Genomic DNA, 215,328 nt, shown 5'->3' on the forward strand with positions numbered 1-215,328 from the left:
TAAATCGGCAAGCATGTTTTTAATAGCAACATTCATTAATTCGCCAGGGTTGGTTTCATCAACGTAGTTTTGGTTAACAGTTTTAAACATACCTGTAAAAATTTCGATTTGCTTGGCAATTTCGAAAAAGTCGTTTTTAAAACTTACCCCAATATATAAAAACGCAATAGCAAATGCTGTAAAAACGAATCGTTTTTTAAAGATTTTCTTCATTTTTTAATTTTCTTTTTTTCCATTTTCTTCTTAAAAAGAAGAATAGAATTGCTAAAATAAGAATAAATGGCCAAATGTATAGAATTCCTAAAAAGAAATTGGATATTCCATTAAAACCAGATTTTATAGCATTCCACATTTTGGTTCCATACGATACGGTTGTTCCTGTTCCGTGTTCTACTTCGGTGTACATTTCAATAGAAACAGTGCTCATAGACACTCTGTTTTGCAGATAATTTAAGCGTCCTTGTTGTGCTTCTATTTCTTCGCGAATGCTAGAAAGTTCTTTTTCGATTTCTAGAATTTCAGTTATTTTAGTTGCTTTTTTTAGAAGTTCTAAATAACGGTTTTCTAATGTTTTTTTTGCGAGTAATCGGGCTTCTACATCTACAAATTCTTCGGTAACATCTTGTGCGATTATTTCTTTTCGATCGAAATAGGTAACGCCTTTACTTATTTCGGCAATAAAACTATCGAACGATTGGCTGGGTACTCTAATGGTAATATTTCTGTAAATTGAGTTATAATCTTTACCCGAAATATCGTTTTGAATACTTGCTTTGTATTGGTTTACAACTTTTTGAATACTTGCGAAACTTTCGTTTAAACTAGTTGTTGCAAAACGCAAATTGGCCGTTTTAATAATTTTTGCTTGTGTATTAGCATTATCAATACTAATATTGTTTTGTGGTTCTTCGGCTACTGCCATATCAGCAAAAGAAGAAACGGCCTCGGTAGCTTCAGATTTTTCATAGAAAACACTTTCGCTTTTTTCTTGGCAACTTACCATAAAAAAAAGCATTATAATTAGACCAATTTTTTTCATAATTTTTTTATTAAAAGATAAATATAAAATACTTATTAACAAAAACTTAGCCAAAAACTAATTTTTTATTACAGTTAAAAACTTTTCAAATAATAAAATTGTTTTTTCCTGTATTTCTGTAAAAGTTAATTTTTCTTTTGTTTGATATAACAACATAAAAGCGTAGGGTTTATCGATACCATTACATAATGAATGTTTGTTTAGCCTATAACATTCGCGAAGCAAGCGTTTGTAGCGGTTTCTATCTACGGCTTTTTTAAAATATTTCTTTGAAACCGAAACGCCAATTTGAAGTTTTTCTTCGGCAGTAGGATTTTCAACATATACTAAACGCAACGGATATTTTGACACCGATTTTCCTTCACTAAATAGTAAACTAATAGTGTTGTGGCTTTTTAGTTTTTCGTTTTTTGGATAGTTGAATTTCATTTGTACAAAGGTATAAAAAAAGCGAACTTTTAAGTTCGCTTAATAGTTATTACTTTGGTTTAAATTATTTTTTCTCCCAACTATTGTTGTTTAAATCAACATCGGCCATTAAACCACTAGGGTCTATTTGTATAGCTTTTATAGCCTTTTTTTCAATATCGAAGGTAAATGTAGGAAAAGCCCAATCCCAAGCTTTTAAAACCGTTCTTTTAATTGAATACGGATTTGGTTTTTCCCAGCGCATTAACGTATTTGGAATATAAAAAGTTTCTTGCGTTCCGTCTTCATAAACCACTAAAACATCAAGAGGCATTGGCATACGACCGATTCTTTCTAATGTAATTTCAGTAGTGTTTTTATTTTCATTAACCGTTTTAATACCATAATCAATAGTATTGGTTGTTTGTGTCCAATCTACTAAATACCAATCTAAATTTGCACCCGAAACTTTTTCGGCAGTACGTTTAATATCGTTAGGTGTTGGGTGTGTAAATTTATAGTCGTTATAATAGCGTTTTAATGTTTTCATTAAATTGTCTGTTCCAATAACGTAACCCAATTGCGATAAGAAAATTTCGCCTTTACTATATGCACCAATACCATAAGCCATATTGTAATCGTATCTGTCGGCATGTGTAGAAAGCGGTTGTTCTTTACCCGATTTTACCAAATAGCGATAGCCGTTGTAGGAACCACTAAACGGATTGTCTTCTTTACCCGATTTTGGCGGTAAAATTTCATTCATAGCCACATCAGAAATAAATGTAGTAAACCCTTCGTCCATCCATTCGTGTTTACTTTCATTAGTAGCTAAAATGTGTTGGAACCAAGAATGTGCGAATTCGTGTGCCGTAACGCCAACTAAACTACCAAAACTTCTATTTCCTGTAATTAAAGTACACATGGCATATTCCATACCACCATCGCCACCTTGTATTACTGAATATTGTTTGTACGGATATTCGCCAATATTTTTATTGAAAAAAGCTAATAATTCTGCTGTTTTAGGCTGTAGCTTTTTCCAATTTTCTATAATTTCTGGATTGTTCTTATAAAAAAAATGCAATTCTACGTTGTTTGGTCCCAAAATTTTATCGTGAATATAGTTGTTATCGGCGCCCCAAGCAAAATCGTGAACATTTGGCGCAATAAAATGCCAAGTTAATGTTTTGGTTTTCTTAGCATGCTTTACTTCAACACCATTGTCTTGGTAACCATGACCAATTTCATTTTTGTTTTGAAGATAACCTGTGCCGCCAATGGTATATTCTTTATCTATTGTAATTTTCACATCGAAATTGCCCCAAACACCGTGAAATTCTCTACCAATGTAAGGGTCGGCATGCCAACCTTCAAAATCATATTCTGCCATTTTAGGATACCACTGCGTCATTGAAAGCGCAATACCTTCATCAGAATTTCTACCCGAACGGCGCACTTGTAACGGCACTTGTCCTTCGAAAGTTAAAGAAAATGTTGTAGTACTTCTAGGTAATAAAGGTTCGTTCAGGATAACTTCTAATATTGTACCTTCAACTTTAGTGTTTGCTGGTTTTCCTTTTTGTTTAAAGTCAGAAATTTTTAAATAGCCAATTTCTTCTGGCTTTAAAGCACTAATTCTACTTTCTGTAATTTCTTTATTATCTTTTGTAAACGATTTTACCATGCGTTTATCAGGATCTGCTATTGTTTGCAAGCGCGCATCCATTGCGCTTCCAGGTTGAAAAGCGTTAGGATACAAGTGATAAAACACTTTTTTAAGTGTATCGGGCGAATTATTGGTGTAAATCAATTCTTGACTTCCTTTGTATTGATAATTTTCTACGTTCATATCGACATTCATTTTGTAATCGACATGTTGTTGCCAATAGCCAGCGTTTGGATTGTTTTGTGCAAGCGAAACTAAGGTAAATAAAGAAAATAAAATTAGTTTTTTCATAGATAATAAAATTAAAAACCACAAAATCGACTATTATAAAATAACGATTTTGTGGTTAGTTTATTTCAAAATAAAATTATTTAGACATTTGCTCTGCCATAATAAGTGCGTTATAAGCATTTACTATACGGCCAGTTTTAGAAACTTCTGCAAAGTTAGCTTTGTGTTGATCGTCGCCTACTTTAACATCGTTTTTAAGTGCTAATCCGCTGTTTAAAATAATTTGTTTTACTTGAGCTGCTGTTAATTTTGGATAATACGAACGAATTAAAGCGGCTACACCTGCTACATTTGGCGATGCCATTGATGTGCCTTGTAAATACTCATACGTTTGGTTAGGCGTTGTGGCATAAATTTTCATACCAGGAGCAAAAACATCTACATTTTTTTTACCGTAGTTAGAAAAAGGTGCCACCATGTTTGAACCGTATTCTGGACCAATAGCACCTACAATAATTACATTGTTTGAAATTTCTGGAGCACCATCGTAAGAATCGCTTGGGTATTTATTTACAACGTCTAAATCTTTAGAATCGTTACCTGCTGCAAAAATTACTAAAACATCTTTAGAAGCGGCATATTTTAAAGCGTCTTGTACCCATTCTTTATGTGGAGAAAAATATTTACCAAAAGAACCGTTGATAACTTTTGCACCATTATCTACAGCATAACGAATACCTAAAGCAATGTCTTTATCATACTCATCGCCATTTGGTACGGCTCTTACCGCCATAATTTTTACATCTTTAGCCACACCATCGCCGCCTTTTCCGTTACCACGAACTTGTGCTACAATACCAGCAACGTGTGTTCCGTGTTTAGCATCTTCTGGATCTGGACCTATTACATTATTGTTTCCGTATTTTGTGTCGGTTAAATCGTCAATGTTATCGCCAACTACTTTACGACCATCAAAATTTACATTTAAATTATAGTTTAATTGATCGTACACATAATCTACACCACTTTGAATGCGTTTATCAAAATCTTCTTTCGATTGACGCGCTAATATTTGTGTAAACATTGCTTTATACTGCGATAAAGTTGGGTCTTCTGTTTGCATAGCCTTAACATCTTCTAAAGTAAAGTTATCTTTCTTTAGGTAATTTTTAATAGCTTTGTCTGCGCCAACAATCATATCGATTTGTTGTTTGGTTTGCATTACATCGGCAATATCAGCATCTAATTCTGCTTTTGCTTTCTCATAATCTGGTGTTCCAGGTCCTTTTGCTACGATACGCGTTTTTTCTAATTGTTCGTCGTTGCTATCGCCTAGGAAATTCCACCCATTAATATCATCTATATAGCCATTGTTGTCATCGTCTTTTCCGTTATTCGCAATTTCTTTAGGGTTTACCCAAATTTGACCTTGTAAATCTTCGTGACGAATATCTACACCAGAATCTACAATTCCAACAATTACAGTGGTAGATTTTTTTCCTTTTAGTAATTCTGCATAAGCTTTGTCAACACTCATACCAGGAATGGTGTCTTTAACTAGATCTAAATCACTCCATCTTTTTAAATCATTTTCAGCTATTGGCGTTGTTTTTAAAGGTTGGTTGTCAATGTTTTCAATAGGTGTAGAAATCATTTTAGACGAACCACAGCTTGAAAGTACCAAAGCAACAATTGCAGCTGACAAAATAGGTTTTAATGTTCTCATTTATATAGTTTTATGTTTATTAATCGTTATTATTTGACAAATATGCTTTTATTTTGTTACAAAGAAATTACTATTTAACACTAATTTAGGATTTCATTACAAGTAAACACATCTTTTAATCGCACTCCTTTTTCTGTATTTTGAACAGTGATAATTTGATTATGAGCATCGTGTTCTAGCCATAAATAATAATTATTTTCAGCTGCCATTTTTAAAAAGATTTCCTTTTCAGACATAGACATTAAAGGTCTTGTGTCGTATCCTGTTACATAGGGTATAGGAACATGTCCTGCAGTTGGTAGCATGTCGGCACAAAAAACAATGGTTTTTCCTTTGTAATTTATATGTGGAAGCATTTGTTTTTCGGTATGCCCATCGGCAAAGAAAATGCCAAAATCGAGCTCAGAAGTTTCAGAAAAACCACTTACAGGTCTTGATATAAAATGTAAATGGCCGCTTTCTTGCATGGGCATAATATTTTCTTTTAAAAAAGAAGCTTTTTCACGGGCGTTGGGTTGGGTTGCCCATTGCCAATGATTTTCATTTGTCCAATAACGGGCATTTTTAAAAGCCACTTCATAACCCGTTTTATCTTTATTCCAATTTACGCTTCCGCCACAATGATCAAAATGCAAATGCGTCATAAACACATCGGTAATATCATTTGGTTGAAAGCCTTTTTCTTTTAATGATTTTTCCAATGAATAATCGCCCCATAGCGAATAATAACCAAAAAATTTATCCGACTGCTTGTTACCCATTCCTGTATCAATCAAAATTAAACGGTTACCATCTTCTATCAGCATACATCGAGCGGCAATATCAATTAAATTATTATTGTCGGCTGGGTTGGTTTTGCTCCAAATCGTTTTTGGTACTACGCCAAACATTGCACCACCATCTAATTTAAAATTACCTGCTTCAATAGTAAAAAAATTAAAAAATTAAAAAAATAATTTTTATATTATATAAAATATAAAATTTGTATTTAATTTATTTGTTAATTTAAAAATCAAAATAAGATATTAAAGTCAGATGGAAAAAACATAGTAGAGAAATGGATTTGACAACGAAAGTATTAAAATGGTGGATGATGAGATAAAAAATGATGATACAAACAATAAAGATTAAAATTAAAAAATTTGTAAATTTTCATTTGAAATAAATTTTCTGCAAGTTACAAATTTTAGTCAAAACCATAAGTTCTTTTTATTTTGAAATAAAGTATTAATATGTAATCGGTATTGTTATTCCTAAATTATCAATTATCTTTGCAATTAATTTAGACAAAATCAAAATAAGATGATAAAAGTGTCGGATTCAGCTAAAAAGAAAGCTGTGGAACTGATGACCGAAGACGGATTTGATGCTACAAATGATTTTATTCGCGTAGGCGTAAAAAGCGGCGGATGCAGTGGCTTGTCGTATGAATTGAAGTTTGACAATAAACAAAATGATGATGATAAGCTAATTGAAGATAATGGCGTAAAAATATTGGTTGATAAAAAAAGCTTTTTGTATTTAATTGGAACTACTTTAGATTATTCTGGCGGATTAAACGGGAAAGGATTTGTATTCAATAACCCAAATGCTAATAGAACATGTGGTTGTGGGGAGTCGTTTTCGTTATAGATAATTATAAAATAACGAATTAAAGACATCAAAAGAAGATTTTGAAAAACTAAAAAATTAAATGATATTTCAAAATTGATAAGTGGATTTTATAGTATCTAAATAGAACTTTATAACATTCAACTTTTCAACATTAAAACAATATGTCAAAATATACTGAAGAACATTTAAAGGAAGAGCTAGCATCTAAAGAATACGAATACGGATTTTATACCAACATAGAATCGGAAACATTTCCTGCGGGCTTAAACGAAGATATTGTTCGTGCAATTTCTAAAAAGAAAAACGAACCCGAATGGATGACCGAATGGCGATTAGATGCGTATCGTATTTGGACAGAAATGACAGAACCCAATTGGGCAAACGTGCATTATGAAAACCCCGATTTTCAAGCAGTTTCCTATTATTCGGCTCCCAAAAAGAAAGATAAATATGAAAGTCTTGATGAGGTTGATCCGGAACTTTTAGAAACCTTCAATAAATTAGGAATTTCTATCGACGAGCAAAAACATTTAGCAGGTGTCGCAGTTGATATTGTAATGGATTCGGTTTCGGTAGCCACTACGTTTAAAAAGACTTTGGCTGAAAAAGGAATTATCTTCTGTTCGATATCAGAAGCGATTCAAAATCATCCGGAGTTGGTTCAAAAATATATTGGCTCAGTGGTTCCTAAAACAGATAACTTTTATGCCGCTTTAAATTCGGCGGTGTTTTCTGATGGCAGTTTTTGTTATATTCCAAAAGGCGTTCGTTGTCCTATGGAATTATCAACTTATTTCCGTATCAATCAAGGTGGAACAGGTCAGTTTGAAAGAACTTTAGTTATCGCTGATGAAAGCAGTTATGTGTCGTATTTAGAAGGCTGTACAGCGCCAAGCCGCGATGAAAATCAATTACATGCGGCGGTTGTTGAGCTTATAGCTTTAGATAATGCCGAAATCAAATATTCGACCGTTCAAAACTGGTATCCAGGAAATAAAGAAGGAAAAGGTGGTGTTTATAATTTTGTAACTAAGAGAGGTTTGTGCGAAAAAAGTGCTAAAATATCATGGACACAAGTAGAAACCGGAAGTGCTGTTACATGGAAATATCCAAGTTGTGTATTAAAAGGCGATAATTCTATAGGCGAATTTTACTCGATTGCCGTAACCAATAATTTTCAACAAGCCGATACAGGAACCAAGATGATTCATTTGGGTAAAAACACCAAATCAACCATTATTTCCAAAGGAATTTCGGCAGGAAAATCACAAAATAGTTACCGTGGACTGGTTCAAATTGCATCTAGAGCTGAAAATGCCAGAAATTTTTCACAATGTGATTCATTGTTAATGGGAAATGAATGTGGTGCACATACGTTTCCTTATATAGAAAGTAAAAATGCGTCGGCACAAATTGAACACGAAGCAACGACTTCAAAAATTGGAGAAGATCAAGTGTTTTATTGCAATCAACGTGGCATTCCAACCGAAAAAGCCATTGCATTAATTGTAAATGGTTTTAGCAAAGAAGTATTGAATAAATTACCAATGGAGTTTGCCGTTGAAGCACAAAAACTATTGGAAATTTCATTAGAAGGTTCGGTAGGATAATTTGAAAATGTACTAATTTGATAATTTGAAAATGGAAGAAAAAGAAAATGTAATTATAAAATTAACTTTCCAGTTTGCACTAGATATCATTAAATATTGTGAAAATTTACAGGAAAATAAACAATTTGTAATTGCTAATCAACTTTTAAAATCCGGAACATCAATTGGCGCAAATATAAGAGAAGCTCAAAATGCTGAAAGTAAAGCTGATTTTATACACAAATTTAAAATTGCTGCAAAAGAAGTTGAAGAAACAATATATTGGTTAGAACTATGTAGATTTTCTAAAAATTACCCAAATGTTGATCATTTAATAGAACAAATTAATAATATAGCTAGAATAGTAAACAAAATAATAATTTCATCAAAACAAAAGTAATTTTGGAATTTCCAAATTTCCAAATTATCAAATTTCCAAATAATTATGTTATCGATAAAAAACTTACACGCTTCGGTAGAAGATAAAGAAATATTAAAAGGAATTAATCTTGAAGTAAAAGCTGGAGAGGTTCATGCGATTATGGGACCAAATGGTGCTGGAAAATCAACGCTTTCTTCTATTATAGCCGGAAATGAAAATTACGAAGTAACCGAAGGTAAAATCATCTTAGATGGCGAAGATATATCAGAATTGGCACCTGAAGAACGCGCACATGCAGGTGTATTCTTGTCTTTTCAATACCCTGTTGAAATTCCGGGTGTTTCGGTAACTAATTTTATTAAAACGGCTATCAACGAAAGTAGAAAAGCAAAAGGATTAGAAGAAATGCCAGCTAATGAAATGTTGAAAAAAATTCGAGAAAAATCGGAATTATTAGAAATGGATAAAAAATTCCTTTCACGTTCGTTAAACGAAGGTTTTTCGGGCGGTGAAAAAAAGCGTAATGAAATTTTCCAAATGGCGATGCTCGAACCTAAAGTTGCCATATTAGACGAAACCGATTCGGGTTTAGATATCGATGCACTTCGAATTGTTGCCAACGGCGTAAATAAATTAAAAAACAACGAAAATGCAGTAGTAGTAATTACGCATTATCAACGTTTGTTAGATTATATCGTTCCTGATTTTGTTCATGTTTTAATGGATGGAAAAATTGTAAAATCGGGCACAAAAGAATTAGCATTAGAATTGGAAGAAAAAGGCTACGATTGGATTAAAGCAGAAATTCAGTAAGCAGTCGCAGTATTCAGTTCGAAAGTAACTGTAAACTGTAAACTGTAAACTGTAAAATTGAAATAAATGGATTTAAAAGAAAAATTACTATCATCATACTTAGCTTTCGAAGAAAAATACTACGAAAACACTAGTTTGCATGATGTTCGAAATACAGCAATAAAAAATTTTCAAGCAAAAGGATTTCCTACCAAAAAAGAAGAAGCCTGGAAATACACTTCGCTAAATTCAGTATTAAAAAATGATTTTTCAGTATTTCCAAAAACTGAAAATGCTATTGAGTTTGCTACTGTAAAAAAATACTTTTTGCACGAAATCGACACCTACAAATTGGTTTTATCGACGGAAAATTCAGTTCGTTTTGAAATCACAAAACTACACATGATGGTATCGATGTATGCTTACTTTCTTCTGTATTGAATAAACCAAAATATAAATTAGTTTTGGATACTCATTTTCCAATCAAATTGTAAAGTAAAGATGAATCGTTAACATCATTAAATACGGCATTTGCAAAAGAAGGCGCATTTGTAAATATTCCTAAAGGGAAAATTGCTGATAAACCTATTGAAATTATTCATTTTTCAACAGGAAATGAAACCGCTTTAATGACGCAACCCCGTAATTTGATTATTGTTGGCGAAAATGCGCATGTTCAAATTATTGAACGTCATCAAAGTTTGAATGAAAACCCTGTGTTAACCAATAGTGTTACTGAGGTTTTTGCTCAAAAAAGAGCTATTTGCGATTATTATAAAATTCAAAATGACATACAAACTGCTTCTTTAATTGACAACACGTATATTGCTCAAAAACAAGAAAGTAGAGTAGCAGTGCATACGTTTTCATTCGGTGGAAATATTACTAGAAACAACTTGAATTTTTACCATCAAGGCGAACGAATAGATTCTACTTTAAAAGGAATTACAATTATTGGTGACAAGCAACACGTTGATCATTATACTTTAGTGCATCATGCGCAACCCAATTGTGAAAGTCACCAAAACTATAAAGGAATTTATGGCGATAGTAGTACAGGTGTTTTCAACGGAAAAATTTATGTAGAAAAAGAAGCACAAAAAACAGATGCTTTTCAGCAAAACAACAATATTTTAGTAAGTGAAAAAGCAACCATTAATGCCAAACCACAACTAGAAATTTTTGCTGATGATGTAAAATGTTCACACGGTTGCACTATTGGTCAGCTAGACGAAAGCGCTATGTTTTACATGCAACAACGAGGCATTCCTAAAAAAGAAGCACGTGCTTTGTTGATGTATGCGTTTACTGATGAGGTTATGGAAAGTGTAAAAATTCCGGAATTGAAACAACGCATTACGAAGATTATAGCCAACAAATTAGGAGTAAACTTAGGATTTGATTTATAGTTAAAAATCTACAAAATTCTAATTTCAAAAAATATAAATTTGTGTAAAATAGTTCTACAAATGAAAAAAGTAATTACGTATTTAACAGTTCTTATAGTTGTGGTAGCTTGTAGTGTTTCTAGCGAACCTGAATTTATTAAAATGGAAAACATTTTCCCAAAAAAAGTATCAATGTTAAAAGTACAAATAGTTTCCGATGCTGTATTTTACAATCCTAATGATGTAGGTTGCGAACTAGTAGCTACCGATATTACGGTTTTAGCAAACGGAAATGAAGTAGGTAAAGCAACTCAAACCAAAAATGTAGAAGTTTCAAGCAAAGGCGAGTTTACAATTCCGCTTGAAGTTTCTTTTTCGCCAATAAAACTGCTTGAAGATAGAGAAACACTTGCAACAAGTTCATTGCCAAATTTATTGAATAAAAAAGTAGAAGTTGCTTACAAAGGAACAGTAACCCTTAAAAAAGCAGGTGTTTCGTTTGATGTTCCTGTCGAAAAAACAGATGAAATTTTATTGCAAAAAAAATAGTTTAGCATAAAATAAGGTTTATTTATTCTTATTATAAACAATCAAATTGTAACTTTGCAAGATGATTGCTATACAAAAAATTAGAGCCGATTTTCCCATACTTTCTCAACAAGTAAACGGAAAACCATTGGTATATTTCGATAATGGAGCTACAGCACAAAAACCTCAAGTAGTAATTGATGTTATAAATCAATATTATTCAACAATAAATGCAAATATTCATCGTGGTGTACACACTTTAAGCCAATTAGCAACCGATGCGTATGAAAATTCTCGAAATACTATTCAAAAGCACCTAAATGCCAAATATAATCACGAAATTATATTTACTTCAGGTACAACCTTCGGTATTAATTTAGTGGCCAATGGTTTTACAACGCTTTTACAAGCAGGAGATGAAGTAATGGTATCGCAATTAGAACACCATAGCAACATAGTTCCTTGGCAATTTTTATGCGAAAAAACAGGTGCTAAGTTAGTCGTAATTCCAATGAACGAAAAAGGTGAGTTGGTAATGTCGGAATTCGACCAATTACTTTCTAACAAAACAAAAATTGTAGCGGTTAATCACATTTCAAACGCATTGGGAACCATTAACCCTATAAAAGAAATAATAGATAAAGCACATAATGTTGGCGCAGCTGTTTTAATAGATGGCGCACAAGCAACACCACATTTAAAACCAGATGTTCAAGCTTTAGACTGCGATTTTTATGTTTTTTCTGGTCATAAGGTTTGTGGGCCAACAGGCGTGGGAATTTTATATGGAAAAGAAGAATGGCTAAAGAAATTGCCACCATACCAAGGTGGTGGCGAAATGATTGCTGAGGTAACTTTCGAAAAAACAACTTTTGCCGATTTGCCACATAAATTTGAAGCAGGAACACCTAATATTGCAGGAGGAATTGCTTTAGGAACAGCCATAGATTATTTAAATGAAATCGGTTTCAAAAACATTGCATCTTACGAACAAGAATTATTAGATTACGCTACCGAAAAACTACTTCAAATAGAAGGTTTACGAATTTATGGTACTAGCCAAAATAAAGCAGCTGTAATTTCATTTAACATAGAGGGTATTCATCCGTACGATATTGGCACAATTATAGATAAATTAGGAATAGCAGTACGAACCGGACATCATTGTGCACAACCTATTATGCAATTTTACAACATTCCAGGTACGGTAAGAGCAAGCTTTGCTTTTACAATACTAAAGAAGAAATAGATAGTTTTAGTAGCAGCTGTAAAAAGCACAAATAATGTTGTCTTAAAAAATAGAGCATGAAAAATAGTTTTATTAGTAGTCTTATTTGCCTTTACAGCGTTTAATTGCAGTAAGCAAATTACTCAAAGCAAAAGTGTTATAACAACACAAAAATAACAGTACTCAATAGAAATTATTTATGAAGAAACATCAAGAGGTTTTTCAAAAATTACGGTAAAAGAAGGCAATTTGTATAGTATAAAAAACGAAAATTGCGAGCAAATGAAATTGCTGAACTAAAACAACTTTCAAATGAGCAATTACAAGTTTTGGCACAACCTTTTCATCACAAATTAGATTTTGATGAAATGAAAACTATAAAGCGCTCTCTCTGAAAAACGTTTTTACGACGGTGCACCTGCCGGCAAGTTTAATCATTATTAAAAATAATAATACATACACATCAACTTCTTTGATGGCGGTAATCCACCAATCGAATTAAAAGAAATAATAGAAAATATTACAACAATGCAGCAACAAAATAATATTATGACAATACCTTGTAAATACAAAAAATGAAATAGTTGACGAATTTTCAATGTTCGACGATTGGATGCAACGCTACGAAATATATTATTGAATTAGGAAAATCATTGCCATTAATTGACGAACAATACAAAACAGAAAACAACATCATTAAAGGCTGTCATCGTGGAAAGTATGGGTTCATGCCGAAGAACAAAACGGAAATATCGTTTTACAGCCGATAGCGATGCTACTTTAACCAAAGGAATTATTGCTATTTTAATTCGATATTTTCAAACCATTCACCACAAGAACAATAAGTGCAAATACTGATTTTATTACGTTGATGAAATTGGTTTGAAAGAACACTTATCACCAACTAGAGCAAACGGATTGGTCTCAATGATAAAACAATTAAATTATACGCATTAGCGTTTCAAAATAAATAAGTGAAATTGCGAACTGAAAACTGAATAAAATGGAAGAATTTAACGATACAATAAACCTTGGCGAAAACGTAGTAAAAGTATTAAACCATCTACGACCCCGAAATTCCAGTTGATATATACGAATTAGGTTTAATTCACGATGATTAACGAAAGTAACGATGTAAAAGTTTTAATGACGTTAACATCACCAAAACTGCCCTGTTGCCGAAACATTACCACAAGAAGTAGAAGAAAAAAATAAGAGCTAAATAGACGAGGTAAAAAGCTGCGAAATTGAATTCAATATTTGACCCACCGACAAAAGATTTAATGAGTGAAGAAGCCAAATTAGAACTAGAATGCTTTAATTAGTTTTTAGTCGTAGTAATTAACGTAATTTACACGCCTAAAACTGAAAGGAACACTAAAAAAAATGGATGAAATTGTAAATAAAGTAGCACAGAGTTCGCTTGAAGTATTCGATTTAGAAAACTATTTTCCAGATAATACTATTGTAGAACTCGATATTTCGGTAATGGTTATACGAAGGTGTTTTGTTAAAAGAAAAAGATTTTCGCGAACAACTAAAAAAACTTTCGATTGGACTGTTTTTAAAAAACAAATATGTTGGCATAACCCTGTAGTACAAATGCTATTTTTCCAGCATGGGCTTTGTTTATTGCCACTTATTTGTTTCCGTATGCGTTAAAAACTATTCAAGGAAATAAACAAAACATTACCATTGCTTGGTATAATGATGTTTTATCTAAAATTGACTATACGGTTTATAAAATAAACCCATCATTTTAAAAAGGTTGTTCTAAAAAAGCCGTTCCAATAAGAGGTTTATACAATAGCCATTCAAAAATTATTACCCAGTTATATAGCATAATATTTTTGGCAGCCTGTTCCGCAGTTATGCCACTTACAAGAAAAAAGAAAATAAGAGATTTTTTTCTATAAACAATTATATGTAAGCAGAATTTAATTACCTTTTTTGTAACCTTAATTTTTAAAACAATAAATGAAAATTTTTACTAGTATTTTGTTTGGCGTAAAATATAAAGCATTTTTGCTCAAGAAACAGAAAAAGAAAATTTAAAGAAAAACAGAAGAAGCCTTTAGCAAAAGCAAGGATGATAAAAGAAGGATGGACAAGAGGTGGTGTAATTACAGCATTAGCAAAACAATTCGTCTTTTAATTTGGATAAAGTGGGTGGTCAAAACAACTTTGCGTTGGGAAATTTTAGCGTTAATTACGATTTTAATTACAAAAAGCAGCTCCTGAACTGGGGATAACAAGTTTTTAGCTTCTTATGGTGTAACTAAAATTAAAGGGCAAGACCAACAAAAAACAGACGACCGCTTAGAGCTAAACTCACTTTTAGGAAGAAAAGCAAACTTTGGAGAAAACTGGTATTACTCTGGTTTTTTCAGTTTTAAAACGCAAATGGATACAGGTTTAGACCCAGATACACAAACGGTAAAAATTTCGCACTTTTTCTCGCCAGCTTATTTTCAAGCAGGTCCGGGTTTGTTATGGAAAAAAAGCGATAATTTAAAAGTGAATATTGCGCCAGCAACTTCAAAATTAATTGTTGTTCACGATCATTTTACCGAGTTTGGTGAGTCTTTTGGTGTTGAGCAAGGGAAAACTACACGCTACGAATTAGGTGCGGCTCTTAACGCATATTACAAGTTTAATATTATGGAAAATGTTTCTGTAGAGAACATTTTAAACTTATATTCTAATTATTTAGAAGATCCGCAAAATGTTGATATCGATTATCAATTAAATATTGCTATGAAAATAAACAAGTATTTAACAACAAACTTTGCTTTTCAAGCAATTTATGATGATAATGCTTTTAGAGGTTTTCAAACGCGCCAAGTTATTGGTGTAGGAGCAACAGTTAACTTCTAATATAAAACAGCTAAAAAACAATAAAAACGACCTCATTTGAGGTCGTTTTTTTATGGTTTTACTCTTGATCTGTTGCTTCTTTATATTCTGGATATAAAAAATTGTTGTAGGGAAAGCGTGTAATATGAATTTCCCGAACGGCTTCATATACTTTTTCCCGAAATTCTTCAAAGTTTATTTTATTTGTAGCCGAAATAAAAAGCGCATTGTTTTTACCCATTTTACTCATCCAAGTGTGTTTCCATTCGTCTAAAGTAAAATGTTTCGATTCTTTTTCTATTGCTAAATTATCGGTATCAAAATAAGCTGGTTTATACGCATCAATTTTATTAAAAACCATAATTGTTGGCTTATCATCGCTTTTAATTTCTTTTAAAATATCGTTTACAGAAGCAATATGATCTTCAAAATCGGGGTGCGATATATCTACTACATGTAACAATAAATCGGCTTCGCGAACCTCATCTAATGTGCTTTTAAACGATTCTACTAATTGCGTAGGTAATTTTCGTATAAAACCTACAGTATCACTCAATAAAAACGGAAGGTTTTTAATAACTACTTTTCGCACCGTTGTGTCTAGCGTTGCAAAAAGTTTATTTTCGACAAAAACTTCGCTTTTTCCTATAGCATTCATTAAAGTAGATTTGCCCACATTTGTATAACCAACTAAGGCAACCCTTACCAATGCACCACGATTGCCACGCTGAATAGCCATTTGCTTATCAATTGTTTTTATTTTTTCCTTTAAAAGCGCAATTCTATCGCGCACAATACGGCGGTCGGTTTCAATTTCGGTTTCACCAGGGCCACGCATACCAATTCCACCACGCTGGCGTTCGAGGTGCGTCCACATACCTGTTAATCTAGGAAGTAAATATTGATATTGTGCTAATTCAACCTGCGTTCGTGCATACGAAGTTTGAGCACGTTGTGCAAAAATATCGAGAATTAGATTAGTACGGTCTAAAACTTTACATTCGTCGCCAAGTTCTCGATTAATATTTTTTTGTTGCGATGGCGAAAGTTCATCGTCAAAAATTACGGTTGAAATATCGTTTTCTTTTACAAAGGTCTTAATTTCTTCTAGTTTTCCGCTTCCTACAAAAGTTTTAGGATTAGGTTTATCCATTTTTTGAGAAAAGCGTTTAAACACTTCGCCACCTGCGGTAAACGTTAAAAATTCTAGTTCATCGAGATATTCGTTGAGTTTTTCTTCGTCTTGATTTTGGGTAATAATACCTACTATAGCGGTTTTTTCAAATACGTGATTGTCTTTTTCTAACATAATTGTTCTTTATCATTACAAAAATACAATTATTTGGAATAAAAAAACGCCCCGTTTTTGCGAGACGTTTTTACTTTATTCAAATTGATTTTAATTAAAAACCAGTAACTCGTACATTATCTACTTCCCAAGTAGAAGAAGCAGAACTTGTTGAGGTATATCGGAAAGCGACATAAAGATTTCCACCAACGTAAGAAGTAACATCAATGTTTCCAGAACCTATCCAATTCCAGCTACCAGTTGACAAGTTTCCTGTTACTTGTGTCCAAGTAGCAGTACTTGGCGCACTAGAACCATCATAATTGCTAGAAACATAAATTTCTAAATCGTTACCTGTATAGTTTTTAGCGGTATCAAAAGATAAAGCGGCTTCTGTAGCAGTGCTTAAATCAACGGCTGGAGAAATTAACCAATCGTCGTTTACATTATTTCCTCCAGAGTATCCAGACATTTTAGCATAATTATCAGGGTTGCCATAGCCATTTGTACCCCAAGTCCATTCTTGAGCACCGGTAACACTATATTTTGTCCAAATTGTCCAATCATTTTCAAAACCATCTTCGAAGAAAGTTTGAGGAATATAACGGTCATTTGTTAGTTGTACATCGTTTACGGTTCTAATCATAAATTGATAGTCGTTATTATACTTAGTCATTACACCTCTTACTTTTCCGTTTCCACCTGGAATTTTTTCAGAAACAAAGTTTGAAAAAGCACTTACTCTTACGATAAGGGTGTTACCATCTCTATCGGTAAGCAGGTTATTGGTTCCAGAACCAGCAGTATTTGATGGGTCATAGTATGTTTTACCGACAAAAGCATCGGCAAATTGAACTTCGTCGAATTCTATTAACTTATTTAAATATTCATTACTTTTTGCGTCAGCAAAAGAAACATTTGTATGTAATAACTCTTCTTCTGTTTTAGATTCGCAAGAACGTAATAAAAAGTTAGGGAATTCGTTAATAGAAATTCTACCTACTTGAGTTCCGTTTAATCCACCAACTAAAACACCATTAAAGTTTCCAGAAATAATGCTTTCGCCATAATATAAACCGTTTAGCTTTACATAAACTTTTCTTCCTGGCTCGTACATGGTGTAAAGGTTGTATTGATCAACAGGAACACTAAATCCGTATTCATCTCCGTTACTATCGAAAGCAACCATTGAAATACTTTTGTAAAAGTTTCCACCTTCGTCGCTAGAGGTTACATAAGCTTCTAAAATATCTTCTGCACCAGTTGCAGAGTCTGTCCACAATGTAGCATTTTGTCCTACTAAAGAAGCAGGTGTAACAACACCAGTTAATATATCTACATTAGCTGTTTTAGAATGGCATTCCGTAGTTAAATCGGGTGTGCCATAATCATCACCATTAGTACAACCAAAAAAGGCTGTAGCTAATGCTAGTGTTAAAATTAATTTTCCTTTTTTCATAGCTTAATTTTTAATAATTTTAATATTATCAATTTGACAGGTAGTAGTGATGCCACTTTTACTTCCAGTATATTCAAAAGCTAAATAAACTGTATTGTTTGCAAAACTATTAAGGTCAATAGCGCCACTTTCGGTAACAACATCGTCTTCAGATGGTAGTGTAAATTCTAACTCTGTCCAGTCTGCAGTTGTAATAGATGCAGGATTTCCGTCAAAATTTGTTGAGATAAAAACCTTTACAGGGTCGCCATTTGAATATCTGTATTTTGTAGTAAATGATAAAAATTCATTAGAAGATAATGAAATAGCAGGAGTAATTAACCAAGCGTTATCTGTTGTTCCGGTATTTGAATAATAAGAACTAAACTCAGCATAATTATCGTTACTATAGCTTCTACCGTGCCATACTCTGGCAGGATTATCAAAGTTTACATTTGTCCAACCATCTATAGCTATAGCCACTTCATTTGAGCCAGAACCTATTTCAATGCTAGAAAAAGACTCGTTAAAAGTATAGTTATACACGGTAGGAATTGCAAAATCGTCATCATTAACACACGAAGTGGTAATACTTAAAATTACTGCAAATGCGGCTATTGTTTTTAAAACTTTTTTCATAGTGCAATTTTTTAAAAGTTAATATATAAATTAACAAAATACGTTCTTCCGTAACCGTAAAAATATTTTGTTCCAAAAGAAGGTGTGTTATAAGCTTGGTCAGCTACTACATCTGGGTAAGTAGCTTTTCTTGATTGTTCAAAACCTCCTGTTTTATAACGAACATCAAACACGTTGTTTACCATAGCAAAAACACCAAATGTGTTACGGTTCTTTTTACTTATTCTCCACGATTTTCCTCCCATAAGGTTAATTAGTGTGAAAGGATCTAGTTTTTCTTGTTTTAATTTATCACGAACACTTGCTTCTGTAACACCAGAATAATTATCGTTAGTTATTGGGTCTATCGAAAAGTTATCTGTTCTTAAAATACTTGATGGGTCAACATAAATATCTGATAAATAGTTGGCATTAGCACTTATCCACCAGAAATGAGGATCGCGGTATTCTAAACCAAATGAGTAAGCTTGCTGTGCCACACCTGGTTGGTGGTAATTTTTTAAATAAGTTGTTCCAAAATCTCTCAGCGCATTGTTTCCTAATGCAGCTCTACCATCGTCGTTAGTTACTAAGTGTGCGTTATCAGAATATGTATATTGTCCGTAAGAAGCGGCACCTATTGCTTTAATAGTTGGCGTTAATTGGTACTCTATACCTAATTCTCCACCCATTGAAACTTTGTTTAAACCAGTAACAATTTCACTTACAAAAGCATCGGTATCGCCTCCTGCTTCGCCAATACTTTCGGCATAGTAAAACGAAATGTCGGTACTGTTGTTTATTCTATTAAAGAAACCTGTTACACGTGCTTTTAATTTAGGTGCTTGTATAATATAACTTGCATCGGCAGCCATAATGTTTTCTTGTTCTAAATTTGGTGTAACTAAGTTATTTAAACGAGCATTAGAAAACACATTACGCATAATAGGTGCTTTTGTCATATAAACACCGTTAAAATCTAACATATGACGTCCGTTAATTTTGTACATTAAACCTCCTTTAAAACCAAAATTTTCATAAGTAAGTTTCTCGCTTTTTCCATAAGAATTGTCAGCATAAATACCATTTCTATATAAGCCTTCTCTTTGGTATTGTGTTCTTGAGAAAGTTTGTGCTAAATAGAAGTTGAATTTTCTGTAATCGAACTTAAATTGTGTAAATCCATTAAATACAGTAGCAAATAAGTTGTAGTTGTATCCGTAAGTATCGCCTTCGCGAATTTGTCTGTTAGGATTGTTCAAATCAGATTGCGAAGCACCTTCAATAAAGAAAGCGCCAGCGCCGTTATTAGCATCTGGGTTGTAACCAGCAACAAAAGGATCAATATCTAAAAAGTATTGTCCGCCCATTAAATCTAATAAGTTTTGGAAATTGTGCGATTTTAAATGTTTAAAAGTAGCGCCTGCGTTTAATGAAATATGATCAGATAAAGTAGCGTTTAAAATAGAATTAGCTGTCCATTGTGTATCATCTGTTCTGTCTTCGTATAAGGCATAAACACTTCGTCCACCAGCATTTTGATTGGCAACATACATAGCATTCCAATTAATTTGAGAGTTTGCTAAAAAGCTAGCTCTTGCATTTCTTGCAGGAATGTTTTCTAATTTAGGAGTACCGTCTTCGTTAAAAACTGGATTACCATTTTCTACAACTTGTGTCCATAAATCGGGCTGATTGTTGAAATAACTTGGTAAGTTTTTATAATAAGTAGGGTCTGGGTTATTACCTAACTGGTTGTCAATTCTAGAGTTACCAATAGAACCTGTTTGATAAGCAACATTTGTAGTTAGCAATGTTTTTTCGCTAATTTTCCAATAGTGCGATAACATATTAATAGGTTCAGCAATATCTTTAACTCTAGAGTTTCGTTTTTTACCATCTTGCCAACCCCAATAAGAGTTGTAGTTTTCTCCTTTTAAATCAATTACTTCTTGTGTGTTTGGTGACGATTTGCCTCTTGCGTTTTTTGCATATATTGAAGTAAAGTTAATACTATGCTTGTCGTTAAATTTCTTTTCAACAGAAGCAAAAAGAGAAGTAGCATCATAATCTGTTCCTTCAAAATGTCCTTCTTTTGCCCATCTTCTAGAACCCGAAACAACAAAAGCCCAACCTTTACTGTTAAAGCCAGAAGCGTGGGTTGCCATTGTTCTCCAGTTATAATTAGTGTTTGTTCCCGAAAAAGTTACACGAGTTCCGGTTCTGTAATGCGAAGCTCTTGTGTTTATTTCTTGCGTACCTAATATACTACCAAAAGTATAATCTGAAGGAGCAGAACCCATTGTAAATTCTTGGTTTCTAGTAGCATCATTTAAACCACCCCAGTTACTCCATTGCGGTCTTCCGTCGTAAATTTTGTTCATTTCAACACCATTAATCATGGTAGTACCGTATTGGTTGTCTAAACCACGAACTCTAAAACGAGCTTGCCCCCAGTTAAAAGCAGCAGCTTGTTGATAAGTGTCGCGAGAGGCTTGTAATAAACCTGAAGTACTTTCAGAACCCGTATTTTCATCGCCTAAATCGTTTTCTGTAATGGTTACTAAACTTAATTGTAATTCAGAAGTAATATCTTCCTCTAAAGCAATTGTTCCCAAATCTAAAACAGTGTTTTCTGCGCTAGGTTCAATAATTAACGATTGCTTTTTGTAGCCAGGATAGGTAACTAGTAATACCGATTGTGTATTTGGTATTACGGCAAATTTAAATGTACCATCTACTGCTGTAATTTCAGATAAACTTGTGCTTTCAATTGTTAAAGTAACATTTCGTAAAGGGTTAAGTGTTTTAGAATCGATTACCGTACCTTTTAACGAAGGGTTTTGTTGAGCAAACGAAAGTAAGCTCACCATACTTAGAAAAGCACTCAAAACAAGTTTTTTCATAAATAAGATTAAAGTTAAAATTAATTTAAAGTTAAGAGTTTCAACTTAACAGTGTACAAATGTACAACTTTTGTCATTATTATGTACCTTTGGCATCGGTTTTGTATAAAAATTGATATTAACATAACATTTGCACTATGCGTTTAAAGTTTATTTATTATTGTTTTGTAGCGGTTTTCGCACTAAACACTCAGGCTCAAAGTAAAAAAGTTAAAGTTCACACGGTTGCTTTTTATAACTTTGAAAACCTTTTCGATACTAAAAAAGACCCTGTAAAGTATGATGAAGAATATACTCCTGCTAAAGGTTGGACAGAAGAAAACTATAAAAAGAAATTAGACAATTTAGCAAAAGTAATTTCAGAATTAGGAGTAAGCGATGTACAAAAAAATACACCAGTAGTTATTGGAACTTGCGAAGTTGAAAACAGAGGTGTTTTAGAAGATTTAGTTAGACACCCTAAAATAATAGATTTAGGATACAGCATTATACATTTTGATTCGCCCGATAAGCGAGGAATTGATGTAGCGCTTTTATACCAAGGAAAATATTTTACACCTACAAGCTATACAAACATACCTTTATATATTTATGAAGATATGTTAAAAGGAAAAAAGGAAGAAACAACAGCCGAAGACGCCGAAGATAGTAACGATACAGAAAACCATTCTAAAAGAGTATATACTCGCGATCAATTATTAGTAACAGGTTTATTAGATGGCGAAGAAATTAGTTTTATTGTAAACCACTGGCCATCGCGTTCTGGAGGTGAAAAAAGAAGCAGTCCTTACAGAGAAGAAGCAGGAAAATTAAACAGAAAAATAATTGACTCGCTTTACAAAATTAATCCAGATGCAAAAATTATTACAATGGGCGACTTAAATGACGACCCAACGAATAAAAGCGTAAAAAAAGGAATTGAAACCGTAGGAAAACGAGAAGATATTCAAAAATATGGTATGTACAACCCAATGGAAAAAATGTACAAAAACGGAGAAGGAACATTAGGTTACCGCGATGCTTGGAATTTATTCGATCAAATTATTGTTTCAGAGCCTCTTGTAAGAAAAGATTACAGCACGTGGACCTATTGGAAAGTTTCACGCTTTATAAAACCTTATCTTATACAAAACGAAGGAAGATGGAAAGGTTACCCAAAACGAAACTCAAATGGCGTACCAGGCTATAGCGACCACTTTCCTGTTTACATTTATTTGGTTAAGGAAGCAAAATAAAAAAATAAAGGTTAGCAATTTGCTAACCTTTATTTTTTGTATTTTTATAAAAAACTATAAAATGGCAATAAAAAAACCTTTTAATTTAAACCAATGGATAGAAGAAAACAAGCACCTTCTACAACCACCAGTTGCTAATAAAAATCTTTACACTGCATCTGAAGATTATATTGTAATGATTGTTGGCGGACCTAACGCCCGAAAAGATTACCACTACAACGAAACCGAAGAACTATTTTATCAATTACAAGGCGAAATTACCGTTTACATTCAAGAAAACGGCAAAAAGAAAGCAATACATTTAAAAGCCGGCGATATGTTTTTGTTGCCACCAAAAATACCCCATTCGCCTAATAGAACCGAAAACTCAGTAGGTTTAGTTGTAGAACGAAAGCGCGCAGGAAAAGGATTTACAGATGGCTTGCTTTGGTTTTGCGATAATTGCAATGAAAAACTTTATGAAGTTTATTTTGAACTTCATAATATTGAAAACGATTTTCTTTCTCATTTTAAAGAATTTTATACCTCTAAAGCACATAGAACTTGTAAAAACTGTGGACATATTATGGAAACCGATAAACGTTTTGTAAAATAATGTAGTGGATTTATTCAATCAAAATACCGATAAAAATACAAATTGGTTACCGTATGAAGGAGTTGTTAACTATTATGGCGTAATTGTACCTAAAGGAGAAGCTAACCATTATTACCAGAAGTTGCTTAATTCAATTCAGTGGAAAAATGACGAAGCTATTATTTTTGGTAAAAAAATTCAAACCAAAAGAAAAGTTGCATGGTATGGTAACAACCCGTATAGTTATACGTATTCTAATGTTACAAAGTATGCCTTACCATGGACAAAAGAATTATTAGAACTTAAAACTTTAGCCGAGCAAAAAACCAATGAAACCTACAATTCTTGCTTATTAAACCTATACCATAATGGAAACGAAAGTATGGCTTGGCATAGCGATGGCGAAAAAGATTTAAAGAAAGAAGGAGCAATAGCGTCTTTTAGTTTTGGCGCCGAACGAAAGTTTGCATTTAAACACAAGCAAACCTACGAGAAAGTAGCTATAGTACTACAACACGGTAGTTTATTGGTTATGAAAGGAAGTACACAAGAACACTGGTTACATCGTTTGCCACCAACTACACTAATAAAAACACCAAGAATAAACCTTACTTTTAGAACTATTGTAAAAGAATAGGAAAGACTCTAAAATAATCCTTAAATTTGCAACACTAATAAAAATAATACTTTATATGTCAACAATAACGCAAAAATCAGTTGCCGAAAAATTTGGAATGAAAGAAGCCTTACAAGTTTTAGGCATTAAAGAAATAAACGAAGGAACATCAACAGGAAGCGAGTGGTTTTCAAACGGAGAAATTATCGAAAGTTATTCGCCTGTAGATGGTCAATTAATAGGAAAAGTTAAAGCAACTACTGCTGAAGATTACGAAAGAGTGATGCAAAGTGCAACGGCAGCTTTTAAAACTTTTAGAGCTATGCCAGCGCCGCAACGTGGCGAAATTGTACGTCAATTTGGAAATAAATTAAGAGAACTAAAAGAACCTCTAGGTAAATTGGTTTCTTACGAAATGGGAAAATCGTTACAAGAAGGTTACGGAGAAGTTCAAGAAATGATCGACATCTGCGATTTTGCTGTAGGTTTATCGCGCCAGTTAAACGGACAAGTAATTCCTTCAGAACGTCCGGGTCACGTAATGCGTGAGCAATGGCATCCTATAGGTGTAGTAGGAATTATTTCTGCATTTAACTTCCCAGTTGCCGTTTGGTCTTGGAACACAGCTTTAGCATGGATTTGTGGTGATGTTTGTGTGTGGAAAGCATCGGAAAAAGCACCGTTATGTTCAGTTGCTTGTCAAAATATTATAGCCGAAATTTTGAAAGAAAACGGTTTACCCGAAGGTATTTCGTGCATCGTAAACGGCGATTATAAAGTAGGTGAAATGATTACTTCCGATGCTCGTATTCCTTTGGTTTCGGCTACAGGTTCTACACGTATGGGTAGAATTGTAGGCGCTAAGGTTGCAGAACGTTTTGGAAAATCATTATTAGAATTAGGCGGAAACAACGCTATTATTATTACGCCTACTGCCGATTTAAAAGTAGTGGTTCCAGGTGCTGTTTTTGGAGCAGTAGGAACTTGTGGACAACGTTGTACTTCTACGCGTCGTTTAATTATTCACGAATCGGTTTATGATACGGTTCGCGATGCAATTGTAGGTGCGTACAAACAAATTAAATTAGGAAACCCTTTAGATGAGAAAAACCATGTAGGTCCACTTATCGATAAAGATGCAGTAAATACGTATTTAGCAGCGATTGAAAAAGCAAAAGCTGAAGGCGGAAAAGTATTAGTTGAAGGCGGCGTTTTAGAAGGCGAAGGTTACGAAAGTGGTTGTTATGTAAAACCAGCTATTATTGAAGCCGAAAATCATTTTGAAATTGTTCAACACGAAACGTTTGCTCCTATTTTATATCTAATGAAATATAGCGGCGAAGTTGAAAACGCTATCGAAATACAAAATGGTGTTGCACAAGGTTTATCGTCTTCAATTATGACCAATAGTATGAAAGAAGCTGAAAAATTCTTATCGTTTGCGGGTTCCGATTGTGGAATTGCGAATGTAAACATTGGAACATCTGGTGCTGAAATTGGCGGTGCATTTGGTGGCGAAAAAGAAACTGGTGGTGGGCGTGAGTCTGGTTCAGATGCTTGGAAAGTATATATGAGAAGACAAACAAACACCGTTAACTATTCTGACCAATTGCCTTTAGCACAAGGAATTAAGTTTGATTTGTAGGGTTTATTTTAGAAAACAGAATAAAGAATATAGAGAATAGACAAAAATCCCGCTTTTGGCGGGATTTTTTGTTTTCATTATTTCTAAGAAAAGTAATATTTCGTTTCATTAGTTCGAGTAGCGAAACGTATCGAGAACTTTTTTTCATGATTTTTCGATACAATTTTTTTAAAATTTACTCGAAGTGGCTCATTTTCAAATTATGAAATCAACAAAACGTTACTTCGTTTTCTTTACATATTGTGTTAAAATAACAATATGTTGTCCTTCTACACGCCCTTCAATTTGTTCGGCGTTGTCCCAAACTACTTTAATATTATGAACCGCAGCTCCACGTTTAGCCGTAAAATTAGCGCCTTTCACATCTAAATCTTTTATTAAAACAACCGAATCGCCATCTTGTAAAATATTTCCATTAGAATCTTTGTGTATAATTTTACCGTCGCCTTCATCGCCTTCGCCAGTTGCTTTTGCCCATTCTAAAGCTTCTTCATCAAGATACATCATATCTAATAAATCGTGCTTTTTTAAACGCGTTAGCATACGCCAAGCTACAATTTGAACGGGAAGATTTTCATTCCACATACTATCGTTTAAACAGTGCCAATGTGTAGCATCGGTTTCTTCTGGGTTTTCAATTTGGTTTACACAATTTTTGCACGCTAAAATACTATTTTCTAAACTTTCATGCTCGTGTGGTGGAATTACATATACTTGTAAATCGTGTTCGTAACCACATAGTTCACACTTCGAATTGCTACGGTCTTTTAATTTCTTTTCAATTACACTCATTACAGGTTAAAACTTGCTCCAATTGAAAAATTGAATTGGTTATTATATTTTTCCCATCCTACAACATCACTATCGTAAGAAGCAATAGGAAATTGTGCTTCAGCGAAAACTCCAAAGCCTTCGGTAAAAAAGTAACGTGTTCCTATATGTCCGCCAAAGTTTTTTAAACTTAAACTTAAACCAGGATACACATCAAATTTGTCTTCTATTCCAAAAACATCGGCAATATTAGCATTAAAGCGGGCTTTTAAATCGTAACGGTCTATAAAATCGGGTTTTTCTCCTGCTACTTTTTCAATTCCTAAAAGATAACCCGTTACTACACCTACCGAAAAATTAGTACCCAAACCGTAATCGTAAGTAAGTACAACACCAGTTCCGTGATCTTGTAAGTTAGCACCAACTTGAAATTTTTGATCTCCTTTGCCCGTAAAAATTTGGGCATTTACAACAGCGCTAAAAAAAAGCACTACTAAAACTATTTTTTTCATTTTGAATTAATTTTAAGCAAATATATAAATATCCTTTAATTTCTGCCTTTTTCATTAGGATATAGTTTAGGTAAGGCTTCGCTTTGCCAATACATTTTACTATCAATATCCATTATACTTAGTTTGCCTTTAAATGCAGCACCCGTATCAATATTCCAAATATTTGCGGCTTGTACAGGAATTTCTTTTTCTATTCGGGTAACTGGAGTGTGCCCAATGTAAATTTCTTTATAATGTTTTAATCGGCTTGGATATAAAATATCATTTTCATTGAGGTTTGGGTTTAGCGCAATTGCCATTTCCCAAAGCGAACGATCCCAATAAAACATAGGTTTAAAATATTCGTAAGCAACACCTTTACTATTGGTAAAACCAGCATGAATAAACAATCGGTTTTCTTCATCGAGATAATAGTTTTGTAAATTTTCTAAAAACGAAATATGGTGTTGTTTTTTTTCTTCCGATACGTTTTGGTAAGCAGCAAGCGTTGCTTCGCCACCGTGTAAAAACCATTCTTCTTTGTAAGTATTTGTTTTTAAGTATTGTAATAGTAAATCGTCGTGGTTTCCTCTTAAAAAAATACAGTTTTGCGCGGTTTGTAAATCAATTAAAAAATCGAGCACTTGTGGCGATTCACTCCAGCCATCTACATAATCGCCAAGAAAAATAATAGTGTCATCGCTTGTTACACTTGCTTTTTCAAGTATTTGAACTAATGCTTTTAAGCCACCATGAATATCGCCAACAACAAATTTTTTCATATAAAATTTTAACATTTTTTACAGAAAATCTGTAATGCCATTATAAAAAACCTTTTTATTTTTGAAAAATTATCTGCAATACAGCTGATTATGAGCTATATTGCGGGTTCAAATTTATTAATAACATTTTTAAAAAACACTATCATGAAAAAAACTATTTTATTTTTAAGCGTATTATCTTTTGGTTTAGTAACAGTTTCTTGCTCAACAGACGAGTACGATTTACAAGAAAAAAGCATTGAAATGGAAAGAACACAAACATTAAAAGGTGTAAACCAACTAAATGTAATTACGGCAGAACAAATAGAATATACCGCTACTACAGCAGTGCCAACAAATGATGCAACTCAAGGAAACCCTGTAAGCCCAGGAACTAAAAAAGATTAATTACAACACACTAATAATTAAAATATAGCAAGATGAAAAACACAGCCATATCATTCGGAATAGTATTTATATACTTAATGCTTTTTTTGTTTAAAATAGCAAAACCAGCACAAACAACAACACAAATAGATTTGAATAAAAACTATAGCGTTCAGTCTGAAAAAACGGTAATAGTATCGGAACGATTACCTATTGTAATGACTAAAAAGGACTAAAATTGTATTTTTACGTTTTTAAAATTATAAAAAAACGCATTTGAAAAACGTAGTTTTAGTTTTTGTAGCATTTCTTGTACTGGCTTCTTGTAACAAAGAAAAAACAGTTAACCACAATACGAATAAGTTAGAATTTTATTTTAACGAAGTCTATAATGTGGATTTGTCGCCACAAGAAAAATTACAAAAACTCGATTCGGCAGTTGTTCTAGTTAATCAAATTAGCGATAGCGATTCGTTAAAAATTAAAAACTTATTTAAAGTTTCAAACCGTTATTTTCAACTTTTTAAGTTTGAAAATTACAAACAAACCACACAACAAATTTTGCGCTTAGCTACACAACAAAATGATAGTGTGGCGCTGGCAAAAGCCAATTATTATTTGGGCGATTACTACTTTTCGAAAACCCAAAATGATAGTGCTTACTATTATTATTTAAATTCAGATAAAATTTATCAAAAACTTGGCATTAAAGATTTTAATTCGGGCAATGCTGTTTTACACAAAGCCTATGTATTGCTTTACGAAAAAGACTATATAGGCAGCGAAAACGAGGCAATAAACGCACTTAATATAGCACGAGAAATAGAAGACAACGAATTAATTTATGAATGTTACTCGCATTTGGCGCTAACATTAACAGAATCAAAAGATTATAGCAAAGGATTAGAATATAACTTTAAAGCTTTGTACCAAATAGATAAAGTTGATCTTAAAAATTATATATCAATATATAAAGCGCATACTAATAATAGTATTGGTAACATTTATTTAAAAACAAATAATTTTGAAGAGGCAAAAAAATATTTTTCAAATGGTTTAAAAATAAAAAAAATTAGAACTTTACAGCCTGTTGTTTTCGCATCGCTTCTCGATTATTATGCCTATGCCAATTTTAAAACCAACCAACCTTGTATAAACGACTTTAAAGAAGCCTTAGCGGTTAGAGATAGCATTAACGATGTTAATGGTAAAATAAATAGTCGCATACACATTGCCGAGTATTTTTTAGAAAACAAAGACACGGCACAAGCGTTTAAATACAACAACGAAGCTTATACATTAGCCAAAAAAGCAAATTACAACCAAGACGTATTAACTACCTTAAATTTATTTACAGAAATAGCGCCTAAAGAAGGTTTACAATACGCAAAAGAATACATAAAATTAACCGATAGTTTACAAGAGCAAGAACGAAATTCTAGAAATAAATTTGCCAGAATAGAGTATGAAACCGACGAAATAATTGGTGAAAAAAAAGCACTTTCAGAAGAAAAAACCAGAATACTTTTAGGTTCAGTAGGTACTATATTTATTGTTATTTTATTATATGTTGTGCTATACCAGCAAAGCAAACAAAAAGAAATAAAATTGGTTAACGAACAACAACGAATAAATGAAAACATTTATCAATTAATGCTTAATCAGCAAACAAAACTAGAAGAAGTAAGAACTTTAGAGAAAAAACGAATAGCGCGAGAACTTCACGATGGTATAATGAATAAACTAAGCAGTATTCGGTTTAATTTATTCGCCTTAAGTAGAAATCCAGACCAAGTTACTATAGAAAAAAGTCTTCGGCATATAGAAGAACTCCATAATGTAGAAAAAGAAATACGAATTATATCGCACGATTTATCCAACGATGTTTTCGATACCAACAAAAACTTTCGTTTTGTTTTAGAAGAATTATTAAGACAACAACAAAAAGCATATAAAACAGATTGTAATTACTATATAAGCGAGGAAATTCCGTGGGAAAGCATAGCCACAAAAGTAAAATTAAACCTATACAGAATTTTACAAGAATCGTTAAACAATATTAACAAGCACGCAAACGCTACAAAAATTACAATTGACATTTCAATTTTTAATACTAAATTAGCGGTTACAATTATAGACAACGGAAAAGGGTTTGATACGCACAAAGTTAAAAAAGGAATTGGTATTCAAAACATGAATGAAAGAGCCAAAGATTGTAACGTAGAACTAATTATTAACTCTGAAATAGGAAAAGGCACTACTATAAAATTATTATTTGAAATAGTAAATAATGAGTAAAACACTAAAAATATTAATGATTGATGATCACCCAATGATTATAGAAGGGTATAAAAGTATATTATCATTCAATAGTTTAGGGTATCAAATAGAAACTACTGATGCTCTAAACTGTAAAGACGCATACAACATTATTTCAGAAATAAAATCGCCAGAAGATTTCGATTTGGTTTTTCTCGATTTAAGTTTGCCGCCTTACGAAGAAAAAGGAATTCATTCAGGAGAAGATTTAGCGTTGTTATTACGAAAAAAATGTAGAGAACTAAAAATAATAATACTTACCTCGCACGCCGAAGGGTTTCTTTTATACAACTTAAAGAAAAAAGTGAATCCAGAAGGATTACTCGTAAAAAGCGATTTTTCGGCAGAAGATTTACTAGTCGCTTTTGAAAAAATTATTGAAGGTGAAATTTACGAAACAAAAACCGTTACCGAAGCAATAGAGGAAATAGCAAACTCAGGTAAAAATACACTTTTAGACGAAATAAACCGCGAAATAATAGTGCTGCTTTCAAAAGGAGTGCTCACAAAAAGCCTTCCAGCACATTTTAATTTAAGCATTAGCACTATCGATAAACGCAAAGCACAAATACGCGAATACTTTTTATTAGAAAAAGGAACAGACGAAGACATTGTTAACGAAGCCAGAAAACACGGATTTATCTAAAAAAAATTCACAAAAACTTTAACATTTTTTACAGATTTTCTGTAAACACGCAACAGCAATTGTGCTGTAAATTTACATAATCAAATTAACCGTTATTTAGTAACAAAAAAAAGGAGATTATGAAACAGTTTGCATTAACAATTGGGACTCTACTATCGTTAACCTTAATTTGGATAGCTATTGTATTAAACACAGCCTATTATTTTGATGGCGTTATGGATAAACTGGTTTTAATAAACCCTACCTTGCAGTTTAGAACAATTTATGTATTAGGCGTTGTTTTAATTGTGTCATACACGTATATTTTGGTATCAAAGAAAACAAGTGCATACCTTTAGTTGTATTTCATTTTACGCAAAACCCGCATAACATCTTTAAACGACTGATAAACCAAGCTGTTTTCAAAAGATTTTAACTGTGGTTTTGCCTCAATAAGTTTTTGTTTCGAATCCTCAAATCCATTTAAATAACAAATCATTAAAGCCGAAGGTAGTTGTTCTATCTCGGCTTTTTCTCTTTCCGTTAAATACTGATTGGTTTCTAGTTTTTTCAACAAACTCAAATTAGCATTGTAAATATGATGCAATAGTTTTCGATTATATTGCGGCGGATTAAACAGCATTTCACTTTCTATTTTATAATAGCCATTATCAAAAAAGGTAATAACTACTTTTTCTAAAGGATAATAAGTCGTTTTATCGTTAATACCAAGAGCCACATACTCGGTTATCGTAAACGAATTTTCATCAAAGTAAATAACGACATCATCTTGAGCCGAATAAAATAGTTTTACCTGTTCGTTTATTAGCTCAATATCAACTCGAGAATAATACGTAATTCCTTTAACTTTTTTTGTAATTCCTGCCCAGCAAACCACAAACAATTCTTTAAAAACCTCATAGTTATAATCTAAGTTTTGATGTCTGTTTTGAATAAAATCTAAAACGCCCTCAAGGGTGTGTTTTATGCTGTTTCGCGAGTTGTTTTCAATACTAATTACTGTTTCTGTATTTAGTTTAGAATATTGTATTTTACCTGCAACAGGAGTAGAATTACTACCAATTCTTACAAACCCAGTGTTTGCCGAAATGGTATGTATTCCTTTTCTAAAAAAAGAGGCTTTACTCTTGGGTTTTATAGTTACCAAACCCACCACTTTCGATTTTTCTAAATTCGGAAACGGAATGTTCTCATACTGAATTTTAGGCGGATTTTCTAAGTAAGCGTTTACTAAGTTTTGTATGCGACTATCATCAAAAAAATCATCGCCCACAATTTCGTTGGTTTCATCTTCAACACCCACTAAAATATACGCATTATTCGCAGGATTAGAGTTAGACAAAGCGCAAATATGTTTTAAAAACTTTGCTTTTCCTTCTTTTGTATGAAGGTTTAGTTGCCGTTTTTTATCATAAAACGAATTTTCATCATGATGAGCCAATAAATTTTTTATAAGTAAACGTTTATTAATCATGCTTTTAAATGCTTTTGCTAATTTAAGGCACTTTATGTCCCATACTTGTTGTCCAAATTTTAAACCAATCGTCTAATTCTAAAGTAAATTTTTCTAATTTTTGTAACAATTTTATTCGGTTTTCATCTGTTGTTCCCACAACAGGAAGCACACCAGAAGGATGTTGTTGAATCCATTTTAAAAGCAACAAATCTGCTGAAACTTCATATTTTATAAACAAATCGGCTAATAGCAACTTTAGGCGATTGGTTTGTTCGGTTTCTTCTTTAAAAATTGAACCTAACGGATTCCACGCCATTGGTAAAATAGTATGGGCTTGCATATAATCGAGTTGCCCATCTGTTAAGGGTTTGTAATGTGTTGCCGAAAATTGAATTTGATTAATTTCTATTTCAACATATTTTTGTAAAACATCAATTTGTTGAGGTAAAAAATTAGAAACGCCAAAATGTTTTATCTTTCTTTTTTCCTTTAAAATTGATACTGCTTCGGCAACTTCCTCGGTATTTAAAAGTGGACTTGGGCGATGTAATAAAAGCGCATCTAAATAATCGGTTTGTAAATTTTTTAAACTTTCATCTACACTCCATAGAATATAATCTTTAGAATAATCATAATGTTTTATAGAATAATTTCGTTTTTTACACGGATACTTAATGCCGCACTTCGAAATTAATTGAATATTTTCTCGCTTAATAGAAGTTTGTAGCAATGCTTTTCCAAAATGTTCTTCTGTAGTATAGCCGCCATAAATATCGGCATGATCAAAAGTTGTAATATTGTTTTCAAGAAACAAATGAAGGCGTTTTTGCATTTCCAAAGAGTTGAGGTTTTTACCGCCAACACCCCAGTTCATAACTCCCGCAATAATAGAAGAAAAGATCATATAGATTGTTTGGTTTTATAAAAATTTCTTAAAATTATAAAAAGAAAATCACAAATGTTGTAAGATATTGTACGAACCTTCTATTTTTAACGCTATATTAACACCATAGTCGCAAATAAATTTTCAATTTTGAAATGTTAAAATAATTTTCAATTTTTGACAAACAAAAACAACAAAATGGAAGAAAATACAACTACAATAGACATTAGAGCTATTAATGAAAAAATAGAACGCGAAAGTGCATTTGTAGATTTGCTTACAATGGAAATGAACAAAGTTATTGTAGGGCAAAAGCAAATGATTGAACGTTTGTTGATTGGTCTTTTAGGGCAAGGTCATATTTTGTTAGAAGGCGTGCCTGGTTTAGCAAAAACCTTGGCAATTAACACATTATCGCAAGCAGTGCACGGGTCGTTTAGTCGTATTCAATTTACGCCCGATTTATTGCCTGCCGATGTTGTAGGAACGATGATTTACAACATTAAAGCGAATGATTTTTCGATAAAGAAAGGGCCAATTTTTGCCAATTTCGTTTTAGCCGATGAAATTAACCGTGCGCCAGCAAAAGTGCAATCGGCGTTGCTCGAAGCCATGCAAGAAAAACAAGTAACCATTGGCGATGAAACGTTTAGGCTAGACAAACCTTTTTTGGTAATGGCAACACAAAATCCTGTAGAACAAGAAGGAACATACCCATTACCAGAAGCGCAAGTCGATCGTTTTATGTTGAAAGTAGTTATTGATTACCCTAAAATGGAAGACGAACGTTTGGTAATTCGTCAAAATTTACAAGGTGCTTTCGAAAAAGTAAACCAAGTGGTTTCTTTAGAGCAAATTTTAAGAGCACAACAAGCCGTTCGTGAAGTTTATATGGACGAAAAAATTGAAAAATACATTTTAGATATTATTTTCGCTACGCGTTATCCAGAAAAATATAATCTTGAAAACTTAAAAGGATTAATCAGTTTTGGAGCATCTCCTCGTGGTAGTATTAACTTGGCAACAGCAGCAAAATGCTATGCGTTTATTAAGCGTAGAGGTTATGTAATTCCAGAAGACGTTCGTGCTGTAGTGCACGATGTACTACGCCATAGAATTGGTATTACTTACGAAGCCGAAGCCGAAAATATCACTTCAGAAGAAATCATCAACAAAATTGTTAATCAAGTTGAAGTGCCATAATAAAGTCTAAAGCCAAATGTCAAAAGTCAAAAGAATTAATTTCAAACGACTTTTTACTTTCGACTTTTTACTTTAAGACTAAAAAAAATGGATACTAAAGAAATTTTAAAGAAAGTACGAAAAATCGAAATAAAAACCCGAAGATTAAGTGATCATATCTTTTCGGGCGAATACCATACATCGTTTAAAGGACGTGGTATGACGTTTTCTGAAGTACGCCAATACCAATATGGCGACGACGTTCGGGCAATCGATTGGAACGTAACAGCGCGTTATAACGAACCGTATATAAAAGTATTCGAAGAAGAACGGGAGCTAACGATGATGTTGCTAGTCGATTGTAGTGGTTCGGAAAGTTTTGGCACGCAAAATCAGCTAAAAAGTGAAGTAATTACCGAAATTGCGGCTACTTTAGCTTTTTCTTCTACACAAAACAACGATAAAGTAGGATTAATTCTTTTTTCCGATGAAATAGAGTTGTTTATTCCGCCTAAAAAAGGAAAATCGCACGTATTGCGAATTATTCGCGAGTTAATAGAATTTCAACCGAAAAGTAAAAAAACCGATATTGCACAAGCATTAAAATTTTTATCGAGTGTTATGAAGAAAAAAGCAATTGTGTTTTTAATTTCTGATTTTATGTCGAAAGATTATGAGCACACCTTAAAAATTGCTTCCAAAAAACACGATGTAACAGGAATTAGGGTTTTTGATAAACGCGAAGAAAGCCTGCCAAACATTGGTTTAGTAAACATGCTCGATTCTGAAACTGGAAATACAATGCTAGTAAATACGTCATCAAAATCGGTAAGAAGAAATTACGAAGAACATTACCATAACAATGTAAAATATTTTAGTTATGTTTTTTCAAAATGTGGTGCAGGCACTATAAGTTCTAGGGTTGATGAAAGTTACGTAACCAAACTATTAGGATACTTTAAAGCTAGAAATTAATTTAGAGAAATTAGAAAAAAGATAAAAGGAGAAAGGCAATGAAACTAAATAAAGATTTCAAAAGTATTATTCTAATTAACACAACTTTGTTCCATCGAGAGAAGTCGAGATGTCTAATAATTTTATTCTTCTTAATAAATACATTTTCATTTTCACAATCGATAACATCTTCAATCGATTCAACAGCAATTAAAATTGGTTCACAATTTAATTTAACGATAAAAGCCAATGTAAAACCAACCGATAGAGTTTCCTTTCCCGAAGGACAAATGTTTGGTGCTTTAGAAGTATTAGAATCAAACCCAATTGACACGATAAAAAGCGAAGGAAAATTTGAATTGATAAAAAAATACGGATTAACACAATTCGATTCTGGTCGTTATACCATTCCGCCACTAAGTGTAATCATTAATGAAAAAGCAATAAAAACCGATTCGTTTGCTATTGTTGTTAATAATATTGTGGTCGATACTACAAAACAACAAATGTACGATATAAAACCTATTGTTTCGGTTGAGAAACCTACAAATTACTGGTGGTTGTGGATATTGTTGGTTTTTTTAGTCGCTTGTATTTTAGGCTACGGGCTATATTATTTTATAAAGAAAAACCAAAAAAAACAAAACGAAAAAGAAGCCATTTTATATGCTTCTCCCATTGAAAAAGCATTAACACAACTACAAGAATTAGAACAAAAACAATTGTGGCAAAAAGGAGAAACAAAAGCCTATTATTCGGAACTTACCGATATTACTAGAACCTATATTGAAGAAGAAGTAGAAGTGCCAGCCATGGAAAGTACATCTTCAGAATTATACGATGCTTTAGTTGTAGCAATTAAAAACAAAAAAATTAAACTAAGCCGACAAACACTCGACCAATTTAAAAAAGTAATGGCAACCGCCGATTTGGTTAAGTTTGCAAAATCGAAACCGCTTGACTTTGAAATTGAAACAGACAAAAAAACAATTGACACCTTTTTAATGTCGTTAGATAAAGCGATTCCACGAACCGAAGACGAGTCTGAAAATTTGTTTGCAGAAGAGTTAAAAAGAAAAAGAGCAAAAAAACAAAAACTACAGCGTATTTTAATTCCACTTTCGGCAGTTGCTATGTTGTTAGGAGTTGTGGCAGTTTTCTTTTTGGTAACACAAGGCACAAGTTATCTTCGCGATAAATTTATTGGAAACAGCACAGCGTCGTTATTAGAAAACGAATGGATAACTTCCGATTATGGCGATCCAGCTATTGTTATTACAACACCAAAAGTTTTAATACGCGAAGCAAACAACAAAAACAGCTTTTTAAATATTAACCGTTTTATTTTGGCAGATAGTACTTCTAAAGTATCTATAGATGTTACTGTTTTAAAACAAGAAAAAAGCGAAATAAGTTTGCCAATTTCCTTAGAAATGCTTTCCAAAGAATTTTTAGCACAATTAATAAAAGGATTAAATGCCGTAAATGTTTTGCCAAAAGAGGAAGATTTTACCATTGAAAACGAAAAAATTGAAGGTAAAAAATTAACAGGAAGTTTTGGTATAACAGGAGATACTAGCAGTTATAAATTTACAGCACTGTTCTTAAAACAAGAAGCAGGCATACATAAAGTAGTAATTATTGTGCCAGACGATGAAAATGCAGAAGCTATAATGACAAGAGTAGAACAATCTATAAAATTAAAACAAACAGTTCCAAATAATGAATAACATAACCTTTTTACATCCCGAATTTTTCTGGTTGTTTTTGGTACTACCATTAGCAATAGCTTGGTATATTTGGAAGCGAAATCAACAAACGGCAACATTAAAAATAAGCGAAACAAAAGCGTTTAAAAGCACATCAATACTACCCAAGTTAAAACCATTATTGTTTGTATTGCGTTTACTAGCATTAAGTGCCTTAATTGTAGCATTGGCACGACCAAGAACTGTAGCGGTAACGGCAAAATCTAAAACTACTCGTGGTATCGATATTGTTATGGCTATAGATGTTTCAGGCAGTATGCTCGCTAGAGATTTAAAACCCGATAGATTAGAAGCATTAAAACGAGTTGCCTCAAAATTTATTCAAGATAGAGTAAACGACCGTATTGGACTAGTGGTTTATGCTGGCGAAAGTTATACACGAACGCCCGTTACTTCAGATAAAACCATGGTACAACATTCGTTAGAAACCATACAATACGACGATAGTATTTTGCAAGACGGAACAGGAATTGGCGTTGGTTTAGCCACAGCAATTAATCGGTTAAAAGAAAGCAAAGCAAAAAGCCGCGTAATTATTCTATTAACCGATGGTGTAAACAATTCAGGAACTATAGACCCGCGTATGGCTGCCAGTATCGCAAAAGAATACGGAATTAAAGTATATACTATTGGAATAGGAACAAACGGAACAGCCGCATTTCCTGTAGGCAAAAACCCTACAACAGGTCAGTTTGTTTTTAGAAATATGCCCGTAGAAATAGATGAGGCTTTAATGAAAGAAATAGCAAAAACAACAGATGGTAAATACTTTAGAGCAACGAGCAACAAAAAACTAGAAGAAATTTATACCGAAATAAACAAATTAGAAACAACCGAAATTCAAGAGCAAAAGTATTTTAATTATGACGAAAAATTTAAGTTTTGGGTGTTTTTAGCTTTAGGCTTTTTAATGTTCGAAATACTGTTGCGCCAAACAGTTTTTAGAAGTTTTATTTAAGAATTTAAAAATGTATCAACTAGAAGAACCAAAATATTTATATCTTTTACTACTTGTTGTAGCATTAACAATATTGTTTTTATTTCAATTGTTTTGGAAACGAAAAAAACAACGCGAATTTGCTAACGACAACCTATTAAAAAAATTAGCACCTAATACATCGTTTTTTAAATTTACTTTAAAATTTGTAGTAGTTGCTTTAGCCTTAATTGCTATTATTATTGCATTGGTTAATCCAAAAATTGGAACCAAAATGGAAACGGTAAAACGACAAGGAATCGATATTGTTTTTGCCGTTGATATTTCTAAAAGTATGCTCGCAGAAGACGTTGCCCCTAATCGATTAGAAAAAGCTAAACAAATAGTAAATCAAATTATTAACAACTTAGGAAACGACAGAATTGGCATTGTGGGCTATGCTGGTAGTGCTTATCCGGTTTTACCAATGACAACCGATTATAGCATAGCTAAAATGTATTTACAAAACATGAATACAAATATGGTTTCATCGCAAGGAACAGCGCTAAACGACGCTATTCGATTAGCCTCGCAAAGTTTTGATGCAGACGACACCAGCAAACTTATTGTTTTAGTTTCCGATGGAGAAGATCATGGAGAAGGCGCTGAAGAAGCCAGTAAAATTGCACAAGAATTGGGTATAAAAATTATTACTATAGGTGTAGGAACAATAAACGGAGGAATAATACCAATAAAAAAAATAAACGGTCAAGTTACCGAATATAAAAAAGACAAAGACGGTGAAACCGTAATTACAAAACTTAATAAAGATACACTCGAAAATATTGCTAATGAAGCAAATGGTGGTTATATCGAAGGGAAATCGACTAAAGAAGTAATAGAAAAAATAAAAAATGCTTTAGATAATATCGAAAAAACAGAATTCGAAACCCAGCAAGTTGCCGAATATCAAACACAATACCAATGGTTTATTGGCATTGCTTTTGCATTATTGTTATTAGATGTATTCTTTTTAGAAAGAAAAACAGCGTGGTTACAAAAACTAAATTTATTTAACGAAAAATAATATCAATCTTTGTCTTTCCGAACTTGTTTCGGAATTTAAAAAACATAGTTTTAGATAAATAAAATGAACAAAATAACAACATATCTGGTTTTTTTAATTACAACTTTAATTTTTGCCCAAAACAAAGATCAAAATTTGTATAACGGAACAGTTGCATTCGATAAGAAAAAGTATATCGATGCAGAAGCCGATTTTAGAATAGCACAATCCAATAATTTAGAAAAAAAAGCTATTTCAGATTATAATTTAGGCAACAGTATTTACCGTCAAAACAAACCAGGCGAAGCAAAATATAAATATCTCAATTCAATAGAAGTTGCAAAAACGAAAGAAGAAAAACACAAAGCGTACCATAACTTGGGCAATACTTTTATGCAAGAAGAAAACTATCAAGCAGCTGTAGAAGCCTATAAAAATGCACTGCGAAACAATCCTTACGACGAAGAAACACGTTATAACTACGCATTGGCTAAACAAAAATTAAAAGAAAATCCGCCACAAGGAAACGACAACCAAGATAAAAAAGGCGGAAACGATAAAAACGACCAACAAAACCAAAATCAAGACAAAGATAAAGGCGACAATCAAGATAAGCAAGACAAAGGCAACGACCAAGATAAAAAAGAAAACGATAAAGGCAATAACGAAAAAGACAAACAAGATAAAGGTAACGACAAAGAGGATAAAGGAGAAGGCGATGACAAAGAAGATAAACAAAACTCACAACCTAAACCAAGCGGAGCCAACAAACAACAAATAGAAAACTTATTAGATGCTGTAAATAATGCCGAAAAGAAAATTCAAGATAAAATAAATGCAAAAAAAGTAAAAGCACAACCGGTAACTAACGATAAAGATTGGTAACACATTTTTTGTCATTCTGAACTCGTTTAGCTACGCTGAATCGTTGATTTCGGAATCTCAAAACGAAGTTAAGAATCTAAATAAAATGAACAAAATATATTATTACATAGTATTTTTAATAACAAGTACAATTTTTGCACAAGAAGTAAAATTTGAAGCAAAAGTTGATAAAACTACCGTAGGGCTCAACGAAAAAGTAAGAATTACTTTTTCTATTAATCAAGATGGAGATAATTTTGAACAACCCGATTTTGCAGGATTTCAAGTAGTAGGCGGCCCATTTCAATCGACTAATTTTTCGTGGATAAACGGTGTAAAATCATTCAACAGAAGCTACACCTATGTATTACAACCACGCCAAAAGGGAAATCTAACGATAAAACCCGCAGCCATAGAATACGACGGCAAAATATATAAAACCAATGCAGTTACCATAAAAGTAACCGATGCTATTGCGGTTCCAAAAGACCCTAATAGCCCCGATTATAAAGCAGGAGAAGGCATTCATTTAGTTGCCGAGGTATCAAACGGAAATCCTTATTTAAACCAACCAATAACCGTTGTATATAAACTGTATTTCGACCCTCGATTTACGGTACAAAATGTTCGCGAAGTAGAAAATCCAAAATACAATGGTTTCTGGAGTCAGCATATCGATATTGCCAAACTAGAAGCTGTTCCAGGAACGTACAACGGAAAAGACTACGCTATGGTGGTTTGGCGAAAAGTATTACTATATCCGCAAGAAACAGGTGTAAAGCCACTTGAACCCTTAAAAATCGATTTAGATGTTTTAGTACCTACTCGAAAAAACATGGGAGGTTTCTTTTCGGTTATGGATTATGAAAAAGTAGCCAAAACCGTTTCGGCTGGTGCTAAATCAATTACGGTAAAGCCTTTGCCAGAAGAAGGAAAACCAGCAAGTTTTACAGGAGCTGTAGGAAGTTTCGATTTTAAAATAAAACCGTCAAAAACAGAATTAAAAAGCGGTGAATCATTAGACTTAGAAATTAGTGTTTCGGGTAACGGTAATTTAAAATTATTTAATTTACCAAAACCCGAATTTCCTAGTGCTTTCGAGGTTTTCGATCCGCAGCATCAAGAACAAGTACAAACACCACTTTCTGGAATGACAGGAAAAATTTCAGATACTTATACAATTGTTCCACAAGTAAAAGGAAAATATACGATTAAACCTATTGAATTCTCCTATTTTGATTTGGCTACAAAATCGTATAAAACCATAACTTCAGAAACGATTGAAATTAATGTTTTACAAGGAAAAGAAACTATTGCTTCAAGCGATAATTCATCAGCTAATAAGCAAAAAGTTGAAAAATACAATACTTTCCAATTCATTAAATTAAATTCGGAATTTCAGCCTATCGCAAAAGAAGATTTCTTTGGAAGCGGTAAATTTTATACGTTACTTTTTGCACCGTTTTTACTAATTCCAATAATTATTTTAGCGAAGAAGAAAAAAGAAACCATCGACGCCGATGTGGTAGGAAATAAAATTCGTAGAAATACGAAATTGGCTAAAAAATTCCTTTCCGAAGCTAAAAAACAATTAGGGAACAAAGTGCCATTTTATATGGCAATGGAAAAAGCAATGCACAACTTCTTAAAAGCAAAATTGCATTTAGAAACTTCAGAAATGAGTAAGGAAAATATTCAAGAATTATTATTGGCTAAAAATGCTAATAGTGAAATTGTTTCTGAATTTATTGCCTTAATGAACGATTGCGAATTTGCACGTTACACGCCATCATCAGATGTTGCGATGCAAAAAGATTACGATAGAGCCGTTACGTTAATAGCGGATTTAGAAAAACAGATTGCTTAACCACAAGCAATAAATTGCCACTAAGTATGCACGAAGCTCACAAAGAAAATATTAGCGAACAAGAAATTTCAAAAATTGTTTTTGATTGTGCTTTAAAAGTTCACAAATCTCTTGGTCCTGGTTTACTCGAAAGCGCTTACGAAGAATGTTTATTTTATGAATTAAAGAAAACGAATTTAATAATTGAAAAACAAAAACCACTTCCTTTAATTTATGAAGATGTAAAGTTAGAAGTTGGTTACAGAGTAGATATTATTATAGAAAATAAATTTATAGTTGAAATAAAGTCAGTTGAAGCTATTAATGATGTTCATTTAGCACAACTCTTAACATATTTAAAACTTACAGATTGTAAGCTTGGATTACTAATTAATTTTAATGTTAAACTTTTAAAAGAAGGAGTAAAGAGAGTTATTAACGGAACTTTATAGTGTTCTTTGTACAATCTTTGTGACCTTTATGGTTAAATAATGAAAAAGATTTTAGTTTACATAGCCATTTTAATTTCAAATTTTGTTTTAGCTCAAAACGCAGCACAAATCCTTTTTGAGAAAGCAAACGAAAACTATCGTCAAGAAAAATATGAATTAGCCGCTTCGCAATACGAATCCATTTTAGAAACTCAAAAAGTAGCCTCTGCAGAATTGTATTATAATCTTGGAAACGCATATTACAAATTAGGAAAAGTTGCACCAGCAATCTTTAACTTAGAAAAAGCATTGTTGTTAAACCCGAATGATGAAGCCATTCAAACCAATTTACATTTCGCCCAAAAAATGGCAATAGACGATATAAAAGTGGTTCCAGAAGTTGGCTTTTCTAAACTGGTTTACAATTTTACATCTATGTTCTCATACAATACATGGGCGTGGATAAGCGTTACATGCGCAATTGCTTTTTTGATGTTCTTTATTGGATATTATTTTTCTTCTTATACTAACATTAAACGAGCCTTTTTTGTGGGAATGTTTGTTTTGTTAGGCGTTTTATTTGTAAGCATTCTTTCAGCATATTTACAGAAACGATTTGATGCCAATATTCGCCCAGCCATTGTTTTTGTGGAAAGCACTTTTGTAAAAGCAGAACCTAAAAACAGCGCCGAAAATGCTTTTGAACTACACGAAGGAACAAAAGTATATGTAAAAGAAGAACTCAACAACTGGAAACGTATTCAACTAACCGACAAAACCGAAGGTTGGGTTAAAAAAGAAGCGATTAAAGAGTTGAAGGAATAGTTTACAGTGTTCAGTTAACAGTTTTCAGAAATTAAAAATGGAAGAACCAATCATTTTTGAAGCAAAAGGCTATCCAATTATCAAAATATATAATGATTACTTTGAAATAAAAGCAATTGATTATTGGGAATTTAGAGTTTTTAAGTTTTACGAAATGGAATCAGTTAAGGTTATTAACCCACAAAAAAATTGGTTTAATCAATTGTTCAACACCTTTTCTCCAATAGCAGGAAAATATACTACTGAAGAACCCTTAATTTTAAGAGTAACAAAAAAGAATCAAGGAATTTGGGATTATAAAATTCCAAATAAATATGATGAAGATTTTAATAAAATAATTAGGCTAATAAATAGTGAAATTTAATTTTCGTTTTCTACTTTTTCAGACTGCGACTGTTCACTGTCAACTGACGACTGACGACTTTTCTCATACCATTCTTCAATTTTTGGATACAAAAAAGCAGATATTTCTTTCGTTGGATTGTAAAAAATAGATTCGTCTAGCGTTTCTTGTTTTACCAACATATTGTTGAGGTTTATCTTTTCAAAAACCAAAATAACAATACTCAACGCTAAAATAGTTTTTAAACAGCTAAAAAAAGCACCAGCAAGTTTATTTAACCAACCTAAATAAGCAAAATCAGCAATTTTAGTTAATAATTTAGCCGATAAATGAATAGCAATTACAACGAGTAAAAAAGTTAAAACAAAAGCTGTTATTTCAATGTATTTAGGATGCCAACTTACTTTGGTTTCTAATATTTCTTTTGTTAAATAAGAGAATTTAATCGCTACAAAAATTCCAATAATCAATGCGACAAGCGAAGCTAACTCTACAAAAAGTCCATTTTTTATGCCTTTGTAAAGTGCAATACATAATAAAACAGCAAAAATAATATCAATAAAACTCATGTTTTCGAGAAAATAGATGAAAGAACAAAGATAAAAGAATTGTTGAAACTCAAATTTCAAACGTATCTTTGCAGTTCATTTTTTGAATAATGAACTCATAATTCATTATTCATTATTCATAATTTTCAAAAATGTCTCGAGACGAACAATTAAAAGAACGTTGGGAAAACGTGGTAACGATACTTTCAGCTAAATTTACAGATGGCGAAGCACTCGATTTAGACGGCATCATCTATTTGATAGGTGTGCAAGAATTGGGTAAATTTAAACAAACATTTAAAAAAGACGACAAAGTAAACCTTATGCACATTGCAATATGTCGTTTATTAGAACCCTACGGTTATTACGAATTCGATTTTTTCGACAACGATGGTTGGCCACATTACAAAGTTAAAGAACAATTACCTGCATTAAAGCCTGGCGAACAAGCGGTTTTAATGAAAGAAGCTATTGTAAATTATTTCCTCGAAAAAGAACTTATACAGTGATTAGTAAATAGTGAACAGTAATTAGCTTTTTAAAAAATTCTTTAAGTTAAAGGTTGACTATTCACTAATTACTCTTTACTAATTACTAAAAAAACGTAAATTTGCACCTTTCAGAACGAATGTCATGATAGAAAAGATTAAAAATTATATTGAAGAAGTAAAAGCTTTCAATGCCGATAATAAAGAAAAAGTAGAAGAATTCCGAATTAAATATTTAGGGAGTAAGGGATTATTAAAAGACCTATTTGCCGATTTTAAAAATGTACCAAACGAAATGAAAAAAGAGTTTGGACAAGTAATCAATCAGCTAAAAACTTCTGCCGAAGAAAAAGTTGCTCAATTACAAGAACAATTAGAAAGCAAAGAAATAGCCAAAGGCGTATACGGCGATGTTACCCGCCCAGGAGAACCCATTAATTTAGGTTCACGCCATCCTATTTCTATCGTTAAAAATCAAATAATCGACATTTTTTCAACCATCGGATTTAATGTTTCTGAAGGGCCAGAAATTGAAGACGATTGGCACAATTTTACGGCATTAAACCTGCCCGAATACCATCCGGCACGCGATATGCAAGACACGTTTTTTATTCAAACCAATCCCGATATTTTATTGCGCACACATACGTCATCGGTGCAAGTGCGTTATATGGAAAACAACAAGCCACCCATTAGAACCATTTCGCCAGGTAGGGTTTTTAGAAACGAAGATATTTCTTCACGTTCGCACTGTATTTTTCACCAAGTAGAAGGATTATATATAGATAAAGATGTTTCGTTTGCTGATTTAAAACAAACCCTTTTATATTTTACCAAAGAAATGTTTGGTAAATCAAAAATTCGTTTGCGTCCGTCATATTTTCCTTTTACCGAGCCAAGTGCTGAGGTAGATATTTATTGGGGACTAAACAATGAAATTGATTATCGAATTACAAAAGGTACGGGTTGGCTCGAAATTATGGGCTGCGGAATGGTTGATCCAAACGTACTTAAAAATTGTAATATCAATCCCGATGAATATACCGGTTTTGCTTTTGGTATGGGTATCGAGCGTATTGCGATGTTGTTGTATCAAATAGGCGATATTCGTATGTTTTATGAAAATGATGTACGCTTTTTAGAACAATTTAAATCGAGTTTATAAAATTAAGTTTTAATGTTAAAAGTTGAAAAGTTTAATGTCACTTTACAACGTTCAACTTTACAACATTTGACTTCCCTGGTATATGAAAAAAGACATTATCATACCCAAAGTAGAAGGCGTTCATATAGTTGCAATACAAGAATGGAACGATGATTTTATGGAAAATTCTTGGTACGCTTACCTATTAAATGAAACCGAACAAAAATTGGAAATGGCTATGGTAGTTTCACGAGCTTATGGTTGACTTAATGGCGAAACTGTAAAACAGCTACTTTTCGTCACGCGTTTGCTAAAGTCGAACCAAGAACTGCCGTTAAAGTAGAATTATTAGAAAATAACGTATTGCAATTGAATAACGGAATCATGTTATCCTATTTTTCAAACGACAATTATACGTGATAAAACTTTTTGTGTTTCGAGTAAATTCTATTAATGGTGCTACTGCCGATTTGTACCAATTATCAATAAAAGAGGCGTTTTTGCGAATTAGATTTTAAACATGGCTTCAGAAACACCAACAATTAAACAAACAGCTTGGATATTTGGTAATTCCAACAATTTTTATTCATGGGATTATTACTATTGGTGTTTCATCAAATTTTTTCTGGAAAATGCTGTTTTATATGGAGCCGTTACTTATTTATCTATGTTATATTTTAAGAAAACCTATACCTCAAAGTCAGAAAAGGTTTGTCTTTGTATAACGAAAATCGCTCTTTTGAAGGATTGACTATCAAAAAAAAGTTATGATTTTTCTGCCAACACAATTATTTGACAAATATCGTTATTTATTGTTGAGTTCTTCAAAATGGGTTATAAAGAAAGCTATTTTAAATAATATTGCATTTGGATATAGTCAAATTGGAGATGGAAAAAAGCCAAAGAATATTACGAAAGATTGCTTGTTGGAATTTTAAAAATGGAATTGCCAAAGTAGCATTAAAAATGATTGATTCATTTGAAAAATCAGAGTAAAGAGTTAACATCTGTAATATTTTTTCCACCACATAGAAAACATAGTCAACATAGGAAACTTATATGAACTCATATAGACAAAGGACTTCTTATACTTTCTTATATGTTTAAAATTCAACCCAATCCTATTGTTACCTCAAACAAGTGAAACGCCTAAAAAAAAGAAAAAAACCTATGTTTCTGTAGTAAAACTCTTAGAAGCTAAAATCTTTTTCTTCCCAAAATCATATTTCCGTCTCATTTTTTAAATAGTAAGATTGTATACTATATTTTTTCCTCAATTTTATACTTTGAAAAAAGTTTAAAATGAAGAAAACTTTTCTTTTTTGGGTCTTGATTTTCCAATTTGATTTAGTCAATTTGAAGAAAGTTCGTTAACATAGAAGCTATAGCAGAAACGAACCTTTAGTCGGAGCATCAGTTCACATGTTTTTATTATCCAACATTTATTACTGATTTTAACGGAAAAACAATTTTGAATTTTAATAAATTAGCGTTGACTCAAAAAAATAGAATACTTTTTTGATGATAAATTATTGAAAAAGAAAATAAGAACATAACAAAACTTCAATAAAATAATAAACATGAAAACCATTTATTGCTTAGCTTTTTAACTACTACGATTTCCCAAGCACAAGATTTCGCCAAACACGTCAATCCATTTATTGGAACTGGCGGTCTTGACATACTTTCTTTTTCCTGGAGCAACAGTTCCTTATGGCATGGTGCAATTATCTCCTGATACGCGAATTGATGGCAGTTGGGATGGTTGTAGCGGCTATCATTATTCCGACACTATTATTTATGGTTTTTCACACACGCATTTAAATGGTACGGGTAAATCCGATTATGGCGATATTTTGTTAATAACTATGGGCGAACCTTCATTTGATAATAAAGTGTATTCTCTTTCTTTTTTCTCATGCCAATGAAAAAGCATCTACTTGATTTTATTCAGTAAAATTAGACAAACATGATATCGATGTGCGTTTAATCATATCACTGCGTGGGTTTTCATGAATATACGTTTAGTCATTGGACTAGCCAATATTATTCTCGATTTGAATCACCGCGATAAAACTTTTTGGAAGGCGAAGTACGAATTATTGATGACAAAACCATTGAAGTGTTACTTAGAAGAAGCGAAGTTGGGCACAAAACCATATATATGCCCGAATTGAATTTAATGTGCCGATGAAAATGAATTATCAAAATCAGATAAGGTAATTAATTACACTATTCATAAAGGAATGAATTGGCACTTAGTTTTTCTAAAAAAGTTAAAAAGGGGAGAAAAAAATTTAGTTAAAGTCGCACTTTCACCAACAAGTTATGAAGGTGCCAAAACTAAATAGTTCTGAAATCAAACATTGGGATTTTGAAAAAGTGCATCAAGAAGTTATCAAATTTTGGAACAAAGAATTATCAAAGATAGAAGTCACTTTAAATGATAAAGAAAAATAAGCGATTTTCTATACAGCGTTATATCACACCATGATGCAACCCAATATTGCTCAAGATTTGATGGAAAATATCGCGGTCAGACAACCAAATTCATCAAGTCAAAGGATCTGATTATTATACGGTTTTCTCGCTTTGGGATACGTTTAGAGCGGCGCATCCATTATATACGCTAATCGACAAAAAACGCACTGCCGATTATATCAATACCTTTATCAAAACAATACGAACAAGGAGGAAGATTACCCGTTTGGTTCATCAATGAAACCGATTTCACGATTGGGTATCATTCGGTTTCTGTAATTGCTGATGCGATGGTAAAAAACATTAAAGGGTTTGATTACGAAAAAGCTACGAAGCGAGTAAAGCATTCGTACGTGATGTATTAGGTTTAGAAAGCGGTACAAAAAACGGTTTTATTTCTATTGATGACGATCATGAAAGTGTTTCTAAAACGGTGGAATATGCTTACGACGACTGGTGTATTGCGCAAATGGCTCATGCTAAATAAACAAGAAGATTATCACTATTTCATGAAGCGTTCACAAAGCTGGAAAAACCTTTTCGATTAAAAACCGGTTTTATTCGCCCAAAAAAGAATGGCGGTTGGGACAAACCTCGACCCTCGTGAACAATAATTTTACCGAAGGCAATGGTTGGCAATATACGTTTTTTTGTACCGCACGATATAGACGGTATGATTGCAAGCGTACGGTGGACCAGAAAAATTTGAAGCTAAACTAGACGAAATGTTTAACAGCGAAAGCAAAACAACAGGAAGAGAGCAGTAGATGTAACGGCTAATAGGACAATATGCACATGGAAACGAACCTAAATAATACATGGCGCATTTGTACAATTATGTAGGAAAACCCGAAAAAACGAATGAAAAAGTAATACACCATATTTTTGCATACTTCTACAAAAACACACCTGATGGTTTAATAGGTAACGAAGATTGCGGACAAATGAGGCGTGGTATGTAAGAGAAGCGATTGTATTCCATTTTACCTGAAAATGGAGATTATTGGACCACAACAAAACCATTATTTCCAAAGGCAATTTATTTTTGAAAATGGAACTCATTTAAAAATTAGCGATATTCAAAAATATGTAAACCCAACAGACCAAAACACCTATCTATTTAGACAAACAACAATGATGAATACTTTTCATTCTTCAAACATTTTAGCTTGTCCGGTAATTGAAGCCGAAAGTAAATCGTTTAAAAACAAATTGAAGATTGAATTAAAGTCTCAAAATCCAAACGATGAAATTTATTATATTTTTAAAGAAGCCTTAGAAGGAAAACCAACATGGATTAAATATTCAAAACCATTTGAAATTACAGAATCGAAACAAATTTTAGCCAAAGTAGTAAATAAAAAACAAGAAAGTTCAATTGTTTCCGCTCAATTCTTTAAAAAACCAAACAACTACACTGTTGAACTCAAATCAAAATACAATCCACAATATCATGCAGGTGGCCCAGAAGGTTTGTTAGACGGAATTTACGGTAACGAAAACTGGCGTAAAGGCGAGTGGCAAGGTTACCAAAGCCAAGATTTTGAAGCAGTAATCGATTTGCAAAAAGAAACCGAAATCTCAGGTATTTCAGCTAGTTTTTTACAAGACACTCGCGCATGGATTTTATATCCAACACAAGTTGAATATTATGTTTCAGATGACAACATCAATTTCACTTTAGCAGCAACTGTTAAAAATAAAGTAAACGCCAACGATTATGAAGTGCAAACGCAAAAACTAACAGCCGAAATCAATAAAAAAGGACGTTATGTAAAAGTTATTGCACGTAATTTTGGGAAATTACCCGAATGGCATCAAGGGTTTCTGTATAATGGCGATGCTTTTATTTTTATTGATGAGATTGAAATCAATTAATCAATTTGAAAATGTGCCAATTTGAAAATTCTGTTAACTTCGACTGAAAACTGCTAACTAAAGAGTAAAATCAATCTTTAATTGGAAATAAAATTGACCAAAGAACAGAAATTAACAAAATCGTACCCACTACAGCCAAAGATACTGTCGACGAAATATGAACCCAAGGCGCAATTATCATTTTGGTTCCAATAAAAGCCAAAATTAAAGCCAAACCGTAATGCAAACGACTAAACATATACATAAAGTTGGCTAATAAAAAGTACAACGAACGCAAGCCTAAAATAGCAAAAATATTCGACGTATATAAAATAAAAGGATCGTCGGGTGCAATAGCAAAAATAGCCGGAATACTATCAACCGCAAACAGCAAATCGGTAAGTTCAATAATAGCAACGACAACTAGTAGAGGTGTTGCCATTTTTACGCCATTTTCTATGGTAAAAAACTTATCGCCATCAAAGTTTTTACTTACTTTAAAAAATTTGTGAACCAATTTAGCACCTGCACTCTTACTAAAATCTTTTTCGCCTTCGTCTTCACTATGGCTAAACCACGATTTTATACCAGCGCCAATTAAAATAAAACCAAAAATAGTAAGCAAATAGTTTATTCTTACCGTATGACCAAACAATTCCATTTCGGGTAAATACGTGTAATTTAATATCCAAACGCCTGTAAAAATGAAAATAGCCCTAAAAAATAATGCGCCTAAAACACCCCAGAAGAGTACTTTGTGCTGGGCTTCTTTTGCTACATTAAAGTAATTAAAAACAAGAATAAAAATAAACAGATTGTCAACCGATAACGCTTTTTCTATCCAATAGGCGCCTTGAAATTGAGAAAATTTTTCAATGCCCATGGTATAGTAGATGATGGCACTAAAACCCATTGCTAAACCAATCCAAATGGCAGACCAAATGGCTGCTTCTCGCGATGAAATAGCATGCCCCTTTTTATTTAAAACGCCTAAATCTAAAAGTAACATTGCAATTATTGTTACCGTAAAAATACCAATAACAACAGGGTGATCAATTAAATGGTCCATAGTTTATTTTTTTACAAATATAAAAGAGCTTTTTTAAACCAAGGAAAAACAATGTAATTACCTGAAAATAAGCTATTTAAAAAATAGGTAAAAAAACATAAACAACTGTTAATCAGAAACTTAACTTAAATATAACGAAGACATGTTTTTTAATCTAATTTTTCCGTTAATTTTTTAAATACTTTTTTGGGCTCTTTATTTTCGTATAAAATAGCATAAACAGCATCAATTATTGGCGTTTTAGCACCGTATTCTTGATTGAGTTTATAAGCACTTTTAGAAGCATAATATCCTTCGGCAACCATACTCATCTCCATTTGAGCTGATTTTACGGTGTAGCCTTTTCCAATCATATTCCCGAACATTCGGTTTCGAGAAAATACAGAATAACCCGTAACCAATAAATCGCCTAAATAAGCTGAATTATTAATGTTTCGTTTCATTTTATGCACTTTACGAATGAATTTTTTCATTTCGCGAATAGCATTACTCATTAAAACCGCTTGAAAATTATCGCCATAACCTAAGCCGTGAGCAATACCCGCAGCAATTGCATAAATATTTTTCAATACCGCAGCATATTCGGTACCAATAATATCATCGGAAATTTTTGCATTAATATAATGGCTACTTAGGTTTTTAGCTAGCATTTTTGCCTTATCTTTTTCAGAACATGCAATAGTTAAATACGATAAACGTTCTAGAGCAACTTCTTCGGCATGGCATGGTCCTGTAATAACACCAATATTTTCGTATGGAATATTGTAATTTTTATGAAAATGCTCGCCAACAATTAAACTTGTTTCAGGTACAATTCCTTTTATGGCCGAAAAAATTACTTTTCCATCTAAACTTTCGGTTAGGTTTTCTAGTTCGCCGCTTAAAAAAGCCGATGGAATAGCAAAAATGATATAATCGGCAAACGCAACCGCTTCATTTATGTTGTTCGTTAAATGTAATTGCTTTACATCAAACTCTACCGAACTTAAATAATTAGGATTATTCGATTGATGTTTTAAATGCTCTAACGCATAAGTGCTACGCATATACCAAGCTATTTTTTTTTGGTTTTCGCACAACATTTTTGCAATTGCAGTTGCCCAACTTCCACCACCAATTACTGCAAATTTTGGATTGTTTTCCATTGCTTTTAATTTTTAGGAATTCAAAGGTAACGAAATCTAATGAATTTTAAAATTAACTAATTAAAGCACCATTTTGTACACCTTCAGCATCTGGATTTACAAAAACCAGTTTACCTTCGGCATTGTTAGTCATCAAAATCATACCCGCGCTTTCAACACCACGTAATGCTCTTGGTGCTAAATTTACCAAAACGGTAACGCGTTTTCCGATTACTTCTTCTGGAGAAAAATGTTCGGCAATACCCGATACAATCGTGCGAACATCAATGCCAGTATCAACTTTTAAAACTAATAATTTGTTGGCTTTAGGCATTTTTTCGGCTTCTAAAATAGTTCCCACACGTAAATCCATTTTTACAAAATCATCAAATGTGGCTATTTCTTTTTGTGGTTCTGCTTTTGTGTTTTCCATTTTGTTGGCTTTTTTTGTCGCTTCAAGTTTATCTAATTGTTTTTGAATATCGGCATCTTCTATTTGAGCAAATAATATTTCGGCTTGTCCGATTTGATGTCCTGATGGTAATAAATTGCTAGTTTCAGAAATTGAATTCCATTGTAAATCATTTTTCGAACAATTTAATATTCGTTTTAATTTATCTGAAGTAAACGGCAAAAATGGCTCCGATAACACTGCCAAAGCTGTAGCAATTTGCAAAGCTACAAACATTTGTGTTTTTACACGTTCTGGATTTTCTTTTACCATTTTCCATGGTTCTTCATCGGCCAAATATTTATTTCCTAAACGAGCAACATTCATCATTTCGCCTAATGCTTCTCTAAAACGGTATCGTTCAATTGACGAAGCAATTACGGCCGGATAGGCTTTTAATTCGTTTAATGTTTGAATGTCAACTTCCGTGAATTCGTTTGGTGACGGAACAATTCCGTTATAATATTTATGCGTTAAAACCACCACACGATTGATGAAATTACCAAATATTGCTGCCAATTCATTATTATTTCTCGCTTGAAAATCTTTCCAAGTAAAGTCATTGTCTTTGGTTTCGGGCGCATTAGCTGTTAAAGCATAGCGTAAAGCATCTTCTTTTCCAGGAAAATCTTGCAAATATTCATGCAACCACACTGCCCAGTTTTTAGAAGTCGATAATTTGTTGCCTTCTAAATTTAAAAATTCATTGGCTGGAACATTATCAGGTAATATATAACCGCCGTGTGCTTTTAACATCGCAGGGAAAATAATACAGTGAAACACAATATTATCTTTTCCAATAAAATGAACCAATTTGGTGTTCTCGTCTTTCCAATACGGTTCCCAATCTTTGCCTTGTTGTTCTGCCCATTCTTTTGTTGAAGAAATATAGCCAATTGGCGCATCAAACCACACATATAATTTTTTTCCTTCGGCACCTGCAACGGGCACATCGATTCCCCAATCCAAATCGCGTGTTACAGCACGAGGTTCTAAACCAGCATCAACCCACGATTTAACTTGGCCGTAAACATTAGGTTTCCAATCGTTTTTATGACCTTCTAAAATCCATTCTTTTAAAAACGCATCGTATTCATTCAGAGGTAAAAACCAATGTTTTGTCGCTTTTAATACTGGTTTTGATCCTGTTATTGTTGATTTTGGATGGATTAAATCCGTAGCATTTAAAGTAGAACCACATTTTTCGCATTGGTCGCCATAAGCTTCTTCATTGCCACATTTAGGGCATGTTCCTGTTACAAAACGATCGGCTAAAAACTGTTGTGCTTCTTCGTCAAATAATTGTTCGGTGGTTTCTTCTATAAATTTGCCGTCTTCATACATTTTTTTAAAAAAATCAGAAGCGGTATCGTGATGTATTTTTCTTGAAGTACGCGAATAATTATCAAATGAAATACCAAAATCGGCAAATGACTGACGAATAATACCGTCATATTTATCAATTACTTCTTGAGGTGTAATGCCTTCTTTTTTGGCTTTCATTGAAATGGCAACACCGTGTTCATCGCTTCCGCAAATAAAAGCTACATCATTTCCTTGTAAACGTAAGAAACGTGCATAAATATCAGAAGGCACATAAACACCCGCTAAATGACCAATATGAATGGGTCCGTTGGTATAAGGCAAAGCAGCCGTTATAGTATATCGTTTTGGATTTTGTGTCATTTTATAAAAATTTAGTGCAAAAATAATTTATTACTAATGAATTAACGAATTTTTATAGCTAATTGTGTAATTTTGATAAAATTTAAATTTAATAATGATTATTCCTCCTTATTTACAAAAAGGCGATACGGTTGCTATTGTTTGTACGGCTCGTAAGTTTTTTCCAGAAGATGCGCAACCCGCTATTGAATTACTACAATCGTGGGGTTTGCAAGTAGTTTTAGGCAATACCATTGGTTTAGATAATTGTCAATTAGGTGGCACTGACGATGAACGCGCAGCTGATTTTCAGCAACAACTCGATAATTCTAATGTAAAAGCCATTTGGTGTGCCCGAGGCGGTTATGGAACAGTAAGGATAATTGACAAAATAGATTTTTCTAATTTTAAAAAAAATCCAAAATGGGTTATTGGTTTTTCTGATGTTACCGTTTTACATAGTCATATAAATACGTTAAACGTTGCAACAATGCACGCAATAATGCCTTTTTCAGTTCCAAAAGCATCTAATGAAGTTAAAGAAACATTACATAAAGCATTATTTGGAGAATCAATTCAATATCAAATAACACCTAATGTTAACAATCGATTAGGAAATGCGAAAGGCGAATTGGTTGGCGGCAATTTATCTATTTTATACAGTTTGTTAGGGTCAAAATCTTCAATTGAAACTAAAAATAAAATTTTATTTATTGAAGATTTAGATGAATATTTATACCATTTAGATAGAATGTTATACAATATTAAAAGAAATGGATATTTCGATTCTATAAAAGCTTTACTTGTTGGTGGCATGACCGATATGCACGATAATGAAATTCCGTTTGGTCAAAATGCGGTTCAAATAATTTCATCAATTACAAAAGAGTATACTATTCCTATAGTTTTTGATTTTCCAGCTGGTCATCAACCCGATAATCGTACCTTAATTTTGGGAAGTCAAGTAAATTTTGAAGCAAATGATAACGAAGTTTCTCTAAAATTTCTAAAATAACCATTTTCAAATTTTTACATCATCAAATTTTCACATTAAACTATGGCGCAACACAACGATTTAGGCAAAGAAGGAGAAAAACAAGCTGTAGCTTTTTTAGAAGAAAACGGTTATAAAGTTCTCGAAACCAATTGGTATTTCGATAAAGCCGAAATCGATATTATTGCTCAAAAAGAAGCAATTTTAACAGTTGTTGAAGTTAAAACCCGTTCGAGTTTAGAATTCGGACTGCCGCAAGATTTTGTAAATCCAAAAAAAATTAAACTTTTAGTTAAAGCAATTAATCACTATATCGAGCTACACGATTTAGATGTTGAAGTTCGATTTGATATTATAGCGGTTTATAAAGAAAAAGAAGTATTTAAAATCAATCACATTTTAGATGCTTTTTTTTACTTTTAAATATTTTTGTAACAAAAGCAATATTTTTTTAACTTTACGCTAAAAATTTGCAGTATATGAAAACTATTTCATCAGTAGTAGAACGCTATATAAAATCGAAACCTTTTTTGTTGAGTTCCATTTCGCAAGGCATAATTAATCTTACATCGTTAGCCAGAATAATGATGCCCGAAATTGAAAAGGAGTAAAACAAAGAAGTAAAACAAGGCGCAGTAGTAATGTCGCTAAAACGTCTTTCGGAAGAATTAGATTTTAAAATCAACTTAAAACTGAATAAAGTTATTAAAGAAGTAGGCGAAATTACAGTCCGTTCTTCTTTAATAGACTATGCCTATTTAGTGTCTGATTCTATTTTAGAAACACAAGTAAAACTTATAGACGAAATAAATAAAAATCAAGATTTATTTTATACTTCGGCAAGAGGCGTTAACGAATTAAATATAATTATTAGCTCTTCCGTTTCAGACTTAGTAGATGAAATATTTAAAAATGAAAAGCGTACGCATAAAGTGGGTAATTTATCGTCTATTACTGTTAAACTTCCAAAAGCTAATGTAACCACACCTGGCGTTTTTTACTACATTTTTCAGCAATTAGCATGGGAAGGTGTTATTATTCAAGAAGTAATTTCAACAACAAACGAATTTACCATAATAGTACACGATGACCAAATAGATACGGCTTTTAGAGTGATAAAAGAGTTGAAAAATAAAGAAGATTAACACAAAAAAGCAGCTTTTTTTTAAAAGCTAAAAAAAGAAACGTATTTTTACCAGTCAATAAATACTAAAACTTTAATTTTAAAGTTTTATAAAAAAAGAAATTGAATTGAATACTCGTAAAAAAATTATATTATTCCTTCTAGGGCTATTTGTAATAGCATGCTCGGTTAAAAAAGATAAATTTATTAATCGAAATTATCATGCGCTTACAACCCAAGACAATGTTTTATACAATGGAAACCTTGCTTTAACAAGCGGTTTAGAAGAATTAGAATTAACCTATCGCGATAATTTCTGGGAACTACTTCCAGTAGAACGTATGCCAGAAAAGCAAGAAAATTTTCTACCAGGCGAAAAAAAAGACCCTAATTTTGAGAGAGCCGAAGAAAAAGCAGTAAAAGCCATTCAAAAACACGCTATGAATATAGGTGGAAAAGAACGCAACCCACAAATGGACGAAGCGTATCTTCTTTTAGGAAAAGCACGTTACTACAGCAACAGGTTTGTTCCGTCGTTAGAAGCATTAAATTATATATTGTACAAATATCCAGAAAGCGATAAAATTTATCAGGCTAAAGTTTGGCGCGAAAAAGTTAATATTAGACTAGACAATAACGAATTAGCCATTAACAACTTAAAATTATTGCTTAAACATAACAAACTAGAAGACCAAGATTTAGCGGATGCTAATGCAATGTTAGCGCAAGCTTATGCGAATATAAAAATATACGACACAGCAGTTTCGGCTATAAAAATAGCAAAAGAAAATACTAAAATTAACGAACAAAAAGCGCGCTACGGTTTTATATTAGGACAATTGTACAACCAGTTAAACTATCCAGATAGCGCTTATACAGCTTTTCAAGAAGTAATAGATTTAAACCGAAAAGCACCACGCCGGTATGTAATACAAGCTCATGCACAACAAGCCAATATGTTCGATTATGAAAAAGGCGACACGTTAGCTTTTGTAGAAAAGTTTAATAAGCTTTTAAAAGATAGAGAAAATCGTCCGTATTTAGATGTGTTAAATTATCAATTAGGTTATTTTTACGATAATCTTAAAAAAGATTCTTTAGCAAAAGTTTACTACAACAAATCGCTTCGAACCAATTTGCCCGACAGGTATTTACAAGCTAAAGATTATACCAATATAGCAAGTATTTATTTTGAAGAAGCAAATTACAAAACAGCAGGTAAGTATTACGACAGTACATTGCTTCGTTTAGAGCCAAATACGCGAGAGTTTAGACAAGTTAAGAAAAAACGAGAAAATTTAGACGATGTTATTAAGTATGAAGAAATTGCTCAACAAAACGATAGCATTTTACATATCGCTTCTTTAACCAGTGAAGCACAAATAAAATATTACGAAAAGTACATTGAAAAACTAAAAAAACAAGACGAAGCAAAAGCAAAACTAGCAGCAGAGTTAGCAGAAAAAGAAGCAAATAAAGCAGCTAATGCTACTACAAATTCTAACGCTATTACTATTAAAAACGGAACAACGCCAATTTCAAATCAAAGAGTATCGTCTATGATGCCACCAGGAAGCAACGAAAGCTCGTTCTATTTTTATAATCAAGCAATGGTAGCTATGGGTAAAGCGGAATTCCTTAAAAAATGGGGAAAACGAGCACATGTCGAAAATTGGCGACAAGCAGCTATAATTAGTAACAAAATAAATACCACTACCGAAGAAAATGAAGAAGAAAAACAAAATAATGAAGAAGAAGAAATTGTAAACCCAGCCTATACAGTTACTTTTTATACCGAACAAATTCCTACAGAACAAAAAGTTTTAGACTCTATAGCAAAAGACAGAAACAATGCGTATTATCAATTAGGATTAATTTATAAAGAAAAATTTAAAGAATACAAATTAGCCGCAAATCGGTTAGAAAAATTATTAACACTTAATCCAGAAGAAAGGTTAATACTTCCAACAAAATATAATCTCGTAAAAATTTACGAAATACTCAATCCAGATAAAGCAATTGCTTATAAAAATGACATTATTACAAACTATCCTTCTAGTCGTTATGCCGAAATTTTAAAAAATCCGAAAGCAAGCGCAGAAGACGAAAGTAACCCAGAAAATGTTTTTACAAAATTGTATAAAGCTTACGAAAACAATGAAATTAGAAAGGTTCAACCTTTAGTAAAACAAAAAATAAACGATTATTTTGGAGAAGAAATTTTACCAAAATTCGAAATGTTAAACGCTGCTATTTTAGCCCGAACAAATGGTTTAAACGCGTATAAAGAAGCGCTAAATTATATAGCGCTAACATATCCAAACACTAGCGAAGGTAAAGAAGCACAGCAAAGACTTCAACAAGATATACCCAAACTAGAAAAACTGTCATTTACTGATGAAGATTTAGCAAGCTGGAAAATTATTTTCCCTAAAACCTACACAGAAGGTTCAAATTACGAAAACCTGTTAAAACCATTAGAACAATATATAAAAGATAGTAATACCACTAATTTAAGTACATCTGTAGATGTATATACGTTAACAAACGACTTTGTGGTGCTTCACGGCTTTACATCAAAAGAAAAGGCAAAAGGAATACTGAGCTATTTACAAGAATATAAAGCGTATAAAATTAAAGATGTGGCATATGTTATTTCTTCAGAAAACTATAAAGTTGTTCAAATAAATAAGCAATTTGATGAATGGTTGAAGTTGCAAAACAATTAATAAAAAAGCAAGCAAATGTTCGACAAAACAAAACAAAACGTATTAGGAAAAACAAGTAGAATAGTAGAAGACACCATTTTTACAGGAAATATTGAAAGCACGGCCGATATTCGTATCGATGGAAAACTTAAAGGAAATATTTCTTGTGGAGGAAAAATTATAATAGGACCACAAGGCGAAATAATAGGCGATATTAACTGCCAAAACATAGATGTAGAAGGAAAGTTTAAAGGAAAAATGGAGGTTAAAGAAATGCTTTTTGTAAAAACAACAGCTCAAATTGTTGGCGAAGTAAGCATTGCAAAATTATCGGTAGAACCAGGGGCACTATTCGAAGCAACTTGCGCAATGAAAAACACTTCCAACACCAAGAATAATGAGCCAGCCCAAACAACCTAATAAATGGTTGCAACTTATTACAATTCCGTTTCAAATGGGATTTGTTATTTTTATATTTCATTATATTGGAGAATATTTAGACACAAAGAATAATACAGCATATTATAATAATATATTTGTAATACTAGGAGTTTTTTTGTCGCTATACTATGTAATTAGACAAATAGAACGCATCAATAAAAACAATGAGAATTAAAAAAAACAACGTTTTTCTTTTGTATTTAGTTGTTTCACTTGTAATTTATGGTGTAAGCATTTTTTTTAATACCGTTTTTAACTTTAATAAAAATGATTATTTTGTTTCAATTAATTCAACCTTTCCTTTTTTTGCGTTAAGTTCGTTAGTAATGCTAATACTTCATGTAATTATCTATCAAAAAAATAAAGATCAATTGGGTTACGCCTTTTTAATTACATTAACCATAAAATTAACAATATCATATTTTTATATTTCTAAAATACAAAATGATGCAAATAAAATAGCAGCACTAATTTACTTTTATATATTTTTAACAACAGATGTAATAATGGCATCTTTATTATTGAATAAAAAAGAATAACCCCTTTTTTTAAAAATAAAAAAAACAAAAAACCAGTTTGGAATATTAATTAAAGTTGTACCTTTGCAAAAAATTTTAACAACTGTAAAAATTACATTTTATAAATATGGTAATTTTAAAAAAACCACTTCAGTTTGTAGTAGCAATTTTAATTGCATTTATCCCTCTATTTTCTAATGCCGATACGGTAAATGATACAATTGTTGAAAGTGCAGAAGTAATACATGCAGAAAAACCAAAGCACGTTGAAGGAGAAAGTGATTTAAAAACAGAAATAAAAGAATTTATTGGTCATCACCTTTTAGACTCTCACGATTTTCACCTTACATCTTATGTAGATGACAATGGTGCTGAACATCATATAGGGGTTTCATTACCAGTAATTTTATGGGACAATGGTTTGCAAGTTTTTTCTTCATCAAAATTTCATCATGGCGAAAGCGTAGCGGAGGTTAACGGCAACTTTTATAAGCAACACCACGGTAAAATATATAAAGTGTCATCTGTAGCAGATGAAATAAAAATAGATGAGCATGGGCACGCCGAAAATATAAAACCAATAGACTTCTCTATTACAAAAAATGTGGTAATGATGATTGTTGTTGCAATCTTAATGTTTTTATTATTTAGAGGTCTTGCAAAATCATATGCTAAAAACGGAGGTATAGCAACAGGTATTGGTCGTTTTTTCGAACCAATTATTCTTTATATTAGAGACGATATAGCAATTCCAAATATTGGTAAAGATTAAAAAAAATATATGAGTTATTTGTTAACGATATTTTTCTTTATTTGGTTTTTAAATTTATTTGGATTAACACCACTAGGGTTAATGTTACAGGAAATATTGCAGTAACAGCAGCATTAGCTATTTTAACCTATTTAATTACAACGTTTACGGCTAAAAAGATTATTGAAACATATTTTCTGGATGCCAGGAGTTCCTGTTCCTATGAAAATTATTTTAGCCCCTATAGAATTACTAGGAACAATTATTAAACCTTTCTCTTTAATGATTCGTTTGTATGCAAATATAGTAGCAGGACACGTGGTGTTGATGAGTATTATAGGGTTAATGTTTATCTTTAAAAATTGGTTGGGAAGTAGTTTGTCATTTGTTTTGGCATTTGCACTTTCCTTGTTAGAAATATTGGTTGCTGCTTTACAAGCGTATATTTTTACAATGTTATCGGCTTTATATTTTGGGGCAGCTAGCGAAGAGCATCATCACGATGAGGCTCATTAATAAATAGAATGTTAAATTTAATAAATATATATACATTATGACTATTCCAAACATTGTAGGTGCAGGTTTAATCGTTATTGGTGCTGGTTTAGGTATCGGTAAAATTGGTGGTTCTGCTATGGATGCTATTGCTCGTCAGCCAGAAGCATCGGGTAAAATTCAAACAGCTATGTTAATTGCTGCTGCACTTATCGAAGGTATCGGTTTCGCTGCATTATTCGCATCGTAAATCAAAAAGTAATAACAGTTACAACGGTTGGTTGTAACTGTTATTTTTAAAAAAAGTAGTAAAAAAGAATTCATATATAATATGGAAAAATTAATAGAACAATTTTCAATAGGTTTATTTTTTTGGCAGTTTATCCTTTTTGTAGGATTAGTTTTGTTGCTTAAAAAGTTTGCTTGGAAACCTATTTTAGAGGCAGTTAACTCTAGAGAAGAGGGTATAAAAAATGCTTTATTAGCAGCAGAAAACGCCAAAAAAGATTTAGCTAATTTACAGGCAGATAATGAAAAATTATTGGCTGAAGCTAGAGCAGAGCGCGATACAATGTTAAAAGAAGCTCGTGAAATTAAAGAAAAAATGATTGCCGATGCTAAAAACGAAGCGCAAGAACAAGGCAATAAAATGATTGCACAAGCAAAAGCATCAATCGAAAGCGAAAAAAATGCCGCTATGGCAGAGCTTAAAGCACAAGTTTCTACATTATCAGTAGAAATTGCTGAAAAATTATTGAAACAAGAATTAGCTAACAAAGAAAATCAAACTAAATTAGTTGAGAAAATGTTAGCCGACGCTAAATTAAACTAATTATGGCAAACAGTAGAGCAGCTATTCGATACGCAAAAGCTATACTCGATATTGCGACTGCAAATAATTCAGCAGATGCAGTATTGTCGGATATGAATTCAATTACTAAAGCGGTAAACGATTCTAAAGAGTTGCAAACTTTTTTAGCAAATCCAGTTATTAGCGGTCAATTAAAATTTAATGCTTTAGCTGAAGTTTTCGCATCAGTTCAATCAGAAACTAAAGGTCTGTTTCAATTGCTGTTAACAAATAAACGATTTGAAATTTTACCCGAAATTGCCAATCAGTTTCAAAACTTATATAACGATAAAAATGGAATTGAAGATGCTGTAGTAACTACGGCTATTCCATTAACATCAGATTTAGAAACAAAAGTTTTAGCAAAAGTAAAAGAGTTTTCAAATAAGAAAGTTACGCTAACCAATGTAATTGACCCTGAAATTATAGGTGGATTTGTTTTAAGAATAGGCGATAAACAATATAATGCGTCTGTTGCAAACAGATTGCAACAATTAAAAAGAGAATTTAGTAACAATTAATATAAGCGCACTTTAGTGTTAAAATAATATAACAAGATGGCTGAAATTAAACCTGCTGAAATATCAGCAATATTAAAAAAACAATTATCCGATTTTCAATCGGGTGCTACTTTAGAAGAAGTTGGAACAGTGTTACAAGTGGGTGATGGTATTGCTCGTGTTTACGGATTGTCTAATGCTCAATATGGCGAGTTAGTTCAGTTCGAAAACGGATTAGAAGCAATGGTACTTAACTTAGAGGAAGATAATGTAGGTGTAGTATTGTTAGGTCCTTCAACAGGAATTAAAGAAGGTTCAACAGTTAAAAGAACACAACGTATCGCTTCATTAAAAGTAGGCGAGCAAATGGTGGGCCGTGTTGTAGATACGCTAGGAAATCCTATTGATGGTAAAGGTCCTATAGGTGGCGATTTATACGAAATGCCGCTAGAACGTAAAGCACCAGGAGTAATTTTCCGTCAACCGGTAAACGAACCATTACAAACAGGTATTAAAGCAATCGACGCCATGATTCCTGTAGGTCGTGGGCAACGTGAGTTGGTAATTGGCGACCGTCAAACAGGTAAAACAACCGTTTGTATCGATACGATCCTAAACCAAAAAGAATTTTACGATGCTGGTAAACCAGTATTTTGTATATATGTAGCCGTAGGTCAAAAAGCATCTACAGTTGCTGCTATTGCTAAAACATTAGAAGATAAAGGCGCAATGGCTTATACGGTTATTGTTGCTGCAAATGCTTCTGATCCTGCTCCTATGCAAGTTTACGCACCGTTTGCGGGTGCTGCAATTGGTGAGTATTTCCGCGATACAGGCCGTCCTGCATTAATTGTTTACGATGATTTATCGAAACAAGCGGTAGCTTATCGTGAAGTATCATTATTATTAAGAAGACCGCCAGGACGCGAGGCTTATCCTGGAGACGTTTTCTATCTTCACTCTCGTTTATTAGAACGTGCGGCTAAAGTTATTGCAGATGATGATATTGCTAAAAATATGAACGATTTACCAGAATCTTTACGTCCAATCGTAAAAGGTGGTGGTTCGTTAACGGCTTTACCAATTATTGAAACGCAAGCAGGTGACGTATCGGCTTATATTCCAACAAACGTAATTTCAATTACAGACGGACAAATTTTCTTAGAATCAGATTTATTTAACTCAGGTGTTCGTCCAGCAATTAACGTAGGTATTTCGGTATCGCGTGTAGGTGGTTCGGCGCAAATTAAATCGATGAAAAAGGTAGCAGGTACATTAAAATTAGACCAAGCACAATATCGCGAGCTTGAAGCTTTCGCTAAATTTGGTTCAGATTTAGATGCGGCTACAATGAATGTAATTGAAAAAGGGAAACGTAACGTAGAAATTTTAAAACAAGCCGTAAACGACCCTTACACAGTAGAAGATCAAGTAGCAATTATTTATGCGGGTTCTAAAAACTTGTTACGTAACGTTCCTGTAGAAAAAGTAAAAGAGTTTGAAGCAGACTTTTTAGAATATTTAAACGCGAAACATAGAGATACATTAGACGCTTTAAAAGCAGGTAAATTTACCGATGAAATTACGGATGTATTAGCAAAAGTAGCAAAAGAAATTTCGGCAAAATATTAATTTAAGTGATTAGTGAATAGTGATTAGTGAAAAGCTAATTACTTTCATTAATTACTAATTACTTTAAAAGATGGCAAACTTAAAAGAAATTAGAAATAGAATTAGTTCTGTTCAGTCAACGATGCAGATTACATCGGCGATGAAAATGGTTTCGGCGGCAAAGCTAAAAAAAGCACAAGATGCTATTACAGCTATGCGTCCGTATGCTGAAAAACTAACAGAATTATTACAAAATTTAAGTGCTACTTTAGAAGGCGACAACGGCGGAGCTTTTGCAGAACAAAGAGAAGTAAAAAAAGTGCTTTTAGTTGCTATAACATCAAACAGAGGTTTGTGTGGTGCATTTAATACTAATGTTATTAAAACAACAAACAATAGAGCACAATTTTATCAAGGAAAAACAGTAGATGTACTAGCTATTGGTAAAAAAGGAAACGATATTTTATCGAAAAACTATACAGTTATCGAAAATAAAAGTTCAGTTTTTGATGATTTAACCTTCGATAATGTAGCAGAAATTGCGCAAAACCTAATGAATAAATTTGCTGCTGGCGATTACGATAAAATAGAAATTATTTACAATCATTTTAAAAATGCAGCAACACAAGTAGTTAAAACCGAGCAGTTTTTACCATTAGAACCTATTACTGGTGGAGAGGCAATTCCGTCCGATTATATTTTCGAACCTTCGAAAGAAGAAATTGTGTTAACGTTAATTCCAAAATCTTTAAAAACACAATTATATAAAGCTATTCGCGATTCATTTGCATCAGAACATGGAGCACGTATGACAGCGATGCACAAAGCAACCGATAATGCAACGGAATTAAGAAACCAATTAAAGTTAACCTACAACAAAGCACGCCAAGCTTCAATTACAGGCGAAATTTTAGAAATTGTAGGAGGAGCGGAAGCGTTAAACGGATAATTGGGAAACGAAGTTTTCAAATCCACAAAAGCGAAGCGTTAAACGGATAATTGGGAAACGAAGTTTTCAAATCCACAAAAGCGAAGCGTTAAACGGATAATTGGGAAACGAAGTTTTCAAATTCATAAAAGCGAAGCGTTAAACGGATAATTGGGAAACGAAGTTTTCAAATCCACAAAAGCGAAGCGTTAAACGGATAAAATAATAGTAAAAAGCCAAACTTTTGTTTGGCTTTTTATTTTAAATTTGTTTTATATAAAAAGATGAAAGTAATTGCAAAATTGTACGGTTTACTTATTACTAGTGCTTTATTGGCTCAAACTCCTAATATTAGCTATAATACACCTAATAGTTTTGTAATTAACCAACCAATAACGGCTTTATTTTCTATTAACACAGGTGGAAATATTCCTACAGAAGCCACGGTTTCAACATTTGCAGGCACAGGAACAATAGGTTCAACAGATGCAAACGGAACTTCAAGTCAATTTTATTACCCAACAGTAGTTGTATTAGACAATACAAATGCTATAATAGTTGTAGATAGAAGCAATCATAAAATTAGAAAAATAGATTCTTTAGGAAATGTAACTACAATTGCAGGAACTGGAACTATTGGTTCTGCAGACGGAACAGCTTTGTCGGCTACATTTAAATATCCAGACGGCGCTATTGTTGATTCGTATGGAAATATCTTTATAACCGACCAAAGTAACCATAGAATTAGAAAAATAGACGTTTTAGGCAACGTAACAACCTTTGCTGGGGGAACAGCAGGATATTTAGATGGAATAGGCGTAGAAGCAAAGTTTTATTACCCTGCGGCTATGGCAATAGATAATAACGATAATTTATTTATTGCCGATTGGGGCAATCATTGTATTCGGAAAATTACACCATTAGGTGTTGTTTCTACTTATGCAGGAATTGGCGGTAGTTCAGGAAGTATAGATGGCAATATTTTGATGGCAAAATTTAATGGTCCTACGGGTTTATGTTTCGACAATGATGACAATTTATATGTAGCCGATTATGGTAATCATAAAATTAGAAAAATTGATGCAGGTGTTAATATTACTACTTTTTGCGGAACAGGAACAATCGGAAATACCGATGGAATATCTTCAGTTACTACGTTTAATCACCCTGCAGTTATAGCTTTTGACGGCAATGCTAATTTTTATGTTACAGATGAAGGTAATCATAAAATTAGAAAAATTAATAGTTATGGAACTACATCAACACTAGCAGGAACAGGAACTGGTGGCTTTTTAAATGGAACTGCTTCTGCAGCATTATTCAATAGCGCAACAGGTATTGTGGTAAAAAATAAGAATGAACTTTTTATTGCCGATTATGGTAATCATAGCATTAGAAAAATACAACAATACTTATATACCATTTCGCCCAATTTACCAGAAGGATTGTTGTTTAATGAAGTAACAGGCGAAATTTCGGGAACACCAACACAATTAAGTTCAATGACTGATTATACTGTTACGGCAACTAATGAATTTGGAACAGCTTCAACAATTGTGAGTATTGAAGTTGCAACCTTATCTACAAGTTCATTTCAAAATAAAACCTTTAAAATCTATCCCAATCCGTTTGAAAATGATGTTTTTTTAGATTTTGAGAATGAAATTCCAAAGGAAGTTGTTTTTTATAACACTTTAGGTCAAAAAATATTAAAAGTAGTTCCAACAAGTTTATCTACTAAAATTGATTTTAAAAATCACAATAGTGGAATTTACTTTGTAAAACTAAATTTTGATTCTAAAACAGAAACGTTAAAACTGATTAAAAAACAGAAATGAGCTTAATAGCTCATTTCTACAATCTCTTTTACTTTATCTAAAGTTACCAACTGCTTTTCGCCTAAACCTTTCCAACCTCTTTCTTCAAATCGATTGACGATAAACGAGGCAGTTTCTTTATAATTATCCGTGTTTTCAGATAGTTTTGTTTTCATACCCACACTTTGGAAAAATTTAGTTGTTTTTTCAATCGCTTTATAGGCAATTTCTTCTTCTGTTCCGGTTAAATTCCAAACGCGTTTTCCGTATTGTACTAATTTTTCCTTTTTAGAATCAAACATTACTTTGTATAAATTCGGAGCAATAATTGCCAAGGTTCTCGCATGGTCAATTTCGTATAAAGCGGTTAATTCGTGACCAATCATGTGCGTCGCCCAATCGGTAGGAACACCTTTGTTCAACAATCCATTTAGCGCCATTGTTGCACACCAAACAAAGTTGGAAGCCAATTTATAATCGGTTGGGTTTTCAATTACCTTCGGACCAATTTCTACCAATGTTTGTAAAATGCCTTCGGCAATTCTATCTTGAAGTAAAGCATCATGATTATAGGTTAAATATTGTTCCATTACGTGCGTAAAAGCATCTACCACTCCATTTTGCAATTGTCTTTTCGGTAACGATTCAATAACTGTTGGATCCACAATAGAAAAAACTGGAAATAAAGCACTTCCGCCTAATGTTAATTTTTCTTGCGTAGCTTCAATAGTAATTACAGCACCTGAATTCATTTCAGATCCCGTTGCAGGCAACGTTAAAACCGTTCCAAAAGGAACTATTTTTGAAGAATCTTTAAATAAGATGCGTTTGTGTAAAATATCGGCTTCGTTGCCTTCAAAATGAACCGCTGCCGAAATAAATTTTGTGCCATCAATCACACTTCCGCCGCCAACAGCTAAAATAAAATCAATCTTTTCTTTGCGAATGATTTGAATCGCTTTCATCAAAGTTTCAAAACGAGGATTGGGTTCAATTCCGCCGAACTCTATTACTTCAACTCCAGAAAGTGCAGCTTTAACTTGGTCGTAAACACCATTTTTAAAAATACTTCCACCACCATAAGTTAAAAGTATTTTTTTAGAAGTTACTAAATCAGAAAGTTTTGCGATTTGTCCTTTCCCAAAGATATAGTTTACAGGATTGTATAATTCAAAATTGTTCATAGCTATTATTTTGACTCAAAGTTACAAAAAGCTATTGGGAACAGATTGTAAAGGAATGTTAAGGTTCTATTTAAACAGAAAGACTATAATTATACTAACAAAAAAATATAGAAATGGAATTGCTGAAAAAATTAACCAGAAAATATCAGGTTTTGACTTAATATTAATTTCTTTATACATCAAAATACTATTAACAAATGACCAAATAAAGCTTCCAAATGAGCAAATAAAAATTGTTAAACTTAAATATTTATAAATATAAGTTCCTCTAAAGTAATCACTTACATTGCCTAAAATAATTGAAGCAACAAATATTATAATAATAAATAAAGTTGCTTTTTTTGTCCAATGTAGTTTTGAAATCATTTCTTATAAAATAAATTATGTTCTACATATTCCCAAACTTTTGAAGGTAACATAGGTGTGATATTTTTTCCTTCTTTAATGCTGTTGCGAATAAATGTCGATGATAATTCCACAACTGGCGCACCAACACGATGAATTTTAGGATGATTGACAAACTGTTCGTCTATTTCTCCCGAATTTAATCTTGGATACACATAAACCTCATGATTTTGTAGAATGACTTCGTAGTTTTTCCATTTGTGAAGCGAATTGAGATTGTCTTCACCCATGATTAATGAGAAAGTATGAGTTGGAAATTTTTCTTGTAAATGCGCTAATGTATTTACCGTATAATTAGGTTGCGGTAACTTAAATTCAATATCAGAAGGTTGAATTTTAGGATAATCTTCCGTTGCCAAATGTACCATGTGTAAACGATGGTAATCATCAAGTAATGTACTTTTCTTTTTATGCGGATTGTGCGGTGTAACTACCATCCAAATTTGGTCTAAATCAGAATGCTCTGCCATATGATTGGCAATAATTAAATGACCAATGTGAATAGGGTTAAAGGTTCCGAAGTAGAGTCCGATTTTCATGTTTAATGACAATTTGAATTGTAAAATTCTACAATTTCTTCTAAATTTTTCTTTTTAAATTCTTTGTTTTCAACTTTAGAGATTAATTTTTGACAATCCTTAAAATAATTATTTATAAACTTTTTAAAACTATTGCCAATATAACCAAATGCGGCACATTTTTCCGCAACATCTTCTGTTTGTTTTTTCACGTAATAAGTTGATTTACTGTTAAATCCACCCATTCCACTTCCTCCAAAATTTCCAGTATAACTTGTATTGTCTTGATAATATAATCTGTAATAAAACCTAATTCTTTAGCAATAATTAATTGGGTTTCGAGCTCAAATAATGAACCTCGAGAAATATCTAAAAAGTGACCAAATGATTTATCAGTATTTCTCCCATAACCTTCCGCAATATTAGAAGGAACTGAAACGGATGCCCTTTTTAATTGATTTGAAAGAGCATATATTTCGTCTTGAGGAAAAGTTTTTACAATTTGATAAACTATTTTAACAATTGAAATTCCTTTCTGCCAAATTAATAAGTCTTTATATGATTTTATTTCATTCATTTTAGCTAATTACTAATCACTAGTTACTAATTACTTTTCAGATATGAACTTCTTCACTAATTGATAAGCTTCTTCCTTTGCAATATCTAAATCATAATTTTTTATGATGGTGTCAAACTGAGGCGCAGTTGCTAATTCTACGTGTGCTTTGGCAATGCGCATATTAATTTTGTCATCGCTTTCGGTAGAACGTTGTTTTAATCGACGTTTTAATTCGTCAACACTTGGTGGTTTTACAAATACGGCTAATGTTTCTTGGGGAAATTTCTTTTTAATACGCAAACCTCCGGCTACGTCAATATCGAAAATAACGTGTTTTCCTTTTGCCCAAATGCGTTCTACTTCGGCTTTTAACGTTCCGTAGAAATTATCGGTATAAACTTCTTCCCATTCTACAAAATCTTCGGCTTTAATGTGTTTTTTAAAGTTATCCCACGAAATAAAGTAATAATCTTTACCATCTTGTTCTTCTCCTCTTGGTTTACGAGTAGTACATGAAATAGAAAATTCTAAGTTTAAATCTTCTTTATCCAATAAATGTCTTACTATAGTTGTTTTTCCTGAACCCGAAGGTGCTGAGAATACGATTAGTTTTCCTTTAGTCATAGTGTTGTTTTTTAACCTGCAAGGTTTATTGAACCTTGCAGGTTTGATTTATTTATATCTACAAGGTTTTTAAAACTTTGCAGAATTTTTACAGAACATTTAAAACCTGTTCTTTTATTTTTTCGAGTTCGTCTTTCATCATTACCACCAATTTTTGCATTTCGGCATGGTTTGATTTGGAACCCATAGTATTAATTTCGCGACCAATTTCTTGGGTAATGAAACCTAATTTTCTGCCATTAGCTTCATTTCTATCCATAGTTTGTAGAAAGTAATCCAAATGGTTGCTTAGGCGTACTTTTTCTTCGGTTATGTCTAATTTTTCAAGATAATAAATTAACTCTTGTTCAAAACGATTTTCATCAACCGTAACTTTTAGCTCGTCTATAGCGTTTTGTAATCGTTCTTTTATTAAAATAATTCTTTCAGGAGCAAGGGCAACCGTTTCATTCATAAATCGACGAATATTTTCGATACGATTTCTGAATTCTTTTTCTAAAGATAAGCCTTCGTCTTCTCTAAAGTTTTTAATATTAACAAGTGCTTCATCAACTAGTTTTAGAATTTGCGCATGTTCATTGTCATCAATTTCTTCGCGATCTGTTTTTAAAGCATCGGGCATACGAACAGCCATTTTCATTAATTCTGTTTCATCAGCATTGGGTAAAATAGCTTTCATTTGTGCAATGTAGCCTTTTACAATGGGCCCATTAACTTTAGCTGTAGTATCTTCGCCAGTAATTTCTACAAATAAAGAAAAATCAATTTTTCCGCGTTCTAATTGTTGTGAAATGGTATTGCGTAAGCTTAATTCTATATCTCTAAATGCGGCGGGCATACGTACATTTAAATCGAGTCCTTTGCTGTTTAAAGATTTTATTTCTACGGTAATTTTTTTTGTTGGTAACTGCACAAAAGCTTTGCCAAAACCAGTCATTGATACAATCATACGGTATATTTTATAAAAGTTTCAAAGATAATTAAAAGTTGTGAGTTATGAGTTATGAGTTATAAGTTAAGAAAAAAGATGTTTTAAAAAAATTATGAAGCACTCATTTTCTTTTTAGTTACCAAATACACCCCAACAAAAATGAATAAAGCCGAAATTATTTTTACATTATTTAAACTATCTTTTCCTAAACCAACGGCAATAATGCTAGCAAATAGTGGCTGTAAATAAATAAACACGGAAAGCGTAGTGGGTTTTAATATACGAATTGCCGAAAGGTTAATTAAATACGCTAAAAACGTTGTAAATACTACTAAATAGCCGATTTCTAAACAGATAGTAGTCGGAGTTTTTACCCAATTAATTTCTGAAAACTCACTGAGTCCAAATGGCAACACATACAGTAATCCAAATGTATAAATCCATTTAATAAAAGTAAGTGGACTGTATTTTGCTGCAATTGGTTTTACTAAAATTAAATATACAGCATAAGATGAAGCATTTACAAAAACTAAAAAATTTCCCCAATTAGCATTTGATGCGTTTTCAATAGATTTTCCGTAAAGTATTAAAACAGAAGCGCCAGTTAGTCCAATTAATATTCCTATTATCTTTTTAATTTCTAATCGTTCTTTTAGTAATATAGAAGAAAGCACAAGGACTAAAATTGGTGCAGTTACCATAATAACTGCGGCACTTATTGGCGATGTATAACTTAAACCTTTAAAAAAAGTAAGTTGGTTAAATGCCACACCAAAAAATGCAGCCGCCATAATTCGAGGAAAATCTTTTTTGTCAATTTTTTCCTTAGCTAGAAAAAGGGAAACCAACCAAAACAATAAACATGCACCTAAAACTCTAATTAATATTAACCCAAAAGGTTGCACATACGTAGGCATTACATCTTTTGCTACAGTAAAAGTTGCGCCATAAATTAACGCAACAAATGTGGCGCCCAATAATGCCCAACTTCGACTAGTCATTGCTAAGTTTTGAAATGGCGGCATCAACCACTTTTACACTATTACCCACAAAAATAGATTGATCAATAATGATAACGGGACGATTTAAAAAAGTATAATGGTCTAATATATAGCGTTTAAAATCAGCTTCTTCTAATTTTTCATCTTTTAAGCCCATTTCTTTGTACAACTTGGCTCGCTTGCTAAACAATATTTCATAACTTCCTGTAAGTGCATACATTTCTTCCAATTGTTTTACGGTAATCGGTCGTTCTTTAATATCTTGAAGTTCAAAAGTTTCTAAGTTTGGAAGCGATTTTAAAATACGTTTACATGTATCGCACGTTTTTAAATAATAAATTTTTCGCATGGTCAATAAGATTTGGTTACCTTCGTATAGAATGCAAATTTATAAAATGTATAATGGAAACAAGTTTTAATATAGCAAATGCTAACAGAAATATTTTGTTAGGCTTTATGAATGAATTAAATTTTAACCAACTTACGACTATTCCTTCTGGTTTTAAAAACAACATTATTTGGAATATTGGACACATCGTAGTGGTTCAGCAATTGTTGGTGTATCATTTATCGGGTTTGCCACCAAAAATTTCAATAGAAATAATTGAAAAATTTAAAAAAGGAACGTTACCACAAAATATAACCGAGGAAGACGTTGCCGAAATAAAAGCATTACTTTTTTCTACCATTGAAACAACAAAAATTGACTATCAAAATAATGTTTTTGTAGATTATACACCCTTTACAACCATGTCTGGTTTTACGGTTGATTCGGCAAAAACAGCTATTGAATTCAATAATTTTCACGAAGGTGTTCATATAGGAATTATTATGCAGTTGAGAAAATTTATCTAATTTGTTACCTTTGCAAAAAATAAAAGAAATGAAATTTAATACCAAAACCATACACGGTGGTCAACACCACGAAAAAGTTACAGGCGCTGTAATGCCGCCTGTTTTTCAAACGTCAACATTTGCACAAGTATCGCCTGGAAAACCAGTGGGAGAATATGAATACAGTCGTGCGGCAAACCCTACCCGAACCGCATTAGAAGACGCTTTAGCAAGTATAGAAAACGGAACACGAGGTTTAGCATTTGCATCGGGTTTAGCAGCTACAGATTCGGTTATGAAATTGCTGAAACCAGGAGATGAGGTAATTGCTACTGATGATTTATATGGCGGAACGTACAGAATGTTTGCTCGAATTTATCAAGATTTTGGATTAAAATTCCATTTTGTTGATATGACGGATTTGGCAAAACTAGAATCGTTGATTAATCAAAATACAAAATTAATTTGGGTGGAAACGCCAACCAACCCATTAATGAAATTGACAGATATTGAAGCAGTTGCTAAAATTTCTAAAAAACACAAGTTGCTATTTGCTGTTGATAATACATTTGCAACACCTTATTTACAAAAACCACTCGATTTAGGAGCAGATATTGTTATGCACTCAGCTACTAAATATTTAGGTGGTCATTCTGATGTTATTGCGGGAGCATTAATTGTAAAAGACCCAGCATTAGGCGAAAAACTGCATTTTGCACAATTTGCAACTGGTGGCACTTTAGGGCCTATGGATAGTTATTTAGTGTTACGAGGTATTAAAACCTTGCATTTACGTATGCAACGCCATAGCGAAAATGGGCAAAAAGTAGCAGAATATTTAGCGTCTCATCCAGCAATTGAAAAAGTATATTATCCTGGACTTGCATCGCACCCAAATTATGAAATTGCTAAAAAACAAATGATTGGCGGATTTGGCGGAATGGTAACCTTTACTTTTAAATCAGGTAAATTAGCAGATGCAGTTCGATTTTTAGAAAAACTGAAAGTATTTACCCTTGCAGAATCATTAGGTGGTGTAGAATCATTAGCAAATCACCCAACATCAATGACACACGCTTCGGTTCCTGCAGAAAAGCGTGCCGAAATTGGAATTACCGACGATTTAGTAAGATTAAGTGTTGGTGTAGAAGATATTGATGATTTAGTAACTGATTTAGAACAAGCCTTGTCATAAAAGGTTTTTTATAAAAGAAAAGACTCGAAATTAGAATTTCGAGTCTTTTCTTTTATATCGTAAAATATTAATCTAAGTAATAAATATATCCAACACTCAGCCATAAGTTCCAATCGTTGGCTTTGTTTTCTTCCCATAAATCAGGATTTTTCTTTAAACCATCTACCCAATCGTCAAAATAGTATTGCCAGCGTAATTCTAAAAATAAATCCGACATTTCTGTAAGTTTATATCGTGTTCCTATAGAAGAAACTACAGACCAAGTGCTACCACCTTCTGTTGACCAACTATGAGGTAAATATCGAGGATATACGTTAGCAGTATTGTCTAATCCTCCTGGTAATTCAGAATAAGTGTTATTGTCGTAAAAAGAATAATGAACACCTAAAGCAACAAACGGCCCAAGAGAACCCACTTTAGCAGTAAATTCGCGTATGCTCCAAGGGAAATATTCTAATTGCATACCAATATCGGTTACTTTTGCTTCGCCTTTCATAGCTTTTAGCTGTCTTCCCCAAATAGAATTTTTTTCAGCCCACTTGCCGTAGTGTTGTAGTTTTGTGCTGTTGTATGATAATTCTGAACGAAGTTTAAAGTGGTCGTTAAAGTAGGTATCAGGACGATAACAATTACATTCTGCGCTGTAAGCAAAGTTTAAATAATGAACTAATCCTACGCCAAAACCCGTATTCCCTGCATTAGTTTCAAAATCACCACGAATTCCAAAATCCGATTGAAAGGCTACACCTCCAACGAATGCTCCAACTTCATGAGATAATCCGAACTGAGCCATTGTAGAAAAAGGCAATAATATCAATACAAATATTGAATGCTTGAATCGTTTGTACATTGCTAAAAAAATGATTTATTATAGACAAATATATAAAAACAATAGAAACTTAAAACAAAAAACACATTTAATTATAAAAAAAACACAAAAATAACATTGCCTTTATCTTTATATGTATATTTGTGCAACAAATTAATTACTAAATAAATGTAATATGAAAGAAAGTGTAAAAGCTTTTATTGATTCTGTTGCAGTACGCAACGGAAACGAGCCAGAATTTATGCAGGCAGTACAAGAAGTTGCTGAAACTGTTATTCCGTTTATTGAGGAAAATCCAAAATATCAAGGTAAAATGTTACTCGAAAGAATGGTAGAACCAGAACGCGTAATTATGTTTCGAATAGCTTGGGTAGATGACGCTGGCAAAACACAAGTTAATAGAGGTTATAGAATACAAATGAATTCGGCTATTGGTCCATACAAAGGAGGGATTCGTTTTCATCCTTCGGTAAACCTAAGTATTTTAAAATTTTTGGCATTTGAACAAGTTTTTAAAAATTCGTTAACTACATTGCCTATGGGTGGTGGTAAAGGCGGTTCAGATTTTGATCCAAAAGGAAAGTCAGACGTTGAAATTATGCGTTTTTGCCAAGCGTTTATGACCGAGTTACAACGCCATATTGGTGCCGATACCGACGTACCAGCTGGAGATATTGGTGTAGGCGGTAGAGAAGTAGGTTATATGTTTGGTCAATATAAAAAAATACGTAATGAGTTTACTGGAGTTTTAACAGGAAAAGGAATTTCATTTGGAGGTTCATTAATCCGACCAGAAGCAACAGGATACGGAAATGTATATTTTGCTCAAAATATGTTAGCCACTAAAGGCGATAGCTTTAACGGAAAAACAGTTGTAGTATCAGGTTCTGGTAATGTGGCTCAATATGCTATTCAAAAAGCAACTGAGCTAGGAGGTAAGGTAGTTACTGCTTCAGATTCTTCGGGTTACATTTACGACGCTGATGGTATTGATGCCGAAAAATTAGCCTACATAATGGACATTAAAAATGTTCGTTATGGAAGAATTAATGAATATACGCAAAAGTATCCAAATGCTAAATTTGTTGAAGGTAAACGCCCTTGGGAGGTAAAATGTGATATTGCTTTGCCATGTGCAACACAAAATGAATTAAATGGGGAAGAAGCTAAAATGCTTATTGCAAACGGTTGTAAAGTAGTTTCAGAAGGTGCAAATATGCCTTCTACTCCAGAAGCGGTTGAAGTTTTTCATGCCGCTAAAATTTTGTATGCTCCAGGGAAAGCATCAAATGCAGGAGGTGTTGCTACTTCTGGACTAGAAATGTCGCAAAACTCATTACGTTTAAGTTGGTCTAGTGAAGAAGTTGATGAAAAACTGAAAGGGATTATGAAAAACATTCACGAAGCTTGTGTAAAATACGGAAAACAAGCCGATGGTTTTGTAGATTATGTTAAAGGTGCTAATATTGCAGGGTTTGTTAAAGTTGCCGATGCTATGCTAGCACAAGGAGTTGTATAAAATTAAAAATAATTAACCCGTTGGGTGCAATTACTCCAAATCGTCAATTCGAGTAAAATTCTAAAAGAATTTTATATCGAGAATCGATTTGAAAGTAATTTTTCCTAGTTTTTTCGGTACGATTTTCTATCAAAAATCACTCAAACTGACGGAAATAATTACTATACTATAAAAAAAGGAGTCTTTACAAAGACTCCTTTTTTGTTTTTTAAAATAGATGTAGCATAAAACGTTAATTTATTACAGACTGAATAATGTTGCTTTGCGTTTTTTCGAAAATTTCTTCAAAAGTATAATCCGAAATTTTTAACGGCTGATGAACAGTGTGCGTAATTCTATTTCCTAAACCTAACGGAAATGCACCAAATTTCGTCATTTTCCAAGAGTTATTAATAGTAACAGGCACAAAATAAGCATCGGGCGCAAATTTATACAGCATCTTTAGTCCGTTTATAGAAAAAGTTTTTGGTTTTCCAGTTTTACTACGTGTTCCTTCTGGAAAAATAACTACTGAATAATTATTTGCATTAATAAATTCGGCAACACGCTTTATTTCAGGCAAGGCTTGCTTTGGGTCTTTTCTATCGATTAATGCAGAACCGCCGTAGCGTAAATTAAACGAAACACTCGGAATGCCTTTGCCTAATTCTTTTTTACTAATAAATTTAGGATGCCAAGCACGCATAAACCAAATATACGGTGGAATGTCGTATAAACTTTGATGGTTTGAAACTATAATAAGCGGAACATTTTTAGGAACATTTTCAACGCCTTTAAAGTGGTAAGTTGTGCCTAAAATATGAGTACTGCGTATTAAAAACCAATTTAAAACAGCAACACTTTTTTTATGCGCATTATAACCTATTTTTAAACATACCCATTGTATAGGATGAAAAACAAGTAAAATACCAATAAAAACGATTCCAAAAATAACCGATAAAAAATAACTTAAAACTTTTTGCATAATGTGTAAATCGTTTTACAAAAGTAATCAAAAACAAAAAACCATCAATTAAGATGGTTTTTTAAAAGACTAATGTTATAATTAACAAAACTCGTTATACGCATCTTTTAAATTTTCGGCTATCATTTCTGCTGGACGACCTTCGATATGATGGCGTTCTAGCATGTGCACTAATTCACCATTTTTAAATAATGCCATACTTGGCGACGATGGCGGAAAAGGAAACATATGTTCGCGAACTTTATTTACAGCTTCTTTATCTACGCCAGCAAAAGCAGTAAGCAAAAAATTGGGTTTTTTAACATTATCTAAACTCATTTTTGCGCCAGGTCGTGCATTTCGTGCTGCACAACCGCAAACCGAATTAATTACTACTAAGGTAGTTCCTTCTTTTGCTAAAGCTGAGTCAACATCTTGTGCTGTATATAATTCTTGAAATCCGGCTTCAGTAAGCTCAGCTTTCATTGGTTTTACCATTTCTTCTGGATACATATTTTTTTATTTAAAATTTACACCACAAATTTACAAAGTTTTTTTACTGAAGTTTTAAAAGCAATTATAAAAGTACGTTAAAACTTATTATTTTTACCTTTGTAAAAAACTACTTGTTTTATGTTCGATTCAATAATAACTTACTTAGAAAGTATAGACCCTGTATTGGCAGCTTTGTATGCCACTTTATTTACGTGGTTTTTAACCGCTTTAGGTGCGGCATTTGTTTTTTTCTTTAAAACCATGAATCGAACATTGCTCGATGGTATGCTTGGTTTTACAGGCGGTGTTATGGTTGCTGCAAGTTATTGGAGTTTACTCTCACCTGCCATTGAAATGAGTGAAGGCGAAGGATTTGTAAAAGTAATTCCGGCTGCAGTTGGTTTTTTATTAGGTGCTATTTTTTTATTTGGTTTAGATAAAACATTACCCCATTTACATATTAATTTTAAAGAAAGCGAAGGTATAAAATCGCCTTGGCAGCGTACGACACTTTTGGTTTTAGCCATAACACTACATAATATACCCGAAGGATTAGCCGTAGGTGTTTTATTTGGCGGTGTTGCCGCAGGTATTCCCGAAGCAACAATTGCTGGTGCGGTTACGCTTGCAATAGGAATTGGTATTCAAAATTTTCCTGAGGGTATTGCTGTTTCTATGCCGCTACGCCGAATGGGCATGAGTCGTAAAAAAAGTTTTATGTATGGACAAGCTTCTGCAATTGTAGAGCCAATAGCAGGCGTATTAGGTGCAGTTGCCGTTACATTTTTTACGCCAATGTTGCCTTATGCCCTAGCATTTGCAGCAGGAGCTATGATATATGTTGTTGTAGAAGAAGTAATTCCAGAAACACAACAAGATAAAAATACAGATATTGCTACCCTTGGTTTTATAGGTGGATTTATTGTAATGATGAGTCTCGATGTGGCATTAGGCTAGAAAAATTGTACGTATGAAAAAGATACTTTTATTTTTGACAGGAATTCTTTTCGTTTCATGTGCGTCTAAACAAAATGGTATAGAAAATAGTAGCATCGAAATTTTAACCCAAAAAGTTGCAATAGATAAGACGTTGAGTTTTAAAATTGAAAAAATTATTTCCGATAGTCGTTGTCCAGAAAATGTACAGTGTATTCGTTTAGGCGAAGTAGCATTAATTTTAGGAGTTTACGAAAACAATTCTAAAACAGAAGAAGTACAATTAACAATTGATGCCAAACATTTTGAAGAAAACAAACGCTTTTTAGAATCAAAAATTTCAGATAAAAATAAAGTAATTTCAAATATTGAGATACTTCCTAAAAAAATAGAAGGTAAAAAAGTAGAAATAAACAATTATAAGCTTATTATAGAATTTACCAAATAATTAATGGCACCCACAATCGTCGCCACACGATTTTGAATTTTTCTTTGCTTTAGCCGATTTTTTCCAAAAGAATTTCTTTAATAAGAAAAAAATTGCGAAAGCTAATGTAATATAAACTAAAACTTCTTGCATTATTTTAATAATTGATAAGCTATTAACGATACTAAATAAGCAAAACCACTCATAAAAACCAACTGTAAAACAGGCCATTTCCATGAATTGGTTTCTTTTTTTACAATAGCTAAGGTTGAAATACATTGCATAGCAAAAGCATAAAATAACAATAGCGAAACACCCGTTGCAAAATTAAAAACTTTTTTACCGTTATCGGCATAAACTTCGGCAGCCATTCTGTTTTTTATGGTTACTTCTTCTTCGCTGTGGCTTCCTACGCTATAAATTGTGGCTAAAGTTCCTACAAAAACTTCGCGCGCAGCAAACGAACTTACAACAGCAATGCCTATTTTCCAGTCGTAACCTAAGGGTTTTATTGCGGGTTCAATAGCTTTACCTGCCATTCCTATATAAGAGTTTTCTAGTTTGTAGGCATTAATTTCGTTTTCTAAATCTTCAGGCGATAATTTGTTTTGTTGCTTTAATATATTTTTTTCGGCATTATCAAAATTTTCCAATCCATGAGAACCCAAAAACCAAAGTACAACCGAGAGTGCTAAAATTATTTTTCCTGCACCTGTAACAAACGATTTTGTTTTTTCAATTACATTAAAGGCTACATTTTTAAAAAGTGGTATTTTATACGAAGGCATTTCTATTACAAAATACGATTTACAATTAAGTTTCAGTATTTTGTTTAGTACATAAGCCGATATAACTGCGGTTGCAAAGCCAAGTAAGTATAAACACATTAAGGTTAATCCTTGTAAACTTAAAAAACCAAAAACTCTTTTCTCCGGAATTATTAAAGCAATTAAAATAGCGTAAACAGGTAACCTAGCCGAACAAGTTGTAAATGGTGTAACAAGAATTGTAATTAAGCGTTCTTTCCAGTTTTCAATATTTCGGGCACTCATAATAGCAGGAATAGCGCAGGCTGTACCCGAAATTAGCGGCACAACACTTTTGCCCGAAAGACCAAAACGGCGCATTATTTTATCCATTAAAAATACCACACGGCTCATATAACCGCTTTCTTCTAAAACCGATATAAACAAGAATAAAAATGCGATTTGAGGAATAAAAATAACAATTCCGCCAATGCCTGGAATTAATCCCTCGCTAATTAAATTAGTAAATTCTCCTGCGGGTAAACTGTTTTTAGCATAGGAACTTAAATTAGCAAATGTTTCGTCAATAAAATCCATTGGCACGCTACTCCAATCAAAAATAGATTGAAAAATTAATAGTAAAATACCAAAAAATATAACGTATCCCCAAATTTTATGGGTTAGCACTCGGTCCAGCTTTGCTCTAAAATCAGTCGCTTTTGAAGCATCTATTTTTTGACCAATTTTTAACGTATCATTAATAAATTGATAGCGTTTTATGGTTTCTTTTTGTTGTAATCGTTTTAATTCGGAATGCGATTTTGTAAAGGAACTTTTAATTTCATTTCGGTCTAAATTTAAGAAATTAACATCTTGCGTAATAACCAGCCAAAGTTTATATAACAATTGGTTAGGAAAGGTTTTTTGTAATTTATTAAAATAGTCGGGATCAATACTTGAAGCGTTTAAACAAGGCGCTGTAGAAAGTGTTTCGTAGTTTAAAATTAAATTTTTCAGTTCGGTTATTCCTGTTTTTTTTCTGGAGCTTACAAGTGCAATTTTTGTTTTTAATTCTTTTTCTAAGGTTTTTATATCTAACTCAATTCCTTTTAGTGTCATTCTATCGGCCATGTTAATTACTAAAATGGTCGGAATTTCTAAATCTTTAATCTGTGTAAATAATAATAAATTGCGTTTTAAATTTTCTACTTCGGTTACTACAACGGCAACATCAGGAAAATCGTTATCGTTTTTGTTTAATAATAATTCTATTACTACGTTTTCATCAATAGAACTTGCGTTTAAACTATACGTTCCGGGTAAATCAATTATTCTGGCTTTTGTATGAGTTGCTATTTTGGCAATACCTTCTTTTTTTTCTACGGTTATACCAGGATAATTTCCTACTTTTTGGTTTAAACCTGTTAATTCATTAAAAACAGATGTTTTTCCTACATTAGGATTTCCAATTAAGGCAACTTTTATGGTTTTTTCGGTCATCATTTAGTTTTGATTTTCTAAAACCACAGTTACTTCGTTGGCAATTTCTTTTCGAATAGCCACATGAGAGTCGTTAATAGTAAAATAATAAGGGTCGCCAAGAGGAGCAATTTGAATAAGTTCGGCTAAATTTCCAGGCAAACAACCCATTTCGAGTAATTTTAACGGAATTTTTTCGGTATTTACGGCTACAATTAGGGCTTTTTCGCCTATTTTAATTTCAGAAAGCAGCAACGACATTTCTTATTTAGATTGAATTAAAATACAAAGGTAGCTAATATTTATATACTGAAACTGATTTTTATCAGTAAACTGCTATTTTACATCAGTTAAAAACGAAATATCGGCTAAAAGATTTTCTACTTCTTGCTTGTTAGTTCCGTCATAAAAACCGCGTATTCTGCCTTTTTCATCTACAAGTACAAAATTTTCGGTATGAACCATATCGTACAATTCTTCGGGTTTTCCTGTTTTTACAACTAAAAATGATTTTCGGGCTAAATAATAAATGTCTTTTTTATTTCCAGTTACTAAATTCCATTTATCATCGCGAACACCTTTTTCAAGCGCATACTTTTTTAAAACGGCAACACTATCAATGTCTGGCGTTACCGAAAAAGACAAGAGTTTTACTTTTGGATTGTCTTTAATATTTTCTTGAAGCCATACCATATTATTAGTCATTTTTGGACAAATAGTAGGGCAAGTTGTAAAAAAGAAATCGGCAACATAAACTTTTCCTTCATATTCTTTTTCTGTAATGGTTTTTCCGTTTTGATTGGTAAACGAAAAACTACCAATTTTATGGTTGTAGCCAAGATGTTGTATAGTAGAATCAACTAACTCTGGGTTAACATCTCTAGGATTATAAACTGGAAGCGTTTTTTGAGGTTTTGTAAAATGATAAATTCCTATAAATATTAGAATAAATACTAAACTAAAAAAAATATAACTTTTTTTTATTCTGATGTTCATATTGCCTGTTTTGGCAAAGATAAAACATAAAAACCAAAAAAGGAATGTAAAAAAACCAATAAACAAGTGTTATTTTTAGATAAAAATGAATACATTAGCCAAATTAATCAGAAAATTATATAAAATGAAATTGAGGTTACTTTTGCTTTTTTGTTTTTTAATTGTTACAGTAAATTATGCTCAAGAAGCAGATACAAATCTGAAATCGAATCAAAAAATGCTTCGTTTTAACACAAATAACAATAAAGAAGTAGCATTACGTAAGTTTGCAAATGAGTTTAAAATTGGCAAAGGAGTTTCTTTTCAATTATACAAAACAACTACCGATAGAAAAGGTGTTACACACGAACGTTTTCAGCAATATTTTAAAGGAATAAAAGTAGAAAACGGTATAGCAATTGCCCATTCTTTAAATAATTCCATTCAATTAATAAACGGAGAATTGTATAATGTTTTAAATACTAATACAACACCTTTATTAAATAATAATGCAGCTTTAATTAAAGCAACCAATTTTGTAAATGCCACACAGTATTTATGGGAAGATGCAGCACAAAGCAATATTTTAAAATATTCGAAACCACAAGGAGAATTAATTTATTTTTCCAATGTAGAAACAAAAGAAGCAGTATTGGCTTATAAGTTTGATATTTATGCTACAATGCCAGTTTCTAGACAAATAATTTATGTAGATGCTAACTCGGGAGACATTTTATTTACAGATCCAATTATTAAATCGTGCAACCATAAAGAACATAATTATAATGAAACGAATCATTTTTCTAAAATAAACAATACTCTAGTTTCGGGTACGGCAGCAACGCGCTACAGCGGAACAAGAACTATTGAAACAACATTTAATGGTACAAGTTATGTGTTAAGAGATACTACTCGTGGCAACGGAATTTCAACGTATAATTGCCAAGATACGAACAACTATCAAAATGTAGATTTTACAGATAACGATAATAACTGGACAGCCGCAGAACACAATAATTTTTTTAAAGATGATGGTGCTTTAGATGCACACTGGGGAGCAGAAGTAACCTATGATTTTTGGGATAACATCTTTTCAAGAAATAGTTTTGACGATGAAGGAGCCGAAATAAAAAGCTATGTTCATTTTGGTAATTTCGATAACGCTTACTGGAATGGTGTAGCGATGACCTATGGCGATGGTTCATCACTAGATATTTTAACAGCCCTTGATATTTGTGGGCACGAAATAGGTCATGCTGTTTGTACACATACGGCAAATTTAGTATATCAAAATGAATCGGGAGCATTAAACGAAGCCTTTTCAGATATTTGGGGCGCTTGTATAGAACAGTATGGCAAAACAGGGAGTTTAAATCCTCCGTTTGCTAATGCCGTTTGGACTATAGGCGAAGATACAGGTTCATCACTTCGATCTATGAAAAACCCTAACATTTTTGGAGATCCTGATACTTATGGAGGAACGTATTGGTACACAGGAGCAGGCGATAACGGAGGTGTGCATATAAACTCTGGTGTATTAAATCACTGGTTTTATATTGTAACAGAAGGCGAGTCGGGCACCAATAATGCACCTTCTCCAGACACCTATAATGTTACAGGAATAGGTATGATAAAATCGTCTGAAATTGCGTATTTAGCAGAACGTGATTATTTAACACCTAACGCAACCTATGCAGATGCACGAGCAGCAACAATAGAAGTAGTTAATACACTATACTGCGCTAATAGCCCAGAAGCAGTTACTGTAACCAATGCTTGGTATGCGGTTAATGTTGGAAATCAATATAATGCTATGGCAAACGATTTAAGTATAAATGCTATACAAGAAAACGAAACAATACCGTGTGAAGCTACAGCATTTGCAACTAATATTGTATTAAAAAATCAAGGTACTAACTCTGTTACAACCGCATCTATTCAATATACTGTCGATGGCGGAGCACCTAACACTATATCGTGGACAGGAAATTTAATGTCTTGTGAAGAAGTAAATGTTCCTTTAACTCTTAACGGATTAACACGAGGAGCTCATACGTTAACAGCAACGGCAACCATTGCTAGCGACGGAAACTCAGCAAACAACACGAGAACCACTACGTTTTTTATTAACGACTCTGGAACGGTAAATGTAACCAATACGTTTTCTGCAGCAGCAGACGAACTAATAGTATATAACGATGAAGGAACACAACCTTGGATAAGAACTACTAGAACTTTTGGTAGTATGGGAACAGGTATCAACACCGCGTATATGATAAATAATACAGGTAACTACCCAGATTTAACCAAAACCTATTTAGTGTCGCAGTGCTACGATTTATCAACCTTGCTAACACCACAAATTAGCTTTTTAATGAAATATGATTTAGAGGTTAACTGGGATATTGTATATGTTGAATATACTACCGATTTTGGTGCTAACTGGAATGTTTTAGGTACAATGGGTTCAAATTGGTATAACAGCGACAGAACTTTAGCTTCTTCAGGCGGTAACGACTGTTACAATTGCCCAGGCGCACAATGGACAGGTACCAATACAACCAATACAACCTATAGTTATTCACTAGCTAGCTTAAACAGCGAAACCAATGTTATTTTTAGAATTGTATTTCATTCCGATGAAGCCGTAAACCAATTAGGTGTTAATATTGATGATTTTTTAATTAGCGGAACATTATCATCAAATTCTTTCCAAAATGCAAACAGTATTGCAATTTACCCTGTTCCTTCAAAAGGAATTTTTACCCTTAATTTTAATACAGCAACACCTAAAAAAGTTGAGGTTTTCGATTTAACTGGAAAGAAAATTACAAGTATCGATACTTTTACAACTTCAAACGAAACAGTATTAAACTTAACAGCCGCTGCAAACGGAGTTTATTTTGTTAAAATTGAAACAGAACAAGGCAAAACCGTGAAACGAATTATAAAAGAATAACGAATTTAAAAAAAGAAGTATATTTGTTAAACAACTTCTTATCTATAAAAAATGAAAAATAAAATGATAAAAGGAAGTTTAGGCTTCCTTTTTTTAATGGCTTTTGTTTACTCGTGTAAATCTTCAAAACAAACTATTACCGAAAAACAAAAAGAATCAATAGGTATTAATATCAACTATATGGATAAAACGGTAAATCCAGCCGACGATTTTTTTCGTTATGTAAACGGAAAATGGCTCGACAATATCGAAATTCCTGCCGATAGAACCCGATGGGGTAGTTTCGATGAGCTTCGCAAAAATACCGACGATGATGTAATGGCTATTGTAAAAAACGCTTTACAAGACTCGTCTATTTCATCAGAATCTGACCAAGGAAAAGCACTAAACCTCTACCGTTCTATTTTAGATACAGTGGCTCGTAATAAAGCAGGCGTTACACCTTTAGCGCCTTATTTAAAAGAAATTGATAACATTGAAAACGCAAATGATTTAATTGTATTATTAGAAAAATACGACGCTACATTAAATCTTGGCTTTTTTGGTAGTTATGTTTACACCGATGCAAAAAATAGCAATAAAAATGTAGTTTACGTAGGAACAGGAAGTTTAGGTTTACCCGATAGAGATTATTACGTGTCAGACGACGACGACATGAAAGAGAAAAGAGAAAAATATTTAGCGCATATAGCTAATATGTTTCAGTTTCTAGAAAAGGGAAATACGAAATTAATTGCAAAAAATATTTTATCACTTGAAACTGAAATGGCAACAGCTACGCTTACTCGTGTAGAACGTCGCGATAGAAGAAATACCTATAATCCAATGTCGATAGCGCAATTAAACGAATTGGTTCCAAGTGTAAAATGGGATAAATATTTTGAAAAAGTCGGTTTGGGTAAATTAGACTCAGTTGTGGTTAGCCAACCAAAATATATGGCAAAACTTCAAGAAATTTTAAAAGAAAACAATGTTCATGTTTGGAAAAACTATATGAAATGGACACTTTTAAGAGGTTCAAGCGATGAATTATCAACACAAATAGAAAAGGCAAACTGGGAATTTTATGGTAAAACATTAGGTGGTGCCGTAGCACAGCGTCCCATAGAAGAAAGAGCATTAGCTAAAGTAAACGGAATGGTTGGCGAAGCACTAGGGAAATTATATGTAGCGCAAAAATTTCCGCCACAAGCAAAAGCAAAAGCACAAAGTATGATTGCTAATGTAATGAAAGCATTCGAAAACCGCATTGATAGATTACCGTGGATGACAAAAGCTACAAAAGAAAATGCTAAAAATAAACTTAACAAATTAACAGTAAAAATAGGCTATCCAGACAAATGGAAAGATTATTCTAAATTAACAATAGTAGCGCCAAAAAATGGTGGCACTTTGTTTAGCAATACCATGTTATATTCGCAGTGGTCGTCATTAAAAAATCATGAAAAATTAGGTAAACCTGTAGATAAAACCGAGTGGGGAATGTCGCCACAAACAGTAAACGCATACTTTAATCCATCGAATAATGAAATTGTTTTTCCTGCCGCTATTTTACAACCACCATTTTACGATTATAGAGCAGACGAAGCAGTAAACTATGGCGGAATAGGCGCAGTAATTGGGCACGAAATATCGCATGCTTTCGACGATTCGGGTTCTCGTTATAATGCCGAAGGAAACCTAGTAAACTGGTGGAGTGATGAAGATTTGTCGCAATTTACAAATTTAGGAGGTGCATTGGCCGAACAATATTCGCAATTGCAACCGCTACCCGGAATTTATGTAGATGGAAAATTTACACTTGGCGAAAACATAGGCGATTTAGGCGGTGTAAATGCTGCTTTCGATGGCTTACAATTATTTCTTAAAGAAAATAAAAATTTAGCATTAATAGATGGTTATACACCCGAACAACGTTTCTTTATTTCGTGGGCAACCATCTGGAGAAGTAAAATGAGAGATGAGGCGATTAAAAACCAAGTTAAAACCGATCCGCATTCTCCGGGTATGTATCGCGCATATGTACCATTACAAAATGTAGATGCGTTTTATGAAGCTTTTTCTATTCAACCACAAAATGGTATGTATATTCAACCAGAAAACAGAGTTAAAATTTGGTAATTAAAAAAGAAAAATCGTTGGATAAATTATGAGTTATCCAACGATTTTTGAATATTAAACCTTTTTTTATTTAGTTTTCATTAGCCAATTGCGCATAGCAACTTCATGGCTCACAATTCCTCTTAAATCGGCAATTGCAACACGTTGTTGCTCCATAGTATCGCGATGACGAATAGTAACTGTTTTGTCTTCTAAAGTTTGATGATCTACGGTTATACAAAACGGTGTTCCCAAAGCATCTTGACGGCGATAACGGCGACCTACAGCGTCTTTTTCGTCATACGCTACATTGAAATCCCATTTTAAATCGTCAACAATTTCTTTGGCAATTTCTGGTAAACCATCTTTTTTTACCAATGGTAAAACGGCTGCTTTTGTGGGTGCTAAAACCGAAGGCAAACGTAAAACCGTTCGAGTAGAACCATCTTCCAATGTTTCTTCTTGTAAAGCTTTAGAAAAAACAGCCAAAAACATTCGATCTAAACCAATTGAAGTTTCAATAACATAAGGCACGTAGTTTTTATTTTCTTCGGTGTCGAAATATTGTAATTTTTTACCCGAATGTTCTTCGTGTGCTTTTAAATCGAAATCGGTTCTAGAATGGATGCCTTCTAATTCTTTAAATCCGAAAGGAAAATTAAATTCAATATCGGTTGCGGCATTGGCATAATGTGCTAATTTTTCGTGATCGTGAAAACGATAATTTTCGCTTCCTAAACCAAGCGATTTATGCCATTTTAAACGTGTTTCTTTCCAATACGCATACCATTTCATTTCTTCGCCGGGTTTTACAAAAAATTGCATTTCCATTTGTTCGAACTCGCGCATACGGAAAATAAATTGACGTGCAACAATTTCGTTACGAAAAGCTTTACCAGTTTGTGCAATACCGAAAGGAATTTTCATGCGCCCTGTTTTTTGAACATTTAGAAAATTTACAAAAATACCTTGTGCGGTTTCTGGGCGAAGGTATAAATCCATGGCGCTATCTGCAGAGGCGCCAAGTTTTGTTCCAAACATTAGGTTAAACTGGCGAACTTCTGTCCAGTTTTTAGAACCCGAAATTGGATCGGCTATTTCAAGCTCTTCAATTAAAGCCTTTACATCGGCTAAATTGCCAGTATCTAAGCCTTTTGCCATTCGTTCTAAAATTTCTTTCTTTTTAGACAAATAGCCTACAACTCTTGGGTTTGTATTTACAAATTGTTCTTCATCAAAAGCATCGCCAAAACGAGTTTTAGCTTTTTCTATTTCTTTTTGTGCTTTCTGATACAATTTTTCGCAATACTCTTCAATTAATACATCGGCACGATATCTTTTTTTAGAGTCTTTGTTATCGATAAGCGGATCGTTAAACGCATCAACATGTCCTGAAGCTTTCCAAGTAGTAGGGTGCATAAAAATTGCAGCATCAATTCCTACAATGTTTTCGTGCATTTGCACCATAGCTTTCCACCAGTAGTCGCGAATGTTTTTCTTTAATTCTACTCCGTTTTGTGCATAGTCGTACACAGCACTTAAACCATCGTAAATTTCGCTAGAAGGAAATATGTAGCCATATTCTTTTGCGTGCGAAATTACGTTTTTAAATAAATCGTCTTGTTTTGCCATAGTGCAAAAGTAAAAAAAGGGAATTCATTTTTAAAAATAAATTTAATTAAAACAACAATTATTTATAATTTAATAGAATTGTTTATTTTTTTATAAATTAGGTGTAATAAAAACAGAAAATGATACAAAAACTGCTTTCTATTATTTATCCTAAAATTTGTTTGGGTTGCAATACACTTCTTTTAAAAAATGAAGACATAATTTGCACAACTTGTTTTTACGAGTTGCCTTATACGTATCATTTTACGAATAGTTTTAATGAAACTTACAAAAAATTTTACGGTTTGGTTCCTATAGAGTTTGGCGTTTCTTTTTTATATTTTAACGAAGGCGGAATAGTACAAAAAATGGTTCATAATTTAAAATATAAGAACAAACAAAAAGTAGGTGTTTATTTTGCCCAATTATTTGCTAACGATTTGCAAAAGTTAGTTGAACATTATGTTGTTGATGAAATTATTCCAGTGCCATTACACAAAAAGAAATACCATGTAAGAGGTTACAATCAGGTAGAAACTTTTGGTAAAACATTATCAGCAAGGTTAGGTATTGTTTATAACGATAAGCTGCTTTTTAGAAACAAAAATTCAAAAACACAAACTAAAAAGAACAAAGAAGAACGACAAAAAGTTGAGAATGCTTTTGAAGCTCGGTTTTTAGAGCATAATTACAACAAACATTATCTTTTAATAGACGATGTAATTACTACAGGTTCTACCTTAGAAAATTGTGTTAAGGCGTTATTAGAAATTCCGAATGCAAAAGTTAGTATTGCTACTATGGCTTACACGCTTTCTTAAATAAAATTAAAAAATTGGTTCAGTTGCAATAATAGTTGTTATTTTGTACCAAATACTTTCTTTATGAAAAACGCTTATTTTATAGTTTTTGTAATTGTTTTTACTGCGCTTTTTGTTTTTTCGGGTTGCGCCAAGCGAGGAACTATTTCGGGAGGTCCAAAAGATACAATACCACCCCATATTATTTCGGCAGTGCCAAATAATTATACAACAAACTTTACAGGTAATGAAATTAAAATAACGTTTAACGAATTAGTAAAAGTTAAAGATATTAACAAGCAACTTATTATTTCGCCACCGCTAAAAAATAAACCTATTATAATTCCACAAGGAAGTGCTAGTAAATTTATTGCTATAAAAATAAACGACACATTACAACCGAATACAACATACAGCTTCAACTTTGGACAAAGTATAGCCGATAACAACGAAGGAAACCCATATTCGCAATTTAAATATGTTTTATCTACAGGAAGTTATATTGATTCGTTAACCGTTGCAGGTAAAATAAAAGATGCGTTTAAACAAAAACCCGATAATTTTGTGTCTATTCAGTTATATGATGCTAAAACTTTTACCGACAGTACCGTTTACAAAGAACAACCACTTTACGTAACTAATACTTTAGACAGTTTAACGGTTTTTGCAATTGAAAATATAAAGGCTGGCGATTATTATTTAATTGCGCTAAAAGACCAAAACAGCAACTACAAGTTTGACCCAAAACAAGACAAAATAGGTTTTTTAAAAAATAAAATAAGCATACCTAACGATACTGTTTTTGGTTTAGAATTATTTAAAGAGAAAATACCTTTTAAAGCCCACAAGCCTATTCAACAAAGCAATAACAAATTGTTTATGGGCTTTGAAGGAAATCCAAAAGAAGTTAAAATTTCGGCAACCGATGGTAAAAATAATGTACCAGTAATAACTACAATTTTTCCAGAAAAAAATAAAGATTCATTACAACTTTTTATACCAATAATAAAAGCCGACTCACTCGTAATTTCAGTAGAAAAAGATAGTTTTAACAAAACATTTGTTACCAAAATAAAAGCGCAAAAACAAACCGACTCATTGCAATTGCAACCCGAACAAAAAGGTTCATTAAGTTTTAGAGATACACTTTCTATAAAAACAAGTGTACCTATAAAAACAATTAATACCGAATTTATAACATTGCTAAACAAAGATTCGTTAGCGGTAAGTTACCAGTACCAATACAATGAATTTCAACAGCGTATTTTATTTGATTTTAAAAAAGAAGAAAATCAAAATTATTCTTTAAGTGTATTGCCTAACGCAATTGAGGATATATATGGAAATAAAAACGATACCCTAGCATTAAGATATAGTACAAAAGAGTATAGTAACTATGGTAATTTACGTGTAGTATTAAAATCGGCAAAACGATTTCCTTTAATTTTAGAGGTTTTAACGGCCAAAGGCGAAGTAAAAGCCAGAGCTATTTCTACAGGCGAACGCATCTTAAATTTTGATGTAATAGATCCAAATATCTACACACTTCGTATTATTTATGACGACAACGGAAATGGCATTTGGGATACGGGAAATTATTTAGAAAAACGCCAACCCGAAGAAATTGAATATTATCCTAAAGAAATAGACGTTCGTGCCAACTGGGATGTGGAGCAAGACTTTTGATTTTTTCTATAAACTAGAAAATTAAGTGTTATTTAATAAATTAACTCAAACGCATCTTTATCGTTTAGAAAATGTAGTTTTGCTCTGGTATTTAGCATTTTCTTTTTGCTTAATGAAATAATTTTTAAATCGTTTTCTTCAAAAGGCGAAATTAGTTCATTGCCTAGCTCATCTAATACTTGCGATTGTCCGTTATAATCCATTCCATTAGCATCTTTTCCTACACGGTTTACACCCACAACGTAGCTCATGTTTTCTATGGCACGTGCTTTTAATAAGGTGTTCCATGCTTGTATTCTAGTTTTTGGCCAGTTAGCAACATAAAGCAACAGATCATAATCTTCGGTATTTCTACTAAAAACAGGGAAACGCAAATCGTAACAAATTTGCGGACAAATTTTCCAACCTTTATAATCTAAAATCAATTTTTCTTGTCCCTTTTCATAAACTTTGTCTTCTCCAGCTAGTGTAAATAAATGTCTTTTATTGTAATAATGGAGTAATCCTTTAGCGGTAACAAAAACTAACCGATTGTAATATTTTTCGTTTTCTTCGATAACTAAACTTCCTATTATAGCTGTTTTTTTTTGTTTGGCTAAACTTCGCAACCATTTTATGGTTTCGCCATCTGTTTTTTCTGCTACTCGTTTAGGATTCATTGTAAAACCAGAAGTAAACATTTCGGGCAACACTAATAAATCGAATTTTTTATCGCACGAAAGTACTTTGCTTTCAATAGTTAAGCGATTGTATATAGGGTTCTCCCAAACTAAATCGGTTTGAAGAATGGCAATTTTCATTATTCGTAATTTTTACAAATGTAAGCGAAAAATAAAAGAGTTGTCTTTTTCAATTTTGTCAATCTGAATTTAGTTCAGATTCTGAAACGAGTTCAGAATGACAATACTGTTTTTTTGACAACTCTTTTAATGATGTTTTGAAATTCTGAAACAAGTTCAGAATAACAAGAATAATTATTTCATACTTGCTTTTAAATATTCGCGGTTCATACGTGCAATGTTTTCAAGTGAAATTCCTTTCGGACATTCAATTTCGCAAGCACCCGTATTGGTACAATTACCAAAACCTTCTTCATCCATTTGGCGTACCATATTTAAAACACGTTGTGTAGCCTCTACTTTTCCTTGCGGTAATAAAGCATATTGCGAAACTTTTGCTCCTACAAACAACATTGCCGATCCGTTTTTACAAGTTGCTACACAAGCACCACAACCTATACAAGCTGCGGCTTCGAACGATTTGTCGGCATCGGTTTTTGGAATAGGAATAGAGTTTGCATCGATAGTATTACCCGAAGTGTTTACGGAAACAAATCCGCCCGCTTGCTGAATTCTATCGAAAGCAGTTCTATCGACCACTAAATCTTTAATTACAGGAAAAGCTGCACTACGCCAAGGTTCTACATAAATAGTATCGCCATCGTTAAACATACGCATATGTAACTGGCAAGTAGTAATACCTGTATCGGGGCCGTGAGCACGCCCATTAATATATAACGAGCACATTCCACAAATTCCTTCACGGCAATCGTGGTCAAACGCTATAGGCTCTTTACGTTCGTTTACTAATTGCTCGTTTAGCTGGTCTAACATTTCTAAGAAAGAACTGCTAGTAGAAACATTATCTAATTTATAAGTTTCCATTTTTCCTTTTGCTTTAGCATCTTTTTGACGCCAAATTTTAAGGGTTATGTTTATATTTTTTGAAGCCATAATTTTATTTTTAAGTGATTAGTGGATTAGTAATTAGCAATTGTTTTTTACAACAGATGATTATTTACTTTTCACTAATGACTAATTATTACTTATAATTTCTTGCTGCTATTTTTGTGAATTCATATTTTAATTCTTCTTTATGCATTATTTCTTTCGAAATATCGCTGCCGTTGTATTCCCAAGCGCCTACAAAAGAGAAGTTTTCATCATCGCGAAGAGTCTCGCCTTCAGCATCTTGATATTCTCTTCTAAAATGACCTCCACACGATTCTTTACGTTGTAAAGCATCCATAGCCATTAATTGTCCTAGTTCCATAAAATCGGCAACACGAAGTGCTTTTTCTAATTCTGTGTTTAATTCGTCTGCAGAACCTGGTACAAACACATCGTTGTGAAATTCTTCGCGGAGCTTCGCAATTTCATTAATAGCCAATTGCAAATCTTCTTCATTACGTTCCATACCCACTTTGTTCCACATAATGTGTCCTAGTTTTTTATGGAAATAATCAACCGATTTAGAACCGTTATTGTTCAAGAACGTATTAATTTGCTCTTTAACACGGTTTTCTGCTTCGTCAAATTCAGGAGAATTAGTAGGAATTTTACCTGTTCTAATTTCATCTGCTAAATAGTTTGAAACAGTGTAAGGAACTACAAAATAACCATCTGCTAAACCTTGCATTAATGCTGAAGCACCTAATCGGTTAGCACCATGATCTGAAAAATTAGCTTCACCTGCTACAAAGCAACCCGGAATGGTTGATTGTAAGTTATAATCGACCCAAACGCCGCCCATAGTATAGTGTACTGCAGGATAAATTTTCATTGGTGTTTCATAAGGGTTCTCGTCAGTAATCTTTTCGTACATAGCGAATAAGTTACCATATTTTTCTTCAATCCATTTTTTCCCTAGTGTAACAATTTCTTCTTCACTAGGTTCATGATTTCCTTGTGCATAAGCAACTTCTTTCCCTTTGTTTTTAATTTCGGTAGAAAAATCTAAATATACACCTTCCATTGTGTCGTTTGCTTCAATGCCATAGCCAGCATCGCAACGTTCTTTAGCGGCACGTGAAGCTACATCGCGAGGCACTAAATTTCCAAATGCTGGATAACGTCTTTCTAAATAGTAATCTCTATCTTCTTCAGCAATTTGTGTAGGTTTTAATTTTCCTGCACGTATTGCTTCGGCATCTTCTTTTTTCTTTGGTACCCAAATGCGACCAGAGTTACGTAATGATTCTGACATTAAGGTTAATTTAGACTGATTGGTTCCGTGAACTGGAATACATGTTGGATGAATTTGTACATAGCAAGGATTTGCAAAGGCAGCACCTTGTTTGTGAATTTTCCAAGCAGCAGTAACATTACTACCCATTGCGTTTGTTGATAAGAAATAAACATTTCCATATCCGCCAGAAGCAATAATTACAGCATGAGCAGAATGTCTTTCAATTTCACCCGTAATTAAATTTCGAGCTATAATTCCACGAGCCTTACCATCTACTTTTACTAAATCGAGCATTTCATGGCGGTTGTACATTTGTACACGTCCTAGACCAATTTGACGCGATAAAGCCGAGTAAGCGCCTAGTAACAATTGTTGTCCTGTTTGTCCTGCGGCATAAAATGTACGCTTTACTTGTACTCCACCAAAAGAACGATTGTCTAGCATTCCGCCATATTCACGAGCAAACGGAACGCCTTGTGCAACGCACTGGTCGATAATATTGCCTGAAACTTCGGCTAAACGATATACGTTTGCTTCGCGAGAACGATAATCGCCACCTTTAATAGTGTCGTAGAACAAACGATAAATTGAGTCGCCATCGTTTTGATAATTTTTAGCGGCATTTATACCACCTTGAGCTGCAATTGAATGTGCACGACGCGGAGAATCTTGAAAACAAAAAGCTTTTACGTTGTAACCCATTTCACCAAGAGAAGCAGCTGCAGAAGCACCTGCTAAACCTGTTCCTACAACAATAATATCAATTTTAGGGCGGTTGTTTGGTGCAACTAATTTTAAATGATCTTTATAATCGGTCCACTTGTCTTTTAATTGACCTGCGGGTATTTTAGAATCTAACTTCATAATAATATGTGTTGATTATTTAGTAAAATGAATGTATAAAGGAATTAAAGCGAATAATAGCGGTACTATTACAGCAAAAGCTTTTCCAACAAATTTAATAGTTGGTGTAAAACGATTATTAATTCCTAATGATTGAAAAGCACTTTGAAATCCGTGCCATAAATGAAAAGCTAAAACCAGCATTGCTAAAACGTATCCTAGTGTATAGACTAGACCTAATTTTGGGCATCTAAAAAAATCGACAGTTATTTTGTGTAAATCTTTATAAAGAGAACCTATTTTAACGTTTGCTTGTGCGTTGTAAAGATCGGTTCCGTTTACAATTTTTAACTGCTTAGGCATAGGAATATGTCCGTCTGCGTCTGTTTCATTAGGTTTTTCGTTTTCTTTTGCAACTTGATCTACCATATAGTATTGTCCTGCGGCTGTACCTACATAAAATTCTTTAGAGCCTTGTGGAGTAGTTATGGTTTTTGTCATTAGAGGCATATTTTTATCGAAGTGCATTTTTGCCCAAAAATTAACCATGTGTGTAACAATAAAAACAAGCAGTAACGTTCCTAATACCGCCATGTTTCTCGAAGCAAAACTACTGTTAGCCGAAGGGTTTGATTTTACATACTTTACAGGACGTGCTTTACTGTTTTTAATAGTTAGCAAAAATCCATCAACAGCATGGAAAAGAATTGAAATGTACGTAACGTACGAAAGAATTTTTACGGCCGGATTGGTAGTCATAAACAATGCGTATTCATTGAATTTTTGACTTGCATTTGGCATTAGCAATTGTAAATTACCTAGTAAATGACCTACCAAAAACAAACATAAAAATAGACCAGTAAGAGCCATCCAATATTTTTTTGTAATAGACGACTTTAAGAGTGCTGAGTTTGCCATAATTTTATTAAAATGATTGAAATTAATTTATCCAAACAAATTTACAGCTAATTCAAAAATAGCACAACTTTTTTTCTTATTTATAATGAATTTAAACTTTGTTTAAGAATGAAGATAATTTAACTGATAGCGTTATTTTACAAAAGATGGTTTTAAACCTCTAAGCCCCATATCAACAACGGTTTCGCCAGCGGCGGGTTCGTATTTTCCATCAAAATTTACTTCTTGCCACTCAAAACTTTTATTTATGGAAAGCGATAAAGTAATTTCTATATTTTGTGTTTCGTTGCCATTAAGAGTTAAATTTTCTGAAAAAGCTCCTGTAACCACGCAAGAACCTTGTGGTATAGGCGAGGTTGCCGCAATAGGATTAGGTACGGTTGTTCCTACAGCTTGTCCAGAAGTAGAAAACGGATAATTGTCTAAAGCAAAAGCCCAATAACCTTGTAATCGATTATCGTTTACAGGAAACGAATTATTGCCAATGTAATGTGTGGTTATATAGGTGTTGTACCCTACAAAACTGTCAATAGTTCCATTGTATTCTGTTCCATTAGCTAAAACTTTTATGCCATAATTTTGATACGAAAGTGAAACACGAACGTATTGGTAATTTCCATTAGGAATTGCGCTTAACGGAATACTTAAAAAAGTTTCATTTTCACTAACTATAATTGCTTGGCTAAAATCAATTGCTGTTTCGCCGCCAGCATTGGTTTCGGGCGCATGATACAAAACAGCGCCTTCGCCAAGTTGCGTATAGGCATTTGGTGCTAATTCGAAATAATGGGCACTAATTTTTCTAAAATCGGGAGATTGTGCCGCATTTCCTGATGGAATAGTAGAAGGTTGCCCTATATTGTTTAATCGTTCTTGGTTCGAATCAAATTTAAACTTTATTATTAACTGTGGTTCAGTAGGGTTTGCGTTGCCGTTATCATCATCGGAACAAGATAAAAGCAGAAAGGGAAAAGTAAAAAATAAAAATAATTTTTTCATAGTATTGTTTTCAGTATAAAACGCTAATATAGTATTAATTAGTATAGTTTTTGTTTTTTAGTAAGCTAAAATTTTAAATTTTCGATTTCCTTTAACAGCTTTTTGTGCTATTCTTAGTAACTTTGATGAACTAAAAAATTATTATCATGAAATATCTTCCTATAAACCGCGAACTTTTTATAAAGAATAGAAAAAAGTTTACAGCTCAAATGAAACCGAATAGTGTTGCCGTTTTTAATTCGAACGACATTTATCCAGTAAGTGCTGACAGTACTTTGCCTTTTGCCCAGCATCGCGATATTTTTTATTTAAGCGGTGCAGACCAAGAAGAAAGTGTATTGTTGCTTTTTCCAGACGCACCTTACGAGCATTTGAAAGAAATTTTATTTTTAAAAGAAACCAACGAACATATTGCCATTTGGGAAGGCGAAAAACTAACTAAAGAACGTGCCTATGAAGTTAGTGGTATTAAAACCATAATTTGGCTACAAGATTTTCACAGAACACTCAAAGAAGTTATGGCATATGCCGATACAATATATATTAATACTAATGAACATTATCGTGCTTCTATAGATACAGAAACGCGCGAAGCACGGTTTGTAAAGTGGTGGAAAGAAAATTATCCTGCACATAAAGTAGAAAAATCGAATCCTATTTTACAGCGTTTACGTTCGATTAAAGAACCAGAAGAAATTGCTTTAATTCAAAATGCGTGTAACATTACCGAAAAAGGTTTTCGTAGAATTTTAAATTTTGTAAAACCAGGCGTAACCGAATACGAAATCGAAGCGGAATTTGCTCACGAGTTTTTACGCAACCGTTCTAAAGGTTTTGCCTACACTCCCATTGTAGCATCTGGAAACAATGCCAATGTTTTGCATTATATTGAAAACAATCAAGAATGTAAAGCAGGCGATTTAATTTTACTAGATGTTGGTGCCGAATATGCCAATTATTCTAGTGATATGAGTAGAACTATACCTGTTTCGGGTAGGTTTACTGACAGACAAAAGACGGTTTATAATGCTGTAAATCGTGTAAAAAACGAAGCTACAAAACTATTAGCGCCAGGAACGTTATGGAAAGAGTACCATGTTGAGGTAGGCAAAATAATGACTGCTGAATTACTTGGTTTAGGGTTGATTGACAAAGCCGATGTACAAAATGAAAACCCCGATTGGCCTGCGTATAAAAAATATTTTATGCACGGCACTTCGCACCACATGGGCTTAGATACTCACGATTATGGATTATTACACGAACCTATGCAAGTAAATATGGTATTTACTGTAGAACCAGGAATTTATATTCCAAACGAAGGTTTTGGCATTCGATTAGAAGACGATGTGGTAATACAAGAAAAAGGCGAACCTTTTAATTTAATGAAAAATATTCCTATTGAAGCTGATGAAATTGAAGAATTGATGAATTCTTAAGAGAGGAAATAAAAAGGAACGGTTTGCTAAAATGTGAACCGTTTTTATTTATTAGAAAAACCTTCCGGTACCCATGAAATACAGCCTAAATGAATACTCTTTTTAATTTTTAAGTCATTCGAAATTATATAAATATTTGTTTTTTGAACACAATCATAGTTTTCTTTATACAAATTATCTAAATTATTTTGTAAAATCATATCTATGCAAAACTCAATATCCATTTGTTTATCTTCATTATAATCTTCTTCTATTAAATTATAAAAAGAGCTATTCTTTTTATAATAAAGTTTTTCCTCATTTATAATTAAATAATTTGTCATTATGTGATACTCATTGTCATAAGTCTCAATTAGCAAAAAATCAACTCCATTAACATCAATTAAGTACTCATTTTTTTTAAACATGTCCTTTCTTAACTCTATATTTCTTTGACGAAATATTTTTTTTGTTTTCCTGTCTTCTGCTAAATATTTTAAATTAGAAATTTTTTCAATTTCATGACTTAGTTGGTCATATTTGTTACTATAAACTACTTGAGTTTTACATGAAACGAATAACAATACAAATGATAGAATTATTATTTTTATTAATTTGAATTTATATGAATAGAAAACAGTTATCAATTGACAAAAAATTAAAAGATATATTTCGTTGTATAAAATTTTTAAAACCCCAATATTAATTTAGCAATGGTAAAGTAAATTAAAATACCAAAAATATCGTTACTTGTAGTAATAAATGGGCCGGTTGCAAGTGCAGGGTCAATTCCGTATTTATTTAAAGCAATAGGCACAAATGTTCCTATTAATGCAGCAATTACAATAACGGTTACTAAAGAAACGGCTACGGTTATGCCTATTTCCCAACTAACGCCTATTATAAAATGACTCCCAATAATTAGAATAATAGCCAATAGCAATCCGTTTAAAAGTGTTAAGCTAATTTCTTTTACTAATCGGTTCCACAATGATCCACTAATGGTATTGTTAGCTAAACCTTGCACAATAATAGCCGACGATTGTACACCAACGTTTCCAGCCATAGCGGCAATAAGTGGTGTAAAGAAAAACAAAACAGGATATAAATTCATAGCATCTTGAAAGCCGCTAGCAATTTTTACCGCTACAAATCCGCCCAATAACGCTAAAACTAGCCACGGTAATCGTGCTTTGGTAAGTTCTAAAATACTGTCATCGGCTTCTACATCTTGCGAAATACCCGCTGCTAACTGGTAATCTTTATCGGCTTCTTCTTTAATTACATCTACAATATCATCAATGGTAATGCGCCCCACTAATCGACCGAGTTCATCTACTACAGGAATAGCTTCTAAGTCGTATTTTTGCATAATACGCGCCACTTCTACATCTTTAGTATTGGCTTTTACATAATCTACCTTTGGAATATAAACTTCGCTAATGGGTGTTTTAGTAGATGTTGTAAGTAAATCTTTTAACGACAATCGCCCTTTTAATCGGTTTTCGTTATCAACCACATAAATAGAATGAACACGCGTAACGTTTTCGGCTTGGGCACGCATTTCTTTTACACAAGTAAGCACGTTCCAGTTTTCGTTAACTTTTACCAATTCTTTTGCCATTAAACTACCTGCAGTTCCTTCTTCGTAGCGCAATAAATCAACAATATCTTTTGCGTGTTCTACGTCTTCTAGTTCCGATATTACTTCTTCTTTTTTATGTTGCGGAAGTTCGGCAATAATATCGGCTGCATCGTCGGTATCTAGCTCATCTAACTCGTCTGCAATTTCGGCAGGCGACAATTGTTTTAGAATTTTTATTCGAGTTTCATCTTCTAATTCTAATAAAATCTCGGCGGTTTTTTCAGAATTTAAAGTGTTAAAAACGTAAATAGCCTCTTCGTCGGAAAGTTCTTCCATAATTTCGGCTACATCGGCAAAGTGCATATCTTCAAGTAAGTGCAAAACTTCTTGCTCTTTATTTTCTTGAATAAGATTTTGTAAATCGTGAATTAGCTCTTTACTGATTTTGAACTCCATTGGCTTCTATTTTTTGAGTAAGTTCTACAAATTGTTCAACCGAAAGTTGTTCGGGACGAAGGTCAAAGATACTATCTTCTTTTAAACTATCGGAATGTATGTAACTTTTTAAGCTGTTACGAAGTGTTTTTCTACGTTGATTAAAGGCTTGCTTTACTACCGAAAAAAACATTTTTTCGTTACAAGGCAAGGTGTAATTTTCTTTTCGAATTAATCGTAAAACACCCGATTTTACCTTTGGTGGTGGATTAAAAACGGTTTCGGAAACGGTAAATAAATATTCGGCATGATAAAATGCTTGTGTTAAAACCGATAATATACCGTAGGTTTTACTTCCTGGTTTTTCGCAAATGCGTTCGGCTACTTCTTTTTGAAACATTCCTGAAAACTCAGGAATTTGATTTCGCATTTCTAATGTTTTAAATACAATTTGCGACGAAATATTATATGGAAAATTGCCAATTATTGCGAACGCTTCATTGTTAAAAATTTCATTTAAATTGTATTTTAAAAAGTCTTTTGAAATAATATTTCCCCTTAATTTTAAATAATGAGCTTCGAGATATTCGACCGATTCGGTATCGATTTCAATAACGAAAGTTTCAATTGGTTTTTCAAGTAAATATTTGGTTAAAACACCCATTCCTGGACCAATTTCCAATACTTTTTTATAGCCATTAAGGGTTAAACTATCGGCTATTTTTTTGGCAATATTTTCATCGGTTAAAAAATGTTGCCCTAGGTGTTTTTTTGCTTTTACTGACATTTTTTAGTTACTTTCGTGATAAAACTCAGCTAAAACTTCTAATTCGGTTCTAAAAGCTAGCATTTTATCGGCGAATAGGGCCAAGCCTTCATCGCGCAATTTTTTAGCATAATTAGCATAGTAGTTTTCTAAATGCTCTTTTGATGCGGCCAAATATTGAACCGAATAAGTTGTACCACCCATTTCTTCATCGACTAAAACTTTTACTAGTCGCGCACTAATAAATTGCCCAGTTGCTAGCACATCGTTTATGTGTTTTTTCTTCATCCAATCGAGCCATTTGTCGTGAATGGAATTATCAATAGTAAGTGTTACGTTGTAGATTATCATAAATTTGAATTATAAACTTTAAAAAACACTTAAATAGTAGTGTCGCCACGAAGTATTCGGTATTGCTTTCTGGCTTCGGTAAAATAAAGGCTATCTTGATGATTAAAAATTATTTTTTCGTAAAGTGTTTTTGCTTTTTCTGGGTTGTCTAAAAATTTACGGTACAATTCTGCTGATTTAAAAAGTGCATCGTCTTGGTATATACTTTCAGAATGTTCGTTTAAAAGTTTTTCGTAGTATAAAATAGCTTGGCTATATTCTTTTTGTTTTTCGTAAATAGTTCCTATTCGCATTAAGGCAACTTCTTCAATTTTATCGCCTTTAAAAGTTGTTAAAACGGTTAAAAAATCTTGTAAAGCATTATCGGTTTTATTTTGATACAGTTTTAAGTCGGCTTTAGAAAAAGCAGTTAGTGCTACTTGTAAACTATCTTCTGCGCTATTGTCGTTAATTAATAAAAATAGTTCAAGTGCATCGTTTGCGATTAAAAAACTTGCCGATTGTTTTAAAACTTTTACTTGTTTTAAAGCCCATTCAAAATCGGTTTTAAAATAATTAGCTTTTGCCATTTTCATGCTGGCTTCGTGTGCCATTTCATCATTTTTCATGGCATCTTCTACTTGGGCGTAGTATAAAATAGCCTGATTAAATTTTTCGTTATATAAAAGGATATCGGCTAATTCTAACTTTATTTTAGCTTTTTGCCGAGCACTTAAGGACGTTTCTAGTAGGTTTTCGAGTAAAGAAGTTGCTTTTGCGGGATTTTTTAAATTGAAACAGTTAAAATGAGCTGCTAAAATATACAAATCAACACTTGTTTCGTTTTTATTGTATTTATCTAATAAGGTTTCTAAGTTTGTTTTTATAGTTGCGTAATCTTTAGGCGTGCTTTCGTCTATTTCCATTTTTATTAAGAAATAATCGGCAGAAAATTGAGTGTTTTTATCGGTAGTATTTTCTATAACAAATTGAAAAACCGATTTTGCGGCATCGTATTGTTCATCGGCAATTGCCATATAACCCAGCGAAATAATATCGGTTAACGATTCTGGATTTCGCTTAAAAACAGCTTTTTCTTGAACAAACGCTTTTCCGTAATCTTTTTGTTGTACATAGTACCAACTTAAAAATTGGTTCCAAAACACATCGGGTGTTTTTTGTACGCGTAAAATTAAACTTTTTCGCAAATCGTTTGAAAACGATTCGGTAGCGTCGTTTACTAAAAAGCTAGTAAAATAATTTTTTACGGTTATACTTCGTTCGGGTTTTGCATACGCATAATCGAGCAGTTTGTTTACCATTTCTGGTAGGTTGCCCATTTGTCCGTTTAGAAGCGCAATTTGAAAATCGAAATTTAATTCTGGATTAATTTCTTGCCCTTTTGTGTAAGCTGTCATTGCCCATTCTAAAAGCGATTTTTTTTCAAAATTACTACCAATAGTGTAAGCATAAGTAGGGTTTTCGTCTATATATGCTAAAACAGCATTGTATTTTTTTTCGGCTTCAGCGGTATTGTTTTGAAGTTGGTAAATATACCCTTCTTCAATTGTAAGATGTGGCGATTTTTGAAAATTTCTTCTATCAGAAATTAACTGTAATGCTTTTTCGTAATTTTCGAGTTGTTGGTAGCATTCGAGCAATTTATCAAAAATTATAGTTTGTTTGTTTATTTTATATTCTTCTTCTAAAAGTGTTACGGCTTTTTCATATTCGCCACTTTCAACATAATTAAAAGCTAAAATAGGATCTTGAGCAAACATAAATGTTTGAAGCATTAGTATTATTAAGATAACTATTTTTTTCATTTGCACAAAATTTCCTAAAAATAGAATGCACTAAATTAACACATTTGTATTAAAGTAGTGCATTATTTAAGTAAGTTTTATAATTAATCTATTATTTTAAAACCCGTATAAGGTTGTAGTACTTCTGGAATTACAATACCTTCTGGCGTTTGATAATTTTCTAAAATACCTGCTAAAACTCTTGGCAAGGCTAATGAACTTCCGTTTAAAGTATGTGCTAATTGGTTTTTACCTTCTTTATCTTTAAAACGTAATTTTAAGCGATTGGCTTGAAAAGTTTCAAAATTTGATACCGATGAAATTTCTAACCATCGTTCTTGCGCAGTAGAATATACTTCAAAATCGTAAGTTAATGCCGAAGCAAAACTCATGTCGCCACCGCAAAGACGTAAAATACGGTACGGCAGTTTTAATTCGCGCATAATATCTTTTACGTGTTCTACCATTCCATCTAGTGCTTCATACGATTTTTCAGGATGTTCAATTCGTACAATTTCTACTTTATCAAACTGATGCAAACGGTTTAATCCACGCACGTGTGCACCATAAGAACCAGCTTCTCTGCGAAAACAAGGTGTGTAGCCTGTACAAAGAATAGGTAAATCGCTTTCGCTTAAAAGAACATCTCTAAAAATATTGGTAACAGGAACTTCCGCTGTAGGAATTAAATATAAATTATCTTCGGTAACGTGGTACATTTGTCCTTCTTTATCGGGCAATTGTCCTGTTCCAAAACCTGATGCTTCGTTTACCAAATGCGGCACTTGCATTTCTTGGTAACCTGCGGCTGTATTTTTATCTAAAAAATAAGAAATTAAAGCTCGTTGTAACTTGGCACCTTTTCCTTTGTAAACGGGAAAGCCAGCACCTGTAATTTTCGCACCCAAATCAAAATCGATAATGTCGTATTTTTTTGCTAATTCCCAATGTGGTAAAGCACCGTCAAATAAAGTAGGAATTTCGCCTTCTTCAAAAACGTTTAGGTTGTCGTCTGCAGTTTTTCCTACAGGAACAATTTCTGCAGGAAGGTTTGGCAACTTATAAAGTTCTTCTTGTAAAGAATTTGAAGTTTCATTTAAAACTTCGGTAAGTTCTTTGCTTTTTTCTTTATGTTGTGCTGTTTTTTCTTTTAAAATTTCGGCTTTGGCTTTTTCACCATTGCGCATTAATTCGCCTATTTCTTTCGATAGCTTATTCGATTCTGCTAGTATAGCATCGAGCTCTACTTGTGTTGCGCGTCTTTTTTCATCTAAATCAATTGCTAAGTTAATTACACTCGTTGCCTCTAAATTTTTTTTAGCTAATCGTTTTATAACTTCTTCTTTGTTTTCTCTAATGTAAGCTATCTGTAACATAATTTTGTAAAATTAAGTGGCAAATTTAACGAAAATTGATTCTTAAACGCATAATCATTCCTTAATTTTGATTAAAAACAAAAGAAAAAAAAGAGTAAGAAATTGATTTTTTATAAATTAGCTAAAAATTTATGGTTATGAAAAAAATATACGTGTTATCTTTTCTTTTACTTAATTTGTTGTCTTTTGCACAAGAAGAAGTAAATGAATTAGAAAGAATAATTGAATCCGAAATGAAATCGGCGGCGTCAATTCAGAATTTTCAAGTTAATCCAAATACATTAAACTACGATGTAACCTATCATGAATTAGATTTATTAGTTGACCCTTCATTTTATTATATTTCGGGCACTGTTACTACTACATTTACAGCACTTGAAGACATGAATACTATAACTTTTGATTTAGATAATGCTTTAACGGTATCAAATGTAATGATGAACGGGAATAGTTTATCGTTTACTCAACCAGCATCAAACGAATTAGTTATTACATTTTTAAGTACGATTACAAGTGGAAGTAGTGCCACCTTAGCTATAACCTATGCAGGCGCACCACCTGCCAATGGTTTTGGTTCTTTTGCCACAAGTACTCATGCTGGAACTCCTGTAATGTGGACACTTTCGGAGCCTTTTGGTGCACGCGATTGGTGGCCTTGCAAACAAGATTTGAACGACAAAATAAATACAATTGATGTTTATTTAACAACACCTACGGTTTATCAAGCGGTTTCAAATGGAATGGAACAATCAGCAATTGATAACGGAAATGGAACTAAAACGACGCATTTTCATCACAGCTATCCTATTCCAGCCTATTTAATTGCTATCGCTGTAACCAATTATCAAATTTATACACAAACAGCGGGTACAACCACAACTTTTCCTATTGTAAATTACTTTTACCCAGAAAATTACACATCGGCGCAGGCAAGTTGTGCAGTAACACCTTCTATTATGAATTTATTTGAAACTTTATTTGAACCGTATCCTTTTAAAAACGAGAAATATGGGCATGCACAGTTTGGTTGGGGCGGTGGTATGGAACACACAACAGTTTCGTTTATGGGTGGTTGGAGTAGAGGTTTAATAGCACACGAATTAGCCCATCAATGGTTTGGCGATAAAATTACTTGCGGCACTTGGAAAGATATTTGGTTAAATGAAGGTTTTGCCGAGTATTTAGCAGGCTTAGTAGTCGAAAATTTCGATGGAGCTACAAGTTTTGTTGCTTGGAAAAATTCAAAAATTAACAATATTACCTCGCAACCTAATGGAGCTGTTTATTTAACCGATGCAGAAGCAGAAAATGTTAATCGTATTTTTAGCGGACGTTTAACCTACAATAAAGGTTCTATGGTGGTACATATGTTGCGTTGGAAAATGGGCGATACTGCTTTTTTTCAAGGTGTTCAAAATTATTTAGCCGATACAAATTTAGCTTATGCTTACGCTGTTACAAACGATTTAATTCCGCATTTAGAGGCGGCATACGGTAGTAGTTTAACCGAATTTTTTAACGATTGGTTATACAATCAGGGGTATCCTAGTTATACCATTACAGCTCAAAACTGGGGAGTAGGGCAAGTTAAAATTACGGTAACCCAAACGCAATCACATGCTTCGGTAAGTTATTTTGAAATGCCTCTTGAAATTCGCTTAACCGATGCTTTAAATAACACACACGATGTAGTAGTTAATAATACGTATAACGGACAAGAATTTATAGTTTCAGTTCCTTTTGTAGCAACTGGAGTAATTTTTGATCCCAACAAACATATTGTTTCTAATAATAATACCGCTAATTTAAGTGCTAATTCTTTTGAATTTGATCAAACCATTAGTTTGTATCCAAATCCTGTGGAAGATGTTTTACAAATAAAAATGCCATTAGATGTTACATTAAACAACGTTTCGATATTTAATAATTTGGGGCAGTTAGTTCTTACAAAAACTACTGATAATTTCTCTACAGCAAGTTTAAGTAGTGGTTCATATCATATTCAAATAGAATCTTCAAACGGAATAATTCATAAAAATTTTATAAAAAAATAGTTTCCGTTTAAAAATATGCTAAAAAGTAAGGCGAAAGCCTTACTTTTGTCGTTTCAAAAAAATAATTCATATTAAAATGATACAAGTAGCACAAATTCTTTTTATACTATCGGTTTTAGTAATTCTTCACGAATTTGGACATTATATAACAGCAAAATGGTTTAAAGTACGCGTAGAAAAATTTTACTTGTTTATGGACGCTGGTTTTTCTTTGGTTAAGAAAAAAATCGGCGAAACCGAATGGGGAATTGGCTGGTTGCCGCTTGGCGGTTATGTAAAACTTTCGGGAATGATTGATGAAAGCATGGATACCGAACAAATGCAACAAGAACCACAACCTTGGGAGTTTCGAGCAAAACCTGCTTGGCAACGCTTAATAATAATGCTAGGCGGAATTATTGTAAATATTTTATTAGCGTGGCTAATTTACACGGTAATGTACACTACTGTGGGTAAAAAATATGTAGCTACCGAAGTTTTACAACAAAACGGTTTGGCTTTTGGCGAAGTAGGAAAAGCAGTAGGTTTTCAAGATGGCGACAAAATTGTTTCGGTAGATGGTAAATTTCAAGAAAATTTTGGTAGAATGGCAATGGATATTTTGTTTAGCCACGAAGTAAAAGTTGATAGAAATGGAGAGATTGTTACCTTGAATTTAACCGATGAACAAATTAAAGAAATTATAAGTAAAGAAGGGCGCGATTTTATTCAGCCAAGAACACTTAATAAAGCTATTGATTCTGTTTTTTTAAACTCTCAAGCTCAAAAAGCGGGACTACAAATAGGCGATTCTATTCTTTCTGTAAACGGTAAAAAAGCAGTTTACTTTGATGAATTAACAAGCGAAATGACGCACCATAAAAACGACAGTATTGCACTTTCTGTTTACAGAAACAATCAGGTTGTTAATGTTAAAGCAAAAGTTGATTCAACAGGAATGTTAGGTTTTCGAATTCCTCAAAAAATAAAAACAGACTTTGCTATTACTCAAAAAATGAGCATTGGCGAAGCCATTCCCGCAGCCATAAAAGAATCGTGGAATTTATTAGTTTATAATGTAAAAAGCTTTAAATTAATATTACGTCCGTCAACAGGTGCTTACAAGCAAGTTAAAAGCCCTGTAGGAATTGCTCGTATGTTGCCCGATGCTTGGGACTGGGAATTTATATGGAATTTTACAGCGTTCTTTTCAATAGCATTAGCTTTTATGAATTTGCTACCAATACCAGGTTTAGATGGTGGACATGCCCTTTTTACTATTGTAGAAATGATTACAGGGAAAACACTAAGCGTAAAAGCAATGGAAAAAGTGCAAACTTTTGGAATGATTATTTTACTAACTTTAATGGTCTTAACCTTTGGAAAAGACATTTATGAACTTGTTATAGATAAGTTTTTTAAATAAAAAAGTATAAATTGTTTGCGAATATAATTTTTCACTTTATATTTGCACTCGCAAAAAAGGAAAACAACTTCCTCCTTAGCTCAGTTGGTTAGAGCATCTGACTGTTAATCAGAGGGTCCTTGGTTCGAGCCCAAGAGGGGGAGCAACTTTTTTGCAAAACATAAAAACCTATACGGTTATTCCTCCTTAGCTCAGTTGGTTAGAGCATCTGACTGTTAATCAGAGGGTCCTTGGTTCGAGCCCAAGAGGGGGAGCTCTACTGACAAAGTCGCCAATTTGGCGACTTTTTCTGTTTATTTTCTATATTTTTGTTTTGTTACTCGAAAGATGCTCGCGCTAGCTTTGGGAACTTCCAATGATATCAACCGGAAGGAGTAGGCATAGTGATGGTATTCCCGTTTTAACTGGTTCACCAACAAGTAATAAAGTTGATATACCTGTAACTTTGCGTTTTTACAATGCTATTTTATTAAATAATCCAATAGATTGGAAATATAGTAGTGGCAAAAAAATAGGAAACAATGATTAAAAGTTTTAGAAATTGATTTTGAATTGAATGGCACGAGCAAGATGCTCGCGCTAGTTTTGGGAGCTACGGTAAAATTGATTGATATGAAATTTTTAGATAAATTATTTTCATGTGATATATAAATTTAAGAATTTGTAGGTAATAAAAAGCCAATTGCTGAAACAATTATTGGTATTTTAGCTTTAATTATTTTCAATGTGTTATTTCACTGATTGGATTTTTAGGTGTTTTATTTGATATTTCTTATTTTTTTAAAATAATTCTTTTCATTTAATTGTTATATTATTTGGAATTATTTTAGTTTTATTAATTTTTTATTATTTGAGTAATAAAAATATGATGAAATTTTAGAAAATAATAAAGTAAAAGAAATTAGTGATATTAGAAAAGGGGAATATTTTTGTGTTTTTTATATATTTTGCTTCGTTTTTAATGATTTGCTTGTCATTTTACTGGTTATATTTAAAAACATTAGGTATAATAAGTAGTTTGGATGCTTCGGTAGACACAATATTTGGGGGCAGTTGCTTTTTTGGTCCAATAGGATTTGGGATAAGCGCAACTTATTTTTAAGTAAAACTGCTTATGAATATTTTAGTGGCAAAACATTATTTGAAAACCTTAAAGATGATACAGATATTAAATAGAACCTATGCTTTTTTGCAAAGTATAATAAAAACCCTGCTCCCCTAGGCTGGCGCAAGCGTCACGCTTGTGCTTTAAAAAATAAAACCAAAATCCAGCTTTAAGAGTGGCAGTATTCCAAATGTGGTGTTAGTGCAATTCTTAAAAACAACAACAATCTTCAAAATATTTTTCATATAATTATACAAATAAAAAACACTTTTTTTCGTTTGTACTATATTTGTATAAAATAGCATTTATGAAATTTCGTTTCGTTTTAGTATTGTTTTCCATTTTTAGCTTTTCGCAAAACAACCAGTTGTGGAAAAGTTATTATTCCTATAACGAAATTGTAGATGTAGCCCAAACATCAAACCAAATTTATGCCGCTACAGTAAATAGTGTTTTTTTTAATAATAGTAACCAACAAGATTTTAATTTTATAAACTCAATAAACGGTTTTAAACCCGAAGAAATTACTTGTATTCACGTTTCCGAAACCCATCAAAAAATTATTGTAGGAAACACAAACGGCCTTTTGTTAATAGCCAATCCAGATGGAACAACAATAAATAAAGTCGATATTATTGAAGAAGTTCCTGTTGCACCAAATAAAAAACGAATCAACCATCTTTACGAATACAACAATAAAATTTATATTGCTACCGATTATGGAATTTCAGAATTTAATTTAACAACATTAGAGTTTGGAACAACCTATTTTATAGGCACAGCAGGACAAGAAACTAAAGTATTTGCAACAACGGTTTTAAACAACGAAATTTATGCGGTAACCCAAAACTATGGTATTCGAAAAGGCGATTTAAGCAATCCTTTTTTATATGATTATAGCCAATGGCAAACTTTTGATAGCGGAAGTTGGTCGAATATTATTACGTATAATAATCAGTTAATAGCACAAAATAGTGGAGCAGGTTTATATCGTTATAACGGAAGTTCATTTGTACAAATTTTAAACACAATTGAACAAGCCAAAACATTAAAAACAAACCAATTAGACCTGATAATAACGACACCCAATCGAGTTTTTGTACTAAACCAATCGTTTATTCAATTGGCTTATATAACATCAATTCCAGATTACGATGTAACATTTTCGGCAGCTACAGTAGTAGGCGATAAAATTTATATAGGCACAACTACCGAAGGACTTTTTACTACCGATTTGTCAAATCCATTCAATTTTGAAAACCTTACACCAAACGGACCGTATCAAAATTATATATTTAGAGTAAGAAAAGCACCAAATAAATTGTGGACAGTTTATGGCAACTATACATTCGATTATAATCCATACCCTCTAGACGAGTTACCAGTAAGTTATTACACCACAGCAGAAGGTTGGAGTAGTATTCCTTATGCCGACTTGTTAGGAGCAAAAAGCTTGTCCGATATTGCTTTTAACCCAAACAATCCTAATGAAGTTTTTATTAGCTCCTATTTTTCTGGATTAGTAAAGATTGATGAAGAATCAATTTTATTGTACGATGATACCAATACAGGAACAAATGGCTTAGAATCATTAAGCACTTCTTCTACCGATATTAGAATAAACAGTCCCGCTTTCGACAAAATGGGTAATTTATGGGTAACTAATAGAGGAACCGATTTAGCTGTAAAAGTGTTGCGAAGCAACGGACAATGGCAATCGTACAATATAGGCGATTATATTACAAGCGGTCGTTTTGCCCCTATGGCAATCGATAAAAATAACACAAAGTGGCTACCCACTAGAGGTAATGGCGTTGTTGCCTTTAATGACACACAAAACAATAAAACACTTACAATTACTGCAGACGATGGTTTAGACGCATCTAACGCATTTTGTGTAGCAGTAGATAACAACGACCAGTTATGGATAGGCACAAACGCAGGATTACGAATATTATCAAGCGTTAATCAATTTTTACAGCAAAACGAACTTACAGTTTCCAATATTGTAATACAAGAAGGCGATTTAGCGCAAGAATTATTTTATGAACAAACAGTTGTAGATATTGCAGTTGATGGTGCAAACCGAAAATGGGTAGCCATAGATAATGGTGGTGTCTTTTTGGTCTCGGCAAACGGACAACAAACAATCTATAACTTTACAAAGAAAAATTCGCCACTACCAAGCAATAACGTTAACGATATCGAAATAGATGGTGTTACAGGCGAAGTATATTTTGCAACCGACAAAGGAATGGTGTCGTTTTTAGGCGTTTCTACAAAACCAAGTAACGATTTGTCTGAAGTATATGTGTATCCAAATCCCGTTCGACCAAATTACACAGGAACAATTAAAATTTCAGGCTTAACCGATAAAGCAAATGTAAAAATTACCGATATCGAAGGAAATTTAGTGTACGAAACCACATCGGCAGGTGGCACAATAGAATGGAACGGAACGGCTTTTGGTTCACATCAAGTAGCTTCGGGGGTTTATATGGTTTTTGCGGCTACTCAAGATGGTACAGATACTACGGTAAAAAAAATAATGATAATTCGTTAAATGCTCATTAAAACCAAAGCCATTGTTCTTTCGGCTATAAAATATCAAGAAAAAAGCCTCATCGTAAAATGCCTAACCCATACCGATGGTGTCAAATCATACTTTGTTGCCAATGCGTTTACAGGCAAAAAAAACCAACAAAAAAATGCTTTTTTTCAACCGTTAAACCTTTTAGAAATTGAAGCCAACCACAAAAACAAAGGCACACTAGAACGATTTAAAGAAATAAAATTAGCACATCCACAACACGCTATTCATCAAAATATTTTTAAAGCAACAATAGTGCTATTTCTATCCGAAGTATTGCATACAGCTCTAAAAGAAGAAGGAAACAACCAAAATTTATTTATTTTTTTAGAAACCGCAATTTTATGGCTCGAAAATCACGATGAGGTTGCCAATTTTCATTTAATTACCTTATTGCAACTCACAAAATATCTAGGCTTTTATCCACAGCAAAATAGCGATAAACCCTATTTTGAACTTACCGAAGGCGTTTTTGTAGATTTTCCATCGCCAAGTTGTCTTGATTTAGACCAAACGCTACTGTTCAAAAAATTAACACAACTTAAATTTGATGATGAACAAAAGGTGTTTTCTGCACACCAGCGACAACTTTTGCTAAAAATAATAATCGATTTTTATTCGCTTAACATCGATGGATTCAAAAAACCAAAATCACTCGAAGTGTTAAAAGAAGTCTTTAGTTAAAATATAAAAATATTTTGGGCGTGCCCCTTCGGGTCGCGTCTTCCGCTATATCTTTTTTTCGTACCTCAAAAAAGGATGCCGCTACAACCGCTCACGCAAACTTTTGCCGTTTCTCTTTTGCCTTTTTACTTATAATTACTACTTTCGCAAATCCGATTTAAGAAACGAAAAAATGAGTGCAAAATTTACTGAATACAAGGGACTTGACTTGCCAACCGTAGCGTCTGAAGTACTTGATTTTTGGAAAAAAAACAATGTTTTTGAAAAAAGCGTAACCTCACGCGAAGGTGCAACGCCATGTGTTTTTGAAGGACCACCGTCAGTAAACGGATTACCTGGTATTCACCACGTATTTGGCACGCGCTATTAAAGATATTTTTTGTCGCTATAAACCCAAAAAGGCTACCAAGTAAAACGTAAAGCTGGTTGGGACACGCATGGTCTTCCAGCTATTGGAATTAGGTACTGAAAAGAACAGGGGATCACCAAAGAAGATATCGGAACTAAAATTTCAGTAACCGAGTATAACGCTGCAAACGTACCGTAATGCGCTATACCGATGTGTGGAACGACCTAACCGGAAAAATGGGGTATATTGGGTAGATATGGAAGATCCGTATGTCACTTACAAATCCAAATATATGGAACGTTTGGTGATGTTAAAACAAATCTACACCAAAGATTTGATGTACAAAGGTTACACCATTCAGCCCTATTCGCCAAAAGCAGGAACAGGTTTATCCTACACGAAGTAAAACCAACCGGTTCGTACCGCGATGTTACCGATACAACTATTGTAGCACAATTTAAAGCAATTGACGCTTCGTTGCCAAACTTTTACAAGGCTTTCGGTACTGTACACTTCTTAGCTTGACTACTTACATCTTGGACGTTGCTAATACAGCGTTGCACTGTTGGCCCTAAATGATTATGTTTTAAAGTAAAAACATTCAATCAATACACCTTTGAACCTATAAATGTTATTTTGGCTAAAAACTTAGTCGGAAAACAATTGGGTGGAAAATATTTTGTTGCAGAATCAAACGATGATTTTACAAATTACAAATCTGAAGACAAAAATCCCATATCAAATTTTAGCAGAAGCAAAAGGCGCTGATTTAGTTGGAATCATCATACGAGCAATTATTACCATTCACTGCATATCAAAACCCTGAAAATGCTTATACTCTCATGATTTCGTTACTACCGAAGATGGTACAGGTATCGTTCACACTGCGCCAACTTTTGGTGCCGATGATGCAAAAGTGGCAAAAGAAGCAACACCTGAAGTACCACCAATGTTGGTGTTAGATGCAAATGGGAATCCTGTGCCGTTGGTTGATTTACAAGGTCGTTTTGTGGCACAAATGGGCGATTTTGCTGGAAAATATGTAAAAAATGAATATTACAATGATGGTGAAGCACCCGAAAAATCGGTTGATGTTGAAATTGCTATTCGTTTAAAAGAAGAAAACAAAGCCTTTAAGGTTGAAAAATATGTACACAGTTATCCACATTGTTGGCGTACCGACAAACCAATTTTATATTATCCACTAGATTCTTGGTTTATAAAAATCACGGAAGTAAAAGACCGAATGTTCGACCTTAACGAAACCATCAACTGGAAACCAAAAGCTACAGGCGAAGGACGTTTTGGAAATTGGTTAAAAAATGCCAATGATTGGAATTTATCGCGTTCGCGTTATTGGGGAATTCCATTGCCTATTTGGAGAACAGAAGATAAAACAGAAGAAATCTGCATAGGTCTTGTAGAAGAATTGTATAATGAAATTGAAAAATCAGTTAAAAAATGGTGCAATGTCTCAAAATCCATATAGAAAGATTCCAAATTCGAAATATGGATGGAAAAAGAGTAATTACGATTTGGTTGATTTACATAAAAACATTGTTGACGAAATTGTGGTTATGTCTCCATCGGGCAAGCCGATGATCGTGAAAGCGATTTAATTGGATGTATGGTTCGATTCGGGCGCTATGCCGTATGCAATATGGCATTATCCGTTTGAAAATAAAGATTTGATTGAAGAAAATAAAGCATTTCCAGCCGATTTTATTGCCGAGGGTGTTGACCAAACGCGTGGTTGGTTTTATACTTTACATGCTATTGAACATTAGTTTTTGATCAAATTGTTTATAAAAATGTAGTTTCTAACGGATTGGTATTAGATAAAAACGACAAAAATGTCAAAACGTTTGGGCAATGCAGTTGATCCGTTTACAACACTTGCCGATTATGGAGCTGATGCAACACGTTGGTAGCATGATTTCGAATGCCAACCCTTGGGATAACTTAAAGTTTGATATTGAAGGTGTTGCTGAGTGTCGTAAATTCTTTGGAACTTTATATAACACCTATTCGTTTTTTGCATTATATGCTAACATTGACGGATTTACCTATAGCGAAGCAGAAGTACCATTAGCTGAACGTCCTGAAATTGATCGTTGGATTTTATCCGAATTACATACTTTAATACAAAAAGTTGATGAAGCTTATGCTGAATATGAACCTACGCGTGCAGCAAGAGCCATTTCTGATTTTGTACAAGAAAATTTAAGCAATTGGTATGTGCGTTTATGCAGAAGACGTTTTTGGAAAGGTGAATACGGCACTGATAAAATAGCAGCGTATCAAACGCTTTATACGTGTTTAGAGACGGTAGCCAAACTTTCTGCACCAATTGCGCCATTCTTTATGGATCAAATGTATCGTGACTTAACCAAAGCTACTCAAAAAGAAAATTTTGAAAGTGTACATTTATCACATTTTCCTACAGCAATTAAGGGTTTTGTAAATAAATCACTCGAAAGTAGAATGTTAAAAGCACAAACGGTTTCGTCATTAGTATTGTCGCTTCGTAAAAAAGAAATGATAAAAGTACGTCAACCGTTGCAACGCATAATGATTCCAGTACTTGACGAAGTTTTTAAACAAGAAATTCAAGCTGTTTCGGATTTGATTAAAGCCGAAGTTAATGTTAAAGAAATTGAACTTTTAGAAGATGTTTCGGGTGTATTGGTTAAGCAGATAAAGCCTAATTTTAAAGCACTTGGGCCACGATTTGGAAAAGATATGGGTTTGATTTCTAAAGCAATACAGGGTTTTAACCAAGAACAAATTAATCAAATTGAAAAAGACGGTACAATAACGCTTGATATTTCCGGAAAAAGTATTAATTTAACACTCGAAGATGTAGAGATTTCTTCGCAAGATATACCAGGCTGGTTAGTGGCAAATGCAAACGGAATTACCGTAGCGCTAGACATTACTATTTCTGAAGAATTGCGTAATGAAGGAATTGCCCGAGAGCTTGTAAATAGAATTCAAAACATCCGTAAAGATTCTGGTTTCGAAGTTACCGATAAAATAAAAGTTCAGTTACAAAAAGAAAACACAATAGAAAAGGCCGTAATTGCAAACGAAGCATACATTAAATCGGAAACATTAACCAATGAACTGATTTTTGTAGAGGAACTAAAAAATGGTACGGAAATTGAATTTGATGAGTTACAAACAAAAGTAATAATTTCTAAATAATGTGAAATAAGTAATTAGTTCCATTAGATCGAAATTAAAATTAATTTAAAACTGATGACATTATGGTAGAAGAAAAATTACGATATTCTGATGCTGAATTAGCAGAGTTTAAAGCTTTAATTTTAACAAAAATAGAAAAAGCGAAAGCCGATTTAGATTTGATTAAAAGTGCTTACATGAACGATTTAAACAATGGTACTGACGATACATCGCCTACTTTTAAAGCATTTGAAGAAGGCAGTGAAACCATGAGTAAAGAAGCAAATTCGCAATTAGCCACAAGGCAAGAACGTTTTATTCGCGATTTAAAAAATGCACTTATTCGAATTGAAAATAAAACCTACGGTATTTGTAAAGTAACAGGTAAGCTAATAAGCAAAGAACGATTACGAGTTGTACCACATGCAACAATGAGTATTGAAGCCAAAAACTTACAACGTTAATCTTTTCTAAAAAAATTAAAAAACGCCTAAAAAGGGCGTTTTTTTATAGAATAAAATCTATATTTTTGCACAAATTCTAAATAATGTCGTTAAAAAAAGCCTATATTCTTGTTTTCTTAGTTTTACTAATCGACCAAGTTTCTAAAATTTATATTAAAACACATTTTTTTATTGGCGAGTCTATTAACGTTTTAGGCTTAGATTGGTTTCGCATTCACTTTATCGAAAATGAAGGAATGGCTTGGGGTGCGGTAATTCCAGGCGAATATGGTAAATTGTTTTTAACATTATTCCGTATTGTTGCTGTTTTTGGTATTGGTTGGTGGCTGTGGGATTCGGTTCGTAAAAAAGCATCAAATTATTTAATAGTAGCAATAGCTTTAATTTTAGCGGGCGCTGTGGGCAATATTATTGACTCTGTTTTTTATGGCGTTATTTTTAACGATAGTTATAACCAAGTAGCTACTTTATTTTCTAATGAACCTTACGGAACTTGGTTTCATGGCGAAGTGGTAGATATGTTGTATTTCCCTTTTTGGCATGGTAACTTACCCGAGTGGCTGCCCATTTGGGGCGGAAAACCGTTTTCCTTTTTTAATGCTATTTTTAATGTAGCCGATGTGGCCATTTCTACAGGTGTTGGGATTTTAATCGTATTTAACAAAAGAGCATTTGCTCATGCGGATAAAGAAAATTAATTTTTTTCCTTTAGTAAAGCAATTAACTCATCTTTCTCTTTTAACCTTAGTTCATATTGTTCAATAAGTTTGTCTGATAATTGGTTAATAATATAAGCGTTAGTAGAATTTCCACCCTGTTGATTACTATTGATTACTATATTTGATTCTTTAAACAAATCTTCAGGTTCAAGTTCAAACACTTCACAAATTTTTTCTATGTTATTTGCCCATGAAAAGCCTTCTCCTGATTCTATACGTTGATAAGCAGAGCGAGATATACATAAATAATCTGCCGTTTGCTCTTGTCTCCATTGTTTAAGTTTTCTCAACTCAAAAAGTTTTTTACCTATACTTTTACTCACCATTTTTAATTATATTTGAAAGTTGTAAAGATACAACTTTTAGTATTGGTTTAAAAATAAAACAAAATTACCCATAATTCGAACAATGAGTTATTAAGATATCTTATAGTTTTGTACTTATGTTTAATTAAAAAATCATTTTATGAAAAAAAGTTTCTTAACATTAATTATTATAGTTTTAGTACTAAATTCTTGTTCTACAGACTCCGAATTAGAAGTGTCAAAAATTTCATCTCAAAAGATTTCAGAAGTAGTTAATGAAAAAAATCTTTCTGTTCAAAAATTGAAATATAGTTTATTGAGTAAGGAAGACAAATTTTCAATTTGGGAAAATAAGATAAATAATTTAATTAACGACAATTTAAATGATGAACAGAAGAGTTTAATACTTGATTTAAAAAATCATTTAAATGTATCAATATTTGATGATGATTTGAATAACGACACAAGGGAAATATTCAAAACAGTTTATTCAAAACAGTTTTTAGAAAAAGCAAATACTATTTTTTCTGAAGAATTTATAATCACAAATTTTTATTATATAAATTACAAATTTTATGATGGAGAAAACTCGAATTGTAATTGTACTTCTCAAAGTTCAGTTACTTGTTTAAGTACAATTCAAAATCCATTATTTTGTAAAAAAGGTTATGCAGATTGTAAACAGTCATTAAAAAATTGTGGATTCTTATTACGATATGATTGTGACGGTATGTGCTTATCAGTTCATGATATGTAATCTATGAAACAACAAATAATTTTTTTAGCACTAACATTAATTTTGTTTCTATTAAACGTATTTACTGGTTTAATAGGCGTAAAGTTTCAATTTATTTTTATAGGATTAGTAAACTTTATATTCTGTATATATCTTTTAAACATAAATCCTTATAAAAAAATAGGGTGGGGTTTAATATTTATATACCCAATTCTTGGCTTGTTTCTTTTGATTCATTCAATACTTTATGATGTAGATGGATACAGAGGGTTATTGATTGATTTGATATGTGTGGTATCATCTGTTTTTGCAATTTTAGTTCACAAAAGGAAAAAATATTTTTTTTTAAGTTATATTCTAATTTTTATTGTTTTATCATTTAATTTTGACAATCTTAATAACTATTATTTAGATAAAGTTGATTCTCAAGGTTATGTAAATGTAGATTTTCCTGATATTGTTTTTGAAGATTTTAACAAAAAACCAATAAAATTACCAGCTAATAAAGTATTGGTTCTTGACTTATGGACTACACATTGTGAGTATTGTATAGAGTCATTTCCTAAGTTTGAAAAGTTAGAAGCTCAATATAAAAATGATAAAGAAATTGCGTTTTTTTCTATTAACATTTATGAAGATTATTCCGAGAAGGAAAAAAGTTTACAATTTTTAAAAGGATTTAAATTTAAAAACTATTATCATGACATTAGTTTATTTGAGAAGTTAAATTTTAATTCAGTTCCAAATTATGTTGTTATAAATAAAAATGGATTAGTAACATATTTTGGATCATTAAACGACACTAAATTTGAAACCTATAATAATATACACAACATAATTAAAGATGCTAAATAAGTTTATTTACCTATTATTTTTATTTTTTTTGAATTCTTGTGTCAATAATTCTTGTATTTCTAAAATTGAAATTGAAAAATCACAAAATATTGGTTTTGTTAAATTTGGAGATACTTTAATAAAAAAGATACCTTTCAAAAACATTTCTTCAAACACTTTAAAAATTATTAATATTGAAAGCAGTTGTGGTTGTACTTTTGTTAAATTAAAAGATTCAATAATAGAATCAAACTGCTCAAGTGAATTGACTGTAATATTATCGCCAAAAACAGAAAACAAAAAAATAATCAGTGAGTCAATAGTTATTGAAGCAAATACAGACCCTATATTCAATGTAATTTATTTAAACGGTAAAATAGAAAATTAATATTTGTTTTCAAAAGAAAAAATAGCTTCACACGTCACACAAAAATCCAATTTCACATCACTTTCTGAAACATCATTAATTTTTTCTTCTGGAGGAAAGAACGATAATCCAATTTTAATCGTTTCGGGCTTGCATTTGCTTAGAAAGGTGTCATAAAAACCTTTTCCGTAACCTACGCGATTTCCACTTTTGTCATATGCTAAAAGCGGTACAAAAACTACATCAATCATTTCTAATGGAACCGGTAAACCATTTACAGGTTCAGGAATATTGTATTCGTTTTTTACAAATTTTGTATTATCGGTTAGTAGAAAATGAATCATTTCACGAGTTGTAAAATCACTTTTCGAAACCACAATTTCTTTATCTTTTCCGGTTAAAATTTGTAGAATAAATTCGGTGTCAACTTCTTTTTGTTCCACTATTGGCAAAAAAAGATGAAAATAGGTTTTATCCCATATGTTTAGTTGAAGTAATCGATTAGCAATTGCCAAACTTTTTTCTTCAATTTCTAGCGGTGATAAATTTTGTCTTAATACTTTGTACTTCTGTCTTAATACTTTCTTATCCATTAATAGACGCTTTCAATTCGTCAATAAAAGTAGTTAAATGTTCAATTTCTACGTGATCCATTAATACAATTTTATACCATCTGTTATGTTCATTATGTTGTTGTGGTACTAAATCATACTTTTCTGCTATAGTTTCCGGAATGTTTTCAGAATGAATAGTAACAATATTCATATAAGGTTCGCGAAAATATTTTATTCCTAATTTGTCTAATTCGCTGCAAAGAAAATGTGTGCGCATTTGTAAAATGCTAATTTTTTCATACCAACCATAGGGTCCGTAGGTAAACAAAATCATCCAAATGGCAACAGCATTTGCACCAGAACGGCTTCCGCAAAGTGTTAAATCCATTCCTTCTACATATTCGGCTTCTTTGGTTAATACATTTTCAATTAATCCTTTTCGGCAAATAAAAATTCCGGTTCCATAAGGAGCTTGAAGCATTTTATGCGCATCAATAGTAATCGAACTAATTTTTGGGTTACTGAAATTTATTACCGACATTTTATTACTAAATGGATACACAAACCCACCATAAGCGCCATCTATGTGTAATTTATAACTAGCGTTGTATTTTTCTAATGTATCGGTATAAACATTAGGATTATCTACGGAACCAAACATTGTAGTTCCCATATTGGCAACTGCCATGAAATATTTTTTGCCATTTTTTTGTGCATCAGAAATAATTTGTTCCAATTTGTCTTTCTGAATTTCACGGGATTCAAATTCTACAGGAACTTTTAACCAATCGATTTGTAATAAATTAGAACCTTTAGGTATTGAATAATGGGTATCTTCTGATGCTAAAATGGCAATTTCGTCAAGTTTTGCATTGTATTCGTTAAAGAAATAATTACGGAACACCCAAAGCGCTTGAATATTTGCTTCTGTTCCACCAGGGGCAATGTAACCGTCAAATTCATTTTCTTTAGCATTAAAAATATCAACTGCAATAATATTAAGCGCTTCTCTTTCAATATCTTGTGTTCCAATGAATGCTTTTTCTGAAGTTCCAAAAGTGTGACAACCAATGTTATTTGGATTGGCAACATAGGTTTGAAGTGTAGGTGCATCTTTTAAAAATGGCGCATCATCATAAAAAACTTTTCCGTCTAATTTTGAAGCAGGATAACCCAAAGACGCATCTTTAGAGAAATTTACATTTTGTTGTAGCGCATTGTTTATTCTATTTTTGCGTTGTTCGGGCGATAGTTTTTTCCAAAATTGCATACCATTTTAATTTTGGTAAAGATACGGTATAACAAAAGTCTGAAAATATGATAATTGTTAGCTTTGTAATTGCGTAGAAATATGAAAAATGGCATCACCCTGATATACGAAAGGCGCATGGTTTACATTGATGAGGTAGCCGCTATTTGGCGATTTTACAGCACGTTCTACTTTTCCATACGGATCTGAAATTACGGCTAAAAGCGTGCCTTTTTCAACAAATTTTCCGGCTTCAACTTTTAAGTGAAACATACCCGATGCGTTTGCTCTTATCCAATTCGATTTTTCAATAAAAAGGGTCTCTTTTTCGGGTTTAGTTTGTGTTTTTTTCGGGTTTAGCATATTTAAGTGTGCTAAAAATCGTTTCGTTCCGTCTAAAGCTTGTTTGGTAATTTCGTCGTTTAAATCTAACGATTTTCCACCTTCAAACAATAGCATTTTTACATTCATTTTATCGCAAGTGCTTCTAAATGAACCTTGAATATTTTTAGAATACAAAGTAAATGGTGCGTTAAAAATAGCGGCTAATTTTTTTAACTCGGTATTTCCTTGTTCAATTCTAATTTGAGAAGCATTAAACCGTTGTGCGCCGCCAGCATGAAAATCGATAGCATAATCAATATTCGGAATTATTTCTTGCACAATATAATAGGCGAATCGGCTAGCAAGCGAACCTGTTTTACTGCCTGGGAACACTCGGTTTAAATCGCGTTTATCTGGAAATTCGCGCATTTGATTAATAAATCCAAAAACATTTAAAACAGGAATACAAATAATAGTACCTCGTTTGGGTTTATTTATTTTTTTGGTAATAATTTGGCGCACGGTTTCGGTTCCGTTTATTTCATCGCCGTGCAACCCTGCCGAAAACAAAACAGTAGGTCCATCTAGTTTTGCGCGTTCTACAATAATAGGAACATTTAGTTTGTTCATGGTATGAAGCTTGGCTATTTCCATAGAAATAGTTTTGCTTTCGCCTGCTAAAATTGTTTCGCCAAAAAGAGTTAGTGTTTTATTAGTCTTCATCGTACCAAATGTATAAAAATTGACAAATAAAATAACAAATCTTTTATCTTTGTTGTTTTATCTTTTAAAATGCAATCGCCACTCGAACTTCAAATACAAACCTTACCCGATAGCCCTGGAGTTTATCAGTATTACGATAAAGATGGAAAAATTTTATATGTAGGAAAGGCTAAAAATTTAAAAAAGCGAGTACAATCATACTTTACAAAGAGTCATGATAATTATAAAACAAAGGTTTTAGTAAAAAAAATAGTTTCTATAAAGCACATTGTTGTTCCTACAGAAACCGATGCGCTACTTTTAGAGAATAATCTGATAAAAAAGCTACAACCACGCTATAATGTATTGTTGAAAGACGATAAAAGTTATCCGTGGATTTGTATTAAAAATGAACCATTTTCTCGAATTTTTCAAACCAGAAGAATGATAAAAGATGGTTCAGAGTATTTTGGTCCTTATACTAGCGGAAAAACAGTTCACACACTTCTCGATTTAATTAAAGAGTTATATCCGTTACGAACATGTAATTATGATTTGTCTAAAACCAACATCGATTCGGGGAAATATAAAGTTTGTTTAGAATATCATATTGGCAATTGTAAAGGGCCGTGTGAAGGACATCAAACCTTAGAAAATTATCAAAACCAAATTCAAGCCGTACGTGAAATTTTAAAAGGAAATTTCAAAGAAAGTTTGAAAGATTTTAAACAATTGATGCAAGATTTGGCGATAGAAATGAAGTTTGAAGAAGCGCAAAAAATTAAAGAAAAAATAGAGGTTTTAGAAAACTATCAAGCAAAATCAACAATTCTTAATCCTAAAATTACAAACTTAGATGTTTTTTCAATAGTTTCCGATGAAACGATGGCGTATGTAAATTTTTTACAAATTTCTTATGGCGCAATTGTGCGCTCGCATACTTTAGAAATAAAGAAAAAACTAGAAGAAACCGATGCCGAACTTTTAGAATTAGCAATTGTAGAACTTCGAGAACGCTTTCATTTGAATTCAAGAGAAATTGTAGTGCCTTTTGAAGTAGATTTGGGCGAAAACATAAAAATTACGGTTCCGAAACTTGGCGATAAAAAACAAATTTTAGATTTGTCTCTTCGCAATGCGAAACATTATCGTTTAGATCAATTAAAGCAGATTAAAATTGTAGATCCCGAAAGACATACTAAACGAATTATGGCACAAATGAAAAAAGACTTGCGCCTTTCGGTAGAACCACGACATATAGAATGTTTTGACAACTCAAATATTCAAGGAACAAATCCAGTTGCGGCGTGTGTAGTGTTTAAAGATGGGAAACCTAGTAAAAAAGACTATCGCCATTTCAATATAAAAACAGTAGAAGGGCCGAATGATTTTGCTTCAATGGAAGAAGTAGTATATCGTCGCTACAAGCGTTTGCTAGAAGAAAAACAATCGTTACCACAATTAATAATTATTGATGGCGGAAAAGGACAATTATCATCGGCATTAAAAAGTTTAGACGATTTAGGTTTACGAGGAAAAATAGCCATTATTGGTATTGCTAAACGTTTAGAAGAATTGTTTTATCCAGATGATCCTATTCCGTTGTATCTCGATAAAAAATCGGAAACTTTAAAAATAATCCAACATTTACGTAATGAAGCCCATCGTTTTGGTATTACACATCATCGCGATAAGCGCAGTAAATCGGCATTACAAACGTCGTTAGAAACCATTCCGGGCATTGGCGAAAAAACCATGATTACGCTTTTAAAACATTTTAAAAGTGTTAAAAGATTGCAGCTAGCTTCGGAAAAAGAAATTTCTTCGGTTGTAGGGCTTTCAAAAGCCAAAAAAATTTCCGAATTTTACAAAAGCATTCAATCCAACTCTAAATGAAATCAATAATCTTGTTTATTAGCGTATTTTGTATAGTAAATATTAGCTATGGGCAAGAAATTAAAAGCGAAATAAGTAAGCCAAAAATAGGTTTAGTACTAAGTGGTGGAGGCGCTAAAGGCTTGGCGCATATTGGTGTTTTAAAAGTTATAGATTCTTTAGGTATTAAAATCGATTATATAGGCGGTACTAGTATGGGTTCTATAATTGGTGGGTTGTATGCGGTGGGCTATACGGGTAAACAGCTCGATTCTATTTTTCGGCATGTAGATACAGAAGCATTAATTCAAGATTTTGTTCCTCGAGATTCTAAAAGCTTTTACGAAAAAAGAAACGACGAAATGTATGTGTTAACACTTCCGTTTAATGATTTTAAAATAGGATTACCTTCGGCTTTTTCAAAAGGACTTTACAATTATAACTTGCTTTCTAAATTAACAAAATCGGTTTGTAACGAAAAGGATTTTTTAAAACTACCCACGCCTTTCTTTTGTGTAGCTACCGATATAGAAACAGGTAAAGAAGTTATTTTAGATAAAGGAAGTTTGCCACAATCGCAAATTGCAAGTAGTGCTATTCCATCTGTTTTTAACCCTGTAGAAATAAATGGAAAACTTTTAGTAGATGGCGGCGTTGTAAACAATTATCCTGTTGAACATTTGCGTAAACTAGGTGCCGAAATAATTATAGGTGTAGATGTTCAAGATAGTTTAAAAACTCGAAAAGAACTACAAGCGGCATCAGAATTGTTAACGCAAGTTTCTAACCTTTCTATGATTGAAAAAATGGAAAAGAAAAGAAAACTTACCGATATTTATATAAAACCGAACATAACAAATTACAATGTTATTTCATTTGAAAAAGGAAATGAAATTATTCCAACAGGTGAAATAGCGGCTTTAAAACAATTAAAAAAACTACAACAATTAAGCACTAAAAATTACAACAAGAAACCTAAAAAAAAGGAAACAGATTCTATTGTGGTTAATCAAATTATTATAAATCCGCTTAAAAATTACACAAGAGCTTATATAATAGGACAATTAAAATTTAAGCCATATAGTAAAATAAGTTTCGATAGGTTTGAAAAAGGAATAAATAATTTAAACGCATCGCAAAACTTCTATTCTATAACCTACTTTTTTGAAAAATTAGACAACGGTACAGAAAATATTATTTTAGATTTAAAAGAGCGCAAAAGCAATATGTTTTTACGATTAGGTGTGCATTACGATAATTTATACAAAAGCGGTGTTTTGCTTAATTTTACGAAGAAAAAATTTATTGCGAATAACGATGTGTTTTCTTTCGATTTTATTGCAGGCGATAATATTCGATACAATTTAAATTATTATATAGACAACGGTTTTTATTGGAGTTTTGGAGTCAATTCAAAATATGCAAAGTTTAATAAAAATATCCCAAGCGATTTTAATAACGGCGATATTTTAAGAAGCTACAGTGTTAATTCTATAAATATCGATTATGCAGACTTGTCAAATCAAATTTATTTTCAAACGTTATTTGCACAAAAATATTCGTTTGGATTAGGAGCAGAACACAAATTTTTAAAAATTACGTCAAACACACTAGATTCTTCCTTGTCAACTTTCGAAAACAGCACTTATACTTCTTTGTTTGGTTATATGAAATTCGACTCGTTCGACAAACAATATTTTCCTAAGAAAGGATGGTATTTTAATGGCGAATTAAAAACATTTTTATACGCAACAGGTTATACTAATTTCGAACAATTTTCATATTTAAAAGCCGATGCAGGAATAGTGCAAACATTTTTTGAAAACTATACGCTAAAATTACAAACCGAAGGAGGTTTTCATGTGGGTGAAAACACAGTAAATTTTTTCGATTTTGCTCTAGGAGGCTATGGTTATATGCCTGTAAATAATCTTACCCCATTTTTCGGATATGATTTTATTAGCATACTAGGCGATAGTTATGTAAAAACAACATTTACAGCAGACGCTACATTATATAAAAAACATCACATAAACGTTACTGCAAATTACGCTATTGTAGGAAATAAAATTTTCGAACAAGTCGAAAATTGGCTAACAAAACCATCGCATTCTGGCTATGCAATTGGCTATGGTTTAGAAACAATAATTGGTCCAGTAGAAATAAAACACTCTTGGTCGCCCGAAACACACAATCATTTTACATGGATAAGTGTTGGTTATAAATTTTAATTATCCAAAAAAATTCCGATATTTGTGCGTATGAAACCATATTTCAACGGTTTAATGTCCCATCTTAAATTCCTCATTAAGAGAAATCCTGAATGAGACGACTATCTTTTAGATTAATAGAAAAGATAAAAGCATCATCAACTTTTAACTTTTAACTTTTAACTTTTAAACTAAAAAGAAATGCCAATATATCATAAATTAGGAAAAATTCCCCACAAAAGACACATTCAATTCCGAAAAGAAAACGGCGATTTATATTATGAGCAACTTTTTGGTACGGTAGGTTTTGATGGTATGTCAACCAATATGTACCACAATTACCGCCCTACAATGGTAAAAGAAATTGCCAATCAATATTCGGTAGCGCCTAAAATAGCCAATGCAAACAATATTCAATCCTATCGTTTACGAGGTTTTGAAGTGCCACCATGCGACGATTTTTTAGAAAGTCGCAAAATTGTATTAACCAATACCGATTGCCATATTGTTTTAGCAGCACCACGTAAATCAACCACCGAGTATTTTTATAAAAATACCGATTCTGATGAAGTAATTTTTGTACACAAAGGTTCTGGAAAATTGAGAACAATGCTTGGTAATCTGGATTTCAAATATGGCGATTATTTAGTAATTCCTCGAGGAATGATATACAAAATCGATTTTGATACCGAAGAAAATCGCTTGTTTATTGTAGAATCGCATCGCCCTGTATATACGCCCAAACAATACCGTAACTGGTTTGGGCAATTGTTAGAACATTCGCCATTTTGCGAACGCGATATTCGCCGCCCAGAAGTGTTAGAAACGCACGACGAAAAAGGCGATTTTTTAATCAAAATTAAAAAGAAAGACGAAATTTTCGATTTAATTTACGCATCGCACCCATTTGATGTGGTTGGCTACGACGGTTATAATTATCCGTATGCGTTTTCCATTCACGATTTTGAACCCATAACAGGAAGAATTCATTTACCACCACCTATACATCAAACTTTCGAAACCGATGCGTTTGTAATTTGTTCATTTGTACCAAGACTTTACGATTATCATCCACTATCTATACCAGCGCCATATAATCATAGTAATATTGATGCTGATGAAGTATTGTATTATGTTGATGGCGATTTTATGAGCCGAAACGATATCGAAGCAGGGCATATTTCATTACACCCAGCAGGTATTCCACACGGCCCACACCCAGGAGCGGCTGAAAGAAGTATCGGAAAAAAAGAAACTTTGGAACTGGCGGTAATGGTTGATACGTTTAAACCTTTAATGGTTACAGAAGAAGCAATGAAAATTGCAGATGGAAAATATTATCAGTCGTGGCTTGAATAAATGTGCCGAATTAGCGAATGATTTAATTGATTTAGAGAATTGTCTTATGAAATTTACAAATAGTGAAAAATATAAAGAAAATATTCTTTTGAAAGAAACTTTTGAATTTTCAATTTTAGTTGTAAAATATTCAGAACTACTCGAATCAAATAAAAAATTTGCTATTGCAAGACAATTAATTAGAAGCGGTACATCATTGGTGCTAATTCAAAAAAAGCTCAAAACGCAGAAAGTAAAGCTGATTTTATACATAAATTAAAAATAGCACTTAAAGAAGCAGATGAAACAGAATATTGGTTGTTTTTTATGCGAAAACCTTGAAGGATATCCTTCTGCAGAAACATTATTAAATAAATTAAACGGAATAATTAAAATGTTAAATAAAATAATTAGCACGTCGAAAAACAATTCGCATATTCGCTAATTACCAAAATATCAAATTATTATGAAAGAAATAAAATCAGTAGAATACGGACTAGAAAAAATATTTGAAGGCGCACAAGATTTTCTTCCGCTTTTAGGAACCGATTATGTCGAGTTTTATGTAGGCAATGCCAAGCAAGCAGCCCATTTTTACAAAACCGCTTTTGGTTTTCAATCGTTGGCTTATGCTGGTTTAGAAACAGGCGTAAAAGACAAAGCATCGTATGTGTTAAAACAAGATAAAATTCGCTTAGTTTTAACAACTGCACTAAATAGTAATTCACCAGTTGGCGAACACGTTAAAAAGCACGGCGATGGGGTAAAAGTAATTGCACTCTGGGTGGAAGACGCGCGTCATTCGTTTGCCGAAACTACAAAACGTGGCGCAAAACCCTACTTTGAACCTGTTGTTGAAAAAGATGAAAACGGCGAAGTGGTACGTGCCGGTATTTATGGTGCGTATGGCGAAACCGTATTTATTTTTGTTGAACGCAAAAACTACAACGGTGTCTTTTTACCGGGATATCAAGAATGGAAATCAGACTATAATCCAGAAACTGTTGGTTTAAAATATATAGACCATATGGTTGGTAATACTGGCTGGAACCGTATGAACGAAGCCGTAAAATGGTTTGAAGATGTAATGGGATTTGTGAACTTTTTATCGTTTGACGACAAACAAATTACTACAGAATACTCGGCGTTAATGAGTAAAGTAATGAGTAATGGCAATGGTAGAATTAAATTCCCGATTAACGAGCCAGCTAACGGTAAAAAACGTTCGCAAATTGAAGAATATTTAGATTTTTACGAAGACGAAGGCGTACAACACATTGCTGTAGCAACCGATGATATCATTACTACAGTGTCTAAAATGCGCGCACGTGGGGTAGAATTTTTAAGCACACCGCCACAAGCCTACTATGATGCCATTCCTGAACGATTAAAAGATCATATGTCTAAATTTAAAGAAGACATTAATGAATTGCAAAAACTCGGTATTATGATTGATGCCGATGAAGAAGGTTATTTGTTACAAATATTTACCAAACCGGTAGAAGATCGCCCTACACTTTTCTTTGAAATTATTCAACGAATGGGAGCAAAAGGTTTTGGCGCAGGTAATTTCAAAGCCTTGTTTGAATCAATTGAAAGAGAACAAGAATTGAGAGGAACGCTATAAAATAGAATTCTTTTTATAAATTATTAAAAAAAAACCAATAAAAAAAGTATTTGTTGTGTTAAAATAGTTAAAATTTACTTTTCATTGAATTATTTTTAATGTTTGCTGTAGATTTGCACTCACAAAAAAGAAAATAGCAGTATTTAATTTTTTGTAATTTTCATAATTTATAGTTTTGGTTGGTTAATAACAGAAAAACTCGGTCAGTATTTTTGGCTGAGTTTTTTTGTTTAAGTAACTTTGGAACGAAAATTGTATTTTTTGTCTATAAAGACATAAAATTATGAAAAAAATAGCAGCACTTTTTATCATTTTTATTACTACAAATTCTTTTGTAAAGCAAGACAGTGCTTTTACAACAGGAGAATGGTTTAAACTTCGCATTCATTATGGTTTGGTTAATGCAGGTTATGCTACTTTAGAAATAAAAGAAACCACAAGAAATAATAAAAAAGCACACTACGTTGTAGGTAAAGGCTGGACTGTAGGTATGACCAAATTATTTTTTAAAGTTGAAGACCACTACCAAAGCATTTTCGATAAAGAAACAGGAAAACCGTATCAATTTCTTAGAAAAATAAACGAAGGGGGTTATACTAAAAATCAAGAAGGCTTTTTTAACCAAGACAATAACACTGTTTTGGTTAAAGATTATAAAAAAAATACACAAAAAACATTTTCTGTTCCCGAGAATGTTCAAGATATAGTATCAAGTTTTTACTATTTAAGAAACTATCCAGGTATTGAAAAATTAAAACCTGGTGAATCGGTAGCAATTGATATGTTTTTCGATGACGAAACCTTTAAGTTTAAGTTAAAATTTATAGGAAAAGAAGATATAAATACTAAATTTGGTACAATTCCTTGTATGGTGTTTCGTCCGTATGTTCAGGCAGGTAGAGTTTTTAAAGAACAAGAAAGCTTAACTGTTTGGATTTCAGACGACGACAATAGAATTCCTGTTAGAATTAAGGCTAGTTTAGCCGTAGGTTCTTTAAAGGCAGATTTAGAAGAATTTAAAGGACTAAAGCATTCATTTAAAATTAAAGTAAAATAATGGAAGAAACAAAGTATCAAAATGAAATAGCGCAATTAGAACAAAAATTTAATAAAATAGACCAAAACACCAAAACGCATCTCGAAGGATTGCTATGGTCTAAGCCTATAACATATTGGGATTATATTCAAACAGATGCTTTGCTAAATTTACAAATACAGCGCACTACTTTGCCCGATGAAATGGTATTTATTATGTACCATCAAGTAAACGAGTTGCTGTTTAAAATGATTTTGTGGGAAATAAACCAATTGTGCCATACCGAAAAACCAACAACCGAATATTTTACCGAGAAATTAGGAAGAATTAGTCGCTATTTCGATATGTTAACCACATCATTTACGATAATGATGGATGGTATGGAACCCGAACAATATTTAAAATTTCGCCATACGTTAACACCAGCTAGTGGTTTTCAAAGTGCACAATATCGATTAATAGAATTCGCATCAACCGATTTAATTAATTTAATAGATTATCGTTTCCGAGCAACAATAGATAGAAACACACCTTATTCGCACGCTTTTGAACATTTGTATTGGCAAGCTGCAGGAAAAGATTACCAAACAGGAAAAAAATCGTATTTAATTTTAGAGTTTGAACGAAAATATAAAAAAAACTTTCTAGAATTTATGGAAGAATACAACACCATAAATATTTGGCAAAAATTTAAACAACTGCCACTTCAAGACCAACAAAATCGAACGCTTATTAATGCTATGCGCCATTACGACAAAACCGTAAATATAACTTGGGTTATGGGGCATTACTATGCCGCTAAAAAATATATTGAAAGCGACAAAACTGGTACAGGCGAGGCAACAGGCGGAAGCGATTGGAAAAAATATATGCTACCCAAATACCAAAGAAGAATATTTTTTCCAGAATTATGGACACAAGAAGAATTAGATACTTGGGGAGAAAATGTTTAATGTATAAAAGCCAAACCGTTGAAAAAAATAGTTATTGTATTAGCCGCCATTTTATTTTTTGTAGCTTGTAAAGACGATCATAAAAAACAAAATAAATCATCAAAAAAAGTTCAAATAGAAGAACCAATTGTTAAAGATTTTGGTTTTACGTTTAATAATTTTAAGGTAGTAAAAGACACCATTAAATCGGGCGATACCTTTGGAACAATATTGGAACAATATTCATTTCCAGATAGTATCACAATTCATCAACTTACCGAAAAAGTTAAAGATTCTTTTAATTTAAGAGGCATAAAAGCAGGCAAACCCTATTTTTTGTTTTTAAACAAAGAAAGGCCACAAAATCTTGAAGCCTTTGTATATGTGCAAGATAAAATTCATTATACCGTAATCGATTTAAGAGATTCTGTAATAGTTACTAATAAACAAAGACCTACAACCATTAAAAAAAGAACGGTTGCTGGAAAAATTGAAGGCTCACTTTCAGCTTCTTTAGACAATGCAGGTGTAGGTGCGTCTTTAGCACCTAAACTGGCAGAAGTATATAAATACACTATCGACTTTTTTAAAATTCAAAAAGACGATAAATTTGCAGTTACTATTTACGAAAAATATATAGAAGATTCTATTTATGCAGGTGTAGAACGAGTAGAATCAACTTATTTTCAACATAAAGGGAAAGATTTTTATGCGTTTCCTTATCAAGCAAGCGAAAATCAAAAACCGCAATATTACGACGAAAACGGAAAAGCATTAAAGGCAATGTTTTTAAAAGCACCTTTAGATTATTTTAGAATATCTTCTCGTTTTTCAGGTAGGCGTTTTCATCCTGTACAAAAACGCTGGAAAGCACACAACGGAACTGATTATGCAGCGCCAACAGGTACACCAATTAAAGCAACAGCATCGGGCGTTGTAGAACGTGCGGGTTATACTTCTGGAAATGGAAATTATGTTAAAATACGACATAATGCCACCTATTCTACACAATATCTTCATATGTCTAAAATATTGGTAAAGAAAGGACAACACGTTTCGCAAGGACAAACTATCGGTAAAGTAGGTAGTACAGGTTTAGCAACAGGTCCGCATGTGTGTTATCGTTTTTGGAAAAACGGCGTTCAAGTAGATCCTTTACGACTTAAACTACCAAATGCAGAACCTTTAGATAAAAAAGAAAGAGATAGGTATTTACAATATATTAAACCTTTTAAAACAGAATTAGACAGTATTATTCAATTAAAACTTAAAAACAATGCCATTGAATAAAATTAATCCATCAGGAACAAATGCTTGGTTGCAACTTCGCGAGCATTTTATAGCGGAAATGATGACCGTAAAAATGCAAGATTTATTTGCAGACGATGCTAGTAGAGCCGAAAAATTTTCAATAAAATGGAATAACTTTTTAGTAGATTACTCTAAAAATAAAATTACCAATAAAACACAAAATCTACTTTTAGAATTAGCAAACGAAGTAGCATTAAAAGAAGCTATAGCATCATATTTTAATGGCGAAAAAATAAATGAAACCGAAGGTAGAGCTGTTTTGCATACTGCATTGCGAGCAAACGAAAATACCGAAATTAAAATTGATGGTGTAAATGTAATGCCACAAATAATCGAAGTAAAAGCAAAAATAAAAGCATTTTCAGAGGCTGTTATTTCAGGGAAAATGCTAGGTTATTCTGGCAAAAAATTTACCGATATTGTAAACATTGGTATTGGCGGTTCCGATTTAGGACCAGCAATGGTAGTCGATTCGTTGCAATATTATCGTAACCATTTAAATGTACATTTTGTGTCGAACATAGATGGCGATCATGTGCAAGAAATTATAAAAAGAGTAAACCCCGAAACCACACTTTTTGTAGTTGTTTCAAAAACGTTTACAACACAAGAAACGTTAACCAATGCCGAAACAATTCGCAAATGGTTTTTATCTAAAGAATTTGAAACTAAACCGACTGATATTGCCAAACATTTTGTAGCAGTTTCTACCAATTTAGAAAAAGTAGCCGAATTTGGAATTGCTTCCGAAAATGTCTTCCCTATGTGGGATTGGGTTGGTGGTCGTTTTTCATTATGGAGTGCTGTTGGACTTTCTATTGCTTTAGCGGTGGGTTACACAAATTTTGAAGCGTTATTAGCAGGTGCTAATGAAATGGATGAACATTTTAAAACAGCCGATTTTTCAAATAATATTCCTGTTATTTTGGCACTTTTAAGCGTTTGGTACAATAACTTTTATGGTGCCGAAACCGAAGCTATTATTCCGTATTCGCAATATTTGCAAAAATTTGTTCCTTACTTGCAACAAGGTATTATGGAAAGTAATGGTAAATATGTAGCGAGAGATGGAAACATTTGTAATTATCAAACAGGAACCATAATTTGGGGCGAACCAGGTACTAATTCGCAACATGCGTTTTTTCAATTAATTCATCAAGGAACAAAGTTAATTCCTACTGATTTTATTGGATTTAAAAAATCGTTATACGGTAATGATGAGCATCATACTAAATTAATGTCAAACTTTTTTGCACAAACTGAAGCATTGTTAATGGGTAAAACTGAAGAACAGGTAATGGAAGAGTTTGTAAAGCAAAATATAGCTAAAGATAAAGCCGAAAAGTTATTGCCATTTAAAGTTTTTCAAGGCAATAAACCTACAACTACTATTTTAGTAGAATCGTTAACGCCTAAAACGTTGGGTTCGCTTATTGCTATGTACGAGCATAAAATATTTGTTCAAGGTGTTATTTGGAATATTTTTAGTTATGACCAATGGGGAGTAGAACTAGGAAAGCAATTGGCTAATTCTATTTTAAACGAATTAGAATCGGGTACAATAAAAAAACACGATGCTTCAACACAATTTTTATTAGCTCAATTTTTAAAATAAAGTTTTTAGTATCTTTGTTAAAACCACTAATCAATAAACAATATGTACACAGCTATTCAAACAGCACATTCTATTTTTGCTTACATTGTGCTAACACTTCTAGTACTAGCAGCAATAAATGCTATTACGGGTTTAACTAGCAAAAGAGTTTTTAAAGATAAAGATTTGCGCATTTCGCTTTTTGCGCTAATAGTTACACATTTGCAATTACTATTAGGTTTGTTGCTTTATTTTATTTCGCCTTTAGGATTAAAATCATTCGGACAAATGGGCGATGCGGCTCTTCGATTAACATCGTTAGAACATCCGTTAATTAATGTAATTGCTATTGTATTAATAACTATTGGTTGGTCTAAGCATAAAAGAGAAGAAAGTAGTAATGGAAAATTTAAGAAAATTGCCATTTTTTACTCGTTAGGTCTTTTGTTAATTCTTTCAAGAATTCCGTGGAAACTTTGGTTTGCTTAATTTAGTAAAATGAAAAATACAATTATAACATACAGTACAATTTTAGTTATTGTACTGTTTTTTTGTTATAGTTTTACAACGCCAAATAGCAAAAACAGACATTTTTATAATAAAACTGTAAACGATTCTATTGTAATTGATTCATTGCGAATAGATTCTATAGGAAACCTGTATAAACTTTATAAAGATTCGGTTCACGCATCGTATTATCACGATAAATTTAACGGAAGAAAAACCGCAAGCGGAAAAGTATTTAATAACTCCGAATACACAGCTGCACATAAAACACTTCCTTTTGGTACAAAAGTTTTGGTTACTAATTTAGTAAATAATCAATCGGCTTTAGTAACCATAACCGATAGAGGTCCGTTTATAAAAGGAAGAGAAATAGACTTAACCAAAAAGGTTTTTATGGAAATTGCCCAAAATAAAAAAAGAGGCATATTACAGGTTAAACTAGAAATCCTTTATGAGCAATAGTTTATAACTTAGCTCATTGATTGGATTTTCAGTATAAAATTCTAAAAGAATTTTACTCGAATTGACGATTTTGAGTAATGGTTAATTTAATATGTTTATTTTAAAGCACTTCCTTTAGCAGCCCACCAAGGTAATGACTCAACCTCGAGACGTCCTGCTTTTACAGCAGGATCAAGTTTTGCTAAACTATCGGCTTGTTGTTGGGTTTCGGTATTAAACAACAAAAAACCAGCAATTACATCGTGATTTTCACTTGGGCCAGCAACACTAATATAGCCTTGCTTTGCTAGCCATGAAATATGCGCCAAGTGCTTTTTTTGTATTTCGGCTATTTCTTCTTTATTTTGATTTCTATTGGCTCCTTTTTTTAATAAAACCAAAAAATATTTTTGCATAACATAAGTAGTGTCGCCATCTTTATAGCTAAAAGTTTCGTGTTTTGTTGCGGGTTTTGTCGCTTTGCTAGCAACATTTTTTGTGTTTTCTACTTTTATCGATACACAAGAAAAACACATTCCAAGCAAAATAACGATTAAATAATTTTTCATTTTTCCCAATTTTTATAAGGATTTTTACTTAAATTAGAGTTGTAAAATCGAATGTCGTTTGTTACTTCTTTTCCTAGCCAATTTGGCTTTTCAAACACTTCGTTTTCCGATGAAAGTTCAATTTCTGCAAGAATTAAACCTTCATTTTCATCATCAAAAACATCTACTTCAAAAAGATGATTGCCTATTTTTATTTCGTGTCGAGTTTTACTAATTATTCCTTTTTCACAAAGCAACAACAATTGCTCGGCATCTGTTACGGCAATTTCTTTTTCCCATTCAAATCGGCTCATTCCGCTTTCACTGCTTTTCCCTTTTATGGTTAAAAACCCCTTGTTTCCTTTAATTCGTATGCGAACCGTTCTTTCGGGAACAGACGATAAAAACCCTTGTTTTATGCTATAAAACCGATTCGATTGGGTTAAGAAAGTTGTATTGGTAACTAAAAATTTACGTTCAATTTCAATCATTAAAAATAATTTTTACCAAATATAAAGTAAATTTGTAAGATGAGTTCAGAAGAAGAAAAAAGAAAAATTATTCATATCGATATGGATGCGTTCTACGCTTCTGTAGAGCAAATGGACAACCCTGAACTTAAAGGAAAAGCACTAGCAGTTGGCGGCAATGAAACGCGTGGCGTAGTTTCGGCAGCAAGTTACGAAGCACGAAAATTTGGTGTGCGAAGCGCAATGAGTGGTATTCAAGCCAAGCGTTTGTGTCCAGATTTAATTTTTGTTACACCACGATTTGATCGCTATAAAGAAATTTCTAAAAAAATTAGAAAAATATTTCACGATTATACCGATTTAGTTGAGCCGCTTTCGCTTGATGAAGCGTATCTTGATGTTACTGAAAACAAAAAGAATAATGCAAGTGCTACGTTAATAGCAAAAGAAATTAGAGAACGTATTTTTAAAGAAGTAGGTTTAACAGCTTCGGCAGGAATTTCAGTAAATAAATTTGTAGCAAAAATTGCTTCCGATTACAATAAGCCAAACGGACAAAAAACGGTAAATCCAGATGAGGTTGTAGGTTTTTTAGAAACATTGGATATTCGAAAATTTTATGGCATAGGTAAAGTAACCGCCGAAAGAATGTATCAATTAGGTATTTTTACAGGTTTAGATTTAAAACAAAAATCAATAGATTATTTAGAACATCATTTTAGCAATAGCGGAAAATATTATTATAACATTTGCCGTGGTATTCATAACAGCCAAGTTAAACCAAACCGAACCATAAAATCGGTAGGAGCCGAACGTACTTTTTTCGAAAACTTAACGTCAGAAGTTTTTTTGGAAGCGAAAATAATAACAATTGCAAACGAACTCGAAAAGCGATTGCGAAAAAATAAAATTGCAGGAAAAACCATTACTTTAAAACTAAAGTATTCCGATTTTTCTATTCAAACAAGAAGCAAAACCTTACTCTATTATATATCAGACAAGAGTTTAATAATTGATGTAGCAAAAGAGTTGTTGTATCAAGAACGTTTAAAAAACTCTGTTCGTTTGTTAGGTATTTCACTACATAATTTAAACAATGAAACCAAACAAAAAACTGAACCAAAACAAAAAAGTGTTTCGGTTCAGTTGCAGTTTAAGTTTGAATAAAACATTATTCTATTTCAGATACACGAAGTGTATTTACCATACCTTTTTTCATAATTGGCATAGCCGCAAGGTTAATAACCATATCGCCTTTTGTAACATAGCCTCTGTCTTTGCAAATTTGGTTTAAATCGTCAACAGTATCATCAGTACTCACAAATTTGCTGTAATAATAAGCCCGAACACCCCAAAGTAAATTAAGCTGTGTTAAAATTCGTTTATTCGATGTAAATACTAAAATATGCGATTTTGGTCGCCAAGCCGATATTTGAAAAGCTGTATAACCCGAGTTGGTTAAAGTGGTAATTGCTTTAGCATCAATATCATCGGCCATAATAGCGGCGTGGTAACAAATAGATTTGGTAATAAAACGCTTGGTTCTAATGTGTGGCGGATTTAAAGGAACTTTAATTAAAGGCGAATGTTCTACGCTTTCAATAATACGAGTCATGGTTTCAATAACTTGTACCGGATAATTACCTACAGAAGTTTCGCCTGAAAGCATAACCGCATCGGCGCCGTCCATTACCGAGTTCGCTACATCATTAACTTCGGCACGAGTAGGCGTTAGGCTCGTTATCATGGTTTCCATCATTTGCGTAGCTACAATTACAGGAATACGAGCTGTTTTTGCACGATGAATTAATTTTTTTTGAATTAAAGGAACTTCTTCTGCTGGAATTTCTACTCCTAAATCGCCACGAGCTACCATTAAACCATCACAAAAAGCAACAATTTTATCGATATTTTCTACTGCTTCGGGTTTTTCAATTTTAGCAATAATTGGAATTTTATGGTTCGAATGTTTGGCAATTAAATCTTGTAAATCTTCTAAATCTTTTGGCGTGCGTACAAATGAAAGCGCAATCCAATCGACTTCGCTTTCAATGGCAAAAACGGCATCGCGAATATCTTTTTCGGTTAATGCGGGTAAAGAAACTTTGGTATTAGGCAAGTTTACTCCTTTTTTAGAACGCAACGGACCACCTTGTAGAACACGTGCTTCTACTTCGGTTTTTTTATCGGTTTTTACAACTTCAAAAATAAGTTTCCCGTCGTCTAGTAAAATTTTTTCGCCTGCTTTTACATCTTTTGGAAATTCTTTGTAGTTCATATAAACACGTTCCGAAGTTCCTAAAACATCGTTAGCGGTTGTAAAGGTTATAATGTCGCCTTTGTTTACTACAACATCTTCTTTCATTACGCCTACACGCAATTTTGGACCTTGTAAATCGGCTAATATTGATGTGGTAAAGCCAAATTCCTCATTTAACTCTCGAATATTTTGTATGCGTAATTTTACGTCTTCGTAATCGGCGTGCGAAAAGTTAATTCTAAAAACATTTACGCCAGCTTCTATCATAGCTTTCATAATGTGTTTTTCGCTACATGCTGGACCTAAAGTGGCTACGATTTTAGTTTTTTTACTTGTTAACATTTTTAAAATATTAAGTTGTTTTTCGATTTTAGTTTGGTTTGTTCTATTTTAAAAAGTGTAATTACACCTTGTATTTTTTCTATTTCTTGTATTGTTTTATTGCAATTAAAATGCGAATCGGTATTTTCTATTTTTAAAATAAAATCGGCATTTTTTATTTCGGGCAAAAAATAACCAACAGTTTCTAGATAACTAAATAACCCATTGTTTTGTTTTTTAATGGCTGCTTCCGATTTGTTGCTAATTAAATGCCAAGATAAATCGTGCTTATAATCGTCAAAATAAAAATGAGAAAATAAATTTTTTCCGTTTGTTGTTTGCAATTCAATATCGTAATCGCGGAATAATTTTAGGTCTAAAGTTTTATTCAAAAAAAACGCTAGTCTATAATCGTCCCAATTAGAATTAATGGCAATAAGTTCATAATCAGAACTTATAAAATCGTTAATATGAAGTTTGTGAATTGCCATACCTTAAAAAACAAGTTGTAAATATAGTGTTTCTAAAAGCAAAAAAAAGCCTGTTTATATAAGATTTAACTAAAAAAACAAACGAAAACGATTGCGAGAAGTTTATTTTAGTTCAATTTTTTCTTGTAAAGCAAAAAAGGCTCTTTGTGCTGCTTTTTCTTCGGCTTTTTTCTTAGATGTTGCTCGTGCTCGTGCTACAATTTCGTTATTAATAAATAGCTTAACGCCGAAGTATTTTTGTTCTTCAATACCCAAATCTTCAAAAACATCAAATTTGAATGTTTTTTTTTCTTTTTGGCACCATTCTATAATTAAACTTTTATAACTAATAATTTTACCTTCTAAACGAGAAATGTTAACATAAGGTTTAATTACTTTTTTATGAATAAATTTCTCGCAATACTTAAACCCTTTATCTAGATAAATAGCGCCAATAAATGCTTCGAAAAGATTACCATGTATATTGTCGCCAAAATGCTGTGGGCTTACGTTGCTTTTTACATAATCTATTAGCTTTAAATCGCGGCCTAGTTCGTTTAAATGTTCTCTACTTACAATTTTAGAACGCATTTTGGTTAAATAGCCTTCATCGCCATTTGGTACTTTGTTAAATAAATGAGCCGATATTACACTACCTAACATCGCATCGCCTAAAAATTCCATTCTTTCATAATTAAACGGATTTCCTTCTTCATCGGTTTTATTTGCTGATCGGTGCGTAAATGCTCTTTTGTAGTGTTCTAAATTAGAAGGCTTAAATCCGAGTATTTTGGTTAGTTTTTCAAAAAAAATCCCGTCTTCTTCAGAACGGGAATTTTTAGCTATTTTAGAAAAAAAACGACGCATAGCATTTTTTTTATTCTTCAATTTTTTTAAACAATACGCAAGCATTGTGTCCGCCAAAACCAAAAGTATTACTCATTGCTACGTTAACTTCGCGTTTTTGCGCTTTATTTAACGTTAAGTTTAATGAAGGGTCAATATTTTCATCTACAGTTGTATGGTTAATTGTAGGTGGAATTATGCCATTTTTTATGGCTAAAATAGAGGCTATAGCTTCTATAGCACCTGCCGCACCTAGCAAATGCCCTGTCATTGATTTGGTTGAATTAATATTGATGTTTTTAGCGTGCTCTCCAAATACATGACTAATTGCTTTTAACTCGGCCACATCACCAAGCGGAGTTGATGTTCCGTGTGTGTTAATGTGGTCAACATCTTCGGGTTTCATACCAGCATCGCGCAAGCAATTTTCCATAACTGCAATTACACCAATGCCTTCTGGGTGTGGGGCTGTTAAGTGGTAAGCATCAGACGATAATCCGCCACCGCCAACTTCACAATATATTTTTGCACCACGTGCTTTTGCGTGTTCATACTCTTCTAATACTAATGCGCCAGCGCCTTCGCCTAGTACAAACCCGTCGCGTGTGGCATCGAACGGACGAGAAGCTGTTTCTGGACTTTCATTTCGAGTAGATAAAGCCTGCATAGAGTTAAAACCACCCATACCAGCAATGGTAACAGCAGCTTCTGAACCACCTGACACAATAACATCGCACATTCCTAAACGAATGTAGTTGAAAGCATCTACTAAAGCATTGGCTGAAGAAGCACAAGCAGAAACAGTAGTATAGTTTGGTCCCATAAAACCGTTTCGCATAGAAATATGTCCAGGCGCAATATCGGCAATCATTTTTGGAATAAAAAAGGGATTAAAGCGCGGTGTTCCATCGCCAGCGGCATAATTCATTACTTCATCTTGGAAGGTTTGAAGACCTCCTATTCCAGCGCCCCAAATTACGCCTACTCTATATTTATCTACGTTTTCTAAAGAAATACCTGCGTCTTTTATAGCTTCATCACTCGCTACAATAGCATATTGAGCAAATTTGTCTAACCTACGCACTTCTTTTCTGTCGATAAAATCTTCAATAGAAAAGTTTTTAATTTCGCATGCAAATTTTGTTTTGTGCTTTTCAGTATCGTAATACGTAATAGGTGCAGCACCACTTTTTCCGTTAATTAAACTTTGCCAATATTCTTGAAGATTATTTCCTATAGGAGTTAATGCTCCAAGACCAGTAACTACAACACGCCTTAATTGCATAAATTATACTTTTATATTCTATAAAAAAACCCAAAGCGCTTTTAATGGTAACTAAAAGAAACAATGGGTATTACACTTGTTTATATTAATGATTGTAATACAATCAATGTTTTTACAAATCTACTTAAAAGATTGTAACGAAACAATTAAAAGCACCCATAAAGGGTGCTTTTGTTATTATTTCTTAGCCTCTTCGATGTAAGAAATAGCCTGACCAACAGTAGCAATGTTTTCAGCTTGATCGTCTGGAATTTGAATATCAAATTCTTTTTCGAACTCCATAATTAGCTCAACAGTGTCTAATGAATCAGCTCCTAAATCGTTAGTGAAGCTTGCTTCTGTTACAACTTCGTTTTCGTCAACACCTAATTTGTCTACGATAATCGCTTTTACTCTTGATGCAATGTCTGACATAATCTTTAATTTTAAATTTAATTTGTTGGCAAAAATAAAAAACTTTATTTTAAAACAACATTTTTGTTATTAATTATGACTACGAATTTAAAAAAAATAATTTACAAAGACTCTAATTTTCTATTTTTTACCAATTATTATTCTTTTTTTTGTGTAATAAAAATTACAGGATAATGAAAAAAATAGTTTTATTTGCTTCTGGAAACGGCACTAACGCCGAGAATATTATAAAACATTTCAAAGATTCGAGCTTGGCAAATGTAGCCGCTGTTTTTGTAAACAATCCTCGTGCCAAAGTTATACAAAGGGCTAAAAACCACAAAGTGGAGGTTTTTTTGTTTGAAAAAGAGCAACTTAACAACGGATTTGTATTAGACGAATTAAATAAAATTCAACCCGATTTAATTGTTTTAGCAGGCTTTTTATGGATGTTTCCTATAAGCATTATAAAAAAATATCCAAACCAAGTAATTAATATTCATCCGGCATTATTGCCAAAATATGGTGGAAAAGGAATGTATGGAATGAATGTTCACGAAGCTGTTTTAGAAAATAAAGAGAGAGAAACAGGAATAACCATTCATTTTGTGAACGAACATTATGATGAAGGTGAATTTATTTTTCAGCAAGCTACAAATATAGAAGATTGCAAAACTGCAGATGAAATTGCCAAAAAAGTTCACGAATTAGAACAAAAATATTTCCCCCAAGTAATTGAAAAGCTAATTACTAATCACTAATCACTATTTACTTGAGTTTCGAAGTCTACATATATACTGATGGCGCAGCAAAGGGAAATCCTGGGCCAGCGGGTTATGGTATTGTAATGGAAATGGCTGGAACATCTTATAAAAAAGAGTTTTTTGAAGGCTTTCGCTTGTCGACAAACAATAGAATGGAATTATTGGCAGTAATTGTAGGTTTAGAAAAATTAAAAAAACCGCATACAAAGGTTTTGGTTACTTCCGATTCTAAATATGTAGTTGATGCAGTTGTAAAAGGCTGGGTTTTTAATTGGGAAAAAAAATATTTTTCAGGCAAAAAAAATCCTGATTTATGGATGCGATTCTTAAAAGTTTACCGTAAACACGAAGTACATTTTCAATGGATCAAAGGTCATAATAATCACCCGCAAAATGAGCGTTGCGACCAATTAGCCGTAATGGCATCGGAACAAGAAAAACTGAATATAGATACTTTTTACGAAAAAGAAGAAGGGAAGTTATTGTAAAAATTTATTTTTAATAGTAACCTTTCAACTTTTCCCTTTTGACTTTTAACTTTTTACAAGTATCTTTGCGCCTTATTTCAAATTCAATTTAATGAACAAATTATTAATAGTAGGAACAGTAGCTTTTGATGCTATTGAAACACCTTTTGGAAAGACTGATAAAATCTTAGGTGGTGCGGCAACATATATAGGTTTAGCTTCTAATTTTTTTAATGTAGATGCAGCTATAGTTTCTGTTGTGGGTGAAGATTTTCCAAAGGAATATTTAGACTTATTAGAAGATAAAGGTGTAAATATTGAAGGAATTGAAGTAGTAAAAGGTGGAAAAACTTTCTTTTGGAGTGGAAAATACCATAACGATTTAAATTCTCGCGATACTTTAGTAACAGAATTAAATGTGTTAGCAGATTTTAACCCAATTGTTCCCGAAAATTATAAAAATTCAGAAGTTGTTCTTTTAGGAAACTTGCACCCCATTGTTCAATCGGGAGTTTTAAACCAATTAACCGAAAAACCAAAGCTAGTGGTGTTAGACACCATGAATTTCTGGATGGATTGTGCTTGGAACGAATTAATGGATGTTATTAAACGTGTAGATGTAATAACAATTAACGATGAAGAAGCACGCCAACTTTCGGGTGAATATTCTTTAGTGAAAGCTGCTGAGAAAATTCATACAATGGGTCCAAAATACGTGGTAATTAAGAAAGGTGAACACGGCGCATTGTTATTTCACAATAAAGAAGTGTTTTTTGCGCCAGCATTACCATTAGAAGAAGTTTTTGATCCAACAGGTGCAGGCGATACATTTGCAGGAGGTTTTGCAGGCTATATTGCACAAAGCGAAAATATTTCTTTCGATAATATGAAAAACGGAATTATTTATGGTTCAAACTTAGCTTCTTTTTGTGTAGAAAAATTTGGAACCGAACGAATGGAAAATTTATCGAAACAAGAAGTTCAAAAACGTTTGCAACAATTTAAAGCGCTAACACAATTTGATATTGAACTAGAAGAATAAAAAACTACGCCTCGAATTTTCGAGGCTTTTTTATACAAAACTACTTATACACAACACAATGAGCGACGCAATTAAACACGAATGTGGTATTGCTTTACTACGATTAAAAAAGCCGTTAGAGTTCTATAAACAAAAATATGGTTCGGCTTTTTATGGCATTCAAAAAATGTATTTGCTAATGGAAAAACAGCACAATCGAGGGCAAGATGGTGCGGGTTTAGCCAGTATAAAATTAGATGTGCAACCAGGGCAACGTTACATTAGTAGAATACGATCTAACGATAACCAACCCATAAAAGATGTTTTTTCGCAAATAAACGAACGCATTAACAAAGAACTCGAAGAAAACCCAATTTTAGAAAACAACATAGCTCTTCAAAAAGAACATATTCCTTATATAGGCGAATTGTTTTTAGGTCATGTTCGCTATGGAACTTTTGGTAAAAATAGCATCGAAAGTGTACATCCTTTTTTACGTCAAAACAACTGGATGCACCGCAATCTTATTGTGGCAGGAAACTTTAATATGACTAATGTTAAAGAACTGTTTCAAGATTTGGTAAACTTAGGACAACACCCAAAAGAAATGGCCGATACCGTTACGGTAATGGAAAAAATTGGTCATTTTTTAGACGAAGAAGTGGCTAATATTTACCAGCAATGTAAAGAAGAAGGTTATTCTAAAATTGAAGCGTCACCCATAATTGCCGAACGATTAAATGTACAACGCATATTAGAACGAGCTTCGCGCAACTGGGATGGTGGCTATGCCATGGCAGGTCTTTTTGGTCACGGCGATTCGTTTGTAATGCGCGACCCAGCAGGAATTAGACCCGCTTATTTTTACGAAGACGACGAAATAGTTGTAGTGGCTTCAGAACGCCCTGTTATTCAAACCGTATTTAATGTTCCGTTTGAAAAAGTTCAAGAATTAGAGCCAGGAAATGCCATTATTATTAAAAAAAACGGCAGTATTTCAATACAAGAAATTAGAACGCCATTAGAAAAAAAAGCATGCTCGTTTGAACGAATTTATTTCTCTAGAGGTGGCGATGCCGAAATTTATCAGGAAAGAAAAAAATTAGGAAAATTAATTTTTCCAAAAGTTTTGGAAGCAATTCATAACGATACACAAAATACTGTTTTTTCGTATATTCCTAATACAGCCGAATTATCGTTTTATGGAATGATTGAAGCCGCGCATCATTACTTAGATGCTAAAAAAACAAAAGCAATTCTATCCACCCAAAACTTAAGCGAAGCTAAAATAAAAAGTATTTTAGCCGAAAGTATTCGTACCGAAAAAGTGGCTATTAAAGATGCTAAACTGCGAACATTTATTACCGAAGACAGTAGTAGAGACGATATGGTAGCACATGTTTACGATGTGTCGTATGGTGTAGTACAACCAAACGACAATTTGGTAATTATTGATGATAGTATTGTTCGTGGAACTACCTTAAAACAAAGTATCATTAAAATGATGGATCGTTTACATCCGAAACAAATTGTTGTAGTTTCTTCGGCACCACAAATTCGCTACCCAGATTGTTACGGTATTGATATGGCAAAATTAGAAGGTTTGGTAGCTTTTAGAGCAGCATTAGCGTTGCTAAAAGAAAGAAATCTATATTATATAGTAGAAGAAGTTTATCAAAAATCGAAAGCGCAAGAATACTATAAAGACACCGATGTAGTAAATTTTGTAAAAGAAATTTATGCACCGTTTACCGATGAAGAAATTTCGGCCAAAATTGCCGAAATGTTAACACCAGAAAACACAAATGCTTCTATAAAAATTATTTACCAATCGGTAGAAAACTTACACAAAGCGTGTCCAAAAAATTTAGGCGATTGGTATTTTACAGGAAATTACCCTACACCAGGAGGTAATCGTGTGGTAAACAGAGCTTTTATGAACTTTTATGAAGGAAAAGATACACGGGCCTACTAAAAAGTGATATAAATTCTTACATTTTTATAAATAATAGTATTTTTATTATTCAGAACAAATAATTGTAAACAACAGGAAAACAGGTAATTATATTTTTTTAGCTGTAAAAGTTTATTTTTTTATAGTATAGTTTTAACTATTTATCGTTTTTTAGAAACCGTTTAACGTGTTTTTTACCACTAATGTTTTTTGTTAAAGTACTTTAGCAGTACCAATAAAATTAGTAGGTTAAGTTTTATGGTAGATTTGGGGCAAAAAGGTGAAAGAAATTTCACCTTTTTTTATTAAAAAAGTGAAGTTGTAACTACAACTTCACTTTTTAAGTTTTAAAATTAATTACAATAATTATTTTTCAGTTGCATATCGTTTGGCAACTTCTTCCCAATTAATTACATTAAAGAAAGCTTCAATATAATCAGGACGTCTGTTTTGATAATTTAAATAGTAAGCATGTTCCCAAACATCTAAACCTAAAATAGGTGTTCCGCCACAGCCAATACCAGGCATTAAAGGATTGTCTTGATTAGCAGAAGAACACACTTCTAGTTTTCCACCTTTGTGTACACAAAGCCAAGCCCAACCACTACCAAAACGTGTAGCTGCCGCCTTTGCAAATTCGGTTTTAAAAGCATCAAACGAGCCAAAATCACGTTCAATAGCATCGGCTAAATCTGCGTTTGGTTTTCCACCACCATTTGGAGACATAACGGTCCAAAATAAATTATGATTGTAATAACCACCACCATTATTTCTAACAGCAGTATTATCCATATCGAGGTTAATTAAAATATTTTCAATTGTTTTTCCTTCTAAATCAGTGCCAGCAATAGCATTGTTTAAGTTGGTAGTGTAACCATTATGATGTTTCGTGTGGTGTATTTCCATTGTTTTAGCATCAATATTAGGTTCTAACGCATCGTAAGCATACGGTAATTTTGGTAATTCAAAAGCCATATTATTTAATTTTTAGATTAGTAATATTTTTCTCAAATTTACACAAATAAAAATAGATATGGTAACTTACCACATAAATTATAACTATTTGCATATAAATATAACTAATTATATCTTCTTTGGAAACATACTCATTTACAATCTATAACGCATCGGCAGGTTCAGGAAAAACCTATACTTTAACAAAGGAATATTTAAAAATCTTATTGTTAGCGAAAACTAGCGATGCGTATAAAAAAATATTAGCCATTACTTTTACAAACAAAGCTGTAGAGGAAATGAAAACAAGAGTTGTAACCAGTTTGTTTGAGTTTTCTAAAGAAAACACAGCCGAAGAAAAGTTAAGTTTGTTGTACGATGTGGCGCGTGAAACAAAGCTATCTATAGCTGTTATAAAACAAAAATCGGCGGCAATTATTACAAGTATTATCCATAATTATACAGCTTTTGGAATTTCTACAATTGATAAGTTTACTCATAAAGTAATTCGTTCTTTTGCGCAAGATTTAAACTTGCCCGCTAACTTTGAAGTAGCACTCGATACCGATTCGCTTTTGCAAGAAGCGGTAGATGTTGTCATTTCAAAAGTAGGCGAAGATGAAAATTTAACAAGTTTGTTAGTCGATTTTACTAAAACCAAAACAGACGATGATAAAAACTGGGATATTTCGAGAGAATTATTTGAAGTATCAAAATTAATTACTAACGAAAATAATAGCGAAAAAATAGCCGCTTTTAAAGAAAAAAAATTTACCGATTTCGCTAACATAAAAAAAATAGTACACGCTAAAATTGAAGAAATCTCACAAATTTGCATCGATTTAGCAAATGATAATTTACAAAAGATTAATCAAAACAGTAGTGTAGATTCTTTTTTTAAAAAATATGTTCCTAATTATTTTCAGCGTATTAGCAGCGGAAATTTAAGTATTAATACAACACCTATAAAATACTTAGACGGAGAAAAAAGCAGGTATAGTGCAAAAGTTTCTGCATTCGATAAAAACTGGATAGATGAAAATGCGCATACAATTTTAAATGATATTTACACTATTAATCAGCAAATAGGTAAAATACAGTTTTACAATGCTTTTTTACAAAATATTAATCCGCTTTCGCTGTTAAACACAATTCAGCTTGAGTTTAAAAAAATTCAAGAAGAGCAAAATGTATTGTCGATTTCCGATTTTAATTCAATAATTCATAACCAAATTAAAGAGCAACCCGCACCGTTTATTTATGAACGATTAGGCGAAAAATACCGACATTATTTTATTGATGAATTTCAAGACACATCTGTTTTACAATGGCAAAATTTAGTACCCTTAATTAACAATGCGCTTTCGTCTGAAGAATACGGAATAAAAGGAACATTAATGCTGGTTGGCGATCCAAAACAAGCTATTTATAGATGGAGAGGGGGAAAAGCCGAACAGTTTATTGCGCTAAGTAAAAATGAAAATCCGTTTTCAAATAAAGATAAATGGGTAGAAGATTTAAAAACCAATTACCGAAGTTACAGCGAAATAATTGAATTTAACAATTCGTTTTTTAATTACCTTTCTAGTAAGTTTGAAAACGAAGATTATGCCGATTTGTATAAAAATCATTCGTATCAAAAAGTAACCAATAAAAAAGGCGGATGCGTTAGCATATCGTTTATAGAAAACACAGAACCAAATGAAATTTTTGAAGACGAAACCTCTGGTTATTCCTACAAAACCCAGCAATATTTACAAAAAACAATAGAAACAATTCAGTATGTAAAAGCAAACGGATTTTCGTATAAAGATATAGTGGTTTTAACTCGAAAAAAGAAACACGGAATAGCACTGGCAAATTTTTTAACCGAAAATGCTATTCCTGTTATAACTTCTGAAACATTGCTTATTCAAAACGCTACCGAAGTAAAACTGATTATAGCGGTTTTACGTTTTCTAACTAATAATAAAGATTTAGAATCGAAATCTTTTATGTTGTATTATGTGGCAAAATACAACCAAAACAAACAGGAAATTCACGATTTTATTGCGCAACATATACAAGCAACAGAAAGCAAATTAGAAAAAGTTTTACAACAATTAAATATTCCAATTTCATTTACCTATTGCAAAACAAAGGCGTTGTACGAAATGGTCGAAATTATTGTACAATCATTTTTACAAGAAAAGGCTAATACTGCTTATGTGCATTATTTTCAAGACTTAGTTTTAGAAAAAGAAAGTAAAACACAATTAGGCGTAGCCGATTTTTTAAACTATTGGGATACAAAAGGTTTTCAAAAAAGCATTCCTACACCAAACGGAATAGATGCGGTACAAATAATGACTATTCATAAAGCAAAAGGGTTAGAATTTCCGGTAGTAATTTACCCGTTTGCCGAAGAAAGTTTAGCCGGAAATACTAACGATAAAATGTGGATAGATTTTGATGATACTGATGTAATAGACTTTCCTAACGCGTTAGTAAATTTAAAAAAAGATGTAGTTAATTATGGCGAAAGGGCAGAACAACAATATTTTCAAAAAAGTCAAGAAGATTTGTTAGATACGATAAATGTATTGTATGTAGCTTTAACCAGAGCCGAAGAGCAATTGTATATAATCTCAAATAAAATACAAAATAAAGAAGGTTTTAATCAAAATAATTTGGCCTATTTTTTTATCGAGTATTTACAATTACAAAATAAGTTTTCAAATGAAGAAACTGTTTTTCAAATAGGAAATAGCAAGCGCATTTCTGTTCCTAAAAAAACTATAAACAATAACAAAAACATTACTGTTGTACCTCAAAAACTAGAACGAAACAAAATAAAAATAGCAAAACAAGAGGCATTGCTCTGGAATACAACACAAGCAGAAGCAATTAACTACGGTGTTGTAATTCACGAAATACTAGCTTGGATATATTCTTACAAAGATGTGGCACAAGCAACACAAAAAGCCATACAAAAAGGATTAATTACAGAAAATCAATCGGAAACCGTTATAAAAACATTAAATGAAGTAGTGCAAAACAAATTGCTTCAAGATTTTTTTAACACAACCGGTTTAGTGTACAATGAACGCACTATGGTAGATTCGATTTACGGCAATAGCAAACCCGATAAAGTAGTTGTAAACGGAAATAAAGCATTATTATTAGACTACAAAACAGGCGAAAAAAAACCATCTCATGAAAAGCAACTTTTACAATACCAAGAAATTCTTACAAAAATGAACCTTGTTGTAGAAAAAAAAGTATTGGTTTACATAGGAGAAACGATAGAAATAATAACTTTGTAAAAATAAAATACATACGCTATGTACAGCAGCATAAAACAACACTTACAAAACGAAATAGCTACCATAAAAGAGAATGGACTATTTAAAAAAGAACGTATTATAACCTCTCCGCAAGATGCAGAAATTACCATTTCTACAGGAGAAAAAGTACTCAATTTTTGTGCAAACAATTATTTAGGTTTATCCTCGCATCCTGAAGTAATAAAAGCCGCTAAAGACGCTTTAGATACGCACGGTTTTGGTATGTCGTCAGTACGATTTATTTGTGGTACTCAAGACATTCACAAGCAGTTAGAACAAAAAATAGCCAGTTTTTATGGTACAGAAGACACTATTTTATATGCAGCAGCATTCGATGCAAATGGCGGTGTTTTTGAACCTCTTTTAAGCGAAGAAGATTGTATTATTTCAGATAGTCTAAATCATGCTTCTATTATAGATGGAGTGCGTTTGTGTAAAGCAGCGCGATATCGCTACGAAAACAACAATATGAACGATTTAGAGGCTAAATTAAAAGAAGCTAACGCAGCCGGTCATCGTTTTAAACTAATTGTTACCGATGGCGTTTTTTCAATGGACGGATTGGTTGCGCCACTAGATAAAATTTGCGATTTAGCCGATAAATACGATGCTATGGTAATGGTTGACGAATGTCATGCGGCAGGCTTTATTGGCGCTACAGGCAAAGGAACACTAGAAGCAAAAAATGTTTTAGGTAGAGTCGATATTATTACAGGAACACTTGGTAAAGCACTAGGTGGTGCTATGGGCGGCTATACAACAGCTAAAAAAGAAATTATAGAAATTTTACGTCAGCGTTCTCGTCCTTACTTGTTTTCAAATTCACTGGCACCCGCTATTGTAGGCGCGTCTATTAAAGTTTTCGAATTACTAGAAAAAGACACATCGCTTCGCGATAAGCTAGAATGGAATACAAACTATTTTAAAAAAGGAATGAAAGCCGCAGGCTTCGATATTATAGATGGCGATTCTGCTATAGTTCCCGTAATGCTATACGATGCAAAATTATCGCAAATTATGGCCGATGAACTTCTAAAAAAAGGCGTTTATGTAATTGGCTTTTTTTACCCTGTTGTACCAAAAGAAAAAGCCAGAATACGCGTGCAATTATCCGCGGCACACACACAAGAACATTTAGACAAGGCTATAAAAGCATTTGTTGAAGTAGGTAAAGCCTTAAACGTAATAAAATAATATATCTTTTTTTAACAAAACTTTTTGAATTTAAAAAAAAACCTTACATTTGCCTTAATTATAACGCATTGTAATTAAATTAGTAAAGTATGAAACAACTTAAATTTTTTGCTGCTGCTTTAATGTTTGCAGGTTTAACAACTCAAGCGCAAGACAGCAACAACCCTTGGGCAGTATCATTTGGTGTAAATGGTGTTGACACTAAGATTAGTATGCAAGCAAACGACAAATTAATTTTTGAAGAATTAATGAATGTTGATGGTAACTGGAATGTTTTACCTTCAGTTTCTTATGTTAATGTGTCTAGACACATTGGAAACAACTTTTCAATTGGATTAACAGGATCTGTTAATAAAATTGATAAATGGGTTACTTTAGATCGTTCAGATTTTGGAACTAAAGCTACTCATATGCACACAGTTTCAAACCCAGGCGACTTATCGTACTATGGTATTGATGCTGCTGTTAAATACAGCTTTATGGAAATGGTTGGAACAAAATGGTTTGATCCATCATTACATTTAGGTGGAGGTTACCAATTTGTTGGTGATGCTTCTGCTGGTACTGTAAATGGAGGTGTTGGTATTACTTTTTGGTTTACACAACAAATCGGTCTTCAATTACAATCTACATTAAAGTATTCGTTTGACGATGCTAGAATGCCACATGCAGATGTGCCAACACATATGCAACACTTTGCTGGTTTAACTTTCAAATTTGGAGGTAAAGACACAGATGGTGACGGTATTTATGACAAAGACGATGCTTGTCCTGAAGTAGCAGGTTTAAAAGAGTTTGACGGATGTCCAGATACAGACGGCGATGGTATTGCTGATAAAGACGATGCTTGTCCAGATGTTGCTGGTTCTAAAGAATTCAACGGATGTCCAGATACAGACGGTGATGGAATTATCGATAACGAAGACGATTGTCCTGAAGTAGCTGGTCCAAAAATCTTAAACGGATGTCCAGATAAAGATGGTGACGGTGTTGCAGATAAATACGACAACTGTGTAGATGTAAAAGGTCCAAAAGAAAATAAAGGTTGTCCATGGCCAGATACAGATGGTGACGGTATTCTTGATAAAGATGACAAATGTCCTACAGAAAAAGGTGTTGCATCTAACAACGGATGTCCAGAAAAATCTCCAGAAGTAACAGAAGCTGTACAAAAAGCATTAAACGATTATGCTAAGACTATCTTGTTCGATACAGGTAAATCTACAATTAAAGCACAATCTGCAAAAGTTTTAGGCGATATTATCGCAATCTTAAAAGAGTATCCTAATGCTAAGTTTACTATTGATGGTCATACTGATAGCGTAGGTAGTGCTTCTTCTAACATGAGATTATCAGATTCTAGAGCTTTATCTGTAAAAGATTACTTAGTTGCAAACGGTATTGACGCATTTAGATTATCATCTAAAGGTTACGGCGAATCAAGACCAATTGATACTAATAGCACTGCAGAAGGTAGAGCACACAACCGTCGTGTTGAAATTAATTTAGTAAAATAATATACACTAAATAAAGTTTATAAAAGCGTACCAATTTTGGTACGCTTTTTTTATTTTTATACTATGACAAATACATTTATAAACCATATTGCAACAATAGTATTTAAACGTTTTATTAGCCAATCGAAGCCAGTAGAAATTATTGTGCCCAATAAGCGTGCTAAAGTATTTTTATTAGAATCGCTTAAAGCACAAACAAATGAAACTATTTTTGCGCCTAATATTCTTAGTATAGAAGAGTTTATACAAAAAGTTTCAGGAATTACTTCTGTAAATTCTGTTGAACTATTATTTCAATTTTATGAAGTGTATTTAACAATAACACCAAAAGAAACGCAGCAAAGTTTCGATGTGTTTTCAAATTGGGCTAAAACCGCTATTCAAGATTTTAACGAAATAGATCGCTATTTAAAAGATCCAATAAAAGTGTTTACTTATTTGTCTGAAATAAAGGCATTAGAACGATGGAAACTGGAACCTCAAGAAAAAACAGCACTAATAGATAAACATCTTGAATTTTGGAACAATTTGGCTAAATATTACACCCGTTTTTACCATCATTTAAAAGAGAATAAAATAGGCTATCAAGGGTTAATTTATAGAGAAGCCGTAGCGCAATTAGAAAATTATTCGCATCAAAACACTTTAAATCATTTGCTTTTTGCGGGTTTTAATGCCTTAAATGATGCCGAAGAAAAAATAATGCTTCACTTTCTTGCTGCAGATAAAGCTACAGTATTATGGGATATTGACGGTTACTTTTTAGAAAATGAAAACCACGATGCAGGTTTGTTTATTAGACGAATAAAAAAGAAATGGAAATACTATCAACAACATTCGTTTGAAACAGTATTTACTAATTTTGGTACAGCAAAAAACATCGAAATAATTGGCACGCCAAAATCGGTAGGACAAGCTAAGATAGTAGGTAACATTATAGAAAATCTTACTAATAATGGAGAAAAAAGTAGTGCTATTGCCGTGGTTTTAGCCGATGAAAATTTATTACTTCCAGTAGTAAACCATTTGCCTAATAGTGTTGATGCCTTAAATATTACAATGGGTTATCCTGCTAAAAATAATACAGCTCAGTTGCTAGTAAATGCTTTGTTAAAAATGCACACTAATGCAAAAAATCGATCTGAAAACAAATATATTTTTTATTATAAAGATGTATTAACGGTTCTTAATCATCCATTAATTGAACCGTATAGTAATTTAGATGCAGTGGTACAAAAAATTAGAAATGAGAACTTTACATTTTTTGGATACGAAACACTTAAAAAGTTAAGAAACTCAGAAAATAATATAGATGAAGGTTTATTTGAATTACTATTTACACCTTGGAATAGCAATTTAGAAGCAATTTTAAATACATTAAATACTATTTTAACCTATTGCAAAGGCAAACTCGACAAATCGAATGAAAACGAAAGCCTTACATTGGTTTTTATTTATGCCGTACACAAAACATTAAATCAAATACTATCGTTTCAACAAAAATATAAAACACTTACTACTCTGGCAGAGCTCAATAGCTTGTATCGTCAAATAGCAGATTTAATAGAAGTTTCTTTCGAAGGCGAACCACTTTCGGGCTTACAAATTATGGGCGTGCTAGAAAGCCGATTGTTAGATTTTGAAAATGTTATTATAACATCGGTTAACGAAGGAAGATTGCCTTCTGGAAAAACGCAAAACTCGTTTATTCCATACGATATAAAATTAGAACTAAATTTGCCTACATACAAAGAGAAAGATGCAATTTTTAGCTATCATTTTTATCATTTATTGTTTCGAGCAAAAAACATATTTTTACTTTACAATACCGACAGCGAAGGGATTGATGCTGGCGAAAAAAGCCGTTTTTTACAACAATTAGAAGTTGAAGCATTACCACAACATACCATTAAACATAGTATTTATAACGCTGTTTTACCAGAGCAAGCCTACGAAAAAATTAGTATTTCTAAAACTGCTATTTTAGTAGAACAGTTACACGAAATAGCAACTAATAAAGGGTTTTCGCCATCGTCATTAACTACCTATTTACGCAACCCAACTCAGTTTTATTTTCAACGGGTTTTACGCATTAACGATGCCGATGAAGTAGAAGAAAACATTGCGCTAAATACCTTAGGAACAATTATTCACGATGCTTTAGAACAGCTTTATAGTCCGTACATTAACACGGTTTTAACGATTCCTATCATTAATCAATTGCTAAGTAAAAGCGACATCGAAATAGAAAAACAATTTAAAAAAGTATATAAAGAGGGCAATATTAAAACAGGTCGTAACTATTTAGCTTTTGAAGTTGCAAAACGCAATATTTATAATTTTTTACAATATGAAAAAAAATGTATTGAAGAAGGCGATAGTATTGAAGTTTTAGCTTTAGAAAGTAATTTGCATTGTTTTATTGAAAATGAAATAGTACCCTATAAAGTTAAAATAGCAGGTAAAGTAGATCGCATCGAAAAAAGAAACGGTATAATAAGAATAATCGATTATAAAACAGGAAGGGTTGAAGCTGCCCATTTAAAATTAAAAGATTTTAATGTGTTAATAAACGACACAAAATATGATAAAATAATTCAATTGTTAAGTTATGCTTTAATGTATCAATATAAATGCAAAACATTGCCTAGCAATGGTATTGAAGTAGGAATTATTTCCTTTAAAAATTTAAAATCTGGTTTTATTCCTTTCAAATACAATAACGAAGTGTTGGTAAATACTCAAATTTTAGATATTTTTACAACTGAAATTTCAGTTTTAATACAAGAAATTTTAAACCCCAAGCTAAACTTTATAGAAAAAACAGAAAACATTTAAACCCTACAAGTATGGATAATTTAAAAGGCTCTTTCGAAAGTATTTGGAATAACATATTAGAAAATGCGCCAAGCATTATAGCCGCTGCATTAGTGCTTTTTATTGGTTTTTTTATTGCTAATAAAATTAAAGCCTTAATAAAAAAGAAAACAGCTCAAATTTCTGAAAAAGTTTTAACAGGTGGGTTTCTTTCACAATTTATAAGTAGTACTATAAAATTAATTAGTATAGTAATAGCACTTCGAATAGTTGGCTTTACCGATTTAACATCGAACCTTTTAGCAGGAGCTGGAATTTTAACTTTTGTAGTAGGTTTTGCCTTTAAAGATATTGGAGAAAATTTTCTAGCAGGAATTATTTTAGCCTATAAAAGCCCTTTTAGAATAAACGATTTAATAGAAACAGGCGGTATTACAGGTAATGTAGTTAACTTGTTTCTTAGAGAAACACAGCTTAAAACTTTCGATGGCAAAGATGTTTTTATTCCTAATGGGCAAATATTAAAAACACCACTTTACAATTTTACTATCGATGGGTATTTGCGCTACGATTTTGTTATAGGTTTAGATTATGGTACTAATATTTCTAATGCTATTTCAACAGTTTTAGAAGCATTAAAAGATATGAATGGCGTATTGCAAGATACCAAAAAACCAAATGTTATAATTGATGAGTTTTCGGCAAGTACCATAAATTTAAGAATACTCTATTGGGTAAATACTTTTGAAGATTATACCGTAGAATACCCAACAGGAATTAAAACCGCCGTAATGAAAGTTGTTTTCGATAAATTAGTAGCAGCAGGCTTTAGTATGCCGTCAGATATTGTCGAAATTAAACAATATAACGGTTAATTTTTAAGTTATTTGTTTCATAAAGTTTAAAACCGTAATTTCTAGCTCTAGTTTGTTTTCTAAATGACTCATATGCCCATCGGGAAAAGCTATTAATACTACATCGGTGTTTTCTACTTGTTGTTTGCATTCTTCAAAGTTTAAAACAGGATCTTTTTTTCCTAAAAGTAATAATTTTGGAAAAGACGTAGTGTGTAATAAAATTTCTCTATCGGGTCTAATTTTCATTCCTTCTTGCGCAGCAATAATGCCTTGTAGCGGTGTTTTTAAAGCCTCTTGTTTTGCATAATTAATTTCGGCTATAAGTTGGGTTCTATTTTCTTCGCTAAACAAATTGGCAACAGCCATATTTATAGCAGCTACATAGTTTTGTTTTACCGCTTTTATAGCTCGATCTCTATTTGCTTTTCGTTCGTCGCTGTCAGGTTTTGAAGTAGAATTAAGTAAAATTAAGCCACGTATCATTTTTGGGAATAATTCAGCAAAAGCCAAACTTACATAGCCACCCATAGAATGCCCTATAAAAGTTGCTTTTTCAATTTTTAACGAAACTAACACTTCATAAACCGCATCAGCCATATCGTCCATCGTATGAATGTAACCAATATTTTCCGATTGACCATGACCCAACAAATCAATACATACAACTCTATAATTCTCGGTTAATTTGGGTGTTAAAAACTGCCACATAGTGCTGTTTTCTAAAAAACCATGAAGCAATACTATAGCTTTTCCTTTGCCGTTATCGGTAAACTTTATTTTAGCATTTTTATATAAAATGGTCTTCATTTTATGGTGCAGGATTTGGAATTAATTCTTGAATTTTTTCAATTTCCGCAATAATTTCAGGTTGAAGCGAAACCGTAAAAGCGGCTATATTTTCTTGTAATTGCGCTAAGGTTGTAGCGCCAATAATGGTAGAAGAAACAAACTTTTGGTGCTTTACAAAAGCAATTGCCATTTGTGTTAACGTTAAACCATTGGCTTTAGCTAAATCGTCATACATTTTAGTAGCTTCAAAACAATTTTTAGAGGTATAACGCGTAAAATGTGGAAACAATGCCAAACGCGAATTGGGCACAAATCCGTTTAAATGTTTACCCGATAAAAAACCAAAACCTAATGGCGAATACGCTAAAAGACCAACATTTTCACGCATTCCTATTTCCGAAAGGCCTACTTCATACAAACGATTTAAAAGCGAATACGGATTTTGAATTGTAACAATTCGTGGTAAATTGTGTTTTTCACTTTCTAGTAAATAGCGCATTACACCCCAAGGATTTTCGTTTGATAAGCCAATGTGTTTTATTTTTCCTTCTTTTATTAAGCCATCAAAAACGGTTAAAATTTCAAAAATACGATCTTGCCAATCGGTGTCTAATTCTTGTACACCACGTTTTTGAAACATATTCATTTTGCGTTCTGGCCAGTGCATTTGATACAAATCAATATAATCGGTTTGTAGTTGTCGTAAACTTTTTTCAACTGCTTCGTGTAGGCTTTTTTTAGAAAAATCAAGAGGTTTTCTAATATAATCCATACCCCTGTTTGGTCCTGCAATTTTAGTAGCAATTACTAATTTTTCTCTATTGCCAACTTTTTTTAACCAATTTCCAATATAGCGTTCTGTATTACCATAAGTAGCTTCGCAAGCAGCAATAGGATACATTTCGGCAGTATCAATAAAGTTAATCCCTTGTGCTACAGCGTAATCTAGCTGGTTGTGCGCATCAACTTCGGTGTTTTGCTTGCCAAAAGTCATAGTGCCTAAACAAACAGTGCTAATTTTTATATCGGTATTAGGTAAAAAAGTATAATTCATATCTAGAAAATTTATTCGCCAAAAGTACAAATTTTAAAAAAAGAGGTTTTTAAAAAGTAAAAAGAGTAAAATTTAACCTAAAAAAATTAACAGAAATTTTGCAAACACCTATAAACCATAAAAAAAGGTTGTTAATAAAATGTTGAGAACATAAAAAGATAAATTCCTATAAAACAGTTTAAGTTTTTAATTTTATAAAACCTTTTTTTAGGACACATTCAACAAAAACTTCAAAATGGAAATAAAACACATAACTAAAAGAGATTTTAGCACCAAAACCTTTGAGCTTCAAAAGATTACGGAGGCTGTTTTAAAAGCGATGAAAGCGGTTAATCATGGCGAGCAAAGCGATGCAGATGAAATTGCACAAAACGTTTACCAAGAGTTATTAGTAAGAAAAGGCCAAGAACAAAATTATATACCAACAGTTGAAGAAGTTCAAGATATTGTAGAAGAAAAATTAATGCAAAGCCAGTTTCACGATGTAGCAAAAGCCTACATTATTTATAGAAACAACCAAGCATTAAGCAGAAAAAGCAATATTTTCGAGAAACGTATTAATTTAAAACCTTTTGAATATCCACAACTCTACGAATATGTTTCCGCCATTCGCCATTCGTATTGGATTCATACCGAGTTTAATTTTACTAGTGATGTTCAAGATTTTAAAACAAAACTTACACCAGTAGAAAAAAGTGTCATAAAAAACACAATGTTGGCTATTTCGCAAATAGAAGTGGCTGTTAAAACATTTTGGGGCGATATTTATCATCGTATGCCAAAGCCCGAAATTGGTGCTGTTGGTGCAACTTTTGCCGAAAGCGAAGTACGCCATCACGATGCGTATTCGCACTTGTTAGAAGTGTTAGGTTTAAATAACGAATTTGAAGAATTAAAAAAGAAACCTGTAATAATGAAACGGGTGCAATACTTAGAGTCGGCTTTGCGAAATGCCAAAAGTGAAGATAACCAAGAATATGCCGAGTCTATTTTATTGTTTTCGTTGTTTATAGAGCACGTTTCGCTGTTTTCACAATTTTTAATTATTATGGCTTTTAACAAACATAAAAACATGCTAAAAGGAATTTCGAACGCAGTTGAAGCTACTTCTAAAGAAGAACAAATACATGGCGATTTTGGTATCGACATTATCAATATTATTAAAAACGAACATCCCGAATGGTTTGACGATGCGTATAATAAAATGATTCAAGATGTATGTAAAGACGCTTTTGTTTCGGAAAGTAAAATTGTAGATTGGATTTTTGAAGAAGGCGAAATAGATTTTTTACCAAAAGCAGTAGTAAACGAGTTTATTAAAAATCGTTTTAACAACTCACTCGAAAGCATAGGAATAAACAAAATTTTCGAAGTTGATCAAGCATTATTAAAGCAAACCGAATGGTTCGACGATGAAATTATTGGCACAAAACATGGCGATTTCTTCGTAAAACGATCAATAAACTATAGTAAAAGAACACAAAGTATAACAGGCGACGATTTATTTTAATTTATGGAAAACAAAACAACTAATCAAGCAGCTCAAGCAAACAGCCATCAACAAATGGTTACTGCTCGAAAAGAATTTTTAACAGGACAGCACGAAAACAAACCAAATGGAGGTTTTAAATGGTTAAACGATTATAGCCGTAAATTTTTAGAATCGGGTTATCTTACCGAAGGTGCTACACCAGAATCTCGAATTAGAGAAATTGCCGACAGAGCCGAACAAATTTTACAAATGCCTGGCTTTAGCGACAAGTTTTATGGCTACATGTCTGAAGGTTTTTTCTCATTAGCATCACCTGTTTGGTCAAACTTTGGTAAACGTCGTGGTTTACCTATTAGCTGTTTTGGTTCGCATATAGACGACGATATGGGCAATATTTTATATACCCAATCGGAAGTAGGTATGATGTCGAAACTAGGCGGTGGAACATCGGGCTACTTTGGTAAAATTCGTCATAGAGGCGCAGCCGTTAAAAACAATGGCGAAGCATCGGGAGCTGTTCATATAATGCAGTTGTTCGAATCTATGGTCGATGTGGTTAGCCAAGGTTCGGTTCGTAGAGGTCGCTTTTCGCCGTATTTACCTATTGATCACCCAGATATTTTAGAATTTTTAGAAATTGGTAGAGAAGGAAATCCTATACAACAACTTACACACGGAGTTACGGTTACCAATCAATGGATGCAGGAAATGATTGATGGCGATGCCGATAAAAGAGCTATTTGGGCAAAAGTATTACAAAGCCGTGGCGAAATGGGTTACCCATATGTTTTCTTTACAGATAATGCTAATAACGGAAGCGTAGATGTTTATAAAGATAAAAACCACCGTATTCATGCAAGTAATCTTTGTACCGAAATTATGTTGCCTTCTAGTAGCGATTGGTCGTTTGTTTGTGTGCTTTCGAGTGTAAATGTGCTGCATTACGACAAATGGAAAAATACGGACGCAGTAGAAACCATGATTTACTTTTTAGACGCCGTTATTACAGAATTTATAGAAAAACTAGAAGTATATCGCGATTCTCCTAATAGAGACGACCGCCAAACCTTCTTGTTTATGGAACGTGCTTATAATTTTGCAAAAGAAAATCGCGCTTTAGGGTTAGGAGTTCTAGGTTGGCACTCATTATTACAATCAAAACGATTGGCTTTCGATAGCCAAGAAGCTTTTAACTTAAACAACGAAATTTTTAAAGTAATTAAAGAAAAATCGTATAAAGCATCGGCAGAATTAGCAGTAAAATTTGGCGAACCGGAAGTGTTAAAAGGCTACGGTAGAAGAAATACAACGTTAAATGCTATTGCGCCTACCACATCATCGGCATTTATTTTAGGACAAGTGTCGCAAGGAATTGAGCCTATTTGGTCAAACATTTATGTAAAAGATATTGCCAAAATAAAAACAACTATTAAAAACCCATATCTAGAAGAATTACTAGAAGAAAAAGGACAAAATACAGATGAAGTTTGGCGAAATATTAGAGATAATGATGGTTCTGTACAACATCTCGATTTTTTAACTGAAGCCGAAAAAGCCGTGTTTAAAACCTACTCTGAAATTGATCAATTAGATATTATTTATCAAGCGGCAGCACGACAAGCCCACATCGACCAAGGGCAATCGGTAAATATTATTGTGCATCCAGAAATGCCAACAAAAGAAATTAATAATATTCATGTTACTGCTTGGAAATTAGGTTTAAAATCGTTGTACTACCAGCATAGTATGAATGCGGCACAAAAATTTAAACAGAAAAAGGAATGTACCAGCTGCGAAGCTTAATTATGTTGATAGTTAAAAATGCTACTTGAAAAAGTAGCATTTTTTTATCTTTTTAATTATTCTTCAAGCGCGTTCCAGCCTCTAGCTTTTAATGGAATTTTAGTGTTTTCGCGAGTAATTAAATGAATACCTTCTTTAGCTTCAGTTATATGCCCAATAACCGTAAAATTCGGATTTCCTTTTATTTTATCAAAATCGTCCATTTTTATAGTAAAAAGCAATTCGTAATCTTCGCCACCATTTAGAGCTACAGTAGTAATATCGATATTAAATTCTTCGCAAACATTAATTAATTGTGGATCGGCAGGAATTTTTTCTTCATACAAATTACAACCTACACGGCTTTGTTTGCATAAATGTAAAATTTCAGACGACAAACCATCGGAAATATCAATCATCGAAGTCGGTTTAATTTCTAGCTTTTCAAGAATAGGTTTAATGTCTTTACGGGCTTCGGGTTTTAATTGGCGTTCAATTAAATAAGTATAAGCCTCTAAATCGGGTTGGTTGTTAGGATTTACTTGAAAAACTTGTTTTTCGCGTTCTAAAACCTGTAAACCCATATAAGCAGCACCTAAATCGCCAGTTACAACCAACAAGTCATTTGGTTTAGCGCCATTTCGGTACACAATATCGTTTAATTTTGCTTCGCCAATAGCAGTAATGCTTATTAATAACCCTTTTTGAGAGGAAGTAGTGTCGCCACCTACAATATCAACCTTGTATATTTCGGCAGCCAATTTAATTCCGGCATATAATTCTTCTAGTGCTTCAAGCGGAAAACGATTAGAAACAGCTAACGAAACCGTAATTTGAGTAGGCGTAGCATTCATAGCACAAATATCGGAAACATTAGCTACAACAGCTTTGTAGCCCAGATGTTTAAGTGGCATATAGGCTAAATCGAAATGAACACCTTCAACAAGCAAATCGGCCGAAATAACGACTTTATTATCTGTAAAATCTAATATTGCAGCATCGTCGCCAATACCTTTTACAGTAGATTTTTGCGTTATTTTTAAATCTTTAGTTAAATGTTCTATTAAGCCAAATTCGCCTAAATTTTCTAATGAAGTTTTGGCTTGGTTTTTATCTTCGAGCATGAGCATATTTTTTGCAAAGATAGCGCTAATGTGTCAATTTGTTGATATGCCAATGAGTCAATTATTTTATTAACACACCAACACATTGTCTTATTGTCTCATTGATTATTATCTAATTCGTTTAGTTTTTCAAAAATCAAATTCGATTCGTAACCTTTTCGAGTTAAAAAATCGACAAACTTCTTTTTCTTTTTTAAGTTATTTTTTTCGTTTATGTTGTGCCACTTTTTTTCGGCAAGTGTGTTAAAATTTTCAAGGTAAATTTCGTTGGTAATTTCATCTAAACCGGCTTGAATATTTCTTACAGAAATACCTCTAAATTTTAATTCGTTTTTAATTCTTGTTTTGCCCCAAAGCTTATAATGGTGTTTTCCACGTGCAAAACTTTTAGCAAAACGTTCTTCATTTATAAAATTATTTTCGATTAAATGGGTTATTATTGTTTCTTTTTCCTCTGGTAACACCTTAAAACTATATAATTTAGCTTCCACTTCTTTGTAACAACGTTCTTGGTAAGCACAATAACCCTCCATTTTGTTAATAATTTCTTGAATAATAGTCACTTTATAAACTTGTTTTTTTAAAACTTAACGTAATTTTAATGTAAAAATTATTCTAAAACAGTGAATCACAATTATTTTTGAATAAATTTGTTCCCGATTTTTTAAAATTTAGACAAAACTATAAAAAAACTATAAAATGAATTTACGATTAGTAATAATAACTTTTTTGTGCTCTTTTTTCTCTTGGGGGCAGATTTCCGAAAGTTTCGAAAGTGGATTACCCACTTCTTATGGTTCTACAACCTCTTACACATTGTCTTCGGGCACATGGACTGGTTCTGCTAATCAAGTTATTAGAGGAACGACAGGTGCAACTGCTGGCTCTTATTCTTTACAACTAAGAAGTCAAACAGGAGCACAAATTACAACTCCAACATTAACTGGTGGTGTTGGCACTATATCATTTAATGTTCAAGCTAGTACAGCTTCTGGAGGACTTCAAGTGAGAATATCTACTGATAATGGTGCAACCTGGACACAACCTACGGGTTCACCAATTTCATTTGGTACAACTAATGCTGCTCAAACTTTTACAGTAAATGATCCTAATGTTGATAAAGTTCAATTTTATAGAACAGGGGCTACAGTTTATATTGATGAAGTAGTAATTACAACAGCAGCACCAGTTGGACCCACAATTACCGTTACCCCAACTTTACTAAATGGTTTTACCTATGTAGTAGGTAGTGGCTCTTCTGCTTCACAATCGTTTACGGTTAGCGGTTCAAACCTAACAGCAAACCTTGCTTTAGCAGCACCTACAAACTACGAAATTTCATTAACATCGGGTAGTGGCTATGCTAGTAGTTTATCGCTAACCCCTTCTAGTGGAAGTGTTGCTAATACAACTATTTATGTACGCTTAAAAGCGGGATTGTCTGTAGGAAATTACAATAATGAAGATATAACTGCATCAAGTAGCGGAGCTACTTCAAAAACTGTTACTTGTAGTGGTAATGTTACAGCGTCTTCTAATTCCGATATTGTTGCAGTTACAGCATCTGAAAGTAGTACAATTTCGAGTACAGTAAACAATGCAGCACCGTTGACGTCTACAACAGGTGTGCAAGTATGGCAATTTACCGTTCGCGATGGTGGCGGAACTGCTGATGCCGATAACTTACCCACTATTTTAACCGACTTTACATTAGCACAAGGTTCTGGAAATCAAGTAGGAACTTGGTCTGATGCAATTGAAACGATAGCACTGTTCGATGGAAGTACTTTTATTGCATCAGGAACAGTTACGGCTAATCAAATTCAATTTACAGGTTTAACTATTTCGGTTGCCGATAATACAAACAAAACGCTTTCGTTGCGTTTATCTTTAAAATGTCCGTTAGGAGCCGATGCTTTTGATGGAGAAGATTTTGTATTTTCATTGTCAAACGCTAATACAACATTTGCAGCAGCAGGTTCGCAAAAATCTAGTTTTTCGGCACAAGCATCAACCAACGGTGAAAATGCTATCGCAGTTACTGCAACAGAGTTAACCTTTACAACGCAACCATCAACAACAGGTGTTAATGCAGCTATGGGCAATGTTGTTGTTGCAGCTACCGATAATTGTGGTAATGTAGCTACAAGCTTTACAGGAACAGTTAGTATTACTAGTACAGGAACTATGATCGGAGATCCAGTTTCGGTAACGGCTGTTAATGGCGAAGCAACTTTTTCGGGAATACTTCACACCACCACAGGAACTGGTTTTACCTTAACCGCTTCTTCAACAGGATTAACAGGTGTAAGTAGTAGTTCATTTGATATTGCAAATGTTACCACACTTCAACCTGGAGACTTGGCTATTTTAGCTGTTAATACAGCAGCAGAATCATCTGGATCAGCAGACGAAATTTCTTTCGTTTGTTTTCAAGACCTATTGCCAGGAACAGTAATATACTTAACAGATAATGGGTATGAAAGAGTTTCTGCTGGTTTGTGGGGCGATACCGAAGGTATTATTTCACTTGAAAGAACGACTACAACATTACCTAAAGGAACAATTATAACCATTCATACACAAAACGGTGGGGCTAACAATGGTTCTCATTTTACAGTTTATACATGTGGTGCTATAGACAACAATTGGAATAAAGGCTCTGTATTATCATCGTTTTTTGACTTAAATAAAGACGATCAAGTTTGGATTACTCAAGGTGGAACATGGACAAACCCTTCGGGATCTCATGATATTTCTTATGATGGAAATGTTTTGTATGGATGGACTGATATTGATTGGAAAACAGCTCCTGGTTATGCAAGTACAAAAGGGTCAACAGTTTTTCCAAAAAGAGAATGTTATACAACAAATGTAGAAAATCCAGAAACAGGTTATTCACAAGTAAAATTTAACGACCCAGTAGATCCTGATTTTTCAACAATCAATAGAACGAGATTAGATTGGATTGCTTTAATAAACAACCCTTCAAATTGGGATTATTATACGAGTTATACAGATTATTATGCCAATGGATATGATTATGTGGGAAGTACAACTTGCCCTACAATGACTATAGTTACAGGTACAGAACAAGAGGGGTTGTGGACAGGAAAAACCGATACCAATTGGTTTAATTGTTCAAATTGGGATACGCTTGTAGTACCAGATGAAACAGTTGATGTTTTAGTAAATGACAATACAACTAATAACCAAGCCAAAATTGATATAACAGCTCCATTTGCTTCGTATTACAATAATTTAGCTAAAGCTAAAAACCTAACCATTACAGGTGAAAAAGTTGAAATTGTAGGCAACGTAAATAATATTTTAGAAGTTCACGGAAACTTATTAATTGACAGTCCTGCAGGTGCATTAGATATGGACGATTCTAATTCTGCAACAACCGACGGAACCATACATTTATATGGTAACTGGACCAATAACATGGGGCAAGCCGCTTTTGAAGAAGGAAACGGAACGGTTCATTTCGATGGCTCAACCGATCAGGTTATTAGCAACGTTACACCTCAAGGTACCGAAGAGTTTTATAATGTAGTTTTAAATAATGATTTTACTACTGGTATTTCAAATAATTTAATTGCTAAAGGAAATTTAGTTGTTAATTCAGGAAAAACAGTTATAGTAAATAGTAATGATTTTATTGAAGTAACAAAAAATGTAACCACAACAGGCGCAACTTTCACTATTGAAGATGACGGATCGTTAATTCAACTTGATGATTCAGGTGTTAATACTGGAAATATTACTTACAACAGAACTACTACAGGAAATTCTTATGATTATGTTTATTGGTCATCGCCAGTTGAAGGGGTAAATACTCCAAGTTCAGGATACATTTATCACTGGGATCCAGTTGCAACAAATGCTAATGGAACCGAAGGATATTGGTTGCCAGCATTAAATACACCAATGATTAAAGCAAAAGGTTATATAATGCGCAATATTTTAAGTAGAAGTTTTACAGGTGTTGCAAGAAATGGTGTCGCATCAATAGCTATTAGAAGAGGAAGCGATATGAACACAAATACAGATGATGATAATTGGAACTTATTGGGTAATCCATATCCATCTGCAATTTCTTTAGCAACATTTTTAACAGCAAATAATAATGCCAGTACAGGTATAAAAGGATCGGTTTATATTTGGAGACATAATGCGCCGTTAAGCGCTTCTAATCCTGATCCTTTTTATCAAGATTTCGTTTTAAATTATGACGTAAATTCTTATATTTCGGTAAACGGCTTAGGAAGTAATCCAGATGGTTATGGCGATTATATTCCAGCGGGTCAAGGGTTTTTTGTAAGTATGGTCGATGGTGCAGCTGTTGCAGATAATACTAATTATGTTGTTTTTAATAATAGTATGAGAACAAGAGGTGCTACTTATGACAACTCACAGTTTTATAGAAGTACAAGTTCTAAGGCAAATCTATCAAATGAAGAACCTGAAAAACATAGAATTTGGTTAGATTTAATTAATGGAGAAAACAACAATTCGGTTACCACTTTAATTGGATACGCAACAGGGGCAACAAATGGTTACGACAATATGTTTGATGCAATTCCTTATGCACAGAACACTTTTAATATCTATAGTTTAATTGAAAATGAAAAATACCTAATTCAAGGTCGAGCATTACCTTTTAATGATAATGATCAAGTGCCATTAGGTATTTTAGTTCCAACAAATGGAGTGTATAGTATAGGTATTAATAAAATTGATGGATTATTTTTAGAAACAAATCAAGATATTTTTCTTTACGACGCAGAATTAGCTATATATCACGATTTGCGAGAAGTTCCATATACTTTTACCGCTACACAAGGCTATAATGGTAATAGATTTGTATTAGTATATAAAAACACAGTTTTAAGTGCCGAATCGGCTGTTGCTTCAAACAGTAATGTTTATATTTCTAATGGTGATACATTAACTATTCATTCAACTAAAGAAACTATAGAAAAAGTAGAAATTTACAATACTTTAGGGCAAATACTCTATAAAAAAGAGCAACAAAATACATTGTTTTTACCTATAGAAAAAATTCAAAAACAAAACCAAGTTTTGCTGGTTACCATTCATTTAACAAACGGAAAATCAGTTACACAAAAAGTAATTTTTTAAATAAAGAATTAAATACTTTTAAAAAACCAATCTGAAATAGATTGGTTTTTTACTTTTATAAGCTATATTTTTTTGTAATTTTGAATATATCTAAAATTATAAAATGGAGAATATAAAGCAATACGTTCAACAAAATAAAGAACGTTTTATACAAGAATTAATAGAATTATTAAAAATACCATCAGTTAGCGCCGATAGTGCTTATGCTCACGATGTTGTTTCAACAGCAGAAGCCGTAAAAGAAAGTTTAGAAAAAGCAGGCGTAGATCTTGCAGAATTGTGCGAAACACCAGGTTATCCAATTGTGTATGCCGAAAAAATTATCGATACAAATTTACCAACCGTTCTAGTATATGGGCATTACGATGTGCAACCACCAGACCCTATGGATTTATGGACATCGCCACCATTTGAACCCGTAATTAAAACAACAGAAATTCACCCTGAAGGAGCCATTTTTGCCCGTGGCGCTTGCGACGATAAAGGACAAATGTATATGCACGTTAAAGCCTTCGAATACATGATAAAAAACAACAACTTGCCTTGTAATGTAAAATTTATGATTGAAGGCGAGGAAGAAGTAGGTTCAAAAAGTTTAAGCTGGTTTGTAGAACGAAATCAAGAAAAATTAGCGAACGATGTAATATTAATTTCCGATACAGGAATGATTTCGAACCAACAACCATCTATAACAACAGGTTTGCGAGGCTTAAGTTATGTTGAGGTAGAAGTAACAGGACCAAACCGCGATTTGCATTCGGGCTTGTACGGTGGCGCGGTAGCCAACTTCTATTAATATTTTGGCAAAAATGATTGTCATCGACAAAAATAACCACATAACCATTCCAGGGTTTTACGATAAAGAAGAATTATCTACTGAGTGAAAGAACCGAAATGGCAGCACCATTTTCATTAGAAAACTATAAAAAAGCATTAGATATTAACGATGTTTATGGGGAAAAAGGTTATGTAACAAATGAACGGAATTCTATTCGTCCCACATTAGATGTAAACGGAATTTGGGGCGGCTATACGTGCGAAGGCGCAAAAACAAGCATTGCCAAAGCCTATGCAAAAATTTCACGCGTTTATGCCTAATCAAGATTGGGAAGAAATTACAACACTATTTGCCAAACATTTCGAAAGTATTGCTCCAAAAGCTGTAAAAGTAAAAGTTACGCCTCACCACGGCGGCCAAGGGTATGTAACTCCTATTGATAGTATTGGTTACAAAGCAGCAAATAAAGCTTATACCGAAACTTTTGGTGTGCCTGCAATTCCTGTACGTTCAGGCGGAAGCATTCCTATTGTAGCACTATTTGAAAAGAATTAAAAGCAAAACAATATTAATGGGTTTTGGCTTAGATAGCGACGTTATTCATTCGCCAAATGAACACTTTGGAATTTTTAATTATTTAAAAAGGAATCGAAACAATACCACTGTTTTATAAATATTTTGTAGAAATGAGTCAATCATCATAAGCAAAAAAGGAAGTTCAAACGAACTTCCTTTTTATTTGTACCGCGGGTGGGAATTAACAGTTCTTAATCAGTTATTTTCTGAATTACTTAAAATTGTTGCAACTCTTTGTTTTTAATGCCTAACAAATTTTAAGACAAACTTTTTTATTAACTGAAATTAAGCCTAATTAAAATTAATTAAGTATATTTCGGCAAAATTTCGGCAAGAAATGAACTTGAAATATTTTATTGTTAAGGGTAAAAAAAGTATTGCAGCATTTATGTTCGTTTTTGGGATAGTAAGCGACTAGACCAGAAACACGAACAGGAATAAGTACACTTATATCGGACTGGTCGGAATCAAAACAAAGAATAAAAGTACGAGTAAATTCTTTAAATACTGATGAGTTAAATAAAAAACTTGACGATTTAGAACGATTTATTTACGATAGTTACAATTTTGACTATAACAATAAAGCTTTCATTTCAAAGGATTGGTTAAAAGTAAAAGTCGAATCTTTTTTTGGTCGAGTTTCAGACGACGAACTCTATAAGGCGTATTTTATTGATTGGGTTGAGAGATTTGTTGCAACAGCTCATAAAAGACTTAATAATGGAAAGCCAATTACTGCAAATACAATAAAAAATTATACTTCTACACTCACGAAATTGAAAGATTTTGAGGAAAGTCAAAATACAAAATATCGTTTTGAAGATATTGATTTGAATTTTCATAGAGATTTTATTTTTTTCTGCCGTGAAAAATATGGTCTAAATAATAATTCAATAGGTTCTTTAATTAATAGAATAAAAACACTTTGTCGAAATATTGAATTTAGACGGTTATCAAATCAATCCAAAATATAAGCATCAGGAGTTTTCAATTCCTAAAAATGAAACTTTTGATATTTACTTAAATGAAAATGAAATCAAACAAATTTTTGAGTATGATTTTAGTTGCAGCGAAAAATTAGACAATACTAGAGATTTATTCGTAATTGGTTTAGTTACTGGGTTAAGGGTTTCTGATTTTTTAAAGATTACTAAAGACAATATTCTTGGAAATGTAATAAACATTACAACAACAAAAACCAATCAAAACTTAACAATACCCATTCACCCTTTTTAGTGAAACATTAAAAAAAAGAAATGGAGATTTTCCAAGAAAAATATCAGACCAAAAGTTTAATAAATACATAAAAGAAGTTACAAAAGAAGTTGGTTTGAAAGAAAAAGTATTCGGTTCAAAACGTGATGAAGAAAGTAAAACAAAAGCTGAGGGTTATTTTGAAAAATGGGAATTAGTTACTTCCCATACTTGTAGGCGTTCTTTTGCAACAAATTTATATTTAGCTGGAATAGATGTTGCAATTATCCGTAAAGCAACAGGACACACGTCGGAAAAGACATTTATAAACTACGTTAAGGCTAGTAACGATGAACATATAAAGAAAATCAGTGATTATTGGAAAAATAAATCATAGTATGGATAATAAGTTGACAAATAAAGAATTTTAAAACTCATTTTATTCAAGACAATTTAGAGAGTTTTACCATAGCAAAGAAAGGACTTTAAGTGATGATGATTTTGAAATTTGTAAACAAATTGCAGAAGAAGTGAATTGGGTAATTGAAAGCGAATTTAAAGAAGATTTTCAGCTATTTGGGCTAAATACCCTTTTGTTTAAATTGAGTAAATTTACTTCTAAAGAAGATAAAGAAACTTTTTAAAAGGAAGATATAAGAAATTGTGGAAAAAATTAGATAATTCAGAATGTGAATACAGTTTGCTGTTTATGAATAAAGCAGTAGGTTCACAACTTCATAACTGGGTAGATTTTTCTATCTGAAATGATATATAAGTTAAAAAAGAACTATTTAAAGACTTTATTTCGGGTAAAGAAATAAACGACTTAAATATAGAAGATATAGATGAGTTTGTTACTTTTTCAAGAAAGTATTACCCTATAAGATTTGGAAATTGAATTTATAGAGAGCATTTTAAAAAACAAAAATGTTATAGAAGATTTCGACAACAAGGATATTAAGGCTTTTTACTTTATAAAAATCCACCATTAAAAGATAAAACAAAAAAAAATAAAAATCTTGATACCTCTAAAAAAATTCTGTTACTTGAAAAATATTGTATGATGAAAAATGGAAAAATTATTCATCAACAAAAAAAGGAGAAATACTAACTTATCTGATAGACGTTCATAAAGATACTATTAAAAACAATTATTTAGAACTTGATAGATCAGCTGGAAAAAAAAGAAAAAAAGAAAAAACAAAAGCAGATAACGATTACATAGACGAATTATATAAAAACATTTTAGGGTAGGTTTTAGGATACCCTAAAATATTATAGCAGATTAACCCACCTTAAGTTTGTCATATCAATTCAAAAAACGAATAGTTATGACAAAACAAATTCTTTCAAATCGAAAACGTACTTCAGCACAAGAATTTAAAAACGAAATTCTAAAAGGAATAAATGAAGCTTTCAAAAAGTTGCAAAAGAGTTGCAACAAAATGACAAAGATAAATTATTAAGTAGGGAAGAAACTGCAAAACTTCTCTCTGTTAGTTTAGTAACCTTATGGGATTGGACTAAAAAAGACATCATTCCTGCTTACAGGATAGGTTATAAGGTTAGATACAAAAAAGGCGAGGTTCTACAAGCCTTAAAAAAAATGAATAATTTTAATAAATCACTGAAACCAATTGCAATGACCGTTGCAATTGGCTATAATTTTCTACTATTATGATAAAGAGTAACTTAAACAAAGATACACTTTAAATTATATTTCGCCTATTGAAATAACTTTAAAAGCATTGAAATTAAATGATTTACCTAAAAGTAACATATCAAGTCCTTTTACTGAAGATAAAAATCCCTCATTCCAAGTTTTTAAAAACGGTAGTTTCAAATGTTATAGTTCCGAAAAAAGTGGAGATTGCTTTCAACTTGTTGCAGAACTTAACAGTTTAGACTGTAAAAAGATTTAATAAGAACTTTTGAAATTTGTTGCAACAGAAAACAATTTATGGTTGCAATTAGGCGTTGAAACAAGTAAAACCCTTGTAAAACCTAATAAAAGCGTAGTAAAGAAAGGTTCAAAACAAATTGCAACAACAAGTACAATAGAACCACAACAATTCAAATTTAACAGCATTAAAAAAATAAATTTGAAGAAAAAGACATTTGCTTTTTGGGAAAATATGGTGTAACTATTGAAACTTTAAAAAAATATAAGGTTTCAGCCAGCCAATCATATTCCTTTTTTAGTGAGCGAAAAAATAAAGATTGCATATTTAACTTTAAAGTAAATGAAATTGCTTTTTTGTTATGAGGTAAATGGACGGAATGAGATTTATATTCCAAAACAGAAAGAAAGAAATAAATTTGGACAAAACGGGTTAATTCAAGATGATATTTTTGGGTTGCAACAATTAAATAAAAAGGTTGAAAATATTATTATTTGTGCAGGAAAAAAGATGCTTTGGTTTTAAATGCAAACGGGTTTAGTGCAGTTTCTTTTAGAAGCGAGAATCAACATTTAAAGAAAGAACTATAGAAACGTTGCAACAAACATTGTAGCGAACTATTTATTTGCTAACAGATAACGATAACGCTGGTTTAAGTGCAGTAAAAAGAATAATTGAACAATACCCTCAAATAAAATAGTTGTAACTACCCGAAAACATAAATGATATTGCGGATTTTATGTTTTGAAAAGGTAAAATGATTGTCGAGTTTTTTAAGCAGAAAACAAATAAAAATATTATTGTAGAAACCGCAAAACACGAAGAAAAAGAAACTACAACTATTTTTCATATTGTTGAAGACTATTTAGATGAAAATTATGATTTAAGATTTAACACAATATCTTTAGAAGTTGAAATAACAGAAAAAAACAAAAATGATTGGCAACCTTGCAACGAAAATTTTATGGTTAGAATTACAAAAGAAAAGCATAAAAGTACCTTTAAATTCAATTAATTGCAATATTAAAAAGTAATATAATAGAAAAGTTTAACCCAATATTAAGCTATTTTCAAAACCTTAAAGAATGGGATAAAGAAACTGATTATATTACCAAATTTACAGAGTATCTTATTTTAGATGAAAAGGAAGATCGAGAGCAATTGCAATACCATTTTAAAAAATGGTGTGTTCGTGTTGTCAAGTGTTCAATAATTGAAGACTATTTTAATAAACAAGCATTTGTTTTGACAGATGAGGGAGATGGACAAAATATAGGTAAAAGCTCTTGGTGTAGATTTCTTTGTCCTAAAGAACTCGATAATTACCTTGCTGAAGATATAGGGAATGATAAAGATTCGAGAATTTTACTTTGTAAAAATTTTTTAATTAATCTTGATGAATTAGCCGTTTTATCCAGAAAAGAAATAAATCAGTTGAAATCTTACTTTAGTAAAGATAAGATTAACGAAAGATTACCATACGATAGAAAAAATTCAATAATACCACGAGTTGCAAGTTTTATAGGCTCAACTAATATGAGTACTTTTTTGCAAGACGAAACAGGGTCTGTTCGATGGCTTTGCTTTGTTGTAAAAAAAATTGACTGGAGTTATAAATTAGATTTTAATATTGATAATCTCTGGTCTCAAGCTTATTGTTTATCTAAAGATAAAACGTTTGATGAAACTATGAATTTTGAAGACATTAAAAAGAATGAAGAGAGAAATGATAAATTTCAAATAACAACACCAGAAAAAGATTTCTTGAATAAGTTTTTTGAAGTTGCAACAAAAATAGAAGAATCGGAATTTTTAAACTCTTCGGACGTTTTAAATTATATAAAACTCCACATTTCTTCAGGAATTAGTCTAAATCATATCGCTATGGGAAAAGCTTTGAAATCCTCCGGACATAAAAGAGTAAAAAATAATGGGCTTTATGGCTATTGGGTAAAAAAGAAACCAATTATATAAAATAATTACCTATCTTACCCAAAACGGTCTTTTGTGCTGATTTTATTAGTTTATTAAAGGGTAACTTATTAATTATTTATCTTACCCTATCTTACCTTATTCTACCCTCACAAAATCGGGTAAGATGGGTAACTTGGGTAAGATAGAAAAATTTTTGTTAAGTACTTATTTTACTGGGTTTGGGTAGAAAGGTAAGATAAATTCAAATTTTTAAACTTTTTATTTTTTCTGTCTAAAATCTTTCGTGTTGCAACTTTGTTACATCATAAACAAATAGAAAAACAGAGTTAAAAAAAGTGGAATTTGAAAAAAGCTCTGGGCGTAAAATTGCTTATGGCGAAGCTATGTATTCTGAAAAAGCCGCGGTTATTTCAAAATTAAAACAGATTATTGAAAATTCTACTTATAATAATTTTGGCGATAGAAAAGAAACTGACCCAAAAGAAATTATAGGGTATTTTAATTTTAAATCTAAACTTGTAATTGATGGCGTAAAAAGGCACGTTCGTATTTCTCTAGCAATTTACAACGATAGAAAAACAAAGCTGAAAAACATTGAAGTTGGAAAAATAGAAAATGAAAAAAGCGGCTGTAGCACGATAGGCGGACAAAAACCAAACCTACAAGACGAAGTGCGTAAGCCACTTTTGAATAACAAAATTACAAAAACCAAATCAAAAACTATTCTTTTTATTTTTTAATTTCTAAAAAATAAGATAGTTTTAAACAGTTTAAAAAATCACTTATGAAATCAGAGAAAAAATTTTCAATAGAAAAAATAAAAATAGAGAATGAGATACTTGAAGAAAAAATAATTAAATTAAAGAGAGAGAATTTTAAGTTGAAAATTGAAGTTATCAATATGAAATTTAAAAAGTCTAATTTATTATAATTTTTTCGGCAAAAAATCGGCAAAAATTTAAAAATAAAACCCCTAACTTATTGACTAACAACATATTAGAGGTTTTTTAAGTACCGCGGGTGGGAATCGAACCCACACTCCGAAGAACACGAGTTTGAGTCGTGCGCGTCTACCAATTCCGCCACCGCGGCAAGAATTTTGTAAGTGCAAATGTATATATTTTTTATAAAAACGAAAGCAAAATAGTTTAAAAATTGCTTTCAGAGTTAAATTTTATTTCTAAATTTGCACCTCATTTACAGCAACACAACACTAACTAACTACTAAACAATAAATTAATATGTCACAACACGAACAAGAAGCAAAAATTTTTGCATGTTCAAGCAGTGTATATTTAGCGGAAAAAATAGCCGAAAGCTATGGCGTTCCACTAGGTAAAATTACGTTCTCAAAATATAGTGATGGCGAGTTTCAACCCTCATTCGAAGAATCAATACGCGGATTGCGAGTGTTTTTAGTTTGCTCTACGTTTCCTTCTTCCGATAATTTAATGGAACTACTGTTAATGATTGATGCTGCAAAAAGAGCTTCTGCTCGGCACATTACAGCAGTTATTCCTTATTTTGGCTGGGCAAGGCAAGATCGAAAAGACAAACCTCGTGTACCCATAGGAGCAAAATTAGTAGCCAAATTGCTAGAAACAGCAGGCGCAACAAGAATAATGACCATGGATTTACATGCAGACCAAATTCAAGGATTTTTCGAAAAACCAGTTGATCACCTTTTCGCTTCTACCATTTTTCTGCCGTATGTAAAAAGTTTAAATCTAGAAAATTTAACCATAGCATCGCCAGATATGGGAGGTTCTAAAAGAGCTTATGCGTATTCTAAATTTTTAGAATCCGATGTGGTTATTTGTTACAAGCAACGCAAAAAAGCAAATGTTATAGATAAAATGGAACTAATAGGCGATGTAACAGGAAGACACGTAGTGCTTGTAGATGATATGATTGACACTGGTGGAACATTAACAAAAGCTGCCGATGTAATGATGGAAAAAGGAGCATTAAGTGTTAGAGCTATTTGTACACATCCTATTTTATCGGGAAATGCGTATGAAAAAATAGAAAACTCGCAATTAGTAGAATTAATCGTTACCGATTCTATTCCGTTAAAGAAAGAATCAAATAAAATAAAAGTAGTTACGTGCGCTAATCTTTTTGCAGAAGTAATGCACATGGTACAAAACAACAATTCCATAAGCGGAAAATTTTTAATGTAAATTTTTATTTATTAATTATATATTTTAGACAATGAAGTCAATTACAGTTAAAGGACAAAAAAGAGAAAGCGTTGGCAAAAAAGCAACAAAAGCCGTTCGCGATGCTGGATTCGTTCCTTGCGTTATTTACGGAGGAAAACAACCAGTACATTTTTCAGCAGATGAAAGAGCATTTAAAAACTTGGTATATACTCCAAATGCGCATACTGTTGAAGTAGAACTAGAAGGAGGCGAAAAAGTAGCTTGTATTTTACAAGACATTCAATTTCACCCTGTTTCAGATAAAATTTTACATATCGATTTTTATCAATTAAGTGGCGATAAAGAAGTTATTATGGAAGTTCCTGTAAAAGTTGTAGGAAAATCGCCAGGTGTTATGGCAGGTGGTGTATTGCGTTTAAACCAACGTCGTTTAAAGGTAAAAGCATTACCAAAAGATTTGCCAGATTTTGTAGAGGCAGACATTACACCGCTTCAAATGGGTAATAAATTATATGTAACAAAAATTGCTACAAATAATTTTAAGTTAATGCACCCAGATAACACTGTAGTTTGCCAAGTAAGAATTTCTCGTGCCGCAATGAAAGCAGCGCAAGAAGCAGCAAAAGCAGAAAAAGGAGCAGCAAAGAAAAAATAATTTTTGCAAAAAAACTTTTCATAAAGCACCTTTCGGGGTGCTTTTTTTATGTACAAAACAAATCGAATGGCTTATTTGCAAACCATTTTCCTGCTTTTCGCGCTACACGGTAGCTCGCTTCAATCAGGGTTAAAAACCGAAATGTCATCATTTTTAGATACATTTGTACCATGAAATGGTTAACACATATCTTTAAATCAAAACCTAAAACACCTGTGAAAAAATTTTTAATAGTAGGACTTGGCAACATTGGAAGCGAATATGTAAACACACGCCATAACATTGGTTTTAAAATAGTAAATTTTTTAGCTAACCAAGAAAACACCGAATTTAAAACGGCAAAACTTGGCGATATTGCCGAACTAAAAATAAAAGGACGCACCGTTTTTTTGTTAAAACCAAATACCTATATGAATTTAAGCGGTAAAGCAGTTAAATACTGGATGGAAAAAGAAAACATCGAAAAAGAAAACATTCTTGTTATTACTGACGATTTAAATTTATCCTTTGGCACAATTCGCATAAAAGCAAAAGGAAGCGATGGCGGCCATAACGGTTTAAAAAGTGTTCAACAATTACTTAACACAACCGAATATCCGCGATTTCGTTTCGGTATAAGCGACGATTTTAAGAAAGGACGACAAGTAGATTATGTGCTTGGCGAATGGACCGAAGAAGAAAAAGAAAAACTAAAAGAACGATTATCAGTTTCAGTAGAAGCAATAAAATCTTTTGTATTGGCAGGTTTAAACAATACTATGAATGCCTTTAATGGTAAATAGTTACCTAAACAAAAATAATTATTTTCGGTACGCTTATTGCATTTTAAAACTAACCAATAAACAAGTTATTATGAAAACATTATTACCAATAGTTATTCTTTTTTCAGTTTTTTCGTGTAAAACCATAGAAGATACATCAAATGTGAACTCACAAAGCAAAGAAATGACCGTTAAAAAACTACAAAAATGCCCAGACGACGGCGATTGTAAAATTGAAGTTTATAAAAATAAAAGTTTACTAATAAAAAAAGACGGTATTGGTAAAATGTATTATGAATTGGTCGATGCAACCACAACATCTGTCGTCTATTTTGAATATTCTAGAAGAATGCCAGAAGATTTGCAAGACGCTTCATACCGCGAGGAAGTAGTATTTGAAATAGACAATAAAAAAGCTACAGCAAATTTAATAAATACAGAATTAAAACAAGTCAAAATGTTTTTCGGTAAGCATTGTTTTTGTCGCAGCGAAGCGGGCTATTACAATGTTAATAATGGGAATTTACAATATAATTATACTAATGAAAATTTAGAATTTACGTTAAATTTTAAAGTACCCGAAGTTTCTTCTCAAGCTATCAATACTATAATTTATAATTAATCATAAACATAAAAAAAGGGGTTTCCAATTGGAAACCCCTTTTTTATGTAAAATAGTAAAAATTACTCTACAACAACTTTTTTAGTAATTTTTCTAGAACCATCTTCAATGGTTACTAAATAAATTCCAGTTTGTGCATCGGCTAAGCTAATTTGTTCACTAACTAAGCCCGAAGCTTTTAAATTTTTAGATAAAATTAATCGGCCTCTTAAATCGTGTACGTTTATAGAAACATCATTTGTATTAGCTGTTAATTTAATATTAAACACGCCATTATTAGGATTAGGATAAATTACAAAGTCATTTGTTTCGAAAGTTTCGCTAGTTAATACTGGCACAACTTCTGAACGACATAATTGAATTGTGAATGTATTTAAAACGCCACCAGAACCATCAACAACAACATCTTTAGTGTATATTCTCCAATCACCAGCACTATTCTGACCAATTGCTCCCGTAAAATTACCTGTTGAATATGGCAAGAAAGGACTGCCACCAACAGTTGAACAATCAGGTGTTGCCCCTGCTAAATCAAACCATTTATCCATATTTGCATTTGTACAAGCAGTTTGATTATACCAAACACCAGTGTTTAAACCTGTTGACCAAGGAAACCAAAATAATATATTTACTTGTCCAATGTTTGGATGAGTTACATCAGCATAGGTTTTTATATCTGTAATTGTATATGAATCAGTTATAGGTAATGCAATCCCAGGATAATTTCCATCGGAACTTTCGGTAAGTGCATAATTCAAATTAAATTCATAATCTTCACAAATGTTTTGCGTTTGGTAAGTATAGTTTCCAATAGCAATATTTTTAGTGTTTACACTAAAGAAAATATTTTCAGAAGCTTTTACCATAATTCTACAGTAAGGTGCAGTTATAGAAGGAACTGTAATAGCTTGAGAACCATCATTAGGAGTATTTGCTAAGAGAACATTCCAAGTTTCACCATTATCAATAGTATATAAAATATCTACATTTGTTCCTCCAACACTTGCATTAGTATTGTTAACTGCCCAAGTAATTGTTTCTGTACTACCTGGAGCCCAAACAATACCATCAGTATTTTGCGACGTTACAGATAAAGGTCCTTTTGAAGCATCAATGGTTACAGTCATATTAGCTCTTGCTGTTTGTCCGCCTGTAGGCATTTGATTATCTCTAACCGTTAAAGCAAAATTTAAAGTTCTTGTAACCGTTGGTGTTACTTCCCAAGTTGTCGTTGTTAAATTTCCCGTAAACAAATCTGAAAGTTTAGGAAAATACCTTGTTGGATTTGGTGTAGGGTTAAACGATCTGTAATTAGGGCCTGAAGTTTGTGTGGCTGTTGGTTCATTTATTCCAGAAGCAGCATTTGTTTGTTCCCAACAATAGGTTAACGAAGCACCTGCGTCAGCATCTGTTGCGTTTCCTGTTAATGCAAAAGCAGTTCCTTTTGGAATTGTATAATTAGAAAGAGCCGAAATAATAGGCGTATTATTGTTGTTGTTTGTTTGAGGCGCACAATTACCAGAACCAATCATAACGGCATTCATACTTGCGATACTTACAGCATGAAAATAGGGGTCTGAATTAGATTGTACATTGCTGGTACAAATTCCAGCATACGCCATAATAGTGCTTCCGCTACCAGGTTCAACAGCGTTTGCAGCACTTCCATTACCTGTGCAAGAACCGCCTGTTCCACTAAAAGTATGAGGTCCACCAAATTGATGTCCCATTTCATGGGCTACATAATCAACATCATACGGGTCGCCAACTGGCGCAGGAGAACCTGTAATACCTCTTGCTTTTTGCGAATTATTACAAACAACACCTAAACCCGCTAAGCCACCGCCACCTGTACTAACAGTATGCCCTATATCGTAATTTGAAGAACCAATAGTCGAATTAATTACAGATTGACTTTGATTAATTAAAGTACCTGCATTATCATTATCAAAACTATCAGAATTTACAAAAATAATAGCATCGTTATTACCAACTAAATTCATACGTAACGACATGTCTGTTTCGTAAATACCATTAACACGTGTCATAGTTACATTCATAGCCGAGAGTACAGCTGCTTTCTTTTGGGCTAAGGTTGCAAATGTACCTAAACCAGCTGCAGTTATATGATAAGCAGCATATTCTATAGTACACGCCATTGCTAATCGATATTGTCTAAATTTACCATCTGTAGCAAAGGCTTTGCTTTCTGCTACAAGTTTATTAACTCGTGCTATTTCCTCTGGGTCATCTTCAAAATGACAAGCAAAAGTACGTACAGAACTAATGTTTTTTCTGTTGTAAACAATATAGTTGTTTAGATCTTTTGTGTAAGTGTCAATATAAAATGTATCGCCACCAGACAAAGACATTACGTGTAAACCAAATAAGGTAACGCTAAATCGTAATCTAGAAGCAGGATTGTCAATACCTATTGCAACGTACGATTTAATGTCTGGAAATTTATCAGCAAGTTCTTTTTCCATTATTGGTGCTTCAAAAATTTTGTATTTTGACAAAGTTCCATTAGCACTTGGAAAATCAACAATTAAATTTGAAGAAGCCTCTGTTTCCATAGGAGCTGCTAACAATAATTGCTTAAATTCGTTAAAATTCATTTGAAATAAAGCATATTTAGAAGGAAATACATCTCTATCCATTTTTTCAAGGCTGGCGACTCTTTCTTTAGAAACTTTAGTCCAAATACTTTTTTGAGAAAATAAATTCAAACTAAAAAAAGTTAGAATTACTAAAAGTAAAGTTTTTTTCATTTTTATTACTAATTTGTTGTTTAATAAACGAAGATATTAAAATATTTTTGATTGTACGTTTAAAAAGCTATAAAATCTATATTGAAAATCAAATAAACGGCAATAAATCTTACAAAAATAAGAGAGAATAACTATAAAAAAGCAAGTAGAACAAACAATATTTAACTGTAAAAGCAAATAAATAGCACAAAAAACAAATATTAAAATAAAATATAATTTTTAAATACTAGTTTTTTACTTAAATTGCACTACCAAATATAAAGAGTATAAAAATATGAAAAAAATTACATTATTGTGTTTTGTTTTAAGCAGTTTTCTGTTTTTAAATGCACAAACCAAAACCTCACCTAAAGTTTTTGGAAAAGAAATTAGACCAGAATCGGTAACTCCTAGTGGTCACATTAGATGTATTTCAACAGAATACGAAGAATACCTTCAAAGTATAGATTCTAAACGGTTAAATAACCAAGAGTTTGAAGAGTGGTTAGCACCGCTTATTGAAGAGTACAAACAACAACAAGCAACAAGTTCACAATCTGGAGGAATTATTTATATTCCTGTTGTAGTACACGTTATTCATAACGGCGATGCTTATGGTGCTAATGAAAATATAACCGACGAGCAGGTACAGTCTCAAATTACGGTTATGACACAAGATTTTAGAAGAATGGCGGGCACACCAGGTTTTAATTCAAACCCAGTAGGTGCCGATACTACAATTGAATTTGTTTTGGCTAAAGTTGATCCTAACGGAAACCCAACTAACGGTATTAACCGTGTAAATTTATGCGAAGCATCGTGGTCAACAGACGATGTAGATGCAATCGTAAAACCTGCTACTATTTGGGATCCTACCCAATATATGAACATGTGGTCGGTTAATTTCTCTGATGGATCATTATTAGGTTATGCGCAATTTCCTAGTAATTCAGGGTTAAGTGGTTTAAATACAAATGGTGGTGCAGCAAACACAGATGGTGTGGTAGCCGGCTATAGTTTTTTTGGTAGCTCTAGTTTGGCTTCAGGAAACTTTCAACCTCCTTTTGATAAAGGAAGAACAATGACACACGAGGTAGGTCACTTTTTAGGATTACGACACATATGGGGAGATGGTGGTTGTACTGTTGACGATTTTTGTAACGATACACCTGTAGCAGGTGCTGCAAATTTTGGGTGTCCTACAGGAACAAATAGTTGTACCGGAATAACTTATCCAGGCAATGATATGATTGAAAATTATATGGACTATACAGACGATACTTGTATGAACATTTTTACAAACGATCAAAAAACAAGAATTTTAACCGTAATGAATAATTCTCCTAGAAGAAGTTCATTAAAAACATCTACAAAAGATTTACCAATAGCTTTATTTGCAAATGATGCTGAGGTAATTATTGAAAATAGTTGTTCAAATGTTGTGCCAACTTGTGCAAATCCTAATCCAGCAGGTTCAAATAAAATTGTTTCGCTTTATAACAGAGGTACATCAACTTTAACAGCTGCTGTTATAAGCTATAATATGGATGGAGGAACACCTTACACTTATAACTATAGTGGTAGTTTAGCACCTAATAAATTTGCTTATATTACTTTGCCAAACACAGGTGTAAATGGTACTTTAAATACTTCTATAACAAGTGTAAACGGTACTGCAGATCAACGAGCATCAAATAATACAGCTTCTAAAACGTTTGGTTCTACAGGAAGTAACACTATTCCTAACCATCCTTATACAGTATTTACTTTTGATTTAATTGGAGACCCTTGGGGAACTGAAACTACTTGGACGCTTAAAAACTCTAGTAATGTAACTCTATATTCTGGTGGGCCTTATACAGATTTAGGAACTGCGGGAACTCAAAACTTAGTTACTAATCAAACTTGGAATTTACCTGTTGATTGTTATACTTTTACCATAAACGATTCGTATGGAGATGGTTTAAGTGGTAGTACAACAGGAGGTGTTCCTAATGGTGATGCAGGTAGTTGGACTATAAAAACAAATAGTGGTGCAATTACAGTAGGAACCGGAGGAGGAAACTTTGGATACTCTCAGGTTTTCTCTTTTGAAAATACAGCTTTAAGCAACAGTAATTTTGCATTAGATGCAGTTTCACTTTATCCAAACCCTACAGCCGACGTATTAAATGTTATTATGCCAACACGGTTAGGTGATACTGTTGCCTATGAAATATATAATAATTTAGGACAAACGGTAAAAGCGAACAGAGCTAGCCAAAATGAGTTTACAATTAACACTTCCGATTTAAATTCGGGTGTATATTTTATTAAACTACAAACAGAAGTAGGTTCTAAAACATTTAGATTCATCAAGAAATAATCATCTTTATAAATAAACAATAAAAAGGGAATCAATTTTTGATTCCCTTTTTTAATATCTTTACATTTGCAAAAAAATATCGTTTGAAAATTTATAAAAACCTACTAGACTATTCTGCAACAAAAAAAAGTGTACTTACAATAGGCACTTTCGATGGTGTGCATTTAGGACATCAAGAAGTATTAAAAAAGGTTGTAAAACAAGCAAAAGAGCTTAATTACGAAAGTGTTTTGCTAACTTTTTTTCCGCACCCGCGAATGGTTTTGCAAAAAGATTACGATATAAAATTACTTAATACTATTGAAGAAAAAGCACAACTTTTAGCAAAAACAGGACTTCAAAATTTAATAGTTCACCCGTTCAATTTAGAATTTTCTCGATTATCTGCCGAAGAATTTGTAAGAGATATTTTAGTTCAAAAATTAAACATTGGCAAAATTATTATTGGCTACGACCATAGATTTGGTCGAAATAGAACAGCTAATATTAACGATTTAATAAATTTTGGCAACGAATATGGTTTTGAAGTACAACAAATTTCTGCCGAAGAAATTAACCAAACGCCAGTAAGTTCAACCAAAATAAGAAATGCGCTTTTAGAAGGAAATATTACAGAGGCTAATTGTTTCTTAGGCTATCCTTATTTTATTTCGGGAAAAGTGGTTCACGGCAAAAAACTAGGACGAACATTAAGTTTTCCTACTGCAAACATTAATGTAGAAGAAAAACACAAACTTATTCCTAAAAATGGCGTTTATGTAATAAAAGCAAAAGTTAAGAATAATGAATATAACGGAATGATGAGCATTGGAACCAACCCAACAGTGCCTAACGACGTGTTTACTATTGAAGCGCATTTATTTAATTTTAACGAAGATATTTATAATAAAGAAATTACGATACAGTTTCTTAAACGAATTAGAAACGAACAAAAATTTTCTTCTATTACAGCATTACAATGCCAACTTGAAAAAGACAAAGAATTTTCGCTAGATTTTTTTAAAACAAAATAACTTGTTTTACGAACTCTTTGTAAATTTGTATCAATTATTTAAGTTATTATGGCGTTAAACTTAAAACCAATAGAAAGAGTTACTACTATTTCTAAAGAAGATTTTTACAACAATTACGTAAAAAAACAAAAACCAGTAGTGGTCGAAAAACTTACCGAAGACTGGCCTGCCTATACCAAATGGCATCTTAATTATATTAAAGAAGTTGCGGGAAACAAAACGGTTCCTTTATACGACGATCGACCTGTTTCGTATAAAGATAGTTTTAACGAAGCACACGCTACTATGAAAATGGCAGATTATATCGATTTGCTACAATCGACAGCTTCTACAAATTATCGTATATTTTTATACAATTTAATGAAAGAAGTGCCACAACTTCAACACGATTTTAAGTGGCCAAAAATAGGGTTACGTTTAGTTAAACAATTACCAATGTTATTTTTTGGCGGAAAAAATTCGAAAGTTTTTATGCACTTCGATATCGACTATTCTAATATTTTACATTTTCATTTTCATGGCGAAAAACAGTGTGTTTTATTCGAACCTAATCAAACAAAATATTTATACAAAGTTCCACATTCGTTAATAAGCAGAGAAGACATAGATTTTGACAATCCCGATTTTCGAAAATTTCCAGCACTACAAAAAGCACAAGGATTGGTTTGTAATTTAAAGCACGGAGAAATGTTATATATGCCAGAAGGATACTGGCACTATATGAAATATACTACACCAGGTTTTTCTATGAGTTTACGTGCTTTTCCAAGAAAATTAAGCAACCTAGCAAATGCTTTTTATAATGTTTTTATAATGCGCCATTACGACAATTTTATGCGCAAACGCAAAGGACAAGCTTGGATAGATTACAAAAATGAAAAAGCTATTACAAATACCAATAAAAACCTATACCGCTAATTAAGTTTAAGTAAATTTTTGTTTACACGTGCACTTGCTAGTAACGAAGCCAAATAACCTAAAAAAAGAATAGTAACAAAAACAATAATAATATTAATTAACTTAAATGTTACAGGATATGGCAGTGTTTCAGATATCATTAAAAAAGAATACTGTTCTTGCAAAGCAATAAGTACTATGCCAATAAATAAACCCACAATTCCGCCAAAAAAAGTAAGCAATAATCCTTGATATAAAAATACTTTTCTAATAGCATTTATAGGAGTTCCAAGGCTATGTAAAGTTCGCAGGTTTGCTTTTTTGTCAATAATCATCATAATAATAGCGCCAATTAAATTAAAAAGGGCAATTATAATAACCAAAGTAAAAATTAAATAAACCGCAATATTTTCAGTATTTAGCATTTTGTATAACGAATCGTTTTGCTGTATTCTATTTTTTACAACAACAGTATCGTTAAAAATTAAACCCAATTTTTTTCGCAACTCATTCTCATTAGTATTTGGCTTTACATTTAGTTCAATGCTACTGTATTGGTTTTCTTTGTACTGCAATAATTGTTGTGCTAAACTTAAATCGCAATACACATATTTAGCATCAATATCTTCACTAATAGTGTATATTCCAACAGGATTAAGCGTGGTAATTAAAAACGCATCATCAATACTTTCAATTGTACCTTTTCCTGCTTTTGGTGAATATGCTTTTAATACATTCGCAAAATCAAACAAGCCTAAACCTAGTTTTCGGCTTATTTCAGAACCCACAACCACTTCGTTACTGCCAGCACTAAGCCAATTACCAGCATATAAATGGTTGTTTATGTTGCTAATTTTTGTAAACAAACTATCTACACCTTTTATATAAGCAACTTGTTCTTTGTCGTTATAAAAAAACAAAACACGTTCTTCAACCGCTTTGCTATAATTGGTAACATCAGCAAGATTATGTAGTGCATCAATTTGGTCTGGTGTTAAAGTAATCGATTTTCCTAGTTTCGATTCAATTTTATAATCAGCATCGGTTGCCTTAACAAAACTTAAACTTAAATCTTTTAAACCACTAAAAACCGAAAGCACAATAAATAATGCCGCCGCGCCAGCAATAATACCTAACGATGCTATAATGGTAATACTATTAATAGCCGATGTTTTGCTAAAACTAACAGCATATCGTTTGGCTATGTAAAAAGAGAAATTCAAATTACGATTTTTTTCTACGTGCTAAAAGTTCTGGGTTTTCTACAGGATTTTCGTTTCCGGCTAAAGCCGAGTCAATTTTTTCAATATAATCTAAACTATCATCAATATAAAAAACCAAATCGGGTACTTTTCGTAACTGATGTTTTACGCGTTGCGCCAATTCGTGCTTAACAAGTGGACTGTTCGATTTTATAGCCGCTAAAATTTCAGCTCCTTTTTCCGATGGAAAAACACTTAAAAAAACCTTGGCAATCGATAAATCGGAAGTAACATTTACTTTCGACACCGAAATAATAAGATTGTTTATGGCATTTTTACGAATTTCGCCTTGCAAAATATCCACTAAATCGTTCTGAAGCAATTGGCCTATTTTTTTTTGTCTATTTGTTTCCATACTGCAAAAATACACATTATTAACATACGCAGAATAGTTTTTTAAAAGCGAAACTTTGTTTTACCTTTGCGGTTCATTATCCCGCTGTTCGCATTACATGGTAATTGCTACCATCGGGGCTAGTTTGCAAATCATAAACCTTTTGTAGTATGAATAAGATAGAACACATTGGTATAGCGGTTAAAAGCTTAAAAGAATCTAATCTTCTTTTTGAAAAATTATTAGGACAACCACCCTACAAAGAAGAAGAAGTAAAAAGCGAAGGTGTTAAAACCTCTTTTTTTAAAAACGGGCCAAACAAAATAGAACTTCTAGAAGCTACAACTGCAAATAGTGCAATTGCAAAATTTATAGAAAAAAAAGGCGAAGGCATTCATCATATAGCTTTTGATGTAATCGATATAGAAACAGAAATTAAAAGACTACAAAAAGAAGGTTTTGTGGTTTTAAACGAAAAACCTAAAAAAGGAGCTGATAATAAGTTAGTTGCCTTTTTACACCCTAAAAGCACAAACGGAGTTTTAATAGAATTGTGTCAAGAAATAGAATAAAAATTTGTTTCAAAAAAAAAATAGTAGTAATATTGCAAGCTCAAAACTGGTCCTATAGCTCAGTTGGTTAGAGCACCTGACTCATAATCAGGTGGTCCCTGGTTCGAGCCCAGGTGGGACCACAAAAAGCAAGTAATTTAAATTACTTGCTTTTTTGTTATGAAATTGTCAGAAAAACATCATGTAATTTTTAATTGTTGTAGATTTTTTTAATAATAAGCTACTTTTTTAGATTTAAACATTGCATTAAATAAAAATATTTATATTTTCGTACCCAATAAAAGTATTTTTTATAAATTTACTTTAATAAAAAGGTAAGTGGCTTATGAAATTAACTTTAGTCAATTTGATTTATCAAATAACATTTTTAAAACCAAACGGAGTTTTGCCAACTGTGCAAACGCCACCAACTCCGCCACCACCAACTCCGCCACCAGGTGCTCCTATTGACGGTGGCTTGTTTATGCTGTTTTTTGTAGCTATTTTATTTGGAGTTTTTGTGTTATATAAGTACAATACAAAGAAAAAACAAGTTATTTAACGGGTATTTTTTTGTAATTCGTAAATTCTTCTTACATATTTTCCTACAACATCAAACTCTAAGTTTACAGTTGTTCCTATTTTAAATGTTTTAAAATTTGTGTTTTCGTAAGTATAAGGAATTATTGCTACACTAAATTCGTTATGTTTAGAATTCACAACCGTTAAACTGGTTCCATTTACTGTAATTGAACCTTTTTCTATAGTAATGTTGTTTAAGCTAGGGTCGTATTCAAAAGTAAAAATCCAACTGCCATTTGCATTCTCTATGTTTACACAAGTTGCGGTTTGATCTACATGTCCTTGAACAATATGGCCGTCTAAGCGAGAGTTTATTTTCATAGCTCTTTCAATATTAATTATATCACCCACTTTCCACTTGCCAATTGTTGTTTTGTTAATGGTTTCTTGTATTGCAGTAACCGTGTAATTGGTGTTATCTATTGCTATTACCGTCAAGCATATGCCGTTATGAGCTACGCTTTGGTCAATTTTTAACTCATTTGTTATGCTAGTTTCTACAGTAATATGTAAATTGTCTTTTTCCTTTTTTAAAAAGGTAACGGTTCCTAAAGTTTCAATTATTCCAGTAAACATAATTTGTTTTTATTAAATTTGCGATTCAAAATTACATAAATAATTCAACCAAAAATGGTTAAAACATCAGAAAATATAATAGTAGGAATAACTATAGGCGATTTAAATGGAATAGGCGCAGAAGTCATTCTTAAAACATTCGAAGATTCAAGAATGTTAGAACTGTGTACGCCAGTTATTTTTGCAAATGCTAAATTGGTTTCGTTTATACGAAAAGTGTTAGATATAAATATTAATATACAAGGTATTGATAATTTAAACCAAATAGTGCCAGGTAAGTTAAATGTACTAAACATTTGGAAGGAAGGCGTAAATTTAGAGTTTGGCAAACCAGACGATGCGGTTGGTAAATATGCAATAAAGTCTTTTACAAAAGCTACCGAAGCATTAAAAGAACAAAAAATAAACGTATTGGTTACCGCGCCAATAAATAAATATAATGTTCAGTCAGAAGAATTTTCTTTTCCTGGGCATACGGGGTATTTAAACAAAGAACTAGAAGGCGATGCACTTATGCTGATGATTTCCGAAAATTTACGAGTAGGCCTGTTAACAGATCATATCCCTGTAAGTGAAGCTGCTAAAAATGTTACTCCAGAACTGTTGCGAAATAAAATTTTAACCATTAAAAACACATTAATACAAGATTTTAAGATACCAAAACCTAAAATAGCAGTGCTGGGTTTAAATCCTCATAGCGGCGATAACGGGGTAATAGGAAAAGAAGAACAAGAAATTGTGGCACCAACGCTTGCTAAAATGCTAGAAGAAGGTACTTATGCGTTTGGTCCATACGCTTCCGATGGTTTTTTTGGCTCTAACCAATATAAAAAATTTGATGCAATTTTAGCCATGTATCACGACCAAGGTTTAATTCCATTTAAAACAATTTCTTTTGGAAATGGTGTTAATTACACGGCAGGATTAAACCACATAAGAACATCGCCAGACCATGGCACAGCATTTGATATTGCTGGAAAAGGAGAAGCTAATTGCACGTCTTTTCGAGAGGCTGTTTTTTTAGCTATAGATGTGTATAAAAATAGGCAAGAATATAAAGAATTGGCTGCCAATCCATTAAAAATAAAAGCTACAGCAGAATAATTTTAAAAAAATAACAAGAACAAGTTTTGTTTTATAATAAAAATAGTATCTTTGCAAGCCAAAATAATGAGGTAAGCTGTTGTTATGAAAGATTTAAAAGGTTTCTTAATTCAGTTTTCTGGATTAAAATTAGGAAAACATCAGTTTGATTATCAGATAGATAATACGTTCTTTAAGTGTTTTGAATATGATGAGTTTAACAACGCGTCGGTAGCGGTAAGTATAAGTTTAGATAAAAAAAATACTATGCTAGAGCTTGTGTTTAAGCATAAAGGTATAGTAAATGTTCCTTGCGATGTTTCAGGAATCGATTTCGATTTACCAATTAAAGGAAAATTAAACTTACTTGTAAAATTTGCAGACGAGTTTAATAACGAAAACGATGAAATGTTATTATTGCCGCACGGCGAATATCAAATAGATGTATCACAATATATATATGAATCTATAGTGTTGTCGGTACCAGCAAAACGAATTCATCCAGGTGTTAAAGATGGAACTTTAGAAACAAAATCTATCGAAACATTAGAAAAATTAGCACCTAAACATAAAGAACAAACAGAAAAACAAGAACAAGAAATAGACCCACGATGGGCAGCATTAAAAAAACTATTAACGGATAAATAATTAATTAAAAATGGCACATCCTAAAAGAAGACAATCGTCTACAAGAAGAGATAAGAGAAGAACGCATTATAAAGCTTCAACACCTCAAATCGCTACATGTCCAGTTACTGGTGAGGCACATTTATACCACAGAGCTTACTGGCACGAAGGAAAATTATACTACAGAGGTCAAGTTGTAGTAGATAAAACAGAGGCAGTTGCATAATTGCTAAAAAAAACTATACCAAACTCTCACTTTTGTGAGAGTTTTTTTATTATTTACAATAATAGTTTTTAAATTAGTAAAATAAACATTTTTTTAAGATATTTTTTTGTAATTTCAACCACTTTTTAGTTGGTGCAAAAGCGATAAAGTAAATTTATGAGTAAAATTTCAGCCGCAATTACTGCAATAGGTTCTTATGTTCCCGATTATGTTTTATCTAATCAGGTTCTAGAAACAATGGTAGAAACAAACGATGAGTGGATTACCACTAGAACAGGTATTAAAGAAAGAAGACTACTAAAAGAAGAAGGACAAGGCACCTCTTTTCTAGCTATAAAAGCAGCTCAAAACTTATTAGAAAAAGCCAATTTAGATCCAAAAGACATTGATTTAGTAATAATGGCCACAGCAACTCCCGATATGCCTGTGGCATCTACAGGTGTATATGTAGCTTCACAAATAGGAGCAACAAACGCTTTTGCCTTCGATTTGCAAGCGGCGTGCTCTAGTTTTCTTTACGGTATGTCAACGGCATCAGCTTATATCGAATCAGGAAAATATAAAAAAGTACTATTAATAGGCGCCGATAAAATGTCGTCAATCATCGATTATACCGATAGAGCTACTTGTATCATTTTCGGAGATGGAGGAGGAGCTGTTCTTTTTGAACCCAACAATGAAGGATTAGGCCTTCAAGATGAGTTTTTACAAAGCGATGGCATTGGACGTGAATTTTTAAAAATTGATGCTGGAGGTTCTATTTTACCAGCATCTGAAGAAACCGTTAAAAATAAACAACATTACGTTTTTCAAGATGGAAAAACGGTTTTTAAATATGCCGTTTCAGGAATGGCCGATGTTAGCGAAAAAATAATGCAGCGAAACAATTTAACCCACGACGATATTAATTGGTTAGTAGCGCATCAAGCAAACAAGCGTATTATAGATGCCACAGCAAATAGAATGGGTTTAACCGAATCAAAAGTGTTAGTTAACATTCATCGTTACGGTAATACAACTTCGGCAACTTTACCTTTACTGTTGTGCGATTTTGAAGATAAATTAAAAAAAGGAGACAATTTAATATTTGCTGCTTTTGGAGGCGGTTTCACTTGGGGAGCTGTTTACCTAAAATGGGCTTATACGAAACAACAATAAAACAAACATTTTAAACAAAAACCAAAGATTATGGATATTAAAGAAATTCAAAACCTAATTAAATTTGTGGCAAAATCTGGCGCCACAGAAGTAAAGTTAGAAATGGATGATTTTAAAATTACCATTAAAACAACAGCCGAAGGAGCAGAAACAACAACTACTTTTGTACAACAAGTACCTGTTTCGGCAGCACTACCGCAAGCTGCAGCTGCACAACCTGTAGCACCGACTGTTCCTGCTGCTACAGAGAACAACACTTCAGATGATAGTAAGTATATTACCATAAAATCGCCAATTATTGGAACATTTTACAGAAAACCAGCACCAGACAAACCAGCGTTTGTTGAAGTTGGCGCATCAATAGGAAAAGGCGATGTAGTGTGTGTAATTGAAGCTATGAAATTATTTAATGAAATTGAATCAGAAATTTCAGGTAAAATAGTTAAAGTTTTAGTAGATGACTCTTCTCCTGTTGAGTTCGATCAGCCATTATTCTTAGTTGATCCATCATAAAAAGTTAGAAGTTAGGAGTTAGAAGTTAGAAGTTTCTAATTTCAATAATTGTCTAATTGGCACATTGTCTAATTATCTAATTAAAAAAAGATGTTTAAAAAAATATTAATCGCAAATAGAGGAGAAATCGCACTTCGAGTAATTCGAACTTGTCGTGAAATGGGTATTAAAACTGTAGCGGTTTATTCTACTGCAGATGCAGAAAGTTTACATGTTCGTTTTGCTGATGAAGCGGTTTGTATTGGCCCGCCGCCAAGCAACCTTTCGTATTTAAAAATGTCGAATATTATTGCAGCTGCAGAAATTACAAATGCAGATGCAATTCATCCCGGATACGGATTCTTATCTGAAAATGCTAAATTTTCTAAAATTTGTGAAGAACACGGTATAAAATTTATTGGTGCTTCTGCAGAAATGATTGAAAAAATGGGAGACAAGGCAACTGCAAAAGCCACTATGGAAGCAGCAGGCGTTCCGTGTGTACCAGGTTCAAAAGGAATTTTAGCTTCGTTTGAAGATGCTAAAAAAACAGCTAAAAAAATTGGTTATCCGGTAATGATGAAAGCTACTGCTGGTGGTGGTGGTAAAGGTATGCGTGCCATTTGGAAAGAAGAAGAACTTCAAAAAGCATGGGAGAGTGCTCGTCAAGAAGCGGCTGCGGCTTTCGGAAACGATGGTATGTATATGGAAAAACTAATTGAAGAACCACGCCATATTGAAATTCAAGTGGTAGGCGATTCATTTGGTAAAGCTTGCCATTTATCAGAAAGAGATTGTTCAGTACAACGTCGTCATCAAAAATTAACAGAAGAAACGCCTTCTCCGTTTATGACAGACGATTTGCGTAATGCAATGGGCGATGCCGCAGTAAGAGCCGCCGAATATATTAAATACGAAGGTGCTGGTACAGTTGAGTTTTTGGTTGATAAGCATAGAAATTTCTATTTTATGGAAATGAATACGCGTATTCAAGTAGAACACCCTATTACGGAACAAGTTATCGATTACGATTTAATTCGTGAGCAAATATTAGTAGCGGCTGGCGTGCCAATTTCGGGTAAAAATTATTTCCCACAATTACACTCAATTGAATGTCGTATAAATGCGGAAGATCCGTATAATGATTTCCGACCTTCGCCAGGTAAAATTACCGTTTTGCACGCACCAGGTGGGCACGGAGTTCGTTTAGATACGCACGTTTATGCGGGTTATACCATTCCACCAAATTACGATTCTATGATTGCGAAGTTAATTACAACTGCACAAACGCGTGAAGAAGCAATTAACAAAATGAAACGTGCTTTAGATGAATTCGTAATAGAAGGTATTAAAACTACCATTCCTTTCCACAGACAGCTAATGGATGAACCCGATTATGTTGCTGGTAATTACACGACTAAGTTTATGGAATCTTTCAAAATGAATGAAGTCTAATAGATAAATAATCCCGAGTTTTCTCGGGATTTTATTTATAAATTTTTTAATAAATTTTCTACTTCCTCTTTCTGTTTAGCATATTTTATTTGCAAATCAGAACCTTCGCCCATTCGGTTATAATAGTCAAATGCTTTGTTTGCAAAGTGTTTTTTATGAAAATCTGATGCTATAGGAATTAATGGAAATTCTTTATGAAATAACATTTCGTAGTAGGCTTGAAACTCGCGTTCGTTTTTATCTTCAACTTTATATTTTTCCGATTTTTGTTTTACATGCAGCATTTCGTGTGCTAAAAGATTAAGAATCAACCGAAGTGGAAAATTGAACACATTGCTAGGAATAATTACAATTTGTTTATCGCCTACTTCGCCATTAGTGGTTAGTAAAATAAAAGTAGGTTCGGCAGCTTCGCGTAGTGCAAACCGAAGTAAATTTTCTTGTTCTAATTCATATATTTTAACTAACCAATGTGCAGCTTCAATGGTTAAACCCAATTGCGCAAAACCTTGTATTGTTTTTTCTATTTCGGAAAGTGCAATCATGTATTAAAACTACAAATTTTGTATTATAGCCCCGATTGAGGTTTTGTTGGAGCTCTTAAACGGTTCTCGATACATTTTTTTCGTCACTTCGAGTTTTCGCTATGCGAAAGTATCGAGAAGTGAAACAAAACACTCGGACTGACGTTTAAAGCGACTACCGAAAGCGGGACTATTTGTGATTGAATTTTGATTTTGTGCTTCAAAAACACATCCCTAACCCATCTCGAGAGGAGAACTAAAGTGTCTCTTTCAACCATTTAAAAAATTCACGTTGCCACACGATTCCGTTTTGTGGTTGTAACACCCAGTGGTTTTCTTCTGGAAAATATAATAATCGGCTTTTAATGCCTTTTAATTGTGCTGCTTGAAAAGCTTCTAAACCTTGTCCAATAGGTACGCGATAATCTTTTCCGCCTTGAACAATTAATATTGGCGTATTCCAATTGTTTACTAAATTAATTGGGTTAAATTCGTTATACGTTTTTTGAGCCGCTTTATTTTCGGTTTCCCAATAGGCGCCACCCATATCCCAATTAGTAAAGAAAACTTCTTCGGTTGTGCCATACATACTTTGTAAATTGAAAATTCCATCATGAGCAATAAACGATTTGAAACGATTGTTGTGAATTCCAGCCAACTGAAATACAGAATAGCCTCCATAACTTGCTCCCACAGCTCCTAATCGTGATGTATCTACATACGTTTCTTTTGCTACATTATCAATCGCACTTAAATAATCATTCATTGCTTGTCCGCCCCAATCTTTACTAATGTCTTCATTCCATTTTACACCATGACCAGGCATTCCTCTTCGATTTGGCGCTACTACAACATAACCTTGCGATGCCATGAGTTGAAAATTCCAACGGAACGAATAGAATTGTGAAAGAGCACCTTGTGGCCCACCTTGACAGTATAGTAATGTTGGATATTTTTTAGTTTTATCGAAGTTTGGCGGTAGAATTAGCCAAACTAACATCTCTTTTCCATCGCTGGTTTTTACCATACGTTTTTCAACCGTTGGTAATACTAATTTTGAATAGGTTGCTGTATTGATGTTGGTAATTTGATTCCATGATTTTTTCTTTAAATCGTAACTAAAAATTTCATTAGCATGATTCATGTCGCTACGTGTAACCAATACGTTATTTCCGTTGAAACCAATAATTTGGTTTACATCAAATTGTCCTTCTGTAATTTGATTAACACGAACAGCAATTTTGGTTAAACCAGGAAAATTAACTTCGAATAATTGCTTTGTTCCATTAATTGGCGCTAAAAGATAAACTTTTTTGCCGTCTTTGCTCCAAGTAAAACTATCAACCGTTCCGTCCCAAGCGGCAGTTAAATTAATATCAATTCCTTTATGGCGAACAATAATGTCGTTTTTATCAGCTTCATAACCATCGCGTTTCATTTGTAGCCAAGATAAATCGCCATTTGGGGAGAATTGTGGCGCAACATCATAACCCAAATTACCTTCAGTTAGGTTTTTGGTTGTTTTTGAAGTAACATTGTATTCGTATAAATCAGTATTGGTACTTGAGGCATATTCTGTTCCAAACTTTTTTTTACAAACATAAATTACTTTTGAACCATCGGGCGACCAAATATAATCTTCATCGCCACCAAAAGGTTTTTGAGGACAATCATAAGGTTCGTTAGCTAAAATATCGGTTTCAATTCCTTTATTATTGATTATAAAAACGTGATTGTGTTTTCCTTCGTTCCAAGTGTCCCAATGACGATAATCTAAATTATTGTAAACTTGTGCTTGACTTTTATCTAATTCGGGATAGAAATCTTTTCCTAAAACTTTTTCGGTTTTTACTTCTTTGCTAGATAAAATAAAGCCATTTAAATTGCTATTTTTATTAGAAACTAAGGTAGAAGCAATTTCTTTTTCAATTTCGGTTGCATTGCCACCATCAACAGAAATAGTGTAATATTTTGAATTCGATTTGTTTTCTTCAACCGAAGGCGTACTTACTTTATATACGATATTTTTTCCGTCTTTTGAAATGCCTAAAACCGAAACCCTGCCTAATTTCCATAATAATTCTGGTGTCATTACTTGTTGTGCTTGAAACGTACTTGTTATCATAATAATGGTAAATAATAAAAATTTTTTCATCTGAAATTAATTAAATTAATGCAATACTTCCTTAAAAGTATGCTAAAAGTACTACTTTTTTAAAAAAATATGTATAATTTCACGACTTTAACAAAATTTTGATTTTACATGAAAAAATTAGCACTGCACTGGCAAATATTATTAGGAATGGTGTTTGGCGTTTTATTTGCCATAATCATGATACAGTTCGATTGGGGTAAAACGTTTATCGTAAATTGGATTAAACCATTTGGTAATATTTTTATTAATTTATTAAAGCTAATTGCTGTGCCGTTAATTTTAGCATCGTTAATTAAAGGTGTTTCCGATTTAAAAGATATTTCGAAACTTTCGCAAATGGGTGGAAGAACTATAGGTTTGTATGTTTTTACTACTGTTTTAGCGGTTTCTATTGGTTTAGTAGCAGTAAATATTATAAAACCAGGAAGTTATATTTCCGAACAAACACGAACCGAACTTGTTGGTAATTATGCAAACGATGCCAATTCGAAAATTGCTGCCGCCGAAAAACAAAAGGAAGCTGGGCCATTACAGGCTTTAGAAGACATCGTGCCAGATAACATTATTAAGGCTTCATCAGACAATGGCAATATGTTGCAAGTAATATTTTTTGCTTTGTTTTTTGGTGTTTCGTTAATTTTAATTCCATATGAACAAGCACAACCTGTAAAAGTTTTTTTTGATGGATTTAACGAAGTTATTCTTAAAATGATCGATATTATAATGCTTGCAGCTCCGTTTGGTGTGTTTGCATTATTAGCTTCTTTAATTGCCGAATCGCCAAGCTTAGATTTGTTTAAAGCGTTAGGAATGTATGGCCTTACAGTAATTATTGGATTGTTAATAATGATAGGTGTTTATTTATTATTGGTTAAGATTTTTACCAATAGAAGCCCGAAGTTTTTTTTAAACGGCATTGCTCCTGCGCAACTTTTAGCTTTTTCTACCAGTTCAAGTGCGGCAACTTTACCCGTTACTATGGAACGTGTGGTAGATAATTTAGGCGTAGATGATGAAGTAGCAAGTTTTGTATTGCCTATTGGTGCAACCATAAATATGGACGGAACGAGTTTGTACCAAGCGGTTGCAGCGGTTTTTATTGCACAAGCTTTTGGTATGGATTTAAATTTAGGTGCTCAATTAGGTATTATTGCAACGGCAACTTTAGCTTCAATTGGTAGTGCTGCTGTTCCAGGTGCGGGTATGGTAATGTTGGTTATTGTATTAGCGCAGGCAGGAATTCCCGAAGCGGGTTTAGCATTAATTTTTGCTATAGACAGACCGCTAGATATGTGTAGAACAACGGTTAATGTAACGGGAGATGCAGCTGTTTCAACCATTGTAGCAAAATCAGTAGGGAAATTAGAATAAAGAATATACAAAATAGAAAGCACTTTTTAACTTTCAACTTGTAAACTTGTAACTATAATAAAATGAACGACTTCCATTGGACACAACTTTTTAATCCTGAATTCTATATTACTATGGAAGTGGGCGGTGTGCCTATAGGTATTTATATGGTGTTGTTTATAGTATTTGCCGAAACGGGCTTGTTTGCTGGTTTTTTCTTACCAGGCGATAGCTTGTTGTTTCTTTCGGGTATTTATTCTCGAGAACTAGTTGAAACATTTTTTCAAATAGAAAGCGATTTTTATAATGTTACCATATTAGCTTTATTAATTGCAATTGCAGCAACATTAGGCAACATTTTTGGGTATTGGTTTGGAGCACGAAGCGGACAGTTTTTATATCAAAAAGAAGATAGTTTTTTCTTCAAAAAAAAATATTTGGTAGAATCGCAAGTGTTTTTTGAACGTCATGGCGGAAAAGCAATAATTTTTGCTCGCTTTTTACCTATTGTACGAACATTTGTGCCCATTATAGCAGGAATTGTGCACATGGATAAACCAAAGTTTATGCTATATAATGTATTAAGCTCGTTGTTATGGTCGTTTACACTAGTTTTTGCAGGACATTATTTATACGGATTTTTCCTAACCGAATTCGATTTAGATTTAAAACAGCATATCGAAAAAATTATATTACTATTAATTGCTATAACTACTTTTCCATTGGTTATGAAAGCGATAAAATCAAGAAAAAACAATACCAGTTCTGAAGATGCAGCTTAATTGTATGTAAATTGATTACGAAATTTTAAAAAGTATGTTTTCAAAAAAGAAAAAAAATACTCCCCAAAAATTATCGAATGATTTTAAAAGTGCTATGAGACATTTTGTGTATTATTATACAAATGGAACGTTGCCTTTTGTAATTGGTGATGAAAATATTTTAAAGGGAATTGATTATCGAGAGGATTTGAAAGAAGAAGCAAGTTTAGTTGAACAGGCTTTTGCAATTTTCACAAATACTATCAAAATGGACGAAAATGGAAAAGTGTTAAACCAAATTCACGCTATGAAAAGAGCTGCTCAATGGATAAGATTTGTTTGTAGGTCAGAGAATGATGATTATGAAGTAGAGCCTGAATTTGAAGACTGGGAAACGGAATTATATTAAGCAAAGACAATTAAGTAAAATTTATGCAGCTTAGTTATTGGGAACTCAAAAATTGGTTTACAAATGTTGATTACACCGTTGTAGGAAGCGGTATTGTAGGTCTTTTTTGTGCATTGCACTTACGAGAAAAATTTCCAAAGGCTAAAATTCTAATTCTCGAAAAAGGAATATTACCGCAAGGTGCTAGTACAAAAAATGCAGGATTTGCTTGTTTTGGCAGTATTTCCGAAATTTTAGACGACTTAAAAACACATACAAAAGATGAAGTTACAGCACTTGTAATAAAACGCTGGCAAGGTTTACATTTGCTTCGTAAACAAATAGGAGATACTCATTTAGATTTTCAACAAAACGGTGGATTTGAATTATTTTTAAAAGAAGACCAACTTTTTTTTGAAGAATGTTCAGATAAAATTCCATTTATAAACGAAGTTTTACACCCTATTTTCAAAGCCAATGTTTTTCAAAAAAAAGCAAATTCATTTGGTTTCCAAAACATTTTTGACACACTAATTTTCAACCCGTTTGAAGGTCAAATTGATACGGGAAGTATGATGCAAGCATTATTAAAAAAAGCAATTTCAAATAATATTTTAATTCTAAACCAGCAAAATGTAACAAATTTCCAAGATTTAAATGATAAAGTTGAGGTAGTAACCAACGATATTTCATTTACATCAAAAAAACTATTGTGGGCAACCAATGGCTTTGCTTCTAGATTAGTAGAAAATCAAGTACAACCTGCCCGTGCGCAAGTGTTGATTACCAAGCCAATTGAAAATCTTCACATAAAAGGAACATTTCATTTAGATAAAGGCTATTATTATTTTAGAAATGTAGGTAATCGCATATTATTTGGTGGTGGCAGAAATCTTGACTTTGAAGGTGAAACTACAACCGATTTAAGTCAAACAAAAATCATTCAAAATTCGTTAGAAAATTTATTAAAAACCGTAATTTTACCACATTCATCTTTTGAAATTGAGCACCGATGGAGCGGCATAATGGGTGTTGGAGCGCAAAAAAACCCAATTGTTAAACAACTTTCTAATAATGTTTTTTGCGGAGTTCGCCTTGGCGGTATGGGTGTGGCTATAGGCAGTTTGGTTGGTAAAGAACTAGCTGATTTAATTTAATTTCAGAAGAAAAAAACACTTTTACATTAAGAAAAATCTACTACATTTGAATTCAATTTTATTTGTACTTCATGGCAAAATCTACTCAACCTAAAACCAATTTTTTTAAAAGAACATTTCGATTGATTTGGAAAGTTTTTATTTGGTTTAACATCATTAGTATTGGTTTTGTTTTGCTTTATAAATTTGTTCCCGTTCCGTTTACACCTTTAATGGCAATTCGTGCTATTGAACAAAAAATGGAAGGAAAAGAAATGACGTGTTCGCACGATTGGGTTTCAATTGACAAAATTTCTCCTAATTTGCAAAAAGCCGTAATTGCCAGCGAAGATGGAAAGTTTTTAGAACACAACGGTTTCGATTTCGAATCCATGCAAAAAGCCTTTGAAAAAAACCAAAAAGGAAAAAAAATTAGAGGTGGAAGCACCATTTCACAACAAACTGCAAAAAACGTATTTCTATGGCCTGGGCGTAGCTATATTCGCAAAGGATTCGAAGCTTATTTCACTTTGTTGATTGAAGTTTTTTGGAGTAAAAAACGCATCATGGAAGTGTACTTAAATAGCATTGAAATGGGCAAGGGTGTGTATGGCGCTGAAGCCGCTTCACAACATTGGTATCATAAAAGTGCACAAAATTTAAGTCGAAATGAAGCGGCTGGTCTTGCAGTTATTTTACCAAACCCAAGAAAATATAATCCGGTAAATCCGGGTCCTTATATTCGCAAACGAAAAGCTACCATTACAAAGTATATTGGTTACACTAAATTAGACTATTAATTTTTTGGCGTTTCCACAACAAAAAACTTCGTTTTTGTTGCGGTCGGGCTTTTCGCACTACACGATAGTTTGCTACAATCCCTAACGCATCAACTAAACCTGTTACATTTTTTAAAATCGTAACAAAACCAGTCTTTTACCTACTAATAAACAAAAAACATTTAATTATGATAGCACACGAAATAGATTACCACATTTATGGCGAAGAAATGCAATACGTAGAAATAGAGCTCGATCCACAAGAAATTGTAGTTGCCGAAGCGGGAAGTTTTATGATGATGGAAAACGGCATTAAAATGGAAACCATTTTTGGCGATGGTAGTAAGCAAGAGGGTGGTGTTTTTGGCAAACTATTATCAGCAGGAAAGCGTGTATTAACAGGCGAAAGTTTGTTTATGACGGCTTATCAAAATATTGATATGGGCAAACGCAAAGTATCATTTGCATCACCATATCCGGGAAAAATTGTACCAATAGATTTAAAAAAGTATGGTGGAAAATTTGTCTGTCAAAAAGATGCTTTTCTTTGTGCTGCAAAAGGTGTTTCTGTAGGAATAGATTTTTCAAAAAAATTAGGACGTGGCTTATTTGGAGGAGAAGGGTTTATTATGCAAAAATTAGAAGGCGACGGAATGGCGTTTGTACATGCAGGCGGAACATTAGCGCGTAAAGAATTGCAACCTGGCGAAGTTTTAAAAGTAGATACAGGTTGTATAGTAGGCTTTACAAAAGATGTGCAGTACGATATTGAATTTGTGGGCGGAATTAAAAACACCATTTTTGGTGGTGAAGGTGTTTTCTTTGCAACACTTCGTGGACCTGGGGTGGCTTATATTCAATCGTTACCATTCAGTCGTTTAGCCGACAGAGTTATTCAAGCCGCACCGCAAATGGGAGGAAAAGATAAAGGAGAAGGAAGTTTGCTAGGTGGTTTAGGGAATCTTTTAGATGGTGATAATCGATTTTAAAATGTAAAAATAGCATCGTAAAAACGATGCTATTTTTTTATAAACTATAATTCAAATTAATACTCCAGCGGTAATTTGCTTTTACATTTCCACCTGTTAGGTTTTGATTAATGGGTAACATGGCATTTGCACCAAATGAAAATGTATCTTTTCCAATTTCAAAGCCCAATTTTCCAAATAAAATATTGCCTTCAGTGTTTCGTACTTTTTGTCCGTGTTGATAATTGGTTTCATAAATTTCGCCCGCAAAACCAGCTTGCGGAACAAATGATAGTTTTTCTTTTTCCAAAACATAAAAGAAAGTACTTCCATAATTGAATTGGTTTCCAAAACGATAGTTTTTCTCATTTTCGGTTTTAATTGTATAATTTAACATGGTATTTAAACCCATTTTATTTTTACGAATGATATATTCTGAAGCTAAAATATAATCCCAACTTCCCGTTCCTAATTGATAACTCGGGTTTACACTTCCATTATTGGTTTCGTTATACTTTCCAGTTGGCATTTTTACACCACCACCAAGCATTACATGATGTTTATAGTTAAGCGAATCGTTTTTGGTTTTAACTATTGAATAAAAGCCTAATGCGGTAATATCGCCAATACCAGATATAGATTGGTCGCCTAAGTTTGATTTACGATTGTGAAAATGATATGGAACTAATAATGAAACCTGAATTTTGTTAGAAACAGGAATTCTTCCCCATAATTGAATGGTATTAAAATTTTCGTCGTACCATGGTGAGTTACTATATAAACCATCTGAGCTTTTATAGGATTGATTAAAGTAACGAACTCCAACAAAATTAGGATTAATCATAGAAGAAAACCCCATACTTCCTCCACTTGCAGAACAACCACAGGCATCACAATCGTCTAAAATTGTATAATATTTTTTGAATGGATTTTCTATTGTTAAACTATCTTTTTCTTTGGCAAAAGCCATTGAAAAACTTACTAATGTAAATAAAATTATTCTCTTCATTTTTAAAATTCAGCGAAACGAGCATCGGTTAAGAACTCATTGTCGGTTAAGGTTTTTAAGAAAGCGATGATTTTTGTTTTTTCATCATTGGTTAAAGGAATTCCAAGTGTACCGTTATTGTTCAAAATTGGGTCTAAATTTTGTGTATTGGTTACACCACTTGCATAATGATTTAAAACAGCTTCTAAAGTATAAAACCTTCCATCGTGCATGTATGGCGCTGTTTTTTCAATATTACGCAAACTCGGCACTTTAAATATATAACGATCTTCTTCTTGTTCGGTAACGCGATATCTTCCATTGTCTTGAATTTGCGGATTTATAGATAAACCATTATTTCGAAACGTGTTATCCGTAAAAATATCAGTGGCATGACAACTCGCACATTTTTGATTAAAAATTGCATAACCATCTAATTCTATTTGTGTTAAATTTCCACCAGTTTCGTTCCTTTTGTATTTATCAAAACGAGAATTCGATGAGGTAAGCATGGTCATAAACTGCGCTAAAGCTTTCAGCATATTTTCACTGTTTATTTCGCCGTTATCAAAAGCTTGCCTGTATAATTTTTGATATTCCGAATCGTTTTGCATCATGGTAATAATATCGATAATATTGCCGTTCATTTCTAATTCGTTTGATATGGGAGCCATTGATAATAATTCAATATGATCGGCAGCACCATCCCAAAAAAACTGGGTTTGATAGGCCATATTTTGAATAGGTGGAGCATTTCTAGTGCCAATTCCATCGCCCACTCCATGACTAAAAGTATGTCCGTGATGTGTAAAGGCGTCTTCTTGAATATGACAAAAGCCACAAGCCACAACACCATCTGAAGCTAAGCGACCATCGTAAAATATTTTTTTACCCAATTCAAATCCTTTTTCGGTAAGAGGATTGTTTTCCATATTGTAAGCTAATGGAGGAAAATTGCTTGGAACTTGATAATTAATAGGAATGTTTTGATATTCAGATTCGTTATCGGAACTACAACCTACTAATAAAAGTAGTGTTGCAAAAAATAAAAGTTTTTTCATTTTTTTTGGATTTTAGTCCATTAAAAATAGAAAGTAAGGTTAAGCCTTTGCAAAACCTTACTTTTCAAAAAGTATTAGTCGTTATGTACGTGATGAACTTCAAACATATTAGGCACATTATTCGCCATTATGTTTTGTACAGGAGTTCCACCCATTACATCTAAACCGTCTTCAAAATTTATTTTTGTAGTTCCATCTACAATTTCTTTTAAATCGGCCATAATATGAATTTGCGGTGTAATGTTTGTACGAACCAATGCGTTTTCTGGTAAATCTAATGTTACTGACGCATAGTTGTAAACATCGCCAGTTTTACCTGTATGAACTCTATAATTTGCATCGGTATTTGATGGCGTAGTAGCTGTTCCTTCAAATTTTACAAATTTATAACCTGACAGCCACGTCCATGTCATTCCCAATTCTGCAGCTCTTTCCCAAAGGTCAACTTGGTTATCGCCGCCTGCATTATATTGCTCTTGATCAATTCCAATTCCGAAAGAAACTTTAGTATAATTTGCCGCAGGAATATTAGGTAAAGATAAAAGAGTACTTGCAGCATCAGCTTCGTTTACAAAAAAGTAGCTGTCTGCTTTTGGCACAGTATAAGTTGAACCATCTTCTTTTGTTAAAACGATATTACTTACAATATAAATAGCATTTGTTGCTTTAATTACTTCGCCGTTTGAGTTGGTATAAGGCGTATTAAAAGCAAAATCGGCATCGCCATAAACGTTATCAAATTCTAACTTTAAAGTTCCGTTACCAGAAATAGTATTTGAATCATCTTCGTTTGAACAAGCAGTAAAAGTAAGTGCAGCAACCATAACGATTGCGATATTTTTTAATTGAAATTTCATTTTTTTAATTGTTTAATTTTAAAATATGGATATAAATTATTGTTCGTCTAAAGAAAACTATCTTTAAACAAAATGTGCGATTTTAGAAATAAAATCAATATTAAAGTTAAACAAAAAGAGTAGGTGGATGAAAGGTTGAATTTGTACAAACCCCTTTATACAAATTCAAATAATGGGAATTAATACTTTTTTGAGAGAAACCAAAAGTTGGACTAAAAGTATAGTCTGCAACTTTAGAGAAATATAAGACTTCAATTTCTGAAGTTTGGTTTTTTTTATCTTGCGATTGTGGTTTTTCTTCTTCAGAAACTTTTGCTAATTCTTTTTTAAGATGACACTTACCATTACATTTAAGTTCTGGTTTATCTTTATTTTCACAAAGTTCGTTAGCAATGTATTCATAATTAACCATGTATTCCAAAAAGGGAATTACTGGTTTTAAAAGGAAAAGAATTCCTATAATTATGAATATATATTTTTTCATAATGCAAAATTATACATTTGCACTTTAAAATAAGTTGATATTTATCATAAAAAAAGCCTCTGTTTTTTTACAGAAGCTTTAATAATTTATAGATTGAAAGTTCTATTTCAATTCTCTAATACCCATATTATATAAAGCAAATGCTTGAATATCTACCTGTTCGTTAATAATTGCTTCGGTAGATTTTCCAGCGCCATGACCAGCATTAGTATCAATACGAATTAAAACTGGGTTTGGTCCTTTTTGTTTGGCTTGTAATTCAGCTGCAAATTTAAAACTATGTGCTGGAACTACTCGATCATCGTGATCACCTGTAGTAACTAATGTTGCTGGATATTGAACGCCAGTTTTTACATTATGAACTGGTGAGTAACCTTTTAAGTATTCAAACATTTCTTTGTTTTGCTCGCTAGTTCCGTAATCGTAAGCCCAACCAGCACCAGCAGTAAAAGTATGATAACGTAACATATCTAAAACTCCTACTTGAGGAATGGCCACTTTCATTAAATCTGGACGTTGTGTCATAGTTGCACCAACTAACAAGCCTCCGTTTGAACCACCTTTAATAGCTAAATAATCAGATGAAGTATATTTTTCTTTAATTAAATATTCGGCAGCAGCGATAAAATCGTCAAATACATTTTGTTTTTTCATTTGCGTTCCGTCATTATGCCATTTGGTTCCGTATTCGCCACCACCACGTAAGTTGGCAACAGCATAAATCCCTCCATTTTCCATCCAAACAGCATTAGCAATGCTAAAACTTGGCGTTAAACTAATATTGAAACCTCCATAACCATATAAAATAGTTGGATTTTTACCGTTTAATTCAGTCCCTTTTTTATAGGTAATAATCATAGGAACTTTAGTACCATCTTTTGAATTGTAGAACACTTGTTTTGATTCAAAATCTTCCGTTTTAAAATCTACATTTGGCTTATTGTATATTTTTGAAGTTCCAGATTTTGGTTCAAATTCATAGATTGTACCTGGAGTAATATAATTGGTAAACGAATAATACAATTCGGCATCTTCTTTTTTACCGCCAAAACCACCTGCAGTACCAATTCCTGGTAATTTAATTTCGCGAACTAATTTTCCGTTATAATCGTATTGTTTTATTTGCGAAACGGCATCTTTCATATATTCTGTAAAAATATAACCTGCCCCAGTTGATGCCGATAAAACATTTTCTGTTTCAGGAATAAAGTCTGCCCAATTTTCTTGTTGAGGTTTTGCTAAATCGAAAGTTACAACTCTTTTATTAGGCGCATTAAAATCAGTTGCAACATAAAACTTTGTTCCAACATTATCAATTACATCACTATTACTTTCAAAATTATTTACAATATTTACAATTGGTCCATTATTAGCTAAATCTTTAATGTATAATTCATTACCATTTGTGGCATTTGCGGCTGAAATTATTAGGTAATTTTCATCTTCTGTAACATAACCGCCTACGTATCTTCTTTTTTCATTTAGGCCAAAAATTATTTTGTCTTCAATTTGTTTTGTTCCTAATTTGTGAAAATATAGTTTATGCTGGTCGGTTTTTGCCGAAAGTTCGCTTCCTTTTGGTTTATCGTAGCTCGAATAATAGAACCCTTCGTTTTTATACCACGACATACCACTAAACTTTACATCAACAATAGTATCGCCAATAATTTCTTTAGTTTCTGTATTTAATATAATTACTTTTCGCCAATCGCTTCCACCTTCTGAAATGGCATAAGCTGCCATTGAACCATCTTTTGTAAAGCTTAAACCGCCAAGTGAGGTTGTGCCGTCTTTTGAAAAAGTATTTGGATCTAAGAAAATTTCTTCTTTTCCACTTTCGTTTTTTCTATATAAAACGGACTGATTTTGTAATCCATCATTTTTATAGAAATAAGTATAATTCCCTTCTTTAAATGGTGCCGAAACTTTTTCGTAATTCCACAATTTTTCTAATCTTTCCTTTATTTTATTTCGGAAAGGAATTTTATTTAAGTAACCAAAAGTTACTTCGTTTTCTGCTTTTACCCAAGCTTCTGTTTCGGGACTTCTATCGTCTTCTAGCCATCTATATGGATCTTGAATTGAATCGCCAAAGTAAACAGCTACGGTGTCTACTTTTTTTGTTTGCGGATAAACCACACTCATATCTAATTCTTCAGTTTTAGTTTCTTCTTTTTTACAAGCAATAAATACCGTTGCGGAAAGAAGTAAAATTATTGATTTTTTCATTCGTAAAGTTTTGGTTTCAAACAAAAATACTAAATAACTTTGTTAAGTTTTGTTAAAATAAAAACCCTTTAAAATTTCAAAGGGTTTTTAGAATTATTGTATTAGTATAGGAAAACTAACTTCGGCATCTGTTGAGCCGCCAGCGTTTGTAATATCTCCATTGCTAACACCAGAAGCTTCTTTATTTGGTTCGTGACGTAAAGTAACAGTTAAAGTACCAGAGCCTGCGTTACCAGTTACTAAAGTGAACTCTAAACCAATTGGGTTACCATTATCATCTACATCGTCATAAGTAATTGTTCCTAAAGAATTTGTTAGCTGATAGAATATTTGATGATCTACACCTTCTTCTTCAACTTCTGCTGTAATGTTTTCAGCTGGGTTTTCTAATTCATTTAGAAATTTTACAGAACCTAAATATGTTGTGCTTGCGGCTAAGTCTCCAGAAACTGTAACTTTAGGTGCGTTTGGTCCGTCACCATCTAAATCTTGAGATTGTAATGTTATGGTGTTTCCACCATTTACTAGTGTGACTTTAATTGTAGTAATTACTTCTTCCTCGTTAACAGGTGCTGGTTTATCATCGTTTGAACAAGAAAATAATGTAAATACTAGTAATGCAAATGATGTTAATTTTAAATGTTTCATTTTTTTAAATTTTTAATAATTAAATTTTAATTGAAATTGAAAATTTCTACCCATTTCATCGGCATAAAATCGTTGCCGATTAAGGTAGTCTCTATAATTAGTGTTTAATAAATTTTGAATAGAAAATGCAGTCGTAATTGTTTTGTTTTTAAATACTGAAAATCGACATTCAGCTTGAAAATGTAATAAACTATAAGTATTTGGAGGCGTACTAATATCTACTATAGCTGGAGTTAAATTTCCGTTTACTAAAATAGTGGTTTCAAAATTAAAATTGGGATAATTCGTTTGATTTAAAACTGTTTCTGATTTTAATTCTAACAATAATTTATTCCATTTTTTATTTGTATACTGAATACTTTGTGTTGTGTTAAAAGGAGGCATATCGATTAAATAATCATCTTTTTTTAAATCGCGACCTATTAAATATGCAAAGTTTCCATTATACTTAAAATGCTCATTGATAATCCAACTTCCACTAACGTCAATACCAGTTAATAATGCATCGGTTTGTTTATATTCCCAAACTGGAAAAGCACCGCGAATTGTTGTTTCAATGCTTGTTGGTTGTAAATAAATAAAATCGACAATACGATTGATAAAAGGATTAGCTTCTAAAGTAACTTTCTTCCATTCTTTTCGAATAGTTGAATTGATTTTCAAAGCTTTTTCTTGTTGCAATCTCAAATCGCCTAATTCTATTTGACCGATAGCATGATGCAAACCATCACTAAAAAGTTCGGATACATTTGGGTTTCTTGTTGCTAAACCAATGCTAAACAGCCAGTTTATTTCGTGATGAAACTGTTTGTTAAAACCAATACTTCCAGCAAAATTGTGATAATCAAAAGTTGGTTTAGTTAACCATTGTGTTCCATAATCTTCAACAATGAATTGCGAAAAATCTTCATCGTAACTACGTTCATCCCATCTCGATTTCAAATAATATTTCGATGCTTCAATTCTAGAAAAATCATAACGAATTCCACCTTCAATTTTAAGCGAATTGTCAATTTTATAATTCGTAATTGAATAGATGCCAAAATCAAATTTGTTAAAATTTGGAATTAACGGTCTAACACCTGTATTAGGATTTGCAACATTGTTTTGGTAACCAAAACTAATACCATTTGTAAATTTCCAACTTTCTTTAGAATATTTGTAGTTCGTTTGAAAATTATGTGAATCTAAATTTAAATCTAAAGCGGGTCTTTCATCTTCACTATTTCTACGAACATCAAATTCTTTTCTATTGTTAAATTGAAAAGCATATTGAAAATCGATTTTTGAGGATTCATTTAACTTTTGTTCGTAAAATACTTTTGCCAAATGATGTTGTACTTCTTGTTTAGGTTGGTTTATATTGTAACTAAACGGCTCTACTACATATGGTTTCTGGTTTGTAATTGCATTATATAAATCGGTTACATTACCAATATGCGAAGCTTTTAAAATTCCCATTTGCGAATTATAGAAACTATATGAACCGGAAATACTATAATTGTCTTGAACGTATTTTAAGTTTCCCGAAAAGTTTTGCTCTCGATTACCAGTGTTAGATAAGACGTAATTTGGAGCTTCTCGGTCGCCAAAATATTTAGCTGTTCCAACGATGTTCCATGCCCAACCCTTTCGAGTTCCTTTTGTTAAGCTCGAACTGATACTTCCACCCCTTCCATTTGTAGCTCCTGTAATAATAGTTTTTCCGATAATGGTATCTTTTTTTAAAGAAATTGGTTCTATAATAACAATTCCACCAATGGCATCGCCACCATATTGAAGTGTTGAAGCTCCTTTTAAAACAGTAAGTGAATTAGCAGCATTTACATCAAAATTTGGCGCATGTTCTACACCCCATTGTTGATCTTCCAACCGAATATTATCAGTAATAATTGGTACTCTAAAACTATGTAAACCATTAACAACTGGTTTTACAATAGTTGTTCCAGACTTTAATGTACTTACACCTGAAATCTCTTTCAAAGCATCGCCTAAAGTTACATTGCTGTAATTTTCAATAGTTTTAGAATTTATCTTTTGTTCGTTATCTACTGCACTTTGCTTTGTAAGTTTTTCGGTTATTAGAATTCCACTTAGATTTGTAGTGGTTGGAAATAGTTGTTTATTATAAATAATATTTTTGTCAACATTGATAGTTTCAGTAACGGTTTCATATCCTATGTATGAAATGTAAATTTTATAATTGTCTTTTTTTAAATTTTCGACACTGAATTTTCCATTGTTGTTGGTTGCAGTTATTTTGTTGCCCACATGAATATGCACGTTTTCTAAAGGCATGTTTTTTTCATTATAAATTATGCCAGAAAAACTATATTGTGCCTTTGCATAAACACAAAGCAACAAGAAAACACTTAACACTATACGTTGCATTTTCTGTTGTTTAATTAATTAATCGCTAAATTTTATTTTTTTAGAATAAATTAATTACAAGGTGGTCCGCGATGTGAGAATAAACTTCCGCAAAAAAAAGTAGTTGCTTCTTTTATGCTAAAAGAATACGGGTTTTCTTTAAATGGTGAATGAAATTTAAACGTAAAAATTTCAGTTTTTAAGAAGGTTGCAAATTTAAACTCACAAACAAGACAATCTTCTTTTTCTGAAATTGTTTTTTCAAAAGCATTTTTGTTTTTCTTTTCTTGATGTTGGCAAGATGAAAAACTATGTTGATGATGCGAAAATATATGCAACGATTGGTAGCTTACTGCAAAAATTACAGCAAGCATTAAAATACAGTTTAGTATTGCAATTTTCTTTTTCACTCTTGCAAAGGTATAAAAAAATGTCCCATTTTAATGGGACATTTTTTTAATAGTTTATTTGTATTATTTTTTTACGATTAAGAATTCGGAACGTCTGTTTAGTGCGTGTTGTTCTTCGGTACAATCTTTTTTGCAATCTACTTTAGGTTCTGTTTCACCGAAACCTTGTCCTGATATTCTTTCTTTATCGATTCCTTTTGATATAATGTATTGAACGGTTGCTTTGGCTCTTCGGTCTGATAGGTTCATGTTGTATTTATCGCTTCCGCGGTTATCGGTATGCGATTTTGCGAAGATTACCATTGTTGGGTTTTCGTTCATTACTTGTACTAATTTGTCTAATTCTTCTGCTCCTTGAGCTGTTATGTTGCTTTTATCGAACTCGAAGAATATAGGTTCTAGTATCACTTCTTTGTCGGTTATAATAGGTTTTATAGGTTGTAATAGTACTTCTATTAGCGCTGTTCCACCGTCGGTTTTCGAGAAGGTTGCTACCCCATTTTCGAATCCTTTTTTAGAGGCTTGCACAGCGTATTGCTTGTTACAATTTAGGCTAAAGTTAGCTTTTCCGTCGGTTTTCGAGTTTTGATTAGCAATAACTTTATCGGCTTCTACTAGTGCTACCATAGCATCTGCAATTGCAGCACCTGTTTCGGCGTTTTTAACCAGTACTACTCCGTTAACACCACAAACAGGAACGGCTGTGTAAAGGTTATCGTTTCCTGATCGGTTACTAGCAAAGAACGCTATTTTTTTAGTTTCGTTGTAAGCAAATGAAAAATCGTCTTTTTCACTGTTTACGGGTTCGCCTAAATTAACGGCCTGCTGTGCTTTATTTAAGTCGGTTTTAAACACATCGTATCCGCCAAAACCTTCTCGTGCATCGGAAGCAAAATACAGCACATTCGATTCGCTTACATAAGGAAAGCTTTCATTGCCTGCTGTGTTTACTGTGTTTCCTAAGTTTTCTGGTGTGCCATATGAACCGTTATTAATGTTTACTTTCCAAATATCTTCTCCACCTAATCCTCCTGGCATATCTGATGAAAAGTATAAGGTTTTACCATCGCTACTTACCGCAGGGTTACGCATAGAATATTCTTTGTTGTTAAAAGGCAATGCTTTTATGTCTGTAAATGTGTTACCATCGCGAACGGCTTTGTATAAGAACATTTGACCGTATTTTAGCTTTTTTTGCTTGTCTTTTACAAACTCGCCATCGTTAAAACTCTCGCTAGAATAGTAAATAGTGTTGCCATCGGGGCTAAAAGCTACAGGGCCTTCGTTCCACTTGGTGTTTAATCCATCTACTAACGATGATTCGCTAAAAGTGCCATCTTGGTTATAAATAGCTTTGTAAATGTCTAAATAAGGTTCGTCATTCCAGCCGTATTTTTTTCTTGATTCGTTACGAGAACTTACAAAATAAACTTCGTTATCGTTTGTAAGAATGGCTCCAAAATCTGAATTCTCGCTATTTAAATCGGCATTAGAAACATCAAATAGTTTAGCTTGTGCTTTTAAATCGGACAAATAGTTAGGATTATTTTTAAAATCTTTAGCTCTTTGGTCGTTTGGTTTTAAAGCCGCAAATTTAGCCATCTGCTTATCGGCTTCGGAATAATTACCATTTGCTTTAAGCATTTGTGCATAGCGGTAATAGGTTTCGGCATCGTTTTTTTGGTCGGCCACCTTAGCGTACCATTGTGCTGCTTCTTTAGTGTTGAAGATATAGTAATAACTATCGGCTAATTGACTCTCGACATACACGTTTGATTTTCCGTTATTTACCAATTTTAAATATTCTTTGGCGGCATCTACATACTCGTAACGGTCAAACAGCTTATCGGCCGTTTTGGTTTCCTTATTTTGGGCGCTAAGCAAACTACTGGCGATTACAAAACTTAAGGTTAAATATATTTTTTTCATGTCATTAACGAGTTTAGGTTAAAAAAATCTTGGTGAACTTGATACTTTTTTAGGAAAGTTCAAATCAAACAGTAGAATAAATTCGTGCGATGATGGTGTGGTAACATTCAAATCTGACACGATATGATCGTAAGCATAGCCTATTCTTAAATTTGGTGTAATGGCGTAATTAACCATAGCTCCAAAACTGTCTTCTAATCGATATGTAGCGCCAATTTCAAACTTGTTGTTAAACAAAAAATTGGTAGATAAATCTAACGACATAGGTGCGCTAAATGCCGATTTTAACATAAAGAAGGGTTTAAATTTTACTTTGCTTGATACATCAAAAACATAACCTCCTGTTACAAAATAATGAGAGGTTTCTGAACCAAACTCGTACTCATCGCCGCTTACGGTTAAATCTAAATGTTTAGACTTTAACATATTGGGAACCGAAACGCCTAAATAGTACTTGTTAGTATAAAAGAAAACTCCTGTACCTACATTAAAATACGTGTTGTTTATATCTTCCGAAAAAGCAGGGTCGTTAGCATCGGGAACACGCCCATTACCTATATCGCTATACAAACCTACATCGTGAAGGGTTAAACCTGCTTTTAATCCAAAGGCTAATTTGTGCTCAACACCTAAATTTAAAGTGTATGAAAAATCACCATAAATATTACTCTCTGTTACAGGACCAATTTTATCGCTAATAAACGAAAGACCAGCACCTACATTTCTTCCTACTGGTGAATGCGCAAAAAACGTACCCGTAGTAGGAGCATCTTCTATCTCTACCCATTGTTTACGATATAACAACCCTAAAGAAAGATTCTCTTTAGAACCAGCATAAGCAGGGTTCATAACACTCATATTGTACATATATTGTGTATAGTGGGGATCTTGCTGAGCCGTTGACTCAACTATACATCCTAACGCTAATAAGGCAACTAAATATAGTTTTTTCATTGTATTGAATTTTAAGTAAAACTCCTCGGGGTAATTATTTACCCCGAAAAAGCTTGTTTTTAGTGTTGTCTGTTAATATAAACCCATCCTGTGCGAGCAGGAGAATTGTTAAAGTAAATTACATAGTAATACGTAGCATCTGGTAACTCATCGCCAGAATCTGAATATCCAGACCACTCATTTACATAATCCGACTTCGAATAAACCTTCATACCGTAACGATTAAAGATCTCTAACTTCTTAACATCAAAATTCGATAAATCAAACGTGTCGTTTAATCCATCTCCATTCGGAGAAATACCTCGTGGAATCATACAACCAATTACATTAACTGTAAAAGTTCCCGAAGCATAACAAATATCGTCTGGAGTAAATGTATAAGTTTTTTCTCCACCATTAGATGTGTCTATAGTACTAGGAGACCAACTTCCTGAAAGAGTATAACCTTCATCGGTAACTGTTGGAAAATTAATAGTGGTATCGCCACATACTTCAATACCTGTAAAGCGTATAGGTTGCTTATCGGTAATAGTTACAGATAATGTTCCCACAGCTGCACATTGTCCTGCATCTGGTGTAAAGGTGTA

The 215,328-nt window shown here is 32.7% G+C and carries 210 protein-coding genes, 4 tRNA genes and 9 pseudogenes; 143 read left to right on the forward strand and 80 right to left on the reverse strand.

Annotation, left to right across the window (positions count from 1 at the left end):
* From R2808_RS01480 to R2808_RS01505, 6 genes and pseudogenes are all read right to left on the reverse strand, one after another.
* Positions 1-213: pseudogene (locus R2808_RS01480) on the reverse strand (peptidase S41); the annotation flags it as partial.
* Positions 197-1,039, reverse strand: coding sequence for a DUF4349 domain-containing protein (locus R2808_RS01485; protein ID WP_371269166.1), 843 nt, complete (start codon positions 1,037-1,039; stop codon positions 197-199). The pseudogene R2808_RS01480 and the gene R2808_RS01485, both read right to left, overlap by 17 nt.
* Before the next feature lie 57 nt (positions 1,040-1,096).
* On the reverse strand, positions 1,097-1,468 hold the full coding sequence (gene rnpA / locus R2808_RS01490; RefSeq protein WP_371269167.1) for a ribonuclease P protein component: 372 nt from the start codon (positions 1,466-1,468) through the stop codon (positions 1,097-1,099).
* Positions 1,469-1,532: 64 nt separating this feature from the next.
* A complete protein-coding gene (locus R2808_RS01495; RefSeq protein ID WP_371269168.1) occupies positions 1,533-3,407 on the reverse strand; it encodes a M1 family metallopeptidase in 1,875 nt (624 codons plus the stop codon).
* A gap of 76 nt (positions 3,408-3,483) precedes the next feature.
* Positions 3,484-5,073, reverse strand: a complete 1,590-nt coding sequence (locus R2808_RS01500) for a S8 family peptidase (RefSeq protein WP_371269169.1) — start codon at positions 5,071-5,073, stop codon at positions 3,484-3,486.
* 80 nt (positions 5,074-5,153) lie between these two features.
* Positions 5,154-5,963, reverse strand: coding sequence for an MBL fold metallo-hydrolase (locus R2808_RS01505; protein ID WP_371269170.1), 810 nt, complete (start codon positions 5,961-5,963; stop codon positions 5,154-5,156).
* Positions 5,964-6,375: 412 nt separating this feature from the next.
* Here R2808_RS01505 and R2808_RS01510 point away from each other — a divergent pair, with 412 nt between their 5' ends.
* The 12 genes and pseudogenes from R2808_RS01510 (at position 6,376) to R2808_RS01565 (ending at position 15,471) form a co-directional block, all read left to right on the forward strand.
* On the forward strand, positions 6,376-6,705 hold the full coding sequence (locus R2808_RS01510) for a HesB/IscA family protein (RefSeq protein ID WP_371269171.1): 330 nt from the start codon (positions 6,376-6,378) through the stop codon (positions 6,703-6,705).
* Positions 6,706-6,848: 143 nt separating this feature from the next.
* Positions 6,849-8,297 carry a Fe-S cluster assembly protein SufB gene (gene sufB, locus R2808_RS01515; RefSeq protein ID WP_371269172.1) on the forward strand — a complete coding sequence of 483 codons (1,449 nt, stop codon included), beginning with the start codon at positions 6,849-6,851 and terminating at the stop codon, positions 8,295-8,297.
* A gap of 31 nt (positions 8,298-8,328) precedes the next feature.
* On the forward strand, positions 8,329-8,676 hold the full coding sequence (locus tag R2808_RS01520; RefSeq protein WP_371269173.1) for a four helix bundle protein: 348 nt from the start codon (positions 8,329-8,331) through the stop codon (positions 8,674-8,676).
* 45 nt (positions 8,677-8,721) lie between these two features.
* On the forward strand, positions 8,722-9,471 hold the full coding sequence (gene sufC, locus R2808_RS01525) for a Fe-S cluster assembly ATPase SufC (protein ID WP_371269174.1): 750 nt from the start codon (positions 8,722-8,724) through the stop codon (positions 9,469-9,471).
* A gap of 66 nt (positions 9,472-9,537) precedes the next feature.
* Positions 9,538-10,859, forward strand: a pseudogene (sufD, locus tag R2808_RS01530) (Fe-S cluster assembly protein SufD).
* A gap of 60 nt (positions 10,860-10,919) precedes the next feature.
* The gene (locus R2808_RS01535) at positions 10,920-11,387 is read left to right on the forward strand and encodes an LEA type 2 family protein (protein ID WP_371269175.1); all 468 of its coding nucleotides are present in this window, start codon (positions 10,920-10,922) and stop codon (positions 11,385-11,387) included.
* A 61-nt stretch (positions 11,388-11,448) separates the two neighbouring features.
* A pseudogene (locus tag R2808_RS01540) lies at positions 11,449-12,650 on the forward strand (aminotransferase class V-fold PLP-dependent enzyme).
* A 542-nt stretch (positions 12,651-13,192) separates the two neighbouring features.
* Positions 13,193-13,568: pseudogene (locus R2808_RS01545) on the forward strand (SufE family protein).
* 29 nt (positions 13,569-13,597) lie between these two features.
* Positions 13,598-13,919: pseudogene (locus R2808_RS01550) on the forward strand (iron-sulfur cluster assembly protein).
* Positions 13,920-13,980: 61 nt separating this feature from the next.
* Positions 13,981-14,256: a DUF2480 family protein gene (locus R2808_RS01555; RefSeq protein ID WP_371269176.1), complete on the forward strand. Its 276-nt coding sequence runs from the start codon at positions 13,981-13,983 to the stop codon at positions 14,254-14,256.
* On the forward strand, positions 14,238-14,357 hold the full coding sequence (locus R2808_RS01560) for a hypothetical protein (protein WP_371269177.1): 120 nt from the start codon (positions 14,238-14,240) through the stop codon (positions 14,355-14,357). Before R2808_RS01555 ends, R2808_RS01560 begins: the two co-directional genes overlap by 19 nt.
* Positions 14,358-14,608: 251 nt before the next feature.
* A pseudogene (locus R2808_RS01565) lies at positions 14,609-15,471 on the forward strand (DUF3078 domain-containing protein).
* Between the two features lie 58 nt (positions 15,472-15,529).
* Here R2808_RS01565 and hflX read toward each other — a convergent pair.
* From hflX to R2808_RS01585, 4 genes are all read right to left on the reverse strand, one after another.
* Positions 15,530-16,759, reverse strand: a complete 1,230-nt coding sequence (gene hflX / locus R2808_RS01570) for a GTPase HflX (RefSeq protein WP_371269178.1) — start codon at positions 16,757-16,759, stop codon at positions 15,530-15,532.
* Between the two features lie 94 nt (positions 16,760-16,853).
* Entirely contained in the window at positions 16,854-18,197 is a 1,344-nt protein-coding gene (locus R2808_RS01575; protein WP_371269179.1) for a DUF5689 domain-containing protein, read from the reverse strand.
* Positions 18,198-18,200: 3 nt separating this feature from the next.
* Positions 18,201-18,815 carry a choice-of-anchor J domain-containing protein gene (locus R2808_RS01580; RefSeq protein ID WP_371269180.1) on the reverse strand — a complete coding sequence of 205 codons (615 nt, stop codon included), beginning with the start codon at positions 18,813-18,815 and terminating at the stop codon, positions 18,201-18,203.
* An 11-nt stretch (positions 18,816-18,826) separates the two neighbouring features.
* Complete coding sequence (locus tag R2808_RS01585; RefSeq protein ID WP_371269181.1) at positions 18,827-21,700, reverse strand: carboxypeptidase-like regulatory domain-containing protein; 2,874 nt, start codon at positions 21,698-21,700, stop codon at positions 18,827-18,829.
* Between the two features lie 137 nt (positions 21,701-21,837).
* On the opposite strand from R2808_RS01585, the gene R2808_RS01590 reads away from it, so the two are divergent.
* The 4 genes from R2808_RS01590 (at position 21,838) to R2808_RS01605 (ending at position 25,770) form a co-directional block, all read left to right on the forward strand.
* Positions 21,838-22,935 (forward strand): endonuclease/exonuclease/phosphatase family protein, encoded by a 1,098-nt coding sequence (locus tag R2808_RS01590; RefSeq protein WP_371269182.1) that lies wholly within the window; start codon positions 21,838-21,840, stop codon positions 22,933-22,935.
* 61 nt (positions 22,936-22,996) lie between these two features.
* The gene (locus R2808_RS01595; protein ID WP_371269183.1) at positions 22,997-23,530 is read left to right on the forward strand and encodes a 3-hydroxyanthranilate 3,4-dioxygenase; all 534 of its coding nucleotides are present in this window, start codon (positions 22,997-22,999) and stop codon (positions 23,528-23,530) included.
* A 4-nt stretch (positions 23,531-23,534) separates the two neighbouring features.
* On the forward strand, positions 23,535-24,146 hold the full coding sequence (locus R2808_RS01600) for an alpha-ketoglutarate-dependent dioxygenase AlkB (RefSeq protein WP_371269184.1): 612 nt from the start codon (positions 23,535-23,537) through the stop codon (positions 24,144-24,146).
* Positions 24,147-24,201: 55 nt separating this feature from the next.
* Complete coding sequence (locus R2808_RS01605; protein ID WP_371269185.1) at positions 24,202-25,770, forward strand: aldehyde dehydrogenase family protein; 1,569 nt, start codon at positions 24,202-24,204, stop codon at positions 25,768-25,770.
* Between the two features lie 219 nt (positions 25,771-25,989).
* Here R2808_RS01605 and R2808_RS01610 read toward each other — a convergent pair whose 3' ends face one another.
* The 3 genes from R2808_RS01610 to R2808_RS01620 are packed head-to-tail and all read right to left on the reverse strand — an operon-like array spanning position 25,990 to position 27,814.
* Positions 25,990-26,562, reverse strand: a complete 573-nt coding sequence (locus R2808_RS01610; protein WP_371269186.1) for a PhnA domain-containing protein — start codon at positions 26,560-26,562, stop codon at positions 25,990-25,992.
* On the reverse strand, positions 26,562-27,053 hold the full coding sequence (locus R2808_RS01615) for a DUF6646 family protein (protein WP_371269187.1): 492 nt from the start codon (positions 27,051-27,053) through the stop codon (positions 26,562-26,564). The genes R2808_RS01610 and R2808_RS01615 overlap by 1 nt, the downstream gene beginning before the upstream one ends.
* Before the next feature lie 35 nt (positions 27,054-27,088).
* On the reverse strand, positions 27,089-27,814 hold the full coding sequence (locus R2808_RS01620) for a metallophosphoesterase family protein (RefSeq protein WP_371269188.1): 726 nt from the start codon (positions 27,812-27,814) through the stop codon (positions 27,089-27,091).
* A gap of 144 nt (positions 27,815-27,958) precedes the next feature.
* On the opposite strand from R2808_RS01620, the gene R2808_RS01625 reads away from it, so the two are divergent.
* The 5 genes from R2808_RS01625 (at position 27,959) to R2808_RS01645 (ending at position 31,483) form a co-directional block, all read left to right on the forward strand.
* Positions 27,959-28,201: a hypothetical protein gene (locus tag R2808_RS01625; RefSeq protein WP_371269189.1), complete on the forward strand. Its 243-nt coding sequence runs from the start codon at positions 27,959-27,961 to the stop codon at positions 28,199-28,201.
* Between the two features lie 32 nt (positions 28,202-28,233).
* On the forward strand, positions 28,234-28,416 hold the full coding sequence (locus R2808_RS01630) for a hypothetical protein (protein ID WP_371269190.1): 183 nt from the start codon (positions 28,234-28,236) through the stop codon (positions 28,414-28,416).
* A gap of 40 nt (positions 28,417-28,456) precedes the next feature.
* Positions 28,457-30,478: an ATP-binding protein gene (locus R2808_RS01635; protein ID WP_371269191.1), complete on the forward strand. Its 2,022-nt coding sequence runs from the start codon at positions 28,457-28,459 to the stop codon at positions 30,476-30,478.
* Positions 30,471-31,145, forward strand: coding sequence for a response regulator (locus R2808_RS01640; protein ID WP_371269192.1), 675 nt, complete (start codon positions 30,471-30,473; stop codon positions 31,143-31,145). The genes R2808_RS01635 and R2808_RS01640 overlap by 8 nt, the downstream gene beginning before the upstream one ends.
* 119 nt (positions 31,146-31,264) lie before the next feature.
* The gene (locus R2808_RS01645) at positions 31,265-31,483 is read left to right on the forward strand and encodes a hypothetical protein (protein WP_371269193.1); all 219 of its coding nucleotides are present in this window, start codon (positions 31,265-31,267) and stop codon (positions 31,481-31,483) included.
* On the opposite strand, the gene R2808_RS01650 is transcribed toward R2808_RS01645, so the two are convergent.
* Both R2808_RS01650 and R2808_RS01655 read right to left on the reverse strand, forming a co-directional pair.
* A complete protein-coding gene (locus R2808_RS01650) occupies positions 31,480-32,619 on the reverse strand; it encodes an ATP-binding protein (protein ID WP_371269194.1) in 1,140 nt (379 codons plus the stop codon). The genes R2808_RS01645 and R2808_RS01650 overlap by 4 nt on opposite strands.
* A 22-nt stretch (positions 32,620-32,641) precedes the next feature.
* Positions 32,642-33,505 (reverse strand): aldo/keto reductase family oxidoreductase, encoded by an 864-nt coding sequence (locus tag R2808_RS01655; protein ID WP_371269195.1) that lies wholly within the window; start codon positions 33,503-33,505, stop codon positions 32,642-32,644.
* A 177-nt stretch (positions 33,506-33,682) separates the two neighbouring features.
* On the opposite strand from R2808_RS01655, the gene R2808_RS01660 reads away from it, so the two are divergent.
* From R2808_RS01660 to R2808_RS01705, 10 genes are all read left to right on the forward strand, one after another.
* A complete protein-coding gene (locus R2808_RS01660; protein ID WP_371269196.1) occupies positions 33,683-34,687 on the forward strand; it encodes an AAA family ATPase in 1,005 nt (334 codons plus the stop codon).
* Between the two features lie 87 nt (positions 34,688-34,774).
* Entirely contained in the window at positions 34,775-35,641 is an 867-nt protein-coding gene (locus tag R2808_RS01665; RefSeq protein ID WP_371269197.1) for a DUF58 domain-containing protein, read from the forward strand.
* Positions 35,642-35,679: 38 nt separating this feature from the next.
* Positions 35,680-37,350 carry a BatD family protein gene (locus R2808_RS01670; RefSeq protein ID WP_371269198.1) on the forward strand — a complete coding sequence of 557 codons (1,671 nt, stop codon included), beginning with the start codon at positions 35,680-35,682 and terminating at the stop codon, positions 37,348-37,350.
* On the forward strand, positions 37,343-38,347 hold the full coding sequence (locus tag R2808_RS01675) for a VWA domain-containing protein (RefSeq protein ID WP_371269199.1): 1,005 nt from the start codon (positions 37,343-37,345) through the stop codon (positions 38,345-38,347). Before R2808_RS01670 ends, R2808_RS01675 begins: the two co-directional genes overlap by 8 nt.
* A 10-nt stretch (positions 38,348-38,357) precedes the next feature.
* Positions 38,358-39,392 carry a VWA domain-containing protein gene (locus R2808_RS01680; protein WP_371269200.1) on the forward strand — a complete coding sequence of 345 codons (1,035 nt, stop codon included), beginning with the start codon at positions 38,358-38,360 and terminating at the stop codon, positions 39,390-39,392.
* Positions 39,393-39,455: 63 nt separating this feature from the next.
* Positions 39,456-40,256, forward strand: a complete 801-nt coding sequence (locus R2808_RS01685; RefSeq protein WP_371269201.1) for a tetratricopeptide repeat protein — start codon at positions 39,456-39,458, stop codon at positions 40,254-40,256.
* 85 nt (positions 40,257-40,341) lie between these two features.
* Positions 40,342-42,102, forward strand: a complete 1,761-nt coding sequence (locus tag R2808_RS01690; RefSeq protein WP_371269202.1) for a BatD family protein — start codon at positions 40,342-40,344, stop codon at positions 42,100-42,102.
* A 26-nt stretch (positions 42,103-42,128) separates the two neighbouring features.
* A complete protein-coding gene (locus R2808_RS01695; protein ID WP_371269203.1) occupies positions 42,129-42,533 on the forward strand; it encodes a GxxExxY protein in 405 nt (134 codons plus the stop codon).
* 39 nt (positions 42,534-42,572) lie between these two features.
* Complete coding sequence (locus R2808_RS01700; RefSeq protein WP_371269204.1) at positions 42,573-43,337, forward strand: tetratricopeptide repeat protein; 765 nt, start codon at positions 42,573-42,575, stop codon at positions 43,335-43,337.
* A 37-nt stretch (positions 43,338-43,374) separates the two neighbouring features.
* Positions 43,375-43,701: a hypothetical protein gene (locus R2808_RS01705; protein WP_371269205.1), complete on the forward strand. Its 327-nt coding sequence runs from the start codon at positions 43,375-43,377 to the stop codon at positions 43,699-43,701.
* Here the strand turns inward: R2808_RS01705 and R2808_RS01710 are convergent.
* Positions 43,698-44,249, reverse strand: a complete 552-nt coding sequence (locus tag R2808_RS01710) for a CvpA family protein (protein WP_371269206.1) — start codon at positions 44,247-44,249, stop codon at positions 43,698-43,700. The genes R2808_RS01705 and R2808_RS01710 overlap by 4 nt on opposite strands.
* Positions 44,250-44,380: 131 nt before the next feature.
* Between R2808_RS01710 and R2808_RS01715 the strand changes: the two genes are divergently transcribed.
* From R2808_RS01715 to R2808_RS01760, 10 genes are all read left to right on the forward strand, one after another.
* The gene (locus R2808_RS01715) at positions 44,381-44,737 is read left to right on the forward strand and encodes a hypothetical protein (protein ID WP_371269207.1); all 357 of its coding nucleotides are present in this window, start codon (positions 44,381-44,383) and stop codon (positions 44,735-44,737) included.
* 124 nt (positions 44,738-44,861) lie between these two features.
* On the forward strand, positions 44,862-45,881 hold the full coding sequence (pheS, locus tag R2808_RS01720; protein ID WP_371269208.1) for a phenylalanine--tRNA ligase subunit alpha: 1,020 nt from the start codon (positions 44,862-44,864) through the stop codon (positions 45,879-45,881).
* Positions 45,882-45,963: 82 nt separating this feature from the next.
* A complete protein-coding gene (locus R2808_RS01725; RefSeq protein ID WP_371269209.1) occupies positions 45,964-46,125 on the forward strand; it encodes a hypothetical protein in 162 nt (53 codons plus the stop codon).
* A 1,411-nt stretch (positions 46,126-47,536) separates the two neighbouring features.
* Positions 47,537-47,788 (forward strand): hypothetical protein, encoded by a 252-nt coding sequence (locus R2808_RS01730; RefSeq protein ID WP_371269210.1) that lies wholly within the window; start codon positions 47,537-47,539, stop codon positions 47,786-47,788.
* 400 nt (positions 47,789-48,188) lie between these two features.
* Entirely contained in the window at positions 48,189-48,320 is a 132-nt protein-coding gene (locus R2808_RS01735) for a glycoside hydrolase domain-containing protein (RefSeq protein WP_371269211.1), read from the forward strand.
* Between the two features lie 88 nt (positions 48,321-48,408).
* Entirely contained in the window at positions 48,409-48,582 is a 174-nt protein-coding gene (locus R2808_RS01740) for a glycoside hydrolase domain-containing protein (RefSeq protein WP_371269372.1), read from the forward strand.
* Positions 48,575-48,706 (forward strand): glycoside hydrolase domain-containing protein, encoded by a 132-nt coding sequence (locus R2808_RS01745; protein ID WP_371269373.1) that lies wholly within the window; start codon positions 48,575-48,577, stop codon positions 48,704-48,706. Before R2808_RS01740 ends, R2808_RS01745 begins: the two co-directional genes overlap by 8 nt.
* 35 nt (positions 48,707-48,741) lie before the next feature.
* Positions 48,742-48,828, forward strand: a complete 87-nt coding sequence (locus R2808_RS01750) for a glycoside hydrolase domain-containing protein (RefSeq protein ID WP_371269374.1) — start codon at positions 48,742-48,744, stop codon at positions 48,826-48,828.
* A gap of 331 nt (positions 48,829-49,159) precedes the next feature.
* Positions 49,160-49,303: a glycoside hydrolase domain-containing protein gene (locus R2808_RS01755; protein ID WP_371269212.1), complete on the forward strand. Its 144-nt coding sequence runs from the start codon at positions 49,160-49,162 to the stop codon at positions 49,301-49,303.
* A gap of 31 nt (positions 49,304-49,334) precedes the next feature.
* The gene (locus tag R2808_RS01760; protein WP_371269213.1) at positions 49,335-50,219 is read left to right on the forward strand and encodes a discoidin domain-containing protein; all 885 of its coding nucleotides are present in this window, start codon (positions 49,335-49,337) and stop codon (positions 50,217-50,219) included.
* 70 nt (positions 50,220-50,289) lie between these two features.
* Here R2808_RS01760 and R2808_RS01765 read toward each other — a convergent pair whose 3' ends face one another.
* The 3 genes from R2808_RS01765 to metG form a co-directional block, all read right to left on the reverse strand.
* A complete protein-coding gene (locus tag R2808_RS01765; RefSeq protein WP_371269214.1) occupies positions 50,290-51,267 on the reverse strand; it encodes a TerC/Alx family metal homeostasis membrane protein in 978 nt (325 codons plus the stop codon).
* A 149-nt stretch (positions 51,268-51,416) separates the two neighbouring features.
* Positions 51,417-52,412 carry an NAD(P)H-dependent glycerol-3-phosphate dehydrogenase gene (locus tag R2808_RS01770; RefSeq protein WP_371269215.1) on the reverse strand — a complete coding sequence of 332 codons (996 nt, stop codon included), beginning with the start codon at positions 52,410-52,412 and terminating at the stop codon, positions 51,417-51,419.
* A 52-nt stretch (positions 52,413-52,464) separates the two neighbouring features.
* Positions 52,465-54,528: a methionine--tRNA ligase gene (gene metG, locus R2808_RS01775; RefSeq protein ID WP_371269216.1), complete on the reverse strand. Its 2,064-nt coding sequence runs from the start codon at positions 54,526-54,528 to the stop codon at positions 52,465-52,467.
* Between the two features lie 94 nt (positions 54,529-54,622).
* Here metG and R2808_RS01780 point away from each other — a divergent pair, with 94 nt between their 5' ends.
* From R2808_RS01780 to R2808_RS01850, 15 genes and pseudogenes are all read left to right on the forward strand, one after another.
* The gene (locus tag R2808_RS01780) at positions 54,623-55,522 is read left to right on the forward strand and encodes an LD-carboxypeptidase (RefSeq protein ID WP_371269217.1); all 900 of its coding nucleotides are present in this window, start codon (positions 54,623-54,625) and stop codon (positions 55,520-55,522) included.
* A gap of 42 nt (positions 55,523-55,564) precedes the next feature.
* Positions 55,565-55,924 carry a YraN family protein gene (locus R2808_RS01785; RefSeq protein ID WP_371269218.1) on the forward strand — a complete coding sequence of 120 codons (360 nt, stop codon included), beginning with the start codon at positions 55,565-55,567 and terminating at the stop codon, positions 55,922-55,924.
* Positions 55,925-55,980: 56 nt separating this feature from the next.
* Complete coding sequence (locus tag R2808_RS01790; protein WP_371269220.1) at positions 55,981-56,112, forward strand: hypothetical protein; 132 nt, start codon at positions 55,981-55,983, stop codon at positions 56,110-56,112.
* A gap of 30 nt (positions 56,113-56,142) precedes the next feature.
* Positions 56,143-56,646, forward strand: coding sequence for an aspartate kinase (locus R2808_RS01795; protein ID WP_371269221.1), 504 nt, complete (start codon positions 56,143-56,145; stop codon positions 56,644-56,646).
* A 106-nt stretch (positions 56,647-56,752) separates the two neighbouring features.
* Positions 56,753-59,353: a gliding motility protein gene (locus R2808_RS01800; RefSeq protein WP_371269222.1), complete on the forward strand. Its 2,601-nt coding sequence runs from the start codon at positions 56,753-56,755 to the stop codon at positions 59,351-59,353.
* A 15-nt stretch (positions 59,354-59,368) separates the two neighbouring features.
* A complete protein-coding gene (locus R2808_RS01805; protein ID WP_371269223.1) occupies positions 59,369-59,752 on the forward strand; it encodes a polymer-forming cytoskeletal protein in 384 nt (127 codons plus the stop codon).
* The gene (locus R2808_RS01810) at positions 59,730-59,948 is read left to right on the forward strand and encodes an AtpZ/AtpI family protein (RefSeq protein ID WP_371269224.1); all 219 of its coding nucleotides are present in this window, start codon (positions 59,730-59,732) and stop codon (positions 59,946-59,948) included. Before R2808_RS01805 ends, R2808_RS01810 begins: the two co-directional genes overlap by 23 nt.
* Positions 59,938-60,312 (forward strand): hypothetical protein, encoded by a 375-nt coding sequence (locus R2808_RS01815; RefSeq protein ID WP_371269225.1) that lies wholly within the window; start codon positions 59,938-59,940, stop codon positions 60,310-60,312. Before R2808_RS01810 ends, R2808_RS01815 begins: the two co-directional genes overlap by 11 nt.
* 106 nt (positions 60,313-60,418) lie before the next feature.
* Positions 60,419-61,558: pseudogene (atpB, locus tag R2808_RS01820) on the forward strand (F0F1 ATP synthase subunit A).
* 37 nt (positions 61,559-61,595) lie between these two features.
* The gene (atpE, locus tag R2808_RS01825) at positions 61,596-61,787 is read left to right on the forward strand and encodes an ATP synthase F0 subunit C (RefSeq protein WP_071671018.1); all 192 of its coding nucleotides are present in this window, start codon (positions 61,596-61,598) and stop codon (positions 61,785-61,787) included.
* 81 nt (positions 61,788-61,868) lie between these two features.
* Positions 61,869-62,369 carry a F0F1 ATP synthase subunit B gene (locus R2808_RS01830; RefSeq protein ID WP_371269226.1) on the forward strand — a complete coding sequence of 167 codons (501 nt, stop codon included), beginning with the start codon at positions 61,869-61,871 and terminating at the stop codon, positions 62,367-62,369.
* Positions 62,370-62,371: 2 nt separating this feature from the next.
* Positions 62,372-62,908, forward strand: coding sequence for an ATP synthase F1 subunit delta (gene atpH / locus R2808_RS01835; protein WP_371269227.1), 537 nt, complete (start codon positions 62,372-62,374; stop codon positions 62,906-62,908).
* 36 nt (positions 62,909-62,944) lie between these two features.
* Positions 62,945-64,519, forward strand: coding sequence for a F0F1 ATP synthase subunit alpha (gene atpA, locus R2808_RS01840; protein WP_371269228.1), 1,575 nt, complete (start codon positions 62,945-62,947; stop codon positions 64,517-64,519).
* A gap of 70 nt (positions 64,520-64,589) precedes the next feature.
* A complete protein-coding gene (gene atpG / locus R2808_RS01845; protein ID WP_371269229.1) occupies positions 64,590-65,447 on the forward strand; it encodes an ATP synthase F1 subunit gamma in 858 nt (285 codons plus the stop codon).
* Between the two features lie 263 nt (positions 65,448-65,710).
* Positions 65,711-67,264: a T9SS type A sorting domain-containing protein gene (locus tag R2808_RS01850; RefSeq protein ID WP_371269230.1), complete on the forward strand. Its 1,554-nt coding sequence runs from the start codon at positions 65,711-65,713 to the stop codon at positions 67,262-67,264.
* A 2-nt stretch (positions 67,265-67,266) separates the two neighbouring features.
* On the opposite strand, the gene R2808_RS01855 is transcribed toward R2808_RS01850, so the two are convergent.
* The 8 genes from R2808_RS01855 to R2808_RS01890 all read right to left on the reverse strand — a co-directional run bounded on the left by R2808_RS01855 (position 67,267) and on the right by R2808_RS01890 (position 72,814).
* Positions 67,267-68,427 (reverse strand): iron-containing alcohol dehydrogenase, encoded by a 1,161-nt coding sequence (locus tag R2808_RS01855; protein ID WP_371269231.1) that lies wholly within the window; start codon positions 68,425-68,427, stop codon positions 67,267-67,269.
* A gap of 362 nt (positions 68,428-68,789) precedes the next feature.
* Complete coding sequence (gene nadD / locus R2808_RS01860) at positions 68,790-69,371, reverse strand: nicotinate (nicotinamide) nucleotide adenylyltransferase (RefSeq protein ID WP_371269233.1); 582 nt, start codon at positions 69,369-69,371, stop codon at positions 68,790-68,792.
* 2 nt (positions 69,372-69,373) lie between these two features.
* Complete coding sequence (locus R2808_RS01865; RefSeq protein ID WP_371269234.1) at positions 69,374-69,562, reverse strand: hypothetical protein; 189 nt, start codon at positions 69,560-69,562, stop codon at positions 69,374-69,376.
* Complete coding sequence (locus R2808_RS01870) at positions 69,559-69,927, reverse strand: four helix bundle protein (RefSeq protein WP_371269235.1); 369 nt, start codon at positions 69,925-69,927, stop codon at positions 69,559-69,561. The genes R2808_RS01865 and R2808_RS01870 overlap by 4 nt, the downstream gene beginning before the upstream one ends.
* Before the next feature lie 30 nt (positions 69,928-69,957).
* Positions 69,958-70,533 (reverse strand): guanylate kinase, encoded by a 576-nt coding sequence (gmk, locus tag R2808_RS01875; RefSeq protein WP_371269236.1) that lies wholly within the window; start codon positions 70,531-70,533, stop codon positions 69,958-69,960.
* Between the two features lie 88 nt (positions 70,534-70,621).
* Positions 70,622-71,482 (reverse strand): YicC/YloC family endoribonuclease, encoded by an 861-nt coding sequence (locus R2808_RS01880; protein WP_371269237.1) that lies wholly within the window; start codon positions 71,480-71,482, stop codon positions 70,622-70,624.
* A gap of 92 nt (positions 71,483-71,574) precedes the next feature.
* The gene (locus R2808_RS01885) at positions 71,575-72,465 is read right to left on the reverse strand and encodes a DMT family transporter (RefSeq protein WP_371269238.1); all 891 of its coding nucleotides are present in this window, start codon (positions 72,463-72,465) and stop codon (positions 71,575-71,577) included.
* Positions 72,458-72,814, reverse strand: a complete 357-nt coding sequence (locus R2808_RS01890; RefSeq protein WP_371269240.1) for an arsenate reductase family protein — start codon at positions 72,812-72,814, stop codon at positions 72,458-72,460. Before R2808_RS01890 ends, R2808_RS01885 begins: the two co-directional genes overlap by 8 nt.
* Positions 72,815-72,867: 53 nt before the next feature.
* On the opposite strand from R2808_RS01890, the gene R2808_RS01895 reads away from it, so the two are divergent.
* Together R2808_RS01895 and R2808_RS01900 are read left to right on the forward strand one after the other, a co-directional pair.
* Complete coding sequence (locus R2808_RS01895) at positions 72,868-73,320, forward strand: DinB family protein (RefSeq protein ID WP_371269241.1); 453 nt, start codon at positions 72,868-72,870, stop codon at positions 73,318-73,320.
* A gap of 28 nt (positions 73,321-73,348) precedes the next feature.
* Positions 73,349-74,494, forward strand: a complete 1,146-nt coding sequence (locus R2808_RS01900; protein ID WP_371269242.1) for a cystathionine gamma-synthase — start codon at positions 73,349-73,351, stop codon at positions 74,492-74,494.
* 67 nt (positions 74,495-74,561) lie between these two features.
* On the opposite strand, the gene R2808_RS01905 is transcribed toward R2808_RS01900, so the two are convergent.
* Entirely contained in the window at positions 74,562-75,287 is a 726-nt protein-coding gene (locus R2808_RS01905; protein ID WP_371269244.1) for a glutamate dehydrogenase, read from the reverse strand.
* Positions 75,288-75,498: 211 nt separating this feature from the next.
* Here R2808_RS01905 and gdhA point away from each other — a divergent pair, with 211 nt between their 5' ends.
* Positions 75,499-76,842 (forward strand): NADP-specific glutamate dehydrogenase, encoded by a 1,344-nt coding sequence (gene gdhA / locus R2808_RS01910; protein WP_371269246.1) that lies wholly within the window; start codon positions 75,499-75,501, stop codon positions 76,840-76,842.
* Positions 76,843-77,074: 232 nt separating this feature from the next.
* On the opposite strand, the gene R2808_RS01915 is transcribed toward gdhA, so the two are convergent.
* A complete protein-coding gene (locus tag R2808_RS01915) occupies positions 77,075-77,806 on the reverse strand; it encodes a lysophospholipid acyltransferase family protein (protein WP_371269248.1) in 732 nt (243 codons plus the stop codon).
* An 81-nt stretch (positions 77,807-77,887) separates the two neighbouring features.
* Positions 77,888-78,298, reverse strand: coding sequence for a BrxA/BrxB family bacilliredoxin (locus tag R2808_RS01920; RefSeq protein ID WP_371269249.1), 411 nt, complete (start codon positions 78,296-78,298; stop codon positions 77,888-77,890).
* A 120-nt stretch (positions 78,299-78,418) separates the two neighbouring features.
* Between R2808_RS01920 and R2808_RS01925 the strand changes: the two genes are divergently transcribed.
* Complete coding sequence (locus R2808_RS01925; protein WP_371269250.1) at positions 78,419-79,237, forward strand: ZIP family metal transporter; 819 nt, start codon at positions 78,419-78,421, stop codon at positions 79,235-79,237.
* A gap of 13 nt (positions 79,238-79,250) precedes the next feature.
* On the forward strand, positions 79,251-79,664 hold the full coding sequence (locus R2808_RS01930) for a hypothetical protein (protein ID WP_371269251.1): 414 nt from the start codon (positions 79,251-79,253) through the stop codon (positions 79,662-79,664).
* Here R2808_RS01930 and R2808_RS01935 read toward each other — a convergent pair whose 3' ends face one another.
* The 4 genes from R2808_RS01935 to R2808_RS01950 form a co-directional block, all read right to left on the reverse strand.
* On the reverse strand, positions 79,665-79,796 hold the full coding sequence (locus R2808_RS01935; protein WP_371269252.1) for a FeoB-associated Cys-rich membrane protein: 132 nt from the start codon (positions 79,794-79,796) through the stop codon (positions 79,665-79,667).
* Complete coding sequence (feoB, locus tag R2808_RS01940; RefSeq protein WP_371269375.1) at positions 79,796-81,889, reverse strand: ferrous iron transport protein B; 2,094 nt, start codon at positions 81,887-81,889, stop codon at positions 79,796-79,798. The genes R2808_RS01935 and feoB overlap by 1 nt, the downstream gene beginning before the upstream one ends.
* A 3-nt stretch (positions 81,890-81,892) precedes the next feature.
* The gene (locus tag R2808_RS01945; protein WP_371269253.1) at positions 81,893-82,129 is read right to left on the reverse strand and encodes a ferrous iron transport protein A; all 237 of its coding nucleotides are present in this window, start codon (positions 82,127-82,129) and stop codon (positions 81,893-81,895) included.
* 75 nt (positions 82,130-82,204) lie between these two features.
* Entirely contained in the window at positions 82,205-82,864 is a 660-nt protein-coding gene (locus R2808_RS01950) for an SCO family protein (protein WP_371269254.1), read from the reverse strand.
* Positions 82,865-82,949: 85 nt separating this feature from the next.
* Here R2808_RS01950 and R2808_RS01955 point away from each other — a divergent pair, with 85 nt between their 5' ends.
* Positions 82,950-85,802 (forward strand): M4 family metallopeptidase, encoded by a 2,853-nt coding sequence (locus R2808_RS01955; protein ID WP_371269256.1) that lies wholly within the window; start codon positions 82,950-82,952, stop codon positions 85,800-85,802.
* A gap of 51 nt (positions 85,803-85,853) precedes the next feature.
* Positions 85,854-87,923 carry a M13 family metallopeptidase gene (locus R2808_RS01960; protein ID WP_371269257.1) on the forward strand — a complete coding sequence of 690 codons (2,070 nt, stop codon included), beginning with the start codon at positions 85,854-85,856 and terminating at the stop codon, positions 87,921-87,923.
* A 66-nt stretch (positions 87,924-87,989) separates the two neighbouring features.
* Here R2808_RS01960 and R2808_RS01965 read toward each other — a convergent pair whose 3' ends face one another.
* Positions 87,990-89,534: a glycine--tRNA ligase gene (locus tag R2808_RS01965; RefSeq protein ID WP_371269258.1), complete on the reverse strand. Its 1,545-nt coding sequence runs from the start codon at positions 89,532-89,534 to the stop codon at positions 87,990-87,992.
* 119 nt (positions 89,535-89,653) lie between these two features.
* Here R2808_RS01965 and R2808_RS01970 point away from each other — a divergent pair, with 119 nt between their 5' ends.
* Positions 89,654-90,334, forward strand: a complete 681-nt coding sequence (locus tag R2808_RS01970) for a ComF family protein (RefSeq protein ID WP_371269259.1) — start codon at positions 89,654-89,656, stop codon at positions 90,332-90,334.
* Between the two features lie 63 nt (positions 90,335-90,397).
* Positions 90,398-91,999, forward strand: a complete 1,602-nt coding sequence (locus R2808_RS01975; RefSeq protein ID WP_371269260.1) for an Ig-like domain-containing protein — start codon at positions 90,398-90,400, stop codon at positions 91,997-91,999.
* A 32-nt stretch (positions 92,000-92,031) separates the two neighbouring features.
* Here the strand turns inward: R2808_RS01975 and R2808_RS01980 are convergent, their stop codons facing one another.
* The 5 genes from R2808_RS01980 to R2808_RS02000 form a co-directional block, all read right to left on the reverse strand.
* Positions 92,032-92,799, reverse strand: a complete 768-nt coding sequence (locus R2808_RS01980; protein ID WP_371269261.1) for an amidohydrolase — start codon at positions 92,797-92,799, stop codon at positions 92,032-92,034.
* Positions 92,800-92,973: 174 nt separating this feature from the next.
* Entirely contained in the window at positions 92,974-93,732 is a 759-nt protein-coding gene (locus R2808_RS01985) for a succinate dehydrogenase/fumarate reductase iron-sulfur subunit (RefSeq protein WP_371269262.1), read from the reverse strand.
* An 88-nt stretch (positions 93,733-93,820) separates the two neighbouring features.
* Positions 93,821-95,830 carry a fumarate reductase/succinate dehydrogenase flavoprotein subunit gene (locus R2808_RS01990; protein ID WP_371269263.1) on the reverse strand — a complete coding sequence of 670 codons (2,010 nt, stop codon included), beginning with the start codon at positions 95,828-95,830 and terminating at the stop codon, positions 93,821-93,823.
* Between the two features lie 15 nt (positions 95,831-95,845).
* Complete coding sequence (locus R2808_RS01995; RefSeq protein WP_371269264.1) at positions 95,846-96,727, reverse strand: succinate dehydrogenase cytochrome b subunit; 882 nt, start codon at positions 96,725-96,727, stop codon at positions 95,846-95,848.
* 132 nt (positions 96,728-96,859) lie between these two features.
* Positions 96,860-97,726 carry a hypothetical protein gene (locus R2808_RS02000; protein WP_371269265.1) on the reverse strand — a complete coding sequence of 289 codons (867 nt, stop codon included), beginning with the start codon at positions 97,724-97,726 and terminating at the stop codon, positions 96,860-96,862.
* 146 nt (positions 97,727-97,872) lie between these two features.
* Between R2808_RS02000 and R2808_RS02005 the strand changes: the two genes are divergently transcribed.
* Positions 97,873-99,165, forward strand: coding sequence for an aminopeptidase P family protein (locus R2808_RS02005; protein WP_371269266.1), 1,293 nt, complete (start codon positions 97,873-97,875; stop codon positions 99,163-99,165).
* Between the two features lie 44 nt (positions 99,166-99,209).
* Here the strand turns inward: R2808_RS02005 and R2808_RS02010 are convergent, their stop codons facing one another.
* The 6 genes from R2808_RS02010 to serS all read right to left on the reverse strand — a co-directional run bounded on the left by R2808_RS02010 (position 99,210) and on the right by serS (position 105,441).
* Positions 99,210-99,791 carry a hypothetical protein gene (locus R2808_RS02010; protein WP_371269267.1) on the reverse strand — a complete coding sequence of 194 codons (582 nt, stop codon included), beginning with the start codon at positions 99,789-99,791 and terminating at the stop codon, positions 99,210-99,212.
* A gap of 41 nt (positions 99,792-99,832) precedes the next feature.
* Complete coding sequence (mgtE, locus tag R2808_RS02015; RefSeq protein WP_371269268.1) at positions 99,833-101,185, reverse strand: magnesium transporter; 1,353 nt, start codon at positions 101,183-101,185, stop codon at positions 99,833-99,835.
* Entirely contained in the window at positions 101,166-101,951 is a 786-nt protein-coding gene (rsmA, locus tag R2808_RS02020; protein WP_371269269.1) for a 16S rRNA (adenine(1518)-N(6)/adenine(1519)-N(6))-dimethyltransferase RsmA, read from the reverse strand. The genes mgtE and rsmA overlap by 20 nt, the downstream gene beginning before the upstream one ends.
* A 3-nt stretch (positions 101,952-101,954) precedes the next feature.
* On the reverse strand, positions 101,955-102,281 hold the full coding sequence (locus R2808_RS02025; RefSeq protein WP_371269270.1) for a DUF4286 family protein: 327 nt from the start codon (positions 102,279-102,281) through the stop codon (positions 101,955-101,957).
* A 29-nt stretch (positions 102,282-102,310) separates the two neighbouring features.
* Complete coding sequence (locus R2808_RS02030; protein WP_371269271.1) at positions 102,311-104,086, reverse strand: tetratricopeptide repeat protein; 1,776 nt, start codon at positions 104,084-104,086, stop codon at positions 102,311-102,313.
* Positions 104,087-104,169: 83 nt separating this feature from the next.
* Positions 104,170-105,441 carry a serine--tRNA ligase gene (gene serS / locus R2808_RS02035; RefSeq protein ID WP_371269272.1) on the reverse strand — a complete coding sequence of 424 codons (1,272 nt, stop codon included), beginning with the start codon at positions 105,439-105,441 and terminating at the stop codon, positions 104,170-104,172.
* A 137-nt stretch (positions 105,442-105,578) separates the two neighbouring features.
* On the opposite strand from serS, the gene R2808_RS02040 reads away from it, so the two are divergent.
* From R2808_RS02040 to R2808_RS02105, 14 genes and pseudogenes are all read left to right on the forward strand, one after another.
* Positions 105,579-107,495, forward strand: coding sequence for a M1 family aminopeptidase (locus R2808_RS02040; protein ID WP_371269273.1), 1,917 nt, complete (start codon positions 105,579-105,581; stop codon positions 107,493-107,495).
* Between the two features lie 76 nt (positions 107,496-107,571).
* A complete protein-coding gene (rseP, locus tag R2808_RS02045; protein WP_371269274.1) occupies positions 107,572-108,900 on the forward strand; it encodes an RIP metalloprotease RseP in 1,329 nt (442 codons plus the stop codon).
* A gap of 69 nt (positions 108,901-108,969) precedes the next feature.
* Positions 108,970-109,043 (forward strand) — tRNA-Asn (locus R2808_RS02050).
* 37 nt (positions 109,044-109,080) lie between these two features.
* Positions 109,081-109,154, forward strand: a tRNA-Asn gene (locus R2808_RS02055).
* Positions 109,155-109,255: 101 nt separating this feature from the next.
* The gene (locus tag R2808_RS02060) at positions 109,256-109,429 is read left to right on the forward strand and encodes a hypothetical protein (protein ID WP_371269275.1); all 174 of its coding nucleotides are present in this window, start codon (positions 109,256-109,258) and stop codon (positions 109,427-109,429) included.
* An 883-nt stretch (positions 109,430-110,312) separates the two neighbouring features.
* A complete protein-coding gene (locus tag R2808_RS02065; RefSeq protein ID WP_371269276.1) occupies positions 110,313-112,568 on the forward strand; it encodes a T9SS type A sorting domain-containing protein in 2,256 nt (751 codons plus the stop codon).
* On the forward strand, positions 112,569-113,279 hold the full coding sequence (gene recO, locus R2808_RS02070; protein WP_371269277.1) for a DNA repair protein RecO: 711 nt from the start codon (positions 112,569-112,571) through the stop codon (positions 113,277-113,279).
* Between the two features lie 172 nt (positions 113,280-113,451).
* Positions 113,452-113,649, forward strand: coding sequence for a hypothetical protein (locus R2808_RS02075; protein ID WP_371269278.1), 198 nt, complete (start codon positions 113,452-113,454; stop codon positions 113,647-113,649).
* Positions 113,650-113,920: 271 nt separating this feature from the next.
* Entirely contained in the window at positions 113,921-114,034 is a 114-nt protein-coding gene (locus R2808_RS02080) for a hypothetical protein (RefSeq protein WP_371269279.1), read from the forward strand.
* Between the two features lie 510 nt (positions 114,035-114,544).
* Entirely contained in the window at positions 114,545-115,117 is a 573-nt protein-coding gene (locus R2808_RS02085; protein ID WP_371269280.1) for a class I tRNA ligase family protein, read from the forward strand.
* Positions 115,118-115,274: 157 nt separating this feature from the next.
* Positions 115,275-115,559, forward strand: a pseudogene (locus R2808_RS02090) (class I tRNA ligase family protein).
* Positions 115,534-116,835, forward strand: a complete 1,302-nt coding sequence (locus R2808_RS02095) for a DUF5915 domain-containing protein (RefSeq protein ID WP_371269281.1) — start codon at positions 115,534-115,536, stop codon at positions 116,833-116,835. Before R2808_RS02090 ends, R2808_RS02095 begins: the two are co-directional and overlap by 26 nt.
* Positions 116,836-116,897: 62 nt before the next feature.
* Positions 116,898-117,278 carry a TraR/DksA family transcriptional regulator gene (locus tag R2808_RS02100; RefSeq protein ID WP_371269282.1) on the forward strand — a complete coding sequence of 127 codons (381 nt, stop codon included), beginning with the start codon at positions 116,898-116,900 and terminating at the stop codon, positions 117,276-117,278.
* An 83-nt stretch (positions 117,279-117,361) separates the two neighbouring features.
* Entirely contained in the window at positions 117,362-117,976 is a 615-nt protein-coding gene (locus R2808_RS02105) for a lipoprotein signal peptidase (protein ID WP_371269283.1), read from the forward strand.
* On the opposite strand, the gene R2808_RS02110 is transcribed toward R2808_RS02105, so the two are convergent.
* A complete protein-coding gene (locus tag R2808_RS02110; RefSeq protein WP_371269284.1) occupies positions 117,973-118,323 on the reverse strand; it encodes a helix-turn-helix domain-containing protein in 351 nt (116 codons plus the stop codon). The genes R2808_RS02105 and R2808_RS02110 overlap by 4 nt on opposite strands.
* A 139-nt stretch (positions 118,324-118,462) precedes the next feature.
* On the opposite strand from R2808_RS02110, the gene R2808_RS02115 reads away from it, so the two are divergent.
* Genes R2808_RS02115 through R2808_RS02125 form a run of 3 tightly spaced genes read left to right on the forward strand, consistent with a single transcriptional unit; the run spans position 118,463 to position 120,260 of the window.
* Positions 118,463-119,059, forward strand: coding sequence for a bacteriocin fulvocin C-related protein (locus R2808_RS02115; protein WP_371269285.1), 597 nt, complete (start codon positions 118,463-118,465; stop codon positions 119,057-119,059).
* 3 nt (positions 119,060-119,062) lie between these two features.
* The gene (locus R2808_RS02120; RefSeq protein ID WP_371269286.1) at positions 119,063-119,893 is read left to right on the forward strand and encodes a TlpA family protein disulfide reductase; all 831 of its coding nucleotides are present in this window, start codon (positions 119,063-119,065) and stop codon (positions 119,891-119,893) included.
* Complete coding sequence (locus tag R2808_RS02125) at positions 119,883-120,260, forward strand: DUF1573 domain-containing protein (protein ID WP_371269287.1); 378 nt, start codon at positions 119,883-119,885, stop codon at positions 120,258-120,260. The genes R2808_RS02120 and R2808_RS02125 overlap by 11 nt, the downstream gene beginning before the upstream one ends.
* Here R2808_RS02125 and R2808_RS02130 read toward each other — a convergent pair.
* Genes R2808_RS02130 through R2808_RS02140 form a run of 3 tightly spaced genes read right to left on the reverse strand, consistent with a single transcriptional unit; the run spans position 120,257 to position 123,089 of the window.
* Entirely contained in the window at positions 120,257-120,832 is a 576-nt protein-coding gene (locus R2808_RS02130) for a 5-formyltetrahydrofolate cyclo-ligase (protein ID WP_371269288.1), read from the reverse strand. The genes R2808_RS02125 and R2808_RS02130 overlap by 4 nt on opposite strands.
* On the reverse strand, positions 120,825-122,063 hold the full coding sequence (locus R2808_RS02135) for a pyridoxal-dependent decarboxylase (RefSeq protein ID WP_371269289.1): 1,239 nt from the start codon (positions 122,061-122,063) through the stop codon (positions 120,825-120,827). Before R2808_RS02135 ends, R2808_RS02130 begins: the two co-directional genes overlap by 8 nt.
* A gap of 57 nt (positions 122,064-122,120) precedes the next feature.
* Positions 122,121-123,089: a succinylglutamate desuccinylase/aspartoacylase family protein gene (locus R2808_RS02140; RefSeq protein ID WP_371269290.1), complete on the reverse strand. Its 969-nt coding sequence runs from the start codon at positions 123,087-123,089 to the stop codon at positions 122,121-122,123.
* Positions 123,090-123,158: 69 nt separating this feature from the next.
* On the opposite strand from R2808_RS02140, the gene uvrC reads away from it, so the two are divergent.
* The 12 genes from uvrC (at position 123,159) to R2808_RS02200 (ending at position 135,960) form a co-directional block, all read left to right on the forward strand.
* Positions 123,159-124,964 (forward strand): excinuclease ABC subunit UvrC, encoded by a 1,806-nt coding sequence (uvrC, locus tag R2808_RS02145; RefSeq protein WP_371269291.1) that lies wholly within the window; start codon positions 123,159-123,161, stop codon positions 124,962-124,964.
* On the forward strand, positions 124,961-127,174 hold the full coding sequence (locus R2808_RS02150) for a patatin-like phospholipase family protein (RefSeq protein ID WP_371269292.1): 2,214 nt from the start codon (positions 124,961-124,963) through the stop codon (positions 127,172-127,174). Before uvrC ends, R2808_RS02150 begins: the two co-directional genes overlap by 4 nt.
* A 180-nt stretch (positions 127,175-127,354) precedes the next feature.
* Positions 127,355-128,512 (forward strand): homogentisate 1,2-dioxygenase, encoded by a 1,158-nt coding sequence (locus R2808_RS02155; RefSeq protein ID WP_371269293.1) that lies wholly within the window; start codon positions 127,355-127,357, stop codon positions 128,510-128,512.
* 195 nt (positions 128,513-128,707) lie between these two features.
* On the forward strand, positions 128,708-128,833 hold the full coding sequence (locus R2808_RS02160; RefSeq protein ID WP_371269376.1) for a four helix bundle protein: 126 nt from the start codon (positions 128,708-128,710) through the stop codon (positions 128,831-128,833).
* The gene (locus R2808_RS02165; RefSeq protein WP_371269294.1) at positions 128,793-128,936 is read left to right on the forward strand and encodes a hypothetical protein; all 144 of its coding nucleotides are present in this window, start codon (positions 128,793-128,795) and stop codon (positions 128,934-128,936) included. The genes R2808_RS02160 and R2808_RS02165 overlap by 41 nt, the downstream gene beginning before the upstream one ends.
* Positions 128,937-128,954: 18 nt before the next feature.
* The gene (gene hppD, locus R2808_RS02170) at positions 128,955-130,118 is read left to right on the forward strand and encodes a 4-hydroxyphenylpyruvate dioxygenase (RefSeq protein ID WP_371269377.1); all 1,164 of its coding nucleotides are present in this window, start codon (positions 128,955-128,957) and stop codon (positions 130,116-130,118) included.
* 283 nt (positions 130,119-130,401) lie between these two features.
* Entirely contained in the window at positions 130,402-131,175 is a 774-nt protein-coding gene (locus R2808_RS02175) for a DUF3108 domain-containing protein (RefSeq protein WP_371269295.1), read from the forward strand.
* Positions 131,175-132,107 carry a tryptophan 2,3-dioxygenase family protein gene (locus R2808_RS02180; RefSeq protein WP_371269296.1) on the forward strand — a complete coding sequence of 311 codons (933 nt, stop codon included), beginning with the start codon at positions 131,175-131,177 and terminating at the stop codon, positions 132,105-132,107. The genes R2808_RS02175 and R2808_RS02180 overlap by 1 nt, the downstream gene beginning before the upstream one ends.
* A gap of 18 nt (positions 132,108-132,125) precedes the next feature.
* Positions 132,126-133,376: a peptidoglycan DD-metalloendopeptidase family protein gene (locus R2808_RS02185; protein ID WP_371269298.1), complete on the forward strand. Its 1,251-nt coding sequence runs from the start codon at positions 132,126-132,128 to the stop codon at positions 133,374-133,376.
* Positions 133,363-135,012, forward strand: coding sequence for a glucose-6-phosphate isomerase (gene pgi, locus R2808_RS02190; RefSeq protein ID WP_371269299.1), 1,650 nt, complete (start codon positions 133,363-133,365; stop codon positions 135,010-135,012). Before R2808_RS02185 ends, pgi begins: the two co-directional genes overlap by 14 nt.
* 42 nt (positions 135,013-135,054) lie before the next feature.
* A complete protein-coding gene (locus tag R2808_RS02195) occupies positions 135,055-135,480 on the forward strand; it encodes a hypothetical protein (protein ID WP_371269300.1) in 426 nt (141 codons plus the stop codon).
* A 9-nt stretch (positions 135,481-135,489) separates the two neighbouring features.
* Positions 135,490-135,960 (forward strand): septal ring lytic transglycosylase RlpA family protein, encoded by a 471-nt coding sequence (locus tag R2808_RS02200; RefSeq protein WP_371269301.1) that lies wholly within the window; start codon positions 135,490-135,492, stop codon positions 135,958-135,960.
* A 95-nt stretch (positions 135,961-136,055) separates the two neighbouring features.
* Here the strand turns inward: R2808_RS02200 and R2808_RS02205 are convergent, their stop codons facing one another.
* Positions 136,056-136,508 carry a YciI family protein gene (locus R2808_RS02205; protein WP_371269302.1) on the reverse strand — a complete coding sequence of 151 codons (453 nt, stop codon included), beginning with the start codon at positions 136,506-136,508 and terminating at the stop codon, positions 136,056-136,058.
* Positions 136,505-136,978: a CYTH domain-containing protein gene (locus tag R2808_RS02210; RefSeq protein ID WP_371269303.1), complete on the reverse strand. Its 474-nt coding sequence runs from the start codon at positions 136,976-136,978 to the stop codon at positions 136,505-136,507. The genes R2808_RS02205 and R2808_RS02210 overlap by 4 nt, the downstream gene beginning before the upstream one ends.
* A gap of 39 nt (positions 136,979-137,017) precedes the next feature.
* Between R2808_RS02210 and dinB the strand changes: the two genes are divergently transcribed.
* Positions 137,018-138,124 (forward strand): DNA polymerase IV, encoded by a 1,107-nt coding sequence (gene dinB / locus R2808_RS02215; protein ID WP_371269304.1) that lies wholly within the window; start codon positions 137,018-137,020, stop codon positions 138,122-138,124.
* Between the two features lie 4 nt (positions 138,125-138,128).
* Here the strand turns inward: dinB and pyk are convergent, their stop codons facing one another.
* From pyk to R2808_RS02240, 5 genes are all read right to left on the reverse strand, one after another.
* Positions 138,129-139,559, reverse strand: coding sequence for a pyruvate kinase (pyk, locus tag R2808_RS02220; protein ID WP_371269305.1), 1,431 nt, complete (start codon positions 139,557-139,559; stop codon positions 138,129-138,131).
* Positions 139,560-139,561: 2 nt separating this feature from the next.
* Entirely contained in the window at positions 139,562-140,029 is a 468-nt protein-coding gene (locus R2808_RS02225; protein ID WP_371269306.1) for an IPExxxVDY family protein, read from the reverse strand.
* Between the two features lie 102 nt (positions 140,030-140,131).
* On the reverse strand, positions 140,132-140,875 hold the full coding sequence (rnc, locus tag R2808_RS02230) for a ribonuclease III (RefSeq protein ID WP_371269378.1): 744 nt from the start codon (positions 140,873-140,875) through the stop codon (positions 140,132-140,134).
* A gap of 10 nt (positions 140,876-140,885) precedes the next feature.
* Complete coding sequence (gene fabF, locus R2808_RS02235; protein WP_371269307.1) at positions 140,886-142,139, reverse strand: beta-ketoacyl-ACP synthase II; 1,254 nt, start codon at positions 142,137-142,139, stop codon at positions 140,886-140,888.
* Between the two features lie 177 nt (positions 142,140-142,316).
* Positions 142,317-142,553 (reverse strand): acyl carrier protein, encoded by a 237-nt coding sequence (locus R2808_RS02240; RefSeq protein ID WP_007137004.1) that lies wholly within the window; start codon positions 142,551-142,553, stop codon positions 142,317-142,319.
* Positions 142,554-142,726: 173 nt separating this feature from the next.
* Here R2808_RS02240 and R2808_RS02245 point away from each other — a divergent pair, with 173 nt between their 5' ends.
* The 4 genes from R2808_RS02245 (at position 142,727) to R2808_RS02260 (ending at position 146,759) form a co-directional block, all read left to right on the forward strand.
* The gene (locus R2808_RS02245; protein WP_371269308.1) at positions 142,727-143,293 is read left to right on the forward strand and encodes a phosphoribosylglycinamide formyltransferase; all 567 of its coding nucleotides are present in this window, start codon (positions 142,727-142,729) and stop codon (positions 143,291-143,293) included.
* A gap of 11 nt (positions 143,294-143,304) precedes the next feature.
* A complete protein-coding gene (gene rnhA / locus R2808_RS02250; RefSeq protein WP_371269309.1) occupies positions 143,305-143,784 on the forward strand; it encodes a ribonuclease HI in 480 nt (159 codons plus the stop codon).
* A 91-nt stretch (positions 143,785-143,875) separates the two neighbouring features.
* Positions 143,876-144,805 (forward strand): PfkB family carbohydrate kinase, encoded by a 930-nt coding sequence (locus R2808_RS02255; protein WP_371269310.1) that lies wholly within the window; start codon positions 143,876-143,878, stop codon positions 144,803-144,805.
* Between the two features lie 58 nt (positions 144,806-144,863).
* Positions 144,864-146,759, forward strand: a complete 1,896-nt coding sequence (locus R2808_RS02260; RefSeq protein WP_371269311.1) for an amidophosphoribosyltransferase — start codon at positions 144,864-144,866, stop codon at positions 146,757-146,759.
* A gap of 345 nt (positions 146,760-147,104) precedes the next feature.
* Here the strand turns inward: R2808_RS02260 and R2808_RS02265 are convergent, their stop codons facing one another.
* On the reverse strand, positions 147,105-147,713 hold the full coding sequence (locus R2808_RS02265; RefSeq protein WP_371269312.1) for a superoxide dismutase: 609 nt from the start codon (positions 147,711-147,713) through the stop codon (positions 147,105-147,107).
* Between the two features lie 119 nt (positions 147,714-147,832).
* On the opposite strand from R2808_RS02265, the gene R2808_RS02270 reads away from it, so the two are divergent.
* The 5 genes from R2808_RS02270 (at position 147,833) to R2808_RS02290 (ending at position 157,421) form a co-directional block, all read left to right on the forward strand.
* A complete protein-coding gene (locus tag R2808_RS02270; RefSeq protein ID WP_371269313.1) occupies positions 147,833-150,997 on the forward strand; it encodes a UvrD-helicase domain-containing protein in 3,165 nt (1,054 codons plus the stop codon).
* An 18-nt stretch (positions 150,998-151,015) separates the two neighbouring features.
* Positions 151,016-152,212, forward strand: a complete 1,197-nt coding sequence (gene kbl / locus R2808_RS02275) for a glycine C-acetyltransferase (RefSeq protein ID WP_371269314.1) — start codon at positions 151,016-151,018, stop codon at positions 152,210-152,212.
* Between the two features lie 89 nt (positions 152,213-152,301).
* Complete coding sequence (locus R2808_RS02280; RefSeq protein ID WP_371269316.1) at positions 152,302-153,729, forward strand: OmpA family protein; 1,428 nt, start codon at positions 152,302-152,304, stop codon at positions 153,727-153,729.
* Between the two features lie 63 nt (positions 153,730-153,792).
* Complete coding sequence (locus R2808_RS02285; RefSeq protein ID WP_371269317.1) at positions 153,793-156,567, forward strand: PD-(D/E)XK nuclease family protein; 2,775 nt, start codon at positions 153,793-153,795, stop codon at positions 156,565-156,567.
* A gap of 11 nt (positions 156,568-156,578) precedes the next feature.
* A complete protein-coding gene (locus R2808_RS02290) occupies positions 156,579-157,421 on the forward strand; it encodes a mechanosensitive ion channel family protein (RefSeq protein WP_371269318.1) in 843 nt (280 codons plus the stop codon).
* Positions 157,422-157,424: 3 nt separating this feature from the next.
* Here the strand turns inward: R2808_RS02290 and R2808_RS02295 are convergent, their stop codons facing one another.
* Together R2808_RS02295 and R2808_RS02300 are read right to left on the reverse strand one after the other, a co-directional pair.
* Positions 157,425-158,210 carry an alpha/beta fold hydrolase gene (locus R2808_RS02295; protein WP_371269319.1) on the reverse strand — a complete coding sequence of 262 codons (786 nt, stop codon included), beginning with the start codon at positions 158,208-158,210 and terminating at the stop codon, positions 157,425-157,427.
* 1 nt (position 158,211) lies between these two features.
* The gene (locus tag R2808_RS02300; RefSeq protein ID WP_371269320.1) at positions 158,212-159,246 is read right to left on the reverse strand and encodes an NADP(H)-dependent aldo-keto reductase; all 1,035 of its coding nucleotides are present in this window, start codon (positions 159,244-159,246) and stop codon (positions 158,212-158,214) included.
* Positions 159,247-159,481: 235 nt separating this feature from the next.
* Here R2808_RS02300 and R2808_RS02305 point away from each other — a divergent pair, with 235 nt between their 5' ends.
* Positions 159,482-160,756: a ribonucleotide-diphosphate reductase subunit beta gene (locus R2808_RS02305; protein ID WP_371269321.1), complete on the forward strand. Its 1,275-nt coding sequence runs from the start codon at positions 159,482-159,484 to the stop codon at positions 160,754-160,756.
* A gap of 3 nt (positions 160,757-160,759) precedes the next feature.
* Complete coding sequence (locus R2808_RS02310; RefSeq protein WP_371269322.1) at positions 160,760-162,541, forward strand: ribonucleoside-diphosphate reductase subunit alpha; 1,782 nt, start codon at positions 160,760-160,762, stop codon at positions 162,539-162,541.
* Positions 162,542-162,597: 56 nt separating this feature from the next.
* Here R2808_RS02310 and thiL read toward each other — a convergent pair whose 3' ends face one another.
* Complete coding sequence (gene thiL / locus R2808_RS02315) at positions 162,598-163,644, reverse strand: thiamine-phosphate kinase (RefSeq protein ID WP_371269323.1); 1,047 nt, start codon at positions 163,642-163,644, stop codon at positions 162,598-162,600.
* Between the two features lie 98 nt (positions 163,645-163,742).
* Entirely contained in the window at positions 163,743-164,207 is a 465-nt protein-coding gene (locus tag R2808_RS02320; RefSeq protein WP_371269324.1) for a regulatory protein RecX, read from the reverse strand.
* 136 nt (positions 164,208-164,343) lie between these two features.
* On the opposite strand from R2808_RS02320, the gene R2808_RS02325 reads away from it, so the two are divergent.
* From R2808_RS02325 to R2808_RS02390, 14 genes and pseudogenes are all read left to right on the forward strand, one after another.
* Positions 164,344-168,792, forward strand: a complete 4,449-nt coding sequence (locus tag R2808_RS02325; RefSeq protein WP_371269325.1) for a hypothetical protein — start codon at positions 164,344-164,346, stop codon at positions 168,790-168,792.
* 103 nt (positions 168,793-168,895) lie between these two features.
* Positions 168,896-170,274: pseudogene (locus R2808_RS02330) on the forward strand (dipeptidase).
* Positions 170,275-170,817: 543 nt separating this feature from the next.
* The gene (locus R2808_RS02335) at positions 170,818-171,120 is read left to right on the forward strand and encodes a phage integrase SAM-like domain-containing protein (RefSeq protein WP_371269379.1); all 303 of its coding nucleotides are present in this window, start codon (positions 170,818-170,820) and stop codon (positions 171,118-171,120) included.
* A complete protein-coding gene (locus R2808_RS02340; RefSeq protein WP_371269326.1) occupies positions 171,083-171,382 on the forward strand; it encodes a hypothetical protein in 300 nt (99 codons plus the stop codon). Before R2808_RS02335 ends, R2808_RS02340 begins: the two co-directional genes overlap by 38 nt.
* A gap of 40 nt (positions 171,383-171,422) precedes the next feature.
* Positions 171,423-171,737, forward strand: a complete 315-nt coding sequence (locus R2808_RS02345; RefSeq protein ID WP_371269380.1) for a tyrosine-type recombinase/integrase — start codon at positions 171,423-171,425, stop codon at positions 171,735-171,737.
* 659 nt (positions 171,738-172,396) lie between these two features.
* Complete coding sequence (locus R2808_RS02350; protein WP_371269327.1) at positions 172,397-172,594, forward strand: hypothetical protein; 198 nt, start codon at positions 172,397-172,399, stop codon at positions 172,592-172,594.
* 181 nt (positions 172,595-172,775) lie between these two features.
* Positions 172,776-173,021: a helix-turn-helix domain-containing protein gene (locus tag R2808_RS02355; RefSeq protein WP_371269328.1), complete on the forward strand. Its 246-nt coding sequence runs from the start codon at positions 172,776-172,778 to the stop codon at positions 173,019-173,021.
* 67 nt (positions 173,022-173,088) lie between these two features.
* Positions 173,089-173,262 carry a CHC2 zinc finger domain-containing protein gene (locus tag R2808_RS02360; RefSeq protein ID WP_371269329.1) on the forward strand — a complete coding sequence of 58 codons (174 nt, stop codon included), beginning with the start codon at positions 173,089-173,091 and terminating at the stop codon, positions 173,260-173,262.
* A 9-nt stretch (positions 173,263-173,271) separates the two neighbouring features.
* Positions 173,272-173,484: a hypothetical protein gene (locus R2808_RS02365; protein WP_371269330.1), complete on the forward strand. Its 213-nt coding sequence runs from the start codon at positions 173,272-173,274 to the stop codon at positions 173,482-173,484.
* Between the two features lie 99 nt (positions 173,485-173,583).
* Positions 173,584-173,766, forward strand: a complete 183-nt coding sequence (locus R2808_RS02370) for a hypothetical protein (RefSeq protein WP_371269331.1) — start codon at positions 173,584-173,586, stop codon at positions 173,764-173,766.
* A 232-nt stretch (positions 173,767-173,998) separates the two neighbouring features.
* Entirely contained in the window at positions 173,999-174,256 is a 258-nt protein-coding gene (locus R2808_RS02375) for a hypothetical protein (RefSeq protein ID WP_371269332.1), read from the forward strand.
* A gap of 116 nt (positions 174,257-174,372) precedes the next feature.
* Positions 174,373-175,215: a VapE domain-containing protein gene (locus R2808_RS02380; RefSeq protein ID WP_371269381.1), complete on the forward strand. Its 843-nt coding sequence runs from the start codon at positions 174,373-174,375 to the stop codon at positions 175,213-175,215.
* A 296-nt stretch (positions 175,216-175,511) separates the two neighbouring features.
* Positions 175,512-175,916: a hypothetical protein gene (locus tag R2808_RS02385; protein ID WP_371269333.1), complete on the forward strand. Its 405-nt coding sequence runs from the start codon at positions 175,512-175,514 to the stop codon at positions 175,914-175,916.
* 44 nt (positions 175,917-175,960) lie between these two features.
* Positions 175,961-176,107 carry a hypothetical protein gene (locus R2808_RS02390; protein ID WP_371269334.1) on the forward strand — a complete coding sequence of 49 codons (147 nt, stop codon included), beginning with the start codon at positions 175,961-175,963 and terminating at the stop codon, positions 176,105-176,107.
* Positions 176,108-176,188: 81 nt separating this feature from the next.
* Here the strand turns inward: R2808_RS02390 and R2808_RS02395 are convergent.
* Positions 176,189-176,268, reverse strand: a tRNA-Leu gene (locus R2808_RS02395).
* A gap of 149 nt (positions 176,269-176,417) precedes the next feature.
* Between R2808_RS02395 and R2808_RS02400 the strand changes: the two genes are divergently transcribed.
* The 4 genes from R2808_RS02400 to R2808_RS02415 all read left to right on the forward strand — a co-directional run bounded on the left by R2808_RS02400 (position 176,418) and on the right by R2808_RS02415 (position 179,379).
* Positions 176,418-177,359, forward strand: a complete 942-nt coding sequence (locus tag R2808_RS02400; RefSeq protein ID WP_371269335.1) for a ribose-phosphate pyrophosphokinase — start codon at positions 176,418-176,420, stop codon at positions 177,357-177,359.
* A gap of 31 nt (positions 177,360-177,390) precedes the next feature.
* A complete protein-coding gene (locus R2808_RS02405) occupies positions 177,391-177,996 on the forward strand; it encodes a 50S ribosomal protein L25/general stress protein Ctc (protein WP_371269336.1) in 606 nt (201 codons plus the stop codon).
* A 170-nt stretch (positions 177,997-178,166) separates the two neighbouring features.
* Complete coding sequence (gene pth, locus R2808_RS02410) at positions 178,167-178,778, forward strand: aminoacyl-tRNA hydrolase (protein ID WP_371269337.1); 612 nt, start codon at positions 178,167-178,169, stop codon at positions 178,776-178,778.
* Between the two features lie 70 nt (positions 178,779-178,848).
* On the forward strand, positions 178,849-179,379 hold the full coding sequence (locus R2808_RS02415) for a hypothetical protein (protein ID WP_371269338.1): 531 nt from the start codon (positions 178,849-178,851) through the stop codon (positions 179,377-179,379).
* A 62-nt stretch (positions 179,380-179,441) separates the two neighbouring features.
* Here the strand turns inward: R2808_RS02415 and R2808_RS02420 are convergent, their stop codons facing one another.
* Positions 179,442-182,150, reverse strand: coding sequence for a reprolysin-like metallopeptidase (locus R2808_RS02420; RefSeq protein ID WP_371269339.1), 2,709 nt, complete (start codon positions 182,148-182,150; stop codon positions 179,442-179,444).
* Positions 182,151-182,424: 274 nt separating this feature from the next.
* Here R2808_RS02420 and R2808_RS02425 point away from each other — a divergent pair, with 274 nt between their 5' ends.
* The 3 genes from R2808_RS02425 (at position 182,425) to R2808_RS02435 (ending at position 186,425) form a co-directional block, all read left to right on the forward strand.
* Positions 182,425-184,494 carry a T9SS type A sorting domain-containing protein gene (locus tag R2808_RS02425; RefSeq protein WP_371269340.1) on the forward strand — a complete coding sequence of 690 codons (2,070 nt, stop codon included), beginning with the start codon at positions 182,425-182,427 and terminating at the stop codon, positions 184,492-184,494.
* An 83-nt stretch (positions 184,495-184,577) separates the two neighbouring features.
* Positions 184,578-185,507 carry a bifunctional riboflavin kinase/FAD synthetase gene (locus tag R2808_RS02430; protein WP_371269341.1) on the forward strand — a complete coding sequence of 310 codons (930 nt, stop codon included), beginning with the start codon at positions 184,578-184,580 and terminating at the stop codon, positions 185,505-185,507.
* 48 nt (positions 185,508-185,555) lie between these two features.
* Positions 185,556-186,425 (forward strand): cupin-like domain-containing protein, encoded by an 870-nt coding sequence (locus R2808_RS02435; protein ID WP_371269342.1) that lies wholly within the window; start codon positions 185,556-185,558, stop codon positions 186,423-186,425.
* Here R2808_RS02435 and R2808_RS02440 read toward each other — a convergent pair.
* Positions 186,422-187,627: an ABC transporter permease gene (locus R2808_RS02440; protein WP_371269343.1), complete on the reverse strand. Its 1,206-nt coding sequence runs from the start codon at positions 187,625-187,627 to the stop codon at positions 186,422-186,424. The genes R2808_RS02435 and R2808_RS02440 overlap by 4 nt on opposite strands.
* A gap of 1 nt (position 187,628) precedes the next feature.
* Positions 187,629-188,021: a 30S ribosome-binding factor RbfA gene (rbfA, locus tag R2808_RS02445; protein ID WP_371269344.1), complete on the reverse strand. Its 393-nt coding sequence runs from the start codon at positions 188,019-188,021 to the stop codon at positions 187,629-187,631.
* A 149-nt stretch (positions 188,022-188,170) separates the two neighbouring features.
* Here rbfA and mce point away from each other — a divergent pair, with 149 nt between their 5' ends.
* The 3 genes from mce to R2808_RS02460 all read left to right on the forward strand — a co-directional run bounded on the left by mce (position 188,171) and on the right by R2808_RS02460 (position 189,113).
* A complete protein-coding gene (gene mce / locus R2808_RS02450) occupies positions 188,171-188,572 on the forward strand; it encodes a methylmalonyl-CoA epimerase (protein ID WP_371269345.1) in 402 nt (133 codons plus the stop codon).
* 48 nt (positions 188,573-188,620) lie between these two features.
* A tRNA-Ile gene (locus R2808_RS02455) sits at positions 188,621-188,694 on the forward strand.
* A gap of 203 nt (positions 188,695-188,897) precedes the next feature.
* A complete protein-coding gene (locus R2808_RS02460; protein WP_371269346.1) occupies positions 188,898-189,113 on the forward strand; it encodes a hypothetical protein in 216 nt (71 codons plus the stop codon).
* Here the strand turns inward: R2808_RS02460 and R2808_RS02465 are convergent.
* A complete protein-coding gene (locus R2808_RS02465; protein ID WP_371269347.1) occupies positions 189,110-189,709 on the reverse strand; it encodes a riboflavin synthase in 600 nt (199 codons plus the stop codon). The two genes, R2808_RS02460 and R2808_RS02465, sit on opposite strands and share 4 nt — an antisense overlap.
* Positions 189,710-189,763: 54 nt before the next feature.
* Between R2808_RS02465 and pdxA the strand changes: the two genes are divergently transcribed.
* From pdxA to accC, 6 genes are all read left to right on the forward strand, one after another.
* On the forward strand, positions 189,764-190,813 hold the full coding sequence (pdxA, locus tag R2808_RS02470) for a 4-hydroxythreonine-4-phosphate dehydrogenase PdxA (RefSeq protein WP_371269348.1): 1,050 nt from the start codon (positions 189,764-189,766) through the stop codon (positions 190,811-190,813).
* Positions 190,814-190,897: 84 nt separating this feature from the next.
* Positions 190,898-191,440: a DUF177 domain-containing protein gene (locus tag R2808_RS02475; protein ID WP_371269349.1), complete on the forward strand. Its 543-nt coding sequence runs from the start codon at positions 190,898-190,900 to the stop codon at positions 191,438-191,440.
* A gap of 10 nt (positions 191,441-191,450) precedes the next feature.
* Positions 191,451-191,645, forward strand: coding sequence for a 50S ribosomal protein L32 (rpmF, locus tag R2808_RS02480; protein WP_072781908.1), 195 nt, complete (start codon positions 191,451-191,453; stop codon positions 191,643-191,645).
* A gap of 156 nt (positions 191,646-191,801) precedes the next feature.
* A complete protein-coding gene (locus R2808_RS02485) occupies positions 191,802-192,803 on the forward strand; it encodes a beta-ketoacyl-ACP synthase III (RefSeq protein ID WP_371269350.1) in 1,002 nt (333 codons plus the stop codon).
* 30 nt (positions 192,804-192,833) lie between these two features.
* Positions 192,834-193,316: an acetyl-CoA carboxylase biotin carboxyl carrier protein gene (gene accB, locus R2808_RS02490; RefSeq protein ID WP_371269351.1), complete on the forward strand. Its 483-nt coding sequence runs from the start codon at positions 192,834-192,836 to the stop codon at positions 193,314-193,316.
* 90 nt (positions 193,317-193,406) lie between these two features.
* On the forward strand, positions 193,407-194,750 hold the full coding sequence (gene accC, locus R2808_RS02495) for an acetyl-CoA carboxylase biotin carboxylase subunit (RefSeq protein WP_371269352.1): 1,344 nt from the start codon (positions 193,407-193,409) through the stop codon (positions 194,748-194,750).
* A gap of 35 nt (positions 194,751-194,785) precedes the next feature.
* Here the strand turns inward: accC and R2808_RS02500 are convergent, their stop codons facing one another.
* Positions 194,786-195,295, reverse strand: coding sequence for a hypothetical protein (locus tag R2808_RS02500; RefSeq protein WP_371269353.1), 510 nt, complete (start codon positions 195,293-195,295; stop codon positions 194,786-194,788).
* A 235-nt stretch (positions 195,296-195,530) separates the two neighbouring features.
* Complete coding sequence (locus R2808_RS02505; RefSeq protein WP_371269354.1) at positions 195,531-197,429, reverse strand: alpha/beta fold hydrolase; 1,899 nt, start codon at positions 197,427-197,429, stop codon at positions 195,531-195,533.
* 108 nt (positions 197,430-197,537) lie between these two features.
* Between R2808_RS02505 and R2808_RS02510 the strand changes: the two genes are divergently transcribed.
* The 6 genes from R2808_RS02510 to R2808_RS02535 all read left to right on the forward strand — a co-directional run bounded on the left by R2808_RS02510 (position 197,538) and on the right by R2808_RS02535 (position 202,832).
* Positions 197,538-198,800 (forward strand): dicarboxylate/amino acid:cation symporter, encoded by a 1,263-nt coding sequence (locus R2808_RS02510; protein ID WP_371269355.1) that lies wholly within the window; start codon positions 197,538-197,540, stop codon positions 198,798-198,800.
* A gap of 62 nt (positions 198,801-198,862) precedes the next feature.
* Positions 198,863-199,561 carry a DedA family protein gene (locus tag R2808_RS02515; RefSeq protein ID WP_371269356.1) on the forward strand — a complete coding sequence of 233 codons (699 nt, stop codon included), beginning with the start codon at positions 198,863-198,865 and terminating at the stop codon, positions 199,559-199,561.
* A gap of 34 nt (positions 199,562-199,595) precedes the next feature.
* Complete coding sequence (locus R2808_RS02520; RefSeq protein ID WP_371269357.1) at positions 199,596-199,949, forward strand: hypothetical protein; 354 nt, start codon at positions 199,596-199,598, stop codon at positions 199,947-199,949.
* Between the two features lie 23 nt (positions 199,950-199,972).
* Positions 199,973-201,085 carry an NAD(P)/FAD-dependent oxidoreductase gene (locus tag R2808_RS02525; protein ID WP_371269358.1) on the forward strand — a complete coding sequence of 371 codons (1,113 nt, stop codon included), beginning with the start codon at positions 199,973-199,975 and terminating at the stop codon, positions 201,083-201,085.
* Between the two features lie 71 nt (positions 201,086-201,156).
* Complete coding sequence (gene mtgA, locus R2808_RS02530; RefSeq protein ID WP_371269359.1) at positions 201,157-201,864, forward strand: monofunctional biosynthetic peptidoglycan transglycosylase; 708 nt, start codon at positions 201,157-201,159, stop codon at positions 201,862-201,864.
* Positions 201,865-202,031: 167 nt separating this feature from the next.
* Positions 202,032-202,832, forward strand: coding sequence for a TIGR00266 family protein (locus R2808_RS02535; protein ID WP_371269360.1), 801 nt, complete (start codon positions 202,032-202,034; stop codon positions 202,830-202,832).
* A 37-nt stretch (positions 202,833-202,869) separates the two neighbouring features.
* Here the strand turns inward: R2808_RS02535 and R2808_RS02540 are convergent, their stop codons facing one another.
* The 11 genes from R2808_RS02540 to R2808_RS02590 all read right to left on the reverse strand — a co-directional run.
* The gene (locus tag R2808_RS02540) at positions 202,870-203,820 is read right to left on the reverse strand and encodes a transporter (RefSeq protein WP_371269361.1); all 951 of its coding nucleotides are present in this window, start codon (positions 203,818-203,820) and stop codon (positions 202,870-202,872) included.
* 2 nt (positions 203,821-203,822) lie between these two features.
* Entirely contained in the window at positions 203,823-204,860 is a 1,038-nt protein-coding gene (locus tag R2808_RS02545; protein WP_371269362.1) for a cytochrome-c peroxidase, read from the reverse strand.
* A 74-nt stretch (positions 204,861-204,934) separates the two neighbouring features.
* Complete coding sequence (locus R2808_RS02550; protein ID WP_371269363.1) at positions 204,935-205,717, reverse strand: MbnP family protein; 783 nt, start codon at positions 205,715-205,717, stop codon at positions 204,935-204,937.
* Positions 205,718-205,823: 106 nt separating this feature from the next.
* Entirely contained in the window at positions 205,824-206,201 is a 378-nt protein-coding gene (locus R2808_RS02555; protein ID WP_371269364.1) for a hypothetical protein, read from the reverse strand.
* 102 nt (positions 206,202-206,303) lie between these two features.
* Positions 206,304-208,430 (reverse strand): prolyl oligopeptidase family protein, encoded by a 2,127-nt coding sequence (locus tag R2808_RS02560; protein ID WP_371269365.1) that lies wholly within the window; start codon positions 208,428-208,430, stop codon positions 206,304-206,306.
* A 93-nt stretch (positions 208,431-208,523) separates the two neighbouring features.
* The gene (locus R2808_RS02565) at positions 208,524-209,078 is read right to left on the reverse strand and encodes a type 1 periplasmic binding fold superfamily protein (RefSeq protein WP_371269366.1); all 555 of its coding nucleotides are present in this window, start codon (positions 209,076-209,078) and stop codon (positions 208,524-208,526) included.
* A gap of 12 nt (positions 209,079-209,090) precedes the next feature.
* Complete coding sequence (locus R2808_RS02570; RefSeq protein WP_371269367.1) at positions 209,091-211,469, reverse strand: TonB-dependent receptor domain-containing protein; 2,379 nt, start codon at positions 211,467-211,469, stop codon at positions 209,091-209,093.
* Positions 211,470-211,519: 50 nt separating this feature from the next.
* On the reverse strand, positions 211,520-211,822 hold the full coding sequence (locus R2808_RS02575; RefSeq protein ID WP_371269368.1) for a hypothetical protein: 303 nt from the start codon (positions 211,820-211,822) through the stop codon (positions 211,520-211,522).
* Between the two features lie 99 nt (positions 211,823-211,921).
* Positions 211,922-213,787, reverse strand: coding sequence for an OmpA family protein (locus tag R2808_RS02580; protein ID WP_371269369.1), 1,866 nt, complete (start codon positions 213,785-213,787; stop codon positions 211,922-211,924).
* Between the two features lie 18 nt (positions 213,788-213,805).
* Entirely contained in the window at positions 213,806-214,741 is a 936-nt protein-coding gene (locus tag R2808_RS02585; protein ID WP_371269370.1) for a type IX secretion system membrane protein PorP/SprF, read from the reverse strand.
* 59 nt (positions 214,742-214,800) lie between these two features.
* Positions 214,801-215,328: gliding motility-associated C-terminal domain-containing protein (locus R2808_RS02590; RefSeq protein ID WP_371269371.1), on the reverse strand; the 528-nt coding region annotated here is incomplete at its 5' end.

This window comes from Flavobacterium sp. (genome assembly GCF_041392005.1).
Classification (GTDB): Bacteria; Bacteroidota; Bacteroidia; order Flavobacteriales; family Flavobacteriaceae; genus Flavobacterium.

Coding starts and splice junctions, on each gene's coding strand:
- R2808_RS02405 (WP_371269336.1), top strand. CDS start 177,391: ATGAAGTCAATTACAGTTAAAGGACAAAAAAGAGAAAGCGTTGGCAAA.
- R2808_RS01850 (WP_371269230.1), top strand. CDS start 65,711: ATGAAAGTAATTGCAAAATTGTACGGTTTACTTATTACTAGTGCTTTA.
- R2808_RS02210 (WP_371269303.1), bottom strand. CDS start 136,978: ATGATTGAAATTGAACGTAAATTTTTAGTTACCAATACAACTTTCTTA.
- R2808_RS01500 (WP_371269169.1), bottom strand. CDS start 5,073: ATGAGAACATTAAAACCTATTTTGTCAGCTGCAATTGTTGCTTTGGTA.
- R2808_RS01520 (WP_371269173.1), top strand. CDS start 8,329: ATGGAAGAAAAAGAAAATGTAATTATAAAATTAACTTTCCAGTTTGCA.
- R2808_RS02305 (WP_371269321.1), top strand. CDS start 159,482: ATGGAAATAAAACACATAACTAAAAGAGATTTTAGCACCAAAACCTTT.
- R2808_RS01815 (WP_371269225.1), top strand. CDS start 59,938: ATGAGAATTAAAAAAAACAACGTTTTTCTTTTGTATTTAGTTGTTTCA.
- thiL (WP_371269323.1), bottom strand. CDS start 163,644: ATGCTCGAAGATAAAAACCAAGCCAAAACTTCATTAGAAAATTTAGGC.
- R2808_RS01980 (WP_371269261.1), bottom strand. CDS start 92,799: ATGAAAATTGCCATTCTTCAAACCGATTTAGTTTGGGAGAACCCTATA.
- gdhA (WP_371269246.1), top strand. CDS start 75,499: ATGAAAGAAAGTGTAAAAGCTTTTATTGATTCTGTTGCAGTACGCAAC.
- R2808_RS01930 (WP_371269251.1), top strand. CDS start 79,251: ATGAAAAAGATACTTTTATTTTTGACAGGAATTCTTTTCGTTTCATGT.
- R2808_RS02110 (WP_371269284.1), bottom strand. CDS start 118,323: ATGGTGAGTAAAAGTATAGGTAAAAAACTTTTTGAGTTGAGAAAACTT.
- R2808_RS01710 (WP_371269206.1), bottom strand. CDS start 44,249: ATGAGTTTTATTGATATTATTTTTGCTGTTTTATTATGTATTGCACTT.
- R2808_RS02585 (WP_371269370.1), bottom strand. CDS start 214,741: ATGAAAAAACTATATTTAGTTGCCTTATTAGCGTTAGGATGTATAGTT.
- R2808_RS02555 (WP_371269364.1), bottom strand. CDS start 206,201: ATGAAAAAATATATATTCATAATTATAGGAATTCTTTTCCTTTTAAAA.
- R2808_RS02260 (WP_371269311.1), top strand. CDS start 144,864: ATGAGCGACGCAATTAAACACGAATGTGGTATTGCTTTACTACGATTA.
- R2808_RS02115 (WP_371269285.1), top strand. CDS start 118,463: ATGAAAAAAAGTTTCTTAACATTAATTATTATAGTTTTAGTACTAAAT.
- R2808_RS02285 (WP_371269317.1), top strand. CDS start 153,793: ATGACAAATACATTTATAAACCATATTGCAACAATAGTATTTAAACGT.
- R2808_RS02370 (WP_371269331.1), top strand. CDS start 173,584: ATGAAATTGCTTTTTTGTTATGAGGTAAATGGACGGAATGAGATTTAT.
- R2808_RS02120 (WP_371269286.1), top strand. CDS start 119,063: ATGAAACAACAAATAATTTTTTTAGCACTAACATTAATTTTGTTTCTA.
- R2808_RS01975 (WP_371269260.1), top strand. CDS start 90,398: ATGAAAAACGCTTATTTTATAGTTTTTGTAATTGTTTTTACTGCGCTT.
- R2808_RS01935 (WP_371269252.1), bottom strand. CDS start 79,796: ATGCAAGAAGTTTTAGTTTATATTACATTAGCTTTCGCAATTTTTTTC.
- rsmA (WP_371269269.1), bottom strand. CDS start 101,951: ATGTCAGTAAAAGCAAAAAAACACCTAGGGCAACATTTTTTAACCGAT.
- R2808_RS01715 (WP_371269207.1), top strand. CDS start 44,381: ATGTCTCGAGACGAACAATTAAAAGAACGTTGGGAAAACGTGGTAACG.
- R2808_RS01735 (WP_371269211.1), top strand. CDS start 48,189: ATGAAGGTGCCAAAACTAAATAGTTCTGAAATCAAACATTGGGATTTT.
- metG (WP_371269216.1), bottom strand. CDS start 54,528: ATGACACAAAATCCAAAACGATATACTATAACGGCTGCTTTGCCTTAT.
- R2808_RS01855 (WP_371269231.1), bottom strand. CDS start 68,427: ATGAACAATTTTGAATTATACAATCCTGTAAACTATATCTTTGGGAAA.
- R2808_RS02540 (WP_371269361.1), bottom strand. CDS start 203,820: ATGAAGAGAATAATTTTATTTACATTAGTAAGTTTTTCAATGGCTTTT.
- R2808_RS02535 (WP_371269360.1), top strand. CDS start 202,032: ATGATAGCACACGAAATAGATTACCACATTTATGGCGAAGAAATGCAA.
- R2808_RS01765 (WP_371269214.1), bottom strand. CDS start 51,267: ATGGACCATTTAATTGATCACCCTGTTGTTATTGGTATTTTTACGGTA.
- R2808_RS01970 (WP_371269259.1), top strand. CDS start 89,654: ATGATACAAAAACTGCTTTCTATTATTTATCCTAAAATTTGTTTGGGT.
- R2808_RS02225 (WP_371269306.1), bottom strand. CDS start 140,029: ATGGCAATTCACAAACTTCATATTAACGATTTTATAAGTTCTGATTAT.
- rbfA (WP_371269344.1), bottom strand. CDS start 188,021: ATGGAAACAAATAGACAAAAAAAAATAGGCCAATTGCTTCAGAACGAT.
- R2808_RS02505 (WP_371269354.1), bottom strand. CDS start 197,429: ATGAAAAAATTTTTATTATTTACCATTATTATGATAACAAGTACGTTT.
- R2808_RS01905 (WP_371269244.1), bottom strand. CDS start 75,287: ATGGCTCAGTTCGGATTATCTCATGAAGTTGGAGCATTCGTTGGAGGT.
- feoB (WP_371269375.1), bottom strand. CDS start 81,889: ATGACCGAAAAAACCATAAAAGTTGCCTTAATTGGAAATCCTAATGTA.
- R2808_RS01605 (WP_371269185.1), top strand. CDS start 24,202: ATGTCAACAATAACGCAAAAATCAGTTGCCGAAAAATTTGGAATGAAA.
- R2808_RS01955 (WP_371269256.1), top strand. CDS start 82,950: ATGAATACATTAGCCAAATTAATCAGAAAATTATATAAAATGAAATTG.
- R2808_RS01790 (WP_371269220.1), top strand. CDS start 55,981: ATGAAAACTATTTCATCAGTAGTAGAACGCTATATAAAATCGAAACCT.
- R2808_RS02200 (WP_371269301.1), top strand. CDS start 135,490: ATGAAAAATACAATTATAACATACAGTACAATTTTAGTTATTGTACTG.
- sufB (WP_371269172.1), top strand. CDS start 6,849: ATGTCAAAATATACTGAAGAACATTTAAAGGAAGAGCTAGCATCTAAA.
- R2808_RS02080 (WP_371269279.1), top strand. CDS start 113,921: ATGGAACGTTTGGTGATGTTAAAACAAATCTACACCAAAGATTTGATG.
- R2808_RS01960 (WP_371269257.1), top strand. CDS start 85,854: ATGAAAAATAAAATGATAAAAGGAAGTTTAGGCTTCCTTTTTTTAATG.
- R2808_RS01770 (WP_371269215.1), bottom strand. CDS start 52,412: ATGGAAAACAATCCAAAATTTGCAGTAATTGGTGGTGGAAGTTGGGCA.
- R2808_RS01725 (WP_371269209.1), top strand. CDS start 45,964: ATGAAAAAAGACATTATCATACCCAAAGTAGAAGGCGTTCATATAGTT.
- accB (WP_371269351.1), top strand. CDS start 192,834: ATGGATATTAAAGAAATTCAAAACCTAATTAAATTTGTGGCAAAATCT.
- recO (WP_371269277.1), top strand. CDS start 112,569: ATGCTCATTAAAACCAAAGCCATTGTTCTTTCGGCTATAAAATATCAA.
- R2808_RS02130 (WP_371269288.1), bottom strand. CDS start 120,832: ATGGATAAGAAAGTATTAAGACAGAAGTACAAAGTATTAAGACAAAAT.
- R2808_RS01630 (WP_371269190.1), top strand. CDS start 28,234: ATGAAAAACACAGCCATATCATTCGGAATAGTATTTATATACTTAATG.
- R2808_RS02000 (WP_371269265.1), bottom strand. CDS start 97,726: ATGAAAAAATTATTTTTATTTTTTACTTTTCCCTTTCTGCTTTTATCT.
- atpG (WP_371269229.1), top strand. CDS start 64,590: ATGGCAAACTTAAAAGAAATTAGAAATAGAATTAGTTCTGTTCAGTCA.
- R2808_RS01690 (WP_371269202.1), top strand. CDS start 40,342: ATGAACAAAATATATTATTACATAGTATTTTTAATAACAAGTACAATT.
- R2808_RS01680 (WP_371269200.1), top strand. CDS start 38,358: ATGTATCAACTAGAAGAACCAAAATATTTATATCTTTTACTACTTGTT.
- R2808_RS02265 (WP_371269312.1), bottom strand. CDS start 147,713: ATGGCTTTTGAATTACCAAAATTACCGTATGCTTACGATGCGTTAGAA.
- R2808_RS02565 (WP_371269366.1), bottom strand. CDS start 209,078: ATGAAACATTTAAAATTAACATCATTTGCATTACTAGTATTTACATTA.
- R2808_RS02310 (WP_371269322.1), top strand. CDS start 160,760: ATGGAAAACAAAACAACTAATCAAGCAGCTCAAGCAAACAGCCATCAA.
- R2808_RS01700 (WP_371269204.1), top strand. CDS start 42,573: ATGAAAAAGATTTTAGTTTACATAGCCATTTTAATTTCAAATTTTGTT.
- R2808_RS02520 (WP_371269357.1), top strand. CDS start 199,596: ATGTTTTCAAAAAAGAAAAAAAATACTCCCCAAAAATTATCGAATGAT.
- fabF (WP_371269307.1), bottom strand. CDS start 142,139: ATGCAATTAAGGCGTGTTGTAGTTACTGGTCTTGGAGCATTAACTCCT.
- R2808_RS01945 (WP_371269253.1), bottom strand. CDS start 82,129: ATGTCGTTGCTGCTTTCTGAAATTAAAATAGGCGAAAAAGCCCTAATT.
- R2808_RS02005 (WP_371269266.1), top strand. CDS start 97,873: ATGAAATATCTTCCTATAAACCGCGAACTTTTTATAAAGAATAGAAAA.
- R2808_RS01535 (WP_371269175.1), top strand. CDS start 10,920: ATGAAAAAAGTAATTACGTATTTAACAGTTCTTATAGTTGTGGTAGCT.
- R2808_RS01590 (WP_371269182.1), top strand. CDS start 21,838: ATGCGTTTAAAGTTTATTTATTATTGTTTTGTAGCGGTTTTCGCACTA.
- R2808_RS02245 (WP_371269308.1), top strand. CDS start 142,727: ATGAAAAAAATAGTTTTATTTGCTTCTGGAAACGGCACTAACGCCGAG.
- R2808_RS01985 (WP_371269262.1), bottom strand. CDS start 93,732: ATGGCTTCAAAAAATATAAACATAACCCTTAAAATTTGGCGTCAAAAA.
- R2808_RS02510 (WP_371269355.1), top strand. CDS start 197,538: ATGAAAAAATTAGCACTGCACTGGCAAATATTATTAGGAATGGTGTTT.
- R2808_RS01485 (WP_371269166.1), bottom strand. CDS start 1,039: ATGAAAAAAATTGGTCTAATTATAATGCTTTTTTTTATGGTAAGTTGC.
- R2808_RS01575 (WP_371269179.1), bottom strand. CDS start 18,197: ATGAAAAAAGGAAAATTAATTTTAACACTAGCATTAGCTACAGCCTTT.
- R2808_RS01655 (WP_371269195.1), bottom strand. CDS start 33,505: ATGATCTTTTCTTCTATTATTGCGGGAGTTATGAACTGGGGTGTTGGC.
- R2808_RS02165 (WP_371269294.1), top strand. CDS start 128,793: ATGAAACAGAATATTGGTTGTTTTTTATGCGAAAACCTTGAAGGATAT.
- R2808_RS01795 (WP_371269221.1), top strand. CDS start 56,143: ATGTCGCTAAAACGTCTTTCGGAAGAATTAGATTTTAAAATCAACTTA.
- R2808_RS01510 (WP_371269171.1), top strand. CDS start 6,376: ATGATAAAAGTGTCGGATTCAGCTAAAAAGAAAGCTGTGGAACTGATG.
- R2808_RS01585 (WP_371269181.1), bottom strand. CDS start 21,700: ATGAAAAAACTTGTTTTGAGTGCTTTTCTAAGTATGGTGAGCTTACTT.
- R2808_RS02075 (WP_371269278.1), top strand. CDS start 113,452: ATGAGTGCAAAATTTACTGAATACAAGGGACTTGACTTGCCAACCGTA.
- R2808_RS02280 (WP_371269316.1), top strand. CDS start 152,302: ATGAAACAACTTAAATTTTTTGCTGCTGCTTTAATGTTTGCAGGTTTA.
- R2808_RS02240 (WP_007137004.1), bottom strand. CDS start 142,553: ATGTCAGACATTGCATCAAGAGTAAAAGCGATTATCGTAGACAAATTA.
- R2808_RS02195 (WP_371269300.1), top strand. CDS start 135,055: ATGTACACAGCTATTCAAACAGCACATTCTATTTTTGCTTACATTGTG.
- R2808_RS02125 (WP_371269287.1), top strand. CDS start 119,883: ATGCTAAATAAGTTTATTTACCTATTATTTTTATTTTTTTTGAATTCT.
- R2808_RS01885 (WP_371269238.1), bottom strand. CDS start 72,465: ATGACTAGTCGAAGTTGGGCATTATTGGGCGCCACATTTGTTGCGTTA.
- R2808_RS02435 (WP_371269342.1), top strand. CDS start 185,556: ATGGCGTTAAACTTAAAACCAATAGAAAGAGTTACTACTATTTCTAAA.
- R2808_RS01670 (WP_371269198.1), top strand. CDS start 35,680: ATGAAACTAAATAAAGATTTCAAAAGTATTATTCTAATTAACACAACT.
- R2808_RS01650 (WP_371269194.1), bottom strand. CDS start 32,619: ATGATTAATAAACGTTTACTTATAAAAAATTTATTGGCTCATCATGAT.
- R2808_RS02040 (WP_371269273.1), top strand. CDS start 105,579: ATGAAAAAAATATACGTGTTATCTTTTCTTTTACTTAATTTGTTGTCT.
- atpE (WP_071671018.1), top strand. CDS start 61,596: ATGACTATTCCAAACATTGTAGGTGCAGGTTTAATCGTTATTGGTGCT.
- R2808_RS02325 (WP_371269325.1), top strand. CDS start 164,344: ATGAATTTACGATTAGTAATAATAACTTTTTTGTGCTCTTTTTTCTCT.
- R2808_RS02295 (WP_371269319.1), bottom strand. CDS start 158,210: ATGAAGACCATTTTATATAAAAATGCTAAAATAAAGTTTACCGATAAC.
- R2808_RS01920 (WP_371269249.1), bottom strand. CDS start 78,298: ATGTATCCAGAAGAAATGGTAAAACCAATGAAAGCTGAGCTTACTGAA.
- R2808_RS02390 (WP_371269334.1), top strand. CDS start 175,961: ATGAAATCAGAGAAAAAATTTTCAATAGAAAAAATAAAAATAGAGAAT.
- pdxA (WP_371269348.1), top strand. CDS start 189,764: ATGGTTAAAACATCAGAAAATATAATAGTAGGAATAACTATAGGCGAT.
- R2808_RS01780 (WP_371269217.1), top strand. CDS start 54,623: ATGATTATTCCTCCTTATTTACAAAAAGGCGATACGGTTGCTATTGTT.
- R2808_RS01645 (WP_371269193.1), top strand. CDS start 31,265: ATGAAACAGTTTGCATTAACAATTGGGACTCTACTATCGTTAACCTTA.
- R2808_RS02030 (WP_371269271.1), bottom strand. CDS start 104,086: ATGAAAAAAATAGTTATCTTAATAATACTAATGCTTCAAACATTTATG.
- R2808_RS01755 (WP_371269212.1), top strand. CDS start 49,160: ATGGCGCATTTGTACAATTATGTAGGAAAACCCGAAAAAACGAATGAA.
- uvrC (WP_371269291.1), top strand. CDS start 123,159: ATGCAATCGCCACTCGAACTTCAAATACAAACCTTACCCGATAGCCCT.
- R2808_RS02255 (WP_371269310.1), top strand. CDS start 143,876: ATGAACAAATTATTAATAGTAGGAACAGTAGCTTTTGATGCTATTGAA.
- atpA (WP_371269228.1), top strand. CDS start 62,945: ATGGCTGAAATTAAACCTGCTGAAATATCAGCAATATTAAAAAAACAA.
- R2808_RS02095 (WP_371269281.1), top strand. CDS start 115,534: ATGGAGCTGATGCAACACGTTGGTAGCATGATTTCGAATGCCAACCCT.
- R2808_RS02150 (WP_371269292.1), top strand. CDS start 124,961: ATGAAATCAATAATCTTGTTTATTAGCGTATTTTGTATAGTAAATATT.
- sufC (WP_371269174.1), top strand. CDS start 8,722: ATGTTATCGATAAAAAACTTACACGCTTCGGTAGAAGATAAAGAAATA.
- serS (WP_371269272.1), bottom strand. CDS start 105,441: ATGTTACAGATAGCTTACATTAGAGAAAACAAAGAAGAAGTTATAAAA.
- R2808_RS01595 (WP_371269183.1), top strand. CDS start 22,997: ATGGCAATAAAAAAACCTTTTAATTTAAACCAATGGATAGAAGAAAAC.
- R2808_RS02465 (WP_371269347.1), bottom strand. CDS start 189,709: ATGTTTACTGGAATAATTGAAACTTTAGGAACCGTTACCTTTTTAAAA.
- R2808_RS01990 (WP_371269263.1), bottom strand. CDS start 95,830: ATGAAGTTAGATTCTAAAATACCCGCAGGTCAATTAAAAGACAAGTGG.
- pgi (WP_371269299.1), top strand. CDS start 133,363: ATGCCATTGAATAAAATTAATCCATCAGGAACAAATGCTTGGTTGCAA.
- mgtE (WP_371269268.1), bottom strand. CDS start 101,185: ATGGAGTTCAAAATCAGTAAAGAGCTAATTCACGATTTACAAAATCTT.
- R2808_RS01890 (WP_371269240.1), bottom strand. CDS start 72,814: ATGCGAAAAATTTATTATTTAAAAACGTGCGATACATGTAAACGTATT.
- R2808_RS02515 (WP_371269356.1), top strand. CDS start 198,863: ATGAACGACTTCCATTGGACACAACTTTTTAATCCTGAATTCTATATT.
- R2808_RS02065 (WP_371269276.1), top strand. CDS start 110,313: ATGAAATTTCGTTTCGTTTTAGTATTGTTTTCCATTTTTAGCTTTTCG.
- rpmF (WP_072781908.1), top strand. CDS start 191,451: ATGGCACATCCTAAAAGAAGACAATCGTCTACAAGAAGAGATAAGAGA.
- R2808_RS02545 (WP_371269362.1), bottom strand. CDS start 204,860: ATGAAAAAACTTTTATTTTTTGCAACACTACTTTTATTAGTAGGTTGT.
- pyk (WP_371269305.1), bottom strand. CDS start 139,559: ATGTTAACAAGTAAAAAAACTAAAATCGTAGCCACTTTAGGTCCAGCA.
- rnc (WP_371269378.1), bottom strand. CDS start 140,875: ATGCGTCGTTTTTTTTCTAAAATAGCTAAAAATTCCCGTTCTGAAGAA.
- R2808_RS02140 (WP_371269290.1), bottom strand. CDS start 123,089: ATGAAGACTAATAAAACACTAACTCTTTTTGGCGAAACAATTTTAGCA.
- R2808_RS02135 (WP_371269289.1), bottom strand. CDS start 122,063: ATGCAATTTTGGAAAAAACTATCGCCCGAACAACGCAAAAATAGAATA.
- R2808_RS01915 (WP_371269248.1), bottom strand. CDS start 77,806: ATGCAAAAAGTTTTAAGTTATTTTTTATCGGTTATTTTTGGAATCGTT.
- R2808_RS01685 (WP_371269201.1), top strand. CDS start 39,456: ATGAACAAAATAACAACATATCTGGTTTTTTTAATTACAACTTTAATT.
- R2808_RS01555 (WP_371269176.1), top strand. CDS start 13,981: ATGGATGAAATTGTAAATAAAGTAGCACAGAGTTCGCTTGAAGTATTC.
- R2808_RS01925 (WP_371269250.1), top strand. CDS start 78,419: ATGTTCGATTCAATAATAACTTACTTAGAAAGTATAGACCCTGTATTG.
- R2808_RS02025 (WP_371269270.1), bottom strand. CDS start 102,281: ATGATAATCTACAACGTAACACTTACTATTGATAATTCCATTCACGAC.
- R2808_RS02415 (WP_371269338.1), top strand. CDS start 178,849: ATGAAAACATTATTACCAATAGTTATTCTTTTTTCAGTTTTTTCGTGT.
- R2808_RS02425 (WP_371269340.1), top strand. CDS start 182,425: ATGAAAAAAATTACATTATTGTGTTTTGTTTTAAGCAGTTTTCTGTTT.
- R2808_RS02570 (WP_371269367.1), bottom strand. CDS start 211,469: ATGCAACGTATAGTGTTAAGTGTTTTCTTGTTGCTTTGTGTTTATGCA.
- R2808_RS01665 (WP_371269197.1), top strand. CDS start 34,775: ATGGATACTAAAGAAATTTTAAAGAAAGTACGAAAAATCGAAATAAAA.
- R2808_RS01880 (WP_371269237.1), bottom strand. CDS start 71,482: ATGATTGTATCAATGACTGGTTTTGGCAAAGCTTTTGTGCAGTTACCA.
- R2808_RS01950 (WP_371269254.1), bottom strand. CDS start 82,864: ATGAACATCAGAATAAAAAAAAGTTATATTTTTTTTAGTTTAGTATTT.
- R2808_RS02460 (WP_371269346.1), top strand. CDS start 188,898: ATGAAATTAACTTTAGTCAATTTGATTTATCAAATAACATTTTTAAAA.
- kbl (WP_371269314.1), top strand. CDS start 151,016: ATGTACAGCAGCATAAAACAACACTTACAAAACGAAATAGCTACCATA.
- R2808_RS01785 (WP_371269218.1), top strand. CDS start 55,565: ATGGCGCAACACAACGATTTAGGCAAAGAAGGAGAAAAACAAGCTGTA.
- R2808_RS01830 (WP_371269226.1), top strand. CDS start 61,869: ATGGAAAAATTAATAGAACAATTTTCAATAGGTTTATTTTTTTGGCAG.
- R2808_RS02300 (WP_371269320.1), bottom strand. CDS start 159,246: ATGAATTATACTTTTTTACCTAATACCGATATAAAAATTAGCACTGTT.
- R2808_RS01660 (WP_371269196.1), top strand. CDS start 33,683: ATGGAAGAAAATACAACTACAATAGACATTAGAGCTATTAATGAAAAA.
- R2808_RS01505 (WP_371269170.1), bottom strand. CDS start 5,963: ATGTTTGGCGTAGTACCAAAAACGATTTGGAGCAAAACCAACCCAGCC.
- R2808_RS01810 (WP_371269224.1), top strand. CDS start 59,730: ATGAGCCAGCCCAAACAACCTAATAAATGGTTGCAACTTATTACAATT.
- R2808_RS01625 (WP_371269189.1), top strand. CDS start 27,959: ATGAAAAAAACTATTTTATTTTTAAGCGTATTATCTTTTGGTTTAGTA.
- nadD (WP_371269233.1), bottom strand. CDS start 69,371: ATGAAAATCGGACTCTACTTCGGAACCTTTAACCCTATTCACATTGGT.
- rnpA (WP_371269167.1), bottom strand. CDS start 1,468: ATGAAATTCAACTATCCAAAAAACGAAAAACTAAAAAGCCACAACACT.
- R2808_RS01870 (WP_371269235.1), bottom strand. CDS start 69,927: ATGAATGAAATAAAATCATATAAAGACTTATTAATTTGGCAGAAAGGA.
- R2808_RS01895 (WP_371269241.1), top strand. CDS start 72,868: ATGGAAACAAGTTTTAATATAGCAAATGCTAACAGAAATATTTTGTTA.
- mtgA (WP_371269359.1), top strand. CDS start 201,157: ATGGCAAAATCTACTCAACCTAAAACCAATTTTTTTAAAAGAACATTT.
- R2808_RS01615 (WP_371269187.1), bottom strand. CDS start 27,053: ATGAAAAAAATAGTTTTAGTAGTGCTTTTTTTTAGCGCTGTTGTAAAT.
- atpH (WP_371269227.1), top strand. CDS start 62,372: ATGGCAAACAGTAGAGCAGCTATTCGATACGCAAAAGCTATACTCGAT.
- R2808_RS02180 (WP_371269296.1), top strand. CDS start 131,175: ATGGAAGAAACAAAGTATCAAAATGAAATAGCGCAATTAGAACAAAAA.
- R2808_RS02485 (WP_371269350.1), top strand. CDS start 191,802: ATGAGTAAAATTTCAGCCGCAATTACTGCAATAGGTTCTTATGTTCCC.
- R2808_RS01705 (WP_371269205.1), top strand. CDS start 43,375: ATGGAAGAACCAATCATTTTTGAAGCAAAAGGCTATCCAATTATCAAA.
- mce (WP_371269345.1), top strand. CDS start 188,171: ATGAATAAGATAGAACACATTGGTATAGCGGTTAAAAGCTTAAAAGAA.
- R2808_RS01995 (WP_371269264.1), bottom strand. CDS start 96,727: ATGGCAAACTCAGCACTCTTAAAGTCGTCTATTACAAAAAAATATTGG.
- pth (WP_371269337.1), top strand. CDS start 178,167: ATGAAATGGTTAACACATATCTTTAAATCAAAACCTAAAACACCTGTG.
- dinB (WP_371269304.1), top strand. CDS start 137,018: ATGAGTTCAGAAGAAGAAAAAAGAAAAATTATTCATATCGATATGGAT.
- R2808_RS02100 (WP_371269282.1), top strand. CDS start 116,898: ATGGTAGAAGAAAAATTACGATATTCTGATGCTGAATTAGCAGAGTTT.
- R2808_RS01675 (WP_371269199.1), top strand. CDS start 37,343: ATGAATAACATAACCTTTTTACATCCCGAATTTTTCTGGTTGTTTTTG.
- R2808_RS02500 (WP_371269353.1), bottom strand. CDS start 195,295: ATGATTGCACTTTCCGAAATAGAAAAAACAATACAAGGTTTTGCGCAA.
- R2808_RS02550 (WP_371269363.1), bottom strand. CDS start 205,717: ATGAAATTTCAATTAAAAAATATCGCAATCGTTATGGTTGCTGCACTT.
- R2808_RS01965 (WP_371269258.1), bottom strand. CDS start 89,534: ATGGCAAAACAAGACGATTTATTTAAAAACGTAATTTCGCACGCAAAA.
- R2808_RS02175 (WP_371269295.1), top strand. CDS start 130,402: ATGAAAAAAATAGCAGCACTTTTTATCATTTTTATTACTACAAATTCT.
- R2808_RS02575 (WP_371269368.1), bottom strand. CDS start 211,822: ATGCTTGCTGTAATTTTTGCAGTAAGCTACCAATCGTTGCATATATTT.
- pheS (WP_371269208.1), top strand. CDS start 44,862: ATGATAGAAAAGATTAAAAATTATATTGAAGAAGTAAAAGCTTTCAAT.
- gmk (WP_371269236.1), bottom strand. CDS start 70,533: ATGACTAAAGGAAAACTAATCGTATTCTCAGCACCTTCGGGTTCAGGA.
- R2808_RS01495 (WP_371269168.1), bottom strand. CDS start 3,407: ATGAAAAAACTAATTTTATTTTCTTTATTTACCTTAGTTTCGCTTGCA.
- accC (WP_371269352.1), top strand. CDS start 193,407: ATGTTTAAAAAAATATTAATCGCAAATAGAGGAGAAATCGCACTTCGA.
- R2808_RS01620 (WP_371269188.1), bottom strand. CDS start 27,814: ATGAAAAAATTTGTTGTTGGCGATATTCATGGTGGCTTAAAAGCATTA.
- R2808_RS02375 (WP_371269332.1), top strand. CDS start 173,999: ATGATTGTCGAGTTTTTTAAGCAGAAAACAAATAAAAATATTATTGTA.
- R2808_RS02580 (WP_371269369.1), bottom strand. CDS start 213,787: ATGAAAAAAATATATTTAACCTTAAGTTTTGTAATCGCCAGTAGTTTG.
- R2808_RS02060 (WP_371269275.1), top strand. CDS start 109,256: ATGATATCAACCGGAAGGAGTAGGCATAGTGATGGTATTCCCGTTTTA.
- R2808_RS02420 (WP_371269339.1), bottom strand. CDS start 182,150: ATGAAAAAAACTTTACTTTTAGTAATTCTAACTTTTTTTAGTTTGAAT.
- R2808_RS01760 (WP_371269213.1), top strand. CDS start 49,335: ATGGAGATTATTGGACCACAACAAAACCATTATTTCCAAAGGCAATTT.
- R2808_RS01640 (WP_371269192.1), top strand. CDS start 30,471: ATGAGTAAAACACTAAAAATATTAATGATTGATGATCACCCAATGATT.
- R2808_RS02155 (WP_371269293.1), top strand. CDS start 127,355: ATGCCAATATATCATAAATTAGGAAAAATTCCCCACAAAAGACACATT.
- R2808_RS01805 (WP_371269223.1), top strand. CDS start 59,369: ATGTTCGACAAAACAAAACAAAACGTATTAGGAAAAACAAGTAGAATA.
- R2808_RS02205 (WP_371269302.1), bottom strand. CDS start 136,508: ATGAAAAATTATTTAATCGTTATTTTGCTTGGAATGTGTTTTTCTTGT.
- R2808_RS02475 (WP_371269349.1), top strand. CDS start 190,898: ATGAAAGATTTAAAAGGTTTCTTAATTCAGTTTTCTGGATTAAAATTA.
- R2808_RS02290 (WP_371269318.1), top strand. CDS start 156,579: ATGGATAATTTAAAAGGCTCTTTCGAAAGTATTTGGAATAACATATTA.
- hflX (WP_371269178.1), bottom strand. CDS start 16,759: ATGTTAGAAAAAGACAATCACGTATTTGAAAAAACCGCTATAGTAGGT.
- R2808_RS02525 (WP_371269358.1), top strand. CDS start 199,973: ATGCAGCTTAGTTATTGGGAACTCAAAAATTGGTTTACAAATGTTGAT.
- R2808_RS01580 (WP_371269180.1), bottom strand. CDS start 18,815: ATGAAAAAAGTTTTAAAAACAATAGCCGCATTTGCAGTAATTTTAAGT.
- R2808_RS01610 (WP_371269186.1), bottom strand. CDS start 26,562: ATGAGTGTAATTGAAAAGAAATTAAAAGACCGTAGCAATTCGAAGTGT.
- R2808_RS01695 (WP_371269203.1), top strand. CDS start 42,129: ATGCACGAAGCTCACAAAGAAAATATTAGCGAACAAGAAATTTCAAAA.
- rseP (WP_371269274.1), top strand. CDS start 107,572: ATGATACAAGTAGCACAAATTCTTTTTATACTATCGGTTTTAGTAATT.
- R2808_RS02105 (WP_371269283.1), top strand. CDS start 117,362: ATGTCGTTAAAAAAAGCCTATATTCTTGTTTTCTTAGTTTTACTAATC.
- R2808_RS02560 (WP_371269365.1), bottom strand. CDS start 208,430: ATGAAAAAATCAATAATTTTACTTCTTTCCGCAACGGTATTTATTGCT.
- R2808_RS02400 (WP_371269335.1), top strand. CDS start 176,418: ATGTCACAACACGAACAAGAAGCAAAAATTTTTGCATGTTCAAGCAGT.
- R2808_RS01900 (WP_371269242.1), top strand. CDS start 73,349: ATGAAATTTAATACCAAAACCATACACGGTGGTCAACACCACGAAAAA.